Source organism: Ensifer sp. LC11, assembly GCF_001695835.1.
Taxonomy (GTDB): Bacteria; Pseudomonadota; Alphaproteobacteria; order Rhizobiales; family Rhizobiaceae; genus Ensifer.
In genome coordinates, this window is sequence record NZ_MBSO01000006.1 from 1 (window position 1) to 167,223 (window position 167,223).

The 167,223-nt window shown below is 59.7% G+C and carries 147 protein-coding genes, 1 tRNA gene and 4 pseudogenes; 71 read left to right on the forward strand and 81 right to left on the reverse strand.

Annotated elements, in window-relative coordinates; genetic code table 11:
* The first annotated feature begins 281 nt into the window (after positions 1-281).
* Positions 282-833 (forward strand): hypothetical protein, encoded by a 552-nt coding sequence (locus BBX50_RS04545; RefSeq protein WP_065774262.1) that lies wholly within the window; start codon positions 282-284, stop codon positions 831-833.
* Between the two features lie 955 nt (positions 834-1,788).
* Here BBX50_RS04545 and BBX50_RS04555 read toward each other — a convergent pair.
* From BBX50_RS04555 to BBX50_RS04595, 9 genes are all read right to left on the reverse strand, one after another.
* Positions 1,789-3,354, reverse strand: a complete 1,566-nt coding sequence (locus BBX50_RS04555; protein ID WP_065774134.1) for an IS66 family transposase — start codon at positions 3,352-3,354, stop codon at positions 1,789-1,791.
* Positions 3,355-3,422: 68 nt separating this feature from the next.
* A complete protein-coding gene (gene tnpB / locus BBX50_RS04560) occupies positions 3,423-3,767 on the reverse strand; it encodes an IS66 family insertion sequence element accessory protein TnpB (RefSeq protein ID WP_348272270.1) in 345 nt (114 codons plus the stop codon).
* The gene (locus BBX50_RS04565; RefSeq protein ID WP_065774136.1) at positions 3,767-4,174 is read right to left on the reverse strand and encodes a transposase; all 408 of its coding nucleotides are present in this window, start codon (positions 4,172-4,174) and stop codon (positions 3,767-3,769) included. Before BBX50_RS04565 ends, tnpB begins: the two co-directional genes overlap by 1 nt.
* 374 nt (positions 4,175-4,548) lie before the next feature.
* Positions 4,549-5,838, reverse strand: coding sequence for a hypothetical protein (locus BBX50_RS04570; protein ID WP_139108284.1), 1,290 nt, complete (start codon positions 5,836-5,838; stop codon positions 4,549-4,551).
* Positions 5,835-6,917 carry a hypothetical protein gene (locus tag BBX50_RS04575; protein WP_065774138.1) on the reverse strand — a complete coding sequence of 361 codons (1,083 nt, stop codon included), beginning with the start codon at positions 6,915-6,917 and terminating at the stop codon, positions 5,835-5,837. The genes BBX50_RS04570 and BBX50_RS04575 overlap by 4 nt, the downstream gene beginning before the upstream one ends.
* A gap of 11 nt (positions 6,918-6,928) precedes the next feature.
* Positions 6,929-8,203 carry a hypothetical protein gene (locus tag BBX50_RS04580; RefSeq protein ID WP_065774139.1) on the reverse strand — a complete coding sequence of 425 codons (1,275 nt, stop codon included), beginning with the start codon at positions 8,201-8,203 and terminating at the stop codon, positions 6,929-6,931.
* 13 nt (positions 8,204-8,216) lie between these two features.
* Positions 8,217-8,870 carry an ABC transporter ATP-binding protein gene (locus tag BBX50_RS04585; RefSeq protein WP_065774140.1) on the reverse strand — a complete coding sequence of 218 codons (654 nt, stop codon included), beginning with the start codon at positions 8,868-8,870 and terminating at the stop codon, positions 8,217-8,219.
* Positions 8,867-9,667, reverse strand: a complete 801-nt coding sequence (locus BBX50_RS04590) for an ABC transporter permease (RefSeq protein WP_065774141.1) — start codon at positions 9,665-9,667, stop codon at positions 8,867-8,869. Before BBX50_RS04590 ends, BBX50_RS04585 begins: the two co-directional genes overlap by 4 nt.
* A gap of 22 nt (positions 9,668-9,689) precedes the next feature.
* Positions 9,690-11,501: a glycosyltransferase gene (locus BBX50_RS04595; protein WP_065774142.1), complete on the reverse strand. Its 1,812-nt coding sequence runs from the start codon at positions 11,499-11,501 to the stop codon at positions 9,690-9,692.
* Positions 11,502-11,709: 208 nt separating this feature from the next.
* Here BBX50_RS04595 and BBX50_RS04600 point away from each other — a divergent pair, with 208 nt between their 5' ends.
* From BBX50_RS04600 to BBX50_RS04610, 3 genes are all read left to right on the forward strand, one after another.
* Positions 11,710-12,420 carry a class I SAM-dependent methyltransferase gene (locus BBX50_RS04600; protein WP_065774143.1) on the forward strand — a complete coding sequence of 237 codons (711 nt, stop codon included), beginning with the start codon at positions 11,710-11,712 and terminating at the stop codon, positions 12,418-12,420.
* 1 nt (position 12,421) lies between these two features.
* Positions 12,422-13,618, forward strand: coding sequence for a hypothetical protein (locus tag BBX50_RS04605; RefSeq protein WP_065774144.1), 1,197 nt, complete (start codon positions 12,422-12,424; stop codon positions 13,616-13,618).
* 548 nt (positions 13,619-14,166) lie between these two features.
* On the forward strand, positions 14,167-14,928 hold the full coding sequence (locus tag BBX50_RS04610; protein ID WP_139108283.1) for a hypothetical protein: 762 nt from the start codon (positions 14,167-14,169) through the stop codon (positions 14,926-14,928).
* A gap of 103 nt (positions 14,929-15,031) precedes the next feature.
* Here the strand turns inward: BBX50_RS04610 and BBX50_RS29165 are convergent, their stop codons facing one another.
* From BBX50_RS29165 to BBX50_RS04670, 13 genes are all read right to left on the reverse strand, one after another.
* The gene (locus BBX50_RS29165) at positions 15,032-15,976 is read right to left on the reverse strand and encodes an NAD-dependent epimerase/dehydratase family protein (RefSeq protein ID WP_083213538.1); all 945 of its coding nucleotides are present in this window, start codon (positions 15,974-15,976) and stop codon (positions 15,032-15,034) included.
* 43 nt (positions 15,977-16,019) lie between these two features.
* Positions 16,020-19,670 (reverse strand): glycosyltransferase, encoded by a 3,651-nt coding sequence (locus tag BBX50_RS04615; RefSeq protein ID WP_065774146.1) that lies wholly within the window; start codon positions 19,668-19,670, stop codon positions 16,020-16,022.
* Between the two features lie 221 nt (positions 19,671-19,891).
* On the reverse strand, positions 19,892-20,776 hold the full coding sequence (gene rfbA / locus BBX50_RS04620) for a glucose-1-phosphate thymidylyltransferase RfbA (protein WP_065774147.1): 885 nt from the start codon (positions 20,774-20,776) through the stop codon (positions 19,892-19,894).
* 34 nt (positions 20,777-20,810) lie between these two features.
* On the reverse strand, positions 20,811-21,695 hold the full coding sequence (rfbD, locus tag BBX50_RS04625) for a dTDP-4-dehydrorhamnose reductase (RefSeq protein ID WP_065774148.1): 885 nt from the start codon (positions 21,693-21,695) through the stop codon (positions 20,811-20,813).
* Positions 21,692-22,747, reverse strand: a complete 1,056-nt coding sequence (gene rfbB / locus BBX50_RS04630) for a dTDP-glucose 4,6-dehydratase (RefSeq protein ID WP_065774149.1) — start codon at positions 22,745-22,747, stop codon at positions 21,692-21,694. The genes rfbD and rfbB overlap by 4 nt, the downstream gene beginning before the upstream one ends.
* A gap of 20 nt (positions 22,748-22,767) precedes the next feature.
* Entirely contained in the window at positions 22,768-23,340 is a 573-nt protein-coding gene (gene rfbC / locus BBX50_RS04635; protein ID WP_065774150.1) for a dTDP-4-dehydrorhamnose 3,5-epimerase, read from the reverse strand.
* Between the two features lie 41 nt (positions 23,341-23,381).
* Entirely contained in the window at positions 23,382-24,500 is a 1,119-nt protein-coding gene (locus tag BBX50_RS04640; RefSeq protein ID WP_065783740.1) for a hypothetical protein, read from the reverse strand.
* A complete protein-coding gene (locus BBX50_RS04645; RefSeq protein ID WP_065774152.1) occupies positions 24,497-26,431 on the reverse strand; it encodes a glycosyltransferase in 1,935 nt (644 codons plus the stop codon). Before BBX50_RS04645 ends, BBX50_RS04640 begins: the two co-directional genes overlap by 4 nt.
* A 155-nt stretch (positions 26,432-26,586) precedes the next feature.
* Positions 26,587-27,399: a sterol desaturase family protein gene (locus BBX50_RS04650; RefSeq protein WP_244513096.1), complete on the reverse strand. Its 813-nt coding sequence runs from the start codon at positions 27,397-27,399 to the stop codon at positions 26,587-26,589.
* An 81-nt stretch (positions 27,400-27,480) separates the two neighbouring features.
* The gene (locus BBX50_RS04655; protein WP_065774153.1) at positions 27,481-28,278 is read right to left on the reverse strand and encodes a 3-methyl-2-oxobutanoate hydroxymethyltransferase; all 798 of its coding nucleotides are present in this window, start codon (positions 28,276-28,278) and stop codon (positions 27,481-27,483) included.
* Between the two features lie 59 nt (positions 28,279-28,337).
* Positions 28,338-29,564 carry an FAD-dependent oxidoreductase gene (locus BBX50_RS04660; RefSeq protein ID WP_065774154.1) on the reverse strand — a complete coding sequence of 409 codons (1,227 nt, stop codon included), beginning with the start codon at positions 29,562-29,564 and terminating at the stop codon, positions 28,338-28,340.
* 47 nt (positions 29,565-29,611) lie between these two features.
* On the reverse strand, positions 29,612-29,929 hold the full coding sequence (locus BBX50_RS04665) for a MocE family 2Fe-2S type ferredoxin (RefSeq protein WP_065774155.1): 318 nt from the start codon (positions 29,927-29,929) through the stop codon (positions 29,612-29,614).
* A 30-nt stretch (positions 29,930-29,959) separates the two neighbouring features.
* Positions 29,960-31,051 (reverse strand): fatty acid desaturase family protein, encoded by a 1,092-nt coding sequence (locus BBX50_RS04670; protein ID WP_065774156.1) that lies wholly within the window; start codon positions 31,049-31,051, stop codon positions 29,960-29,962.
* Between the two features lie 164 nt (positions 31,052-31,215).
* Here BBX50_RS04670 and BBX50_RS04675 point away from each other — a divergent pair, with 164 nt between their 5' ends.
* The 6 genes from BBX50_RS04675 to BBX50_RS30390 all read left to right on the forward strand — a co-directional run bounded on the left by BBX50_RS04675 (position 31,216) and on the right by BBX50_RS30390 (position 37,598).
* Entirely contained in the window at positions 31,216-32,247 is a 1,032-nt protein-coding gene (locus BBX50_RS04675; protein WP_065774157.1) for a LacI family DNA-binding transcriptional regulator, read from the forward strand.
* 174 nt (positions 32,248-32,421) lie between these two features.
* Positions 32,422-33,234, forward strand: a complete 813-nt coding sequence (locus BBX50_RS04680) for a TIM barrel protein (protein ID WP_065774158.1) — start codon at positions 32,422-32,424, stop codon at positions 33,232-33,234.
* Positions 33,235-33,465: 231 nt separating this feature from the next.
* Positions 33,466-34,395, forward strand: a complete 930-nt coding sequence (locus BBX50_RS04685) for a sugar ABC transporter substrate-binding protein (RefSeq protein WP_065774159.1) — start codon at positions 33,466-33,468, stop codon at positions 34,393-34,395.
* 265 nt (positions 34,396-34,660) lie between these two features.
* Positions 34,661-36,202, forward strand: coding sequence for a sugar ABC transporter ATP-binding protein (locus BBX50_RS04690; protein ID WP_065774160.1), 1,542 nt, complete (start codon positions 34,661-34,663; stop codon positions 36,200-36,202).
* 34 nt (positions 36,203-36,236) lie between these two features.
* Positions 36,237-37,262, forward strand: coding sequence for an ABC transporter permease (locus BBX50_RS04695; RefSeq protein ID WP_065774161.1), 1,026 nt, complete (start codon positions 36,237-36,239; stop codon positions 37,260-37,262).
* Positions 37,263-37,307: 45 nt separating this feature from the next.
* The gene (locus BBX50_RS30390) at positions 37,308-37,598 is read left to right on the forward strand and encodes a hypothetical protein (RefSeq protein WP_065774162.1); all 291 of its coding nucleotides are present in this window, start codon (positions 37,308-37,310) and stop codon (positions 37,596-37,598) included.
* A gap of 119 nt (positions 37,599-37,717) precedes the next feature.
* On the opposite strand, the gene BBX50_RS04705 is transcribed toward BBX50_RS30390, so the two are convergent.
* Complete coding sequence (locus BBX50_RS04705; RefSeq protein WP_065774163.1) at positions 37,718-39,097, reverse strand: sensor histidine kinase; 1,380 nt, start codon at positions 39,095-39,097, stop codon at positions 37,718-37,720.
* A complete protein-coding gene (locus tag BBX50_RS04710; protein ID WP_065774164.1) occupies positions 39,094-39,771 on the reverse strand; it encodes a response regulator transcription factor in 678 nt (225 codons plus the stop codon). Before BBX50_RS04710 ends, BBX50_RS04705 begins: the two co-directional genes overlap by 4 nt.
* Positions 39,772-39,848: 77 nt before the next feature.
* Between BBX50_RS04710 and BBX50_RS04715 the strand changes: the two genes are divergently transcribed.
* Positions 39,849-40,916, forward strand: a complete 1,068-nt coding sequence (locus tag BBX50_RS04715) for an ABC transporter substrate-binding protein (RefSeq protein WP_065774165.1) — start codon at positions 39,849-39,851, stop codon at positions 40,914-40,916.
* 112 nt (positions 40,917-41,028) lie between these two features.
* Here the strand turns inward: BBX50_RS04715 and BBX50_RS04720 are convergent, their stop codons facing one another.
* The gene (locus tag BBX50_RS04720; protein WP_065774166.1) at positions 41,029-41,469 is read right to left on the reverse strand and encodes a DUF1801 domain-containing protein; all 441 of its coding nucleotides are present in this window, start codon (positions 41,467-41,469) and stop codon (positions 41,029-41,031) included.
* A gap of 63 nt (positions 41,470-41,532) precedes the next feature.
* Positions 41,533-41,925 (reverse strand): DUF1801 domain-containing protein, encoded by a 393-nt coding sequence (locus BBX50_RS04725; RefSeq protein WP_065774264.1) that lies wholly within the window; start codon positions 41,923-41,925, stop codon positions 41,533-41,535.
* 578 nt (positions 41,926-42,503) lie between these two features.
* Here BBX50_RS04725 and BBX50_RS04730 point away from each other — a divergent pair.
* The 5 genes from BBX50_RS04730 to BBX50_RS30400 all read left to right on the forward strand — a co-directional run bounded on the left by BBX50_RS04730 (position 42,504) and on the right by BBX50_RS30400 (position 46,255).
* On the forward strand, positions 42,504-43,448 hold the full coding sequence (locus BBX50_RS04730) for a tripartite tricarboxylate transporter substrate binding protein (RefSeq protein ID WP_065774167.1): 945 nt from the start codon (positions 42,504-42,506) through the stop codon (positions 43,446-43,448).
* Positions 43,445-43,936: a tripartite tricarboxylate transporter TctB family protein gene (locus BBX50_RS04735; protein ID WP_065774168.1), complete on the forward strand. Its 492-nt coding sequence runs from the start codon at positions 43,445-43,447 to the stop codon at positions 43,934-43,936. The genes BBX50_RS04730 and BBX50_RS04735 overlap by 4 nt, the downstream gene beginning before the upstream one ends.
* Before the next feature lie 14 nt (positions 43,937-43,950).
* Entirely contained in the window at positions 43,951-45,468 is a 1,518-nt protein-coding gene (locus BBX50_RS04740) for a tripartite tricarboxylate transporter permease (RefSeq protein ID WP_065774169.1), read from the forward strand.
* Between the two features lie 159 nt (positions 45,469-45,627).
* Positions 45,628-45,795: a hypothetical protein gene (locus tag BBX50_RS30395; protein WP_110881099.1), complete on the forward strand. Its 168-nt coding sequence runs from the start codon at positions 45,628-45,630 to the stop codon at positions 45,793-45,795.
* Between the two features lie 292 nt (positions 45,796-46,087).
* Positions 46,088-46,255: a hypothetical protein gene (locus tag BBX50_RS30400; RefSeq protein ID WP_139108282.1), complete on the forward strand. Its 168-nt coding sequence runs from the start codon at positions 46,088-46,090 to the stop codon at positions 46,253-46,255.
* A gap of 96 nt (positions 46,256-46,351) precedes the next feature.
* On the opposite strand, the gene BBX50_RS04745 is transcribed toward BBX50_RS30400, so the two are convergent.
* Positions 46,352-46,627: a hypothetical protein gene (locus tag BBX50_RS04745; protein ID WP_065774170.1), complete on the reverse strand. Its 276-nt coding sequence runs from the start codon at positions 46,625-46,627 to the stop codon at positions 46,352-46,354.
* Positions 46,628-46,765: 138 nt separating this feature from the next.
* Positions 46,766-47,848: a DUF475 domain-containing protein gene (locus BBX50_RS04750; protein ID WP_065774171.1), complete on the reverse strand. Its 1,083-nt coding sequence runs from the start codon at positions 47,846-47,848 to the stop codon at positions 46,766-46,768.
* A gap of 456 nt (positions 47,849-48,304) precedes the next feature.
* On the opposite strand from BBX50_RS04750, the gene BBX50_RS04755 reads away from it, so the two are divergent.
* The 6 genes from BBX50_RS04755 to BBX50_RS04780 all read left to right on the forward strand — a co-directional run bounded on the left by BBX50_RS04755 (position 48,305) and on the right by BBX50_RS04780 (position 53,357).
* On the forward strand, positions 48,305-49,213 hold the full coding sequence (locus BBX50_RS04755) for a DMT family transporter (protein WP_065774265.1): 909 nt from the start codon (positions 48,305-48,307) through the stop codon (positions 49,211-49,213).
* A gap of 84 nt (positions 49,214-49,297) precedes the next feature.
* Complete coding sequence (locus tag BBX50_RS04760; protein WP_065774266.1) at positions 49,298-49,693, forward strand: VOC family protein; 396 nt, start codon at positions 49,298-49,300, stop codon at positions 49,691-49,693.
* A gap of 128 nt (positions 49,694-49,821) precedes the next feature.
* Entirely contained in the window at positions 49,822-50,601 is a 780-nt protein-coding gene (locus BBX50_RS04765; protein WP_065774172.1) for an ABC transporter substrate-binding protein, read from the forward strand.
* A 203-nt stretch (positions 50,602-50,804) separates the two neighbouring features.
* Entirely contained in the window at positions 50,805-51,359 is a 555-nt protein-coding gene (locus BBX50_RS04770; protein WP_161490846.1) for a dTDP-4-dehydrorhamnose 3,5-epimerase family protein, read from the forward strand.
* Positions 51,360-51,364: 5 nt separating this feature from the next.
* Positions 51,365-52,276 carry a Gfo/Idh/MocA family oxidoreductase gene (locus tag BBX50_RS04775; RefSeq protein ID WP_065774174.1) on the forward strand — a complete coding sequence of 304 codons (912 nt, stop codon included), beginning with the start codon at positions 51,365-51,367 and terminating at the stop codon, positions 52,274-52,276.
* A gap of 1 nt (position 52,277) precedes the next feature.
* Positions 52,278-53,357, forward strand: coding sequence for a glycosyltransferase (locus BBX50_RS04780; protein WP_065774175.1), 1,080 nt, complete (start codon positions 52,278-52,280; stop codon positions 53,355-53,357).
* A 105-nt stretch (positions 53,358-53,462) separates the two neighbouring features.
* Here BBX50_RS04780 and BBX50_RS04785 read toward each other — a convergent pair whose 3' ends face one another.
* A complete protein-coding gene (locus tag BBX50_RS04785; protein ID WP_065774176.1) occupies positions 53,463-54,521 on the reverse strand; it encodes a GNAT family N-acetyltransferase in 1,059 nt (352 codons plus the stop codon).
* Between the two features lie 359 nt (positions 54,522-54,880).
* Here BBX50_RS04785 and BBX50_RS04790 point away from each other — a divergent pair, with 359 nt between their 5' ends.
* Positions 54,881-55,630 carry an SDR family oxidoreductase gene (locus BBX50_RS04790; RefSeq protein ID WP_065774177.1) on the forward strand — a complete coding sequence of 250 codons (750 nt, stop codon included), beginning with the start codon at positions 54,881-54,883 and terminating at the stop codon, positions 55,628-55,630.
* 18 nt (positions 55,631-55,648) lie between these two features.
* On the opposite strand, the gene BBX50_RS04795 is transcribed toward BBX50_RS04790, so the two are convergent.
* Complete coding sequence (locus tag BBX50_RS04795; RefSeq protein ID WP_065774178.1) at positions 55,649-56,512, reverse strand: LysR substrate-binding domain-containing protein; 864 nt, start codon at positions 56,510-56,512, stop codon at positions 55,649-55,651.
* A 108-nt stretch (positions 56,513-56,620) separates the two neighbouring features.
* Between BBX50_RS04795 and BBX50_RS04800 the strand changes: the two genes are divergently transcribed.
* Complete coding sequence (locus BBX50_RS04800) at positions 56,621-57,031, forward strand: 4-oxalocrotonate tautomerase family protein (RefSeq protein ID WP_065774179.1); 411 nt, start codon at positions 56,621-56,623, stop codon at positions 57,029-57,031.
* A gap of 248 nt (positions 57,032-57,279) precedes the next feature.
* On the opposite strand, the gene BBX50_RS04805 is transcribed toward BBX50_RS04800, so the two are convergent.
* From BBX50_RS04805 to BBX50_RS04835, 7 genes are all read right to left on the reverse strand, one after another.
* A complete protein-coding gene (locus BBX50_RS04805) occupies positions 57,280-58,191 on the reverse strand; it encodes an NAD-dependent epimerase/dehydratase family protein (protein ID WP_161490847.1) in 912 nt (303 codons plus the stop codon).
* Between the two features lie 282 nt (positions 58,192-58,473).
* The gene (locus tag BBX50_RS04810) at positions 58,474-59,325 is read right to left on the reverse strand and encodes an ATP-binding protein (protein WP_065774268.1); all 852 of its coding nucleotides are present in this window, start codon (positions 59,323-59,325) and stop codon (positions 58,474-58,476) included.
* Between the two features lie 370 nt (positions 59,326-59,695).
* Positions 59,696-60,814 carry a glycosyltransferase gene (locus BBX50_RS04815; RefSeq protein WP_065774180.1) on the reverse strand — a complete coding sequence of 373 codons (1,119 nt, stop codon included), beginning with the start codon at positions 60,812-60,814 and terminating at the stop codon, positions 59,696-59,698.
* A gap of 213 nt (positions 60,815-61,027) precedes the next feature.
* On the reverse strand, positions 61,028-62,254 hold the full coding sequence (locus BBX50_RS04820) for a glycosyltransferase family 4 protein (protein WP_065774181.1): 1,227 nt from the start codon (positions 62,252-62,254) through the stop codon (positions 61,028-61,030).
* A gap of 36 nt (positions 62,255-62,290) precedes the next feature.
* On the reverse strand, positions 62,291-64,306 hold the full coding sequence (locus BBX50_RS04825) for a nucleoside-diphosphate sugar epimerase/dehydratase (RefSeq protein ID WP_244513099.1): 2,016 nt from the start codon (positions 64,304-64,306) through the stop codon (positions 62,291-62,293).
* 917 nt (positions 64,307-65,223) lie between these two features.
* Complete coding sequence (locus BBX50_RS04830; RefSeq protein WP_065774183.1) at positions 65,224-66,546, reverse strand: HlyD family type I secretion periplasmic adaptor subunit; 1,323 nt, start codon at positions 66,544-66,546, stop codon at positions 65,224-65,226.
* Positions 66,543-68,324, reverse strand: a complete 1,782-nt coding sequence (locus tag BBX50_RS04835) for a type I secretion system permease/ATPase (RefSeq protein ID WP_083213541.1) — start codon at positions 68,322-68,324, stop codon at positions 66,543-66,545. The genes BBX50_RS04830 and BBX50_RS04835 overlap by 4 nt, the downstream gene beginning before the upstream one ends.
* A 251-nt stretch (positions 68,325-68,575) precedes the next feature.
* Between BBX50_RS04835 and BBX50_RS04840 the strand changes: the two genes are divergently transcribed.
* Positions 68,576-69,766, forward strand: coding sequence for a calcium-binding protein (locus tag BBX50_RS04840; RefSeq protein WP_065774185.1), 1,191 nt, complete (start codon positions 68,576-68,578; stop codon positions 69,764-69,766).
* 179 nt (positions 69,767-69,945) lie between these two features.
* On the opposite strand, the gene BBX50_RS04845 is transcribed toward BBX50_RS04840, so the two are convergent.
* From BBX50_RS04845 to BBX50_RS04855, 3 genes are all read right to left on the reverse strand, one after another.
* On the reverse strand, positions 69,946-70,659 hold the full coding sequence (locus tag BBX50_RS04845) for an HAD family hydrolase (protein ID WP_065774186.1): 714 nt from the start codon (positions 70,657-70,659) through the stop codon (positions 69,946-69,948).
* A 5-nt stretch (positions 70,660-70,664) separates the two neighbouring features.
* Positions 70,665-71,636, reverse strand: a complete 972-nt coding sequence (locus BBX50_RS04850) for an ATP-grasp domain-containing protein (RefSeq protein ID WP_065774187.1) — start codon at positions 71,634-71,636, stop codon at positions 70,665-70,667.
* Positions 71,637-71,734: 98 nt separating this feature from the next.
* Positions 71,735-72,640 carry a formyltransferase family protein gene (locus BBX50_RS04855; protein ID WP_065774188.1) on the reverse strand — a complete coding sequence of 302 codons (906 nt, stop codon included), beginning with the start codon at positions 72,638-72,640 and terminating at the stop codon, positions 71,735-71,737.
* Between the two features lie 432 nt (positions 72,641-73,072).
* Between BBX50_RS04855 and BBX50_RS04860 the strand changes: the two genes are divergently transcribed.
* From BBX50_RS04860 to BBX50_RS04870, 3 genes are all read left to right on the forward strand, one after another.
* Entirely contained in the window at positions 73,073-74,158 is a 1,086-nt protein-coding gene (locus BBX50_RS04860) for a glycosyltransferase (protein ID WP_065774189.1), read from the forward strand.
* A gap of 461 nt (positions 74,159-74,619) precedes the next feature.
* On the forward strand, positions 74,620-75,279 hold the full coding sequence (locus BBX50_RS04865; protein ID WP_065774269.1) for a response regulator transcription factor: 660 nt from the start codon (positions 74,620-74,622) through the stop codon (positions 75,277-75,279).
* A 122-nt stretch (positions 75,280-75,401) separates the two neighbouring features.
* Positions 75,402-76,505, forward strand: a complete 1,104-nt coding sequence (locus BBX50_RS04870) for a glycosyltransferase family 4 protein (RefSeq protein ID WP_244513100.1) — start codon at positions 75,402-75,404, stop codon at positions 76,503-76,505.
* Between the two features lie 48 nt (positions 76,506-76,553).
* On the opposite strand, the gene BBX50_RS04875 is transcribed toward BBX50_RS04870, so the two are convergent.
* Positions 76,554-78,182 carry a hypothetical protein gene (locus tag BBX50_RS04875; RefSeq protein ID WP_065774191.1) on the reverse strand — a complete coding sequence of 543 codons (1,629 nt, stop codon included), beginning with the start codon at positions 78,180-78,182 and terminating at the stop codon, positions 76,554-76,556.
* Between the two features lie 404 nt (positions 78,183-78,586).
* Between BBX50_RS04875 and rfbF the strand changes: the two genes are divergently transcribed.
* The 11 genes from rfbF (at position 78,587) to BBX50_RS04930 (ending at position 90,830) form a co-directional block, all read left to right on the forward strand.
* The gene (gene rfbF, locus BBX50_RS04880; protein WP_083213544.1) at positions 78,587-79,411 is read left to right on the forward strand and encodes a glucose-1-phosphate cytidylyltransferase; all 825 of its coding nucleotides are present in this window, start codon (positions 78,587-78,589) and stop codon (positions 79,409-79,411) included.
* A gap of 3 nt (positions 79,412-79,414) precedes the next feature.
* A complete protein-coding gene (gene rfbG / locus BBX50_RS04885) occupies positions 79,415-80,572 on the forward strand; it encodes a CDP-glucose 4,6-dehydratase (RefSeq protein WP_065774192.1) in 1,158 nt (385 codons plus the stop codon).
* On the forward strand, positions 80,562-81,800 hold the full coding sequence (locus BBX50_RS04890) for an aminotransferase class I/II-fold pyridoxal phosphate-dependent enzyme (RefSeq protein WP_065774193.1): 1,239 nt from the start codon (positions 80,562-80,564) through the stop codon (positions 81,798-81,800). The genes rfbG and BBX50_RS04890 overlap by 11 nt, the downstream gene beginning before the upstream one ends.
* Before the next feature lie 18 nt (positions 81,801-81,818).
* Entirely contained in the window at positions 81,819-83,042 is a 1,224-nt protein-coding gene (locus BBX50_RS04895) for a class I SAM-dependent methyltransferase (RefSeq protein ID WP_065774194.1), read from the forward strand.
* Positions 83,043-83,093: 51 nt separating this feature from the next.
* Positions 83,094-84,068, forward strand: coding sequence for an NAD(P)-dependent oxidoreductase (locus BBX50_RS04900; protein ID WP_083213545.1), 975 nt, complete (start codon positions 83,094-83,096; stop codon positions 84,066-84,068).
* A gap of 15 nt (positions 84,069-84,083) precedes the next feature.
* Positions 84,084-85,097 carry a glycosyltransferase family 2 protein gene (locus BBX50_RS04905; protein WP_083213546.1) on the forward strand — a complete coding sequence of 338 codons (1,014 nt, stop codon included), beginning with the start codon at positions 84,084-84,086 and terminating at the stop codon, positions 85,095-85,097.
* Positions 85,069-85,566: a GtrA family protein gene (locus tag BBX50_RS04910; RefSeq protein WP_065774196.1), complete on the forward strand. Its 498-nt coding sequence runs from the start codon at positions 85,069-85,071 to the stop codon at positions 85,564-85,566. The genes BBX50_RS04905 and BBX50_RS04910 overlap by 29 nt, the downstream gene beginning before the upstream one ends.
* Before the next feature lie 82 nt (positions 85,567-85,648).
* A complete protein-coding gene (gene cysD / locus BBX50_RS04915; RefSeq protein ID WP_065774197.1) occupies positions 85,649-86,548 on the forward strand; it encodes a sulfate adenylyltransferase subunit CysD in 900 nt (299 codons plus the stop codon).
* Positions 86,548-88,440, forward strand: coding sequence for a sulfate adenylyltransferase subunit CysN (cysN, locus tag BBX50_RS04920; protein WP_065774198.1), 1,893 nt, complete (start codon positions 86,548-86,550; stop codon positions 88,438-88,440). The genes cysD and cysN overlap by 1 nt, the downstream gene beginning before the upstream one ends.
* 53 nt (positions 88,441-88,493) lie before the next feature.
* Positions 88,494-89,303 (forward strand): 3'(2'),5'-bisphosphate nucleotidase CysQ, encoded by an 810-nt coding sequence (cysQ, locus tag BBX50_RS04925; RefSeq protein WP_065774199.1) that lies wholly within the window; start codon positions 88,494-88,496, stop codon positions 89,301-89,303.
* A 159-nt stretch (positions 89,304-89,462) separates the two neighbouring features.
* On the forward strand, positions 89,463-90,830 hold the full coding sequence (locus BBX50_RS04930) for an O-antigen ligase family protein (protein ID WP_065774200.1): 1,368 nt from the start codon (positions 89,463-89,465) through the stop codon (positions 90,828-90,830).
* Here the strand turns inward: BBX50_RS04930 and BBX50_RS04935 are convergent.
* From BBX50_RS04935 to BBX50_RS04950, 4 genes are all read right to left on the reverse strand, one after another.
* Entirely contained in the window at positions 90,796-91,386 is a 591-nt protein-coding gene (locus BBX50_RS04935; RefSeq protein ID WP_065774201.1) for a sugar transferase, read from the reverse strand. The genes BBX50_RS04930 and BBX50_RS04935 overlap by 35 nt on opposite strands.
* Positions 91,387-91,462: 76 nt before the next feature.
* The gene (locus BBX50_RS04940; RefSeq protein WP_065774202.1) at positions 91,463-92,671 is read right to left on the reverse strand and encodes a DegT/DnrJ/EryC1/StrS aminotransferase family protein; all 1,209 of its coding nucleotides are present in this window, start codon (positions 92,669-92,671) and stop codon (positions 91,463-91,465) included.
* A 37-nt stretch (positions 92,672-92,708) separates the two neighbouring features.
* The gene (locus BBX50_RS04945; RefSeq protein WP_065774203.1) at positions 92,709-93,392 is read right to left on the reverse strand and encodes a PIG-L deacetylase family protein; all 684 of its coding nucleotides are present in this window, start codon (positions 93,390-93,392) and stop codon (positions 92,709-92,711) included.
* A gap of 214 nt (positions 93,393-93,606) precedes the next feature.
* Positions 93,607-94,923 carry a polysaccharide biosynthesis/export family protein gene (locus BBX50_RS04950; protein ID WP_065774204.1) on the reverse strand — a complete coding sequence of 439 codons (1,317 nt, stop codon included), beginning with the start codon at positions 94,921-94,923 and terminating at the stop codon, positions 93,607-93,609.
* A 301-nt stretch (positions 94,924-95,224) separates the two neighbouring features.
* On the opposite strand from BBX50_RS04950, the gene BBX50_RS04955 reads away from it, so the two are divergent.
* A complete protein-coding gene (locus tag BBX50_RS04955) occupies positions 95,225-96,571 on the forward strand; it encodes an oligosaccharide flippase family protein (RefSeq protein ID WP_244513097.1) in 1,347 nt (448 codons plus the stop codon).
* A gap of 284 nt (positions 96,572-96,855) precedes the next feature.
* Here the strand turns inward: BBX50_RS04955 and BBX50_RS04960 are convergent, their stop codons facing one another.
* Positions 96,856-99,036 (reverse strand): exopolysaccharide transport family protein, encoded by a 2,181-nt coding sequence (locus BBX50_RS04960; protein WP_065783728.1) that lies wholly within the window; start codon positions 99,034-99,036, stop codon positions 96,856-96,858.
* Positions 99,037-99,346: 310 nt separating this feature from the next.
* Positions 99,347-100,684 (reverse strand): hypothetical protein, encoded by a 1,338-nt coding sequence (locus BBX50_RS04965; protein ID WP_065774206.1) that lies wholly within the window; start codon positions 100,682-100,684, stop codon positions 99,347-99,349.
* A 645-nt stretch (positions 100,685-101,329) separates the two neighbouring features.
* Between BBX50_RS04965 and BBX50_RS04970 the strand changes: the two genes are divergently transcribed.
* Together BBX50_RS04970 and BBX50_RS04975 are read left to right on the forward strand one after the other, a co-directional pair.
* Positions 101,330-102,265, forward strand: a complete 936-nt coding sequence (locus BBX50_RS04970; RefSeq protein ID WP_083213548.1) for a glycosyltransferase family 4 protein — start codon at positions 101,330-101,332, stop codon at positions 102,263-102,265.
* A gap of 39 nt (positions 102,266-102,304) precedes the next feature.
* The gene (locus BBX50_RS04975; protein ID WP_065774208.1) at positions 102,305-103,153 is read left to right on the forward strand and encodes a sulfotransferase; all 849 of its coding nucleotides are present in this window, start codon (positions 102,305-102,307) and stop codon (positions 103,151-103,153) included.
* Positions 103,154-103,323: 170 nt separating this feature from the next.
* On the opposite strand, the pseudogene BBX50_RS29170 reads toward BBX50_RS04975, so the two are convergent.
* Positions 103,324-103,582 (reverse strand): annotated as a pseudogene (locus tag BBX50_RS29170) (MFS transporter); the annotation flags it as partial.
* On the opposite strand from BBX50_RS29170, the gene BBX50_RS04985 reads away from it, so the two are divergent.
* Positions 103,570-103,821, forward strand: coding sequence for a hypothetical protein (locus tag BBX50_RS04985; RefSeq protein WP_201723454.1), 252 nt, complete (start codon positions 103,570-103,572; stop codon positions 103,819-103,821). The pseudogene BBX50_RS29170 and the gene BBX50_RS04985 overlap by 13 nt on opposite strands.
* A gap of 164 nt (positions 103,822-103,985) precedes the next feature.
* Here BBX50_RS04985 and BBX50_RS04990 read toward each other — a convergent pair whose 3' ends face one another.
* The gene (locus tag BBX50_RS04990; RefSeq protein ID WP_065774211.1) at positions 103,986-104,816 is read right to left on the reverse strand and encodes an alpha/beta hydrolase; all 831 of its coding nucleotides are present in this window, start codon (positions 104,814-104,816) and stop codon (positions 103,986-103,988) included.
* 314 nt (positions 104,817-105,130) lie between these two features.
* On the opposite strand from BBX50_RS04990, the gene BBX50_RS04995 reads away from it, so the two are divergent.
* The 7 genes from BBX50_RS04995 to BBX50_RS05025 all read left to right on the forward strand — a co-directional run bounded on the left by BBX50_RS04995 (position 105,131) and on the right by BBX50_RS05025 (position 112,194).
* Positions 105,131-106,750 carry a benzoate-CoA ligase family protein gene (locus tag BBX50_RS04995; protein ID WP_065774212.1) on the forward strand — a complete coding sequence of 540 codons (1,620 nt, stop codon included), beginning with the start codon at positions 105,131-105,133 and terminating at the stop codon, positions 106,748-106,750.
* A gap of 4 nt (positions 106,751-106,754) precedes the next feature.
* Positions 106,755-107,591 carry a tryptophan 2,3-dioxygenase gene (gene kynA, locus BBX50_RS05000; RefSeq protein WP_065774213.1) on the forward strand — a complete coding sequence of 279 codons (837 nt, stop codon included), beginning with the start codon at positions 106,755-106,757 and terminating at the stop codon, positions 107,589-107,591.
* A gap of 43 nt (positions 107,592-107,634) precedes the next feature.
* Positions 107,635-108,774 carry an ABC transporter substrate-binding protein gene (locus BBX50_RS05005; protein ID WP_065774214.1) on the forward strand — a complete coding sequence of 380 codons (1,140 nt, stop codon included), beginning with the start codon at positions 107,635-107,637 and terminating at the stop codon, positions 108,772-108,774.
* A gap of 95 nt (positions 108,775-108,869) precedes the next feature.
* Positions 108,870-109,790: a branched-chain amino acid ABC transporter permease gene (locus BBX50_RS05010; protein WP_065774215.1), complete on the forward strand. Its 921-nt coding sequence runs from the start codon at positions 108,870-108,872 to the stop codon at positions 109,788-109,790.
* 7 nt (positions 109,791-109,797) lie between these two features.
* On the forward strand, positions 109,798-110,769 hold the full coding sequence (locus BBX50_RS05015; RefSeq protein ID WP_065774216.1) for a branched-chain amino acid ABC transporter permease: 972 nt from the start codon (positions 109,798-109,800) through the stop codon (positions 110,767-110,769).
* Complete coding sequence (locus BBX50_RS05020) at positions 110,762-111,511, forward strand: ABC transporter ATP-binding protein (RefSeq protein ID WP_065774217.1); 750 nt, start codon at positions 110,762-110,764, stop codon at positions 111,509-111,511. The genes BBX50_RS05015 and BBX50_RS05020 overlap by 8 nt, the downstream gene beginning before the upstream one ends.
* Positions 111,508-112,194 carry an ABC transporter ATP-binding protein gene (locus BBX50_RS05025; protein WP_065774218.1) on the forward strand — a complete coding sequence of 229 codons (687 nt, stop codon included), beginning with the start codon at positions 111,508-111,510 and terminating at the stop codon, positions 112,192-112,194. Before BBX50_RS05020 ends, BBX50_RS05025 begins: the two co-directional genes overlap by 4 nt.
* A gap of 8 nt (positions 112,195-112,202) precedes the next feature.
* Here BBX50_RS05025 and BBX50_RS05030 read toward each other — a convergent pair whose 3' ends face one another.
* The 5 genes from BBX50_RS05030 to BBX50_RS05050 form a co-directional block, all read right to left on the reverse strand.
* The gene (locus BBX50_RS05030; protein ID WP_065774272.1) at positions 112,203-113,174 is read right to left on the reverse strand and encodes a pyridoxal-phosphate dependent enzyme; all 972 of its coding nucleotides are present in this window, start codon (positions 113,172-113,174) and stop codon (positions 112,203-112,205) included.
* A gap of 133 nt (positions 113,175-113,307) precedes the next feature.
* Positions 113,308-114,555 carry a kynureninase gene (gene kynU / locus BBX50_RS05035; RefSeq protein ID WP_065774219.1) on the reverse strand — a complete coding sequence of 416 codons (1,248 nt, stop codon included), beginning with the start codon at positions 114,553-114,555 and terminating at the stop codon, positions 113,308-113,310.
* Between the two features lie 15 nt (positions 114,556-114,570).
* Positions 114,571-115,494, reverse strand: a complete 924-nt coding sequence (locus tag BBX50_RS05040; protein ID WP_065774220.1) for an ABC transporter permease — start codon at positions 115,492-115,494, stop codon at positions 114,571-114,573.
* Positions 115,495-115,499: 5 nt separating this feature from the next.
* The gene (locus BBX50_RS05045; RefSeq protein ID WP_065774221.1) at positions 115,500-116,279 is read right to left on the reverse strand and encodes an ABC transporter ATP-binding protein; all 780 of its coding nucleotides are present in this window, start codon (positions 116,277-116,279) and stop codon (positions 115,500-115,502) included.
* Between the two features lie 69 nt (positions 116,280-116,348).
* Entirely contained in the window at positions 116,349-117,338 is a 990-nt protein-coding gene (locus tag BBX50_RS05050; protein WP_065774222.1) for an ABC transporter substrate-binding protein, read from the reverse strand.
* A 161-nt stretch (positions 117,339-117,499) separates the two neighbouring features.
* On the opposite strand from BBX50_RS05050, the gene BBX50_RS05055 reads away from it, so the two are divergent.
* The 11 genes from BBX50_RS05055 (at position 117,500) to pcaF (ending at position 129,449) form a co-directional block, all read left to right on the forward strand.
* Positions 117,500-118,261: a GntR family transcriptional regulator gene (locus BBX50_RS05055; RefSeq protein ID WP_065774223.1), complete on the forward strand. Its 762-nt coding sequence runs from the start codon at positions 117,500-117,502 to the stop codon at positions 118,259-118,261.
* Between the two features lie 101 nt (positions 118,262-118,362).
* On the forward strand, positions 118,363-118,884 hold the full coding sequence (locus BBX50_RS05060) for a MarR family transcriptional regulator (RefSeq protein ID WP_065774224.1): 522 nt from the start codon (positions 118,363-118,365) through the stop codon (positions 118,882-118,884).
* Between the two features lie 220 nt (positions 118,885-119,104).
* Positions 119,105-121,426: a bifunctional salicylyl-CoA 5-hydroxylase/oxidoreductase gene (locus BBX50_RS05065; RefSeq protein WP_065774225.1), complete on the forward strand. Its 2,322-nt coding sequence runs from the start codon at positions 119,105-119,107 to the stop codon at positions 121,424-121,426.
* Positions 121,423-122,199, forward strand: a complete 777-nt coding sequence (locus BBX50_RS05070) for an SDR family NAD(P)-dependent oxidoreductase (RefSeq protein ID WP_065774226.1) — start codon at positions 121,423-121,425, stop codon at positions 122,197-122,199. The genes BBX50_RS05065 and BBX50_RS05070 overlap by 4 nt, the downstream gene beginning before the upstream one ends.
* Before the next feature lie 2 nt (positions 122,200-122,201).
* Positions 122,202-123,044 carry an enoyl-CoA hydratase family protein gene (locus BBX50_RS05075; RefSeq protein ID WP_065774227.1) on the forward strand — a complete coding sequence of 281 codons (843 nt, stop codon included), beginning with the start codon at positions 122,202-122,204 and terminating at the stop codon, positions 123,042-123,044.
* A 2-nt stretch (positions 123,045-123,046) separates the two neighbouring features.
* Positions 123,047-124,243, forward strand: a complete 1,197-nt coding sequence (locus BBX50_RS05080) for an acyl-CoA dehydrogenase family protein (protein WP_065774228.1) — start codon at positions 123,047-123,049, stop codon at positions 124,241-124,243.
* A 16-nt stretch (positions 124,244-124,259) separates the two neighbouring features.
* Positions 124,260-125,447, forward strand: a complete 1,188-nt coding sequence (locus BBX50_RS05085) for an acyl-CoA dehydrogenase (protein ID WP_065774229.1) — start codon at positions 124,260-124,262, stop codon at positions 125,445-125,447.
* 11 nt (positions 125,448-125,458) lie between these two features.
* Positions 125,459-125,887 (forward strand): thioesterase family protein, encoded by a 429-nt coding sequence (locus BBX50_RS05090; protein WP_065774230.1) that lies wholly within the window; start codon positions 125,459-125,461, stop codon positions 125,885-125,887.
* Positions 125,865-126,260, forward strand: a complete 396-nt coding sequence (locus BBX50_RS05095; protein WP_065774231.1) for a RidA family protein — start codon at positions 125,865-125,867, stop codon at positions 126,258-126,260. The genes BBX50_RS05090 and BBX50_RS05095 overlap by 23 nt, the downstream gene beginning before the upstream one ends.
* A gap of 10 nt (positions 126,261-126,270) precedes the next feature.
* The gene (locus BBX50_RS05100) at positions 126,271-128,250 is read left to right on the forward strand and encodes a 3-hydroxyacyl-CoA dehydrogenase NAD-binding domain-containing protein (protein WP_065774232.1); all 1,980 of its coding nucleotides are present in this window, start codon (positions 126,271-126,273) and stop codon (positions 128,248-128,250) included.
* Positions 128,247-129,449: a 3-oxoadipyl-CoA thiolase gene (gene pcaF, locus BBX50_RS05105; protein WP_065774233.1), complete on the forward strand. Its 1,203-nt coding sequence runs from the start codon at positions 128,247-128,249 to the stop codon at positions 129,447-129,449. The genes BBX50_RS05100 and pcaF overlap by 4 nt, the downstream gene beginning before the upstream one ends.
* A 97-nt stretch (positions 129,450-129,546) precedes the next feature.
* Here the strand turns inward: pcaF and BBX50_RS29645 are convergent.
* A pseudogene (locus tag BBX50_RS29645) lies at positions 129,547-129,708 on the reverse strand (ABC transporter substrate-binding protein); the annotation flags it as partial.
* Positions 129,709-130,412: 704 nt separating this feature from the next.
* On the opposite strand from BBX50_RS29645, the gene BBX50_RS05110 reads away from it, so the two are divergent.
* A complete protein-coding gene (locus BBX50_RS05110) occupies positions 130,413-131,972 on the forward strand; it encodes an ABC transporter substrate-binding protein (RefSeq protein ID WP_065774234.1) in 1,560 nt (519 codons plus the stop codon).
* A gap of 192 nt (positions 131,973-132,164) precedes the next feature.
* On the opposite strand, the gene BBX50_RS05115 is transcribed toward BBX50_RS05110, so the two are convergent.
* The 8 genes from BBX50_RS05115 to BBX50_RS05150 form a co-directional block, all read right to left on the reverse strand.
* Entirely contained in the window at positions 132,165-133,301 is a 1,137-nt protein-coding gene (locus tag BBX50_RS05115) for a fumarylacetoacetate hydrolase family protein (RefSeq protein ID WP_065774235.1), read from the reverse strand.
* 1 nt (position 133,302) lies between these two features.
* Complete coding sequence (locus tag BBX50_RS05120; RefSeq protein WP_065774236.1) at positions 133,303-134,187, reverse strand: aldose 1-epimerase; 885 nt, start codon at positions 134,185-134,187, stop codon at positions 133,303-133,305.
* On the reverse strand, positions 134,188-134,928 hold the full coding sequence (locus tag BBX50_RS05125; RefSeq protein ID WP_065774237.1) for an SDR family oxidoreductase: 741 nt from the start codon (positions 134,926-134,928) through the stop codon (positions 134,188-134,190).
* 11 nt (positions 134,929-134,939) lie between these two features.
* The gene (locus tag BBX50_RS05130; protein WP_065774238.1) at positions 134,940-135,671 is read right to left on the reverse strand and encodes an ATP-binding cassette domain-containing protein; all 732 of its coding nucleotides are present in this window, start codon (positions 135,669-135,671) and stop codon (positions 134,940-134,942) included.
* A 3-nt stretch (positions 135,672-135,674) separates the two neighbouring features.
* The gene (locus BBX50_RS05135; RefSeq protein WP_065774239.1) at positions 135,675-136,652 is read right to left on the reverse strand and encodes an ABC transporter permease; all 978 of its coding nucleotides are present in this window, start codon (positions 136,650-136,652) and stop codon (positions 135,675-135,677) included.
* A 146-nt stretch (positions 136,653-136,798) separates the two neighbouring features.
* The gene (locus BBX50_RS05140; RefSeq protein WP_065774240.1) at positions 136,799-137,779 is read right to left on the reverse strand and encodes a sugar ABC transporter substrate-binding protein; all 981 of its coding nucleotides are present in this window, start codon (positions 137,777-137,779) and stop codon (positions 136,799-136,801) included.
* A 43-nt stretch (positions 137,780-137,822) separates the two neighbouring features.
* The gene (locus BBX50_RS05145; protein WP_065774241.1) at positions 137,823-139,025 is read right to left on the reverse strand and encodes a mandelate racemase/muconate lactonizing enzyme family protein; all 1,203 of its coding nucleotides are present in this window, start codon (positions 139,023-139,025) and stop codon (positions 137,823-137,825) included.
* An 11-nt stretch (positions 139,026-139,036) separates the two neighbouring features.
* On the reverse strand, positions 139,037-139,759 hold the full coding sequence (locus BBX50_RS05150; RefSeq protein ID WP_065774242.1) for a FadR/GntR family transcriptional regulator: 723 nt from the start codon (positions 139,757-139,759) through the stop codon (positions 139,037-139,039).
* A gap of 110 nt (positions 139,760-139,869) precedes the next feature.
* Here BBX50_RS05150 and BBX50_RS05155 point away from each other — a divergent pair, with 110 nt between their 5' ends.
* Positions 139,870-140,766, forward strand: coding sequence for an SMP-30/gluconolactonase/LRE family protein (locus BBX50_RS05155; protein ID WP_065774243.1), 897 nt, complete (start codon positions 139,870-139,872; stop codon positions 140,764-140,766).
* 59 nt (positions 140,767-140,825) lie between these two features.
* On the opposite strand, the gene BBX50_RS30680 is transcribed toward BBX50_RS05155, so the two are convergent.
* The 7 genes from BBX50_RS30680 to BBX50_RS05190 all read right to left on the reverse strand — a co-directional run bounded on the left by BBX50_RS30680 (position 140,826) and on the right by BBX50_RS05190 (position 148,500).
* The gene (locus tag BBX50_RS30680; protein WP_244513098.1) at positions 140,826-141,338 is read right to left on the reverse strand and encodes a DUF6438 domain-containing protein; all 513 of its coding nucleotides are present in this window, start codon (positions 141,336-141,338) and stop codon (positions 140,826-140,828) included.
* A 306-nt stretch (positions 141,339-141,644) separates the two neighbouring features.
* Complete coding sequence (locus tag BBX50_RS05165) at positions 141,645-142,526, reverse strand: dihydrodipicolinate synthase family protein (protein ID WP_065774244.1); 882 nt, start codon at positions 142,524-142,526, stop codon at positions 141,645-141,647.
* 27 nt (positions 142,527-142,553) lie between these two features.
* Entirely contained in the window at positions 142,554-144,173 is a 1,620-nt protein-coding gene (locus BBX50_RS05170; RefSeq protein WP_065774245.1) for an ABC transporter ATP-binding protein, read from the reverse strand.
* Positions 144,166-145,089, reverse strand: coding sequence for an ABC transporter permease (locus tag BBX50_RS05175; protein WP_065774275.1), 924 nt, complete (start codon positions 145,087-145,089; stop codon positions 144,166-144,168). The genes BBX50_RS05170 and BBX50_RS05175 overlap by 8 nt, the downstream gene beginning before the upstream one ends.
* A 10-nt stretch (positions 145,090-145,099) precedes the next feature.
* The gene (locus BBX50_RS05180; RefSeq protein ID WP_065774274.1) at positions 145,100-146,014 is read right to left on the reverse strand and encodes an ABC transporter permease; all 915 of its coding nucleotides are present in this window, start codon (positions 146,012-146,014) and stop codon (positions 145,100-145,102) included.
* A gap of 87 nt (positions 146,015-146,101) precedes the next feature.
* Positions 146,102-147,601, reverse strand: coding sequence for an ABC transporter substrate-binding protein (locus BBX50_RS05185; RefSeq protein ID WP_065774246.1), 1,500 nt, complete (start codon positions 147,599-147,601; stop codon positions 146,102-146,104).
* Positions 147,602-147,627: 26 nt separating this feature from the next.
* Entirely contained in the window at positions 147,628-148,500 is an 873-nt protein-coding gene (locus BBX50_RS05190) for a DMT family transporter (protein ID WP_083213552.1), read from the reverse strand.
* Between the two features lie 233 nt (positions 148,501-148,733).
* On the opposite strand from BBX50_RS05190, the gene BBX50_RS05195 reads away from it, so the two are divergent.
* The 3 genes from BBX50_RS05195 to BBX50_RS05205 are packed head-to-tail and all read left to right on the forward strand — an operon-like array spanning position 148,734 to position 152,006.
* Positions 148,734-149,930, forward strand: a complete 1,197-nt coding sequence (locus BBX50_RS05195; protein WP_065774248.1) for an exo-alpha-sialidase — start codon at positions 148,734-148,736, stop codon at positions 149,928-149,930.
* Positions 149,927-150,883: a 4-hydroxythreonine-4-phosphate dehydrogenase PdxA gene (pdxA, locus tag BBX50_RS05200; RefSeq protein WP_065774249.1), complete on the forward strand. Its 957-nt coding sequence runs from the start codon at positions 149,927-149,929 to the stop codon at positions 150,881-150,883. The genes BBX50_RS05195 and pdxA overlap by 4 nt, the downstream gene beginning before the upstream one ends.
* 4 nt (positions 150,884-150,887) lie before the next feature.
* Positions 150,888-152,006, forward strand: a complete 1,119-nt coding sequence (locus BBX50_RS05205; protein ID WP_065774250.1) for an iron-containing alcohol dehydrogenase — start codon at positions 150,888-150,890, stop codon at positions 152,004-152,006.
* A gap of 59 nt (positions 152,007-152,065) precedes the next feature.
* Here BBX50_RS05205 and BBX50_RS05210 read toward each other — a convergent pair whose 3' ends face one another.
* The 3 genes from BBX50_RS05210 to BBX50_RS05220 form a co-directional block, all read right to left on the reverse strand.
* Positions 152,066-152,767 (reverse strand): FCD domain-containing protein, encoded by a 702-nt coding sequence (locus BBX50_RS05210; protein ID WP_065774251.1) that lies wholly within the window; start codon positions 152,765-152,767, stop codon positions 152,066-152,068.
* Positions 152,768-153,799: a four-carbon acid sugar kinase family protein gene (locus tag BBX50_RS05215; protein ID WP_065774252.1), complete on the reverse strand. Its 1,032-nt coding sequence runs from the start codon at positions 153,797-153,799 to the stop codon at positions 152,768-152,770. It abuts the gene before it with no gap.
* Between the two features lie 608 nt (positions 153,800-154,407).
* A complete protein-coding gene (locus tag BBX50_RS05220) occupies positions 154,408-156,171 on the reverse strand; it encodes an adenylate/guanylate cyclase domain-containing protein (protein ID WP_065774253.1) in 1,764 nt (587 codons plus the stop codon).
* 247 nt (positions 156,172-156,418) lie between these two features.
* Here BBX50_RS05220 and BBX50_RS05225 point away from each other — a divergent pair, with 247 nt between their 5' ends.
* Together BBX50_RS05225 and BBX50_RS05230 are read left to right on the forward strand one after the other, a co-directional pair.
* Positions 156,419-156,604: a hypothetical protein gene (locus BBX50_RS05225; protein ID WP_065774254.1), complete on the forward strand. Its 186-nt coding sequence runs from the start codon at positions 156,419-156,421 to the stop codon at positions 156,602-156,604.
* A 196-nt stretch (positions 156,605-156,800) separates the two neighbouring features.
* A complete protein-coding gene (locus BBX50_RS05230) occupies positions 156,801-157,010 on the forward strand; it encodes a dodecin (RefSeq protein WP_065774255.1) in 210 nt (69 codons plus the stop codon).
* A gap of 147 nt (positions 157,011-157,157) precedes the next feature.
* Here BBX50_RS05230 and BBX50_RS05235 read toward each other — a convergent pair whose 3' ends face one another.
* From BBX50_RS05235 to BBX50_RS05255, 5 genes are all read right to left on the reverse strand, one after another.
* The gene (locus BBX50_RS05235) at positions 157,158-159,047 is read right to left on the reverse strand and encodes a bifunctional sugar phosphate isomerase/epimerase/4-hydroxyphenylpyruvate dioxygenase family protein (RefSeq protein WP_065774256.1); all 1,890 of its coding nucleotides are present in this window, start codon (positions 159,045-159,047) and stop codon (positions 157,158-157,160) included.
* Positions 159,048-159,081: 34 nt separating this feature from the next.
* Positions 159,082-159,942, reverse strand: coding sequence for a shikimate dehydrogenase (locus tag BBX50_RS05240; RefSeq protein ID WP_065774276.1), 861 nt, complete (start codon positions 159,940-159,942; stop codon positions 159,082-159,084).
* A gap of 90 nt (positions 159,943-160,032) precedes the next feature.
* On the reverse strand, positions 160,033-161,049 hold the full coding sequence (locus BBX50_RS05245) for a TRAP transporter substrate-binding protein (RefSeq protein ID WP_065774257.1): 1,017 nt from the start codon (positions 161,047-161,049) through the stop codon (positions 160,033-160,035).
* Between the two features lie 56 nt (positions 161,050-161,105).
* On the reverse strand, positions 161,106-162,386 hold the full coding sequence (locus tag BBX50_RS05250) for a TRAP transporter large permease subunit (RefSeq protein WP_065774258.1): 1,281 nt from the start codon (positions 162,384-162,386) through the stop codon (positions 161,106-161,108).
* A 10-nt stretch (positions 162,387-162,396) separates the two neighbouring features.
* A complete protein-coding gene (locus BBX50_RS05255) occupies positions 162,397-162,960 on the reverse strand; it encodes a TRAP transporter small permease (RefSeq protein ID WP_065774259.1) in 564 nt (187 codons plus the stop codon).
* A gap of 278 nt (positions 162,961-163,238) precedes the next feature.
* Here BBX50_RS05255 and BBX50_RS05260 point away from each other — a divergent pair, with 278 nt between their 5' ends.
* The 3 genes from BBX50_RS05260 (at position 163,239) to BBX50_RS05265 (ending at position 166,299) form a co-directional block, all read left to right on the forward strand.
* The gene (locus tag BBX50_RS05260; RefSeq protein WP_065774260.1) at positions 163,239-163,892 is read left to right on the forward strand and encodes a TetR/AcrR family transcriptional regulator; all 654 of its coding nucleotides are present in this window, start codon (positions 163,239-163,241) and stop codon (positions 163,890-163,892) included.
* 708 nt (positions 163,893-164,600) lie between these two features.
* A complete protein-coding gene (locus BBX50_RS30405) occupies positions 164,601-164,741 on the forward strand; it encodes a hypothetical protein (RefSeq protein WP_201723453.1) in 141 nt (46 codons plus the stop codon).
* A 517-nt stretch (positions 164,742-165,258) separates the two neighbouring features.
* A complete protein-coding gene (locus tag BBX50_RS05265) occupies positions 165,259-166,299 on the forward strand; it encodes a fatty acid desaturase (RefSeq protein ID WP_065774261.1) in 1,041 nt (346 codons plus the stop codon).
* Positions 166,300-166,421: 122 nt separating this feature from the next.
* On the opposite strand, the pseudogene BBX50_RS30685 reads toward BBX50_RS05265, so the two are convergent.
* The 3 genes and pseudogenes from BBX50_RS30685 to BBX50_RS05270 form a co-directional block, all read right to left on the reverse strand.
* Positions 166,422-166,606, reverse strand: a pseudogene (locus BBX50_RS30685) (transposase); the annotation flags it as partial.
* Between the two features lie 129 nt (positions 166,607-166,735).
* Positions 166,736-166,835, reverse strand: a pseudogene (locus BBX50_RS30690) (LysR family transcriptional regulator); the annotation flags it as partial.
* A gap of 208 nt (positions 166,836-167,043) precedes the next feature.
* Positions 167,044-167,120: transfer RNA gene (locus BBX50_RS05270), tRNA-Met, on the reverse strand.
* Positions 167,121-167,223 lie beyond the last annotated feature (103 nt).

Sequence of the window (167,223 nt, forward strand, 5' to 3'; positions counted from 1 at the left end):
TGAGCGTCGCTCAGTTCATACCGCCTAACCGCCACCATCGACCTCCGTGCCTAACACGGTATCTTATGAATCAGCGATTAAGCGATTTGGGAATCCTGAATGTCGATTGGTCCTAGGCCTCTGTTTGCCTGATGTGGTACGGGCGACTGCCTTACAACGCAAGTAAGCCAACTGCCATCCACCGCCCGGTCATAATCTTCGTGAAAGAGAGCGTTAACTCTCGATGGCTCATCAATGCTCGACATAATTGCGCTGGGCAGTGTAGCCAATATATTCAACTCATGGCCAGTTTCAGAAACGCTCCAGTCGCTGCCTTGATCTACGAATTCCTGTACGACGTCTACGGAATGATAGAAGTGGATCGGTCATATCTAAGCTGGCTTGCGGACGACAAGACGACACCACTCGGGGTTTTTGATCACGGATTCACGAGTAAGTGGGAATGGGGCGCCAGCATCCTCAAGGAAGTCGGAGCGATAGCCCCCATTGAGCCACCTCACTTGGCAGCACATCGGGACGATGCACGGCGCCGGATAGTTGCCACCCCATTCTACACGCCGGTCATGACGTTAAAAACGTGTCAAGCGACCGATTTTTCGGACTTTGAGACCTTCGATAACTACTGCTACGCGATGTTCACTCTCGATCAGCATGTGGTTTATGATGATCATCTCACCTTTGTATTTCCTCGATTTTTAGATGCAGTTGCTGCCAGGGACGATATTTTTGAAGTCGACGCATTTTCCCGCGTGACTTACAACAGGGACCGTTTCAACGAAAAGGTGATGACGCGTTGGGACGAAATGCAAATCCGTACATTTAAGGCCGCCTAAGACGGCCAGAGTGCCTGATGCTGGTACGTGCTTCGGTCAAATTCTCAGGAGCGGGGCAAGGCGGCTTTTGGCGCGAGCTGCTTTCGCAAACATGGCGACACTATCCGAAACGGCATAAGGCATCGTAGCCTAGTCAAGGTGCGAGCATGACAGCGCTTACACCTTTGGCATCACATGTTTGAGATATCGGGCTATAACAAGCAGCTCGCTCCCCCGAAAGGGTCTTATTTGCACGACGCTTTTGCGCGTGTCGGCGCTCTGCACCGATTCTGCGGAAGCTACGACGCCAGCGAACTGAGGCTGCAACTGGATATTTGGATGCCCACCGAACTCAGAGCTGTGGGCTGAACAACGACCGTCCAACGTCGCCGGTAGCTTCCAACCAAGACAGTACAATAGTGTAAGCGTCCGGTGAGGTAGCTTCGCGCTGACGGCCCGCCTTTACGTTACCGAAACGGCTCGTGCGTAACTTGGAGTTTGATCGCGTCAAAACAGCCAACATCGACGAATGCCCAGAACAACGAAACGGCTACTGGATAAACTCCGAGAGGTCGAAGCGCTCCGAGGTGGCGATCGCTCACCATCTCGAGGGATGCTGTCAAGATTCGGAAAGGGTATGGTGGCCTTTCTGCAGGATTATGTCCGTATTCTCGCGTATCATCTCTCCGTGGGGCCGTTTCCCCGCCTCAATAAAATCATTGCTGCAATCGGTCTAGCGGCGTCTGGTCCCAGAGTCCTGTACAAGGTTATTGAGGCGATCATTGCCGGCGAAGTCCGCAATCGCGGGCGGTCATTGCAACCGCGAAAGAAGAACCTTTCGAATTCTACATCATGACGCTCATTGTTGGCTTGGGGGCTACCTTCGTTACCGCCCTGGGTGTTGCCGCCTTCTTGGTCCTGATATTGAAGGGCCGCCCGTCGCGCAGCGAGTGATCTATTGCCGGCGCGACAGATACTATCGATCTTGATGCCGCATGCTCCACGGGAGCAGTTCTCCGATCCTGTTGATCGGATGGTCGGCGATGCGGGTGAGGACGTCGCGAAGATAGGCTTCGGGATCAAGACCGTTGAGCTTTGCGGATTGGATGAGCGACAGGATCGCCGCGGCACGCTCGCCGCCCTTGTCCGATCCGGCGAACAACCAATTCTTCCGGCCGAGCGCGATCGGCCGGATCGCCCGCTCGGCGGCGTTGTTGTCGATCTCGATGGTGCCGTCGTCGAGGAAGCGGCAGAGCGACGCCCAGCGGGTAACCGCATAGCGGATCGCCTCCGCCGTGCTGCTTGAACGCGGCAGTTCCGAAAGCATCTTGTCCCACGACCGACGGAGCGCCTCGATCTTCGGCTTAGCCTGGCTCTGGCGGACAGTCTTGCGCCTGTCTGGCGGTGCTCCGCGGATCGCATTCTCGATGTCGTAGAGGTCGCCGATCCGCACGAGCGTTTCCTCGGCGATCGGATGGGTTCCGGAGTTGGTGGTCAGGTCGAAGAACTTGCGGCGGACATGCGCCCAACAGGCCGCCTCCTGGACGGCGGCGGGTTTATCGGGCTCGGTTGCTTCGTAGAGGTCGCGGAACCCGGCATAACCATCGGCATGCAAAGTGCCGGAGAAGTTTGCGAGATGGGCCTTCGGGTGCTCACCCTTGCGATCGGGACTGTAGAAGTAGAAGACGGCGGGCGGCATCTCGTCGCCCCAAGCGCGACCATCGCGAACGTAGGTCCACAGCCGTCCGATCTTCGTCTTGCCCTTGCCGGGCTCCAGCACCGGAACCGGAGTATCGTCGCCATGCAGGCGGCTCCCGGCGAAGACGTGCGTGCGTAGTTTCGCGACGAGCGGCTCGAGCAGCGCACTGGCCTTGTCGACCCAATCCGCCATAGTCGAACGGGAAAGATCGACGCCTTCCCGCGCATAAATCTCTGATTGGCGATAGAGCGGAAGATGATCGCAATATTTGGCGGTGAGCACATGCGCGACAAGACCAGCTCCCGGCTTGCCGCGTTCGATCGGCAGCGACGGCATCGTCGCTTTGATGTCGGTGTCACAGCCCCTGCAGGTCAAACGCGGTTGAACATGGCGCACGACCCGGAAGGAGGCCGGCACATAGTCGAGCACCTCGGTGACGGCCTCGCCGTTGCGGATGAAGTCGGAACCGCCGCAGACAGGGCAGGCGCAAGCCGCCTGGTGCACGATCTCCTGTCGCGGCAGATGATCTGACAATGGCTGGCGGCTCGGTTTCGCCTTCTCTCGGCCGCCTGAGGTAGAACGGACCGAGCTCTCGATCTCCGCGTCCGCGGCTTCAATGTCTTCCAGCGCCAGCTCAAGCTGCTCGATCGAACGTTCGATCTTCTCCGACGAGGCACCGAAGCGGGCCCGTCGCAGAACTGCAAGCTGGGCCTTTAGCTTCTCGATTAAAGTGTCGCGCGAGCGAAGCTTCTGGCTTTGACTCGCCAGCTCCTCGGCCTGTGCGGCGATGATCGCGCGCAGGCTTTCGACGTCATCCGGCAAGCCGGCAAGGCGCTGTCCCATGGACGGAACGTATAGCTGATTTGACCTCAGCTCACCAGCTATCACAATGGAAAGATTGGATTTTTATCCTATGCGACACGCGTCGGTGCAGACATCCAGGACGGCCGCCGCCAGTCGATTCCTTCCCAAAGCATCGCCAGTTGCGCCGCCGTTAACCGGGCCGTGCCATCGGCAACCGAGGGCCACGGGAAGCGGCCTTTCTCCAGGACCTTGTAATAGAGGCAGAAGCCCTGGCCATCCCAGAACAGAAGCTTGATCCGGTTTCCGCGACGCCCGCGAAAGACGAACACCGATCCGGACGCCGGCTTTTGCCGCGGCGCCGTCTGCACAAGTGCCGTCAGTCCGTCGATCCCCTTGCGCATGTCGGTCACCCCGCGAGCGAGATAGACGCGCGCATTCCCACCCGGTCCCATCATGCTTCTTCCACCGACCGGATCAGGGCCTTCAGCGTTTCCGGCGCAATCGAGGCATCGACCTTCAGGATGCGGCCACCTTTGCAGCCGATCTCGATGCGCGACGGTTTCGCCGATCGTTTTGGTGCGAGCCATTCTGCTGCCGCGGCTCGATCCGTTTCGCCATCCGCATCCGACCCGATCAGCGCCACCGGCAACAGCGTCACGCCTGATCCACCCGGCGGCCTGTTATCCTGGCTAAGCTTCTTGCGCCAGGTGTAAGTTTGCTGCGGGAGGATGTCGTGCCGGCGGGCAATCTCGGCGATGCCAGAGCCGCTCGTCTCCACCTCGTCAAGAATCCGACGCTTGTCCTCGTGCGTCCAGATACGGCGGCGCTCGACGCCCGTCAGAATCTCAACTCGCCCCATAAGTTCACCCTTGGCTACGTCGCTACCTACGGAATTAGCGACGTAACTTCAGCGCCCTGGGCAAATTCTCAAAGGCTGCTTCACCGGACGCTTACACAATAGTCTCAGCCATGCTCTCACCAAGATCGTCAACGGCCATGCCAACAGCCAAGTCAGCGAGCTGATGCCTGGTCTATGCTCCAGCCTCCAACCGGACAGCCGTGGCCTAAGAACACCTCTTACAGTAAACAGTTCTTAAAAACCGGCAGAGATCAGGTTTCTGCGCTGTCAGCCACGGCAGCCCGAGCTTTGCACAGATGAAACAAACCTGAACTATCACCAGCGCCTTCGAACACATATTCATCGTCGAAGCATAGCAAATCACCAACTAGAATTCACACGGCACTGTCTCTAACTGTAGCAACTAATAGGCTGGCTATCGCCCAGAAAACTAACAACGCGAGAAACGTAACCGCAGCTTGTTCGAGTGGTTTCGGATATACTGAAGAGTCTGGGATCAGCGGGGGCACAATTACAACAACATAAAGCTGCTGGTTCGTCAATTTTCGCCTAGCCTCTTCCATGCTGTTTCTCGCCACTGTATACAGTTGCTCCGCAAATTTCTCCTTCAACTTTAATAGCTCGTAGTCTTTCAGGTGATCGGACAGCGCGCTCGAATCATTGCTCGTCAGAGACTTTTGCAGATCATCCAATTGCTTATTGATTGCGTCCAAATTAATTCTTCGATATTTTTCTCCCGGCTTATTCGCCGCGCCTGACAACTGAAGAGCTTTCAACTCTCCTTCCAGTTCTATTTTTTTAACTGTAAGTTCGGCAACTAGGGAAAGAATTTGCTTCGCTGTGTCTTGAGGATCAATCGTCTTGGTCCGTCTTTGAAAACTTAGAATGTCTGCCCTAGCCGTCGCCAACTCCGCCATTGCACGGTTGACTTCTCCTGCTGCGGTATCAAGCGCATCCTCCCTGTTCCGCCTAGATATGGTGTTGACTAGAACCTCGCTCTGTCTAGTCAGTTCCCGAGCCAACCAAAAAGCGTCGTCGGGTGTGTATCCCCGAACCTTTAGTGTCAAAATATTGGAAGTTGAGTCCACATAGGTGACTACGTGCTTTTTCCAGTACGCCCAGATGGACTCTAGGTCGTCGTCTGCATCCAGTCGGGAGAACCAGTCAATGCTAGCCTTACCAAACACCTGCCTTAGTTTAGGCTTGCCGCCAATATCAACGATCACGGATCGACTCTTCAAATAATCTAAGATGATCATTGAGTCTTGAGACGTTGCGGCTCCCCCCCCGATTCCAATCTTCCCGATTATGGATGTAACGGAGTTGCTGCTATCAAGCGAATCTTGATAGCTTGGCTCGTATGCCTCACGCACACTTAGTTTTGCTTCGGCCACATAAATATCAGAGGCAACCAGAGTATAGTATACTAGAGTTAACAGCGTTGGGAGCACGACCGTCAAAAGGAAACTTTTGATCAAAAGCTGATTCGCGCGCGATCGTTTCTCAATTGCGCTGGACTTGATAAATCGGAACGAGCCTCTTACAATTGGAGTAAGAGTTTTCAACGAACGGAAATACTCTTTTCGTCGCGCGATGCTCGTTTTTGCTTGGCTTTCAGTTGCAGGAACACTGTTAGGTTCGTCGCTCGGTCTTTGTAACGTCATTTAGATGTGTCGCTACTCACTTGCCCTGGGTCGTCCGTTTTTTGCAAACTTTCCTCGATAGCCTCTACAGCATATGAGTAGAGCGCGATATCCTCGTCAAGCAAATCCGAAGCGATTCCGATGTTCCTCAGTCTCTCAGCGAGTTCTTCAACTTCTGCAAACCCACTTAGCTCAAGTCCCGACGCGATTGGAGCTTCGACATACTCGTTCAACATGCCGCAAAACAAGTCAAAGTGGTTCCGCAAACCGACAACGTTAAACTTGGCTAAGTTGTCAAGTGCGACACTGACATTGCGACGTTGAACACGTTCATCCGGGGCAGTTCCGAACAACATTGTCATTGGCGATTGTAACTTCTTCCGCCCCTCATTCGGGATTCTGCGTAATGCGGAGAGTATTGATCTTGAGTTGCGAAAATCCAGATCCTCAAGATACGGTAACAGGTCAGCAAACCTCGCAATCGTCGGGCTGGCACGCACATTCTCTGACTGCCTCGTCGCGTGCGTTAAAAATATCAGCTTTTCTGCCAGCTCTGCAAACGGCTCCCTGAGCAGGGCCGCGGTCACAAAACCATTATCTCTAGCGATTTCACCATGCCGAATCCAATTCATCGAGCCCGTAAGGAATGCTGACTTGATGTTTGTTAAAGAAAGAAGCCCAGTGATCGTTTCGAGGGACAGCCTTTCTAAGACCGGATACGATTGCGTGAAAAACGACATGAGTTGCCTAACCAACGCAATTTGCGGGAACGCGCTGGAGTCAACGAGTAAAAGCTTTCGCTCGATATGATCACTAGCGTTAAACCGCTTATATATGGTTATGCCTGTCTCTGATTCAATCAGAGTGATGTCGTTGAGCTGATGCAGATCGGGTACATGCCTTTCATCGACAACAAACCCAGCTTGGCCCGTGCTATGCATCCCCAAATCGCGAAGGTCAGGTCTAAAGACGTTTGCGGTCAGAGCGAGCTCTTTTCGCCCGGAGGCCCTCACTAAAATCTCAGGTGTATCCCCAGGGTTGTCGCATATCACCCAGCCGCTGATGTATGCACCAGTGTCCTGATCTATGTGAAAATACATACTCTACCCACTCACGCCGTGTGATCGCGCACCAAGAGGGCAACGCCAGCCGCAATCGCCCACGCTATAAATGCCACTACACAGATTGAGACCGACATCAAAAGACGCTTTGGATAGAGCGCCTCCTCCGCCCTCCTCGGCTGGACATACGTAAGAAGATAGGACTTTTGTCTCTCATTATTCATGCGTGCAAGCTCATATGCGGTTGAAGTGCGCGCGTAATCCGACTGCGCAATCTTAAGTTCCAACGCAGTCTGAGCTAAAACTGCTGTGCGATCGGCTAGCGACTCTTCTGCGCCACTACCCTGCGAGAATTCTTCACTGGCAAGTCTTTTTTGGTACCGGTCGATCTCTTCCCGAAGTGACGCTGACCTGGCCCTCAGGGCGGTAAGTTGCGGACCGGCTTCAGCAGATCCCTTAGTCAGAGTGGCTATCTGCACATTGACCTTAGCCTCTTCAAGGCTAAGCGCTGTAAGAATCTCCGATTGGGCTTTTGCGCTTGTGTCGGCATCAATGATTCCTGCCGCGTTACGTGCATCGCGCATAGCCACAACTGCCCCGACCAACGTGGACTTCGATCGCTCTAGCTCAGCACTCGCCTCGGCGAGTGCGTTGATTTGGTTCCGGCCAGTTAGCTTGTTAACCATCTGCTCCGAACGTACTATGATTTCTGCCGCCAATTTCAAGCTTTCATCCGCAGAAAACGCCTTGACGCGCAACGTCATCAAACCGCTGGATCGGTCTATCGTCACGCTGACTTGTCGCTCCCAATACTCTAGAAGATCCTCCATGGTTGCGCCGGCTTTAAGCTCTGCGAAATAGTCATATGTACCAGGGCTAAAAATACGCCTCAGATCGAACTTCGAGCTAAGCTCGTCAATTACGGCGCGGCTTTGAATGTACTCCGCAATGATTGCCGCATCACCAGACTGACCACCGAAAAGGGTGGTTAGACCAGCAAGGGCGTCAACGGCACCGCGGTCAGCCGATTTCACCGCGAACCGTGCTTCCGAGACGTATTGGTCCGCGGCTATGAAGGAGTAGTATAAAATGGATAGCACCGCCGGTATAACAAAGAGAAGCGAGAAGCTGCCAATCAAATACCAGCGAAAGATCTTGTCGCTGCGTCGCGCTCTGAACCCGCCACCGCCACTGCTGACAGGTCTCGGAACTCGAGCCTTGCGCGCGACGCGACGCAATTCGATAGATATTGCTTCTGATCGCTCTCTCGCGGTCAAGCGCTTCAACTCGCCAGCGTTCTTGTTTTTTGCAGCGATCGGCGCCATTATTGCAGACTTTCTATTGATTCAGTTTGTTGTATAACTCTACGGCGTCATCGACATCAGAGAACTCGTGCATGACACCGTGAGCTAGGACAACCGCACGGCTGCAATAGGTCCGAATTGTTTCCATCGAATGCGAGATCATAATCACATCTGCGTGGTCGCGCCGCTTCGCGAACTCATCGTGGCATCGCTGCTGAAATCGTGAATCTCCCACAGCAGTGACCTCGTCAATGAGGTAGCATTCGAAGTCAATGGCCATTGACAGTCCGAACGCTAATCTCTGAGCCATCCCGGACGAGTATTTAAAGTACGGCTCGTCCATGTAAGAACCGATCTCCGCGAAATCCTCAACAAACTCGATGGCGCGCGCCGGATTTTGTCCATAAATTCGCGCGACAAACTGTACATTCTCGCGACCGGTCATTGCTGGATGAAGACCACCTGAAAACCCAAGGGGCCAAGACACCCTGGCTGAACGGGTTATCGCTCCTGCATTCGGCAAGTCGGTTCCGGCCAACATCCGCATCGTTGTAGATTTTCCAGCCCCATTGATTCCCAGAATTCCATATGAAATCCCAGCCCGGAAATCCATCGACACATGGTCAAGAATGATTTTTGCACCACCTTTTGTGCGAAAAAACTTAAATACGTTGTGCAGCCTGATCATCCTGTTAGTAGCTTTCCCCGCAAATATCTTTCGCCTAAAAGCCCGAACAAAAGGCAACCCGTCCCTATGGCTAGGAAGTAACCCTTCGAAAGCATATCGTCGCCGTAGCCATCATAGTATGCTGATCGCATCCATTCGATCGCGTGCAACAAGGGATTATACCACATCATGTCCCTCACCCCAGGCGGTAGGCTTGATGGAAGAACAAATATTCCAGAAGTCGCATACAGTATAAGCATAATAAACATAAAGGTAATGTTCCACATTCGAAATATCGATGACAGAACAACATTTAGTATTCCAAGTGAAAGTGAGAAAAAAATAATTGAGATCACACCTGAAGCAAATATAAACTCATCAAGGGGAATAAGATCAACGCCAGCAAACAGAGACGTCAGAAAACTAAGAATTATCACTATGAATGAGGTGATAAATTCTATTATTGCTCTAGCTACGATAACGTCAAATGGTCGCACGACTGGAAATAGAAACAGCGCGCGATTCATGTCGAGCGCCATCCCCATTGCCCGGGCCGGATAAAGGCAAAGAATGTATGCAAGAGCGCCACTTGTAACAAACACGACCGGATCGCCACCAATTGGAGCTAAACGATTCACGAACGCCATGATTGAAACAAGAACGATCAAGTGCGTGAATGGCCATGCAATTGCAATCAAGTAGCTCACATGAGACCGTCCAAATCGGGTACGCATATCACGCAACATAAGCGCGTAGATCACACCCAATCTGGCGAGCACCAAATTAGCTACAGAAATACGGCTCTGAGTATCGTCCATGCGCTCGAGATCGCCATGAGGCTCAGTTTGACGACTTTTGTACAATGTCAGGCGACCTAGAAGTCCCACACCCCAGCCGAAAGTCGGCCACGGACGAGTTGTGATTTACGGAGTAGTAGGGGTCCCGTAAAATAGCTTTGCTCCATGCCCGCCTCAAGCGATCGTAATCGCGTGGAAATACGTCATTTTCGTGGGCGACATCGAACCTCCGTGGAGACGTATCATCTGAGTTTAAGAGTACAACGTCAGGGCAGATGATGTGCCGCCTCCCCGCGATCCGCATCCTCAGCGAGAGATCGATGTCGTTAAGAATGCCCATCTCCAACTCTTCGTTGAATGCACCGCTCTGGACGAACGCCTCTCGCGGCGTCACCATACAACGCGAACTCACCGCAGAGACGTTATGCCTCACATTCAGTCGCGAAAAGTAGCCCGAACTATCGGCTGGAAAATTCGCGTGAGCGAAGGCAGCTGAGCCCCCTACTCCAACAACAATTCCCGCGCTGTGCACGGTAAAGTCGCTTTCGATCAACTTGGCACCGACACATCCCACGCCACTTTGTAGGGCCATCGCCGCCAATTGTCCAATCCACGACTTCTTAGCCGACTGCACCGTACCGGATACGAAGCAGAGGATTGTCCCTTTCGCTCTGTTGGCAGCTGTATTAACTGCGGCTGGCCAGTTGTCTGTGACCGGAATACACGATATCGACAAAGCTGCACAGTGATCCAAGTGGCTTAGTAGAGTTGAAATACTTCCAATGGCGGTCGGTTCGTGAAGGACAATCAACTCGATCACCGGACCATCCAGCGAACTGAGGAAACGCTGCACCTTCTCTGAAATATCCTGGGCTGTTGGCCGCAGCGACAAAATGACACTGACCGAAGCTGTTGCAGGGAGTGCAGGGCTCAATCTGAAAAACTGTGTCTTCGTTACTCGCTCCACAATCGCGTCGAGGCCCATTCTAATGCTATGCTCAGACAGCGCTCTTTTCGCCGACAGCAACGCATAAGGCTTTTGATCTCCGGCCCGCGCGACAGAGCCCGCAACGGCACGCCAATGATAGAGTACCTTAGGTATATGAACGATCTGATCAGATCCGAGGCATTCGACGAGCCTAAGATTTAGATCATAATCTTGGCTGCCCTCAAATCCAGTTCGCCAGCCCGACAGTGCCCTTATCGTGCTCGCGCGGTAGACCGTAAGGTGGTTTAGATAGTTCTGTGATCGGAGAAGATCGAAGGAGAAGTCCGGCTTGAAGAATGGCGAAAAACGCTTTCCGGCAGCCGTTATCTTGTCCTCGTCGCTATAGATCAGCTCAGCCTTTGGATGTTCTTGTATTGCGGCAACAATCTCGCTGATCGCATGTCTATGTAGCAAATCATCGTGATCCAACATGGCAATCCACTCGCCCGTCGCAAGTTCAAGCGCCGAATTGGTTGCAGCAGATATGTGGCCATTAACTTCACGGTGCGCGATTTTAACTCTACAGTCATCGCTGGCCCAATCCAATATTTCCAAAGTAGACTTCTTCGTCGAACAGTCGTTTGCTATACACACTTCGACATTAGTGTAGGACTGATTAAGAACGCTTTTTATGCAGTCGCGAAGAAAATTTGGATCAGTATTGTAGACCGGTATTAAAATCGATACCTTGGTATCAGCCGAACCTTCGTACCGTATAATTTCCTTTTCGTGCTTACGGACCCAGTGCGTATATTGGAATGCACCAACCATTTTGAGGTGCAGTGAGTATAGTCTCCTTAGTAATTTCATCGCGTACATACTGAATTGCTGTGCTTCAACGGCGCCGAACGGTTGTCCAATCAACATGGATGACCTTCCATTTTTTTCTACCGACTGCAAGTCCAGAAAGCAGCCCCTCCTGAAAGCCGGGCACCGACTCCGAAGCGCATGGCGTTCGAACCGACCCGGCGAATCTCTTGACTGCAGTGAGGTGGGAGGGGAGGAATCTGGCCCTCCCACCCTCAAACTCGATGTTGGATTTTTCTGAACGAACAGGCGCTCCTACCAATTTCTGATGGCGGCAATCGATAATATCCGATACATGGCGCACAAAGCGACATCTTGGTTACAGGTAGGTTCGAAATTGGAAGCTTCAGCAGAAATCGGCAACTATTGGGAGGAGTACTACAAGCACGCCTCTCCAAAGACCGCCCCCAGTTTGTTCGCAAAATTCGTGATAAATACGTACCCGGAACGGACATGCATTTTGGATATCGGATGTGGAGATGGGAGAGATTCTATCTTTTTTGCCACAGAGGGCAAGACTGTTGTAGGTATAGATGCAAGCGAGTCTGCAATTAGAGTCTGCAAGTCCAGGGCGGCTCAAATGAATGGCTCGTGCACGTTCGACGAGGCGGTCGTATCCAAAGATTATTTCAACACTCTTGACCTCGGCTTGGATTTTCGGGTCAGCCAATCAGTTATATATTCGAGGTTCTTCCTTCATGCTGTCGTCGAGGAAGTTGAGGACTGCTTCCTTGATTCCGCAATGAATTTTCTAGATAGAGGGGCGTTGCTCTGTATTGAGTTTCGTACTCTTGCGGACGCGGAGCTACGTAAAGTTGAGAAAGAGCATTTCCGCAGATTTATCTCGCCAACAATTTTAATGAACAAATGTCTCATGCGGGGAATGAATTCGCTGCACTTGCGGGTAGGCAGGGGCCTGGCGCCTTATGGCGACGAAGATCCAATGATCGCGCGCATGGTGTTCTCCGGACGGGTTTGAGATGCTCGCGACAGTTAGCCAGGAATCTAATCGAGAGAATTTACTGCAGGTCTATGCAGCCATAAAGGGCTTGGGTGCGTTTCCCTTCTTCGGTACCCTTCTCGGCTTGACGCGAGAAGGCGACATATTGATCCATGATGATGATGTCGATTTTTATGTTAATATGGTGCATCGCGCTACGATTATAAGGTTGATGCGCAACCTCGGATTTACGCTTGACGAAGGCACCTATCCGAATCACACGCCATACTTCTTGCAAGCTCAAAGAGAAATCCGCGGCGCAAGTACTTACGTAGATTTTTACTTGTACGAAGACAACGTTGAGTGGCAATTTATCCTTGATAGATGGAACTTCCTTGGCAATCCTCACACAGAGAAAGAGCATCTTCGCGTCGATAAAAGTATATTATTCCCGTTGGTGACAAGCGTATTTTTTGGCGTAGACATTCTTCTACCTGCAAAACCTGATAAATGCTGCCAGTTTCTCTACGGCGATGACTGGCGGGAGAGGAAATCAAAGGAAAAGGGCGAGTACAAAATTGTATTATACAATTATATCCCGGTATTGACCAAGCCTGACAGTCCAATAACTTCATTGCTCGCAGATAACGCGACACTCGAGCGCAAGAATAAGACCTTATCGCGGGAATGTGACAGACTTTCCGTCGGCCGTGATCATTTACTAAATGAAACCTTTGTTGCAGAAGACAAGATCTCGGATCTCGGTGCTAAATGCGAAGAGTTGCATAATAAACTGGCGGAAGTCGTTATCCAGAAAGAGGTCCTCGCCCAAGCCAACGATCAGCTAACTAATGCGCTCGATATGGCTCATAGACAGGTCGAAGTAAGCAAAGCGCATAGTGACCGCGTGATGAAGAATTATATCGAAAGCACTGTTAAAGAAGGGCTTTTGCTGGAACAATTAAGCCGAGTAACTCAAGTGGCGGAGGGATTGCAGCTTCGGTTCGAGGATTTGATCGCGCCACCAAGCACTTTGATGAGGTTTTTGATTGACGGTGGTTGGCCAATAGCATCGCATCTTGCCGTACGCATCGAATGTCGGAGGCTTCGCGGAGCCGGCTTTAACAGCGAGCTCTATCTGAAGAACAATACTGACATAGAGAATTCTGGAATGGATCCTGTGCTCCATTTCATTCGCTTCGGTAGGCGTGAGGGAAGAAGAGCAACGTTTTATTGATGCTGCCGCAGGCTAAAACGATCAGCACGGGGAATAATCTGAAATTCCTGACCTTGCAAGCAGTCGGCATCTCTATCGGCAGACATACCCACTAACGAGTGTAAAATGCGTGCGGGGACCCCGGTCATGCTGCTCGATGTTTCCTAAAAGGCTGGGATGGCAGTTCACGGATCTGGCGTTTGGACTTACTGTTGTCATTGGGCGAATTCGCGATCCGGCGTAAAGACCTGCGAAAAATTCACCCTCGCGGATCTTCGAGCATACGACCCCGTTCGAATCTATTGCCGGTTTGAGACCTGGACCACAACAAACTCACCGGTTGGTCGCGTCTCCGGCTAGCCCCTCTCAGATGTGGATGATCTCCATGGTCTGTTTGAGTTGTCCTCCGAATGTGTTTAGTCGCAGGTGGACAAATGTTCCGCAAGGGGGGGATTGTGACTTTAAACGAAAGTGACACAGCAGTAGTCGCGATCGCAGGTATGTATCTTTGCTACAATACTCGCGATAGCGCTTTCACTCACGCAATGCAGGATCCAAGAGCGCGGCTCGTGACTGATGCATCGTTTGAAGCATCTTGGCAGACGGGTGAGATCGAGCCGGAGGACGTCTGGTATCAAGCGAAAGGCTTAGGTTTACTCAGCCTGGCAGCGTTGCATTTTGCCCGTAATGGCATCGCTTTCAACTACTATGATATCGGTTCCAATATAGGCATGGCCGTGATGGCCGAGGCCATTTTTCAGCAGCGATGTAGGATCGGTAACCAGTTATTTGCCTTCGAAACCGGACCGAATTACGACCTGTTAGTACGCTCGATTGAAATTAACTCTCTCGCAGAGGTGATATCGCCTGCGAGGGCCATAATTTCAAGTGGAGAGGAGCACTCTGCCCCACGGGAAGCTCTTTCCACTCCTGTGACGAACTTAACTACTCATATTCTTGACGACATAATTCGAAGTCATCGCCGGGCTGGTGCCGTGGTCAAAATCGACGCCGACGGTGCCGATTTCGTCGTGATTGATGGACTCCGGAACACTATTAGTTCGATGCCTTGCGTTGTTCAGTTCCAGTATTGCCCCGAGATTATCGAAACTTACTCCAGCTCAATTGACGCGCTTATCGAGTTAGGACGAAATTGCGAGATTTGGGAAGTTGACGGAGTACGCTTGCGGTCAATCAAGTCCAGTACCTTGGGCTTTATGGAACTCAATGACAGACTTATAAGAAGCAGCGCCAAAGCAACAGACTTGCTATTAGTAACAAGGTCGGTTCCTCGGATCTTTGATATGCTTGAGAGGATGATTCACAACTGATCAACGTGATCATTGCGCCCGGGCGTAGCGATGACAACGGAGCTTCAAAGAGGTCCATCCATACCTGATTGGCAATTCCTCTTTGAAGCCGTGGTAGAGAATGCTAAACCGGATCTGCTTTTGGGTCCGCGCGGGTCTTCCACCACGCGTATGTGATGTTCAATCCTTGAGATAGTGAAACGGCTGGCTTCCATCCGAGCAACTCAGCTGCAAGCCGGGTATCTAATACGTTCATCCGAACATCAACTTTTCGTTGGGGCTCAAATAGAGTTTTTGGTCTGATGCCAAGCGATCTATTCATTTCGTCTAGGACACCAACGAGTGAAATGCCAGCCCCGGATCCAACATTCATTACGGGTTCCGTGCCCTGGTAGAGGCATGCCGAAATTATTGCCTTTGCCACATCTCCGACATAGATGAAGTCGCGCACCGCGCTTCCATCGCCCCAAATCACCAACGGACGTCCCGCCAAAACGTGTTCCATCGCCGCAGCAATGAATCCCTGCCCGCCCCGCGCTACTTGGCGTTCGCCGTAAGGATTTGATATTCGGAGGGAAATTGTTGCCATATCACTCGTATTACCTAGTAAGCGCAGATAGTGCTCACAAGCAAGTTTAGATATGCCATAAGCATTCTTCGGCCAACATGGATGGTTCTCTCTAATAGGCACATCCGAATCCATGCCGTAAACAGTTCCACCGGACGAAGCAAATACAAATCTCTTCACACCACTTGCGTCACAAGCCCTAGCCAGTTCGAGAGGCAACAAGATGTTCTCGCGCAGTTGCGACTCGATCTGCGCGCCGTCAGCCGGCACGCCACCAGAAACCAAGTAAGCGGCAAAATCGACGCCTCTTGTCAATGGCTGCAGCAATTCAATCCGATCTACAGATCCTATTGTCCATTCCAAATTAGGATGGTCAATCTGTGGCGGCGACCGATCAAAGACTCGTACTTTCGCGCCGTACTGCAACAACTGAGCGACGACGTGCCCGCCAATAAAGCCTCCGCCTCCAAATATGAGAAAACGCAGTCCCCGAAGATTCATTGTTTAGAATCACCCAATATTCGTCCAACGAGGGTAATCGGGCTCAATATGCCCGACCCTCTCGGGCACCGACGGTACCTAGCGCCGAAAGCAAGCGCCTTTTGAATTCCAATTCTGTGAAATTCTGCTCATACACCAGCGCCGCTTCGCGGCCAATGTCCGCTAACCGATCGGGACTGCGAATGATGTTAGTAAGCACTTCGCAAATCACATCTGGATGATTTGCTTTCAGAACGAAACCAGACACCCCTTCAACGATGAAGCTCGACGTTCCGGTTTCCCGACTGCAGACTAGCGTCTTCCCTTCTGCCAATGCATTAAGCGAGACCAGTGGCAATGTGTCATCACGAGACGGGCAAATCACGACATCTGTCTCCCTCAACCTGGCCAGATAGGTATCGAAGTCGAGCGCTTCCTCGATTTCGATATCATCGTGTCCCTTCGCAAAATCGACTAACGCTTGATAAAACCTCTCTGAGTTGACCCTGCCTGCGAGTCTTAGCTTACATTTCTGGCGCACATCTGTCGGCAGCGCCAAGTAACCCTGAATCGCAAGATCTTGTCCCTTTCGCGGTTCGATCGTGGCCAATACCGAGATTACGAAAGTCTTACTATTCCGAATAGTAGCCTCGGTCGATGGCGGCGCTTCAACTCCGTACGGAAGAATCGTGTAGTTGTGGATTCCGAGATTACGAATGTACTGTCCCGAAGCATCCGAACCACACCAGATCTGCTTGGCGTGTAAAAGTGCATCTCTGAACTGAGGCCTCGACTCGGCCAGTTGCCGAACTAGTTCTGTCTCGTGGAAATACCAATAAACTGCCGAATACTTCACGAACTGTGAAACTATGGGCCAACATACCGCCGTATTGGCTATTATGACATCGAAGTTTTTGCCAAGGTCGGTCACGTTAGCATTTTGTGTTAGCGCAAGCGGGTCGACCATTACGTGCGCGCCTATCTGACGTAGCCTTTCTCTCATTGGGCCGTCTTCTGGTGACATCACGAGGACGAAACTCCCGGATTCAATGAGGACTTTCGCCATATCCAGGACAATTTTGGGAGCGCCGCTACCGCTCAAATCGTGTGAAAAGATGAGTACATCATTACTGTAACTCTCAATTTCAGACTCAGCTGGAAAATAATTAAACGGCTCTTGCGAATCTACATAGAGAATGTCTCGCATCGATCGCGAAAAAAATGGGTCTCGAGCGCACAAACTCCCCCATCGCTTCATTAGATAAATATCCGCCTTATCTTTCTTGAATTCTTTCTTTTTCTTGGTTTTTCCAATCGAAAGATGGCCGATATGCGTTAGTTCGGCGTGCGGCGTGTAGATACAATGATACCCGCGGTCTCGCACGCGGAAGCAAAGGTCTACATCGGAATGGGCAATGGGCGCATTAACTTCATCAAAGCCGCCGATCTCGTTGAAGACTGAGAGCGGCATGGCCAAACAGGCCCCGCAGATAACAGATACTTCGCGGACGCTCTGTGCGAAATTGAAATGAGCAGGTGTCATCGACGGGAACGTGTGAAACGCTGTTCCGACCAGCCGTCTTACGCCTGTTAGCATTCCGGCATGCTGAATTCGCCCGTCCTCGTAGAGCAGTTTCGGACCGACAACCCCCACTCCAGGTAGGGTCAAGTATTCCAGTAGGCTATCAACCCAATCGGAAGAGATGACCCTTACGTCATCATTAAAGAAAACGATGTACTCACCACGGGCACTCTCGGCCCCGGCGTTGCATTTCGCCGAAAAATTGTATTGAAGATCGTACCTGACGAAGCGAATGCGAGCGTTTTTAATTGTTCGTTCGAGCAGCTGCACAACTTCGGAGTTGGTGACCACTATTATTTCGAAATTTTCGTAGGTCGTCTTCTTGAGTACCGACGAGATTGTATCCCTAATGTGGGCTACATTGTCAGATGGTACGACTATCGAAACAAGACTCGCAGCGCCGGGGAACGAACGTTTGGCGCGGTTCGCCATGGGCAACGCGACAGCCGTTCCGTTGTATTCGCGACGATCCATCGCGGCTTGAAGTGCTGCAATGTTGGTCTTTCGAGCAGTCGGTTTTCCGCCCATTGCCGCCGAGCCTTCAATCATGCGCCAGCCGTAGAGCACTCGTTCAATGTGTTTCACATTCGGCTTTTGTTCAGCGACTCTTAGGGCAAGATCGTAATCTTGAGAAAAATCGAAACGGCTGTCGAACCCACCCAATCGCGCTACCAGTTCGCGTTTGTATGCCGACAGGTGACCTGTGTACATGCAATTAAATAGAAGAAACGGACTCCAGTCGGGCTTTGAAAATATGTCAACAACTATATTATGCTCATCAATTTTGCATTCGTCAGAATAAATTAGGTCTATAGTTTCGTCATCAATTATTTCTTGCGCAAAGCACTGAAGGGCGTCGGACGTCATCATGTCGTCGTGATCCAACAGCACTATGTATTCGCCGTTTGCCGCATCCAGTGCAGCGTTTGTGGCACTCGCAATACCGCTGTTACTCGGCAGAGAAATACACTTGATGCGTCTGTCGAGTTCCTCGTAATAACTCAGAAGCGCAGCTAGCTCCGGTTTCTCGGAAAAATCGTCGACGATTATCAGTTGCCAATTCGCATAGGCCTGCCCCAGAACTGACGCGATGGCGCGCTCCAGGTATACAAGTGGGGTCCTGTAAACAGGCATTAGGACACTAAAGGTCGGTCCTTCGAATTCGGATGACGCAATCCCCGGATTAAACCTGAGCCGATTCAACGCGTCGATACGCATTGCGTTATAATTATCTAATATAGGAGTTCCCGTCGGGGTGGGCTTGACGTATTCAACTTCGGGATTCAAGCCAAGCGACGCAAATATCTCAACGTAGCTGGCGCCTATACCAGAGGTGGCATGTCCAATTTGCTCAATCCAACCTTGGTTAAACGATGGATCGCTGCCAATGCTCGCCAACTTAGCAGTCAACAGCAAGCTTTCGTCAGGCGCGCATACTGCGGTGGAGAATGGTCCCCGCTCTCGGTGACTGCGAAACACTTCCACGTTCCGCGCTACAACAGCCGGCCAATCCTTTGCGACGTGCCCTAATTTCTCCGGTCTTATTTTAGGTTCGCTGGCATTAAACCATTTGCCGAAATTGAATAACATTCCGTGGTCCTGCTCTTTTGCCGGAGACTTGTCAAATTCGCTTACAGATGCAAGTTTACCGTCACCATTTCCGATGGCAGCCTCTTCATCCGAAAGCGGCATTGGCAGCCGTCCTTCTTGGTGTCCCCACCGGATGTAGTGCATGAGCGGTTCGATTCTGGACTGCGCTACATCCGGGTTCTGTTGCAGGTACCAAGCAGTATCGAAACTGCGAGAGATCTGAAGCCCACGCTTCCAACCAAATTTTGCATAGTGTGTGAGTGGGTCGAGATTCCGAAGATCAGGATTCTGCGACAAATAGTACTCCACATCCACCATCGGATGCGGGTTCGTTTTCTCCCGCCAACCGAACTTTGCGAAGTGCTTGAAGGGCTCCATTCCGGAAGACACGACGTCGGGCCGCTGATCAAGGTAGTACGCCGTAGAGAACAGGGGGTGTGGCGACAACCTTTTCCGCCAGCCATTCTTTAGATAGTCACTTTTCGTAGCGGCGCGTGCGCTATCGCGTTTCTGGCTTGCATACCAGCTCTTATTAAAAAGCAAAATTGAACTTCCTCGTAGTGACCAAAATCTCGAAGAATACCGTATTGCGGTCCTCATGACCTGCACCTCTTATGCGATAAGAGAGTGGGGCCCTCTACGCGATGCCGATGAATCTAAAAAAAGGCACGCGGTTCAAGCAAAAGCTGAGCAGCGCGCCTAAGCGATAAACATGATTAAGCGCTGCACGGCAGTTAGAGTGTGAAGTGTAACTGCGATTGCGGCTATTCCATATCAGGGACCAGATCTTCGGACACCTTCATCAGATAGCGACCGTAAGCGGTCTTCAAATACGGCTTTGCACTTTCGATGAGCTGCTCTTTGGAGATAAAGCCATTGAGGTAGGCGATCTCTTCGATGCATGCTATATTGGTGCCCTGCCGATGTTGTATAGTTCGCACAAACTCTGCAGCCTCCAGCAAACTGTCATGCGTTCCCGTGTCCAGCCACGCATAACCGCGAGACATTCGCTCCACAAAGAGCTCGTTACGGTCGAGATATATTTTGTTCAGATCCGTAATCTCATACTCACCACGTTGGGACGGTTTTAGCCCTTCAGCATACTCCACCACTTTGTTGTCATAAAAATATAAACCGGTTACAGCAAACTTCGATCTTGGACGAGTTGGCTTCTCTTCTAAGCTCAATGCGCGGTCTTCTGTATCCAGTTCGACCACGCCATAGCGCTCAGGATCATCCACTTCATACGCAAACACTGTCGCGCCGTCACCGCGACTTCTCGCTCGCCTCAAAAGGTTTAGCAATCCGGCGCCAAAGAAGATGTTATCGCCGAGCACGAGAGCTACCCGATCACCTCCGATAAAGTCCTTCCCGATAGTAAAAGCCTGTGCGAGCCCATTCGGTTCAGGTTGGATAGCATACTGAATGCTCATTCCCCAACGTGAACCATCCCCAAAGAGTCGTCGATAACTTTCCATGTATTCTGGAGAAGAAATAATAAGTACATCCCCTATCTTGGCTTGCATCAAAACCGACAATGGATAATATATCATCGGCTTATCATAGACAGGGACGAGCTGTTTATTTATCGCGAGTGTCGCCGGGTAAAGTCGGGAGCCCGATCCACCTGCAAGAATAATGCCTTTCAAAGTGAGACTCCTCTATGAATCCAAACGTCACCATTCATTTCGACAGAGCGACCAGAACTTCGCTGAGCGCTTCCTGCCATGGTCGCGGCACGGTTCCGAATGCGTTTGAAAACTTTCCGTTCGAAAGCCGTGAATTTGCCGGGCGGAGAGCGGCGGTAGGATAGTCCGCGGTTGATATCGGCTCAACTCGGGCGGAGGGATGGCCATAGGTCGGCGCTTGGCGAAATACTTCTTCGGCGAAGGTGAACCACGTTGCCTCGCCTGAATTAACAAAATTGTACGTTCCAAAGCCTTCGAAATCTTTCTCAAGAACTTTATTTATGACTTGAGAAAGTCCCGTTGCAAGGTCTGTCGCGCAAGTTGGGCAGCCTCGTTGATCACTCACTACTTTAATTGTTTGTCTTTGTGTCGCAAGCTTCAACATCGTCTTGACGAAATTGTTGCCATGCTCGCTGAACACCCAAGCGGTCCGCAGAATGATGTGCTTCTCGTTACCAGTTCTTATTGCATGCTCCCCGCCGGCTTTCGATGCTCCATAGACGCCTTGGGGGGACAAGCAGTCCTCTTCGACATAAATCCCCGATTTGGATCCGTCGAAAACGTAGTCGGTCGATACATGAATAATTGGGACTGAGTGCTTGTGACTAGTCAAAGCTAGAGCCGCTGGAGCGAGGGCATTCACCCTCCACGCTTGCAGGACATCATTTTCAGCCCTATCCACCCCGGTATATGCGCCCAGATTCACTATTACGCTAAATTCGCCTGAATCAGCATATCGGGCCACCGCATCTGCGTCCGACAAATCGAGTTCATCTCTTTTAGGCGCGACAATCTCCACGTCGTTCGGCCACCGACAACGTTGTAGCTCGATACCGACCTGGCCCGTGCCGCCGGTGACTAGAATCCGCTGCGTGGTCATGCACCCAACCCCTGCCGCTTCCCTTCTTGGGTCCGCGGGAGTAGCGCAGACCACCAATCGCGGTGCCTCAAATACCAAGAGACGGTTTTCTCGATTCCACTCTCGAAGCTCTCAACCGGCTGCCAGCCGAGCTCGTTACGAATCTTAGCCGCGTCGATCGCATAGCGCTGATCGTGGCCGGGCCGGTCGGCGACGTAGGTGATTTGTTTACTGTAGGACTCCCCATCATCGCGCGGCTGCAATTTATCCAAGATCGCGCACACTGTGTTCACAACATCGATGTTCTGGCGCTCGGAGTTGCCGCCGATGTTGTAAGTCTGCCCCGCAACGCCTTTTTCAAACACATATTGAAGTGCGCGAACATGATCCTCCACATACAGCCAATCGCGGACGTTCGTACCGCTCCCGTAAACGGGGAGTGGTTCGCCCGCGAGGGCCTTTACGATCATCAGAGGAATGAGTTTCTCCGGGAAGTGGTAGGGCCCGTAGTTGTTCGAGCAATTCGTGATCAGTATCGGCAAACCGAATGTGTGCCCCCAAGCGGAGACAAGATGATCCGAGCCCGCTTTGGATGCCGAATATGGCGAGCGAGGATCATACGGCGTTGTTTCGGTGAAGTAGCCCGTGTCACCGAGCGAACCAAAAACTTCATCCGTTGAAATGTGATGAAAACGGAACTTTTCTCGACGATCGGCAGGCAGCCCCCGCCAATATTCAGTGGTTGCAGCTAGCATCGTGTAGGTGCCCACTACGTTCGTTTGGATGAATGCCCCTGGTCCGTCTATGGATCGATCTACATGCGACTCTGCTGCCAGATGTGTGACGACATGTGGCTGGAAATCCTCAATGGCGGCGGTCACAGCGCGCTCATCGCAAATATCGCCTTGCTTGAATTGATATCTGGACGACGACGCGATTGACAATAGAGATGTCAGAGTACCCGCATAGGTGAGCTTATCGAAATTCAACACATCATGTTCGGTATTCTCAATCAGGTGCCTAACCAAGGCCGAGCCGATGAATCCAGCACCGCCGGTAACGAGAATGCGCATGAACAATCCTTTTTTCAAACTTAGACTTCGACTAGTTCGAGCGGAATACCGTCGTAAACGAAGGGGCTGTCGAAATCACGCAGCGCCGGCTGACGCTCATCTTTTGGGCTTAATACTGGCTCAAGTCCGCGCGGCAGAGGCCATTCGATCCCGATCTGTGGGTCACTCCAGAGGATGCCAGCATCATTTTCCGGGGAGTAACGACTGGACACCTTGTAAGTTACTTCCGTTGAGGATTCGAGCGTGACGAAACCGTGCGCAAAACCCACAGGAACAAAAAGTTGCTTACCGTTCTCAGACGAAAGCTCAGCGCCGACCCATTGCCCATAGGTCGGGGAAGCTTGACGTATGTCGACAGCCACATCGAAAATCCGGCCGCGTATGCACCGAACGAGCTTGGCTTGCCCGAAAGGTGGGGTCTGGAAGTGCAGGCCTCTCAACGTTCCGATTGGAATGGAAAGCGAGTGATTATCTTGAACGAAGTGGTCGGCAATGCCATGCGCGACGAAAATCTCCTCGTTATAAACCTCGGTAAACCATCCTCGGTCGTCGCCAAATCGCTTGGAACTAAGCAACACAACTTTAGAACCCATTTCTGTATCCTGAATGCATCATGCGACCCATTGGGCCGAAACTAGGGCGGCAGGAGCCTTGCCTTACCCTGGCTAAGGACCTGAAGACCCGTATCCGCTGCCGCCGTCATATGCAAGACCGCATTCCGCGACACTAACGCAACTTTACCGCGCGTATAAAGATCATCAACAAGCTGTGCAATCACGCGATACCAAAGGTCAGCGCAATAGGGCAATCGCAGTTCACCGTGTTCATCTGCGAAGCCATATGCCAATCCTTCCGAATAAACCCCAGCCGCTTTGTAGCGCGCTACATCGATGCGCTTTGTCGGTGCTCGACTGTCATTCACATGCGACGGCGCCAACGGCACTAGCATAATATCAATGGTCCGATCGTTTGCGTCAGCCAAGTACTCAATCCACGGCATCGGCTCGCGAATTTGCACGCGATTGAGACCCTGCCAGATCGCACTTGCACGTCGATCGGCGAACACCTCAAACCGAGCCTGCGGGCGTTCGCGCAGAACCTCCGCGATAATCGGCCGGAGAAATCGATGCTCCTCCAGATGCACACCCGTTGCGTGGTAGGCGATCAAGACCTCGCCCTTGGTCCGATCATAGGCCGCGGCATCTTCGCGGACATTCGACCAGAGTGCCTTCGGTGGGGCCGGCGGTAAGACCAGCGCTTTCGCCTCCGCCAACCGAGACGCAAGATGCTGCGTGGAGGCCCATACGATATCCAACTGCCGGTTCAGTCGGCGAAGCGGCCAAAGAGCGCGGTACCAGAGGAACAGCCGATAGAGAAAATCGGCGTCCTTCCCCGTCACGACGGCCGGGATGTCGTCGTCGACGAACAATCCCACGCCGGAGAGGCGCTGCATATTGCTCTCAATCCAGCGTAAGACGGAGGGAGACGCGTAGCGGCAAATGATGACGAAGGCTCCGTCGGGATCGAGGGTCGGCGTCTCGCGACTGCGGATATCCGCGACCTCATACGGCGGCATGTCGGGTGCCTCAAGGCGCGCAGCGAGGTAGTAGTCGAAGGTCGGGTTCGGGATGCGGCCGAAAACGATGATCCGCTTCACCGGCCGCCGCGGCCGACCGCTAGCACCATCCCGCAGCCGTGGTTTAGGCAGCCGCTGTTCAATCCAGCGGGCCAGCCGTTCGCGCACGCTGCTCAAACGCTCGACCTCGGCGACAGATTTCTCGGATAGGCTTCCAGAACGAATTCTTCGGCAATGAGCGACAGGTTCGGATTGTAGTATGGATCGGCTTTCAAGGTGTCGCTCCAGCGCTCATGCATGGCTCGTTCCTCCCGCGCGAAACGCTGAAGCTTCTCAGGTGTATCGTCGGCGCCGCGCGAAACGCTCTCTCTATGCAACATCGCCGCCGCCGGTGTCCAGACAATCCGGAAACCCGCTTCCCGAACTTTCAGGCAATAGTCCACGTCATTGAAGGCGACCGTCAGCTTTTCTTCGTCCATGCCCCCAAGGCGGCACCAGAGCTCTTTGCGCGTCAGCAGACAGGCCGCGGTGACCGCCGACATGTCCCGGCGTTCGTTGAGAAGTCCCCTGTCGCCCCGCCCCTTTGGGTCAAGGAAGTGAAAGCTGTGCCGGGCGACTGTGCCGGCGCCAAGCATGACCCCGCCGTGCTGAGCGGTGCCATCTGGAAACAGCAGCAGGTTGCCGACAGCTCCAACCGTCGGGTCATCGAGCTCACCTGCCAAGTACTCTAGCCAGTGGCAATCAATCGGTTCCACGTCATTGTTTAGCAAGAGGATGAGATCGTGGCGAGCGGCACCGACACCGATGTTGCAGGCGCGAGAAAAATTGAACCCTCCCCGCAGAGGTATCCGGCGGATAAAGCCGGACTGCTCGTAACGAACAAACAGTGCCAGCGTGGCCGGCTCGACGCTTTCATTGTCAATGACGATGACATCAAGGTCGGCTGGCGCCGTATTTTCGAAGAGCCCCCTGAGACAGGCTTCAAGCAGGTCGGCCCGGTCGCGTGTCGGTATGACGATGCTGACTGCCGGGTGCTCCCGCTTCGGCCAGTTCGTCTCTGCGCGACAGTCACGCCGGCGGCACGAAGGACCCCGGTGAAGGAGGATCTCGGGCAGATGTAGTATCTGCCCGGTCAGAGCTTTCGCGACGGCAAGTGCCATCTCGGCGGCCGATGCGTTTGCCAGGGCAACACTTTCAGGAATGTCGGTCAGGCGAAAAAGCGCGCCTTCCACGGAAAGCCAACCGGAGCGAACCAGCGGCTCATTCCAAGCCGGCTTGAAAAAGGGGGCCGAGCGCTTGCCGCGGCCGTCGATGTGGTCCTCATCACAATAGACAACCGCGACATTGGCTGACATGGCAAAAGGCCGAACCAGCCGTTCCAGAGCGTTCGTAGCGACGCGCATCCCCGCCGGCAGTCGCATCCACAGATGATCATCGGCTGTCTCGCCGCGCTTCAGCATTTGCGCCACATCCGCTGCTGTCATCTCGCGAAATTCGCTCCAAGTCTGCGCTGCTAACGATGCTCTCGTTTCGGCAACGCCAGCCGCGTCACCGTCCTCTATCGAAACGAGAATGCGTGGCTTTCGCGGCCAGGCTTGCGGATCGTCGCAGTTCACGTTCTTCTCAGCCAACGCCTGAGCCTCGATCCACTCGTGATAGTCGGGGGCAGAAAGCGCGTCGCATTGGCGAACGAAACGAAACTCGGCTCCCTTCCTGTTTCCTGCGAGGAGCAGCTTGATAATCTGTAAGAACGCGAGAGTTCGGCGGAAAGCGATGAGGATAGCGACCTCGATCAGCGACATGCGTCGCATCGTAATCTGCGGCTCGATCCTTGCCGAGCCGTTTGCGGTTGCGTCATCGACCAGCAGTGTCATCGCTTGCAGTTGAACCGGCGTCCAACCGTAGAAACGCCCGCGGCCTCGCCGGTCGATGAGGAAGGAGCGGAACACGGTATCGGGTGTTCTGTCATAACGCCTCAACGCAAGCCGCGGCCGCCGCCCCAGGCGATGGTCGGGGTCGCGTACCAAAAGCGTGATCGGGCGGTCGGCGTAGTGCCCGGCGTCGTGCTTCATCGCAACGCTGAATTCATCCTGCGATGGCTCGACCATCGGCTCCCATCCATCAACCGCGTGGCGCGGATTTATTTCACAATCGCGCCGTTCACATCGCAGAAAAATCGATTGGGAACAACGCAATCAATCAGCGGGCGGGGCCAAGTGGCAAGGCCGCCCCAGAAAACAGCCCATTGAAAAAAAGCGGCGGCTCAGTCGACCATCGAACCTTCAGCCACCCCCGCCGCGCCGGAAGCTTTCCGCAATTTGAGCCCCTTCGCCTCCCCCTCAAACGCCTCCACCCGCCGATCATAATTCGGCGCGACCGTCCCCATCACGCGGTCCCAGAACGAGAAATAGTTCGCGTAGTTGTATTTGAATTCCGCGTGGTGCTGGTCGTGATAGGTCGTGCACAGGAGCGGCGACGGATAGCGTGCGGTGCGCGAGGCGAAGTACTCGAAGCCGGCGTGGCCGAAGGTGCCGTTGATCTGGTCGAACAGCCGGTGCGCCAGAAGGATGATCGGCGGAAACGGCACGAAGAAGGTGACGACGGCGTAGTAGCCCTGGCACATGGCGGTATCCACCAGGCCGATCGAATCGTTGCTCCAGACCGTCGGCGCAACGCTGCGGTGGTGGAGCAGGTGGTACTTGTAGAAAAACTTCGTGTGCAGCAGCCGGTGGGCGAAATAGAACCAGGCGTCGAAGAGCACCATGCACAGCACGAAGAGTGGAACGGCCGTCCACCAGCTGAAGTCCCATGGCGAGAACAGGGTCCAGCCCTGATGCTGCGCAAAGAGGCCGATCGCCACGGAGATGCAGGTGACGAGGATCGAAGCCATGCTTTGGCGGATCTCGATTGCCTTGCGCTTCTCGCCGCGCCGCCCCTTCTGGATGCGGCGCTCGGGGTTGCGATCGTTGAGCCAGGTGATGCCATAGCCCAAGATGAAATACAGCAACACCGTCGCCGCATAGACCGCGGCAAGCAAGGCAACAAAGGTGAGGCTATCCTGGATGAGGGCGCTCAAATCGTGATCCGTCGCGGAAAGAGAAGTTGAATTGGCGCGTGGACTATATCAACCAACCTCTCCGACGCAAGTCACTCGGCTCTAGGCGCGTTCCAGTTCGGCCAGAAACACGCCGAGCTCCGCTTCATCGATTCCAACCAGATGCCGGTCTTCCGGGTACAAACCGGACCGCACATCCGCGGCGAACTCCGAAAACGCCGCAATGCGTTCGCGCTGGAGCCGATCGTGCTCGGCGGCGAAATTGCGATAGGTCTTGGCGTGGCGCGGCACATGACCGCGATTGCTGCCAAGCACATCGTCAGCGAAGAGATATTGCGCGTCACAGCCCGAACCCGCCCCCATCGACAGCATCAGCATCGAGGTTCGGGCACTGATTGCCGAAGCGACCTCGCCGGGAACCACCTCGATTTCGGCGGCAAACGCGCCAGCCTCCTCGAGAGCCTTCACCTGCCGCCAGATCTCGAGCGCGCTTTGAGCCGTCTTGCCGACGGCGCGGAAGCCGCCGGTCCAGGTGGCCTTTGAAGGAATGAGGCCGACATGGCCGCAGACGGGTATGCCCTCCTCCCGCATGCGCCTCACCGTTGAGAGACCGGCCGCACAATAGACCGCATCGCCACCGGCCTTCAACGCCTTGAAGGCCGCGCGCATACACTCCTCTGCCGAGACATAGTCGCCGTATTCCAAGCCCGGAAAGGCGAAACAGGTGGGGGCCACCTCGCGAAATTCCGGGCCGAGCAGTGCCGGCGGCACGGAAACGAGATCGACGCCTGCCGCCTCGGCCGCTTCGGCCTCGTCGAGCGTCTCGACCCGCAGCATCGTGAGCTGACGCTTGCCCTTCATTGACAGGAGGTCGGCAACGGTTGGGCGGCGGCTTTTCATGAGAGAGAACTCCGAAGGTCGTGGAAGGAAACAGGGTGCACGAGGCTCGGCAGGCGCGCTTAGGCGGCCAGCAGCGCCTTGAGCTTGGTTTCTGGGGAGGCTAGCGCCTGATGATCCGGTCGTTTGCCGGCCGCAATCAACATTTCGGCAAGGCGAATATCGCGTGCGACAGCATTGCCCGGTCCGATGCCGGAGGCAGCGAGCAATCGGCCGGTATCGTCGAGATGGAAAAGGATGAACGCCCCGCCGCCGAGATTGCGTCGCACGGTGGTCGCAGCGCCGTCAGCGAGCCCCGCGATCTGCAGCGTCAGATCATACTGATCGGACCAGAACCACGGCACACTGGTGATTGCTTCATTGGCACCGAGCAGATTGCCGGCAACAAGCGTTCCCTGGTCCTGAGCATTACGCCACGCCTCAAGGCGCACGCGGCGACCGCCATAGTGGCAGAGCGGATAGGAGCAACAATCGCCGGCGGCATAAATATCGGGATCGCTCGTTCTGAGCGTTGCATCGACGGCGATACCATTCTCGATCGAAAGGCCTGCGGCGGCGGCGAGTTCCGTGTTCGGGACCGCACCAATGCCAACGACAACGAGATCGGCCTCGATTGTCTCACCACCGGCAAGAACGACGCGCGCGCGACCGTCGTCCGCATCGATGCGCTCGATCTTCGCGTCGCAGCGCAGCTCAACCCCCTCGGCCTGATGCCTGTCGGCCACGACGACCGCGATGTCCTCGGGCACACCACGCGACAGGATGCGGCCCAACCCCTCGATGAGCACAACCTCGGCACCAAGACCGCGTGCCGTGGCCGCAAGTTCGAGGCCGATGAACCCGCCACCGATGACGGCAAGCTTTCGTCCGGGCACAAGTTCGCAGCGGATCGCCGCGGCGTCCGCATGTGTTCTGAGCGTGCGGACACGGGAAGACAGGTGTTCAGTCCCCGGGAGCGCACGCGCACGCGCGCCCGTCGTGAGCAGCAACCGATTATAAGGAATGCTGCTGCCGTCGACCAGTTCGACGCGCCTGGCGCTGCGCTTTATCGCCCTCACCGGAGCGTCCGTGAGGAGGTCAATACCTGCCGCCGCATATCGCTCGATATCGGCGATATATTTCGGCGGCGCCTCTTGCTTGATGCCATCCTTGGACAGAGGTGGCCTCTCATAGGGAGGGTGCGGCTCGGCGCCGATCAACGTGATCTTGCCATCGTAGCCCTTTTCCCTAAGGCCAAAGGCGGCCCTCGCGCCGCATTCGCCGGCGCCGACAATGACGATGCATCCCATCTCAACCTCCCGGCGCGCATCGGCGCCCAAACACACTGAAGCCGCTGTCAGGCGAGCGCGATAAACACGCTTCCCGCCTCGACCTTCACCGGATAGGTCTTCAGATTGACGCAGACCGGGGCGCCCTTGGCCTGGCCGGTCTTGTAGTTGAAGCGACCGTTGTGCTTCGGACATTCGATGATGTCATCCATCACGAGGCCGTCGGCCAGATGGATGTGTTCGTGCGTGCAGAGCCCGTCGGTTGCGAAATATTCGTCGTCCGGGCTGCGATAGACCGCAAAGGTGCGCCCTTCGTGGTCGAAGCGGATGACATCTTCCTCATCGATTTCATCCGTCGCGCAGACTTCGATCCAGGTTCCGCTCATAGTTTCCTCCCATTTGCTGAGATCGTTGAATTATTCGGCGGCCTGCACGACCGCGTCGCCGTGGAATTCTTCGCGGTAAGGCTTCGCCGTCGGCGGTAGCTCACGCTTCAGGAAATAATCCTCGTTGCGCAGTTGCCGCAGGAAGGCCGGGATCATCTCGCGATAGCCATGCAGCATCGACGGGTTCGGCTCCGGCAGGTCGTGCTTGATCATGGCGTGCAGCTTCGGCAGCGCGTGATAAGGCACCATCGGGAACATGTGATGCTCCACGTGATAGTTCATGTTCCAGTAGACGAAGCGGCTGACCGGGTTCATGTAGACGGTGCGGCTGTTCAGCCGATGGTCGGTGACGTTGTCAGCAAGACCGCCATGCTGAAGCAGGCCCGTCAGTACGTGGTGCCAGGCGCCGTAGAGCCGCGGCAGACCGATCAGCATCAGCGGCAGGATCGAACCGAAATAGAAGCAAGCTGCGATCGTCGTCACATAGATGGCGAACCAGATCCGGGCGACGAGGATGGCCTTTGGCTGCTCCATCTCAGGAATGAACGTCGCTTCCTCAGCGCTGATGATGCCGAGCGTGTTGCGGATCATATCGACGATCGCGTGCCAGACGTCGAGGACGCCGAAGAAGTTCAGGACCAGGCGCAACAAATCCGGAGGCCGCATGACGGCGATCTCAGGATCCCGGCCGACGATCACGGTGTCCGTGTGGTGGCGGGTGTGGCTCCAGCGCCAGGTAACGGGATTGCGCATGATCATGAAGCAGGCGATCTGGTAGACGGCGTCGTTCATCCACATCGTCTTGAACGCCGTGCCGTGGCCACATTCGTGCCAGCGGCTGTCGGATGCCGACCCGTAAAGCACGCCATAGGCAAGGAAGAACGGAACCGCCCACCAGCTGCCCCAGAAACAGATGCCGAGTGCACCGAAAAGAATGAGACAGCCAAGCCAGATCGCGGTGTCGCGGATGGCGGGACCGTCCTCTCGCTTCATCAGTTCCTTCATCTGCTTGCGCGGAATGTCTGTGTGATACCATTCTGCGGCCGACAGCCCGTTGGCAACGGCTGCCTGCGCATCGCGGCCTAGCAGACTGTAGTCCCGCTTCGTCGGTACCATCGTCATTTGCACTCCTCCCTGCGATCCGACCAGACCTGGCCGGCGGCGTCTCATGTCGTGCCATGACGATAGGTTGACTTTTGCAATGGCTCAATGCAGCAATGATATAATCTATCAAATGATGTCATACCTTGCATCTCAACTCTGATGCAAACCTATCAGGAGGAGCCATGAGCAACCGACCGACCATCGCCGATCTCGCGCAGGCCGCCGGCGTCAGCGTCGCGACCGTCGATCGTGTGCTGAACGGGCGCCATCCCGTGCGCGAGGAGACCGCGCGCCGTGTTTACGAGGCCGCCAAGGCGATCGGCTATCACGCCGTCGGCCTCATTCGGCAGCGTGTCTTCGAAGACTTGCCGCAATACCGACTTGGCTTCGTCCTGCAGAAGCCGGAGCAATCCTTTTACCAGGCCGTTGCAAAGGAGATCGACAACGCCGCCCTCTCGCTCTCGAACGCCCGCGTCTTCGCCCAGATCGATTTCGTTTCCAGTTCGACGCCGAGTGCGATTACCGAGAAACTGCAGGCGGCCGCAGCCCGCAATCAAGCGATCGCACTGGTTGCGCCCGACTTTCCGGCGGTGACGACGGCGATCGAAGACCTCAAGGCCCGCGGCATTCCCGTCTTCTCCTTGCTTTCGGATTTTGCGGCGGGCGTGCGCGAAGGTTATGTCGGCCTCAACAACCACAAGGTCGGACGCACGGCCGCATGGATGATCGCCAAGGCGGCCAAGCGGCCGGGCAAGGTCGCCGCCTTCGTCGGCAGCCACCGTTTCCTCGGCCACGAACTGCGTGAAATCGGCTTCCGCTCCTATTTTCGCGAACATGCGCCTGATTTCGAAGTGCTCGATACGATGGTCAATCTCGACACGGCCGAGATCACCCACGAGGCCACGCTCAACCTTTTGCAGCGTCACCCCGACCTGATCGGCTTTTATGTCTGCGGGGGCGGCATGGAAGGCGCAATCTCGGCCATCCGCGAGGAAAAGCTCGAGGGCAAACTTATCGGCGTCGTCAACGAGTTGACGCCGGAATCGCGTGCCGCCCTGGCGGACAACGTCGTGACCCTTGCCGTGGCGACGCCGACGGCGATGCTCGCTCGCGAGACGATCAATCTGATGATCCAGGCGATCAGCAAGGGCCCGACCGGCGCGCCGGGGCAAACCTTCCTGCCTTTTGATCTCTTCACGCCCGAAAACATCTAGTTCTCTGATGGAATTCTATCAGAGCATTAGGCCCATCTTGCAGAGATGCAAGCCGTTTGGGCATTAAGCCCCTTGGCGACCCTCCAGCCGTTGGCGATTTGCTCAAGTCCCTATAAATGGAACGGACGTTCTATTTTTGGACGAGCACCCAATCCCACTGGAGGAGATGTTCCCGTGACCGCCCTGCCCTTCGCCCTCAACCATATGACAACGCCCGGCCTGCCGCTGGCCGCCTTTTTCGAGCTCGCCAAATCGCTCGGCATGTCCTCCGTCGAAATTCGCAACGACCTCACGGGTAATGCGATCCTCGACGGGACGCCCGCCAAGGATGTCGCAGCGCTCGCGGAAGACCACGGCATCACGATCATCTCGATCAATGCCCTGCAGCGCTTCAACGAATGGAACGAGGCTCGAAGGGTGGAGGCCGAAGAACTCGTCACATACGCGCGCGACTGTGGCGCCAAGGCCCTGGTTCTGGTTCCCGTAAACGATGGCAGCGGCCAGGAGGACGGCGAACGCCAGGCAAATCTGCGTGCGGCTCTGTCTGCGCTCAAGCCCATGCTCGATGCTGCCGATATCATCGGCCTCGTTGAGCCACTCGGTTTCGAGATTTGCTCGCTGCGCTCGAAGAGCGAGGCGGTTGATGCCATCAAGGCAGTGGACGGCGAAGCGACCTTCCGCCTGGTGCACGACACATTCCATCACCACCTCGCAGGCGAGCCAGCAACATTTCCGGCCATGACCGGCCTCGTCCATATTTCGGGCGTCACCGACGGGCGCGTTTCCGTTTCGGACCTGCGCGACTCGCACCGCGTGCTCGTCGACCAACACGACCTTCTCGACAATGTCGGGCAGATCAGGCGCCTTCGGCTGGATGGCTACAGCGGCCCGCTTTCCTTCGAACCTTTCGCCGTCGAAGTCCACGACCTGGCCGATCCGGCCGCCGCCGTGAAGCAGAGTGTGGATTATATCCAGTCCCATATCTGACAGTCGCCCGACAAGCGCGGGAAAGCGACGCGGGGCGCCGCAACAGGACTTGACGGCGCCCCCATAAAATGGAATACATATTCCGTACTTGCAATTTACTGGTTCGTTTATTCCGTTTTGGTCGGGGGCGTGGCGGGAGTGCCGCTTTCGATGTGAGCGAACGCAATCCGGAGAGGATTGCGCACCGGCAGGAGAAGGTGTCGCCGGGCACCATTGTGGAGGAGAAAGACAATGAAGAAATTCGTGCTGGGCACAGCGCTGGCCGTAATGATGTCGACGGCTGCGCATGCCGAGACCATTGGCGTATCCATGGCCCTTTTCGATGACAACTTCCTGACGGTCTTGCGCAACGGCATGTCCGACTACGCAAAAACCCTCAACGGCGTGGAACTGCAGATCGAAGACGCGCAGAACGACGTCTCGAAGCAGCAGAGCCAGATCCAGAACTTCATCGCCGCAGGCGTCACCGCCATCATCGTCAACCCGGTTGATACCGATGCGACGGCGGCCATGTCGAAGATCGCAGCCGATGCCGGCATTGCGCTCGTTTACGTCAACCGCGAGCCGGTCAATGTCGATACGCTGCCGGAAAAGCAGGCCTTCGTCGCGTCCAACGAGCAGGAGTCGGGCACGCTGCAGACCCAGGAGATCTGCAAGATGCTCGGCGGCAAGGGCAAGGCTGTCGTCATGATGGGTGAACTGTCCAACCAGGCTGCCCGTATGCGCACGAAGGACATCCACGATGTGCTTGCGACCGACCAGTGCAAGGGTATCGAGATCGTCGAAGAGCAGACCGCCAACTGGTCGCGTACCCAGGGTTCAGACCTCCTGACCAACTGGCTCTCCGCAGGCATTGAGTTCGATGCCGTCATTGCCAACAACGACGAAATGGCAATCGGCGCCATCCAGGCCTTGAAGGCTGCTGGTCGCTCGATGGATAGCGTTGTTGTGGGGGGTATCGACGCCACCCAGGACGCGCTTGCTGCAATGGCGGCCGGCGACCTCGACGTGACGGTGTTCCAGAACGCAGCCGGCCAGGGCAAGGGCTCGGTCGATGCCGCCCTGAAGCTCGCCAAGGGTGAGGCGGTCGACAAGAAGGTCTACATTCCCTTCGAACTCGTGACCAAGGAAACCCTCGACAAGTATCAGGCGAAGAACTGATCGCCTGCAACGAGAGCGCGGGAAATCCCGCGCTCTCGTTCAAGACAAGTCCCGCAGCTGATGTCTGCACCCTCTAGAGCATCCCGCTCTCAAGTGGAAGCACTGGAGGCGGAAAGATGCTCTAGAATCAAAATACTAGAGCGTCCTTGCTACGTTCATATGAACGCCGGCGCTCTAGCGGGATGCGACCTGCGACACGATAGGCTGGTGACCCGCCAGCGACGAGGACTTTCCGCGACAGCCGGAAACGGGGGAGGCAAGAAACATGACGCTCAGTCCGACAACGATGGCAGCCGTGCGCGCCAGCGGCGCGGTGCCTAAAGCCGAATATCTTCTTTCTGCGGAAGGAATCCGCAAAGAATTCCCCGGCGTCGTCGCTCTCGACGATGTCGAGTTCAAGCTGAAGCGCGGCACGGTCCATGCGCTGATGGGTGAAAACGGCGCCGGCAAGTCGACGCTGATGAAGATTCTTGCCGGCATCTACACGCCCGACAAGGGCGACGTGAGGCTGAAGGGCGTCGATATCCGCCTGAAGTCGCCGCTCGACGCGCTTGAAAACGGCATCGCCATGATCCATCAGGAACTGAACCTGATGCCCTTCATGACGGTCGCAGAAAACATCTGGATCCGTCGCGAACCGAAGAACCGCTTCGGCTTCGTCGATCACGGCGAAATGAACCGCATTACTGCGCGGCTTTTTGATCGCCTGAAGATCAAGATCGATCCGGAAATCGAAGTGCGCCACCTTTCGGTCGCCAACCGACAGATGGTCGAAATCGCCAAGGCCGTCTCCTACGAATCCGACGTCTTGATCATGGACGAGCCCACCTCGGCATTGACCGAGCGCGAAGTCGCACACCTCTTCGAGATCATTCGCGATCTGCGTGAACAGGGTATCGGCATCGTCTACATCACCCACAAGATGAACGAGCTGTTCGAGATCGCCGACGAGTTCTCGGTGTTCCGCGACGGCAAGTTCATCGGCACGCATGCATCGAGCGACGTCACCCGCGACGACATCATCCGCATGATGGTCGGCCGCGAGATCACCCAGATGTTCCCGAAGGAGGAAGTTCCGATCGGCGACGTCGTCCTTTCGGTGAAGAACCTGACACTCGACGGCGTTTTCCGCGATGTCTCCTTCGATGTGCGCGCTGGAGAAATCCTTGGGCTTGCGGGCCTCGTCGGTTCGGGCCGCTCGAACGTTGCCGAAACGCTCTTCGGCGTGACACCAGCAAGCTCCGGCACGATTTCGATCGACGGAAAGACCCTTTCGATCGACAGTCCGAACACAGCGATCAAGAACCGCATGGCGTTCCTCACCGAAGACCGCAAGGACACAGGCTGTCTCCTGATCCTCGACATCCTCGAGAACATGCAGATCGCCGTACTTCAGGATCGGTTCGTCAAAGGCGGCTTCGTCACCGAGAAGCAGATCACCGCGGCTTGCGAAGAGATGAGCCGCAAGCTGCGCGTCAAGACGCCGAACCTGCAGGAGCGCATCGAGAACCTGTCCGGCGGCAACCAGCAAAAGGTGCTGATCGGCCGCTGGCTGCTCACCAATCCGCGCATCCTGATCCTCGACGAGCCGACGCGCGGCATCGATGTCGGCGCCAAGGCGGAAATCCACCGCCTCGTGACCGAACTCGCCCGCAACGGCGTCGCGGTCGTCATGATCTCTTCGGAAATGCCTGAAGTGCTCGGCATGAGCGATCGCATCATGGTCATGCACGAGGGCCGCGTCACCGGCTTCCTCGACAGGGCGGAAGCAACCCAGATCAAGGTCATGGAACTCGCCGCGAGCTGAGCGGGAAGCGACCCGACGAAAGGGAGGAATGAAAATGGATACCAATGTCGCCGCACAGGGCGCGAGCACATCGCTTGCCGGCGCAAAGCGCCGCCTGCCCCCGGAATTCAACATCTTTCTCGTGCTGATTGGCATCGCGCTGGTCTATGAGGTGCTCGGCTGGATTTTCGTCGGCCAGAGCTTCCTGATGAACCCGCAGCGCCTGACGATCATGATCCTGCAGGTTTCGGTCATCGGCATCATCGCCGTTGGCGTAACCCAGGTCATCATAACCGGCGGCATCGATCTTTCCTCGGGCTCCGTCGTCGGCATGACGGCGATGATCTCGGCAAGCGTCGCCCAGGCGTCCACCTGGCCCCGCGCGCTCTATCCGTCCTTGACCGACATGCCCGCCATCGTCCCGATCGGGCTTGGCATCGGCATCGGTCTGCTTGCAGGCTTCATCAACGGGCAGCTCATCGCCCGCACCAAGATCCCGCCCTTCATCGCCACGCTCGGCATGATGGTGTCGGCACGCGGCATCTCCAAGTGGTACACCAAAGGTCAGCCTGTCTCGGGCCTCACCGAGCAGTTCAACTTCATTGGTACCGGCATCTGGCCCGTCATCGTTTTCCTGGTTGTTGCGATCATCTTCCACATCGCGCTGCGCTATACCCGTTATGGCAAGTTCACCTATGCGATCGGCGCAAACGTACAGGCCGCCCGTGTTTCGGGTATCAATGTCGAGGCACACTTGATCAAAGTCTATGCCATCGCCGGCATGCTGGCGGGCCTTGCAGGCGTCGTCACCGCCGCCCGCGCTCAGACAGCCCAGGCTGGCATGGGCGTGATGTACGAATTGGACGCAATCGCCGCGACTGTCATCGGCGGCACCTCGCTGACGGGTGGCGTTGGCCGCATCACCGGCACGGTCATCGGCACGATCATCCTTGGCGTCATGACCTCGGGCTTCACCTTCCTTAGGGTCGACGCCTACTACCAGGAAATCGTCAAGGGTCTGATCATCGTCGCCGCCGTCGTCATCGACGTCTATCGACAGAAAAACCGCAAGAAGGTTTGACCCTCAAAAGAATAACTCTCCTCCCAGTGAAGCCAACTGGCCGGGATGATGAAAATCATCCCGGCATTTTGTTTTTCGGCGTCAGGTATTTTGCCGCTTTGGGAGCCGTTTCCACATATGCTTGGCGCGCAGGGCTGCCCCCACGCCGGCGCTCTGGCAAAATCCTGGGCGATGCACTATATGGCAGGCGTCCAAAACTATCGGAGACTTATCATGTTGTCGCAGCGCAAGCTTGCGAGCCAGTTTCAGCCGCGTTTCGTATTCCAGCTCTGGAGCGCGATGCTGCGGGTACAGACCCGCGAAACAGCTACCCTCTTCGGCCAGCGCGGCCGCTAAAAAGCGCAGAATTCCCCCAAAGAGTGAGCCAGTCAGGCGTATCGGCAAGATCGCCGGCGTGACGGTTATCCTTCATCTGGCCCCCACCATGGGGCGCCGGATGGGGCACCGTGGCTCGATCACCCCTGTGGAAAGCGGATGGTCACCTTGAGACCGCTGCCGTCCGCGCCTTCGCCGAGACTGGTCGTCGCACCGTAAAGCTCGGCAATCTCCTCCACGATCGGCAGTCCGAGCCCTGAACCCGGCGCTTCACTGCCGCCACGCTCGAAACGCCGAAGCACAGCCTCCCGCAACTCCGGTCGGATGCCCGGCCCGTTATCCTCGACTTCCAGCGACACGGAACCGTCCCGCGAAAGGACGCGCGTCGTCACCTCCGCGCCGCGTCCCGCGTAAAGCAGGGCATTGGCAATCAGGTTCTTGAGCATCTCGCCGACGAGCAAGGGCTCGGCCCGAACAAAGGCCTCTCCTTCGCCATCAAAACCGAGATCGATACCCGCCTCCCCCGCTGCCGGTACGTGTTCCGCTGTTATCTCCCGCACGAGCTCAACGAGATCGACTCGATCAAGCAAGCGGGTCTCGTCCTTGCCCGCCGCGTCGATTTTCGCCATCAGCAGCAATTGCCCCAGGATGCGCTCGGCATTGGCAACGGCCTCGTCCGCCTTCTTGACCGCACCTCTCGTTTCCTCAATCGAGCCGGCGCGCTGCGCCAAGGCGAGCTGTGTGCGAATGATGGCAAGCGGCGTGCGCAGCTGATGGCTGGCATTGCCGGTGAAGTTGCGGAGCGCGTCGAGCGCCGACTGCAGACGCCCCATGAAGGAATTGACCGTATCGACCAGCCCCTGGACCTCGTTCGGCACCCGTTCGCCGATCGGATGCAGATCGTCAGGACTGCGCTCGGCGATCGCATCGCCCAGGCGATAGAGCGGTCGCAGCGAAAACGTAACCGCGATCCAGACGATCACGGCTGCGCCAGCGATCATCATGCCGAGACGCAAGGCGGACCGCACCAGAATGGTCTGTGCCAGCTGTCGCCGCGCGATCGTCGTTTCGGCGACGGTGACGACGAAAGGCACCGAATTGATACCCGTTGAGGCGGAACGGCGGAGTGCCGCGATGCGGATCGGTTCGCCACGAAAGGTCGAATCGGCAAAGGTCGTGGACGCTCCGGGCTCCTCCGCCAGCGATGGCAACGTCTGGTAGCCGGTGATGAACTGGCCTGGTGGCCCGTCGACGCGATAGAAAACCCGATCCTGCGCGGCCGAGGTCAGCATCTCCAGCGCGACATAGGGAATGTCGACTTCGAGCGAGCCGTCCTCCGCCACGACCACGCGCTCTGCGATCGCCAATGCGGAGCCGGCAAGCACGCGGTCCGAGACGACATTGGCGGTGGTGACTGCCTCGCGGTAGGTGTCGATCAGCGCAATGACGCCGATGACGACCGTCGAGATCAGCAGCCAGCCAAGCAGGCGCCGGCGAAGGGAATAGACCACCGCGGTCATTCCGGCCCGGCCATCTTGTCGAGGTAGTAGCCGATGCCGCGCGCGGTGCGCACCGTCAGCCCATGCGGCGCGAGCCGCTTGCGCAACCGGCTGACATATTGCTCGATCGCGTTGGGGCTCAAGTCGTCGTCGAAGCCGGTGAGCGACTGCATGATCGCATCCTTGGCGACCACCTTGCCCGCACGCATGAACAAAAGTTCGAGAAGCCCGAGTTCACGCGCAGGGATCTCGATCGGCACACCACCCGACGAGAAGCTGCGCGTGTTGAGATCGAGCGAGACATTACCGTAACTCACCGTCGACGCTCTGAGGCCCGCCTGCCGGCGCAGCAATACCCGCACGCGCGCTTCGAGTTCGCCAACGTCGAAGGGCTTGATCATGTAGTCGTCGGCGCCCAGATCGAGGCCCTTGATCTTCTCCTCAGGCGCGCCCCTCGCCGTCAGGATGAGCACGGCAGCGCGGTTCTGCCGCGCACGCATGGCTCTCAGCACATCGAGCCCGTCCATTTCCGGTAGGTTGAGGTCGAGAATGACCAGATCGAAGGTCTCGGTTGCCGCAACTGCATGCGCCGACGCGCCGTCGCTGACGACATCGACGGCGTAGCCGCTGCCACGCAAAATGGCCGACAGACCCTCGGCCAGGTCCTGATTGTCCTCAACGAGCAATATGCGCAATTATCGTCACTCCCCAGACCACCTTATCCGCCGACGCCTTGCTTGTGAACGGTGAGACACTGAGGCATTGTGGATTCATGCGGTTCTTGATTTCTCTTCTTTTTTTCGCCCTTTGTCCCCAGCTGCTATCTGCGGCGCCAATCATATTCCCGGCTCTTTCCGGCAAGTCCGATGCCCGCACGCTGGTTGTCTATTCGTCGCTCGACGAGCCGCTTGCAAGGCCGATGATCGTCGGCTTTCAGAGGGCCAATCCGGATGTTGCCGTGCGCTACGAGGACATGCTGACCGGCGAGATCTACGACCGCATTGTCAAGGAGACCGACGCCGGGACGAAGACGGCGGACTTTGCCTTTTCGTCCGCCATGGACCTGCAAGTCAAGCTCAGCAACGACGGCTACGCCCAGCGCAGCGACCTGCCGATGAGCGACCGCTGGCCCGCCTGGGCAAACTGGCGCAACACGGCCTATGCGCTCACCTTCGAACCAGCCGTCTTTGTGTATCACAAGCCGAGTTTCACCAAGGAAAAGCCGCCGTCCACGCGCGCCGAGTTCGTTGATTATCTCAAGCGCCAGGGTGCCGCGATTTTCGGTCGTATCGGGACTTACGATATCGAGCGTTCCGGCGTCGGCTTCCTTTTCATGTCCCGTGACCAGGAGCAGTTCGGTGATATCTGGGATGTGATCCAGGCAATGGGTGCGGCCGGTGTCAAGCTCTACTCCACCAGCGAAGCAATCCTCGAGCGTGTCGCCGACGGACGCTTCGTGCTCGGCTACAACATTCTCGGCTCCTATGCGGCCGACTGGGCGGCCCGCCATCCGGAAGTCGGTATCGTCCTGCCGAAGGATTACACGGTGGTGATGTCGCGGATCGGCCTCGTTCCCCAGGCCTCCGCCTCCCCGGACCTCGGCCGGCGCTATCTCGAATTCTTCATGTCGAAGGAGGGGCAGACGATCATGGCGCGCGAACTGCAGATCCCCGCCGTCAGTCCCGAGGTTGCCGGTGAAAACACCGCCAACACCATGCAGGAAATGCTCGGCGGCCAGTTGCGCCCCGTCCCCGTCAGCCCCGGCCTGATGGTCTATCTCGATCAGGTGAAGCGCTCACGGCTGATCGCCAAGTGGAACGAAGTGCTGAGGCTCCACTGAGACGGCGCCAGAGGAACCGCCCGCCGCCGAGCCGCGAACGTCCGCAAACACCGCCAACAGCGACTCGGAAGGCAGGTTACTCACCCGATCCCGGCTGGATCTCGCGGACCTGTCAGGCCTTCTTCCTGGAACGGCCGGAGCGCGCGGCCTGTGCCGAGAGGTTGAGCTCCACGGCGGCGAGGACAAGGGCCTTCAGTGCCTCTTCGTCGATGTCTTCGCCCTCCTGGATATCGATCGCCCGCCGGGTGTTGCCATCCAGGCTGGAATTGAAGAGACCCGTCGGGTCCTCCAATGAAGCCCCCTTGGCAAAGGTCAGCTTGACGACCGCCTTGTAGGTCTCGCCGGTGCAGATGATGCCGGCGTGCTCCCAGACCGGAACGCCCCTCCACTTCCATTCCTCGACAATATCCGGATCAGCCTCCTTGATGAGTTTCCGAACCCGCGCCAGCATCTTCCCCCGCCAGTCGCTGAGTTCCGCGATCCTCGCATCGATCTGTTCGGAGGGTGAAACTCCGCTTTCCGCCGCACTGCTCTTCGTCGTTGCCTTCGCCATCGTTTCTCGTTCTCCTAAGTTCTTGACCGCCCGACCGGTCACGCCGGCCCAAGCGTTTTCGGCCTACATGCGCTCGCCAGGCAAGCGGCTGGCCTGTTTCACCCAATCGATGAACTGGGCTTCGTCGACCTCGTCATTTTCGTGAATATGGAAGTAGCGCGCCTTTGCCATCTTGGAGGCAACGGGTGGCTGAGGGTTCAGTGCCGCGCCGTTGAAAAACGCAACCTTGATGTATTTCGCAAAACAATGAACACCAAGGAACCAGTGTTCGTCTCCCATTCCGTAGAGCGGCGAATTCCATTTCACCGCCTTCTGCACGTCGGGAACGGCGCGCGCAATGATCTCGTCCAGACGGGCACCAACCGCACGCTTCCATCCGGGCATGGCCGCGATATACGCCTGTACCGGAGCATCGCCATAGCCTTTGGCAATTTGCGGATTGCCTCCGGAAAGCAACCTGGGCTGACCGCCCGCGGCATCCTGGCCGCCTTGATCCGGCTGTCGATCAGAGGTCGGCTTTGTCCGCTCGTTTGTGGACGTCTTGGCGGCTCTCGAGCTTGCTGCCTTTGCCAATGGTCAATCCTTTCGAACAGGCTCTCGGACGAACGCGAAGCTGCGACAGCCCGCCGTTCCGGGGGAACGTTTCCATCATACGTAGGCCGGCCATCTCCGACGTCCACCTCGGGGCAGTAATCTCGTGGTGCCGATTCGGCCCTTCTCTGCGTTCCCAGGCAGCGCAACGCAGCGGTTCGGCCTCCCTGGAAACGCGATATGCCAGGCTGCAACAGTGCGAAGCTAAGATTTCGTAAACATCGCGACGCGAAAATCGCATTCGGGGCTTGATGTCAGCTAAATGTCAGCTTTCTATGATGGCTTAGGGTCACTGGCACCCGTGGAGGCGGGCAGCCGGTTGCGTACTGGGAGGAGCCACCAATCCGGTCAAGCGACAAGGGTCGAAAGAACCCGTCGCCGTCTTCCCGTCCGCACTGAGCAACAAAGTGCGCGGTGAAAACGCGCCTCACGGAGGACTGACCTTGAAACATTTTTTCCTCGCAACGATTCTCGCCGGCGCCATGTCGCTTCCGGCTTATGCCGCTGACTACACCATCATCGCACCGGCAAACCCGGGCGGTGGCTGGGATCAGACGGCTCGCTCGCTTCAGACCGTCATGCAGCAGGAAGGCATCTCCGGCAACGTTCAGGTTCAGAACGTTCCGGGCGCTGGCGGCACCATCGGCCTCGCCCAGTTCGCAAGCCAGCAGAAGGGCAATGCAAACGCCCTGATCGTCGGCGGCTACGTCATGGTCGGCGCTATCCTCACCAACAAGTCCCCGGTCACGCTCAAGGACGTAACCCCGATCGCACGCCTCACCGGCGAATACGAAGCGGTCGTCGTTCCCGCATCGTCCGACATCAAGACGATGGCTGACCTCGTCGAAGCTCTGAAAAAGGATCCGGGCGCAGTTTCCTGGGCAGGCGGCTCGGCCGGCGGTACCGACCACATCGCCGTTGGCCTGATCGCCAAGGCTGCCGGCGTCGACCCGACCAAGATCAACTACATCGCCTATTCGGGTGGCGGTGAGGCGCTTGCCGCAATCCTCGGCAGCCAGGTCACGGCCGGTGTGTCGGGCTATGGCGAGTTCGAAGCCCAGGTCAAGGCCGGCACGCTTCGCCTGCTCGCCGTATCAGGCCCCGAGCGCATTGCAGGCGTCGAAGCTCCGACGCTGAAGGAGTCGGGTCTCGATGTGGTCGTCGAAAACTGGCGCATGGTCGCAGCTGCTCCTGGCCTGTCCGATGAGCAGAAGGCTGCCGTCTCGGCCGACATCGAGAAGCTTGCCAAGTCCGCTGGCTGGCAGGAAGTGCTGAAGACCAAGGGCTGGCAGGACAGCTATCTCGCCGGGGACGCCTTCAACGCCCAGCTCGACAAGGACGTTGCGGCAACCGAAGGTGTTCTCAAGGACATTGGACTGGTGAAATGACCAAGGGGCATCACCCTTCAACTGCAACGCGTCGCCCGGATCGGGCGGCGCTCTTCATCGCGGCGGTTCTCGCCGCTATCGCCGGACTCATTTTCTGGGATGTGTCGCGCCTGGCCGGTGCTGCCGGCTACTCCCAGGTTGGACCGACGACGGTCCCCTATGCGATCGCCTGCTGTCTTCTCGGCCTTGCAATCTGGACGGCCTTCGAAGCGTTTCGGGGCGATTTTCCCGAGCGCGAGCGCCAGGAGGTTGGCCCGGTCATCTGGATTGTTGCCGGCCTCGCCGCCCAGATGCTTCTGCTCAATGTCGCGGGCTTTTCGATCGCGACCGGCATTCTGTTCGCGTTGACCGCGCGCGGTTTCGGCAAGCGCAAGCTCTGGTTCTCTCTCCCTCTCGGCATCGTGCTCTGTTTCGTCGTCTGGGTGATTTTCGCTAAGCTCCTGCAACTGTCGCTGCCCGCAGGGCCGCTTGAACGCCTGTTCTTCTAAGAGGGCCGACGACCATGGCTACTTTTGACTTCCTGCTGCAGGGATTGCTGGTTGCTGCCCAGCCGATGAACCTGCTCTATGCGCTGATCGGCGTGACGCTCGGCACGGCCGTTGGCGTCCTGCCCGGCATCGGCCCGGCACTGACCGTGGCGCTTCTGCTGCCGGTTACCTACCGGCTTGACCCGGGTGGCTCGCTGATCATGTTCGCCGGTATCTATTACGGCGGCATGTATGGCGGTTCGACAACCTCGATCCTTCTGAACACGCCCGGCGAAAGCTCGTCGATCGTGACCGCGCTCGAGGGCAACAAGATGGCCCGCGCCGGACGCGGCGGCCCTGCGCTTGCGACCGCGGCAATCGGCTCGTTCGTCGCCGGCCTGATCGCCACGCTCGGCCTCGCCTTCATCGCGCCTTACATCGTCAAGCTCGCCCTGGTTTTCGGTCCGCGAGAATATTTCGCGCTGATGGTGCTCGCCTTCGTCACCGTCTCGTCTGCCTTCGGCGACTCCACCCTTCGCGGTCTGACGTCGCTGTTTGTAGGCCTCGGGCTTGCGGTCATCGGCATCGACCAGCTGACCGGCCAGGCTCGCCTCTCCTTCGGCGTTCCTGAGCTGCTTGACGGTATCGAAGTGACGACGCTTGCCGTTGCCATGTTCGCGATCGGCGAAACGCTGTTCATTGCCGCCCAGGGCGACAAGGGGCCGGACAAGGTCGAGGCCGTGCGCGGCTCGATCTGGATGAGCGCCAACGACTGGGCTCGCTCCTGGAAAGCGTGGCTGCGCGGAACCTTCATCGGCTTCCCGATCGGCGCCATGCCGGCTGGCGGGGCGGAAATCGGCACCTTCCTGTCCTACGCTACGGAAAAGCGCCTGACCAAGCATCCGGAAGAGTTCGGCAATGGCGCGATCGAAGGCGTTGCCGGTCCGGAAGCGGCGAACAATGCTTCGGCTGCCGGTACGCTGGTGCCGCTTCTGACCCTCGGGCTTCCGACCACGGCGACGGCTGCGATCATGCTCGCTGGCTTCCAGCAGTATGGCCTTCAGCCTGGTCCGTTGCTGTTTGCCACCAATCCGCAGCTTGTCTGGGGTCTGATCGCCAGCTTGCTCATCGCCAACTTCATGCTGCTGGTGCTCAACCTGCCGCTGATCGGCCTCTGGGTGAAGCTTCTGACCATCCCGAAGCCCTGGCTCTATGCGGGCATTCTCCTGTTCGCGACGCTCGGCACCATCGGCGCCAATCCGTCGGTCTACGAACTCGGCATGCTGCTCGCCTTCGGTCTGCTCGGCTACGCCATGCGTGTCTTTGGCTACCCTATCGCACCGGTCGTTGTCGGCCTGATCCTTGGCCCGCTTGCCGAACAGCAGCTGCGCCGGGCGCTTGCGATCAGCCAGGGTGACTACTCGGTACTCATCACTTCGCCGATCGCCGCCGTGCTCCTGCTCATCGCGGCTGCGGCTTTGATCGTGCCCTTGATCCTTAGGGCCCGTGGCCGCGGCGAAGTGCTCTCGCAGCTCGCTGCCAGCGAAGACTAATAGCGCCTCCTCCCAAGGCCTATCAGCAGGCTCGGTCGGTTTGACTATCGACCGGGCCTGCTTCCTTTGCATGGCTGGGCTGCCGGATTGTGCATTGCAATATGACCTGCCAGCCCCCATCTTTTGCTCATCAGAGAGAAAACGAAAGCGAGCAAGAAGATGGCAACCACAACTTATCACAAGGGTTTCATCGGCCGTGCGTTCGCAGTTCTCGGCGCTGCCAGCGCTGCAGCCGCCGCTGTCGAAGGTCACCGCCGCCCGAAGGCAAGCGACCTGCGCACGCTCGGCATCGACCCGGCGACTTTCCCGGACACGCGCCGCGGCTAACAAATTCCAGCGCGCCTCAAAGGCACGCCTTATCCTCCCAAGGATCAAACGGCTCGGGGTCGCAGGACCGCCGAGCCGTTGCGCGTTTGAGGCTTGGGAAACCAGCCAGGGACGTTCACATCAACCCTGGACGCGTGCTTCGCCTCGCTGTTCTCATGCACGAAAGGACCGGCTCGGCGCCGCATCGAGCCCGCTTCCCATGCATAGCTGAAGTGTCCAATAGTGCATTGCAAAAAGAGCAGCGAAACCCCATCTTTTACTCATCAAAGAGAAAACGAAAGCGAGCAAGAAGATGGCTACCACAACTTATAACAAGGGTTTCATCGGCCGTGCGTTCGCAGTTCTCGGCGCTGCTAGCGCTGCCGCCGCCGCTGTCGAAGGTCACCGCCGCCCGAAAGCAAGCGACCTGCGCACGCTCGGCATCGACCCGGCGACTTTCCCGGACACACGCCGCGGCTAACAATTTCCGGCGCACCTCAAAGGCGCGCCTTATCCTCCCAAGGATCAAACGGCTCGGGATCGAAGGATCGCCGGGCCGTTGCGCGTTTGAGGCTGGCTAGCGCCCACTGCCGAAGGAAAAGAACGCGCGCAAGCGCCGGCGCAGGATGTAGGACCAAGGTATCTCGGCATCTATCGCCTTGTAACCGGCCTGCGTCAGCGAGAACTCGACGCGCCCGTCGCCAACCTCTCTGCGCGTGATGTACTGCATGTTGAGGGCGCGGAACACGGTCGCGTGTAAGTCCTGCGGCCAGTAGATCTCTTCGGCCGGCACCCGATAGGCACCCGCCTTATAGAGCTCCTCGAGCACATTCCTTAAATCATCGGCGAGCATGTTTTGTTTATCCGGTGCGCCGCGCGGTTTGGCAATGCAAGAGGGACAATGACAGCCCAACAAAAAACGGCCCGGCGTTTCCACCAGACCGTCTATACTGTGCGAAGATAATCGAGCATACGCCGCTGGGCGAAGCCGTTACTCCGCGTGCGCGCCCGCCAGTTCTTCCTCGCGTTCGCGCTTGTTGTAACGGATCGACGACCAGAGCGAGATGCCGATCAGCGCCGCGCCGCCAAGGCCGGTAATCACTTCCGGAATGTGGACCAGCGTCTGGAAGTACATGACGACCGAGAGGATCAGGATCGCGTAAAACGCACCGTGCTCCAGGTAGCGGTACTCGCTGAGCGTCCCCTTTTCCACCAGCATGATCGTCATCGAGCGCACGTACATGGCGCCGATACCAAGGCCGATCGCGATGATGAAGAGGTTCTGCGTCAGCGCGAAAGCGCCGATGACGCCGTCGAACGAGAAGCTGGCGTCGAGCACTTCCAGATAAAGGAAGGCGCCGAAGCCACCCTTTGCCGCCGCACTCATGGTTTCCTGCGAGGCATCGAGCAGACCGCCGACCACCTCGACAACCAGGAACGTCAGAAGACCATAGATCCCCGAATAGACGAAGGTGTGCACATCTGCCGGTTCGAGCAGGGTGGAGAAGCCAAGGATGAGCGCCAGAACGAAGGCGATTTCGATACCTTTGATGGTCGCAAAGCGGGCCATCTTGGTCTCGACCCACTTGATCCAGTGCACATCCTTCTCATGATCGAAGAAGTAGGTCAGGCCGACCATCATCAGGAAGGTACCGCCGAAAGCGGCGATCGGCAGATGCGCGTCATTCATGATGCGCGCGTATTCCTCCGGCTTGCTTGCCGCCAGAACGATCGCTTCGATCGGTCCGATCTTCGCAGCGATGACGACGATCAAAAGCGGGAAGACGATGCGCATGCCGAAGACGGCGATGATGATGCCCCAGGTCAGGAATCGATGCTGCCACTCCGGCGTCATGTCCTTGAGCTTGTTGGCATTGACGATCGCATTGTCGAAGGACAGCGAGATTTCAAGCACCGCGAGCACGGTGCAGATGAAGAAGACCGAGGCCATACCACCGATGGTTCCGGTCGACTGCCAGCCGAGCCAGGCGCCGAGCACGAGGCCCACTGCCGTGACAATGAAGGCCCAGGTGAAATAGCCGAGCGCGCTCGTGTGCGATTGAGGCTGCGTCATCGACGGGCCTCCTTGGCTCTGATGACACCGGATTCGGTGAAGAAATGCGGTTTCAAAACGGAAATGCGCACGGCCGAAGGGGCACATGCGTGAGGCATGAGATCAGTTTTCATTGGAGCTAATCCGCCGGCTAATTTGCTGGCGGTACCGACATCACGAGAGCGCCGTAAAAACTCTCGCCAGAGGGGCCCGGCACCAGTGTTCATCCCGCGGTCCGATGTCTGAAGCGCGGGAGTGCTTTCCTAATTAGCAGCGTGGGGTGGAACGTCAAGGGGCCGCTTGCGCTTTCGCCGGCGATCACCAAACGGTTGCCGCCATCGCCTTTCCCTTAAGCAAGAAACCGCGCAAATCGCGCGGCCTATTCATTCGTAAAACTTATGGAATCATCTGCAGAGCGCGATGGATCGGCCGTGCAGAGTGTGGCATGGGGTGCCCAGCTTTCTGAAAGTCCTGACCATGACCGTGATTACCGCTCCCGCATCCGCTCCGAACGCCGCCCGGACCGGCGTCCTCATCATGCTGCTCGGCATGCTGATGTTTTCGTTGAACGACGTGATGGGCAAATGGCTGGTCGCGACCTATTCGGTGAGCCAGCTGATGGTGATCCGCAGCGTCGCGGCGCTCCTGTTCCTGTCGCCGTTCATTCTCAGGCGTGGCCTGCGCTCGATGTTTCAGGTCGAGCGACCGGGTCTGCAGGCCCTTCGCTCGCTGCTCTTTGCGATCGATGCCTCCGCCTTCTATTTCGCGGTCGCCTACATGCCGCTTGCCGACACGATGACCTATTGGCTGGCTGCGCCGATCTATGTTGCGGCAGCTTCGCCTTTTCTTCTTGGCGAAAAGGTCGGCTGGCGGCGCTGGACAGCCATCCTCATCGGTTTTGCCGGCGTGTTGATCGCGCTCGAACCGTCGAAGGAGAGCCTTGGCCTGCCCGCGCTGATCGCGCTGGCCGGCAGCACCGCCTTTGCCTTCGCGCTGATGCTCGGGCGCACACTCCGCTCAACGCCGGACACGACGCTGGTTTTCTGGCAGATCGTCGGCGCGCTCGTCTTCTCGCTCGTCGGCGTGGCCGCCAACCCTGCCGGTTGGGCGCCGGTCGATGGGGAAGCGCTCCTGCAACTCGGCATGCTTGGTATTGTCGCGATGCTGGCGCATATCCTGGTCAACCGATCGCTCAAGCTCGCCGATGCCGCAACCGTCGTGCCCTTGCAATACACACTGCTTTTCTGGGCGGTGGTCTTCGGCTGGTTCTTCTTCGACGATACACCCCGCCCGACGGTCATTATCGGTGCGGCCCTGATCGTCGCGTCGGGCCTCTTCATCTTCTTTCGCGAACAGCAGTTGAAGAAGCGGACAGCAAGGACCTAACGTTTTTCCTCGCCTGCCAAACAGGGTTCCATCGGCGGCGGCTCTCTGCTACCCCGCCGACGTTCAAGCTTGAAGGAGATGCAGGTGGCCAAGGCGATCCATTCGATGATCCGGGTTCTCGACGAGAAGAGATCAGTCGACTTCTATTGCTCGGCCCTGGGGCTCAAAATCGCCGAGCGGCTGGACTTCGGAACATTCGTTCTGATCTATCTCAGCAACGAGGAAAGCGACTTCGAGCTTGAACTGACGGTCAACAAGGACCGAACCGAACCCTACGCGCTCGGTGATGGCTATGGTCATCTGGCGCTGTCGGTCGATAACCTTGATGGCGAACACCAACGCCTGACCGAGGCCGGTCTCAATCCGGGCAAGATCGTCGCCTTCAACCGGAATGACGTTCTGCTCGCGCGCTTCTTTTTCCTTGTTGATCCGGATGGATACAAGATCGAGGTGCTGCAGCGCCACGGTCGCTACAAGTAACCCCGGGCCGACTTCACCAATCAATCAAAACAATAGCGATTATCGCGCCTATCTATTTCGCTTATAGGGCAGCGCGACTTAGTCTTCCCCGGAAGCATCAAGAATGATGCGCAACAAGGGGAACGCGAATGAAAAAACAGATCGCAGCAGTCATGCTCGCCATCATGGCGGCAACCGCGTCTTCGGCGAGCGCCGCAGAGAAGATCAGGATCGGCACTGAAGGCGCCTATCCGCCCTTCAACTTCATGGACCCCTCCGGCAAGATCGGCGGCTTTGACGTCGATATCGGCCTTGCGCTTTGCGAACGCATGAAGGTCGAGTGCGAAGTGGTCGCCCAGGATTGGGACGGCATCATTCCCGGTCTGCTTGCCAAGAAGTATGACCTCATCATCGCCTCGATGTTCATCACCGAAGAGCGCAAGAAGCAGGTTGCCTTCACCAATCCCTATTATCTGGCCGCCATGACGCATGCCGCACCGAAGGGCGCCGGCATCACCGCGTTCACCAACGAAGCGCTCAAGGGCAAGGTGATTGGCGCGCAGTCCGGAACCACCCAGGCCGACTACATCACCGCCACCTACCCCGATGCCGAGATCAAGCTCTACCCGACCCAGGATGAGGCGAACCTCGACATGGTCAACGGCCGCCTCGACCTCCAGGTGGGCGACATGCTGCCGCTGCTCGACTGGGTGACGAAGAACACTGACGGCAAAGGCTGCTGCGAACTCATAGGCGAGCCGATCACCGACAAGAAATTCGTCGGTGAAGGCGTGGGCATTGCTGTGCGCCAGGAGGACAACGAACTGCGCGAAAAGCTCAACAAGGCGCTCGAGGAAATCCGCGCCGACGGCACCTACAAGAAGATCAACGACAAGTATTTCACGATCGATGTCTACACGATGAAGTGAGATGATTATCCGCTCCGGCCGCCCGGACGACCGGATATCTCCTTGAAGGGAAGAGCGCCATACCCTTGGCCGGAGCGCCCCATGGCTGGCGCGCCGGCCAAAGGTACGAAGTTTCATGTTTGCTTGTGCAGCAACTCAGTATCAACTTGTTCGATCACCCAGACGTGTGCGATTGATTTCGTACTAATATGGGCGCGGGCTTTATGTATCTCTCCAGTTCTCCGCAGATTTTACCACCGGGTGTTCAGCTTCATTCCCTGCTTCCGCACAAGGACGACCGTGGCGTGTTCCTTGAGGCCTTTAGAAGGGAATGGTCGGCAGGGTGTGACCCCGTCCAGTGGAACGTGGTCAGGAGCGAAGCCAATGTGCTGAGAGGCGTTCACGTACACGCCACCCACACTGACTATCTGCTCGTGGTAAGCGGCCGAATGCTGCTGGGCCTGCACGACAGCAGGCCGAATGCGCCAGAGGATCGGCTCTCGACCATGCTCGTCCTCGATGCAGCGAACCCGACTGCGGTCACCGTTCCGCCCGGTGTCTGCCACGGGTTCTATTTTCCCGAGCCATCAATTCACATGTACGCGGTCTCCCACTATTGGGATGAATCGGACGAGCTGGGCTGCCGTTTCGATGAGGCCGAATTGCGCCTTGCCTGGCCAAATAGGATGCCGAAACTGTCGCGCCGGGATCAGCTCGCCTCGTCCTATGACGAGATGCGGGACCAGCTTGTGAAACGGCACACTCAAAACGCGAAGTGAAGACAATGACTTCTATCGGTCTGGTTGGCTATGGACGTTGGGGAAAGCACATCTTTCGCGACTTGCGGGCATTGGGTGCGGAGGTACACGTCGCCGTTCCTTCTGCTGCCAGCAGGGCCGAGGCAATGGCGAAAGGCGCAGCGTCCGTTTGCGGCGACTGTTCGCTTCTGCCTCAGGTAGACGGATTTGTTGTCGCCACGCCAACCGTCACGCACGCCTCGGTTCTATCTGAACTTACGTCGCGCGAGCGCCCGATTTTCGTTGAAAAACCGTTGACCGACAACCTTGAGCAGGCTCAGGCACTCGTAAGGCGCGCTGGCGAGCGCATCTTCGTAATGGATAAATGGCGATATCATCCGGGCGTCGAGGCACTTGCTGCGCGGGCCAAATCCGGTGCCCTCGGCGACATCCTGGGCATACGCACGTTTCGCCTGGGCTGGGACAATCCCCATAGGGATGTCGATGCGATCTGGATCCTTCTGCCTCACGATCTGAGTATTGCCTACGAGATACTCGGATATCTTCCGCCGGCTCGATCGGCCATCGCGACTGTGCCAGGCCAGGGTCATTCGAACTTGATCGCCGTACTCGCGGGTTCTGCAGAAACATGCCACGTCACGATGGAAGTATCGGCCCAGCATCCCGTTTCCAGACGTTCGGTGGTTGTCATCGGCAGCAAGGCGAGCGCCCAGCTCGCGGATTCCTACGACGACCGCATCTTCATCGCCGAGGGCATGCCGGGCGTCAACGCATCGAAGCCCATACATGAGCATGTCGATTCCGAATACCCGCTGTTGCGGGAATTGCGCGCGTTTGTGGAACATCTTCGCGGCGGTCCCGCCCCTCGATCGTCCGCCAAGGAGGGGCTGCTTTTCGTCGAGCGCGTGACAGCTCTCCGACACCTAGCAGGTGTTTAGAATGGCTCGCCCCTTCTTCACAGTATTGCTGCCGATACACCGTTCGCCGGAATTGCTTCCGTTTGCCGTTGAGAGCGTTCTGACGCAGTCGAATGCCGACTTCGAGCTCTTCATAGTCTGTGATGGTGCCCCTGACGCGACTGTAGCTTGCGCCAAGGAGCTTGCAGAGCGGCATCGGCAGATACGGGTTTTCGCATTCGAAAAAGGCGAGCGACACGGAGAGGTGCATCGAGACGTGGCCTTGCGCGAAGCGCGCGCCCCTTTGGTCGCACAGATAGGCGACGATGACCTGTGGTTTCCCGACCATCTGGCGGTTCTCGGCAGTCTTCTCGAAACGGTCGACTTCGGCAATCTGCTGCAGGCCGAACTCTTGCCGGACGGTTCTATCGCTGTTCACATAGACGACCTCGCTGACAAGGCAACACGCCAGCGCATGTGTTCAGGACCCTGGAATTTTTTTGGCCCGTCTGTCGCAGGTTACCGCCTGTCCGCCTATCGCTCATTGCCTATCGGTTGGAGCCCAGCACCGCCTGACCTTTGGACTGATCTGCATATGTGGCGAAAATTTCTCCAGCACGAGAGCCTTACGTTTGGCACTTCGTTTTCGGTCCAGTGCCTAAAGTTGAGTGCCCACCATCGCCAATCTATCGAGACCGCTGACCGTGCAAAAGAAAACGCAGCCGTTACTCGGGCACTGACGGTTCCAAACCAGCTATTGATCTATCAAGAGCGCGCCATGAGAGCTGTCTGGCAACAGCTCAAAGAACAGTACCGAGAGGCGGACACGGAACGGAATGAACTGCGACAGGCAAAGGTCGCCGCGGCATTCCATTTGAAGGTCACTGAGGAATGGCTCCAGGAGGAGAACCGGCGTCTAGAGCAGCAGCACCTCGAGCAAACTTCGGCGTTGGTTGCTGGCTTTGACGCCGAGAGGCAGAAGCTTGCACACGATGTCGATCGTCTTGATCGCCTTCGCTTGGACGCGATCTCAAGGCTCACAGAACTTAAAAGCTCTAGGTCGTGGGCAATTACCGCACCATTGAGATGGATTGAACGCAAATTCGAGCGCCGCGAGCCTTAATAGGCCCGCCGCTTCGCGGCTCAGCCCAGCATCGAGCAACACAGCTCCTACTGGGAACCTCCGTGTGGATCCGGCCGCGCTGCATGCAGCGCGGCCGGCCATCTCTCAATCGCCGTTGGCTGCGCGTTGCCGTGCTACGATCGCCTGGAATTCGGGATCGTCGACGAGCGATTGTATGGCCCAGTAGCCTTCGAGCCACTCGGCCTCGCCTTCCCAGCCACCGTCGACGAGCTGGCGGAGGTTGGCGAGTGCCCGAGAGCGTTCGCCGGCGAGCATCCAGGCGCCCGCCGCATGAAACCGGTACCAGCCGATGTGACCGCTGGCCCGTTCCAGGTGCTGCGCCCAGTCGCGGCACGTCGCCAAATCGAGATCGCCGATATTCTCGGCCGGCAGATTGCCGCTGAAGGCAATATGTCTGTCCAGTTCGGTAAGACCACTGCCCTTGGCCGTTGCGATCGAACCTTTGTTCGAGGCGTGCGTATGCCATTCGATCTCGGGAACGCCGCGATTGACGCATTCTGCAACCGTCGCGATCGCTGCCGCCTTTGCAAGCCCGAGACGCCGATAGCGAGCCTCAGTGCCGACACCGAGTTCGCAACGCTTGCCGCTGACACTGTCGGTCGCGCAATGGCTGACGATGCATCCGTCGTGAAGCACGCAAAAGCCGACGGCCTTTTTCAGGAAAAGCTCGGACGAATGCCACCCATCCATGAGATCGGTCACGGTATCGAGGTTACCGGGATCAAGGTCGAGCAGCACCTGATCGATCCGTGCAAGGTGAAAGCCATCCGGCAGCGCGGCGGCCACGCCTGTGCGGTGGGCTCCCGACAGTCCGAGCCTTATGCACGGATGCGGCAAGGCGAAGGAATTGGACCAGATATCATCGAGACGACCGGACCAGCGGTCCTCGACGAACAAATAGGCCCATGCCGGGATCAGGCGTTTCAAGGCCGCAACGCTGCCGGAAGCTTGCTCCGGCGACCCCGCCAGATAATAGGCGCCGCCATTCGCAAGCAGCGCGACACGCGGTTCCACCGGACGGTCGATCCAGATGTCGCCGTCGATCGAACCGTCGAGGACCGCCGGGACAGTTACATGGACGCGGGATAGGTCATTCAAGAGGGAGTGAGCGGTCGAATAGGCCTTTGGCTCGAGTTGAAGCATGAAATGCAATCCTGTTGCGGCAGGTGTTCCTGCCGCCCGAAGAAAGAGAGAGGACGAGCAGTTCGTCCCAAGTCACACCGGCATCAGCCCACCGGCACACGGCGTTGGAAACTGCCATCTTGTTACCTCTCTTCTTGCGCGCCTAAGATTGGGCGCGATTGCGGTTTTTGAGTAAGCAACCGGACCGTGCGGCGCAAGCGCTTAACGGTAGCTTCAGCGGTGCGATCACGTCGTCTACCAGCGGTGGACGGCCCTTCAACCTATTCCCCGTTGGCGAATGCGGAGGCAGGCGCTAGAAAAGTTCTTGCGCAAGATTGAGATAGCCTCAGGCTGGAAACGGCAAAACATCGGAGACCGCTATGTTCGACCTCAGGGGGAAAACGGCACTGGTGACTGGCGGCGGGCGCGGACTCGGCCTCGAAATGGCCAAGGCGCTTGCCAGGGCCGGCGCCACCGTTGCGATCAACGGCCGCAGCCGAGAAGCGCTCGAGACGGTGCGTCACCGGGTCGCGAGGGACGGCATCGAAATCGATATCGTCCCCGGCGACGTTGCAACCGACGCGGAATCGATTGTTGCTGCCGCTGTCGAGAAGACCGGCGCGCTCGATATTCTACTTCACGCCGTGGGCGAACGCGATCGTCGTGGTACGGATGCCATGGACCCCGCATCCTTTTCCGCCGTCCTCAACACCGATCTGACGGCGGCATACGCGATGGCGCGCGCCGCGCTCCCATATCTTCGCCGATCGTCCTCCGGGCGACTGATCTTCGTTACCTCCATCGCCGCAGCCACCGCGCGCGCGGGCGATCCCGCCTACACGGCGGCCAAGGGAGGCCTTGACGCCCTCACCCGCTCGCTCGCGGTTGAGCTCGGGTCCGACAAACTGACCGTGAACGCAATCGCGCCAGGGTGGTTTGCGACCGAGACCAATGCAGCCCTTGTAACCGACCCGGCGCTCAAGGCTTTCGTGGATGTGCGGATCCCCCTGAAGCGTTGGGGGCGGCCGGAAGAGATCGCTCCGGCGGCCGTCTTCCTGGCTTCTCCTGCCGCAAGCTTCGTGAACGGCACGACCTTGACCGTCGACGGCGGCATGACCGCACAGATGTAGGTCTTAGGTCGGAGCAAGTCAGCTCCGGTCGGCACGGCCGGGCAAACCGTCGGCGAGAAGCGATGCAAGGCTCGACGCCGCCTTGTCCGCCTTTGGCTTAAGACGCAGGCTGAACTCCGCGGACGGCAGCGCCGGCAGCAAGAGCGTCTGGGGCGCGACTGATACTCCGTCACCTAGGAACCGTAGGGTCCGCGCCGTGACGGCAATGCCGCTTCGAACGGCGGCGCGCAGGCCGGAGAGGCTCGGGCTGGTTGCCGCAAGGCGATAGGGACGGCCAGCCTCCTCAAGCGCCGCCGTTGCCGCGGAGCGAAAGCCACAGGGCGGATCGAGGACGGCAATCGGCAGTTCGTCGTCAGCAGCCGGTGGTTCGACTGACGCCGCAAGCCAGACCATCGGCTCGCGCAGGATGGCCAGCTCGTCGGACGTCTCCGCCTCCCTCATCACGATCAGCACCTCGATCAGTCCCTGGTCGTAGGCGGCCGTCAGTTCGCGCGAGCGCCCCACTCTCAGATCCAGGCGTACACGCGGATGGGTGCGGCCGAAATGGCGCAAAAGATCCGGCAAGTTGCTGTCGGCAAAATCCTGGGTGCAGCCGAGCGACAGGCGGCCATCGGCCCTGGAGCCCTTGAGGCTCAGCCAGGCATCGCGGTGAACGTCAAGTATTCGCCGGGCGTGAACGACCAGCTCCTCTCCCGCCGCCGTGAGAATACGCCCCCGGCCGGATGGCGCCAGCAGCGGTTCACCGACAATTGCCTCCAGGCGCTGCATCTGAGCCGTAACAGCAGAAGGCGTCCGCCCGACGGTTGACGCCGCATGCGCAAGCGAGCCGCTTTCGGCAAAGGCGAGAAAGGTGCGCAGCAGGTCGGGGTCAAACGTTTCCATAGCTTCACTATAATCGAACTGTATGTTCAAAACAATTCGATTTTATCTAATGCACCGCGGTGGCAGATTGGGCTCACACAAACAGAGAAAGCTTGAAAGGAACATCAAATGCCCATCATCAACATCATCGTCAGCGGCAAGGCCGACCCCACTCTCTCGTCGCGGATTGCTTCAGCGGTCAGCGAACTGACCGCTGCCCATCTGCGCAAGGATCCGACGATAACGGCAATCGTCGTCAACTACGCGGATCCAGAGCATTGGTTTGCGGGCGGGAAGTCGCTTGCCGAGCAGAACGCCAACAGCTTCTGGCTGGACATCAAGGTCGTCGACGGAACCAATACCAAGCAGGAAATGGCGGGCTACCTCGAAGCCATCTTCGGCCGTTTCGAACAATTGCTCGGCAGGTTGCACCACGAAAGCTACGTCCTCGTTCACGAGGTTTCGGCTGCGGCCTATGGCTATGGCGGCAAGACACAGGAGTTCCGCTACATCAGTGGCAAGCTTCAGTCGGGCATTTAGGCCGCGCACAGAGGCGAGCCGCAGCATCGTCAGTCAGACTATTTAGAGGCAGTGAGGGCGCAGCCGCGCCTTCTCAGAGGGAAGCACGCAAACCACCGCTAACGCTCGACCTCCTGCAAATCCCGCGCCCCCTGGCAGTGCCGCGGCGATTTGCAGGGCCGAGATGCGCAGGGGCATGTGGGGCTGTCCTTCAATGAAGCCACTTAGGTCGCTTCGCCGAGGCGTTTCGGACGGAATGGTCGCCGAACTTACTGCAGCAGTCGCGCAAGCCCGGTGCGGAGATCCGTTCGGCATTGATAGTCGAGTTTCGCGTTCAACGCATGCACGCTCCCTTTTGAGCGCCTGACTTCGCCAAGCAGACCGTCGACGTGCCTGATACCGGAGCGGGCGTTGGTTTCCTCGATCATGATCCGTGCGAGATCGTTTATCGACGTTTCGACGCCGCTGCAGACGTTGATGATGCTGGCCCCGGTTTGCCAGCGGCCGATCGCCTGGACCAATGCCCCGACGACGTCATCGACGTAGACGAAATCGCGAGTCTGGTAACCGTCGCCATGGATCGTGATCTCTTCACCACGCTTCAGGCCTTCAGCGAATTTTGCGATGACGCCCGAGTACGCCGATGCGGGATCCTGCCCCGGTCCGTAGACGTTGAAAAAACGCAAGCCCATGGTCGAGATGCCATAGACCTCATAGGCCGCGCGTGCATGCAGTTCGCACGAAAGCTTGTCGGCACCATAGGGCGAGAGAGGTGCGCAGTTGCCATGCTCTGAAAGTGGCAAATCCTGGCTCGCTCCATAAACCGCCGCCGAGGATGCATAGACAAGCGGCAGGGCGCTGCGCGAAAGCGTGAGTTCCTCAATGATCCGCAGGAAGCCAGTCTGGTTGATGGCATGCGACGATGTCAATTGCCGCTTGCATCTCTCCACCGAAGAGACCGCCGCCAGATGGATACAGGCGTCGGCATCGGCAAGCGCCTGACGAACGGACCCACTATCCAGGATTGAACCCTCAACAAAGGTAGCCGCATTTGGAACATTCTCCCGCTTCCCTGAACTCAAGTCATCGAGAACAGTGACGCCATATCCCAATTGCAGCAATTTTCGCACCAAGTGCGCGCCTATGAAGCCGGCTCCACCGGTAACCAATACCCGTTTCAAGACATTTCCCTCACGACGCCTCATCTCGACGAGGCATCTGGATCCATAGATGTGGTGGGCGCCGGAGCCGACGAGCCGTTCATGAACGAAACTGGCGCTGACCAATCACGTCCGTGAGCGAACCTCTTTCCGTTTCGATTGCAATCCTCGCTGGCGGCTCTCGTGCCGTCAAGGTTCGCATGGCCCGGTTTACCGTTCCTCGCGCATCACAGCGCTTGTGAACGGGTGGAGCCACCGTGCTCGCAGATGAAAAAATGGCGCGCGTGACACGCAGGGCGCCCTTCAAGGCTCCTGATGGCCAAGGATAAGATCCTCAACCTCCGATCCGCCGCCAACACGCATCAGCGCGGCGAACGAACCGTCCGCGCCGACTTCGAAAATCGTACCGCGGTTTTCGCCCTTTTCGTTCGTCCGCGTGACGATCAGCAGGCTGCCGCGTCCCTTGAGATAGGAGCGGATGTTGGCCACGGCCGAACAGATCTGTTCGGCCGAAAAATAGCTCTTGTTGAGAATGTTCGCCGCTCTAACGAGATCGAAGCGTCCGGTGAAATCGGGCGACCGCCGCATGATGTCGTCTTCCACGAATTCGATGGAATCGTTGCGCGACAACGAGCGGGTGATCATCTGCACCGGTTCGCTCTTGCCACTGCGGATCAGCGCGCGCAAGCGCGGCTGCAGCATGGCTTTCGCGAGTTGGCGCGGGATGAAGGCGAGCGATACATAGTCCAGTCGGCGTATCCATGGCCGGATCGCGAGACCGGCGACATCGTATTGCAGCGGCCAGCCCTCGGGATCGGCGAGAACGCGAACGCCAGTCGCCACTTCGACAATATGGGCATCAATGAAAAGATCGGTTGCGGTCACTTTTGGCGTCGATCCGCATGTTTCCAGGTACCTGAGTAGCTCGACCGTCGTGACCCCTGTGGAAACGCCGACGTCGAGCACGTCGCGCAACTGCGCCGCCCGCTCTGAAAGGACCGGCCTGAACGCGATTTCCAACTCACGAAACCGGGACGGCTGCGTCAGCTTGAACGTGCCGTTTCGCATCTTCAGCTTTGCAAAGAACTCCGACTCCCGAGCGCGATCCGTCGAGCCGTCATTTCCCGAATAAAATTGCCGGGCACTCATCACCATCATCTGATACCTGCGCAGTTATGCCCGCCGGCACCTCGAACCGAAGCATGTCTGTAGACGCCTCACGCAAATGCCACCCTCCTTCCAGAAGGAAGGTTCGGCGCCTGCTACAACGGTTTTGAGATAGAACTGGCCGGCATCGGCTTCCAAAACTTGAAAACAACAACTGACAATTTCATTATATTCGAAAACAATAGCATAATGATATCAACTCCCTTGGAGATTCCAAGTTCATTTCGATCAATTTTGGCCAAGTGGTCCCATCCAACAAGACGTGTGCCGCTTCATGAACGTGTCGCGCGGCACAAAGCCCAGCTCCGAAATTCTGTTCCCAACCCGTGACGCCACCGAGAGGAAAGGCGCTCATTGCCTAGGACGGCCGCGAGGAACTGCGGCATTGCCGGGCACCAGCGTCTGCACCAGCGGCAATCAACGCCCGCGGACCCAGTTTGATCAGATCATAGAGGTCCTCGTAGGCAGAAACGGTTCGCTCGATTGAGAAACATTGCGCACGGCTCCGGGCATAGGCCATCGCGTCGTGATATTTTTCCTCGCTGTCGGCAAGTTCGCGAATGCGGTCAGCCAAGCGGATATCGTTCTTCGCCGGAAATCGATAGTCGTCATTGTCGACAACGACCGCCAGTCCGCCAACATCACTGACCAGAATCGGCAAGCTGGCAGCCATTGCTTCGACCACGGCCACTCCGAACCCTTCCCAATGGGAGGATTGAACGTAAAGATCGAGGCGGCTCAGGAAGCCTGGAATATCCCGGACCAGGCCCGAGAAATGGACCCGTTCGCGAACACCCAAAGTCCTGGCCAGCTCCTCGACGATGGGGCGGCGACTGCCGACGCCGGCGAAGACCGCATGGACATTGTCAGGCAGCCGGGGCAACACCCGCACGATCGTTTCCTGATCCTTCTTGTCCGTGAAACTTCCGACCATCCCGATATAGAACCGACCGTCCTGTCCTCGCCCGCGATCGCGGGCCGACGCAAACCGCTCCAGGCAAACGCCGTTCTCGATGATGTGGATCTTCGCGGCCATTGGCTCGAGCCACGCGGACAGGTGCGCGCGCACCGGCTCGCTAATGGCTGCAATGCAATCATAGCGACCGTAGATCCACCGTTCGACACCGCGCAGCCAGCGCCTTGCCCTTCGGCGGTTCCACGTGTTGTGCTCGGTATAGATTTTTCGGAAAGGAAGGAGCGCGCAGAAGTAGAGCGACGGAAAAAGGTGGACGTGAACCAGATCCGCCGTCCGCATCGCGTGCCATGCCCTGGTAATTGAACGCGGGCTCGACAGTTTCACAACAATGATCGTCACTGCCGAAAATGCCGCGTCGTCCAGCAGTTCGTTGTTGGCTCCCTTCCAAACGATCACGGTTGCGGAGAAGCGGGTCTGCCGCTGCGCCATTTCCACGACCAGGCGCTCGGCACCACCGTTTCCGTTGAGGTCGTTGATGATATGAACGACGCTGCCCGCCATAGTAAGACAATCGCCCCAAATATTCTTCGAACGCGATTATGCATAGCAATGATCACTTCAACAACAATAACTGACATATAAGTTTAATATTGCGGCTAGTCCGTTTCCAAACAAGATGTTCGCGCCGGCAACAGCATGGTGAGTGCCCACATGGCACTACTTCTGCGGTTGACGAGCCTTGGCGACTGTTCGAAAAATGCGGGATCATGTCCCTCAGAGCAATGCCATACGATCAAGAAGAAGTTTGTTTACGGCATGCACGTCGAATTTCGACTGCGCCAGTTCACGAGATCTGAGCCCCATCTCCGCCACGAGCGAGGGGGCTTTGAGGAAACGACACAACACCTCCGCCAGCTGCCTGGCGTTCCGCGGCTCGACGAGATAGCCGTTGACGCCGTCTCTAACCGTCTCGTCGCAACCCGGCAGATCGGTCGTAACGATCGCCCGTCCCGTCGACATCGCTTCCAAAATGCTGCGCGGGATACCCTCGCGATAGTAGGACGGCAAAACGAACACACTGCACTCGGCAAGATGGGGTCGCACGTCGGTGGTTTCCCCAAGATAGGTCAAGCTTCCGTCCTTGACCCAGCCCGCCATGGTGTCGGCGGAGATCGCAGCAGGGCTCGGATCGTATTGCCCCAGGAGGCGGAATTCCGCCTCCGGGTATTGTTGGCGCACCAGGCGTGCGGCCTCGGCATATTCGATGATGCCCTTATCCTTCAGTAGCCGGGCGATGAGGAGGAAGACCGGCCGGCCGACGGGGGGCTGCGAGAAGGCGTAGTGGTCGAGGTCCACGCCCGAGCCCGGCACGAGCGTCAGATCCCGAAGATCGGACATCAGCCCGCAGCTGGCAATATCCGCCGTATCCGCGCGGTTATAGGCAAAGACCCCACCAGCCCCTTTTAGCGCCAACCGATAAAGCAGAATACTGATCTGCTTGACGCGGCGGCCGAGCCAACGCTTGCTCGCAGCGTCGGAATAGACGTGGCCGAGGCCGGTCACGAGAAAATAGCGCCTCTTGACGCCGGCAAGGCGCGCCGCGATGCCGCCGTAGACAATCGGCTTCATCGTGTAGGGGATCACGACATCGATCTTGCGCGTTCGGAGCAGCCGCCAGTAGGACCACAGCGTTGCCAAATCGGTAAGGGGGTTGAGCCCCGTCCGCGCCATCGACGTCTGAACGAATTCAACGCCGATCCCGGCAAGCTGATTGACAACCTCCTCGTCCTGCTCGGGGCCAACAGCCACCACCGAATGGCCGGCTTCAACCAGGCGCCGCAAAAGCTCCAACCGAAAATTGGTGAGAGAGCGGCTGTAGCTGGACAGCACGGCGATACGCTGTTTCGGGGTGGCTCCTGCAACAGCCGCACTCTTGGCCGCAGCCCCCCATTGCTGCGCGGGCTGCTTGAGCGGAGGATAGTCGCTCGCATCGATCAACATGCACTGCTCCATACAAGCGTTCGAGACAGGGAATGATCACATCGGCAACGGCGTCGAAGGTGGTCCCCGTCTCAGACTTGCCAGCGCAGCCTGCAGAACATCCTCGGAAAGATGGGCGCTATCGGCGTCCAGCGCCGCGTCTTCACCGTCAAATGGCTGCCCACCTGCCGTGCCTTCAGGCGAATGCTTGTCAAAACCCGGAATGAGGCTGTTCATGATCGCAAAGACCATCGTCTGGTCGCCGAGTTCGGCAAAAAGCTTCAGGCGGGCAAACATCTCCTTGAGCGTCGCCAGCGGCACGGCATTCGGGATCGCGCCGAGGACACCGGGGATCGGAGAGGTGATCCGCTGCTCGTTGCTGTCAAACAGCTCCTCATACAGCTTTTCGCCCGGCCGCAAGCCGATGATCTCAATATCGATATCCTTGCCAGGCGTAAGGCCCGCAAGCCGGATCATGCGCTTGGCAATGTCGATGATCTTGATCGGCTCGTTCATGTCGAGGACAAAGATCTCGCCTTTGCCAATTTCGCCCTCCAACCCGTAGGCCGAAGCTTGCAGCGTCAGTTCGACCGCCTCGCGAATGGTCATGAAGAAACGCGTCATACGCGGATCCGTAACCGTCAGCGGGCCGCCCTTGGCGATTTGCCGCTTGAAGAGCGGGATCAGTGAGCCGCTAGACCCGAGCACATTGCCGAAGCGAACGGTCATAAACCGCGGACCGGAGCCTTTCTTGAGGCAATGCAAGTCTAGAGCCTGGCAGTAGAGTTCGGCCAGCCGCTTGGTGCCGCCCATCACGCTGGTAGGATTGACGACCTTGTCGGTCGACACCTGCACCATCGCCTGCACTTTGAAGCGACGCGCCGCATTTGCCACGTTCATGGTGCCGATCACGTTGGTCAGCACGCCTTCGCATGGGTTGAGCTCCACCATCGGCACATGCTTGAGTGCGGCAGCATGGAACACGAGTTCCGGCCGATATCTTGCAAAGACGTCGTTGACCCGGTTGGCCCTGCGCACATTGCATAGATTGGCCGTCCGCTTGACGCCCGGATACCGCTCGCCCAGCTCCATGTCGATCGCATAGAGATTGTACTCGCAGTTCTCAACCAGAATGAGCTCCGCCGGCTCGCGGGCAGCCACCTGCAAGGTCAACTCGCTGCCGATCGATCCGCCCGCACCGGTAATCAAGACACGCCGGCCGCGGACGAGGCGGAGAATTGCCTCGTTGTCGAGTGCCGCCTGCGGCCGCTCGAGAAGATCGGTGAGTTCGATCGAACGAAGCTCGAAGCGGCTTTCCTGCTTGGCGCTCTTGAGTTCCGTGATCTGCGTCAGGCGCGACACGGTCATGCCGCGAGCTTCGGCGCGCCGCACCACATCCTCCGCGCCCTCGCCGAAGGTCGAAAGAGCTTCGGTAAAGACCACATGGCGCGGGACTTGCCCACTTTCGGAAAGCTCGCTGACCACGCGGTCGAAATCGCTGAGGGCGCCAAGGATCGGGATCCCGCGCAAGGTCATGTCCGTGTGTTCGGGCGTAACCTCCAAACAGCCGACCGGTTTGTGGTTGCAATGCGGATCGCGACGCAGCGCCCTCAGATAGAGATCTGCCGCATGACCGCTGCCCACAAGCAAGGTCGGGATTTGGCCGGCACTATCTTCAGCAACCGGCTGCCGTCGTGTCGGCCGCAATGCCAGCTCGTCCAGCCGGAAGCTCAGCCTTGACGCAGAAAGAAACGCGGTCAAGAGCAGCGCTTCGAGCGGCACGACGCTTCGCGGCATATCCTGGAGGCGGTTGGCGAAGAAGGACATCAAGACGAGTGCCGCCGAACTGATCAGCACGGCCTGCAGGATTGAGCGCAGATCCGAGACCGAGCAGTAGCGCCAGTCCCGCGCGTACAATCCAGCAATCGGGAAGGCGAGCGCGCACGCCAGGATGTATTGCGGTCCGGTCGTCACCAGCGCCCAGGCGAGCTCCGGTCTCGAGGACATTGCGTCGAAGCCGTAGCGCAGGAAAAAGGCCGCCCCCAGCGCCAACGACGCCGAAGCGATATCCATGACATAGAGCCTGCGCGAGCGGCGAACCTGCTTGACCGACGATACCGTCGTCCTTGCCGCCAAGCGCAGAAGGGCGCGTCCGACGGCGGCAAACCAGGCGAGTGTGTTGATGAACCGGGCCCAATATCTCGCCGTTAAGGGCTGAGCTGGGGCAACGGCTTGAGTGGGCTGGGCAGCGACCTCGTTGCGATGCATGCGACACCCTTCGATCCATAGAACGTCGTTCAGCCGCCGTGCCGAGAACGGACGGACGAAAGACGTACTTTGGGACAATCTCTGTCCCGTTGAATTTGTTTGGAATAAACTTCTGATACCTATGATTTCATACTATGTTACCTGAAATCTATTTCGCTTATCTACAGACGTATGTATTCGTTATCGGAAAAGAATAGGCAACTTTCCCCAAAACTCTCGCATGCCAAAAACAACATGTAAATTATCTTTTTGTTTTATCGAGAGCAATTTACCTAACCAACTTAGAACTTAATAGTATTAATCATGACGCCATTGTAATCCATATGGATTAATCAGGGACTTCGTCGATCGACAAATGATATACTAAGCACCAAAGTGAACTTGGAACTATTCCACAAAAATTCTGAACAAATTATGTATTACTAACTATTCTTAAGACCACAAAACCACTAATTATGACTTAATGGCGATGAATGCAATATTAAATAGACAAAAGCGCTGATTTACTTTGGGGTATACAAGGCACTACGCCACATTTCCTAGCGCGCGCGAGCCGCGTTTCCCCAAGCGCGAGAGCGCCACGACACGGTGACGACAGGCCTATTCCTGACCCTCTCCCGACCGACGGGCAGCCGATACCCGACTGGTCATACGTGAGCCCGGCGCGCCAACATGGCGCCCCGCCAACAGCCATTCATCTTCGCGGATAGGCGTCGCGCCGGTCACTCCCCGGCGAAGGCGCGCCGATAGGAATCGGCTATCGGCCGTACCAGATATTCAAGGAACGTCCGGTCACCGATCTCGATGAAGGCATCAATCGGCATCCCCGGATGGAGTTGCTCCATGCGCACCCCCTGCGGCAACGGCATATCCAGGCGCAGCACTGCTCTATAGTAGGGTTCACGCGTCGCCGGATCGCTCAGGCGATCGGCTGAAACATGAGCAACGGTTGCGGGTACCTCCGGCGTGAGGCTGGCGTTCAGGGCCGAGAGACGGACCCTGGCAGGCTGACCGACGTGAACGACGTCGATATCCTGCGGGTGGATGCGCGCATCGACGACGAGGTCACCGGTCGGCAAGATCTCCATGATCTTCTCTCCGGGACCGATGACACTGCCGATGGCATTGTAGACTGAGGCGACGACGACCCCATCGACGGGCGCCTTGACAACGGTCCGGTCGAGCACGCGGCGCGCCGCCTGCACCTGCTCCTCCACATCAGCAAGCCCGGTCTTCACCTCGTTCATCGCGGTCACCGCCTGCTCGACACGCTGCGTCTTCAGCCGCTCGATCTGTTCGCGCGCTTCGGCGACCTGCGTTCGGCTCGACGATGCTTCCGCCTGCAGCATGCCGACCTGGCCCAGCAGGTCCGCTTCAACCCGCAGAAGCTGGGTGTATTCCGTGCGGTTCGTCAGCCCCTTTTCCAGAAGGCTGAACTTTCGCTCCGCCTCGCTGCGCACGATTTGCGTTTGCTTCTCAACCGCAACCTTCTGCGCCGCCAGCCCCTCAAGCGCCTCGTTCAGGCTTTCGACCCGTTGCTGCAGGATAACGGTTTCGGAGGTGAAGCGCGCGAGCCGGCTCTGAAACTCCTTGACCTGTTCTTCTGTCAGGTCACGGCTCGCCGCCGAAATCGTCGCCGGTGCATTGCCGATGGCGATCGTCAACTCTCGCCGTCCGTCGCGCTCGGCGGCAAGGCGCGCCTCCCGCGCCTTCAGCGCGACCCATTGCTTTGCGAGGCGGTTGAGCTGGGTGCGAGCGACGGTATCGTCAAGCACGACCAGCGTCTGGCCCCTCGCGACAGCATCGCCCTCGTGAACCGCAATCTCACCGACAATCCCGCCTTCCAGATGTTGGACAAGGACGTTTCGTCCCGTGGCGGTGATCGCGCCGGAAGCGACAGCAGCACCGGACAGCGGCGCTGTCGCCGCCCAATAGCCGAATCCGGCAAGGATCAGGACAAGCGCGCCGTAGCCCAGCCGCGCGACTGGCAGGGTGTCCGTCGCGATCGCCTCGCGCCATGATCGCCGGGCATCGTCCACCGTCATGGCCGCTCACCGGTTCTGCCAGGCACGAAGGTGGAGATGTTGGTGGCCGAGACGCCAGCAGGCCGGTTGGCGGTGGCTTTCGCGATCCTCTCTGCACGCTCGGACTGGGCCCGGCGCGTCACCTCCTCCGCCGGGCCAAAATCCTCGACCCTGCCATTGTTCATCACCAGGATCCGGTCGCAGGTCGTGGCAATCGACATACGATGCGTGACGATAACGACCGTGACGCCGCTCGCCTTCGCTTCCCTCAGCGCCCGGCCAAGGGCCGCTTCCCCTTCGCTGTCGAGGTTGGCGTTCGGTTCGTCGAGCACCAGGAGACGTGGCGCGCCGTAGAAAGCGCGCGCGAGCCCGACGCGCTGCCGCTCGCCGCCGGAGAGGTTGCTGGAGCCCGGCCCGATCACTGTCTGATAGCCTTTCGGCTGCGACAGGATCAGATCATTGGCGTGGGCGGCACGTGCCGCGGCAACCACCGTCTCATCGGCGGCCTTCGGCTCGAAGCGGGAGATGTTGGCGGCGATCGTTCCGGGCAGGAGCTGAACGTCCTGAGCGAGATAGCCAACGAGACGACCGAGTTGCTCGGGATCCCAGGTTCTCAGATCCGCGCCGTCAATCGTAATCGAGCCCGCCGTCGGCGCCACAGCACCGGTCAAGAGGCGCGCGAGCGTCGATTTGCCCGCCCGGCTCGGCCCGACCACGGCGACGCTCTCACCCGCGGCAATGGCAAAGTTCAATCGCTTCAGGATCGGCTCGGGATCGGCTCCGGCATCCGGCGATACATAGAGGAGGTCGCGCACGGCAACATGGCCGACAGGATCCGGGAGGCGAAGCCTGCGGCTATTGGCGCTAACTGCTTCCATCACCTTTTCGAACCGCGTCCAGGCGCTGCGCGCTTCCATCGCCTGCTTCCAGATGCCAACCAACTGATCGAGCGGCTGCAGCGCGCGGCCAGACATGATCGATGATGCGAAGATCATGCCGGCAGTCATTTGCCCCTTCAGGACGAGGGTCGCCCCCACAGCAAGTATCGCCATCTGCAGGATCATTCTTACCGACCGCGACACCCCGCCAAAGACGGCGTTGACGACAAGGTTGCCGTCAGACGCGGCCGTCGCCGCGGCGAACTGGCGTCCCCAGACCTCGCCGACATTCGCCGTCATGCCCATCGCCCGCACCGTTTCCGCATTGCGACTGAACATCTGCGCCGTCAGATTGGCGCTCGTGATGCGCTCCTGAGCAAATTGTGCCGCCCGCTTGTTCACGTACTGATTGAGGAAGACCAACAATATGATGATAATTGCACCGATGGTGGTCATCCAGAACAGAAGAGGATGCAAGAGGTAGAGGAGCGCCGCGAACACGGGCGAGAACGGCAAATCGAAGAGAACCGGCGTGCCGCGGGACGCGACAAAGCCTCTGACGGTTGCAAGATCGCGCAGCGGCTGGATATCTCCCGGCTCGCGGCCGGGTGATGCCGCCAGCACGCTCGCGAAAGCGGCTGGCCCAAGCTCGTAGTCGAGCTTGGCGGCCATGCGAACCGCATAAATCGCGCGAATCACATCAAGCAATCCGAGAAACGCGAAGGCGAGGAAGGCGATGATCGAGAGATAGACGAGTGTCTCGATGCTCGATGACGGCAAAACGCGATCGTAGACCTGGATCAAAAACAGGGGCGAGGTGAGCGCCAGAACGTTGACGACCGTCGAGAACAGGCCGAGATCGATCATGCTGCGCTGGAACGCAGAACGTAATTTGCCGCTTCTGATTCTCTTGTCCACCATGCTGTACCGACACCGGTTTTAGGATTTTGAGTGGGGCCGTATCGATGGAAGTCGTGCCTGCTGTCAACGTGCCTGGGGTTGAGCAGTTACTATACATCTGTTGTAGCAGTTGCTTATAGATGCTATTTTAGACCCCCACCACATAACGCGACAGATCACAGTTTTCACACGCTCCGGTCGCTTGCTGTTCTTGCGCAGCGGTCGGTAAAAGCAACGGCGCGTATTCTGCCCCACTAATAAAGGATGGAAACATGATCGTTCATGGAAGACCCGTAGCTGACACGCTTTATGGCACGAACGTAGCTGACACGATTTACGGATATGGTGGCGACGATAGCCTTTGGGGCTATGCCGGTGACGACTATCTCGACGGTGGAGATGGAAACGACCGGATGTACGGAGGCGACGGCAACGACTTCTTCAAGGCCGGTCCGGGCGACGATTATGCCGAAGGCGGTGTCGGTAACGATTCCTTCGATGGTGGAATCGGCAACGACCGCTTCCTGGGTGGCCTCGGCAACGACATTTTCGATGGCGAGGACGGCGACGATACCCTCGACGGCGGCGATGGTCACGACACCATGCTCGGCGGTGCTGGCAACGACACCTTCTACGGCGGCGCCGGTGAGGAATACATCGACGGCGGAGCGGGAAATGACATCATCTATGCCGGCGACGGCAATGACGGCTTCATCAACCGCATCAATCCGGCAACCGGCAAGGTGACGACGCAGGCCGTCGGTGGCGGCGCCGGCGACGACTACATCTACGGCGAAGGCGGCAACGACGCGCTGAAGGGCCAGTCCGGCAATGACCACGTCTACGGCGGCATCGGCGATGACCGGGTCGACGGCGGCGACGGCAACAACTATCTCGACGGCGGTGACGGCAACGACATCCTCGATTCCGAGAGCGGCCGCGACGAGGCGCATGGCGGCGCCGGCATCGACAGGATCAGCGTCGGAGCGGGCGACGATCTTGTCTACGGCGATGGCGGCAATGACAGCATCAGCGGCGAAGACGGCGCCGACACGCTGAACGGCGGCGATGGCGATGATCTGTTCTATGGCGGTTCGGGCAACGACACGATCCGTGGCGATGCTGGCAGAGACACGCTCATCGGTGACGCCGGCTCCGACTCCCTCTGGGGCGGCGCTGACGCCGACCGCTTCGTCGTCAAGGGCGTTGGTGCGCTCGACGGTCAGGACACGATCATGGACTACCAGGACGGCGTCGACCGCATCGTTATCGAGAAACTCGGCGTCACCCGCTATACCAACACGGGTGGCCCCGGCACCGTGTTCGCCTATGACGACCCGAACGGCGACGTGATCCTGAAGGCGCAGGATTCGGCTGGGCACGCCTTCTCGATCGTCGTCGACGATCCGAATGGAACGCTGTCTGCAGCCAATTTCAGCGCCGCAGACTTTACGTTCGCATAAGGGTATCGGCCGCGGACGCGATTGCGCGGACCGCGGCCGTCCGCCGCGTTCTTGTTCCTTTGATCCTAGCCGATTGAAGGCCAAGAGCAGGCAGCACTTCAAAGTCCTCAAGAGCCGCGCATCTCGTAAGGTGCGCGGCTCTGCCGCTTCCGTCCCTGCGAATTGGCCCTGAATACGGCTCACGGTGAAAATGGCTCGGCGGCATAGCCGGCATCGAACGCTCGCAACGCATCCTCCAGTTCGTCGAAATCGCTGATCTGCGTGTCGGCGCGATGTGCGGCGTCTGGCGCTGCCGTGTTGTGGATCCGCGCCTCGCGAGCCACCATCACGGTGTGCCATCCACGGCTGCGCGGTGTTACGAAGTCCTTCAGCGGATTGTCGGCTATGTAGACCAGATCCCCCGGTTTCACCTGTGCCCAGGCTTCGATCGTTTCGAAGGCTCTCGCATGCGGTTTCCAGAATTCGCGCCCCCAGTCGTCAGTGAAGACAACGAGATCGACGAGGGTTTCCAATCCCAGAGCTTTCACCTTGGCCTGCTGCGTTGCCGCAGGCCCATCGGTGATGATCGCCCTTCGCCCGACGCCTGAGCGCGCCAGGAAACGGCGCGCATCGGCTGCCAGATGGATTTTCGGCTCGTGCCCGCGATAGACCGCAACCAGTTGCGCGACCAAGCTCGCATCGGCGTCGACGCCCATCGCGGCCAGTGCCGCGTCGAAGACGTGTCCACTATGCCCGCCCGCGACGGCTGCTTCGCAATGCGCAGCAAAGCCTTCGATACCAGCATGACCAGCCAGCCAGGTCGCAACCGCCTTAAAGCCACTCGCGACGAAATCACGCTCCAGATAGAGCGTGTCATCGAGATCGAAGACAAGCACTCGTTCGGAGGTGGACAAACCCGCTACTCCCTGAATACTGCGGCGTCATAACGCAGCATCAAAACACCTTCGCGCCAATTGTCGTGCGCCGTGCTCGGCAATCCCGCCACTTCCTCAAGCAGCCATTGGGAGAATGTCGCGCCGGCATGGTCCACAAGCGGATACCCGCCGCCGAAACGGGCATTGATTTCGATTACCCGCGGCCCGGTCAAGCGATCATCGATAACCTGAAAACAGAATGCACCGCGCAGGGCCGGCAGCGCCCGCAGGATGCCCTCGGCCATGGCGCGGTGGGCGGGATGGCGCTCGGTGATGCCCTTTTCGACTTCCCCTGCCCGTATACGCAGGCGTCGATGCGAGATGACCGAGATGAGTTCGCCACCGGATTTGACGAAGGCATTGACCGTATGCTCCGGGCCATCGAGATATTGTTGCAGGATCATCGGCTCCGATGTCGTCTCAGGCAGATCGGCCTGCGAGCGCACGATGCTGATTGAACGGCTCGCGCTTCCGGCGTTCGGCTTGAGGAACAGCGGCCAATCCCAACGGGAGAGTGCGCCGCGGACATCATCCAGCTTTCCGGTTCGGGGGACCGGCACCTCCGCTGCTTCCAGGACACGCATGGTTTCGAGCTTGTCGCGGACAACGTCGATGACGGCCGGTGGGCTGACATGCACACGGCAATCGAAGCGAGCAAAATCATCCGCCGCGGCCGCGAGCGGCACCAGTTCAGGATCGATGGTCGGAACGATCAGCCGAATGTCATGCGCGCGCGCAAGCTCGATCAGGCGAGCAGCGAATTGCGGGTGGTCGTAGGGCGGCACGGTGAAGGCCCTGTCGGCAACGGCGCAGGCGGCACTTAAATCCGGATCGACGTCGCAGGCGAAGACCTTGACCTCGATCTCAAGGGCCCGAGCGGCCCGACGAAAGCACTCGATCAAGCCGACGCGCCTTCCTGCGGAAGAGACGAGGATATTGAGCGACCTGTACGCCATACGCGCCTTCTCCTAATGACGAGGAGCCACAATGATCATTCACATTTGCCTCTGCGAAACCGAACGAACGCCAATCCACGCATCCGCTTCTGGCTGCCTCACGATCCCAGTTTGCTGTGCACGGCGGGGCGTCGACCATTGGCCGTGCGCCAGCCGGTCACCTCGATGCACTGTCGGTCGCCGCACATGACGGTGAAACCGTCCGGCGTGTGCGCCTGAACTTGCCCGGCGAGGCCGACATAGCGAAAGGAATCCGCAAATGTGCGCGCCACGTCGATATGGATGGGTTTTCCCTCCTGGCGAGCGAAGGCGCCGGGATAAGGCTCCCCGACTGCCCTGATCAGGCGCAGGATGTCCGTTGCTGGACGCTGCCAATCGATCAGACCGTCCTCCGCCACGCGTTTTGCGCAGTAACTCGCCAGATTGTGGTCTTGCTCGGTCCTCGGCGCCTTTCCTGCCGCCGCCAGGGCGACGGCTTCCGGAACCATCTCTGCCAGATTGCGCACATGTTTCTCGTAGAGACTGCGCGCCGTCTCGTCTGGAGCGAGGGCGAAAAGTCGCTGCAGGATGAGGGGGCCGGAATCTGTGCCTTCATCGATCCAGAAGAGCGACGACCCGGTCGTCTTCTCGTCGAGCAGGATTGTCCATGGAATAACCCCCCGTCCCCGCAGCCGAGGCAGTGCCGACGGGTGAAAGCCGATCACCCCCAGACGGGGGATGGCGCGAAACGCCTGGCGACAAATCTGCGACCAGCCGAGAACCAGCACAAGGTCCGGCGCGCTGGCACGAACGGCCTCCAGCGTTTCTTCCGCGTTCACATTGGTCGTATGGAAGACCGCGCTCCCGGCTGCCCGTGCCGGCGCGGTCAAATCGGCAAAATCGGAATGCCGGTCGGCCGCCTCGGGCGGCAACGTGACCACCAGCGACGGCAGCAGCCCTTTCGACAGAAGGGCATCAAGCGCTATTCGGGATCCCTCTACGGCACCAACCAAAACAAACCGCATTGTTTTTCTCAAATAAAAAGTGTGTCAGAGCGTTATGCACAACCCAGAGCGCAACCAAGGGGAGAAATAACCCATGTGGGCGATATTAAAGTATTTCAAGTATGATATGCGGGGATGCTATTTCAGACGCGGGCTATACTGCAAGAGAATAATTGCATGATAGTGTCAGCCGTTGTATCGTAAAACCACTGCTTTTCTAGGGCTCAGCTCTCGAAGGCGATTTTTGAGAACGAACAAATTTCAGAAATGATCGCGTCCGATGTGCCCTCCGAAATTGAGGCAATGGAAAAAATTGATACCCTAGCGTGCGAAACGCGCAAAGGAGTTTAATGCTTGTGGCAGGCGCAGTGAAACACATCGTGTGTAGCCCTGCAGTCCAGCCAAGGGAATGCGGAGAAGGCCCCAGCTGCGGCGCAACTTCGGATCCATAGTATGATATTGCATTTGATCACCAATTTCAGCGCAAGCGCCGGAGCTGAAACGATGCTTGCGCGCCTGCTCAAGGCTTCATCCGACGAACGCGTCCTGGTCGTGTCGTTGCTCGACGTCTCGGCGCGAAACCGCGACCTCGCGGACAACCCGCGCGTCGAGTATGTGGCACTCGGCGCGCGTTCGCTGCCGGCCATCGTTCAGGGCACGATGCGACTTGCCCAAATCATCCGCCAGGAAAAGCCGAGCGTCATGCTCTGCTGGATGTACCATGCGATGGTGGTCGGAACGGTTGCTGCGAAACTCGCCCGCTGTGCGACGCCGGTGATCTGGAACGTTCGCCAGTCGCTGGATGACATCGCGTCGCTGTCGAGAAGCTCGCACTTCGCGATCGCTGCCGCCAAAGTGCTCTCCGGTTCTGCATCCGGCATTATCTACAACTCGTCCCGGGCGCGCGACATGCACCGTGCCTACGGCTATCGCAACCTGAACTCAGTCGTCATCCCGAACGGCTTTGAAATTCCAGCCGTTTCCGCCGGACACGAGGCGCCGCCCCGCCGGATTGGCATCGTCGCGCGCTTCCATCCGCAAAAGGATCACGCCACCTTCTTTCGGGCTGCCGCCTCAGTGTTGCGGACGCATCCGGACACGCGTTTCCTTGCAGCCGGCCGGGGACTGGCCTGGGACAATCCCGAGGTCGTACGGTTGATCGCGGATGCGGGCCTGCCGAGCGAAGCCATCGACCTGCGGGGCGAGGTGGCGGACATGGAGGATTTCTACCGCAGCATTGACATCCTCGCGCTATCGTCGAGAACGGAGGGCTTTCCCAACGTCGTTGCGGAAGCGATGAGCTACGCGAAGATGGTGGTGGCAACCGACGTGGGAGACGCGGCAGAGGTTGCCGGCAGCGCGGGAATTGTCGTGCCTGCGCGCGACCCGGAAGCCTTCGCCGACGCCATGCGCAAAGTGCTCGACCTTTCGCCGGAAGAATACGCCCGCTATGCCCATCTCGCCCGCGATCGTATCGAAAGCGAATACACACTGCACAAGATCGAAAGGCGCTACTCGAACTTCCTGAGGAATTTCTGACGTGCCACCGCGCGAACGAAGCGACTGAACAGGATATCAAAGAAAGAGACAGTTGCCCGCACGAAAAAGAAAACGAGGCCCAGTCCGTACCATCTTCCAGCGCCGAGACATCGCCGCGTTGACCAATGGCAAGCATGTGATAGCATCGAAACTTTAAAAGACATACTTTCAATTTCTTCAGATATACAATCACGCATTGCAGTTCGCGGCTTAAAATAATCTAATCACAAGCACTTCTTCTGCGGGCATTTTGACATGCATGTAACCCGAAGAATAACAGACCCGACACCACACACGACTTGCCGAGCCGTCCGTGACAGCAACGGGAAAGGGTCGTGGCGCCTGCGCGGCGCCACAAGGCAGCACGACCTGGGCCTGGCCGTCAGCGGCGGTCGGATGCTGGATGCGGGCAGGCGTCGGCCGCCTCCTCGGCCGAATGCGCACTCCGTCGGGTGGGCATCATGACGGCACCGATACGCACAGTCATCGTCGACGACCATCCGCTCGTCATTGTTGGCGCCCGGGCAACAATCGCGACGACAAGCGATATCGTCTGCGTCGGCGCCGCCGCAACCGGCGCCGAGGCGCTTGCGCTCGTCAAGGAGACCTGCCCGGACGTATCGGTTATCGACATCTCCCTTCCCGACATGAGCGGCCTTTCGCTTGCCGAAGAGATCCTAAGGCAGCAGCTTTCGGCCTATGTGGTGGTGATGACGATCTACCAGGAACGAACCTATGCGCAGCAGGCGCTTCAGATCGGCGTTAAAGGGTTCATCCAAAAATGCTCCGCCCCCGAACATCTGCTGCTCGCCGTCCGTTCAGTGACGCTCGGCGGCCTGTATCTGGATCCGCCAACCGCCCAGGAACTGACCCGCACACCGCCTGGCATTGGATCACGTGCCATGAAGGTGGTCGGCGTGCCCGGACTTACGCGTCGCGAGCAAGACGTGTTGCGTCTCGTCGCGCTCGGCTATTCCAACAAGGAGATTGGCGCGCGCACGAATGTGAGCGTCAAGTCGATCGAAACCTATAAGGCGCGCGCAACGGAGAAGCTGCAGCTCCACACGCGGGCGCAAATTGTCCATTTCGCCCTGACCCATGGCTGGATGAGCGCCCTCTAGAGCGTGGCGTGCACAATAAACGCACGGCGCTCCGGCACTTTGATGACAGGCGGTCAGGCCAAGGCACCGGCAGCGAAATGCCACGCTTGCCGCAGTTGAGACAGGAGCCGCCTTTGCGGATTGTGTTTGTGCTATCAGGGCTTGAGGCGGGCGGCGCGGAAAAGGTCGTCAACCTCCTCGCACACCACCGCGCCGCGCGTGGCGACGAGGTCCATGTTCTTGCTGTCAATGCAGAAAGCCCGGCGACCTACTTTGCCTATGATAAGACGATCCGCGTCGAGGCGCTCGGCAGCGGCACGCCGTTCCGAGTCCTTCGAACCGCCGAACGTGTCATTCGATTGCGCACGCGACTGCGGGCACTGTCACCCGACGTCGTCATATCGTTCCTGACCAAGATCAACATCATGGTCGTCCTGGCCACACGCGGCCTCGGCCTGCGGGTCGTTCTTTCCGAGCGAAACAACTTCAACACCCAGACCATGAGCCCGCTGTGGCGGCTATCGCGACCGCTGGCCGCCCGAGTAGCGGATCGGCTGGTGATGCAGACGGCAGAGGCGGTGCAGTCGCTGCCGCCGGACCTGAAAAAGAAGGCCGTCATCATCCCCAATCCGGTCACGCTTCCACTTGCCAGCACCCGCACGCAAAGCAAGGGCGCGCGGGTGCTGGCCGTCGGGCGTCTGGATAAACAGAAGGGTTTCGATCTGTTGGTCGACGCTTTTGCGGATGTCGCCAGGCGGAACCCGAAGATAACACTGACCATCTTCGGTGAGGGCCCGGAACGGCGCCCGCTCGAGGAAAAGGTTCGCCATCTCGGCCTGATGGACCGCATTCGCCTTCCCGGCACGACGAAATCACCGGTCGAATGGGTTGAAGCCGGCGATATCTTCGTCCTCAGCTCCCGCTTCGAGGGTTTTCCCAACGTGCTGCTAGAGGCGATGTCAGCAGGCCTCGCAAGCATCGCTTTCGATTGTCCCTGGGGGCCCTCGGAAATCATCGACACGCCGACGGTGGGCGTGTTGCTACCTCCGGAGAGTGTCGAGCAACTGGCCGCGGCGATAGACCGGTTGGCAGGCGATGCAACGCTCAGACAGCGGATCGGAGCGGCCGGCGCGCGTGCGGTCGCCTCACGTTACGCAACCTCCTCCGTCCTTCAGCAATGGGACAACGTCATTGCCCCGCCAAGGACCGTTTCCGCCCTGTCCCCGACGGCGCGCCTGACGACTTGAGACGGCATGCGGCAGCGGATCGTCTCCCGGTCACCGCCACAAGGATGCTCAGGGCGAGCCCGGCTTCAGATACAGCGTAGGGGTCCCATACCGATCCTTGAAACCAAGGGGAGCGGACTGCACATAGCCATGGCTCAGTGCATAGGCGTGCATGGGCTTTTCCAGCTCTTCCTCAAAACCGAGCAGAAGTGCCGCTGGCGGGTCCTTATCGAACATTGCTTCAATCGTCGCCGGCGACGCCATCTTGTAGTACTTCGCCAGCTCCGGGTCGGTCATGGCAGCGGTGCGATAGGCGAATGGCCCCGTAGCAAGCTCGGCATAGACGTCGAGGCCGCCTTCCAGCGGATAGATCGGCGAAAGGGTCGCCACTTTGCCGCTGACACCGGCAGCTTGCATCCGCTCCGCAATCGTCATGCCCTGCTCATGCACGCGCATTGTCGCCCATTGCTGCGGATGTGTCGCCTTACCGATGTATTGACCAAGACGCGGCGCGTTGACGGCGAGCACGACAAGCGCCGCGGCCAGAAGGATCGGCCGCGCCATAGGAAGTGCCCCCGGCCCGAGCGCCTCTAGCAAGAGCGCGAACGCCAGTGGAATGCAGACCAGCGGCGGCGCGAAATATTGCGGGAACCCAGGCGTCGGCACGAAACTCAAGGCGACACTGCAGAGCAATACGCCCGCCAGCACCAGCACCTCGCCGATCCGTGCCTTCGGCTCTGGCGCCGTATTCTCAGCGCGTCGGGCAAAAACCGTCAGTGCGACTGCCAGCAGCGCGGCAAGCGCCACGGCGACAGCCGGCGCAAACCATATCTCCTGAGCCAGCGCGAGCTTCTGGGCGAGCGACATTGCGCCTCCCTCCCCGTCACCGCTCATCAGCCGCCAATATTGCGGGTGCGGTCCGGTGTGATAGCGAACCACATGCGCGATAAAGAGCTCAGGGTCCCTGAAGAGATAAGCAAGGATCGGCGCTCCTCCAAGCAGGCCGCCAATCATCAGTGGACCGGCGACCTGACCGATGCGGTCTTTCAGCTTAAGCGATCGCGGCAATAGGAATGCGGCAACAGCCACGGCGGGTATAAAGGCAACAGCGCTCAACTTGAAGCTCACGGCAAGCGCCAGGAAGAAGCCGGCCAATACAGCCAGCGCGGCGCGCCGCCGCTCGTTGCGCAGCGCGAACAGGAAAAGACTGAGGCCGAGGAAGGCAAACGGCCAGGGCAAGAAATTGTTGGTGGCGCTGACACCCGTCTGCGTCAGGAACAGTTCGTTCACCAAGGAAACAACCACGACACAAACGGTTGCCCAGCCCGAACGTGTCAGTGCGTGCACGACGCCCGCCACCACCACCGCGAACAGGATCCAGGCGAGGAACACACCCACTCGGCCACTCAGAAGCAGGTAACTCGGCTCGACAAGCTTGCCGATGCCGTAGAAGTACCATGCGGAGCCCGGCGGATGATTGTAGAAGAAATCACCATAGAGCGCATGGTCGTTTAGCAGCCGGATCGGGGGAACATACAGTTGCTCGTCCCGCCGCATCTCGAAATTCATGATGCGGAGAAATAAGAAATAAGACACAAACAAGAAGAACAGCGCAGTCGCAAGATAGTAAAAAAACTCTACAGACCTTCCGCGAACCGAGACTTTTTCCTCGGAAGAAACGTTTGCTGGATATGTCATCTAAAAACTCCGAACAAACAATCGACGAAGTATAGAAAGCGGGAAGCGACGCGAACATTGACGGCCGCGCTCTGGCTCGGATCATCAAGCGGGAACGTGACGGCACCGGTGGCGCGTGGCATACGGGAAAATCCGGACAAGCGCGCAAGGATAAACCTGACACCTAAAAAAGCTTGCGGCCAAGCATAATATAAGGTATTTCTTTTATATTGGTTACTTAAGATAACGGAAACCCTGGGACTAATCCAGATATATTCCGTAACGCGCAGGCAAACGCCTGCATTTATTGGCGTGCATTTTTATCAGTTATTGAAAACGACCTCATCGCGCATTGGATCGCGATTGCCCATGAATAAAACCTAAGACGTCAACAGTATCCCAAACATATATTCTTGGAGACCGCTATGAAAGTCGTTCTCTTTGCGGGAGGGCTTGGCTCGCGCCTTGCCGAGGAAACCACGCGTATACCCAAGCCGATGGTCGAGATTGGTGGCAAACCCATCATTCTTCACGTCATGGACATTTACAGCCATTGGGGACACCGCGACTTCGTCGTGGCCGGCGGCTATAAATGCATGTCCATCAAGAGCTTTTTCCATAACTTCCATCTGTCGACGGCCGATTTTACTGTCGCGCTTGGAAGCGGCTCGATGGTGCTGCATCCCAATCATCCGCTCGATTGGAATGTTTCGGTGGTGGACACCGGCCTGTCGACAATGACGGGAGGCAGGCTTTTGCGCCTGCGTGAGTGGCTCGACAACGAACCCTTCATGGTGACCTATTCGGATGGTGTCGGGAACATCGACATCGAGGCGCTTCTTGCCTTCCACCGCTCGCACGGACGGCTTGCGACAGTCACGGCGGTCCAGCCCCCGGCGCGCTTCGGCAACCTCGAGATCGAAGGTGACCAGGTCGTCGAATTCACCGAAAAGGTCCAGAAGAAGGAAACCTGGATCAACGGCGGCTTCTTCGTCTTTGAACCGGGCGTCCTCGACTACATCCCGGGGCTTGCCGAGCCACTCGAAATGTCGCCGCTGACCAACCTCGCAAGAGACGGGCAGCTGTTTGCCTACAAGCACCACGGCTTCTGGCATCCGATGGATACGATCCGCGATCGCGACTACCTGAACGGCCTGTGCGAGAGCGACGATCCGCCGTGGCTGCATTTTGAACGCGACCACATCGCAGCAACGACACCCCCAACGTCTACCCATCACGTACGGATGTAGGACATGGCTGCGATCACCTGCGAGGCGGACCTTTCCGAGGCGTTCCATGGTCGGAGAATCCTGATCACGGGCCACACCGGCTTCAAGGGAGGCTGGCTCGCGCTGTGGCTGAGGCGGCTGGGTGCGTCGGTGGTCGGGCTATCCCTGCCGCCGTCGAAGCCGTCCTTCTTTCTGGCGACCGAACTTGGCGAAATCGTAGAGGGCCATAGCGGCGACATCAGGGTCGCCGCAGATGTTGCGCAGGCAATCCAGGGGCAGGATTTCGATCTTGTCATCCACATGGCTGCGCAAGCGGTCGTTCGAACATCGTTCGAGAGCCCTGTCGATACCTACGCCACCAACGTCGTCGGCACCGCGATCGTGCTCGATGCGGCGCGAAGGCTGAAATCGCTGAAGGGCGTCATCGTCGTCACCAGCGACAAGTGCTACGAAAACCGTGAATGGGTGTGGGGCTATCGCGAGAACGACCCGATGGGCGGGCGCGACCCGTACAGTTCGTCGAAAGGGTGCGCCGAACTTGTCGCGGCCGCCTACCGCTCCTCGTTCTTCAACGATGCGAGCGGGCCGCAGCTCGTCAGCGTGCGCGCCGGCAATGTTATCGGCGGCGGAGACTGGGGCGCCGACAGGCTTGTGCCGGACCTTGTCCGTTCGGTGGAAAGCGGCAACCCGGCGCGATTGCGCAATCCATCGAGCATCCGGCCGTGGCAACACGTATTCGAGCCGCTTCGCGGTTACATGATGCTCGCCGCCCATCTCGTTCACGGCAGGACGCGCTTTGCAGGTGGCTGGAATTTCGGCCCCGATCAGGAAGCAACGGTGAATGTTGGAACGCTTGCCCAGATGGTCGTCAGCCATTGGGGCGACGCCCCGCCGCGATACATCGTGGAGCAGCAGGCGAACGGGCCGGTGGAGTCCACCATTCTGCGCCTCGACAGCACCAAGGCACGTACGGAACTCGGATGGAAGCCGGTACTCCGCCTTGACGACGCCGTGGCCATGACCGCCGCCTGGTACAGGAAGTATCGCGACGATCCCACGCACATCCGCTCGTTTTCCGAACATCAACTGGAGCAATACGCCGACGCCTGGAAACAGGAAGCTGAACCCGACGCAAGACCATCGCCATTGCGCGCTATCGGAGATTGGAAAGATGCGAGTTAATTACGGGCAGTCCGTTTACGGCCAGGAAGAAATCGATGCCGTCATGGCAGTCTTGCGGTCATCGACGCAGATGGGCAAAGCCGTCAGGGCGATGCAGGAGCGCGTCGCCGCGCTTTTCGCAAAACGGCATGGCATCATGGTGAATTCGGGTTCGTCGGCGAACCATCTCGCCATCGAGATCGCCAACCTTCCGAAGGGCTCCGAAGTCATTACCCCTGCATTGACCTTTGCCACGACGGTAGCGCCGATCGTGCGTGCCGGCCTCCTACCGGCCTTCGTCGATGTGGTTGACGGCACCTACAACATCGATGCCGACGCGATCGAGCGCATGATTACCAAGAAGACGAAGGCGGTGATGATCCCGTCCCTGATCGGCAACCTGCCGGATTGGGACCGCATTCGCGCCATCGCGGACGCCCATAAGCTGTTGGTGATCGAGGACAGCGCCGACACGCTCGGTGCAACGGTGCGCGACAAGAGCACCGGAACGCGCTCCGATATCAGCACGACCAGCTTTTACGGTTCGCATGTCATCACCGCGGCCGGCAATGGCGGCATGGTCTGCGTCAACGACGATGAACTGGCGCGCACGGCGCTTCTCTATCGCTCCTGGGGCCGCACGTCCTCGCTTTTCGTTGAATCCGAAACCATCGAGAACCGTTTCAACATCGACCTCGACGGCTTCGACTACGATGCGAAGTTCGTATTCGAAGTTCTGGGGTTCAACATAGAACCGTCCGAGATGGGCGCCGCGTTCGGGCTCGTACAATTAGATCGCCTGCAACAGAACATCGACGCGCGCGAGCGCAACTTCGCCAAGCAGATGGCCTTCTTCCAGGAGTACGAGGACTGGTTCGTGCTACCGCGGCAGTTGCCGTTCTCGCGAACCGGATGGCTGGCATTTCCGCTGACTGTGCACGCCGATGCCCCCTTCACCCGCCGCGAGATGCAGATCTTCCTGGAGCAGCGCGACATCCAGACCCGGCCGGTGTTTACCGGCAACATCCTGCGCCAGCCGGCCATGAACGGTGTCGCCTGCAAGGTCGATCCCCGCGGCTACCCAATCGCCGACGACGTGATGCGCGGCGGCATCCTGCTCGCTTGCCACCACGGGCTGACGCCGGCGCATCTGGATCACATCCACCAGTCGTTCCGCGATTTCGCGCTTCGATTTGCAAATTCAGGGTCCAGCAGGCGCAGCCAACAGCAACCTGCCTCCTTCTTTTAAGTGATATGGGGTTTAAAGATGACACGTCTTACGAGATGCCGCGCCTGTCTTGCAGCCGACCCGCTCACGTTTCTCTGCATGGGTGATCACCCTCCGGCAAACAGCTTCGTGCGGTCGGAGGATGTGCCTGAAAGCCAGCCCACCTATCCGCTCGACTCGCAGGTCTGCCTGACGTGCGGCCTGATACAGGTTTCCGACCAGGTTCCGGAAGGTTTTTTTGAGCACTATCTCTACGTTCCCTCGAGCGCCACCTCCATGCACGACCACTTCGCAGGATTGGCCGATGTGCTGAAGAAGGCGGCCGGAAGCGGGCTGATCGTTGATATCGGTTGCAACGACGGCCTTCTGCTTTCGGCTTGCAACAAGGTCGGCGGAAACACGCTCGGTGTCGACCCTGCGGCCAACCTTGCCGAGATTGCCCGCGCTCGCGGCGTGAACGTCGATGTCGGCTACTTCACCCACCACGGCTCGGCACGCCTTGTTAAAGAGTACGGTTCGGCAAAGGCGATCGTGACGACCAACACGTTCAACCACATCGGCGACCTTCATGATTTCATGGCCGGTGTCAAAGACTGGCTGGCGGAAGACGGCGTCTTCGTCGTCGAAGTGCCGTGGGCGAAGAACCTCCTCGAAAACAACGAATTCGATACGATCTATCACGAGCACGTCTCCGAGTTCAGCCTGCTGTCGCTCGTCAAGCTCAGCGGGCACTTCGACCTTGAGGTCGTCGACGTTCATCGCCTTGGCGTGCACGGAGGGTCGATGCGTGTCTTCCTCAAACATGCTGCCGCCGCCACTCGTCCGTCGGCGACGGTCGGTGAAATGCTGGCGGAAGAACTGGACACCGGGATGCTCGAGGCCGAGACCTATCTCGCCTTCGCAGAACGGGTACGCAAGATCGGTGTCGACCTGAACGCCATGCTCGACCAACTCAAGAAGGACGGCATCACCATCGCCGGTTACGGTGCGCCGGCCAAGGGCAACACCCTCCTCAACTTTTTCGGGATCGGGCCCGACAGGCTCGACTATCTGGTTGACCGAAATGCACTAAAGCAGGGGCTGTACTCGCCGGGTATGAAGATACCGATCCGCTCGCCCGAGGTATTGACCGAAGACGCGCCCGACGTGCTCCTCGTATTGGCCTGGAATTTCTTCGACGAGATCCGGGCACAGCAAACTGATTTTGCCGCGCGTGGTGGCCGCTTCCTCGTGCCGCTGCCTTACCCGACCCTCGTCAACTAGAAGTCGGGACGGGTTGCGATACGGCGATTTGGCGCAAACGGGATTAGGCCCATGTCGAGAGTATTGATTACCGGCGCGGCTGGATTCATTGGTTCGCATATGACGCGCGCTTGCGTCGATGCCGGCTATGAAGTCCATGTCGTGGCAAGGCCCGGCACCGACGACAGCCGGCTCGATGCCGTCGATGGTGCGTTCACCCGACACAACTTCGACCTTCAGTCTGAAGAGGCTATCAAGCGGTGCCTTTCAGACGTGTCGCCGGAGATCGTCTTTCATCTCTCCGCCCGACCTAGGCGGCGCGAGGAAGCCGAACTCAACGACGCCAAGGCCGGAATCCGGGAACACCTCAACGCGCTGCTCGGTCTCCTCGGAGCCGCGAGTGTTGTCCGCCACCCGCCGCGAAAGATCGTCAGAACCGGCTCCCTTGCCGAGTACGGCTCGGCGCCGACACCCTACGAAGAAGATAGCCGCGAGTTGCCGGTCAACGCCTATGGCGCCGAACTCGCCGCCGCCACACATTTCATCGGTGGCTTGCAGGCGCGCCTGTCCTTCCCCGTAATCACGGCGCGGCTGGCGCTCGTCTACGGCCCGATGCAATCGACGGAATTCATGATTCCGCTGTTGATCGAACGTTGCCTCGCCGGCCAGCACTGCGTCGTCCGCAATCCGGGAGACCGACGCGATCTGCTCTATGTCGACGACGTCATTGAAGCCTTGCTTCGGATTGCCGATGCGCCGGTAAGCACCCGGCTCGTCAATGTCGCAACTGGCATGGCACCAACTATGCGGGAGGTTGCAAAGCTCATCGTCGAGCACACCGGTGCCGACCCGGGCCTCATAGAATACGGAGTGGGGTCGACCGGGGGCATCAGGGATTTCCGTGCATCGACCGCGCGAGCCAAGGATCTTTTCGGTTGGAGCATGCGGGTGCCGCTGACGGAGGGGCTAGCCCGCACAATCGCATGGCGCCGAGGGGTACTACCGCCCATATCAAGCGATGGCCGCGCATCGCGCAATACCGTCTGAGGGTGGTGAAACGCGATGAAGAAGAAACCAAAGATTTCGATCCTGGTGCCGGCCTACAACGAGGAGGCCAATGTCAGGCGCGCCCACGAGGCGATCGTCGAGATGTTTGGGACCCTTCCCGGATACGACCGCGAGATCATCTTTACGGACAACCACTCCACCGACAGGACCTTCGACATTCTGTCAGAAATTGCCCGCGAAGACCCGACCGTCCGTGTCATCCGCTTCAGCCGCAACATCGGCTATCAGCGCTCGCTGCTGGTCGCCTACAAGACGGCGACGGGCGATTGCTCCGTTCAGATCGACTGCGATCTGCAGGATCCTCCGCATCTCATTCCAGGCATGGTCGACCTTTGGTTGGAGGGTCACCAGGTCGTCTACGGCATTCGCCGGACACTCAAGGACGGGTGGCTGACGACCCGGATCCGCCGCGCTTTCTACTGGTGCATCAACGCGCTCAGCGAAGATGATCTGCCTCTCAACGCCGGCGAATTCCGACTTGTCGACCGATGCATTCTTGATGAGTTGCGCAAGGTCGACGATACGTCGCCCTATCTGCGTGGCCTTATCAGTGCGATGGGTTTCTCGCAGGTCGGCTTTGAATATGACCGACAGGCGCGTGTCGCGGGCGAAAGCAAGTTTCCGTTCAGGGCCATGTTGTCACTCGCCGTCGACGGGATCCTCAACCATTCGCTGACGCCGCTGCGGCTCGCCTCGATGGCAAGCCTGGTGATGGGCACTGCCACCCTCCTGCTTCTGCTCGGCTACCTCGTCGGCAAGCTTCTGTTTGGACAGGACTGGCCGGCGGGCTTTGCCACGACGACGATGCTGCTTCTGCTTTCCATCACTCTGAACGCAATTTTCCTCGGCATCATGGGCGAATATGTGGGACGCATTTTCATGCAATCTAAGCGACGCCCTGCCCCGATCATCGAAGCATCGCTCAATGACGACCGACACCGGCGACCGGCACCAATGATGCCGGAATGGAGGCGGGGCGATGTCGCGGCCGACAATCAAAGACATTAGCGCCGGGCCGCGCGGCGGCGCGACGCTTGCACGGTTTGCTGCCGTTGGCGCGCTGACGACCCTCCTCGACATGGCACTGTTCAACACACTCTATCTGGTGGGGGTGCCGCCACTTTCCTCGAACCTGGTTTCCTATTCCTGCGGGATCGCGGTGAGCTACATGCTCAATCGCGCCTGGACCTTCCGCGCCGCCCGCAGCCATGTGCAAGCCGTTAAGTTTGTCGTGGCGACGGTTGCCGGCCTCCTGATCTCGACGGCCATCGTTTCGACCCTTGCATTGCTGATCCCGGCGCCCATCGCCAAGCTCGTCAGCGTCCCCATCGTATTCGTCTGGAACTACCTGACGTCTCGGCTCTGGGTGTTTCGCGAAGCTGCAGCAGCGAATGCCGTCATGAAATACGCGATGGAGGATGCCGTCGCATTAGGCAGCCGGCATCCTCCTGAAACACAGCAACCGAATATCTCTTAGATCTCAATTTTCATATCAGTAAAAACTAGACAACAATATTGCAGATGATAGTACATATTTCGCATATCGGAGTATTAACGCCATGTCTTTAACCCATTTGCAGCGACTTGAAGCCGAAGCGATCCACATCTTCAGAGAGGTCGCCGCAACCTTTGCCAAGCCGGTCATGCTCTACTCGATCGGCAAGGACTCCTCCGTCATGCTGCATCTGGCGATGAAGGCGTTTTATCCAGGAAAACCACCCTTCCCATTCCTGCACGTCGACACGACCTGGAAGTTCCGCGAGATGATCGAATTTCGCGACCGCATCGCGGCCCAGTTCGGCATCGATCTGATCGTTCACATCAACCGCGACGGTGTCGAACAGAAGATCAGCCCCTTCACCCATGGCTCCAACGTACACACCCATGTGATGAAGACACAGGCGCTTCGCCAGGCCCTCGACAAATATGGCTTTGATGCCGCCTTTGGCGGCGCGCGACGGGACGAGGAAAAGAGCAGAGCAAAGGAGCGTATTTTTTCGTTCCGCAACAGTCAGCACGCTTGGGATCCAAAGAACCAGCGGCCCGAGATGTGGAAGAGCTACAACACCCGTGTCGGCCCCTCGGAGACCATCCGCGTCTTTCCTCTGTCGAATTGGACCGAGCTCGATATCTGGCAATATATCCTCAAGGAAAACATTCCGATCGTTCCGCTCTACTTCGCGGCACGCCGCCCGGTGGTTCAGCGGGACGGCATGCTGATCATGGTCGATGACGACCGAATGCCGCTCCATGACGACGAAAAGGTCGAAGAGCGCCTGATCCGCTTTCGAACGCTCGGTTGCTATCCGCTCACCGGGGCCATCGAATCGAGCGCGACAACACTCCAGGATATCGTTCGCGAGATGCTGACCGCACGGACGTCCGAGCGGCACGGTCGCCTGATCGACGCCGACGAGGCCGCATCGATGGAGAAGAAAAAGCGGGAGGGGTACTTCTGATGACGGCCTTCAGCACACCCGCCACAACCAGCACCGTGCTGGACTATCTGGCCAAACAGGAAAAGAAATCGCTCCTGCGTTTCATGACCTGCGGCTCCGTCGACGACGGCAAGTCAACCCTGATTGGCCGGCTGCTCTACGACAGCAAGCTTTTGTTCGACGACCAGCTTGCCGCGATCAAGCGTGACACCAAGCGGCGCAACGCAAGCCAAAACGACATTGATTTTGCTCTTTTGATCGACGGCCTCGAAGCCGAAAGGGAACAGGGCATCACCATCGACGTCGCCTATCGCTTCTTCGCCACGTCGCGGCGCAAGTTCATCGTTGCAGACGCGCCGGGGCACGAGGAATACACGCGAAACATGGTCACGGCCGCATCGACCGCGACGCTCGCAATCGTGCTCGTTGATAGCCGTAAAGGCATCCTTCGTCAGACGCGCCGCCATTCCTTCATCGCGTCCCTGCTCGGGGTGCGCCATGTCCTTCTTGCCGTCAACAAGATCGACCTGGTCGGCTATGATCGGCGCGTCTTCGAGTCAATTGTTGCCGACTACAGGGAATTTGCCAGGAACCTCGGCTTCACAACGGTCACTCCCATTCCGATCTCGGCGCGCTTCGGCGACAATATGACAAGCCGGTCGCCGAAGATGCCCTGGTATGATGGACCGACGCTGCTTGAGCATCTTGAGACGGTCCCGATCGAGGAAGATGCGACCGAAGCTCCGTTTCGGTTTCCGGTTCAACTCGTCCTGCGCCCAAACCTCGATTTCCGCGGATTTGCCGGGCAGGTGGCATCCGGCAGCATAGCCGTCGGCGACCCGGTGGCGGTGGCAAAATCCGGCCAGCTATCCAAGGTCAAGGAAATCGTCACCTACGACGGCAAGCTCGCGCGCGCGATCGAGGGGCAGTCGGTCACGCTCGTGTTGGAAGACGAACTGGAAGTTTCGCGCGGCAACATGCTCGTGCCACCTGAAGACCGCCCTCATGTCGCCGACCAGTTCATGGCCCACGTGATCTGGCTCCATCCTGATCCGATGCTTCCCGGCCGCAGCTACATCCTGCGCACCGAGGTCGACAGCGTGAGCGCCACCATCACGAGCCTGAAACACCAGATCGACGTCAACACCTTCGCCGAGGAAGCGGCAAAGTCGTTGCGCATGAACGAGATCGGCGTGTGCAATCTCTCCACCCAGGCGCCGATCGTCTTCGACAGCTACAAGGCCAACCGCACCACCGGCAATTTCGTGCTGATCGATCGTTTCAGCAACGCGACCGTTGGCGCCGGCATGATCGATTTCCCACTCCGACGGGCGCTCAACGTCCATTGGCAAGCGCTCGACATCAACAAGAAGGCGCGCGCCGCACTCAATCATCAGACACCGCGGGTGCTCTGGTTCACCGGTTTTTCCGGCTCCGGAAAATCGACGATCGCCAACATCGTCGAGAAGATTCTGCATTCCAGAGGCAAACACACGTTCCTGCTCGACGGTGACAACGTCCGTCACGGCCTCAACCGCGATCTTGGCTTCACCGAAGAGGACCGCGTGGAGAACATCCGACGCGTGGCCGAAGTCGCCAAGCTGATGACCGAGGCGGGCCTGATCGTGCTCGTCTCGTTCATCTCGCCGTTCCGTTCAGAACGCCGCATGGCGCGGGAAATGTTCGCGCCTGGCGAATTCATCGAGATCTTCGTCGACACACCGATCGAGGAATGCGCGCGGCGTGATCCCAAGGGCCTCTACAAGAAGGCGCTCGCCGGCGAGATCCGGAACTTCACCGGCATCAGCTCACCCTATGAGCGCCCGGAGGCGCCGGAGATCCACCTCCATACGGTGGGCCACGAGGTCACGGCTCTTGCAAGCGAGATCGAGGCCTACCTGGACGAACAATAGCAACCGCGTCAGCGGACGGCAGCGAAGCCAAAGAATGCAATTGGAGGGATGCGATGATCGACACGCTCACGGCAGCCGCGATAGAGGCCGGCAAGGCTATTCTCGACGTTTATGAACGTGACATCAGTGTTGCCGAAAAAGCAGACTGCTCGCCGGTCACCGAGGCGGACCGCTCCGCCGAAGAAATCATCCTTGCCATACTGGCGCAGACCTTCCCGGATATCCCTGTCGTTGCCGAGGAATCCGTTGCGGCAGGCGCCGTGCCCGATATCGACGGGCAGCGTTTCTTTCTCGTCGATCCACTCGACGGCACCAAGGAATTCATCAACCGGCGCAGTGATTTCACCGTCAACATCGCCTTGATCAGCGATGGCGAGCCGGTGGCAGGCGTGGTCTTTGCGCCTGCACGGCAGGTCGGCTACGTTGCCGAAGGCGGCAAGGCCACCAAGTTTCATGTGGCCGCCGACTTCGCCGTCACCGAGATTGCGGAAATACGCTGCCGGCCGCGGCCGGCCAGCTTGACGGCGGTTGCCAGCCGTTCCCACAGCGACGCCGAAACAGCCGATTTTCTCCAAAAGAACGCGATCCTTGAGTGCACGTCGATCGGCTCCTCGCTCAAATTTTGCCTGCTCGCCGAGGGCCTGGCTGATGTCTATCCGCGTTTCGGACGCACCATGGAATGGGATACGGCCGCAGGCGACGCCGTATTGCGTGCCGCCGGCGGCCGCGTCACGACGTTGGACGGGCAACCCTTCCTCTATGGAAAGCGCCGTCAGGCGAACGACTGCGACTTCGCCAATCCCGGCTTCATCGGCTGGGGGCGGGATTGCGGGCCTCTCGCCACCGAAAAGGAAGCGGAATGAAACGAAACCGGTCTAAGATGTCTGGAAACGAGGAATGCCAGCGCTGAGGCGGAGGCGAGCAGATCCGGCGGGCGATTGGGACACTGGACCTGAGAATTGCCCACCCTCGAACCTGAACGCTGCGATCTCCTTCGTGTCCATTGAGGGCGACTGCATACCATGAGCATGTTCGACCATAGCCTTCCGGCCGGACTGGCCCCCAAACGCGACGCGATGCGTCGCGACACACCGGGCCTTGCGCTCAGCAGAAAGTTTGAGTTCATCCTGCTGCTTGGCGCCGTCTTCTTCTGCTCGATGAATTACTTTCGGTATGGCGACACGAATTTTACCGTCGCCGACTTCCTTGCCCTTCTTTGCTTCTGTTTTGCGGTGCTCAACCGCAACATTGATCTTCAGCTGTTCGGTCGCGTCAGCAGCGGGCTGTGGTGGCTGGGGCTGACGCTACTGGTTTCAGGGCTCTTGGCAAGCAGCATTGCCGGCCCCGACCCCATGCGCGGCATCGTCGTCGTTACGCAATATCTCTACGCCTATCTCTTCGTGGTGCTGCTGTTCAGCGGCCGCACTCTTGACCAACTCGTGATCCTTGCAAAGACCTATGTGTTCTCGATCCTCGTCTTGTGTTTTCAAGGGATCTATCTCATCCATGTCGACGGTCGCACAAACACCAATTTCGTGAGCGGCAACGGACGCTTCAGCGGATTGATGGAGCGCGAGAACGAGTGCGCGGCGGTCATAGCGCTCGCAGTGCCTATCCTGCTTTTGCTGATCACGACGAGACGGCTCAACCGCGTCTATGCCTTCATCGCCCTGCCGATCCTCATCTACGGGATCCTGCTCACGGGCTCAAATACGGGCCTCATCGCCCTTGTGTTTGGCATGAGCGTATTCGCGATCATTGGCGTCAACTGGAAGCGGCTGGTCGTCAACATCGTCTTGCTTGCCGGCATTGTCCTCGCCGTCGGTAGCTCCGCGCGAGACTATCTGCCGGCCGCGTTCCAGAAGCGCGTGCTTGGCGCCCTCGAAAGCGGCGACATCGGACAAGCCGGCACATTCGACCACCGTGTCGAACTGATCTATGAAGCGATGAACATGACCGACAGCACATTGCTGATCGGGGTGGGCGCAGACCAATACCGGATAGCGAGCGCTATCCATCAGCCGGTCCATAATCTCTATCTGCTGCTATGGACAGAAGGCGGCCTGATATCCGCCATTGGCCTTTTGGTCATGCTCCTCGCCGCCTTTGGCCCCGCGTTGGCGGTGGCGCGGCTACCCGGAGGTCGGGCCTTCGCGGGATGCATCGCAGCCAACGTCTCCATGCTGCTCCTGGTCGCCAATGCGGTGCCGCATGCCTATAGCCGCTTCTGGCCGTTCCCGCTCGTGCTCCCCGTGGCACTCGCCTGCGCCTACATCGCGCTCTCGCGTTCGACGAAGCCGGTTCCCGATGCCTTTGGCCAACCCGAGCCGGTGCTCACACAACCGGAACAAGGCTTCATGTCTCAGGCGGGCCCGGACGCGCGGCGTTGAGCCGCCGCTCGCTGATACGATCACCGAGAAGCATCACCAGAACGGTTTCCGCGACAATCTTGAGATCGATCCAGGCTGAGCGGTTGGCAATGTACCAGAGGTCGAGGTCGAGTTTTTCGTCGTTCGATAGAATGGCATTGCCACTGATCTGCGCCCAACCGGTGAGACCAGGCCGTACGCTACAGCGCAGGGTGCCGCGCTCGCCGAGTGCATCAATCGTTTCCGGCAGGATCGGGCGCGGACCGATAAGGCTCATTTCGCCGATCAGGATGTTCCAGAACTCGGGCAGCTCGTCCAACCGTGTCCGGCGGAGCAAAAGCCCAAACCGACCGGTCCGCTGTTCGTCGCTCAAGAGCCGCCCCTCAGCATCCCTGGCATCCGACATCGACCGAAATTTCATCATGCGGAACGGACGGCGGTCGAGCCCCGCCCGGGTCTGGTGAAACAGCACGGGCCGCCCCAGCCAGAACGCGACGGCAATCCCAACCACCAGCATAATCGGCAGGCTCAAGAGGCCCGCAAACAATGCAAAGACGATGTCAAAGCACCGTTTCATATCCAACTCCAAGCACCCCGTCGTGCACCCGGGCGACCGCGTCACCTGCGCTCAACAATACCCCGAAAGCACAGGTCTACGCCCGTACCTCCATTTCACCGGCCGGCGCATGCTGCCCCAAAGCGGGTCTGGACGCCTCACTGACGATGTCATGCAGGAGGCGGGCGGCCCGCATCATTGCCTCTTCGCTCTGCGCCGGGTCGACCAGAAGCGCGATACTGGTTTCGCCGAGCCGACGGGCAACGGGAAGTCTTTCCGAGGGCGACAGCCCGAGATCCGAAAAGCATTTTTCAAGGTAGACTTCTGAGCAACTGCCCGTGAAGCAAGCGATCCCTGCCGCATTCATGGCCGCCACGATCCCGTCCCGATCATATCCCGGCTTCAAAGCTTCCGGCCGAACGAAAACGTAGTATCGATAATACGCATGGCGGAAGCCGTTCGGCAGAAGCGGTGCACGCAGCGCCGGAAGCCGACCGACGACATCGTCGAGGATCGAGGCGTTGCGCGTCCTTGCGGCGCGCCATCCGCTCAGGCGCTCGAGTTGCCTCACCCCCAGAACAGCCGCAAGCGAGGTCATCCGCCAGTTTGTGCCGATCGTTTCATGCAGCCAGCGAAATCCGGGCGGATGCTGTCGCAGGAAGGCAGCATCATAGGATTTGCCATGGTCCTTTCGGCTCCATGCCTTCTTCCAGAGCGCCTCATCGTCAAGAGCGATCAGCCCGCCCTCGCCGCCAGTGGTGATGATCTTGTCCTGGCAAAAGGAGAACGCGGCAATATCGCCGAAACTTCCAACAGGTCTACCGTCGATTTCGGCACCGTGGGCCTGGGCACAATCCTCGATGACCCACAGCCCCGCCCGCCTCGCGAGCGCCATGATTGCCGGCATGTCACAGGGAAATCCGCCAAGATGGACGGCGATGATACCCTTGGTCCGGCTGGTGATTTTCGGGGCAATCGTTTCCGCGCTGATATTCTGGCTGTTCTCATCCACGTCCGCGAAGACGGGCACGCCACCGCAGAAGGAAACGCAGGACGCGGAAGCGACAAAACTGCGCGGCGTAACGATCACCTCGTCCCCGGCTTCGAGACCAAGGGCGAAAAGCGCCAGTTCCAGCGCCAGCGTTCCGTTCGCAAGTGCAATCGCGTGCGTCCGCCCGAGCGCGCGGGCGTAGGCTTCCTCAAAGGTCGCGACATGGGGTCCGGTCCAGGCATTCACCTTGCCGGACCTCAAGACTGCCACGACATCCGCAATTTGTTCCTCGTCATATACCGGCCACGTCGTCACGGCTTGCTCCCTCGGTCGACCGAAAATTCCAGAAATGTCAGATCACGTGCCGCACCATCACAAAGGCCTCGGCCGCCGACTTGAGCACGGTGGCACCGCGCAAGGTGGCAAGGGCGGTCAGAGTTTCGATGCTACGCTCATGCGGAGCCGCGCGGATCTGGGACTTGAATGCCCTCATGGCGGCAAGCTTGCGATCGATGTGGTCGCTGATGTCGATAAAGACGTTCGGAACAAAGCCCGGCGTCACGTAAGGGGCGTTCCAATTCGTCTCCGACAGCGTCTCATAGGCCAGGATCGTCTTGGGATAGCCGGGCTGATGCGGCCTTGCGGCGACCAGCGACGACAGAAAGATCAACTGATGATCGATATGCATATCGCCAAGAAAAGGGATGAGCAGCGTCTGCGGTGAGATGGAACGCACAAGCTCGAAGAGGGCGGCGTTGAGCGCCGAATGCGACGTTTCGGACAAGGCAGCGGCGGGAAACCCCAACCAGCGCGTCTCTCTCACTCCGAGAATTCGATGCGCCTCGTGGGCTTCGGCCTGGACCGCGGCGACCGAGGCGCGGTCAAAGGTCGGTGGCTTTCCCTCCGTAACCACAGCCACGAAGACGTCGTTTCCCTGCTGAGCCAGCCTTGCCATGGTGCCGCCGGCACCCAGGACCTCATCGTCGGGATGAGGCGCGATCACGAGCGTCCTTCCGAAGGTTTCCGTAAGGGTCATCGCGCCGCCCCCATCAATACGTCACCGACACTCCTCGGCTTTGGCACGCATGCGAACTCACCCCTCACGCAACTCTCCATCTGTATACGGACGTAGACACTGTATATCTGGACTAGAGCGCCGTGCGTTCATATGAACGCACCAAGGACGCTCTAGCACTTTGATTCTAGAGCATCTTTCCGCTTCACGTGAATCCACTTGAGAGCGGGATGCTCTAGAGACCAGCGATCGAAACAAAGATGACATCCCCGGGCAACACCTCGGTCAGGCTCGTGGCCTCAATGCTCTGCCGCGCCTTGACCTCGCCGTGCCCGGTGTCACGATTGATCTTGTAGAGGAACGAGATCTCATTCGGTTTGCGTGTGTCGGCATCGGCAGCGGCCATCAGGAGCATTTGCTCTTCGGTTGTCTCGCGCACCGTTTCCAGTTTCTTGAGCGTCGCCTCGCGCTCCTGCAGCAAGGTCAGGATCTCTTTCTCCCGGTTTGCCTGCAAGGTTGCCAGTTGCAGCTTGAGATTGGCAAGCTCGCGGCTGGAGCGCCCGATTTCTGCGTAGAGCTCCAGCAGCCGCGACTTTTCACTCGACGTTGCCATCTTCACGCGCGAAAGCTCGGATTCCGTATTCAGTTCCCTCTTTCTTAAGGCGAGCGTGCGTGCCTCGACCTGCTCGTTAAGGGCAACCACCTCCTCCTGCTGCGCCTTCAGCTTGTCGAGGATGACAAGGCTCGCCTCGGTTTGCGATATGCTCTGATTGAGAATCTCGATCTGGTTTCGCGTCGACACCAGGTCCGTCCTCAGGATCTTTTCCTCGATTGCGACGATGGAATCGACCGACGTGTCATCGACGTAGGTCTTGACGCTTTCCGGCACGTCCTTGAGGTCAATCTTGTCGGAGCCGCGCAATTGCGCGTAGAGACGCGCGGTATAGATCGCCTCGCGCACGATCTCGACGTCCGTTTCCTCGATGGTGCCACGCAGCTTCGCACGGGCGATGATGCGGTCAGCGGGATTGGATAGGGCCGAAAGCGGTCCTCCAGCAAGGCCGACAGCCTGCTCGACCGTCAATCCGGGATAGTAGGGGAACGAACCTGGCGTCCTCACTTCGCCGAGGATCAGAACAGGGCGGACCGTGATGATACTGAGGGAGAGCTTCGGGTCGGTCAGCACTTGACGGGTCAAGTATTCGCCGCGTAGAGCCGCCATGGCCTCAGGTATCGTTCGCCCTTCGATCTTCACCGCCCCAATGAGCGGAAATGCCGCAACGCCGTCGGTACCGATCGTCAACGAGACCGGCAGGTCGGCGTCGTCCATGATGTCGAAAGACAAGATATCCCCGACGGAAATCCGGTAAGCAGCCGGCGCCTGGATCGCTGTTCCAGCACCGGCCGCGGCGGGACTGGCTGCGCCCGCGCTGGTTGCTCCGGCGCTTACCGCCCCGGCGGCCTGAAGCGAGACGACCATCAAAAAACTGGCGGTCGCGGCAAGAGCGACAAGATTGAACAGGCGGTAGATTGCTTGAGCCGGAAACTTCATGCTTCCCTCTAATGAATAAAATCCGCACTTCACCAAAGGTCAACCGCACCAGGAGAAGCGGAATTTAAACTACAACAATCGTTGAAATTATTTTACGAGACCTCTGTAATTTCTTTCAGTCACTATGATATGCTTCGAAAAGCAGAAAGCATTACACAATCTTTAATTGCATTCTTGAACGTAATTAATTTCGCCCAGAAAAGGCAAGCAAACGAAACTCGCTGAGCGAGAACTCTAAAACATATCGTCCATTGTTCCATGAAACAGGCGTAATTGCAACCTCAAAGCAGGATGTAATTTTGTGATATTATTGGAATCACTACTGAAAAAGACAAAAAAGTATCGTTCCGCCTGGCAAGCCGAAGCGGACCTCCACGGGCGGCTCAAGAACATAGCTCACCTTCTGACCGGCAACTTCGCCAGCGCGTTCATTGGCCTTGTCGGCTTTGCGCTGACGGCACGGGCGCTCGGTCCGGCTGACTACGGCCTGCTGGCGCTTTCCTTCGCCTATACGCGCGGCATAGAGCGGTTCGTCAGTTTTCGTTCCTGGCAGCCGCTCATCAAATACGGAGCAAAGGCGCTGCAGGTCGGCGAGACCGACGACCTCAAGGCGCTCTTCAAGTTCGGCTTGCTGATCGACCTTACCACCGCACTTGCCGGATGGGGCCTGGCGGTGCTGATCGTACTTCTTGCGGGGCCATTTTTCGGAATCTCTGCCGAGATGAGCCGCTTCGTGCTGATTTACTGCGCGGTCCTGCCGTTCCAGGTGACGGGCATGCCGACGGCCGTCATGCGTCTCTACGGCCGCTTCAAGATCGTCGCCTACGGCCAAGTGGCCGCGAGCGTCCTCAGGGCACTTTTATGCCTCGCCGGCGTCTATCTCGGCTGGGGGCTGTTCGAATTCATGCTGCTCTGGATGGCCTCGCAAATCTGCAGCAGCCTGAACAGAACCATCTGGGCCTTTCGTGAGCTGCGCAAGCAGGGATTGCATGGCGTCATGCAGACGCCGCTCGGCGATATAAGAACGCGCTTTCCCGGCTTCTGGAGCTTCTCGCTTTCGACCAATCTGGCCCTGATCATTCAGGCCTGCGCCTTCGAATTCGACACGCTTCTCGTTGGCTATCTCGCCGACCCAGGGTCGGCGGGTCTCTACCATATCGCCAAGCGCGTGGCCAAGATCGCGCAGCAGGCCGGCGAGCAGGTTCAGGCGGTGCTCTATCCGGATCTTTCTCGCGTGTGGGCGACGGAAGGGACTTCGGAATTCAGGAAGACCGTCAGCCAGACTGGCTGGCTGCTGTTCGGCTTCGGCGTCTGCGCTCTGGTCACGGCGTACCTGACGATCGAATGGGTGCTGCGCGTGACGGCCGGGCCAGGCTTCGAGGCGGCCGCCCCGCTCGTCATGGTACAATTCGTCGCCGTCATCATCTTTCTGTGCGGCCGAACCCTCTACTCGGCATTGCTCGCCATGGGGCACGAAAAAGTTCTGCTGCAGAGCGCGCTCACTGGCGGCCTCCTCTTCTGCGCCACGGCGATCGTGCTCATACCGCGCGTCGGCGCGGTCGGCGCGAATGTGGCTCATATCGTCATGTCGGGTGTCTGGTTCGTCCAAATGGCGATCGCCTATCGCCGAAAACTTGCCGACAAGTGATGACGTAGAGAGCAGGCTTCGACCGGCGCCCGAGCGTCGTACGGCGCCATCGCCGTAACACTCTGTAGCGGTTTTGCGGTAATGGCTTGTGCGAGATTAACGGTTGAAACGCATAGGGAGAGCCAACGGGCTTCAGGCTCGAGACGAGCCGACAGCATCCTGATTTACGCATATATGATGCGCGGCGCTGTAAAGCTTATCGCGTCAGTTCGCCGGCACGGCAGCCAGACGTCCGCGCCTAGCCTCCGCTCGCCGAAGAGAGCGCCGCGCGCACTGCTGGCGCGCTACTCCGACCTGTCGCAATAGTTCATGACGCTGCCGAGGATGACGGCGTGGTTCAGCGACAGCCGCTGCTGGACATTGGCGAGCTGGCGATCCGTCGTGCCGCCCGAGCTGCAGACCAGAATGACGGAATCGACATGGGAAGCCAGCCAGATCACGCCCTCGTTCTCTTCGACCGCCGGGGCATCGACAATGATGAGGTCGTAACAATCGCGCAGCTCAGCGCAAAGGACATCGAGGTTCATCAAGCCTGGCCGCACCGAAATGAACTCGAGGAAGGGGTAGGCAGGCGAGGCGCAGACCCGGCTCTTGATATCGACCTTGCCTTCGAGCGGTGCTGTTATCGCACTCTCCTTGGTGTTGGCACCGGCAATACTCGGAGCGCTTTGCGCGGACATGTCGAGGTCGATCACGATCGGCCGCAAGCCGTCGATTTTCGCCATCGTGGCCATGCCGAGCGCGACCGTGGTCTTACCATCACCAAGCGCCGGGGAACACAGCATCACCACCTTGCCTCCCGCCTCGTGGTCGATCGTAAGCCAGGCCATGCAGAGCGTTCGCATGGCGGTGGCGGCCGGTGACTCGGGATTGTTGAGCATGTAGTGATAGAACGCCGACGAATTCCGAAAGCGCTTACGCATGTCGGGGATGCTTGCGAGGTTCGGGCGATTGAGCAGGTGCTCGGCATCGCGCGGCAGATACAGCCTGCTTTCCAGCGCGTCCGATATGATAACCCCGACGACCGATAGCAACATGGCGCCGATGCTGCCGGCCACAATCACCATGGTGTTGTTTGGGAATGTTGGCTTCGTCGGCACTTCCGCATAGGAGGCAATCCTTGCCGTCGGCTTGTACTCCCCTCTTTCGGGATTGAGAGCGCCGAGCCGCAGCACGATCTGATCGTAGACAGCCTGTTCCGACTGAAGGTCGCGGGCGAGTTCCCGCCTGCGAATTTCTGCCAGATTCCGTCCCTGAACCTTATCTTGCAGCGCGCTTAGCTCGCTTTGGAACTTCTCCGCGCGCGCGGACGCAACCTTGGCGTTGTTCTCCAGTTCCTGCACGAGGCGCCGCGCCTCGTTTCCGATCATGGCGCGAACAGACTCGAGTTCCGTTGTGGCATCCAAAACGAGCGGATGGTTCTTGCCGAATTTGGCGCCGAGCTGCGCACGCGTGCGTTCGAGACGCGCCTCTTCCGCGCGCAGCTGGTCCAGCTGCGTCGATGTCAGAGCGCTGCCGGCAATCTTCTTGTCATCCGAGGACACAAGCGCCTTGGCTTCGTTGTATTTCGCAGCCGCCCCCGCCTCCTCGACGCGCAGCCCGACATACTGTTCGTTGAGCTGCAGCATGCGCGCCCTGAGTACGTCGTCCTGAGGATCGAAGGTAAGGTCGCTGTCGCGCGCAAAAGCGGCGATATCCCGCTCCATACTGGCGATTCTGGTGGCGCTGCTTGCCATTTCGCCGCGCAGGTAGGCGACAGTGTTGTTCGTCGCCTCTTCGGTCTTCTTCGCCGTCCAGGCGAGATACTGCTCCGCAATGGCGTCGGCGATCGTAGCCGCCTTCAGCGGATTTGATTGCTCCACGCGGATTGTCAGCGCCAGGCTCTCGCCGGTGCGGGTGACGGTGTAGGAACTCAACAGCATCGACATGGCGCGGTTGCGCTGCACGTTCTCCGAAATGATCCTTTCCTTTTGGATACGCGTGTCCGGTCCGCCAAAAATGAACTCGGAGATATTGGCAAAAAACGCTTGCAGGAACGTCTCATGCTCGCTGCGAACCTTGGGCAGATATGTGTTGAAATCGGGATCATTGACCAGGTTGAGCGCATCGACGACGACACCGACAAAGACGCGTGACCGGATCACATCCAGCTCCGTCTCCATCACCGAGCGGTCGCGCTCGAGCTTGCGCAACTCGACCTGTGCTTCGTAGGGCCGAACGTCGTTGCGGTCGAAGACGATCGCGGAGGCGGCCGTGTAGACGCGCGGCAAGAGCGCGGCCGTGAGAAGCGTGGCGAGCATCGCCAATCCCAGCAGCGTGAAAAAGGTCAATCGATACCGTCGGAAAAGCTCCAACAGGTCGCGGACACCATAGCCGCGCGGCGTCACTCGCGCCTCTCGATACTGAACCGCAGCTGCCTGCCCGCGCCCAGCGGGCGTTTCGACTTTGCGATCAATGGTCAGCATGAGACCCCTAACGTATATTTTTGATAGAAAAACTTGACTTCAAAGAATTACAAGACACGAACGCGCGCACTCTTCGCAGCGATAGGCAACACTGCGCCGAGAAAATATTCACATGGAAATAACATTCAAATTTAGAAAACTATATTATACCAAGCCTGGAAGAGCAATAGAGCCTTTTGACCTACGCCACCGACCCCGCCGATCGCCACGATTGTGACCTGTTGCTGCAAGCAGCCCCAGACCAAAGACAGCAATGAGCCGGTCTGGCTATCGGGCACGCCGGCCGTTGCAGGATACTCCAGAACCCCATCTAGTTCGGGTATCGACCGGCAACGCGTTCCTGCGACAACCATTCCATGAACTGGTCGAAGCGCGAGCCCCCGCCCGCCGAAGCCGGTTGCCAAGCATCATTCGAGCCGACGACGCCTCCAAACGTCGCTTCCACGCTGTCGGCCATGCCGTCACCGTCTTCGTCGACATAAGCGCCCGCCTCTTGGATGCTCGGGATCTCTCCGGGCTCGATCACCATTCGCCCTGTTCCATGCTCTCCCTGTTGGCCCATCTCCTTTATCCAGCGGATATCGAGCTCGTCGCGAGGAAACGCGCCGGACTGGCTGCGCACCTGATCATAGGCCTCACCGGCAGCGATGACTGTATCGACTGCGAGCGGGCAAGGCGGGCGCGGCACGACGAACTGCGCCGTTCCCGGTGAGAGCAGTTGCAGCGACTTTGGTGGAGGTGCCCACAATATGTTGCCGCTCTCATAGATCTGCGGCTCACCTGCGCTTTCGACATTCTGCCACTTGATCGCATAGGTCTTCTCGACGGTGCTCGGCCCGGCCTTGAAATAGTTCGCGACATAGGAAATCGGCGTGCCGCCCGGATACTGCGAAAACACCTCGCCCCATTCGGATCGCGCATTGAAAAACACATTGTTTATGATCTCGATGCAGGACCTGCCGTAATGGTTGTTGTCCGGGTTCCGGTCGTTGTTGGAAATGCAAGCGTTTCGCCAGAAGGTGATGTTTTGCGGAACCCTGGGGTCGGCACCGAGCAGCGTGCATTTGCTGTGCTTGTTGAGCCCCTCGGCAAAGATCGAGTTCGCAATGGTGATATCCGTCGTGTTCGAATAGGTGCTGACATTCTCGTCGGTGGCCCAGGACATGGACGTGTGGTCGAAATAGACCCGCTTGCTGTTCTCTATCACCGCTGCATGGACGTTCTTGATCGAGTTGGGCAGCCGCGGCCGTATACGCAGGTGCCGGACGATCACGTCATGCGTCTGCTTGGCGACGAGCGGCGTATGTCGCAACTCCTCATTTTTCTGGTCAATGGTCAGCAATATCCCGCCGCCCGGCGCCGTTTGCCCCAGGATCGAAACCGAGTGATTTTCCTCGCCGATAATGAGTGAGGACTTGAGACGGATGACACCCGACACCCGGAACACACAGTTTCTGGAGCCCGTTGCCTCAATGCATTCACGCAACGTGCCTGGGCCTGCATCTTCCAGGCTCGTTACCGGGATAATGCGGCCACCGCGGCCGCCTTGCGCCATTTTCCCGTGCCCTTCGGCACCGGGAAACGCAACGGACTGCGCATCTGCCGTCAAAGGCACGGCGCCCCAGAACGCTGAAAGCAAGACGAGCATTCGCGCGGCCTGGAGTGAGGCGCTCCTGCGTCCTGCGAAACACCGACGGCCCGCAGGGTCAGTTGCCTGCGTTGCCCGCTGCCCAATGCGCAGCTTGAAAATCCTGATTGCCATACGTCACTCCCAAAGCCTTTTGGCGAGGCCTCGCTCCAGAAGCTTGCAATTCTCGTGGGGCTATTCACTCGCCCCCTATTCAGTCAATGAAAAGAATATTATTTGCTCAATTCGGAGCGAAGCTTTCCACTTTTGCTATAATCCGTCAATTCGATTTGTTTTCATCACCCGAAATAGTTATATATCTGGAGGGTCGAAGCCCTCGAAGTAGCGAAAAGACGGTGCTATAGTTTCGCCATATTTAGTTTACTTTCGGGACCTCGTTTCGTGTCTCAAAAAACAATAACGGTCGGATTTCCATTTTCGGGAGATGATATCGGGGGGAGCCATATATCGGCGCTCAACCTGATTTCATCGTTCGATAGAGATCGAATCAATCCCATTGTCTTCGTACATCATCCCCACAAGGCCCTTTCCAGGTACCTCGACGAAAACAAGATCGAATACGTTACGATCGAGGATATCGACATTCTGTCCCCGCAACGCGACCTTGGAAGACAATCCTTCTCTGCGCTGCGATATCCGATCTCGATGCTGAAGATCATCAGGCTTCTGAAAAGTCACCGCATCGATATCGTGCACACCAATGACGGTGCGATCCATACGACGTGGGCGCTTCCCACCTATCTGGCCGGCGCGAAACTTTTGTGGCACCACCGTGGGGATCCAAGGGCCAGGGCCGTCAACATGCTCGCCCCGCTTCTGGCCAAGCACGTGGTCACGGTCTCCCGATTTGCGCAACCGGCAAAACCTGTGCTGCCGCTCAAGGGACGTATCTCCGTTCTGCACAGTCCCTTCAAGCACCCGGATCAAACACCGGATCGGGAGGAGTGCAGACTGGCGCTGGCGCGCGAACTCGGCTTGCCCGAGGAGACACGCTTCGTCGGCTATTTCGGCCTTCTCAACGAGCGCAAGAGACCGCTTCGCTTCGTCGAGGCCGTCCACGCGTTTCATCGCAGCAATCCGGACTTTCCGATTGCCGGCCTGCTTTTCGGAACGCCCGAACAAGCGGGACCGAGGCTTGATCTCGATACGGCCGAACTCGCGCGCACGCTCGGCATCGCCGACAAGATCCACCTCATGGGTTTCCGACATCCAGTTGCGCCTTACATGTGCGGGGTCGACATTCTTCTGGTTCCGGCCATGAGCGAGCCATTCGGACGAACGCTCATAGAGGCGATGATGTACGGCACTCCGGTGATCGCGACGAACCACGGCGGCAACCCGGAGGCGATAGAGAACAACGTGACCGGATTCCTTGTTGAACCGGAAAAGCCCCAGGCCTTCGTCGCGCCGATGGAGCTCCTGCTCAAGGATCGCAACGAATGGTCCCGGATCAGCGAGCAGGCGCGCGTTTCCACCCTCGCCGCCTACGGCATCAAGCCGCATGTCGATGGCATCGTGAGTATCTACCAGCGCATTCTCGGACGGAAGGTGGCCGACGCCGCGACGCATCGTGCGCACTGACGGGTAAGGCCTGCCCACAGCGGAAAGAAAGTTAACGACATGCAGCTCTCGGATATCGACTTCCTGATCATCGGCGCCGCCAAGAGCGCGACCACGTGGCTGCAGCAGTCGCTGCAACAGAACCCCACCGTCTACATGCCGGACCCGGAACTCCATTTCTTTAGTCGCAGCTTCGAAAAGGGCGACAGCTGGTATCTGGAGCAATTTGCGCCTGAGCCGCACCACACGGTCGTCGGAGAAAAATCCAACTCCTATCTGGACGCGCCGGAAGCGGCAGCTCGCATCAAAAAGGCGCTCCCGCGGGCAAGACTGATTGCGCAGCTTCGCAACCCGGTCGATCGGGCCTATTCCGACTACTGCATGCTGTATCGCCGAGGCGAGGTCGGCCGAGACATCACCAAGTACCTCGACCCGCGACAGGCGGGGGGCGGTCGTTTTCTGCTGGGCGGCCTCTATTGCCACCAGCTGGAAGCGTATCTGGACCTCTTTCCGGCCGAAAACCTGCAGATCCTGCTCTACGAACACATTCGCCAGGATCCGCAGGCGCATCTTGATGCGGTGCGGGACTTCCTGCAGCTGCCCTCGGGCCTGAAACCCGTTGTCAACAAGGTCAAGGACAAGACCGTGCCCGTCGTCCCGCCGACGCTGCGTCGTCTTTTTCGTCCGCTGAAGCCAATTGTGGCGCCGTTCCGGGACAATCCTGTTGCAAAGGGACTGCGCTCCATGATCGCCCGTGAACTGGACTACGTGCCGCTGCCGAGCGACCTTCGCAGCCGTCTGATCGAGTTCTATGGACCGGAGACGGAAAGGCTGGGCGCGCTGATGAAACAGGATCTTTCAGGCTGGCTGCACGCAGCATCGGGCGGCGGGGTACGGCCAGCAGCCTGATGCTCGGCAATTCCTGGACCGCCCTTGGTGCGCTCATTTGCGCGTAAGGCGCTCTAGTTTTCGACAGCCCTTGCGAACCGCAGGCCGAGGACGAGCGGCACGGCGACCAGATAAACTGCAACGACCGACAACCAGATCGCGCCGGGCCATTGCTCTCGCACGAGGAAATAGAAGGGCAGCCGCAACCCGTAATCGCCAAGCATGCCGCCCAGGACTGGGCCGACGATGAAGCCGATGCCGAACATTGAACAAGCCAAAGCGGCGAGCGCGTTTGTCCTCAGGCGATATGTCGGTGATTTAGGCGGTCGCCACCGATACATTGGCGCTCGTCAGCCCGGCGATCGCGCGGCCGATGAGCAGCATCCAGAGATTGGAGGCAAGGGCCAGAAACAGGTAGTTTATGGCGGCGCCACCGAGTGAAAGCAAAAGAAGTGCTGATCCTCGCCATCGCATGGCTCGTCTTTGAACTGTCGATCTTCCGAGATGCGTCCTTCGCAAAGCCGTGGTTCTACGTCGCCGTCATGTTCGCGATCGGCGCACTCTATCTCGGCTACCTGCTGGTCTCGCGCGGCGGTGCCCGCGGCCTGAAAATGCCCGAACTCATCGCGATCGACGCGATCCTCGACGCCGACAGGGGCGCCGACTTCGGCTCGCAACCTGCCGAGTAATGCCGACGGCGGTCGACCGGGGCATCCCCCGGTCGATTCCTCAGCCGACCGGGTGATCGCCGTCCCGAGTTGACTTGCTCTTCTGCAACCCGCGTTCGGCCGGGTCCCTCGCCGGGAACCATGGCGTCGCGTGCGTCTCAGCGGAAAAGGCGCTCGCGACCGACCTAAGCCGAAAGCAGGCTTCGCGTGAGCGGATGCCCCGCTTCGGCAAGACCGTCGATAACGTTGAAATGGTGCCTGTCCGGCTCGACGACCGCCGCTGTTGCCGCTCCCAATCCCGTCCAGATGTTGGCCAGCAACGCGTTCTGACGCAGGAATTCCGCCCGCTCTCCGCCGCCGACCCAGCAGGTGATCCGGGCATTCCGCATGGGGCGCAGCAGCGCCGGGCTTTCCGAAAGCGCCTCGGCCTCATCGATCGCCAATTTCTCGTTCATGGCGGTCGACATGATCGGACGCAGGTCGTGCACGCCGGAAATCGACACGACATTGCGAATACGGTCCTGAACCTGCGGCGACAGTGGGGCGGTCGTCGTGATCATCCGGCTGACGAGGTGGCCGCCAGCCGAATGCCCGGTCAGCATCAGTGGACCTTCGACCAGTTGTGCCGCCTGGCTGATGGCCCCGGCGACTTCTTCGACAATCCCGCCAATGCGCAGTTCGGGGCAAAGCGTGTAGGAAGGCATGGCAACCGCAAAGCCGTTGGCAACGGCACCGGCGGCCAGGTGCGACCAAAAACTCTTGTCGAGCTGCAGCCAATACCCGCCATGCACGAAGACGACCAGCCCCTTGGCCGAACCCTCAGGGAAGAAGAGGTCCATGCGGTTTCTCGGCCGTTCGCCATAGGCAAGATCGAGTTTCGCGCGGCCTGATGCCGAGAGGGCGTCGCGGAACGCTTCGGCCGGCTTGACCCACGCCTCGGGCCAGCGGTCGCCGCGCGCGATGTTCGAGCCGTTGGCGTAGGCGTCGTCCCAATCGGAAATACGGCGTTCCAGCATCGATAGATTCCTCCCTTTGGTATCTCCTCAAGCGTAGCAATCGCCCGCCGCACCGGGAAACGCAATGCCGTCATCTGAAAAAACTTTAGGCTTGAAATAATTTTGGACTGGTGCAATGCTTCCCCATGTTCAGCGCAGAAGTGGAGGTCTCGCTGTGCCTATCACGATCATTGAGGTCGCCGCAGCGACGGCGCACGCCACCGGTAACGGTGCAGCGAGACCTGTCGCTTGCCGACACGATCGCAAGACTTTTCAGCCGGCTTTGAAAAATGCCTGAGCACCAGGCAGAAACGAAACTAGGGAACAGCCGCCACATGCTTGGACCGACTTCGCACGTCGACACGTTCACACGTGACCATCTGCCGCCACCGGAAGAATGGCCGGAATTCCTTCTCGAAGGCTTCGACTACCCGGACCATCTCAACGCCGCCGTCGAGCTGACGGACAGCATGGTCGCCAAGGGTTTTGGCGACCATACCGCGCTGATCGGCAACGGGCGTCGCCGGACCTATAAGGAACTGTCCGACTGGACGAACAGGCTCGCCCATGCGCTCGTCGAAAACTACGGCGTTAAGCCCGGCCATCGGGTGCTCATCCGCTCCGCCAACAACCCGGCCATGGTCGCCTGCTGGCTGGCCGCCACCAAGGCCGGTGCCGTCGTCGTCAACACTATGCCGATGCTGCGATCCGGCGAGCTGGCCAAGATCGTCGACAAAGCGGAGATTAGCCTGGCGCTCTGCGATACGCGGCTGATGGAGGAGATGATCGCCTGCGCCAAGGATAGTCGCCACCTGAAGCAGGTCGTCAGCTTCGACGGGACCGCCAATCACGACGCCGAGCTCGACCGGATTGCACTCGACAAGTCGGTGGTCTTCGAGGCAGTCCACACCGGTCGTGACGACGTGGCGCTGCTTGGTTTCACTTCGGGTACGACGGGGATCCCGAAGGCGACCATGCATTTCCACCGCGATCTGCTTGCGATCGCCGACGGTTATGCCCGTGAAGTACTCGGGGTCACGCCCGACGATATCTTCGTCGGCTCGCCGCCGCTCGCCTTCACCTTCGGTCTCGGCGGCCTTGCGATCTTTCCCTTGCGCTTCGGCGCGGCGGCGACGCTGCTCGAACACGCGACCCCCGCCAACATGGTGGAGATCATCGAGAAGTACAAAGCGACGATCTCGTTTACCGCTCCCACCGCCTATCGGGCGATGATGAAGGCGATGGACAATGGCGCCGACCTGTCATCGCTCCGGGTGGCGATCTCGGCGGGCGAGACCCTGCCGGGCCCTGTCTTTGAGGAGTGGACGGCGAAAACCGGCAAACCGATCCTCGACGGGATAGGCGCGACCGAGATGCTGCACATCTTCATTTCCAACCGCTTCGAGGACCGCAAGGCTGCCTCGACCGGCAAGCCCGTTGCCGGTTATGAAGCGCGGATCGTCGACGACGAGATGCGGGAAGTACCCCGGGGCACGATCGGGAAGCTTGCCGTGCGCGGCCCGACCGGCTGCCGCTACATGGCGGACAGCCGTCAGCGCGACTATGTGCGCGACGGCTGGAACCTGACCGGCGACGCCTTCTATCAGGATGAGGATGGCTTCTTCCATTTCGCCGCCCGCTCGGACGACATGATCATCACCGCCGGCTACAACATCGCCGGTCCCGAGGTCGAAGCGGCCCTGATCGCGCATCCTGAAGTCGCCGAATGCGCCGTCGTCGGCGCGCCCGATGCGGATCGCGGCCAGATCGTCGAGGCCTATGTCGTGCTGATTTCCGGCGTGGCGGCGGACGATGCGACGATCAAGCGCCTGCAGGATCATGTGAAGGCGACGATCGCCCCTTACAAATATCCGCGATCGGTAAAGTTCCTGGACAGCCTGCCGAAGACAGCCACGGGCAAGATCCAGCGGTTCCGATTGCGGTCGGAGACCTGAAAACATGAGCAAATCATACAATCCTTCTGACGAAGGCGCCCAGATGTCGTTCAAGGGGCGCATGTCCTACAGCGACTACCTGATGCTGGAAAAGGTGCTGGACGCACAGGAGCCGCTTTCAAAGGCCCATGACGAGATGCTGTTCATCATTCAGCATCAGACGTCGGAGCTTTGGATGAAGCTCGCGCTGCACGAGATCAACGCCGCGGTCCGCTCGATCCGCGACGACCGGCTGGAGCCGGCGTTCAAAATGCTGACACGGGTTGCGCGCATCTTCGAACAGCTGAACAGCGCCTGGGACGTGCTGCGCACGATGACCCCCAGCGAATACACCACGTTCCGCGAATCGCTCGGCCAATCCTCCGGCTTCCAGTCGTGGCAGTACCGGGCGATCGAGTTCCTTGCCGGCAACCGCAACGTCGCCATGCTCGGGCCGCATGCGCATCGCGCCGACATCATGGAAAAGCTGGAGGCGATACTCGCCGCGCCGTCGCTCTACGACGAAGCGATCCGCCTGCTTTCACGCAACGGCTTCGATGTCGGCGAAGAGGCGCATCGGACCGACTGGCGCGAAACGCGCATAGAAAGCGACAAGGTGTTCGCCGCCTGGCAGGTCGTCTATCGCGATCCGGAGCGGTACTGGATGCTTTATGAACTCGCAGAGAAGCTGGTCGACTTCGAGGACTATTTCCGTCGATGGCGTTTCAACCACGTCACCACGGTCGAGCGCATCATCGGCATGAAACGCGGAACCGGGGGAACATCCGGCGCGTCCTATCTGAAGAAGATGCTCGAAGTGGAACTTTTCCCCGAGCTCTGGCACGTGCGCACAGGTCTCTGATAGAACACAACCCAAAAAGGGAACCTATAAAGAGGAGAACAGCATGAACCGTATTCTGGCAGCGAGCCTTTTTGGCCTCTCGCTTGCAACGTCGAGCCTCGCCCACGCCGAGCCGGTGAAGATCGGCGTCATCACCACGCTTTCGGGCGGCGGCGCCGGCCTTGGCATCGACATGCGCGACGCCTTCACGCTGGCGATCAAGCAATCGGGCAACAAGGACGTGGAGCTGGTGATCGAAGACGATGCCCAGAAGCCGGAACTTGCGGTGCAGATTGCCGAGAAGATGATCCAGGGCGACAAGGTCGATCTGATGACCGGCATCATCTGGTCGAACCTTGCCATGGCAGTCGTGCCGAACACGGTGGCGCAGGACGTGATCTATCTCTCGCCCAACGCCGGTCCGTCAGCACTTGCCGGGGCGAACTGCAACCCGAACTATTTCAACGTCGCCTACCAGAACGACAATTTCCATGAGGCAATGGGGCAATACGCCAACAAGGACTACAAGAACGCCTTCATCCTGGCCCCCAACTACCCGGCCGGAAAGGACGCGCTGACCGGCTTCAAGCGATACTACAAGGGCGCTCTTGCCGGTGAGATCTACACCCAGGTCGGCCAGACGGACTACGCCGCCGAAATCGCCCAGATCCGCGCCTCCGACGCCGATACTGTCTACTTCTTCCTGCCCGGCGGCATGGGCATCGCGTTCATGAAGCAGTACGCCCAGTCGGGCGTCAGCATCCCGGTCATGGGGCCGGGCTTCTCCTTCAGCCAGGATGTTCTGCCGGCGATCGGCGACGCAGCCCTTGGCGTCAAGAACTCGGCAACCTGGTCGAAGGATCTCGACAACGAGGCCAACAAGCAGTTCGTCGAAGCCTTCAAGGCCGAGTACAAGCGCCTGCCCTCGATCTATGCGGCACAAAGCTGGGATACGGCAAACCTGATCCTCGCTGCCCTTTCGAAGGCTGATGTCAAGGACAAGGATGCGTTCCGCGCAGCACTTAAGGCGGCCGACTTCAAGTCCGTTCGCGGCGAATTCGCCTTCAACAACAACAACCACCCGATCCAGAACATCTATGTTCGCGAGGTGGTGAAGGAAGACGATGGCGTGTTGACCAACAAGATCATCGCCACCGCCTTTGAAGACCACAAGGACGCCTACGCCGAGAAGTGCAGCATGTAGTGCTTCGGCGTATGTAGTCGCCCGGATGCGCGGCCCTGATGCCGGCATCCGGTCGATGCTCCATGTCCTCCTGAAATGAAGCTTGGACCGGTCTCTTGTTCACCGCACTCCTGATCGAACAACTGCTCAACGGGCTTCAGCTCGGCGTGATGCTGTTTCTGATGGCCGCCGGCCTGACGCTGATCTTCGGGGTCATGGGCCTGATCAATCTCGCCCACGGCTCGCTCTACATGATCGGCGCCTTCGCCTGTGCGACCGTTGCGGCCGCCACAGGCTCCTTCTGGATCGGGCTGATCGCCAGCCTCGCCGCCGCCGCCGGCGTCGGCGCGATCATCGAGGTCGCGGTCATCCGCAGGCTTTACGACCGTGATCATCTCGACCAGGTGCTTGCCACCTTCGCGCTGATCCTGATCCTCTCCGAGGGCGCCCGCTGGCTCTTCGGCTCGTTCCCGCTCTATCTCGACATACCGCCCTTGCTTCAGGGCGCAGTGCCCCTGCCCGGCGGCGGCCAGTATCAGCTCTATCGCCTGGCGATCATCGGCGTCGGTATCGCGGTTGCCGTCGGCCTCTATCTGCTGATCGCGAGGACCCGGCTCGGCATGCGCATCCGTGCCGGGGAGTCCGACCGCGAGATGATTGGAGCACTCGGCGTCGATATCGGCACGCTCTACACGGTCGTCTTTGCGCTCGGCGCAGCCCTTGCCGGTCTTGCCGGCGCCCTGGTCGGGGCGCTGCAATCGGTGCAGGTCGGCATGGGCGAACCGGTCCTGATCCTCGCCTTCGTCGTCATCGTCATCGGCGGCATCGGCTCGATCAAGGGTGCGCTCGTCGGCGCGGTCATCGTCGGTGTCGTCGACACGATGGGCCGCTTCCTGCTGCCCTCGCTGCTGGCGCTGACGATGCCTGCTTCGCAGGCAACCACGATCGGCGCGGCGCTCGCCTCGATGCTGATCTATGTCGTCATGGCCCTCATCCTTGCCTTCAGGCCGAGCGGCCTGTTTGCCGCGCAGTCGTGAGGTCCGAATGAACCGCGAAACCACCGTCAATCTGCTGCTTGCCCTTCTGCTACTCGGCGCGCCGATCCTTGCCGCAAATCTGGGCGAACCCTTCTACGTGACGCTTGCGACCCGCGTCGTCGTCCTGGCGCTTGCGGCCGTCGGCCTCAATCTCGCGCTCGGGCTCGGCGGGCTGCTCTCCTTCGGGCATGCGGCCTTCTTCGGCCTCGGCGGCTATGTCGCCGGCATCCTCGCGACGCACGCCTTCAACGGCGAGCCGCTTTTCGCCGACATTCCAGCGACCACGTCGATGCCACTCATCTGGGTGACGGCCGTGGTTGTTGCCGGACTCGTCGCGCTGCCGATTGGCGCGATCAGCCTGCGCACATCAGGCGTCTATTTCATCATGATCACGCTCGCCTTCGCGCAGTTGATCTATTACTTCGCGATATCCTGGCCGGCCTATGGCGGCGAAGATGGCCTATCGATGTCGATGCGCAACGCCTTTCCCGGCGTCAACACCGCCAAGCCCCTGCCCTATTTCCTGATCTGCTACGCCGCACTGATGGTTACGCTTCTCCTGTTTCGCATCGTCGAGGGTTCACGCTTCGGCAGCGCCCTGCAGGCGGCAAGACAGAACGGGACCCGCCTTGCCGCAGTCGGTATCGCGCCCTTCAGCATCCGGCTCGTCGCCTTCGCCGTTTCGGCGATGATCACCGGATTTGCCGGCGCGCTCTATGCCGATCTCAATCGCTTTGTCGGCCCTTCGATGCTTTCCTGGCACATGTCGGGCGAACTGATCGTGTTGATCATCCTCGGCGGCAAGGGGCGCCTGTTCGGACCCGTCGCCGGCGCGATGATCTTCGTCTTCTTCGAATATGTGCTCGGCGGCATCACCGAGCGCTGGCAGTTCTTTCTCGGCCTCATCCTGCTCGGCATCGTGCTCTTTGCCCGTGGCGGATTGCTGGGCCTGCTCTCGGGAAAGCCGCGCCATGTCTGAGCCCATTCTCGAAATCCGCGATCTGCGCAAATCCTTCGGCGCACTCAAGGCCACGGACGGGGTGAGCGTCGAGCTGCAGCCGGGGCAGATCCATGCGTTGATCGGTCCGAACGGCGCCGGCAAGAGCACGCTGATCCACCAGATCGCCGGCTCGCTTAGGGCTGACAGCGGCACGATCCGGTTTCTCGGCCGGGATGTCAGCGGACTCGACATGGCCGCCCGCGCGAGGCTCGGCCTGGCGCGCAGTTTCCAGATCTCCTCGCTGGCGCAGGAATTCTCGGCGCTTCGCAATGTCATGCTGGCAGTGCAGGCGCGCCAGGGGAGCAGTTTTCGCTTCTTCCGCCAAGTGGCCAGCGACAGAGACCTGATCGAGCCGGCAATGGCGATGCTGGAGCGTGTCGACCTCGCCGCGCGCGCCCATGTGCCGGCCGCCGAACTCTCGCATGGCGAACGCCGGCAGCTCGAAATCGCCATCGCGCTGGCGCTGTCGCCGAAGGCCTTTCTCTTCGACGAACCGATGGCCGGCATGGGGCCGGAGGGCTCCAAGCGGCTGACGACGTTCCTCGACGGCTTGCGCCACGAAGCGCCGATGCTCTTGGTGGAGCACGACATGGATGCGGTTTTTGCGCTCGCAGATCGCATTTCCGTGCTCGTCTACGGCCGCATCATCGCGACCGGTACCGTCGATGAAATCCGCAGCGACCCGGAGGTCCGTCGCGCCTATCTGGGAGAAGCCGCATGAGCTTGCTCGAACTCCAGGGGCTCGAAACCTTCTACGGCGCGTCCCAGGCGCTCTTTGGCGTCAATCTTGATGTGCGCGAGGGAGAGGTGGTCGCGCTGATGGGCCGCAACGGCATGGGCAAGACGACGACGATCAACTCGATCCTCGGCCTCGTTCGCCCGCGCTCAGGCGCCATCAGTTTCGCCGGCAAGGAGATCTCCGGCATGCGCCCGCACCGGATCGCGAGGCTAGGCCTCGGCCTTGTGCCCGAAGGGCGGCGCTGCTTTCCCAATCTGACGGTCATGGAGAACCTCGTTGCCACCGCTCGCGGCAGCGAATGGACATTCGAGAAAGTGGTCGCCCTCTTCCCCCGCCTTGGCGAGCGGCGCGACCAGTACGCCAACACGCTGTCAGGCGGCGAGCAGCAGATGCTCGCCATCGGCCGGGCGCTGATGACCAATCCCAGCCTGCTCATTCTCGACGAGGCAACCGAAGGGCTGGCACCGGTGATCCGGCAGGATATCTGGTCGGCGATCCGCACGCTAAAGGCGGCCGGCCAGTCGATCCTCGTCGTCGACAAGACGCTCTCGGAATTGTTGCCGGTGGCGGATCGATGCTTCGTCCTGGAAAAGGGTGCGGCGGTGTTCGAGGGGCCGCCGGCAGCGCTGACGCCAGCGCTGCAGGATCGCTATCTCGGCGTCTGAGCCGTGGCTTAAGCCGAGGGGATGCCGCCGGCAAGCACGACCGAATAGGCCGCAGCGTCGATGTTGCCGCCCGAGATCACGCAGACGATGTTTCCTTTGAGATCCGGCCGTGCAATCGCGGCCGCGAGCGAGGCAGCGCCGGCACCTTCCGCCACGATCTTGGCCTTCCTGAACAAGAGCCGCATCGCCTCGGTCACGTCTGCCGGACTGACGGCAATGGCGCCGTCGATCAATTCGCGTACGACTGGCCAAAGCTGCGGCACCAGCGACGGCGCGCCGATGCTCTTGATGAAGGACGGGCGGGTTTTCACCGTCACGATCCGCCCCGCCGCAAGGGCAGCACAAACCGGGGCGGCGCTGTCATCCTCGACCGCAAAAACGCTCACCGGTCGGGAGCCGGTCTTGACGGCACTTGCGACCCCGGCGGTTAGGCTGCCGCCGCCATAGGGGGTGAGCACCGCATCGACATCCGATAGATCCTCGATGATTTCCATACCGATCGAGCCGTTACCGGCCAACACTGCCTGATCGGTGACAGGGTTGATCAGCAGTTCCGGCGCCTCCGGCCGGGCCGCGCCGATAATATAGTCCCACCAAATCTCTTGGCTGACGAACCGCACCTCGCCGCCAAGCTCGCGCACGCCGTCGACCTTCGTCTGCGGCGCTCCGCGATACATGTAGGCGACCATCGGTACGCCCATGAGCCGGGCGGCCCAGGCCATGCCATAGGCCATGTTACCGGAGCTGGCGACCGCCACTCCTTGCCGCAGAGCAGCCGGATCGCGCGACAAGACTGCGTTTAGCGCCGGGCGAAGCTTGAAGGCGCCGATCGGAGACAGCGTCTCCAGTTTAAGGAAGATCTGGCGATCCGGGAAACCAAGATCGAGCCTGACCAGCGGCGTGCGGGCGACATAGGGAGCGATGCGGCCGCGAGCCTCGGCGATTTCATCCAGCGTCGGTCGGCGTGCTGCAGTTGTCATAACGAAGTCCTCGTCTTCCACCTTCTGCGCAGCTGCCGGGACTGGTCTGCAGCGAGGCTGCGCAACCTTCATTGTGCGTCTCAGAGCGAGGCTGCGGGAGACATGCCGCCCGCAGCCTGCCGACGGTATCAGATCAGGTCACGGCCGCGCGGACGGCGAAGCGCGCGTCCTGCCATGCGCCCGTGCTGAGGATCTCTTCGAGGACTTCGACCGCCCGCCAGACGTCGGCATAGCCGACATAGAGCGGCGTGAAGCCGAAGCGCATCGTCGTCGGCGCGCGGAAATCGCCGATGACGCCGCGGGCAATGAGCGCCTGCATGATCTCGTAAGCGTGCGGGTGGCTGAACGAAACCTGGCTTCCGCGTTTGGCTCCGTCGCGCGGGCTTTCAAGCTCAAGGCCATGGGCGCCGCATTTCGCCTCGACGAGCATAATGAAGAGATCGGTGAGCCGGATGCTCTTCTCACGCAGCGCCGCCATGTCGACCTCGTCCCAGACATCGAGCGCGCCCTTCAGCGCCCGCAGCGACAGGATCGGCTGGGTTCCGCAGAGGAAGCGGCGAATGCCCTCGCCCGCAGCGTAATGCTTCTCGAAGGCAAACGGGCGAGCATGGCCCCACCAGCCGGTGAGCGGCTGGCGGATATCGCCGTGGTGACGGGTCGCTGCGTAGATGAAGGCGGGCGCTCCGGGACCGCCATTCAGGTATTTGTAGGTGCAACCGACGGCGAAATCGACATTCGCACCGTCAAGATCGACCGGCAAGGCGCCGGCCGTATGGCAGAGATCCCAGATGATCAATGCGCCATGCTCGTGCGCCTTGCGCGTCAAGGCGGCCATGTCGCGCAACTCACCGGTCTTGTAGTTGACATGGTTGACCAGGACCACGGCGACACGGCCGTCGAACAGATCCTCGATCTCGGGTGCATCCACCCCTTCGAGCCGCAGCGAGGCGCCGGGGCGCGTCGAAACCACGCCTTCGGCCATATAGAGGTCGGTCGGGAAACTGCCGCCTTCGCTAACGATCACCGAACGGTCCGGCCGGAGCGCCATGGCAGCATGCAGCGCCTTGTAGATGTTGATCGACGTGGTATCGCAAACCACCGTCTGGCCAGCGGCCGCTCCGATCAGCCGACCCACCCGGTCGCCGAGCGCCAGCGGCATCTCGAACCAACCGGCCGTGTTCCAGCTGCGGATGAGATCCTGCCCCCATTCCTCCGTCGCCGCCTTGCGAAGCTCGTCGAAGGCAGCGGTCGAGGCGACGCCAAGCGAGTTGCCGTCGAGATAAATCAGGTTCGGCGGCAGGATGAAGCGCTCGCGCATCGGACGCAGCACGTCGGCCGCATCCATCGCCTCGATCGCTGCAAAATCAGGAACTGCACTCATAAGGTTGGTCCTTGTCTATTCGCGAACGGTTTCGCGGGCGGGTGCCGGCCCGCGGCTTCGCTTGAGGCTCGGAAGAGCCAGCATGGCGAGAACGAACAGGCCGGTCGCAAGTTTCAGGTCCGGCGGTGGCATACCCGCCGCCAGGCAGAAGGAAACGAGCTGGTAGTAGACGATGGCGCCGACGAACGGCGCGGCGAGCTGGCGCAGCACGCTCTGCTTGCCGACGATCGCCTCGCCGATCATCAGTGCCGCAAGGCCGTTGATCAGGATACCAAGGCCCATGTTGACATCGGCAAACCCCTGCGACTGCACCATCAGCGCGCCGCCTGCCGCCGAAAATGCACCGGCAAGCCCGACACCGCCGATGGTCGCCAGCCAGACATTGATGCCTTGCGCTTCGGCCATGTCGGGGTTGGCGCCGACCGCACGCACTGCCGTACCCTTCTCCGTCCGGAAGAAATGATAGAGCAGGAAGAAGACGACGAGGGCGATCAGCCCGGCGACGACGATCTTGCTTGCCGGGAAGCCCGGCTGCAGCCCCGGCGCCCAGTCGAAGACTGTCGGGGCGCCGAAGACCGAGAGGTTCGACCGGCCCATGATGCGCAGGTTGATCGAATAGAGCATCGTCATCATCAGGATGCCGGCAAGAAGCGTGTGGATGCGGAACCTGAGATGAATGAAGGCCGTGCAGCAGCCGGCGATGAAGCCGGCGACGAGAGCGATGGCGATCGCGGAAAGCGGCGACATGCCGGCTGCCATCAGGACGCCGCAGACACAGCCGCCGAGCGGGAACGCGCCTTCGCTGGTCAGATCCGGAAAGCTCAGCATGCGGAACGGGATCATGATCCCGAGCACGACGAAAGCGAGGATCAGGCTCTGCGCGAGCGTGACGGGAACGAGCGAGACGAAGCTCGCGATGGTGTTTTGAAGAATATCCATGATCGTCAGCTCGCCAGGAACATGCGGTCGGTTTTGACGGAGAAATGGCCGATCAGATCAGGGACAGTCGTCTGGGCCTTGTCCTTGCCGTCGATTTCCAGGCGCACGCGTCCGGCATCGAGCATGATGACCTTGTGGCCGAAATCCACCGCGTGCTGCATGTTGTGCGTCACCATCAGCGTCGTCAGCTTCAGGGCCTCGACCGCGCGGATCGTCGCCTGCATGACAATATCGGCGGTGCGCGGATCAAGCGCTGCGGTGTGCTCGTCGAGCAGCAACAGCTCCGGCGAACCGCCGACCGCCATGATCAGCGACAGCGATTGCCGCTGGCCGCCTGACAGAAGCTCCACCCGCGTGTCGAGACGGTTTTCGAGGCCAAGCCCAAGCAGCGAAAGCCGGTCCTTGTAGGCGGAAAGCCGCGTCGCATTGAGCCCCCGGCGCAGGGTGCGCTTGTTGCTGCGCAGTTCGGCGAGCAACATGTTTTCCGCCACCGTCATGCTGGCGGCGGTACCGCGCATCGGGTCCTGGAAGACGCGCGCAAGCCGCGTGGCACGCTTGTGCACGGGCGTCGCCGTCACGTCGTCACCGTTGATGACGATCTGTCCGGTGTCGAGCACGAGTGCCCCGGAGATGGCGTTGAGCATGCTGCTCTTGCCGGCACCGTTCGAACCGATGACGACGCCGAATTCGCCTGTGGCGAGGCTGAGATCGAGGCCGTCGAGTGCGACCTTCTCGTCTGCCTGCCCCTTGTAGAAAACCTTGCGGGCCGATCTGATTTCCAGCATTGGCTCCCCCTTCAACGTATGAAGTGACGGCGCTGCCGACGCCGTCACCTTTCGAAGATTGACTGGAGATCAGTCGACGACGCAATTGCACTCGGTAGCGAGCGCTGCGGGCACTTCGATGCCGAAGGCGGCTGCCGCCTTCTTCGAGATCAGCGGTGCATGATCTTCATAGGCCGGGCGCGACGGCGCGATCGTTTTCGGGTCGGTACCTTTAAGGATCTGGGCGGCGATCCTGCCGGCATTCATGCCGACCTGCTCGTAGTTGACGGCAAAGCTTGCCGGCACCACGCCATCACGCACGGCACCGTCGTCGGAGTTCACGATCGGGATCTGTGCCTGGCGTGCTGCCGCCGAAACGGCGCCGATGGCCGGCTGCAGCAGGTTGGATGCGGGCGTGTAGATCACGTCGGCCTTGCCGGCAAAGGAGGCGATGCGCTGCTGGATGTCGTTGACGTTGTCGACGCCGACCTCCACGACCTCGAGCCCAGCGGCAGGAGCCGCTTCCTTGATCTTGTCGAGCAGTGCCGCGTCGTTCGCCTCACCCGGATTATAAGGGACGCCAAAACGCTTCGCGCTCGGCAGCAGCTTGTGCGTGAAGGCCATCACGGCGGCCACGTCCTGAAGGTCCGTCGCGCCGGTCATGCCGTCGTCACCCGCCTCCCAGGACGGAACGAGCTTTGCGGCAACCGGATCGGTAACGGCCGAGAAGACGACCGGAATGCCAGAACCGGCTAGCGCTTTCTTGGCGATCTGCGAGACTGGCGTCGTGATGGTATAGACCAGCTTCGGCTGTTCGGCCTGCAGCTTGGCAATCATCTGCGGGACCAGCGAGGCGTCGAAATTGGTGTGGCTCTCGGTGTAGACCACATCGGTGCCTTCGACGAAGCCGTTTTCGGCCAGCGCCTTCTTGAAGCCGGCGATCGACGCGTTCAACTGCGGATGTTCGCCGAAATTGGCGATGCCGATGCGGATCGGATCGGCGGCGGCCGTGCCTGCTCCCATGACGAGCGTACCCGCGACGACCAATCCCGAAAGCCAAGTGCTCTTAAGCCTGCTCATACATCCCTCCCAGAATTTGACGAGCGTTACCGCCCTCCTCGGCGGTGTGCGCGGATCATGGGGCCGGCCAGACGTCTTGTCAAACAATTATATATATTTTGATCTACACCGCCGAACTATATATATTTGTACCATCCCGACGTGGGCGGTAAGGGAACCTGATGCAGGATCACCAACAGTCAACCAAAACCGAATCGGCCTACCGGTTGCTACGCCGCGATATTCTTGCGACGCGGCTGAAGCCCGGCGCGCCGATGAAGCTGAGCACGCTGCGCGAAAGCTATGGGATCGGCTGGACGCCTCTGCGTGAGGCGCTGTCCCGTCTGGAGGCGGAGGGCCTGGTCACGGCGATCAGCAATCGCGGCTTTGCCGTCGCCCCGGTTTCACGCGGGGAACTCGACGACCTCACCCGCGCACGCCTCGCCGTCGAAATGCCGTTGTTCCTCGAATCGATCGAGAACGGCGACAGCGCCTGGGAATCCGCCGTCGTCACGGCGCATTACCGGCTGTCGCGGTGCAAGGTTTCCGTCGAGCATTTCTCGGAAAACGAGATCGACGAGTGGGACGAGAAACATGCCGCTTTCCATGCCGCGCTGATCAGCGCCGCAAGGTCGAACTGGCTCGCGCGCTTTCAGGCGACGATTTCCGACCAGCTCCGCCGCCACCATCGTTTTTTGAGCCTGGCCCCGACGATGAGGGCTGCCGCCGGGATGAGCCAGGGCTACGAGGAAGCAGTCGCGGCTCTGCAGGACGCCATGGCGATCGAGCATCACACCGAGCTGATGGAGGCGGCACTCGATCGAAACATCGAGCGTGCCCGAGCACTGATGGCCGACCACATCGGCTTTACCGTCAATGTCTATGTCCAATCGGAAGACGGCGGCCGCGCCTTGCCTTCGGCGCCCGGGCTTGCGTCCAAATGACAGCCCGTGACAGCCTGTCCAAGACCTGCGAAGCTCTTTAAAAGCAAACAGGCAAGAGCCTGCCGATTTGTGGCGCAGGGTTAGAAGCGGGCGTTTGGATGATGGGTGAAGGCAAATTCGACATCTCGCCGGAATGGGTGGATGGCGAGACCAAGGCGCTTGAAGCTCCAGGTGATCACCGTGCCGAGCTCCGGCTCTGGCTGCGCCTGTTGACCTGTTCAACGCTGGTTGAAAGCGAAGTCCGCCGGCGCCTGCGGGAAGAATTCGATTCGACACTGCCGCGTTTCGACCTGATGGCCCAGCTCGAGCGCGCGCCTGACGGCATGGTGCTCGGCGAAGTCTCGAAGCGCATGATGGTCTCACCCGGCAACATAACGGTTCTGGTGGAGCGGCTGACCGAGAGCGGCCATATCAGCCGCACGACGCTTCCAACGGATCGGCGCGTGCAGATCGTCGCACTGACCCCCTTCGGTCGCGCCGAATTCGAGAAGATGGCGGCACGGCATGCCGACTGGATCTCCGACCTGTTTGCCGGTCTTTCGGCGAAGGAGGGCGGCGTGCTGATGGATGAGCTGGCCAAGCTCAAGCGCTCGGTCATCGCTTCGCTTGCGGGAAACACCTGAGGCGCAACGCGCCGCGCCCTCTACATTTCGTCACGCTTTGAGAAACGGCGCGCCGTCGCCGGGCCGGGCCAGCACGCGCCTGACGTAGCCGATCTCCTCAAAACAATTTTAAGCTTGAAATTTCTTCCGAACGAGTCCACCCTGCCTCCAGCAGTTCGGGATGGCGACCAACGCGATCTCGACGGCGACATGCGCAGCCGGAGCTCGGGAGGAGAACGACATGCGGATCGTCTGTATCGGTGGCGGGCCGGCCGGCCTCTATTTTGCGCTGCTGATGAAGCGCCAGCACCCGGAACATCAGGTCACCGTCGTCGAGCGGAACCGCGCCTTCGACACCTTCGGCTGGGGCGTCGTCTTCTCGGACGCGACGATGCAATCGATGCGGCAGTGGGATCCGGAGACGGCCGAAGCGATCGAGATCTCCTTCAACCACTGGGATGATATCGAGCTGGTGTTCAAGGGTCGCAAGATCCGCACGACCGGCCACGGTTTCGTCGGCATCGGCCGCAAGAAGATGCTCAACATTCTGCAGGATCGCTGCCTCGAACTCGGCGTCGAACTCCTGTTCGAGCAGGACGTCGAAAGCGACGAGCAGTTCGCCGACGCAGACCTGATCATCGCCTCCGATGGCGTTAACTCCAGGATCCGCAGCAAGTACGCGGACGTCTTCCGGCCGGACATGGTCATCCGGCCGAACCGCTATGTCTGGCTCGGCACGGATAAACGCTTCGACGCCTTCACCTTCGACTTCCAGCGCACCGAACATGGCTGGTTCCAGGCGCATATCTACCGCTTCGATGACAACACCTCGACCTTTATCGTCGAAACGACCGACGACGTCTTTAAGGCCCATGGCCTCGACCAGATGGACCAGGAGCAGTCGATCGCGTTCTGCGAGAAGCTCTTTGCCGGAACGCTCGACGGCCACAGGTTGATGACCAATGCGCGGCACTTACGCGGCTCAGCCTGGCTGAATTTCGGCCGGCTGATCTGCGAAAAATGGAGCCATTTCAACGGCCGCAGCCACGTCGTGCTGATGGGCGACAGCGCCCACACCGCCCATTTCGCCATCGGCTCGGGCACTAAGCTCGCGATCGACGACGCGATCGAGCTCACCCGCCAGTTCGACATTCTCGGCCACGACAGGGCCAACATCCCCGCAGTGCTCAGCGCCTATGAAGAGGTGCGCCGGGTCGATGTCGCCCGCATCCAGAATGCCGCGCGCAACGCCATGGAATGGTTCGAAGTGGTCGGGACACGCTATGCCGATACGCTTGAGCCGGAGCAGTTCATGTATTCGATGCTGACCCGCTCGCAGCGCATCAGCCACGAAAACCTTCGGCTGCGCGACAAGGATTGGCTGGAAGGCTTCGAGCGCTGGTTCGCCGAACGCGCCGGCGTCGAGCCGGCGGCAAACGGCGCGGTCCCGCCGCCAATGTTCACGCCGTTCAAGCTGCGCGGCCTGACGCTGAAGAACCGGATCGTCGTTTCGCCGATGGCGATGTATTCGGCGACCGACGGCGTGCCGAACGATTTCCACCTGGTGCATCTTGGCGCACGCGCCATGGGCGGCGCCGCTCTGGTTTTCCCGGAAATGACCTGTGTATCGGCCGATGCCCGCATCACGCCCGGTTGCCTGGGGCTCTGGAACGACGAGCAGGCGTTGGCTTTCAAGCGCATCGTCGATTTCGTGCACCACCAGACGCCGGCCAAGATCGGCATTCAGCTCGGCCACGCCGGGCGCAAGGGTGCGACCAGGGTGCCGTGGGAGGGGATCGACCAGCCCTTGGACGAAGGCGCTTGGCCGCTTATCTCCGCCTCGGCCCTGCCCTATCTCAAGCATTCGGACACGCCGCGCGAAATGACCCTGGCCGACATGGACCGCGTCGTCGCCGACTTCGTGCATGCCACGGAGCAGGCCCGCGACCTCGGCTTCGACATTCTCGAACTGCACGTGGCGCATGGCTACCTTCTGTCGAGTTTCCTGTCGCCGCTCACCAACCGGCGCACCGACGACTATGGCGGCAACCATGCGGCCCGCGCCCGCTTCCCGCTCGAGGTGTTCCATGCGGTTCGCAACGTCTGGCCCGAAGACAGGCCGATGTCCGTGCGCCTCTCGACGCATGACTGGCATGAGGGCGGCAACACGCCCGAGGATGCCGCGATCTTCGCCCGCCTGTTCAAGGAGGCCGGCGCCGACATGATCGACTGCTCGTCGGGCCAGGTGGTGAAGGAAGAAAAGCCGGTCTACGGCCGCCTGTTCCAGACGCCATTTTCCGACAAGATCCGCAACGAGATCCAGGTTGCGACCATCGCCGTCGGGGCGATTTCCGAAGCCGACCACGCCAATTCCATCATCGCCGCCGGTCGCGCCGATCTTTGCGCCATTGCCCGCCCGCATCTGGCCGACCCATCCTTCGTCATGCATGAGGCGGCAAAGATCGGTTATGACGACCAGCCCTGGCCGAAACAGTACCACTCCGCCCGCGCGCAGTATGTGAACAACCTGGCGCGCGCCGCAACGACGGCGGGCAAGCCATGAGCAAGAGACACGCTCTCGTCACGGGCGCGGGAAGCGGGATCGGCAGGGCGATCGCGCTTGCACTTGCCGCCGACGGGCATGTCGTCAGCCTTGCCGGGCGCCGCGCGGCACCCCTCGAAGCCGTGCGAGAGCAAATCCGCGTGTCGGGGGGCGAAGCCTACGTCCATCACGGATTTGACGTCACCGACCCTGCATCTGTCGACCGCGGCATCACGGCCGCGATCGCCAGCGCCGGCGACATCGCCGTTCTCGTCAACTGCGCCGGCGAGGCGCCCTCGGCGCCATTCGAGAAAACCGATCTTGCACTCTGGCAGCGCGTGCTCACCATCAATCTGACGGGCGTCTTTCTCGTGACTCAGGCAGCCCTTGCCTCGGTGCGTCGGGCCGGAAACGGGCGGATCGTCAATGTCGCGAGCACGGCAGGCCTCACCGGCTACGCCTATGTTTCGGCCTATTGCGCCTCGAAACACGGCGTCATCGGCCTGACGCGGGCGCTGGCGCTCGAGCTCGCGCGCACCGACGTGACCGTCAACGCCGTCTGCCCCGGCTTCACCGACACGCCGCTGATCGACGGCGCACTCGATACGATCAGCGAGAAGACCGGTCGTCCGCGCGAGGAGGCGCGCGCCAGCCTCGCACGCTCCAATCCGCAAGGGCGCCTGGTGACGCCGGATGAGGTCGCCGACACCGTCTCGTGGCTCGTATCGGAGAAGGCAAGCGCGATTACCGGCCAGGCGATCGCCGTTGCCGGCGGCGAAGTTCTCGGAGGATAGAGATGACAAACCCGATGCAGGCCAAGAAGCGCCCCTTTAGGGATCACAAGGCGAAGCACTTCCTGTTCGAGACCGACGCCGACGGCCGGGTCGCGACGATCACGCTCAACCGTCCGGAAAAGAAGAATCCGCTGACCTTCGAGAGCTACGAGGAACTTGTCGACCTCTTCCGATCGCTCGGTCGCGCCAGCGATGTGCGCGCCGTGGTGCTGACCGGCGCCAATGACAACTTCTCCTCCGGCGGCGACGTCTTCGAGATCATCGAGCCGCTCACGCGCATGGCGATGCCTGATCTACTCGATTTCACCCGCATGACCGGCGATCTGGTGCGCCAGATCCGTGCCTGCCCGCAGCCCGTCATATCAGCCGTCGACGGCATCTGCGCCGGCGCCGGGGCAATCCTGGCTATGGCCTCGGATTTCCGTGTGGCGACGCCGGAAGCAACGACCGCATTTCTTTTCACCCGCGTCGGGCTGGCGGGTGCCGACATGGGCGCCTGCGGTATCCTTCCCCGCATCATCGGCCAGGGCCGCGCCGCCGAACTGCTCTTCACCGGCCGGGTCATGACGGCGACGGAAGGCCATGCCTGGGGCTTCTACAACGCCCTGCACGAACGTCCATCGCTGCTTGCCGAGTCGCAAAAGTTCGCACGCGCGATTGCCGACGGTCCCTGGTTTGCCCATGCGATGACCAAGAAGATGCTCGACCAGGAATGGGCGATGGGCATCGACCAGTTGATCGAGTCCGAGGCCCAGGCACAGGCCATCTGCATGGCGACCGGCGACTTCCGACGCGCCTTCGAGGCCTTTGCCGCCAAGGCAAAGCCGGAATTCAAGGGAAACTGACGATGGGCTCCCATGACGTGGCTTTGCGCCCACCGACCCGTGACCATCTCGATTGGCCCTTCTACGAGGACAGACACCGCGCGCTTGCCGCCGAACTGGATGGCTTCGTTGCCGGCGGTGGGTTGAGCGAAGTCGACCACCGCGATGTCGACGCTGCCTGCCGGCATCTGGTCAAGGCCCTCGGTGAAGCCGGCGTGCTTCGCCATTGCGTGCCGAAAACCTTCGGTGGCGCGAGTGACGAGATCGACAGCCGGACGCTCTGCCTCGTGCGCGAAACGCTTGCCTACAGCGACGGGCTTGCCGACTTTGCCTTCGCCATGCAGGGGCTTGGCACCGGCGCGATCAGCCTTTCCGGCTCCGATGCGCTGAAGCGGCAGGTCCTGCCAAAGGTGGCGAGCGGCGAATGGATTTCCGCCTTCGCGCTGTCCGAACCCGACGCGGGCTCTGACGTCGCGGCGATGGCCTGCGCGGCCCGACGTGATGGCGACGACGTCGTGCTCGATGGCGAGAAGACCTGGATCTCCAACGGCGGTATCGCGGACGTCTACACCGTTTTTGCCCGCACCGGCGAAGCGCCGGGCACGCGCGGTATCTCCGCCTTCGTCGTCTTTGCCGACACGCCGGGCTTCACGATCGCCGAGCGCATCGAGACGATCGCGCCGCATCCGCTTGCCCGGCTTGCCTTCGACAATTGCCGCATCCCGGCGTCGCAGCTTCTTGGGTCCCCCGGCGAAGGCTTCAAGATCGCCATGCGCACGCTCGACATCTTCCGCCCCTCGGTGGCTGCCGCCGCGATCGGCTTTGCCCGCCGAGCGCTCGACGAGGCGGTGGCGCACGCGAAGAGCCGCAAGATGTTCGGCGCGACGCTTGCCGATCTGCCGACCGCACAAAGCACACTCGGCGAGATGGCGACCGCAATCGATGCCGCGGCACTTCTGACCTGCCGCACGGCGTGGCAACGCGACGTCCAGAAGCGGCCGACGACACGGGAAGCGGCAATGGCCAAGATGACGGCGACCGAGAATGCGCAATGGGTGATCGACCAGGCGCTGCAGCTCTTCGGCGGCCGCGGCGTGCGCGTCGGCGAGATCACCGAGCGGCTCTACCGCGAGATCCGGGCGCTGCGCATCTATGAGGGTGCGACCGAGGTTCAAAAGCTCATCATCGGCCGGGAGCTGATGAAGGGCACGGACAAGTAACGAGAGGGTGTCGAACATGCACGGTTCGAAGGCGTCATTCGACTGGCAGGATCCGTTCAATCTGGATGCACAGTTGACGGAAGAAGAACGGATGGTGCGGCACACCGCTAAGGGCTATGCCGAAGACCGGCTAGCGCCTCGCGTGCAAGAGGCCTTCCGCCACGAGAAAACCGACCCTTCAATCTTCGCAGAGATGGGCGAACTCGGCCTGCTCGGTCCGATGGTCTCCGAAGACTACGGCGGAGCCGGTCTGAATTATGTCTCTTACGGCCTGATCGCCCGCGAGATCGAACGCATCGACAGCGGCTACCGCTCGATGATGAGCGTACAATCTTCCCTGGTGATCGTGCCTATCTATACCTTCGGCAGCGAAGCGCAGAAGCGCAAATACCTGCCGGGACTGATTGCCGGCACGAAGATCGGTTGCTTCGGCCTCACAGAGCCCGATCATGGTTCCGATCCCGGCTCGATGATCACCCGCGCCGCCAAGGTCGATGGCGGCTATCTGCTCTCGGGATCCAAGACCTGGATCTCCAATGCGCCGATCGCCGACGTCTTCGTCGTCTGGGCGAAAACCGCCGATGGCGTCATCCACGGCTTCATCCTCGAGAAGGGATGGAAGGGGCTCAGCGCGCCCGCGATCCATGGCAAGGTGGGTCTGAGGGCCTCAATCACCGGCCAGATCGTCATGGACGAGGTCTTCGTGCCGGATGAGAACATGCTGCCCGAGGTGACCGGGCTGAAAGGTCCCTTCACCTGCCTCAATTCTGCGCGCTTCGGCATCGCCTGGGGCGCGCTTGGGGCGGCGGAGTCCTGCTACGAGACGGCACGCCAATACGTCATCGACCGCAAGCAGTTCGGTCGGCCATTGGCTGCCAACCAGCTGATCCAGAAGAAGCTGGCGGACATGGCGACCGAAATCGCTCTTGGTCTCCAAGGGTGTCTGCGCCTCGGACGAATGAAGGACGAAGGCAATCCGCCGGTCGAGCTGACGTCGATCCTCAAGCGTAATTCCTGCGGCAAGGCGCTGGAAATCGCCAGAACCGCCCGCGACATGCTCGGCGGCAACGGCATTTCGGACGAATTTCCGGTGGCCCGCCACCTCGTCAACCTCGAAGTGGTCAACACCTATGAGGGCACGCACGACATCCATGCGCTGATCCTCGGGCGGGCCATCACCGGCATCGCCGCCTTTGCAAACTGAGGCCGGACTCGATGTACAGAACCAAAAGGCCGCTTAGGTTCGGGGACTGTGACCCCTCTGGGATCGCCTACTTCCCGTCCTACCTCAACATCCTTGTCGGGGTGACCGAGGACTTCTTCGCGTCGCTCGGCTTTCCCTGGAGGGCGATGAACGACGAGCGGCGGATCGGGGTGCCGACGGTGCGCCTTGACCTCACCTTCATTCGGCCGGGCTTTCAGGGCGACGAGCTTGATTTCGCGCTCGCGGTCCGCGCCATCGGCTGGTCGTCGCTCGATATGGAGCATACGGTCTTGGCAAAAGACACCATGCTCTGGACGGCAAAACAGCGGGTCGTTGCCACCTCGCTCGACAAACACGCTTCTTTGGCCTGGCCGGACGATGTCCGCGCTGCGCTGACACAACATCTGGAGACGACCGATGCACACCATCCTGCAACCTGAAGGCTGGGCAAAGCCCATCGGCTACGCCAACGGCGTGGCTGCAACGGGCCGCACCGTTTTCGTCGGCGGTCAGATCGGCTGGAACGAGCAGTCCGAGTTCGAGACCGACGATTTCGTCGAGCAGGTGCGCCAGACGCTGAAGAATGTTGTTGCCGTGCTTGCCGCCGGCGGCGCCGAGCCGCATCACATCACCACGATGACCTGGTACTTCACAGACAAGCAGGAATATGTCGGCAATCTGCGCGGCATCGGCCAGGCCTACCGCGAAACCATCGGCCGGCATTTCCCGGCCATGGCGGCAATGCAGGTGGTCGCGCTCGTCGAAGACCGCGCCAAGATCGAGATCCAGGCCACGGCCGTCATCCCCGATTGAGGCTGCGAAGATGTCCGAGATCCAATTTTCGGAAAGCGTTTCCGCCGGGCTTGAAGACGGTGTTCTCGTCGTCACCATCGACAACCCGCCGGTCAATGCGCTTTCCGCGCATGTCCGCGCCGGCCTGAGGGCGGCGCTCGATCATGCGGCCGGGCTCCCCGCAATAAAGGGCGTCATCGTAACGGGCGCCGGCAGCACCTTCATCGGTGGAGCGGATATCAAGGAGTTCGGCAGGCCACCGGTCGAACCGACACTTCCTGATGTCATCGAACGCATCGAGACATCAGACAAGCCGGTCATCTCTGCCGTCAACGGCGCAGCCCTTGGCGGCGGCTGCGAGGTGGCGCTCGCCTGCCATGGCCGCATCGCCGGCGAAAAGGCTTCGTTCGGTCTGCCTGAAGTGAAGCTCGGCCTCGTTCCGGGCGCCGGCGGGACGCAGCGCCTGCCGCGCCTGATCGGCCTGATCGCGGCAATCGACCTCATCGGAACGGGACGCGCCGTCAAGACGGCCGAAGCCGTTACGCTCGGTCTTGCCGATGGCATCGCCAAGGACCCCATAGCTGCCGCGCTGGCTTTCATACGCAAACATGCCGGCAAGCCACTCCGCCGGACGGGCATGATCGCGGCTCCGTCCGCAGACTCGGCGGCCTTCGACGCCGAGGCAGCCAAGGTCCTGGCGAGAGCCCGCGGCCAATATGCCCCCGGTGAGGCCATTCGTCTCGTCAAGGCGGCCGGTGAACTCACCTTGCAACAGGGACTGGCCGAGGAACGCGCCACTTTCCTGCGCTTGCGCGATTCCGCCCAATCCGCTGCCCTCAGGCACGTGTTCTTTGCCGAACGCTCAGCCGGCAAGGTCGAGGGGCTCGACACGGCTTCCGCGCGCAGGATCGAGACGGTCGGCGTGGTCGGCACCGGGCTGATGGGATCCGGCATCGCGGTCTCCGCCTTGACCTCCGGCTACCGCCTGGTCGCGCTGGAGCAGACGCAAGAAGCGGCCGCGAGCGGGCGGGCACGCATTACCGAGACCCTCGACAAGGCCGTGCGCTCCGGACGATTGACTGCGGCCGGCCGCGACGACTGCGACGCGCGGCTGCAGACGACCGCGGAAGCCGGAGACCTCGCCGCCGCCGATCTCGTGATCGAAGCGGTGTTCGACGACCTGCAAGTGAAGACGGACTTGTTCCGGAAGCTCGACGGCATCGTCGCTCCCGGCGCCATTCTCGCGACAAATACGAGCTACCTCGATCCCGATGCGATTGCAGCGGCCACCGCCGATCCATCGCGGATGGTCGGATTGCACTTCTTCTCGCCCGCCAACGTCATGCGGCTCGTCGAAGTCGTCGAGTGTGCGAAGACGGCGCCCGAGGTGCTGGCGAGCGCACTTGCCTTCGTCAAACGCCTCGGCAAGCTGCCGATCGTATGTGGCGTCACCGAAGGCTTCATCGGCAACCGCATTTTCTCCGCCTATCGCCGCGAGGCGGAGTTCATGCTGGAAGATGGGGCGCTGCCGCAGGAGATCGACGCTGCGCTCGAAGCCTATGGCTTCCCGATGGGCATCTTCGCCGTCAACGACATGGCGGGCCTCGAAATTGCCTGGGCGCGCCGCAAACGTCAGGCGGCAACGCGCGATCCTGCCGCCCGTTACGTCGAGATCGCCGATAGGCTCTGCGAGGCCGGTCGCCTCGGCCGCAAGAATGGTCGCGGCTGGTACGCCTACCCCAATGGCGAACGCACCGTCGATTCCGAAGTAACGGCAATTATCGAGGCGGAGCGGACCACCAAGAAGATCACGCCGCGCACATTTGCAGCGGAGGAGATCATGGGTCGGCTTTTGAAGGCGATGGTCGATGAAGGCAGGGCGTTGCTTGCCGAAGGCATCGCGGCCCGCGCGAGCGACATCGATCTGGTGATGATCAACGGCTACGGCTTTCCAGCGCACAAGGGCGGGCCGATGTTTGCCGCAGAGCAGGGCAAGGATCTTACAGCATGAGCGAGGCCTATATCATCGGTGGCGTCCGCACGCCGATCGGCCGCTACGGCGGTGCCTTGTCGAGCGCGCGCGCAGACGATCTTGCGGCCCATGTGATCCGCGAGACGTTGACGCGTGTTGCGTCCGTGCCTGCCGAAGAGATCGACGAGGTCGTCCTCGGCTGCGCCAACCAGGCCGGCGAGGACAACCGCAATGTTGCGCGCATGGCCGCCTTGCTCGCGGGTCTGCCGGATACGGTTGCCGGGACAACGATTAACAGGCTCTGCGGCTCGGGGCTGGATGCCGTCGGTTATGCCGCCCGGGCGATCCGGCTGGGCGAAGCCGAGATCATCGTCGCCGGCGGCGTCGAGAGCATGTCGCGCGCGCCCTTCGTCATGCCGAAGGCCGAAGGCCCGTTCCAGCGCAGCACCGAGATCCACGATACGACGATCGGCTGGCGCTTCGTCAATCCCGTCATGAAAGTCCAATACGGCATCGACTCCATGCCGGAGACCGCCGAAAACGTCGCCGCCGAGTATTCCATCTCGCGCGAAGATCAGGATGGCTTTGCGCTGCGCAGCCAGGCTCGCACGGCGGCTGCGCTGAAGAGCGGGCGTTTCGCCCAAGAGATCGCCCCCTATCCGGTCAAGGGACGCAAAGGCGAGACGATGTGGGTCGAGCACGACGAGCACCCGCGCGAAACCACGATCGAGAAGCTGGCCAGTCTACCGACGCCATTCCGCGCCAATGGCACGGTGACCGCCGGCAATGCCTCCGGCGTCAATGATGGCGCAGCCGCGCTCATCCTTGCCTCGGGCCATGCGGTCGAGCGCTACGGCCTTCAGCCTCTTGCGCGGGTCGCCGGGATGGCGACAGCGGGCGTTCCGCCCCGTATCATGGGCATCGGCCCCGTCTTCTCCACACAGAAACTCCTGCAACGCCTCGGGTTCGGCATTGGCGATATCGACCTCTTCGAGCTCAACGAAGCCTTCGCCGCGCAGGCCCTCGCCTGTTTGCGGCAGCTCGGGCTTGCCGACGATGCCCCCCATGTCAATCCAAATGGCGGCGCCATCGCCCTCGGCCATCCGCTCGGCATGTCTGGAGCGCGCCTTGCCCTGACGGCAGCACTGGAACTGGAGCATCAGGGTGCCAAACGGGCGATCGCCACCATGTGCATCGGCGTTGGGCAGGGTATCTCGATGCTGCTGACGCGGCCGTGACGCCGCCAAGGCACCCGCATCCTCCAGCGTTGATCGCAGACTGACAGCCGTGATAGGACGATCGAATGGGCAATCGCACCCAGGGCGCCTGATCGCTGATCTCGACCCCGATGCGGACCTTGGCGAGGTCCGCCTGCATCAGCTCCGCCGCGCGCCGTACGTTCGGCAGGTGGGGACGGCTGACGGGCACCGCCCAGATTTTCATCTTCATGTCTTTGACGCCGGCGTCCTCCAGCTGTTTCTTTGCGGCCCCTGGATCGCTGTAGCGATACCGCGCAGTACGGCAGGCGCTGGCTTTGTCCTTGAAAACATCCGGCAGTGCGGAATCCAGTCGCTCCAGGATTGTCGACAACCTTATTATAAATAGTACTCATAATTGTCGACAAATTCGTTGACAAACCTCCTTGGTGTGCGATGGTGCCGATCAGCAGCAACGAGCTAGGGAGGAGCAGGTTGATGCAAGGTCTTCGGAAGACCGTCGCGAAAGCGTGTTGGTGCGACTTTTGGCGACGGCCGCACACGCCAAGATGCTCCGCTGGGCCGGCCAGCCTGACATCGTCTCAACTGATCCCTATTCCTGCGTCCCACATCGAACATCGGGTTTCTCGAGCACATCCATGATGGGGTGGTGAGAGACAAGCTGCGTTCGAGGCGGTGCCTGCGCCGGCTATCGACTGACAGCTGACCGACAACAAGATTTGGCGTTTCAAGCTGCGTCGGGGCGTCAACTTGACTGCTTCGCTGGCCGATGACGCGAGTTGATCACGATCCCGGTGCACCGGTGTCGATGGCCCCAGGCGATAACCGACAAGATCGAGCAGGTTGTGTCCGCGCCGACGACAAGCCGCGCCATTCGCTGACCGGTACCGGCGATTAGACATACGGCCTGCGAGCAGGCCTTGCCCCAAAAGAAAGAGATTCCCGTTCGAGGGAATAGGTGACTCAACCAAGGAGAACTGCAGAATGCTCAAGAAATTGACTCTCGCGGCCGTCATGTCGGTTGCGCTTTCCGCTGCGGGTCATGCGGAGACGCTCAAGTGGGGCGCCTCGCGCGATATCTATTCGCTCGACCCTTACTCTTATGGCGACAGCTACACGCTGTCTTTCCTCAACCACGTCTATGAAGGGCTTGTCCGCTATGACGCCGAACTGAAGATCGAGCCGGCGCTCGCGACCTCCTGGGAGACCGTATCGGACACGGTCTGGCGGTTCCATCTGCGCGAGGGTGTTAAGTTCCACGACGGCGCCGAATTCACGGCGGACGACGTGATCGCCTCTCTCACGCGGGTCAGCGATCCCGCGTCTCCGCTCCGCGGCAACCTTCCCGCCTACAAGTCGGCGAAGAAGGTCGACGACCACACCGTCGATATCGAACTCACCGGCCCCTATCCGCTGCTGCTGAACGACCTGACGAACATCCACGTTTTCGACGCTACCTGGCTCACCGACAACAACTCGCTGAAGCCGACCGACGTCGGCAAGAAAATCGAAGGCTACGCCACCTACCACACCAACGGCACGGGTCCGTTCAAGCTCGAGAGCCGCGCCCCCGACAGCAAGACCGTTCTCGTCAAGAACGATACGTGGTGGGACGAGTCGCAGTCCAATATAGATCGCATCGAGTTCACACCGATCGTCTCGGCCGCGACGCGCGTGGCCGCACTGTTGTCGGGCGAGGTCAACTTCACCGAGAATGCACCTGCACAGGATATTCCGCGCCTTGTCGCGCAGCCGGACCTCAAGGTTATGGAGCGCACCGACCTGCGCACCATCATGGTCGGCTTCAACCGCAAGCCGAAACTTGCGAACGGCGACGACAACAAGTTCAACGATCTGCGTGTCCGTCAGGCTGTCGCACATGCGCTCGACAAGGAGCTCATCCAGAAGCGGGTCATGCGCGGCAAGTCGAGGATCGCGGGCGCGATCATCGCGCCTGAGATTCCGGGATATGTCGAAGCACTGGACACGGTGGTGCCGTTCGATCCCGAACTGTCGAAAAAGCTGCTCGCCGAGGCCGGCGCCAGCGATCTCCCCTTTACACTGGTCTGCACGAACGAGGCCTATGTCAACGAGGAGGAACTTTGCCAGAGTATCGTCAACATGCTGAGCCGCGCCGGTTTCAAACCGCAACTCGACATCGGCCCGACTGCCGCACAGGCGCCCAAGCGCACGGGTGGTCTGTCTGACGTCTACATCATCGGCTGGGCGAACGAGCCGATGCTCGACAGTTACTCGATCCTGCTCCAGATGATCGAGACGAGGAGCGACAAGGCGGGCGTCTTCAACTGGGGTGGCTGGAGCTATCCGGAGATTGACAGGCTGGTCGTCCAGGCATCGACCGAAATGGACCGAACGAAGCGGCTCGAACTGCAGACCAAGGCACTCCAGATGGTCAAGGATGAAATGATCATGCTGCCGCTGCACCAGCAGCCGATGGCCTGGGTGATGAGCACCAAGATCGACCGGGTCGCTCAACTGGCGGACAACAAGCCGCGCCACTGGCTGACTCATTTCGCGAAGTAGCGCTCGTACGGAGCTGGAACGCCAGGCGTTCCAGCTCCGCCGTCCAATGTCCGCGGCAAAACGCCGAATTCGCGACGTGACTGAACATCGTCAACTAGCGGCGATCGCCGTGCGCGCATCGTTGGCAACCCCGTCACCACCGACCCATTCGCCGGCAATCGGGTTCTGGTGCAATGTCATGGACGGTTCCATTCAAATCAGCTGACGTGCCGCGAGATTGCGCATCAAGTGCGATGCGCCAAAAGTCCAGGGACTGCACTCGGTCGACAATCGTACCGTGTTGACCAGCGACCCCAGCTGGGCGTTTGAGATTGTCACGACATCACCGAGCTTGTGGGTAAAGCCCTGGCCTGGCACGTCGCGATCTTCGACCGGGGCAAACAGCGTGCCCATGAACAACAGGAAACCGTCGGGATATTGGTGATGGGCGCCGATGGTCTGTGCCACGAGGTCAAGCGGGTCGCGACTGATCTCCTTCATCGAGCTGCGCCCGGTCAGGACGTAGCCATCTTCGCCTTCGATCCTCAGATCGAGTTCGGCCTTGCGGACGTCATCGATCGAATAGCTTTCATCGAACAGCCGAATGAACGGGCCGAGTGCGCAGGAGGCGTTGTTGTCCTTGGCCTTGCCAAGCAAAAGTGCCGAGCGCCCTTCGACATCGCGCAGGTTCACATCGTTGCCGAGCGTCGCCCCTTTTACCCGGCCCTTGCTGTCCACAGCCAACACGACTTCCGGTTCCGGGTTGTTCCATCTCGATATCGGGTGCAGTCCTACCTCATCACCATACCCAACTGCAGACATGACCTGCCCTTTGGTGAAAACTTCGGCGTCAGGACCGATTCCGACTTCGAGGTACTGCGACCAGACCCCCTCCTCGATCAGGGCCTCCTTGACCTTGGTCGCTTCCGGCGAACCGGCCTTGAGGTTGCGCAGGCTGTCGCCCACAAGCACCATCACGCGTTCGCGGATCTTGGAGGCGAGGTCGGGGTTTCCTGCGGCACGCTCCTCGATCACCCGTTCGAGCATCGAGCGTGCGAATGTCACGCCGCAGGCTTTGATTGCCTGAAGGTCACATGGCGCGAGCAGCCGCGGCGCCTCGGAGACCCTTGGTGCTGCGGAGAGAACCTCGGCCAGCTTGCAGATCGCCCTTCCCTCTCGTGCTCGGACGAACGCGACAGGATCATCCATCTCCAAGAGATCACGCATCGTTGGCGCTTCTTTTGTGGTGATGTCGAACACCACGCCGGCCCTAACCACCACCAGCACCGGCCCCTTCTCCTGTGATAACCACACGCGACCTACGAGGGTGCCATTCCTATCGAGTTCCATATCACTGTTCCCATTCCACAGTCATCGAACCAGTCAGCTCCTGGCCGTCTTCAAGTATCATCAAGCCTGGCCGGCCCACCAGGTTATGTGCGTCCACTGGGTGGGAAACCGGCTCGAAACAAAAGAAGTCCGCCTTCGCGCTCGGCGAATAGAGCACCGCATACGCAAGATTATCGGAGGCCGAGATCCTGACGGAAACCGCCCCCTCTCCCTGCAGGATGACCGCCTCTCCGGCCCACCCGCCGAAGGCGTTGTTGATCCATTGTTCAGGCAATGCCCGCCCGTCGCCGAAATTCCAGTCTGGAACTTCACCGACGTTTCGACAACCAATGGGCAGGTGATCTCTGTCCTCTAGCCATATCTCCGCGGCGTGAAATTGCAGCCGAGTGCCCGCGTTTCGCGGAAACCACGGATGGAACCCGATGCCGAAGGGGAGTGGTTGTCCCGACATGTTTTGAACTGTCAGCTTTATTTCCAGCTTTTCGGGCCCAAGGGTGAAGACCTGCCGTGCCAGATAACGAAATGGACCGATCTCTCCATCGCATTCGAGTTCGACGGTCTCGCCGCTGCGAGCAAGCAATCGCCAGCGCCGCTGGAAGCCATCCCCGTGGATAGGGAATGGCTCGCCGACAAGGTTGGCCGGAATGGGATGAAACGCACCGTCATGTTCGAAACCGCCGCGTGAGATGCGGTTCGAGAATGGAACAAGCACATTACACCCCAGTTCGAAGGGACCATCTTCCATTCGGCCATTCCACGGCCTGAATACGGGAAGCCATTCGCCGGCAGGATGTCTGACATCAAGCCGTGCGATGCCACCGCCAAGTGCCGGGATCAGCTGCAAGTGCGCCTTGCTGTTCTCGACAGTGATCCGCTCGGCAATCATCTACCAACCGCCGTCGATGGCGAAGTTCTGTCCTGTGATCATGTCCGAAGCCGGTGAGACGAGGAAATAGACGAGTTCCGCCACATCCTCGGGCGTTACGCGTGTTTTGAGGCATTGCCGCTCGAGGACCCAGTCGTTGTATTGCTGAAGCCGATCGGCAAATACCCGGTTCTCAGCTTCAGAAACCACCGCTCCAGGCGAAATCGCATTGACGTTGATCCCGAATGGTCCGAGTTCGCGAGCCAAGGATTTGGTCAGGCCGATCATAGCGCCCTTCGATGCCACGTAGGGCACATAACCGTCCCATTGGCCGTTGAGCGTAATGGAAGCAAAGTTGAGGATCTTGCCGCGCCTCTTGCGTTTCATCACGTCGGCGCAGGCTCGAACGGCTGCAAACGCAGCCGACGAATTGACGCGGATCTGGTCCTCGTACTCCGCCAGACTGAATTCCTGGAACGGCTTGTTGATTATAAGGGCGGCGTTGTTGATCAGGATATCGATACCGCCTGGGGCTTCGGCCTCCAGCCGGATGAGATGCTCGGATCGCTCAAGGTCGTTCAGATCGCATCCGAGAAAACGGACGTTTTCGCCGAGACCTTCAATCGGGCCTGGCGCCTCGAGGCCAGGACGGTCGAGGATGATGACCGCCGCGCCTTCCGCGGCGAGTTTACTGGCCTGGGCTCGACCGAGCGTGCCTAGTCCACCGGTGACAAGCGCCACTTTTCCCTGAAGTGCTTTCATGTGCGTTCCCCTCACAGCACGGACTGGACTTCGTCGATCGACGTTTCGCTGATGCGCTTGTCGAGCACGATTTGCCCACGCGCCATGGCGACCACCCTGTCACAGGAATCGAAGACGTGGTGCATGTTATGGCTGATGAAGATGCCGGTGACGTTCTGTCCCTTCAACGAGCGAACGAACCCAATGACTTTGTTCGTTTCCTTGACCGAAAGATGGTTCGTGGGCTCGTCAAGGATCATCACCTTCGACTTGAAATGCATGGCACGGGCGATCGCCACACCCTGTCGTTGGCCGCCTGAGAGTTCGCCGACCAAGGCGTCAGGCGAGCGCAGATGAAGATCGACATCTGCGATGGCCTGGACGCTCTCCTCGCGCATCTTGCGGATATCCAGAACCCCGAGGCCGAAGAAGGAGTATTTGAGCGGCTCGCGACCGATAAACAGGTTCCGCGCGATAGACATGGTCGGGACCATGGAGTTGTACTGATAGATAGTTTCGATGCCCAGCCGCATGGAGTCGCGCGGGCTCGATATCGCAGCCTCTTTTCCCTCGACAAAGATACTGCCTTCGTCCTGCTTCTGGACACCGGACAGGATGTTGATGAGTGTCGATTTGCCCGCGCCGTTGTCGCCAATCAGACCGACGGCCTCATTGCGTGCGAAATCGACCGAGACGCCTTTCAGAGCATGGACGCCCGAATACCATTTGTGCAGGTTCCGGACGGATACAATCGGACCGTTCATGGCTTAAACCTCCACCTTGATGGATTTTGCCCGCTTGCGAAGCCAGGAGTTGGCGACGACAGCAAAGATCGTCAGCGACCCGATCGCAAACTTGAACCAATTGGCGTCGACCTGGCTAAGAATGAGACCGTTGTCGATCACGCGGATGAGGATGACACCAATGATACCGCCGAAGACCGCTCCAACGCCACCGTTCAGGGCGGTGCCACCAATGACGGCTGCGGCAACCGCTTGGAGCTCCATGCCCTCGCCAATTGAGGGCAGCGGCGACCCAAGGCGAAGCACCTGAATAAGTCCGGCGAAGCCGCTCAGTACCGAGCAGAGAATGAAACAAGCGATTTTGACGCGCGCAGTCGGGATCCCAAGGGCGTCGGCCGCCGGCAGGAAACCACCGGTCGCTCTGATCCAGTTGCCGAAGTTTGTACGGCTCAGGAGCAGCGACACGAGAACGGCGATGGCCAGAAACCAGAGGAACGACATGCGCAGCAATTGGCCAGGCCCAACAAAACTGGTGAAGAGCCATGTGGGAAGATCAGCGGGCAAGAGGGGCGGAAAGCCGCCGGAGATCACGACCGTAAGAGATCTGGCAACAAACATCATGCCAAGCGTGGTTATGAAGCTTGGGATCGCAAAACGGATGGTCAGATAGCCGTTCAGCAGTCCTATCGCCACACAGACGAGAAGGCCGGCGATCAGTGCCATCGGGAACGAAATCCCCGTGGCCATCAAAACGGCCATCGTCATCGGCATCAGCGCGAAAACGGCTCCGACAGAAAGATCGAATTCTCCGCAGATCATCAAGACAGTGACGCCGATCGCAACCAGCGCCATCTCCGGCAGAATCCCAAAGAAGCCTCGCAGGTTATCAAAGCTCAAGAAGACGCCGCCAGACCGGATCTGGAAGAGAATTATCAGCAGCAAGAGGAGAAGGAGCGCCGCCAGCTCCGGCTTCTCCATGTAGATTTTCAGCATTCTTTTCATCGCATGCACTCCCGTGCGGCAGGGCGGCGCGTTTCGCGGGCCTGCCGGCCAAATTCATTGCTTTGCGCGCCGTGTCCGACACGCAAAGCACATGCTCATCAACAGGCTCTTTCCCCGAAAACCCTCCGATTTTCGCAGAAACGCGTCTACCGCAGGCCCTGTGCTGAAAGGTCCATAATGTTGTCGGCGTCGGCCGGACGGACGATCCCCTGCCCCGTGTCAATGTCAGCTGGAACGAGGCCAAAATTCTTGGCGAGGTAGACCTGCATGACAGGCATGAAGCCCTGCATGTATGGCTGCTGATCGACCTGGACCTGAACGTAGCCTGTCTGCATTTGCTGGACGACTTCGGGCACCAGATCGAAGCCGCCCAGGAGCACCTGGCCCGGCGCGACCCCACGGTCCTTCAGCACCCTTGCTACGGCGGCATGCCAGAAGCCGGTATCGAAATAGGCGGTTGTGTCGGGGTGCGCATTGAGATAGGCGCCGACACGATCGGACGTGATCGCAAGGTCCGTGCCGCTGTCGATCCGTTCCCACGAGATCTCTCGGCCGGGGTTTGCAGCCTTATATTCCGCGAGGAAATCCATCACACCCTGTCCGCGGGCCTCGGACCAGTTCTGGCCAGGCGCGGAAATTCCGACCAACACTTTGATCGGTCCCTCCTTCGGAAAATTCTCCGACATGGCCTTTCCAAGCGAGTATCCGGCACGCCGGAAACCCTGGCCGACGAAAGCAGCGCGCGCATTTCCTTTCGCCCCCTCGCTGTCGTCCACGTTGACGCCGATGACCTCAACGCCGTCCTTGGCGGCCCGAGCGATGACGTCGTCGAACGCCTTGTCATCCACAATGGAGGTCAAGAGTGCGTCGGGCTTACTCGCCAACGCAGCCTCCATATTGGAGAGCTGTTGCTCAACAGAGCCTTCGGTCTGCGTAAACACCATCTGGCAACTTGCGCCGATCTTCTCACAGGCGTCGTCGAACCCCTTTTTGACCGCCTGCCAGAATGTATTCGACGCCGACGAGTGGTGCGTGAAGACGATCTTCAACGGTTCCGCCGATGCGCCGAGCGCGGTCGAACCGAAAAGTGCCAGCCCCAATGCACTCCCAATCAATACTGTTCGCATGCTTGCTCCTCCTTAAGCTGCAGAATTGCGAAAGAACCCGGTCCTAGTCCCCGCGCGACGTGCGACGGGACACCGTAAATGCCTTTTCGAGGTCGGGATTGAGCTCCATGCCGAGACCGGCACCTGGCGGCACTGTGATCATCCCGTTTCGAACTTCCGGAAGCGCCGTGACCAGATCGCGATACCAGGTCTTGTAGAAAGCCCGAACGCTCTCCTGGACCAACGCGTTGGGTGCGTTGAGCGACAGGTGCGTCGATGCGCAAAGAACGACCGGGCCGGTGCAGTCATGCGGCGCCACGGGGAGATGCCAAGCTTCCGCCATCGCCGCGATCTTGCGGGCCTCCGACAAGCCGCCACACCAGCTGATATCCAGCATGACCACGCCAGCGGCGTCGGTCTCCAGGAGGTCGCGGAAAGCCCATCGCGAACCCAACGTTTCCGACGCCGAGATCGGCGCAGGCGAGACGGCTGCATAGCGCTTGAGGCTGGAGAGGCTGTCCATCTTGATGGGATCCTCGTGCCAGAACGTTTGATACGGCGCGAGCGCTTTGGCTATCTGCATTGCCGGTAACAGCTGCCACATCGAGTGGAACTCGACCATGATATCCATGCGGTCACCGACGGCGTCGCGGATCTTTTGAAATGGCACCAACGCCGATTTCAAATCGGGGACCGAAATATACTGACCGCGCGACTTTTCCGCTGCGATGTCAAACGGCCAGATTTTCATCGCCGTAATCCCCTCTTCCAAGAGGGAAATTGCCAGTTCGTCGGCGCGATGCAGGAAGCCGTTGAGGTCGTCGTAGTTGCGGGTGCCGGCAGACGACAGATCGTAATTTGCGGTCGTCTGACCGGTTGCCTTTTTGATGTACTCTGTACCGGCACAGGTGTTGTAGGTGCGGATCTCGTTGCGGCTGAAACCGCCGAGCAACTGTGCGATCGGCTGACCTGTCGCCTTTCCGAAGATATCCCAGAGCGCGATGTCAAAAGCCGAATTGCCACGCACCTCTGCACCGGACGACCGAAACCCGAGATAACCCACCAGGTCATTTGCCAGCAGATCGATCTGCAGCGGGTTTCGCCCGATTGCACGAGGGGCGACGTACTCGTGGATGTAAGCCTCGACGGTTTCTGCGCCAAAGAAGGTTTCTCCGAGCCCGGTCAACCCCTCGTCGGTATGGACCAGCAGCCAAAGCAGGTTCGGCCGCTCCGCTACGCGGACCGTCTCAAGTCTCGTAATTTTCATCAGGTTGTCCTCTATGCGATTCCAGCCGCGAGCAGCGCTTTTGCGCTCTCGTCGAAATGGCGGGCCATAAGCTGGCTGGCGGCTTGCGGATCGCCAGCAAGGATTGCCTCGGCCAACTCGATATGTATCCGGTTCATGGCATGCCGCTCGGCGTCGGACGCGCGGCTGCGCCAGCCGATCGGCCAGGTCTGTCGGGAGACACCCTGGAACGCGCCGACGATTATCGAGAAGATCGGGTTCTTGGAGGCGCGAGCGATCTCCAGGTGAAAGGCAAGGTCGCTTTCCATGACCTTGTCCGCATCGGCGAAATTGGTCTCCATCGCTTTCGCATGGCCGAGAATGATGCGGGCTTCCGCGTCGGTTCGGCGAAGTGCAGCCAGTGTCGATGTTCGCATCTCTATCGTTCGGCGAACGTCATAGACCTGGTTGATGTTGATCTGGGCCGTGTGCACGCCGTGCTCGATCATCAAGGACATCGCGCCATGATCGAGCTGGGCCACCGTGGCACGCTTTCCGACGTTGAGATCAATCAGCCGCATCGTGGCAAGCGACCTGAATGCTTCACGCACCACCGACCGGGACACGCTCAGTTCCTTCGACAGCGTGGCCTCGCTCGGCAGTCGGTCACCCGGACCAAGTTCGTTCGTCCGGATGTGCTGGGTAATGGCGCCGACAGCGGTGCTGACGAGATTACCTCCTGCAAGCTGCTCTTCGTCGGCCGGCGCTACACTCATTTTCGTCTCCCGGCTTTATAAAACCTGTCCGACAGGTTGAATTGAACCGAGTCATAATTTATGCGTAAGCTGTGTGTCAACAACCAATTTGAAGACAGCACGGAGGAATTATGAAAGTCGAAATGGACGTCGCCCTCGCGGCGGAAAACATCGTTGGAGAGAGCGCCGTATGGGATGAGCGGCAGAGCAAGCTGTGTTGGGTCGACATCGTCGGAAAGTCGATCCATCGGCTGTGTCCGAATTCGGGCAAACATGAAAAGTGGAGTTTCCCCGACCTGATCACCTCAATCGGTCTTCGCAACGACGGTGGCGCCATCGTCGGATTGCGGAAATCAATTGCCCTATGGGAGTTTGGAGGTGAGCTTCAGGTCATGGCGGAGGTCGAACCGGAGCTTCCGCGCAACCGCCTGAATGAAGGCATCGTCGGGCCAGACGGGGCTTTCTGGGTTGGCACGATGCAGGACAACATCGCTGCCGATGACAGGCCGCAGGCGACGACCGCAAAAACCGGGAGACTCTACCGGTACGCGCACGGGGCATTGCATCCGGTTTCGGACGATCGGTTCGGAATCACAAACACGCTGATATGGACCGACAATGGTCGGTTTATCACGGCAGACACTGAAGACAATGTGATCTACAGCTATGCGCTCGATGCCAGCTCCCGGTCGCTTCACGACAGACGATCGATCCTTTCTGGTTTCGATCGCGGTCTTCCGGACGGCTCTTGCATGGATGCCGAAGGCTTCATCTGGAACTGCCGCGTCGCCGGCGGCGGTTGTGTGGTTCGGTTTGCCCGGGACGGTAAAATTGACCGCGTTGTCGATGTACCCTGCTCCTGGCCCACCAGTTGCGCATTCGGTGGTCCAGAGTTTGAAACCCTGTTCGTAACCTCGGCTCGCTTTACGATGAGCGACGAACACCTTGCCCGCAATCAGCACGAGGGTGCAGTCTTCGCGGTGCGCACGGGGACCTGTGGGCTGCCGACCAACCGTTTCAGTCAATGACAGTCTATGTTGTCCGAAAGCATTGACGCGGGCTTGAAGATAGGGCCCGCTGTTTTCGATCATTTGGGTACGCTCAAAGGTCGGCGTTCCCATGCACCATCCTCGAGGCGCCGATCCTCGATCAGTTTCCCGACCGGCAGCAGATCTGGCGCGGCGGCCAGCGCCTGAGCCAGGGCGTCATTCTGAGGATCCTTGCATCCGAAGTTGAAGAAGAGCTGGTCAGTGCGCTCGGCGTCGATCCACGTCACCGACACGGATGGGTGGTCCGTGGCCATCTGGGTGCAACGCGGATGCCCGGCGGTGATGTCTTCGTTCCCGTGGGGCCGGTAAGGTGCGAGCGCCGACTGGAAGGCGGACCATTCCCTCGGCGTGATCGAGAAACTCTGTTGGCCATGAATGTTGGTAAAGCGCTGGCCTTCGAACTCACCACCGCCGGCGGCAGTGACCTTGAAACGATAGACTGGGCATTCTCCGAGGCACGGCCCGCGTTCAACGACGATGCTTGGCGCTTGACCCTGTTCCATCAATGAGGCGGCCAACGCGAATGCGACCCTCGCAATCAACATCACCATGGTGAGCACCCTTTCAGCAACAGAAAACGTTCGGCCGTCAGCCTTGCCACGGATCGACCACGAGAACGAGAATGCCTCCGATTGTGCGATCGCCCAAGCACCAAAATAGAACGGCTGCAGCCTTAGTCACTTCGGTGCCCGGCACCACAGAGGAAAAGCGAGTGCGCAAGCCGGTTGCCCACTTCGTTTGCGCCTAACTTCATCGGGGGCCGCACCCACTTTTTACTGCAGCAGCATCCCCGCCTAAAAGGATCCTGCTGATCAAAACGATGGGTGCACTTGGTTCCGGGCGCCGTGGTGGACCTTCTACAGAAGGCTGTAACGTTCAAGGATTGCAGCGATCTGATCGTCCTGTTCCTTGTTCGGCAGCAGAGCCGGCTGGCGGCTCGCGCCGACGGAAGCATCCTGCAAATAGAGCGCGCGTTTGACCATGGCGGGGGCAAAGCCCAGCGCATAGAGGTCGGTTCGAAAAGCGGCAAAGGTCGCCTGTTGCTTTTCCGCCTCGGCAACTTCGCCGGCATTGAAGGCCTTCAGGATGCCTGCAAGCACATGCGGCATCGCATTGCCGAGGCCCGAAATGCAGCCGGAAGCCCCGTTCTGCAGCGCCCAGAGAACCAGGTGGTCGGGGCCGGAATAGACCTCGAAACCATCGACCTCCTTGGCGACCTGCAGATAGGCCTCAAGCGTCTCCTTGGCGCCGCCCGAATCCTTGATGCCGGCGATGTTGCCGTGGTCGGCAAGCTTGCGGGCGGTTTCCGGCTCGATGTGGTTCTGTGTCCGGGCCGGAATGTCATAGAGGTAGACGGGGGTCTTCACCGCATTGGCGACTGTCGAGAAATGGCGGATAAGGCCATCCTGCGTGCAGGCGATGAAGAAAGGTGTGATCACGGCGATACCGTCGACGCCGATGCGATCGAATTCTCGGGCGAGCTTCAACGTCTCGAAGGTCGCCGGCATCCCGGCATTGACAATAACCTTCACACGGCCACCAACCTCGTCGACGACCTCCTCGGTGAGACGCACCTTTTCCTCTGATGTCAGTGCGGTGAAATCACCATTGGTGCCGGCACACATGATGTTGTTGCCGGCCTCCACCTGGCGGCGAACCTGGGCGCGCGTCGCCTTGTAGTTGATGGTTTCGTCCTCGTTGAAGCAGGTCACGAGGGCGACATAGGCTTGCTTGGTCATTCGGTGTTCCTCTGAGTAAGCGACACCTCAAGAGGCACGCTGGAGACGGGCGGCGCGCTGAGCGGCCTGAACGTCGGGATCGGGATCGAGACCCGCGGCAAGAAGCGCGCGGGTATAGTCTTGCCGCGGCGTCTCAAACACGTCGCGCACGGTGCCGAGTTCGACGACATTGCCTTTCTGCATGACCATCACGTGATCTGCGAAATCGCGGACCACCGGCAGGTCGTGGGCAATGAAGATGAAGGCGATGCCCATTTCCTTGCGCAGCTTGTCGAGCAGTGCGATCACCTGCGCCTGCACCGAGACGTCAAGCGCCGAAACGGCCTCGTCGCAAATGATCAGTTGCGGCTCGAGTGCGAGCGCGCGCGCAATCGCAATGCGCTGGCGCTGGCCGCCGGAAAACTGATGCGGGTAGCGTCCCATGTGCTCCGGGCCAAGCCCCACCTGAACCAGCAGTTCGGCAACGCGTTCGCGCCACTTGGCCTTGGGCAGGATGTCGGGATGAATGACCCAGGCCTCTGAGATCAGCTGATAGACGGTCATGCGCGGATTGAGCGACTGCGTCGGATCCTGGAACACCATCTGCAGGTCTCGGCGCAGCTTGTAGAGTTCGGCGGGCGACATCGTGAAGAGATCGCGCCCCTTCCACAAGGCACTGCCGTTGTCCGGTTCGTCGAGACGCAGCAGAATGCGGGCAAGCGTCGACTTGCCCGAGCCACTCTCACCGACGACGGCCATCGTCTCGCCCGGCATGAGATCGAAGGAAATGCCTTTCAGCGCCTCGAAGGAACCATAGCGCTTGCGCACGTCGCGGACCGATAGAACAGGCTCGGCCCGGGCGGCTGGCGCATGCATCTCCCCCTTCCCCGGAGCGGCGGCGATCAGCTTCTTCGTATAGGGATGCTGCGGGTTCTTGTAGACCTCGCGCACGGTACCGGTCTCGACCAGAACGCCCTTCTCCATCACCACGACGCGATCGGCGATCTCGGCGACGACACCGAGATCGTGGGTGATGATGAGGACCGCCATTCCGGTCTCGTGCTGCAATTCCTCGAGCAGAGCCAGGACCTCGGCCTGCACGGTGACATCGAGCGCCGTCGTCGGCTCGTCGGCGATCAGGAGGTCGGGGCGAAGCGCAAGCGCCATGGCGATCATGACGCGCTGGCGCTGCCCGCCGGAAAACTCGTGCGGATACTTGTGCAACGAGCGCTCGGGGTCGGGAATGCCGACCCGCGTCAAAAGGCGCAACGCTTCTGACGCAGCCTTGGCGCCGTCGGTTCCGTGGGTGGTGAGCGCCTCGCGGATCTGCCAGCCGACCGTATAGACTGGATTAAGGTGGCTCAGCGGATCCTGGAAGATCATCGCGACGCGACGTCCGTTGATCTGGCGCCGCTCATGCGTCGGCATCGTCAGAAGGTCGGTGCCATCGAGCAGGATCTCTCCCGAACTGATGCGTCCCGGCGGCATATCGATCAGGTTCATGATCGCAGCCGAGGAGACCGACTTGCCGGACCCGCTTTCGCCGAGGATCGCCAGCGTTTCGCCGCGGTCAAGGTGATAGGAGATGTTGCGGACCGCCTTGACCACGCCGACGGCGGTGTGGAACTCGACCGAGAGGTCGCGGACTTCCAGGAGATGGTCAGCCATGCTTGTGACCCTTCATTTCGAGACGCCAGCGCTGCACCGGATCGAGCGCGATGCGCAGCCAGTTGGAGAGCAGATTGAGCGACATGGTGGTGAGGATGATTGCAAGGCCCGGCCAGAAGGACAGCCACCACGCATTGGTGAGATATTGCCGTCCTTGCGAGATCATCAGACCCCAGGTGATCTCGGGCGGCTGGATGCCGATACCGAGGAAGGACAGCGCGCTTTCGGCGAGCATGACGTAAGCGAAGTCCAGCGTCGCAAGCGTCGTCAATGTCGGCAGCACCACAGGCAGGATATGGCGGAAAAGGATGCGGTTGCGCGAAGCGCCCATAACCCGTGCAGCCTGGACGAACATGCGCTCACGGATTTCCAGGACCTCCGCTCGCGTCGTCCGCAGATAAACCGGGATACGGGTGATCGCCAACACCAGCATCAGGTTCAGGATCGACGAACCGAGGATATAAAGCACGATCACCGCGATCAGCAGCGACGGAAAGGACATGATGACGTCGGCCAGCCGCATGATCACCTGATTGACACGCGGCGAGGAAAAGCCTGCGATGAGGCCGAGGAACGTGCCAGCGACCGCGGAAAGCGTGACAGCGCCGGCAGCGACCATCAACGTGTTCTGCGTGGCGACAATGATGCGGGCAAGCAGCGGCCGGCCGAGTGCGTCGGCCCCCATCCACCAGACCCATCCGCGCGCCCAATCGAAGGGCGCGGCGTTTCGTCCGCGCAGGTTCTGTTTGGTCGCGAGATCGCCAAGCCAGCTCGGGCCGACGATCGCCAGGATCAAAATGAAGATGAGGAAGATCACCGCGCAAAGGGCAAACTTGTCGGCAAGCAGCATGCGGAACATCCGCGTTGCGAAAGGCGGCTCCTCGACGACGACAGTGTCATTGATCTGCAGGGTCATGACTGCCTCCTCAATGCCGGATGCGCGGATCGAGCAGCGCATAGGCGAGATCGATCAACAGGTTCATGAGGAAGATCGCCAGCGCCGTAACGAGGATTGCCGCAAGCACGACATTGAAATCCCGCTGCAGAATGGAATCGATCATCAGCTTGCCAACACCGGGAAAGCCGAAGATGGTTTCAACGATGACCGCGCCGTTCAGGAGGCTTGCCGCCTGATCGCCAAGCACGGTGATGACCGGCAGCATGGCGTTGCGCAATGCGTGCACGAAAATGATCGGTCCGGATTTGACACCCTTGGCACGGGCCGTCTTCACATAGGCCGAAGACAGCGCACCGATCATCGCGCCGCGCACCACCTGCACGATGATGCCGAAGGGTCGGATGAATAGCACCGCGATCGGCAGAACCCAGTGAAGCAGTGAGCCTGTTCCCGAAGTCGGCAGCCAGGCGAGATTGACCGAGAAGACCACGATCGCAACGATTGCGATCCAGAAATCCGGAACCGAGGCGCCGATCAGCGAAATGACGGAGGACAGCCGGTCGAAGAAGCCACCGGTGCGGAAGGCGGCAAGTGAGCCGACGACGATTGCTGCACCGGCGACCAGCGTCATCGTGATGACGGCAAGCCAAAGCGTCCAGACGAAGGCTTCGAGCACCACATCCAGCGCAGGTCGGGCCTTGCGCAGGGATTCGCCGAAATCGCCGGTTACGACGTCGCCGGCATAGCGCGTGAACTGCACCAGCAGCGGATCATTCAGACCGTGCAGTTCGCGGAACTGCTCCTTCATTTCGGCGGAAGCCTCGACCGGCAGGAACAACGCCGCCGGATCACCCGTCAACCGCGACAGGAAGAAGACCATGACGAGCAGCCCGACGAGCGAGATCAGACTGGCCACGGCGCGTGTTCGAACGAATTTCAGCATGGCGCCCTCGGAGAAATCCGGCGGCGGGATCATCCCACCGCCTTGATAGCTGTTGTGACTGGCGAACGCCTGGTTCGCCAGGGCAGTTTACTTGATCTTGATCTCGGAGAGCTGGAGCGTGCCGTTGGTCGCCATCGTCGGCTTGAAGTCCAGCCGTTCGGAGACGCGAGAGAAACCGACCATGTGGAACAGCAGGACATCAGCGACGACATCGTCATGCACGTAGGCGATCAGTTCCGACCAGAGCTTGGCACGTTCCTCCCCGACAGCGGCCGACGCACGCTTGATCAGATCATCGACCTTCGGATCGGAGAAGCCGGACTGCGTGCCGTCGGTCGCATACTTGAAGAACATCGAGAATGACGGGTCGCCCTTGGAGTTGTCGTGCATGGCGGCGACGATCTGCGGGCCGCGGCCCTCCTTGAACGGCTTTGAATAGTACTGCTCGTGCTCGGCGACCTCGACGAACTTCAGCTCGACCTTGAAGCCCACTTCCTGAAGCTGCGCCTGTATGGCTTCCATGATTTCGGTCACGTTCGGGAAGTTGGCCGAGCGCGCAATGATGGTGATCGGTGTGTCGACCTTGACGCCATCGGCCTTGGCTTCCTCAAGCAGCTTCTTTGCGCCTTCCGGATCATAGGCGAAGACCTTCACGTCGGGGTTCCAGCCGAGCGTCGGCGGCGGCACGATCGCCGTTGCGAGCAGCGCGCTGTCGGGAACAAGCGTACCGAGGAACGCCTGCCGGTCGATCGCGACGTTCAATGCACGGCGAACCCGAACGTCGTTCAGCGGCTCGATGTTGTGGTCGATGCGCAGATAGACGGTCTCGCTGTCGAGATAGGAGAAATCAGTGGCCGCATTGGTGGCGTCCAGCTGCGAAATCGACGGCGAGAGATCGGCCTCGCCCGTCTGTACCATGGCGGCGCGCACGGATGGATCGGCGCGGAAGAGATAGGTTGCTTCCGTGACCTCGGGCTTGGCGCCCCAATAGTCGTCGCGGCTCGTCAGCACGATCTGCTGTCCTGGCGTCCAGTTGGTGAGCTTGAAGGGACCGGTCCCGACCGGCTCGCGGATGAACTCAAGCGGCGTTTCCTCGGGCACGATCGTGACGAGAGACATCAAAAGCGGCAGGATCGGCTGAACCGGATCGGCACTGAAGTCGATGGTGTAATCATCGACCACGGTGGGGGTCACCGTAATGCCACCGAAATAGCGACGCGACTCGCAGGTGTTCTTGTCGCTCATGATGCGATCGAAGCTGTGCTTGACGTCCTTGGCGTCGAAGGTCGTGCCGTCCGAAAACTTGACCCCCTGGCGCAGATGAAAGCGCCAGCTGCCGTCTTCATTCTGTTGCCATTTCTCGGCAAGCCTCGGCATGACGCCCTTGCCGCCGCGAACATCGAGCTCGGTCAGTGTTTCGCTGACGTTCTGCATGATGACGCGGCCGATATTCGAGCGCGTGGCCATGCACGGTTCGAGCAGGTCAGCTTCTTCTGCAAGCACGATCTTGATCGGACCTGATCCTGCAAAGGCGGGCGACAGGGCAGAACCCAACATGAGCGCACTCAAGACAAACAGTTTCTTCACGGCATTTCCTCCCTAGTGAAATTCGTTCAGCCGGACATTGCTTTTCCGGATCGGGCGGCGATCAGCGCGGCAAAACCAATGAGCCCGCCGCCGCACAGCGTGGTGAGCGCAATGTGCTCGCCAAAGAGTGCGAAGCCGCCGACCGCTACGAGCGGCAGCCGCAGGAAATCGACCGGCGCAATGATCGTGGCGGGGGCGAGCGAAAAGGCATGCGTCATCATGCCCATGCAGGCCGTGCCGACGACACCCTGGAGCGCCAGCAAAGACAACTCCCTCGCCCCCGGCGTGGTCCAGAACGGAAGCGCGAAGGCAAACGCGATCGGCACCGTCAGCAGAAGGTTCCAGACGACAAGCGTCGAGGTCGAATCTCCTTTCGACATCGCCTTGAGGATCAGCTGGATGGCGGACTGGAGCACCGCGCCGATCAGGGCGAGCAAGATGGCCAGGCTGAAACCGGTCCCTGACGGTCCGACGATCAACATTGCGCCGACGAAACCAAGCGCCACGGCGCCGATCATCACCGGACCCGGCCGCTCGCCGAGCGTCAACGCTGCACCCAGCAGGACGAAGATCGGCGACATGAAGGCAATCGCCGTCACGTCGGCCAACGGGCCCCAGCTGAAGGCAGCAAAGAAGGCCACCATGGCGAGAAGCTTGAAGCCGGCACGGACCGCATGCTGGCGCATGGGGTGACTTGAGCGCAGAACGGACGGCCGCAGCATCACCCAAGGCAATAGAATGACCGCGCCGAAGAAGGCGCGAAAGAAGCCGATGACGAAGGGGTGCACGGTCCCGTTCAGTGCCCGCACGATCACCGCGTCGGCTGCCGCAAGGATCGCAGCGCCAACCGCAAAGATCACGGCCATCTTAGCCCCACGAGGGCTGTCGGCTTCCGGCATGGGAACCTCCTCCCCGGCATCCTCTTGCCGGCTTGACACGACAATCTCCTTTTCAAACAAATTTGTCAAACTATTTTGCTATGTAAAATCTGATGGCCGCTCAGTGTCGTTTTAAATCATACGATATCAAAGACTTAATAAAATTTATTCCGATTGTTGCGCCGATTGATGACATAATAGAACTTGACAACTTTGTAAATTTGCCGATTTTCAGAGGCAAGCAGGAGGAACCAATGACCCCAGAGGAAATAGCCCACAGCATGAATGGCGCGCTTCGATCCACGTCGCCCGCCCGTCAGGAAGCCTTGCTGCCATCACCCATGGTGCAGAACCACGCCGCCTTCCTGCATCTGCTTTCAGATGGTGCGCTTGCCTGCGCCTGGTTCGGCGGCACGCTGGAAGGCAGGTCCGATATTTCGATCTTTGCCTCCGTTCTGACCAAGGACGCGACAGCATGGGGACCGCCGCAACGCCTGAGCTTCGACCCGGCGCATTCGGAACAAAACCCGGTGCTCTTCACCGCTTCCGACGGCAGGCTTTGGCTTTTTCACACCTCCCAACCCTCCGGTAATCAGGATGAGTGCCGGATCCGGATGGCCGAGGTCCGCCGGGACCCGTCCGACCCCTTGGCACTTATCGCCGTGGAAGGTCGCTATCTCGATCTACCGCGCGGTTGCTTCGTTCGTGCGCCTGTGGTGGTGCGCGATGACGGCGCGTGGCTGTTGCCGATCTTCCGGTGCGTTCAGCGCCCCGGTCAGAAATGGAACGGCAGCCATGACACCGCCGCCATTGGCGTTTCGCTCGATCAGGGTGAAACGTGGCAGCTGGAAGATCTCGACCACTCGATCGGTTGCGTGCACATGTCACCCGTCCCCCTTGGACAAGGCCGCCTCGCCGCGCTCTTTCGCCGCCGGCAAGCCGACTGGATCTACAGGACGGAGAGCCTTGATGGCGGACGCACCTGGTCGGCACCGGAGCCGAGCGACGTACCGAACAACAACTCCTCCATCGCCGCCATACGACTTGGCAATGGCCGCATCGCAACGATCTGCAATCCGGTCAGCGCAGCGGAATTCACCGAGCGACGCGCCTCCCTTTACGACGAACTCGGCGAAGAGGACGGACGCCCCGATGCGAACCCCGAAGGTGGCTGCGTGCCGATCTGGGGCGTGCCGCGGGCGCCCGTCGCTCTCTGCCTTTCCGAGGATGGCGGCAAGTCCTTTCCCGTCCGCGTGCTCATCGAGGATGGTCCTGGAACCTGCCTTTCCAACGACTCAACCGACGGTCGCAACAAAGAAATGTCCTATCCCTGGCTGCTAGAGGGGCCGGACGGGACCATGCACCTCGCCTACACCTACCACCGGCGCGCCATCAAATATGTCCGCCTGGCCCCCGGCTGGGACCACGCCGACGCAGGGAGACTCTCATGAGCAATATCATAGGCATAACGATGGGAGACCCATGCGGCGTCGGCCCTGAGATTTCGGTTCGTGCACTCGCGGAAATGCCGCAGCAAGAGCGCGAGACAATGCGCATCTACGGCAACCTTGAAACACTCGAGGCGGCCCGCGCTGCCCTGGGTCTCGACATCGACCTCACCCCTTACGTCGTGGACCTGCCGGTCGAAGGCGCACCGCTTCCCTGGGGTCAGTTGAGCCCCGTTGCCGGCGACGCCGCGTTTCGCTTCATCGAAAAGGCGGTGCGGGATGCCGAAGCCGGCATCATCGGCTGCATCGTCACCGCCCCGATCAACAAGGAAGCACTGAACCTTGCCGGCCATCACTATGACGGCCACACCGGAATGCTGCGCAGCCTGACGGGTTCGAAGGCAGCCTACATGCTGCTCGCTTCGGAGCGCCTCAAGGTCATTCACGTCTCGACCCATGTCTCGCTTCAGGAAGCGATCCGGCGCGCGACAACCGAGCGGGTCCTGGCCACCATCAGGGCCGGCGATGCGCATCTGAAGCGCATCGGCTATGCGGCGCCCAAGATCGCGGTTGCCGGCATCAACCCCCATTGCGGCGAGAACGGCCTCTTCGGCACCGAGGATGACGACCAGATCGCGCCGGCCGTTAAGGCCGCGCGGGCGGAGGGCATCGATGCCTACGGCCCGATCTCGGCCGACACCGTGTTCCACCGCGCCTATTCCGGCGCCTTCGATCTGGTTGTCGCGCAATATCACGACCAGGGGCACATCCCCGTCAAGCTTGTCGCCTTCGACACTGCCGTCAACGTTTCGGTGGACCTGCCGATCGACCGCACTTCGGTCGATCACGGCACCGCCTTCGACATTGCCGGCAAGGGTATTGCCAACCACGGCAACATGAACTCCGCGATCGCCTACGCCCGCAAGCTGGTGTCGGGCACTGCCAAGCGAGGATGACGCCATGACCCCCGCTCAGATCACCCTTCACCAGCCCCGCCGCCTCGTCGTCGGCGCCGGCACGATCGCAGAGGTCGGCAACTGGGCCGCCGACGCCACGTCGATCCTGGTCATAGCAACGCCGATTACCGCCGGCTTCGTCGATCGTTTGAAGCTTGCGGGCCGCATCGCCGTGTTTGACGCCATTCCCGGTGAACCCGATATCGCAACGTTGAACGCCGCCCTCGAGGTTGCGCGCCGGCAGAAGCCGGACCTGATCGTCGGCCTGGGGGGCGGCTCGGTTCTCGACGTCGCCAAGCTGGTTGCCGTCCTTTGGAACGCACAACAGACGCTGGCGGACGTTGCCGGGCCGAACAGGGTTGCCGGCCGCAGCACGCGTCTCGTGCAGGTCGCCACCACCGCCGGCACCGGCTCGGAAGCAGGGATCCGCTCGCTGATCACCGATCCGGAAAAGGGCAACAAGATCGCGGTCGAAAGCCCGCACATGATCGCTGATCTCGCCGTCCTTGATCCGGAGCTTACCTATTCCGTGCCGCCGGCGGTCACCGCTGCTACCGGTGTCGACGCCATGGCGCACTGCGTTGAAGCCTTCACCAATCGCCGCGCGCATCCGATGATCGACGGCTTTGCCCGCATGGGCTTCAGGCTCGTCGGCAAGTATCTTGCGCGCGCTGTCAGGGATGGCACCGATACAGAGGCGCGTGAAGGGATGATGCTTGCTTCCTATTATGGCGGCATATGCCTTGGGCCGGTGAATACGGCCGCCGGTCACGCCATCGCCTACCCGCTCGGAACAAGGCTTCGCCTGCCGCATGGGCTGGCCAACGCCATCATTTTCCCCCACGTCCTCGCCTTCAACCAGGCGGTTGCAGCTAACAAGACCGCGGAAGTCGCGCAGGCCCTTGGCCTTGGCGACAACCTCGCAGCGCGCGAGCTTCTCGACGCCGCCCGCCACTTCTGCCGCAATCTCGGCATCGAAATGTCGCTTGCCGCTCACGGGGCAAAAACGGACGACCTGCCGCTCTATGCGACCGAGGCCCATGCCAACCGCCGTCTTATGGACAACAATCCAATCGACATGAGCGTTGAGGATGTGCTCGCCGTCTACAAGGCCGCTTTCTGACGCACACCCGCCACCGAAGCAGAACCCCGACACTTGGCCGGGGTTTGATGTTTGAAATGTTACTTCGTTGCCTGGAACAGGCGTTCGCGGGAACCCGCGAGATGATCATGCATGAGTTGTCTCGCCTTGGCTGCCTCGCGTGCAGCAATGGCCTCGGCGATCGCCTCGTGTTCGGCGAAGACCCGCGTCAAACCCGTGGTTTCGCGCTTGACCGAGGCGCCATGGAACCGCATCCCGACGGCGATGTGGTCCTTGAGCGCCTCCATCGCGGTGAAGAAATAGCTGTTCTGCGCGGCGCGCGCGATCGCAAGATGAAACTGGAAGTCCGCGTCCTCGCGGTGGGATTGCCGGTTGGTGGCGTCGCGCATCAGTTCCAGCGCCTGGCGAATGGCGGCCAAGGTGGCCGCGTCGTGGCGCTCGGCCGCGGCCGCTGCGGCGGCCGGCTCGACCGTCAGGCGGAACTCGTAGCAGTTGAGAAGATCGGCGACATTCTCGAGCTGACCGAAGCCGAGCGGCTCACGCATGCCGACGGCACGAACGAAACTGCCGGCACCGCGTCGCGAATAGATGAACCCCTGCTCGCGCAGCCGGCGCAGTGCTTCGCGAACGATCGGACGGGATACCTCGAACTCGTTGGCCAGATCATGTTCGGTCGGCAAGCGCTCGTCTGGCTTGTAGGCGCCGGATTTGATCGCACGGTGCATACGCTCGAAGACGAGATCACCAAGGCTTTTGCGTGCTGTTCCGTTCTCCAATCCCATTTATGTTCCCATCTTGTGGAGGGTCGCGTCCGCGATCTGCTTCAGCGTGTCCGGAGAGCCGAATCCACCGGACTTGGCGATGATGCAACGTCCTTCGACCTCAGCCAAGCCCAAGCCCGGCAGGCATTCGCCGAGCAGGCGGAAACGCTGGATATCCATCCTTTTCAAAACCGCCTCTGCCGTGGCGCCACCGGAAAGAAGCATCGTGCCGGCCGACCGCGCGAGGTTCGGACAGACGCTATCGGCAAGCGCCTCGGAAACTTCTTCCGATGAGAGCTCGCCTTCGCCCGGGACAGCCTGGACGAGGGTGATCGCGCTGCCATCGTCTGCGGCGTCTATGAGCCGCCCATTGGGTGCGGCCAGATAGCGCGCCGCTATCGCGCGGCGCAGAACGTCGATCTGGGCAAGGGTGATGGGATCTCGGGATCCGATGACGAACAAGGCCGGACCGGCAGAGATCTCGGCGGCCTGCGCGGCCGCTTCGTTGGTCATGCGTTCGGCAAGCGCTTCAGCCAGGCCACGCGCCCCTATCAACAGGTCGACGCCATTCCGCTCAGCATCTTCGAGCGAGGCACGCATCTCAGCCGCGCTGGCCACATCGGGGATCGTAGACCTATCCGCATGCCGACCGAGCCGTTCATGAACGGAAATCGGCGCGTCCACCCCAAAGCCGCGAACGTACCCACCTGTCACGTATCGACCAAATGCCGGAATGGCCGGAGCCACCAAGGCAGAACGAAAAGGCATGCTGTCGAGTTCTGCGGCGATATTGCCCTTCAGGCGCGAGTCGACCTTCTTGAAGAGAAGCGTTTCGGAAGGCAGGGTCGCAAGGACCGCGGCCGCCCGCTGCCTTGCGACCTCGCCGCTTAGCTCGCGCGAGCCGAGATTGATTGAAAGAACGTCCGGTTTTTGCCGAAGGGCGTCTTCGATTGCCTCGGCTACCAACGCGACTTCGACATGCATACCCCTCGCCGCAAACGGCGCAGCCGCATCGAGCGCTCCCGTCAGATCATCAGCGACAATGGCCAACATGGTAGAGGTCCGGAAATTTGTTGTTATCTTTATAACTACATCTAGTATTGAAATGTCAATGTTTTTTGAGTTTAATTTACAAATCTATGGCGAACAGGCGAAACGTCGGCCTGCCTTTCGTCGAGATCCGGATCGCCTGGGATTCGTCTCTACCCTCCCGGCTTGATTTCGCAAGGAAAGCGTTGCGGCAGTGTTTCTAATGACTTGTGAGGTGCTACGGTCGACGTACGCTTTAACCCGAGTTGACTAAATTCTAAACCTTGACTCAAAAGTGCATCAGGAGTGGGATTCTGATCGAGGTGCAATGCCTTGAGGCCGCCAAGCCCTCATCAAAAGGGAGGCGGCCTCACCATTTCGAGAAGCGGGCTCGCCCCAGGGACAACATCGGTTCGCGGCCTGAAGATTGGCTCGAAGCACACCCCGACAGGTGACGGAGGATGCCGGCACTAACAGCGCGTTCGCTCGTTGAGGCCGTCTGGAGCAACGGCATCGGGCGTTCACGCGGCGGGTTTGATTTTGTCAGGAGATCAGAGATGAACTTCAAGAGCCTTGTTCCCGGCTAATTTGGCTTTGCGCCTTCTCGATCTGTGCAGGTCCTTGAACGGCAATCAGCGCTCAGGCAATCCTGCCTGCCGCAAACCCTCGGCAATTTGACCTTCCCATTGCGGTATATTCTGAAACCACGGCAGCGCCCGATACCGCTCTATGGTAAAGCCCGGCTCGGCCGCCAACAGCTTCTGCGCGGCCCATCGGGCGGTCTCCAAGTCCCCGCTCATCGCCGACCAGGCGGCGAGGTGGCGATAGGACCAGGTCACGTCAGGATGGGTGTTGACAACCTCCTGGGCTATCGCGATGGCCTGTGACAAAGAACCTTCCATGGCCAAGGAGAAAGCCATCCCCATTCTCATGTTGAATGCGAGCGGATCTCTTGGGCTCAGGGTCATCCCACGCTGGAAATGTTCCGTTGCGCGAGCGGCCTCGTCCTTGTAGATGGCCAGCCAGCCCAGGCGCGCCCATGCCCAGGCATTGTTTGGATCGAGCGCAAGCGCCTTTTCGATAAAGGTGGTAGCGCGCTCCTGGTCGCCGCAGATGCTCATTGCCGCGCCGGCGGCGGTCAGCGCGGTTGGATCATCACCGATTGAGCCGGCAACCTCAACCGCTGCGCGCGCATTTTCCAACTCATGCTCCGGTTGTTCGGTCCATAGGTAGGAGGCATTGGAGGCGTGGCACCACGCCAAGAGTGCATGCGCGCGGCCATAACCAGGATCGACGGCGATCGCCTGCCGAAGCAGTTCAATCGCCTGGTTGTTCGTATCCTTGCGGCGGCCCCAAATGTTCGGATAGGCGCGCATAACGAGATCGTAGGCCCGTAGACTGGTCGGCGGCTTGCGTCTGGAAAGCTCGATCTCGGCATCGCGAATGGCCGGATGAAGGGCGCCTGCCACCTGTGCCGCAATCCGATCTTGGAACTCGAATATATCTTCGATTGCGCCCTCGTAACGATCGGACCAGAACTGGGTCCTCGTCTCCGCGTCGACCAATTGCACGGAAATGCGCAGCCGGTCGCCGCCTCGGCGAACGGTGCCTTCGACCACATAATTGACGCCGAGTTCCCTGCCGACTTCACGCACGTCGACGAAGCGCCCCTTGTAGGTGAACGCGGACTGTCGCGCGATCACAAAGAAATCCCGAACGCGCGAGAGCGCGGCGGTAATCTCCTCAACAACGCCGTCCACGAAGTATTCGTCGCCGTGACCACTGAGGTTGTCGAAAGGCATTACGACGATCGACGGCTGATCCTTGCCACGGCAGGTCGCAGATAATACGGCGGACGCGCTGCCGCCGTCGGCGGGCATCCCTTGCTGCCAATCGACCCGAAAGATGGAAATCGGCCGGGGAATGTTCTTCAAGCTCCGTTCGCCAAGGCTGGTCAGCGCGAACGGCACCTTGCCGTCGAGATGCTCGCGCACCGATGCGGAAATGCAGATGCCGGACGGAGCGGCGATCTCCTGCACGCGCGCCGCGATATTGACGCCGTCGCCGAGAAGATCGTCTCCAGACACAACAACGTCACCCAGATTGACGCCAATGCGGAACTCCAAGCGGCGATCGGGCGGAAAGTCCTCTGAGAGACTGGAAAGACGGCGTTGGATTTCGACAGAGCACCGGACGGCCTGAACCGCGCTTGGGAACTCGGCGACAAAGCCATCACCTGCGCTACCGAAAATACGGCCGCCATGCTCGCTAACCAATTCGGCGATCCGACCGCGGCACAGATCGAGTGCCCGAACCGTACCCTCCTCGTCGAGCGCGGCAAGGCGGCTGAACCCAGCAACGTCGGCCGAAAGGATGGCTGCAAGCTTTCGATCCACAGCGGTGACTTCTCCACGGGCACGATATCGTTGGGCTTAGCAGGGGCGTATTTTCCCACATCCGCAGCTGTTTGTCGCCAGTCGGAAGGTCGAAGGATCAGCCGCCGCACAGGCGTTCGTCGCGCACCGCCGGACGCGCTGCACGCGTTTGCCTCGACACATAGCCCAAATGGCCTATGTCTTAGTTTATTCACAGCCACACTAGACTTTAGTAGAATTCCCTAATGAGGTGTGCAGGGAGGTAAGCATGGAACGCGTAGAAGCCGAAAAGCTCGAAACCGACGCCGCCACGAAAGTCTGGTCAGTCCATGATTTTTGCAAACGACATCGTCTTTGCGCGGAAGAGGAACGTCGTCTTACAAGCCTGTTCGGCATGTTCGCAACAGCCCGCGAGCTCCTGAACAACGCGCAGCGTACACCGAAGTGGCGGTAATGCGTGGCTACTGAACCTCCGCTGATCGGTCGCGAGCGCATTGCGAAACAACCCGACAGCAGGTGTACATTTGACAAGAGCCGGCATTTTACGGCTTGCCAAATAAGGTTGGATTCCTGGCGCCATCGGAGAGATGCAAGGCGCGTAGCATTGTCGTGCTGCTCTCTCGCAGGCAAATCGCAAACTGGAGGATCGCATGAGTGACCATGTCTACAAGAAAGTCGAACTTGTCGGAAGCTCGAAGACCTCTGTCACGGATGCGATAGAGACCGCTATCGCGCGGGCCTCAAAGACGATGAGAAATCTCGAGTGGTTCGAGGTCGATCAAATCAGGGGGCACATCAAGGATGGAGAGGTTGCACACTATCAGGTCGTCATGAAAGTTGGGTTTCGCATCGACGACTAATGTCGTTTCACACGAAGCTGCATGACAGGCGACGGTTCCAGTGTCGCCAGCGGTTGGCCCGCTCGGAAGCGCCGATCGTCGCTGCAGTTCGAACAGGAACTTGCCCGAGCCGTGCCAGTCGCCGACCCCGATGCTAACGCCGGGAGCTCAGTTTTTTGGCAGCCCCTCCGGTCTCAGGTATTTTCTCAGCGCGGCGATGCGAAAGATGGCGTTGGCTGCTCCGTAGCCGCGATAGCCGCGTCGTTCGATGATTTCGAAGAAAAAGCCCTCACCAAAGGTCGGGCTGTAAAGCTGGAAAAACTCGCCGTTCTCGTCCCGATCATAAAGAATGTTCTCGGCCCTCAGCCGCTCGACGAGTTCCGAAGCAAGACCGAAGCGCGCCTCGACGTCGTCGTAGTAGTTGGGTGATATCGGCAGCGCCTTGAACCCGTTTGCGCGCAGCGCCTCAGCCGTGGCAAAGATATCGCTGGTGGCAAAAGCCAGGTGCTGCACGCCGGAGCCGAACGTCTCGGCGATAAAGTGGCCTGCCAGCGTGTTGCGGTTCTCCGCACCGTTCAACGTCAGGCGCAGCGTGCCTGCGTCGTTTTCCACGACCTGGCTGCGGACGATGCCGGCCGGATCGACAATGTCGACCATCGGCGTCTTTCGTGCGTCGAGCAGCGACGTATAGAAGAGCAGCCAGGTGAGCATCTCCTCGTATTTGACGGTCTGGGCGATGTGATCGATCGTGGTCAGGCCGGCGGGCATCGCCGGACCTTCGTCGCGCACCTGGTCGAATTCGATCTCCCAGATATTGGCAAGCTCGGACACCTCGTCGAAAAAGTAGATGAGCCCGCCGCCAACGCCATGGATAGCCGGAACCAGCAGTTCATCCGGCCCGACCCGCCGCTCGAAGGGTTCGGCGCCCAGTGCCCGTGCCCGCTCGACGGTCGCCGCCGCATCGTCCACCATAAGGCCGAAGGCATAGGCCGATGTGCCGTGCACCAGATAGGAGGCATTGGCAAAACCTTCCCGCTCGGTGTTGACCACCAGGTTGATGCCGCCCTGGCGGTAGACCACCACCTGCTTGGTCCGGTGCTGCGCCGCCTTCCTGAAACCGATCGTCAGCAGCATTGCTTCGAGTTCTCCCGCCTCTTCCTCGGAGGCGCTGAACTCCACGAACGCCACGCCCTTCACGTCGACGCGCGGGGGCATTTCGGGAACCGGCAAACGAATATGCGGTTCGGCGCGCTTGACCTGATCGCCGAGATAGATCAGCGAGCGATAGCCATCGACAGCGATGGCATTGGCATTACCGCCGCGAAACTGATCGTTGAAGATTTCGAGCGACAGATAACCATCATAGCCGGTTGCCGCCACCGCGCGGGTAAAGTCGGTCACCGGCAAATCGCCTTCGCCCGGCATGTTGCGGAAGTGCCGGCTCCAGTAGAGCAGGTCCATGTCGATCAGCGGTGCATCCGCAAGCTGGACGATGAAGATCTTCTCCTTCGGGATCGAGCGGATCGAATTGATCTCGATCTTGCGCGACAGAGTATGAAAGCTGTCAAGGATCAGCCCGATCGCCGGGTGATCGGCGCGCCGGACAATTTCCCAGGCATCGCGATGGTCGCTGATATGGCGCCCCCAGGCGAGCGCCTCGTAGCCAACGCGCAGATTCCGTTTCGCTGCACGTTCGCCGAGTTCGCGAAAGTCGGCAGCCGCCCGGTCGATACCGCCGATTGCGGCCGGCGAGACATTGGAGCAGACGAGGACGAGGTCCGTGCCAAGCTCCTGCATCAGGTCGAACTTTCGTTCGGCCCTGTCAAAAGTGCGGGCTCTCAGCGGCTCCGGCATGCCCTCGAAATCGCGGAAAGGTTGGAACAGGCTGATCTCCAGACCAAAGTCGCGCACCATTCGGCCAACCTCGCGCGGGCTTTCGTCGAATGCCAGGAAGTCGTTTTCGAAGATTTCGACACCGGCAAAGCCCGCCTTGGCGATGGCGCGCAGCTTGTCCTTGAGATCGCCGCTGAGCGAAACCGTTGCTATCGAGGTCTTCATGTTTTTGTCCTTGCTGGAACTTCCGGCGGCAGTGTCAGCCGGTCATCACCTTGAAATGGTTTAGCATCCGGGCTGCGTCCGGCTCGCGCCCGGTAAACAGGCGAAAGGCGCCGACCGCCTGGAACACGGCCATGCCACCACCGTCGAGCGTGCGGCAGCCGCGCCGTTTCGCCTCGGCAAGGAGCGCCGTTTCGATGGGGAAGTAGACAATCTCGGCCACCCAGTGGCGCGGGTCGAGAAGATCGTTGTCGAGTGGCAACCCGGGATAGTTCTTCATGCCGGTCGGTGTTGCATGGATCAGCCCCGACGCCATTCGCATCGCAGCCGGAAGATCCGTTCCCGCGGCGATTTCGGCCTCGGGGAAGAATGCGGACAGCATCTCGGCGAGCGACTGCGCCCGCTCCGCCTCACGATCGAAAACCACGAGGCGCTTCAGGCCGAGCGAAAGCGCGGCATAGGCCGTCGCCACACCCGCACCGCCGGCCCCAAGCTGTACGGCGAAGGAAAGGTCGGCGTCAGGCAGCCCGCGCCTGAAGCTTTCGGCAAATCCCCACCAGTCGGTGTTGTGACCGTAACGTCGCCCGTTCTTGAGCACGACAGTGTTGACGGCGCCGAGCCTTTGGGCGTCGGGGGCAAGCTCGTCGAGATGGGCAATGACCGCCTGCTTGCACGGGTGGGTAATGTTGAGGCCGGCCAGTCCGCGCCGCTCGGCATCGGCAAGCAGATGCGACAGATCGTCTTCCGTTGCGCCGAGTTCGTGGAGATCGATCAGTTCATATTCATAGCGGAGCCCCTGAGCTGCGCCTTCCGCAATATGCATTGCCGGCGTCAGCGAGGCCTGAATGCCTGCGCCGATCAGGCCGGCCTTCAAGGGTCGTACAAGCGTTTCGCTCATCGCTTCCGTTTCCATTCTTTGTCCTCAGCAACGCGCAGTCGCATCGATCCGGCCCACCGTCTTGCCGGCGGGCCGGAAACTCTGCATCTGTCACTGGCCGCGGGCGGCGCTGATTTCCTTGAAGAGCGCCTGAACCGTCTCGGCTCCGATCTCAGCACTGAACTTCTCGATCACCGGCTTGACGGCATCACGCAGCTTCTGCGTTTCCTCGGGACTGAATTCGCTGATTTCCATGCCGGTCTTGCGAATTTCCTCAAGGGCTGCAGCGTCCGCTTCGCGCGACACTTTGCGCTGGTAGTCACGAGCTTCGGTCGCGGCCGCCTGGAGAACGGACGTCTCTTCCTCATTCAGCCCGTCCCAGAATTTCTTGCTGACGAGCACGATCTGCGGATTGTACTGATGACGGGTCAGCGTCATGTACTTCTGCACCTCGTAGAACTTTGCGTTCAGGATGTTTGCGGCCGGGTTCTCCTGTCCATCGACCGTCCCGGTTTCGAGCGCGGTATAGAGTTCCGTGTAGGGCAGCGGCACGGCATTGGCGCCGAGCGTGTTGAAAAGTTCGATCGGGATCGGCGACTGGATCGTGCGGATCTTCAGGCCCTTGATGTCTTCAAGCTTGGTGACCGGATGGCGATTGTTGGTGAGGTTGCGAAAACCGAGCTCCCAATAGCCGAGGCCGACGAGGCCGGTATCCGGCAAGAGCTTAAGCAGACTGGCGCCGAAGGCACCGTCCATCACCTTGTCCGCCTCCGCGCCGCTGTCGAAGAGGAACGGCAGGTCGACCGCGCCGAACTGCTTGACATTGTTGGCCAGGATGCCGGCGTTCAACACTGTCATTTCGATGACGCCGCCCTGCAGTGCCGAGACGGTCTGGACGTCGCCACCGAGCGTGCCGCCCGGGAAGAGCTTCACCTCGATCTTGCCGCCACTCTTTTCTTTCACGAGCTCGGCGAACTTCTCCATGCCTGTGACTTGCGGATGACCCTTGTTGTTGGCGGACGCGAATTTGATGGTCTGGTCGCGGATCTCCGCAAGCGTCGGCCCTGCCGTCAGAAAAGCGAGCGGCAAGGCAAGGCCCAAGGCCAGCTTTGTCAATCTGTTCAACATGTTCTCCTCCCAGGTTGGACCGGCTTTCCCGGCCGTGTTGAAGCGTGAGCCTGCCGTCAGTGCCCGAACCAGGAGACCGGCACGGTCACCAGTTCAGGAAACAGGACGAGCAGGAATAGGACGATCAGTTCGGCAAACAGGAAGGGCATCACGCCCTTCATCAGCTCTTCCATCGACAGTTTCGAAACGCCGCAGATGACGTTCAGAACCGTTCCGACCGGAGGCGTGATGAGACCGATCGAATTGTTGATGATGAACAGGACGCCGAAATAGACCGGATCGATGCCTGCCTGCTTGATGATAGGCATCAGCACCGGCGTCATGACGAGGATGGTCGGCGTCATGTCCATGGCAGTGCCGACGAGTACGATCAGCACCATGATCGCAAGCAGCAGCAGGGTCTGGTTGTCCATCAATGGCTCGATGAGGGCGGCGAGAGCCCCGGGGACGTCGGCAACCGTGATCAGCCATGCGGAGACCGCGGCACAGGCGACGAGAAACATGACGACGGCAGTAATTTTCGCTGCCGACACGAAGACATGGAAGAGCTGTGCCGACGGCAGTTCGCGATAGACAACCATCGAGACGAAAAGCGAGTAGACGGCGGCAACAACGCCGGCCTCGGTTGGCGTGAAAACCCCGAATTTCAGGCCGACGATGATGATCACCGGTAGCATGAGCGCCCAGATGCTATCGACGAGCGCCTTGAGCCGCACTGCTCCGCTTTGTCTTGGCGGCAACTCGAACTGCTCCTTGCGGGCAACGATGAGCCACGTGACGCAAAGAGCCGCAGCAATCATCAGGCCTGGAAAGATGCCGGCAAGAAAGAGCTTGGTGATCGAAACACCGCCGACGACGCCATAGAGGATGAAGCCGATCGACGGCGGGATGATTGGGCCGATGACCGAAGCGGAGGCGAGCAACCCGCCGGCGCGTGCCGCGTCATGTCCGCTCTTCAGCATCATCGGCAGGAGCAGGGCGCCAAGGGCAGCAGCATCGGCGACAGCCGAGCCCGAAAGGCTTGAAAGAATGCAGGCGGCAAAGATTGCCACAAAGCCGAGACCGCCGCGAATATGGCCGACCATCGCCATGGCCAGCGCGACGATGCGCCGGGAAAGCCCGCCGGTGTTCATGACTTCTCCGGCGAGCAGGAAGAAGGGCACGGCCATCAGCGGGAAACTGTCGGCGCCATTCAAGACGTTCTGCGCCACGATCTGTGCGTCGAAGAGCCCAAGGTAGAGCATCAGCGCGACACCGCTGATGATGAGCGCGAAGGCGATCGGCACGCCGAGCGTCATGGGTCCAAGAAGCGCGGCAAGGAAAATAGTAACGGTCATCGAAGCCCCCTCAGCGCTTGGTGGAAACAGGGCCGAGCACCGGCTCGGGTAGATCGTCGAGCGCCAGCTCGTCCTCGCTATCGCGCACGAGTTCGGCGGTTGTCACATCGATACGGCCGGTGGCGATCGCGAAGGCGTCGGCAAGCAGGATCAGGAAAGCGGGAACACCGAAAGCGAGACCGGCGCCGTAGAAGAAGCCCATCGAAAGCCCCGTCGCTGGCGCGCCGACGTGGAGATTGATCAGCGTCTGCGTCCAGCTGCCGCTGATCATCAGCCAGGTCGCGAAAAGCATCAGCGCGTGGCCCAAGAGTACAGCGATCCTTGCCGCAAGCGGCGGTAGTCGCTTGATCAGTGTGTCAACACCCAAATGACCGTGTTCACGCATGGCGACGACGGCGCCAAGGAAGGTAAGCCAGACGAAGAAGATGCGGGACAGCTCCTCCGAAACCGTGATCCCCTGGTTGAAGGCATAGCGCAGAACAACATTGCCGAAGACGAGCACCACCATGCCGGCGAGCAGCAGGGCAATCGTCACCTTCAGCGCGAAGAAATAGAAATCGATGATGCGGGTCATGCGCTCCTCCCAAAGCGGCGTGCCACCCTTGCGCCCCGAGCGTCATATTGAGCTTCGGGGTGCCCCAGGAGCACGGCACGATGACGACCTCCTCCAGTCGCCGCCGCTCACTACAAAATGTACGAACTAGTACGTATGTCAAGCGGTCTCTCTTGAAAGACCCCCGTAACCTCAATATGAATTCCATGGGAGGCGAGATGACGAGCCCTGTGGTTCGCCCGTTTCGGTTTGGTTTTATTGAGGAAATTTTAGCTGGTGCCGGGGAGTGACGCGAGAGAATGGCAGGGCGGGTTGAGGCAGGTCGAAAGAACGATCCGGAACGGACGAAGGAAGATATCCTCGTCGTTGCCACCGAGGAGTTCTCGACTCATGGTCTAGCTGGCGCGCGTGTCGATGCCATCGCTGAGCGGACGCGTACATCCAAGCGCATGATTTACTATTATTTCGGAGGCAAGGAGGGACTCTACCTCTCCGTGCTGGAGCGCGCCTATCGCAAGATCCGCACACTTGAGGAGGATCTGAAACTCGCAAGCCTTGCGCCGGAAGAGGCGTTGCGCACGCTCATCTCCAGTACCTTCGACCACGATGAGGCCAATCCCGACTTCGTGCGATTGGTCAGCATCGAAAACATCCACCACGCCGCACATATGCTGCGTTCGGACGCGATCCGCGACCTGAATGTCTCGGTCATCGAGACGATCGCTGGCATTCTGGAGCGTGGTATCGCCGATGGCGTGTTCAAGCGGAAGGCCGATCCGATCGACGTGCACATGTTGATCAGTGCCTTCTGCTTCTTCCGGGTGTCCAACCGCTACACATTCGGAACGATCTTCCGCCGTGACCTATCTGAGCCGACGACGATTGGCCGGCATCGCACCATGATCGCCGATGCCGTTATCAGCTATCTGAAGGATCCTGACGGACCATTTTGACGACCGGTTGAGCGACGACATTTCGGTCTGCGACGCGGGAGAACGCCCCCCGTTCAGCAGACCGAACAAGTGGCAATGCGCTCATCTTTCATCGGCGGACGACTTGATCACGGCGACGCCAGGCCGCGGCAACACCAAGCACGAACGATCGTGACGGCCAAGCGCCGCGCCGACCTTGTTTTCAGCGAGTCCCTACCGATCTCCCCAAATCGGTGTAGTGCGCCGCCGTTGGTGCGGGCCGAAGGGGCCACCTCTTTTCGAGCGGTCGCTGGGTGGCCGAAAACCTCAATAAAGCAGGTCGCCATTGGCAGGAAAGCGAAGTCTTTGGGACGGCGTTGACGCTGACCTTGAAGCGCTCTCTTCCGTTACGGGGCGCGGTCTTCGGGCGTAGGCTGTGTCGAGACGCCCGGCTTGCGGCTCTACGATCCGTGGAGTGCTTTCGGAGCGGGCGAAGGCCATTGCGTATGACCTTTAAATGGCACATGCTCTCACCGTCAGCAGCCATTTTCAGGGCGCTGCTGCTTCGGGGCGTTAGTGTCCTGGCCCCCAACGAAAGGAGGACCGCGTGTCTTCCGACCTCCGCCTTCACACAGCGGCGCGTAGTCTCGTCAACATCAGCGGGTCTTTGCTGAGTGGACCCAAAGGCACGGTCATGCTGCAGCGTTGAAAGCTGCAACACACAATCAACCTAAAATCCGGGAGGATCCGATGGCCAAAGGCCAGGTAAGAAGCAATCGCGAAGTTCGAAAGCCGAAAAAGGACAAGTCCGTGGCACCGGCCGCCGCCGTGCCGGGCAATCAGGTCAAGTTCGCCAACAGCGGGCCTAGCCTCGGCAAGAAGCAGAAATAGCTGGAAATGGGAGCAGAGGCGGCTCGCATGCCGCCTCCGACGCAGCGAAGGCGCCAAGGGTCATCGGCTCATTGACGTCGAGCGATGGACAGCGTCAACTCGGGCGGTGAGTTCATTGCGGGGAAACTCCGTTTTCAGCATTTCGGCAACCCGATCGCGCCAACTCGTGCGAGTTGCGTGGTGATCCCAGATTGGCGAACGTTTCGAACGCCGCCTCTGGGAGGCGACAATTGTGCGCAACGCTATTGCGTTGCGCATCCACCTTGTAGGATACCCTTGTTCCGATACGCAGCACCGAAAACTGCTGCCAAGCCATGACACATTCCTGCGACATTCTCTTTGCCCCCAAAACCGCACCCATGATGACATTTTGACCGACGAGGCCAAGCGCGATCGCCGTTGTGTGGTGCGCAAGGCTCGTCGGGCCTGACACTCTCAACCATTGCGCCCGAAACGCCGGCGCAAGCCATAGGCCTGGCAGACCACGTGCGAGGCGAGGAAATACGGACCAGTTTTGATGAACACACATGTCTACCCAGCGGCGTCACCCGTTGAAAATGATGCCCGAGCGTGGTTGAAGATCCTCGCGAAATACCGTCAGCCCCGCAATGGGCGCAGCGCCTTGGAGCTTCTTGTCACAGTCGTGCCGTTCGCCGGCTTCTGGGCCATCGCCTATTTTTCCCTCGCCTACGGGTTCTGGTACGGGCTGATCGCCATCATTCCGGCTGCAGCCTTCCTCCTGCGCCTTTTCATGATCCAGCACGATTGCGGCCACGGTTCGTTCTTCGCTCGTCGCGGCCTCGACGATTGGACAGGTCGAGTCATCGGCGTGCTTACGTTGACGCCTTACGACTACTGGCGCCGGGCGCACGCCGCTCATCATGCCTCGGCTGGCAATCTGGACGAGCGGGGTACCGGCGATATCACCACGCTCACCATCTCGGAATACCGTGCACTTCCACGCATGAAACGCCTGGGCTATCGCTTGTACCGGCATCCGCTTGTGATGTTCGGCATCGGCCCTGCCTGGCTCTTTCTCCTTAAGCAGCGTGTGCCGGTCGGCATGATGAACGGAGGTGCGCTGCCCTGGATCTCCACCATGACGACGAACGCTGCGATCCTGATCTGCGCCGGTTTGGCAGCTTGGGTGATCGGACTCCTGCCTTTCCTCTTGATCCACCTGCCGATCGTGCTCCTGGCGGGCGCCGCCGGCATCTGGCTCTTCTATGTGCAGCACCAGTTTGAAGAGACGCACTGGTCGGCCGGCGAGGATTGGCAGTTTCCTCAGGCAGCCCTACACGGCGCATCCCACTATGACCTGCCGCTGGTGCTGAGATGGCTGACCGGCAATATCGGCATTCACCACGTGCATCATCTGTCGAGCAGGATCCCCTACTACAGATTGCCGGAAGTTCTGCGCGATCACCCCCAACTCGCGAATATCGGCCGCATCACTCTTTGGGAAAGCTTGCGCTGCGTCAGGCTCGTCCTGTGGGATGACAGGCGTCAGAGACTCGTCTCATTCCGCGACGCCGCCAGTGTGGCCGTTCACGCTTAACAGGTGGGCTTCCGGCTCCGTCTCGGTGTCTTCATGCACCAAGGATCCCGCTGAACAACCCTCGCATCTGCCCGGCCGGACCAGCGACCGGGCAATGTCGATGAGGCTGTCGCGAGATGCGGCCATAACCATGCTAGTTCGACCATTGTCGTTCGCAGCCGTGGATTGCCCGCCTTCGAGACGGCCCTGTTCACGATTGATCGCGCCACTCGCCAAGGTGACGGCGCCAGTCCGCGTAGGCAGTAACCTGACGGCGGTCATCGAAATGTCGGAACAGGGCCTCAGAGTGAAGGACGGCCGCAAACTCCCGAGTGCTGGAACTATCTCAAGGCGGCAGGGTATGCGTCTGATTAAACGTACGATGCTTTAGCGAAGCACTCTGCCACGGCTCAGGTCGCTATCCACTTCCGTAGGATGTTGTTCCGCGCTCTCACGAGCCGATTTTGAGATCGACGCCGCGCACGGGCCTGAGTTCGAAATTGCGGTTCGGCAGGTCCTTCGTCCATTTCCGGCGCGAAACCGATGCCGAAGCCCGCGAAGGGCTGGTAGGTGGTCGAAGAATATACCGACGCCATTTCTACTTCGCCCGGTATAAGAGCATTGATCGGCCGACGCGACGCGCGGCCGCTTCCAATACGTGCTCGGCGAAGCAATGGACCAGCTATCGCGGGATCAGGAAGAACTCGCGAACACAAAAAAGCCCCCGGCTTTTGGCTCGGGGGCTTTTTGGGTCTTGGACAGTTTTGGTTGCGGGGGCAGGATTTGAACCTGCGGCCTTCAGGTTATGAGCCTGACGAGCTACCGGGCTGCTCCACCCCGCGCCATCGCGGTAGATCCCCATGGGATTTATCCGCTTTATCCGGTCAGCGCCAATCCCTCTGGGATTTGCGGTCTGTGCCGAGCAAATCCGTGAGGATTTGTCTC

Excerpts from the sequence above, each read along its gene's own strand:
- BBX50_RS04545 (WP_065774262.1), top strand. The coding sequence starts at position 282 with ATGGCCAGTTTCAGAAACGCTCCAGTCGCTGCCTTGATCTACGAATTC.
- BBX50_RS04555 (WP_065774134.1), bottom strand. The coding sequence starts at position 3,354 with ATGGGACAGCGCCTTGCCGGCTTGCCGGATGACGTCGAAAGCCTGCGC.
- tnpB (WP_348272270.1), bottom strand. The coding sequence starts at position 3,767 with ATGGGACCGGGTGGGAATGCGCGCGTCTATCTCGCTCGCGGGGTGACC.
- BBX50_RS04565 (WP_065774136.1), bottom strand. The coding sequence starts at position 4,174 with ATGGGGCGAGTTGAGATTCTGACGGGCGTCGAGCGCCGCCGTATCTGG.
- BBX50_RS04570 (WP_139108284.1), bottom strand. The coding sequence starts at position 5,838 with ATGACGTTACAAAGACCGAGCGACGAACCTAACAGTGTTCCTGCAACT.
- BBX50_RS04575 (WP_065774138.1), bottom strand. The coding sequence starts at position 6,917 with ATGTATTTTCACATAGATCAGGACACTGGTGCATACATCAGCGGCTGG.
- BBX50_RS04580 (WP_065774139.1), bottom strand. The coding sequence starts at position 8,203 with ATGGCGCCGATCGCTGCAAAAAACAAGAACGCTGGCGAGTTGAAGCGC.
- BBX50_RS04585 (WP_065774140.1), bottom strand. The coding sequence starts at position 8,870 with ATGATCAGGCTGCACAACGTATTTAAGTTTTTTCGCACAAAAGGTGGT.
- BBX50_RS04590 (WP_065774141.1), bottom strand. The coding sequence starts at position 9,667 with ATGGACGATACTCAGAGCCGTATTTCTGTAGCTAATTTGGTGCTCGCC.
- BBX50_RS04595 (WP_065774142.1), bottom strand. The coding sequence starts at position 11,501 with ATGTTGATTGGACAACCGTTCGGCGCCGTTGAAGCACAGCAATTCAGT.
- BBX50_RS04600 (WP_065774143.1), top strand. The coding sequence starts at position 11,710 with ATGGCGGCAATCGATAATATCCGATACATGGCGCACAAAGCGACATCT.
- BBX50_RS04605 (WP_065774144.1), top strand. The coding sequence starts at position 12,422 with ATGCTCGCGACAGTTAGCCAGGAATCTAATCGAGAGAATTTACTGCAG.
- BBX50_RS29165 (WP_083213538.1), bottom strand. The coding sequence starts at position 15,976 with ATGAATCTTCGGGGACTGCGTTTTCTCATATTTGGAGGCGGAGGCTTT.
- rfbD (WP_065774148.1), bottom strand. The coding sequence starts at position 21,695 with ATGACCACGCAGCGGATTCTAGTCACCGGCGGCACGGGCCAGGTCGGT.
- rfbB (WP_065774149.1), bottom strand. The coding sequence starts at position 22,747 with ATGCGCATTCTCGTTACCGGCGGTGCTGGATTCATCGGCTCGGCCTTG.
- rfbC (WP_065774150.1), bottom strand. The coding sequence starts at position 23,340 with ATGGGTTCTAAAGTTGTGTTGCTTAGTTCCAAGCGATTTGGCGACGAC.
- BBX50_RS04645 (WP_065774152.1), bottom strand. The coding sequence starts at position 26,431 with ATGGTCGAGCCATCGCAGGATGAATTCAGCGTTGCGATGAAGCACGAC.
- BBX50_RS04655 (WP_065774153.1), bottom strand. The coding sequence starts at position 28,278 with ATGAAAAGCCGCCGCCCAACCGTTGCCGACCTCCTGTCAATGAAGGGC.
- BBX50_RS04660 (WP_065774154.1), bottom strand. The coding sequence starts at position 29,564 with ATGGGATGCATCGTCATTGTCGGCGCCGGCGAATGCGGCGCGAGGGCC.
- BBX50_RS04665 (WP_065774155.1), bottom strand. The coding sequence starts at position 29,929 with ATGAGCGGAACCTGGATCGAAGTCTGCGCGACGGATGAAATCGATGAG.
- BBX50_RS04670 (WP_065774156.1), bottom strand. The coding sequence starts at position 31,051 with ATGACGATGGTACCGACGAAGCGGGACTACAGTCTGCTAGGCCGCGAT.
- BBX50_RS04675 (WP_065774157.1), top strand. The coding sequence starts at position 31,216 with ATGAGCAACCGACCGACCATCGCCGATCTCGCGCAGGCCGCCGGCGTC.
- BBX50_RS04685 (WP_065774159.1), top strand. The coding sequence starts at position 33,466 with ATGAAGAAATTCGTGCTGGGCACAGCGCTGGCCGTAATGATGTCGACG.
- BBX50_RS04690 (WP_065774160.1), top strand. The coding sequence starts at position 34,661 with ATGACGCTCAGTCCGACAACGATGGCAGCCGTGCGCGCCAGCGGCGCG.
- BBX50_RS04695 (WP_065774161.1), top strand. The coding sequence starts at position 36,237 with ATGGATACCAATGTCGCCGCACAGGGCGCGAGCACATCGCTTGCCGGC.
- BBX50_RS30390 (WP_065774162.1), top strand. The coding sequence starts at position 37,308 with ATGATGAAAATCATCCCGGCATTTTGTTTTTCGGCGTCAGGTATTTTG.
- BBX50_RS04705 (WP_065774163.1), bottom strand. The coding sequence starts at position 39,097 with ATGACCGCGGTGGTCTATTCCCTTCGCCGGCGCCTGCTTGGCTGGCTG.
- BBX50_RS04715 (WP_065774165.1), top strand. The coding sequence starts at position 39,849 with ATGCGGTTCTTGATTTCTCTTCTTTTTTTCGCCCTTTGTCCCCAGCTG.
- BBX50_RS04720 (WP_065774166.1), bottom strand. The coding sequence starts at position 41,469 with ATGGCGAAGGCAACGACGAAGAGCAGTGCGGCGGAAAGCGGAGTTTCA.
- BBX50_RS04735 (WP_065774168.1), top strand. The coding sequence starts at position 43,445 with ATGACCAAGGGGCATCACCCTTCAACTGCAACGCGTCGCCCGGATCGG.
- BBX50_RS04740 (WP_065774169.1), top strand. The coding sequence starts at position 43,951 with ATGGCTACTTTTGACTTCCTGCTGCAGGGATTGCTGGTTGCTGCCCAG.
- BBX50_RS30395 (WP_110881099.1), top strand. The coding sequence starts at position 45,628 with ATGGCAACCACAACTTATCACAAGGGTTTCATCGGCCGTGCGTTCGCA.
- BBX50_RS30400 (WP_139108282.1), top strand. The coding sequence starts at position 46,088 with ATGGCTACCACAACTTATAACAAGGGTTTCATCGGCCGTGCGTTCGCA.
- BBX50_RS04745 (WP_065774170.1), bottom strand. The coding sequence starts at position 46,627 with ATGCTCGCCGATGATTTAAGGAATGTGCTCGAGGAGCTCTATAAGGCG.
- BBX50_RS04750 (WP_065774171.1), bottom strand. The coding sequence starts at position 47,848 with ATGACGCAGCCTCAATCGCACACGAGCGCGCTCGGCTATTTCACCTGG.
- BBX50_RS04755 (WP_065774265.1), top strand. The coding sequence starts at position 48,305 with ATGACCGTGATTACCGCTCCCGCATCCGCTCCGAACGCCGCCCGGACC.
- BBX50_RS04765 (WP_065774172.1), top strand. The coding sequence starts at position 49,822 with ATGAAAAAACAGATCGCAGCAGTCATGCTCGCCATCATGGCGGCAACC.
- BBX50_RS04770 (WP_161490846.1), top strand. The coding sequence starts at position 50,805 with ATGTATCTCTCCAGTTCTCCGCAGATTTTACCACCGGGTGTTCAGCTT.
- BBX50_RS04775 (WP_065774174.1), top strand. The coding sequence starts at position 51,365 with ATGACTTCTATCGGTCTGGTTGGCTATGGACGTTGGGGAAAGCACATC.
- BBX50_RS04780 (WP_065774175.1), top strand. The coding sequence starts at position 52,278 with ATGGCTCGCCCCTTCTTCACAGTATTGCTGCCGATACACCGTTCGCCG.
- BBX50_RS04785 (WP_065774176.1), bottom strand. The coding sequence starts at position 54,521 with ATGCTTCAACTCGAGCCAAAGGCCTATTCGACCGCTCACTCCCTCTTG.
- BBX50_RS04790 (WP_065774177.1), top strand. The coding sequence starts at position 54,881 with ATGTTCGACCTCAGGGGGAAAACGGCACTGGTGACTGGCGGCGGGCGC.
- BBX50_RS04795 (WP_065774178.1), bottom strand. The coding sequence starts at position 56,512 with ATGGAAACGTTTGACCCCGACCTGCTGCGCACCTTTCTCGCCTTTGCC.
- BBX50_RS04800 (WP_065774179.1), top strand. The coding sequence starts at position 56,621 with ATGCCCATCATCAACATCATCGTCAGCGGCAAGGCCGACCCCACTCTC.
- BBX50_RS04810 (WP_065774268.1), bottom strand. The coding sequence starts at position 59,325 with ATGGTGATGAGTGCCCGGCAATTTTATTCGGGAAATGACGGCTCGACG.
- BBX50_RS04815 (WP_065774180.1), bottom strand. The coding sequence starts at position 60,814 with ATGGCGGGCAGCGTCGTTCATATCATCAACGACCTCAACGGAAACGGT.
- BBX50_RS04820 (WP_065774181.1), bottom strand. The coding sequence starts at position 62,254 with ATGTTGATCGATGCGAGCGACTATCCTCCGCTCAAGCAGCCCGCGCAG.
- BBX50_RS04825 (WP_244513099.1), bottom strand. The coding sequence starts at position 64,306 with ATGGATATCGCTTCGGCGTCGTTGGCGCTGGGGGCGGCCTTTTTCCTG.
- BBX50_RS04830 (WP_065774183.1), bottom strand. The coding sequence starts at position 66,546 with ATGACGGTGGACGATGCCCGGCGATCATGGCGCGAGGCGATCGCGACG.
- BBX50_RS04835 (WP_083213541.1), bottom strand. The coding sequence starts at position 68,324 with ATGGTGGACAAGAGAATCAGAAGCGGCAAATTACGTTCTGCGTTCCAG.
- BBX50_RS04840 (WP_065774185.1), top strand. The coding sequence starts at position 68,576 with ATGATCGTTCATGGAAGACCCGTAGCTGACACGCTTTATGGCACGAAC.
- BBX50_RS04850 (WP_065774187.1), bottom strand. The coding sequence starts at position 71,636 with ATGGCGTACAGGTCGCTCAATATCCTCGTCTCTTCCGCAGGAAGGCGC.
- BBX50_RS04855 (WP_065774188.1), bottom strand. The coding sequence starts at position 72,640 with ATGCGGTTTGTTTTGGTTGGTGCCGTAGAGGGATCCCGAATAGCGCTT.
- BBX50_RS04860 (WP_065774189.1), top strand. The coding sequence starts at position 73,073 with ATGATATTGCATTTGATCACCAATTTCAGCGCAAGCGCCGGAGCTGAA.
- BBX50_RS04865 (WP_065774269.1), top strand. The coding sequence starts at position 74,620 with ATGACGGCACCGATACGCACAGTCATCGTCGACGACCATCCGCTCGTC.
- BBX50_RS04875 (WP_065774191.1), bottom strand. The coding sequence starts at position 78,182 with ATGACATATCCAGCAAACGTTTCTTCCGAGGAAAAAGTCTCGGTTCGC.
- rfbF (WP_083213544.1), top strand. The coding sequence starts at position 78,587 with ATGAAAGTCGTTCTCTTTGCGGGAGGGCTTGGCTCGCGCCTTGCCGAG.
- rfbG (WP_065774192.1), top strand. The coding sequence starts at position 79,415 with ATGGCTGCGATCACCTGCGAGGCGGACCTTTCCGAGGCGTTCCATGGT.
- BBX50_RS04890 (WP_065774193.1), top strand. The coding sequence starts at position 80,562 with ATGCGAGTTAATTACGGGCAGTCCGTTTACGGCCAGGAAGAAATCGAT.
- BBX50_RS04895 (WP_065774194.1), top strand. The coding sequence starts at position 81,819 with ATGACACGTCTTACGAGATGCCGCGCCTGTCTTGCAGCCGACCCGCTC.
- BBX50_RS04900 (WP_083213545.1), top strand. The coding sequence starts at position 83,094 with ATGTCGAGAGTATTGATTACCGGCGCGGCTGGATTCATTGGTTCGCAT.
- BBX50_RS04905 (WP_083213546.1), top strand. The coding sequence starts at position 84,084 with ATGAAGAAGAAACCAAAGATTTCGATCCTGGTGCCGGCCTACAACGAG.
- BBX50_RS04910 (WP_065774196.1), top strand. The coding sequence starts at position 85,069 with ATGTCGCGGCCGACAATCAAAGACATTAGCGCCGGGCCGCGCGGCGGC.
- cysD (WP_065774197.1), top strand. The coding sequence starts at position 85,649 with ATGTCTTTAACCCATTTGCAGCGACTTGAAGCCGAAGCGATCCACATC.
- cysN (WP_065774198.1), top strand. The coding sequence starts at position 86,548 with ATGACGGCCTTCAGCACACCCGCCACAACCAGCACCGTGCTGGACTAT.
- cysQ (WP_065774199.1), top strand. The coding sequence starts at position 88,494 with ATGATCGACACGCTCACGGCAGCCGCGATAGAGGCCGGCAAGGCTATT.
- BBX50_RS04930 (WP_065774200.1), top strand. The coding sequence starts at position 89,463 with ATGAGCATGTTCGACCATAGCCTTCCGGCCGGACTGGCCCCCAAACGC.
- BBX50_RS04935 (WP_065774201.1), bottom strand. The coding sequence starts at position 91,386 with ATGAAACGGTGCTTTGACATCGTCTTTGCATTGTTTGCGGGCCTCTTG.
- BBX50_RS04945 (WP_065774203.1), bottom strand. The coding sequence starts at position 93,392 with ATGACCCTTACGGAAACCTTCGGAAGGACGCTCGTGATCGCGCCTCAT.
- BBX50_RS04950 (WP_065774204.1), bottom strand. The coding sequence starts at position 94,923 with ATGAAGTTTCCGGCTCAAGCAATCTACCGCCTGTTCAATCTTGTCGCT.
- BBX50_RS04960 (WP_065783728.1), bottom strand. The coding sequence starts at position 99,036 with ATGCTGACCATTGATCGCAAAGTCGAAACGCCCGCTGGGCGCGGGCAG.
- BBX50_RS04965 (WP_065774206.1), bottom strand. The coding sequence starts at position 100,684 with ATGCTCGTCTTGCTTTCAGCGTTCTGGGGCGCCGTGCCTTTGACGGCA.
- BBX50_RS04970 (WP_083213548.1), top strand. The coding sequence starts at position 101,330 with ATGCTGAAGATCATCAGGCTTCTGAAAAGTCACCGCATCGATATCGTG.
- BBX50_RS04975 (WP_065774208.1), top strand. The coding sequence starts at position 102,305 with ATGCAGCTCTCGGATATCGACTTCCTGATCATCGGCGCCGCCAAGAGC.
- BBX50_RS04990 (WP_065774211.1), bottom strand. The coding sequence starts at position 104,816 with ATGCTGGAACGCCGTATTTCCGATTGGGACGACGCCTACGCCAACGGC.
- BBX50_RS04995 (WP_065774212.1), top strand. The coding sequence starts at position 105,131 with ATGCTTGGACCGACTTCGCACGTCGACACGTTCACACGTGACCATCTG.
- kynA (WP_065774213.1), top strand. The coding sequence starts at position 106,755 with ATGAGCAAATCATACAATCCTTCTGACGAAGGCGCCCAGATGTCGTTC.
- BBX50_RS05005 (WP_065774214.1), top strand. The coding sequence starts at position 107,635 with ATGAACCGTATTCTGGCAGCGAGCCTTTTTGGCCTCTCGCTTGCAACG.
- BBX50_RS05015 (WP_065774216.1), top strand. The coding sequence starts at position 109,798 with ATGAACCGCGAAACCACCGTCAATCTGCTGCTTGCCCTTCTGCTACTC.
- BBX50_RS05020 (WP_065774217.1), top strand. The coding sequence starts at position 110,762 with ATGTCTGAGCCCATTCTCGAAATCCGCGATCTGCGCAAATCCTTCGGC.
- BBX50_RS05025 (WP_065774218.1), top strand. The coding sequence starts at position 111,508 with ATGAGCTTGCTCGAACTCCAGGGGCTCGAAACCTTCTACGGCGCGTCC.
- BBX50_RS05030 (WP_065774272.1), bottom strand. The coding sequence starts at position 113,174 with ATGACAACTGCAGCACGCCGACCGACGCTGGATGAAATCGCCGAGGCT.
- kynU (WP_065774219.1), bottom strand. The coding sequence starts at position 114,555 with ATGAGTGCAGTTCCTGATTTTGCAGCGATCGAGGCGATGGATGCGGCC.
- BBX50_RS05040 (WP_065774220.1), bottom strand. The coding sequence starts at position 115,494 with ATGGATATTCTTCAAAACACCATCGCGAGCTTCGTCTCGCTCGTTCCC.
- BBX50_RS05045 (WP_065774221.1), bottom strand. The coding sequence starts at position 116,279 with ATGCTGGAAATCAGATCGGCCCGCAAGGTTTTCTACAAGGGGCAGGCA.
- BBX50_RS05050 (WP_065774222.1), bottom strand. The coding sequence starts at position 117,338 with ATGAGCAGGCTTAAGAGCACTTGGCTTTCGGGATTGGTCGTCGCGGGT.
- BBX50_RS05055 (WP_065774223.1), top strand. The coding sequence starts at position 117,500 with ATGCAGGATCACCAACAGTCAACCAAAACCGAATCGGCCTACCGGTTG.
- BBX50_RS05060 (WP_065774224.1), top strand. The coding sequence starts at position 118,363 with ATGGGTGAAGGCAAATTCGACATCTCGCCGGAATGGGTGGATGGCGAG.
- BBX50_RS05065 (WP_065774225.1), top strand. The coding sequence starts at position 119,105 with ATGCGGATCGTCTGTATCGGTGGCGGGCCGGCCGGCCTCTATTTTGCG.
- BBX50_RS05070 (WP_065774226.1), top strand. The coding sequence starts at position 121,423 with ATGAGCAAGAGACACGCTCTCGTCACGGGCGCGGGAAGCGGGATCGGC.
- BBX50_RS05075 (WP_065774227.1), top strand. The coding sequence starts at position 122,202 with ATGACAAACCCGATGCAGGCCAAGAAGCGCCCCTTTAGGGATCACAAG.
- BBX50_RS05080 (WP_065774228.1), top strand. The coding sequence starts at position 123,047 with ATGGGCTCCCATGACGTGGCTTTGCGCCCACCGACCCGTGACCATCTC.
- BBX50_RS05085 (WP_065774229.1), top strand. The coding sequence starts at position 124,260 with ATGCACGGTTCGAAGGCGTCATTCGACTGGCAGGATCCGTTCAATCTG.
- BBX50_RS05090 (WP_065774230.1), top strand. The coding sequence starts at position 125,459 with ATGTACAGAACCAAAAGGCCGCTTAGGTTCGGGGACTGTGACCCCTCT.
- BBX50_RS05095 (WP_065774231.1), top strand. The coding sequence starts at position 125,865 with ATGCACACCATCCTGCAACCTGAAGGCTGGGCAAAGCCCATCGGCTAC.
- BBX50_RS05100 (WP_065774232.1), top strand. The coding sequence starts at position 126,271 with ATGTCCGAGATCCAATTTTCGGAAAGCGTTTCCGCCGGGCTTGAAGAC.
- pcaF (WP_065774233.1), top strand. The coding sequence starts at position 128,247 with ATGAGCGAGGCCTATATCATCGGTGGCGTCCGCACGCCGATCGGCCGC.
- BBX50_RS05110 (WP_065774234.1), top strand. The coding sequence starts at position 130,413 with ATGCTCAAGAAATTGACTCTCGCGGCCGTCATGTCGGTTGCGCTTTCC.
- BBX50_RS05115 (WP_065774235.1), bottom strand. The coding sequence starts at position 133,301 with ATGGAACTCGATAGGAATGGCACCCTCGTAGGTCGCGTGTGGTTATCA.
- BBX50_RS05120 (WP_065774236.1), bottom strand. The coding sequence starts at position 134,187 with ATGATTGCCGAGCGGATCACTGTCGAGAACAGCAAGGCGCACTTGCAG.
- BBX50_RS05125 (WP_065774237.1), bottom strand. The coding sequence starts at position 134,928 with ATGAAAGCACTTCAGGGAAAAGTGGCGCTTGTCACCGGTGGACTAGGC.
- BBX50_RS05130 (WP_065774238.1), bottom strand. The coding sequence starts at position 135,671 with ATGAACGGTCCGATTGTATCCGTCCGGAACCTGCACAAATGGTATTCG.
- BBX50_RS05135 (WP_065774239.1), bottom strand. The coding sequence starts at position 136,652 with ATGAAAAGAATGCTGAAAATCTACATGGAGAAGCCGGAGCTGGCGGCG.
- BBX50_RS05140 (WP_065774240.1), bottom strand. The coding sequence starts at position 137,779 with ATGCGAACAGTATTGATTGGGAGTGCATTGGGGCTGGCACTTTTCGGT.
- BBX50_RS05145 (WP_065774241.1), bottom strand. The coding sequence starts at position 139,025 with ATGAAAATTACGAGACTTGAGACGGTCCGCGTAGCGGAGCGGCCGAAC.
- BBX50_RS05150 (WP_065774242.1), bottom strand. The coding sequence starts at position 139,759 with ATGAGTGTAGCGCCGGCCGACGAAGAGCAGCTTGCAGGAGGTAATCTC.
- BBX50_RS05155 (WP_065774243.1), top strand. The coding sequence starts at position 139,870 with ATGAAAGTCGAAATGGACGTCGCCCTCGCGGCGGAAAACATCGTTGGA.
- BBX50_RS30680 (WP_244513098.1), bottom strand. The coding sequence starts at position 141,338 with ATGGTGATGTTGATTGCGAGGGTCGCATTCGCGTTGGCCGCCTCATTG.
- BBX50_RS05165 (WP_065774244.1), bottom strand. The coding sequence starts at position 142,526 with ATGACCAAGCAAGCCTATGTCGCCCTCGTGACCTGCTTCAACGAGGAC.
- BBX50_RS05170 (WP_065774245.1), bottom strand. The coding sequence starts at position 144,173 with ATGGCTGACCATCTCCTGGAAGTCCGCGACCTCTCGGTCGAGTTCCAC.
- BBX50_RS05175 (WP_065774275.1), bottom strand. The coding sequence starts at position 145,089 with ATGACCCTGCAGATCAATGACACTGTCGTCGTCGAGGAGCCGCCTTTC.
- BBX50_RS05180 (WP_065774274.1), bottom strand. The coding sequence starts at position 146,014 with ATGCTGAAATTCGTTCGAACACGCGCCGTGGCCAGTCTGATCTCGCTC.
- BBX50_RS05190 (WP_083213552.1), bottom strand. The coding sequence starts at position 148,500 with ATGCCGGAAGCCGACAGCCCTCGTGGGGCTAAGATGGCCGTGATCTTT.
- BBX50_RS05195 (WP_065774248.1), top strand. The coding sequence starts at position 148,734 with ATGACCCCAGAGGAAATAGCCCACAGCATGAATGGCGCGCTTCGATCC.
- pdxA (WP_065774249.1), top strand. The coding sequence starts at position 149,927 with ATGAGCAATATCATAGGCATAACGATGGGAGACCCATGCGGCGTCGGC.
- BBX50_RS05205 (WP_065774250.1), top strand. The coding sequence starts at position 150,888 with ATGACCCCCGCTCAGATCACCCTTCACCAGCCCCGCCGCCTCGTCGTC.
- BBX50_RS05210 (WP_065774251.1), bottom strand. The coding sequence starts at position 152,767 with ATGGGATTGGAGAACGGAACAGCACGCAAAAGCCTTGGTGATCTCGTC.
- BBX50_RS05215 (WP_065774252.1), bottom strand. The coding sequence starts at position 153,799 with ATGTTGGCCATTGTCGCTGATGATCTGACGGGAGCGCTCGATGCGGCT.
- BBX50_RS05225 (WP_065774254.1), top strand. The coding sequence starts at position 156,419 with ATGGAACGCGTAGAAGCCGAAAAGCTCGAAACCGACGCCGCCACGAAA.
- BBX50_RS05230 (WP_065774255.1), top strand. The coding sequence starts at position 156,801 with ATGAGTGACCATGTCTACAAGAAAGTCGAACTTGTCGGAAGCTCGAAG.
- BBX50_RS05235 (WP_065774256.1), bottom strand. The coding sequence starts at position 159,047 with ATGAAGACCTCGATAGCAACGGTTTCGCTCAGCGGCGATCTCAAGGAC.
- BBX50_RS05240 (WP_065774276.1), bottom strand. The coding sequence starts at position 159,942 with ATGAGCGAAACGCTTGTACGACCCTTGAAGGCCGGCCTGATCGGCGCA.
- BBX50_RS05245 (WP_065774257.1), bottom strand. The coding sequence starts at position 161,049 with ATGTTGAACAGATTGACAAAGCTGGCCTTGGGCCTTGCCTTGCCGCTC.
- BBX50_RS05250 (WP_065774258.1), bottom strand. The coding sequence starts at position 162,386 with ATGACCGTTACTATTTTCCTTGCCGCGCTTCTTGGACCCATGACGCTC.
- BBX50_RS05255 (WP_065774259.1), bottom strand. The coding sequence starts at position 162,960 with ATGACCCGCATCATCGATTTCTATTTCTTCGCGCTGAAGGTGACGATT.
- BBX50_RS05260 (WP_065774260.1), top strand. The coding sequence starts at position 163,239 with ATGGCAGGGCGGGTTGAGGCAGGTCGAAAGAACGATCCGGAACGGACG.
- BBX50_RS30405 (WP_201723453.1), top strand. The coding sequence starts at position 164,601 with ATGGCCAAAGGCCAGGTAAGAAGCAATCGCGAAGTTCGAAAGCCGAAA.
- BBX50_RS05265 (WP_065774261.1), top strand. The coding sequence starts at position 165,259 with ATGAACACACATGTCTACCCAGCGGCGTCACCCGTTGAAAATGATGCC.